Source organism: Flavipsychrobacter stenotrophus, from assembly GCF_002954265.1.
GTDB lineage: Bacteria > Bacteroidota > Bacteroidia > Chitinophagales > Chitinophagaceae > Flavipsychrobacter > Flavipsychrobacter stenotrophus.
Genome location: NZ_PPSL01000002.1, coordinates 746,704 through 977,389, shown reverse-complemented (window position 1 = coordinate 977,389; position 230,686 = coordinate 746,704). Strand labels below are relative to the sequence as shown.

General features: G+C 43.5%; 211 protein-coding genes, 1 other RNA gene and 1 riboswitch (2 of these 213 running past the window's edge). Of the genes, 126 read left to right on the top strand and 86 right to left on the bottom strand.

Annotation, left to right across the window (positions count from 1 at the left end; translation table 11 throughout):
• The 10 genes from CJD36_RS09485 to CJD36_RS09440 all read right to left on the bottom strand — a co-directional run.
• Nucleotides 1–606: the start of a DUF7619 domain-containing protein gene (locus tag CJD36_RS09485; protein WP_105038890.1), read on the bottom strand. 2,142 nt of this gene lie to the left of the window's left edge; only the first 606 of its 2,748 coding nucleotides appear in the window; its start codon is at nucleotides 604–606; its stop codon lies off the left edge, out of view.
• A gap of 1,112 nt (nucleotides 607–1,718) precedes the next feature.
• A complete protein-coding gene (locus CJD36_RS09480; RefSeq protein WP_105038889.1) occupies nucleotides 1,719–2,087 on the bottom strand; it encodes a sulfite exporter TauE/SafE family protein in 369 nt (122 codons plus the stop codon).
• Nucleotides 2,088–2,100: 13 nt separating this feature from the next.
• The gene (locus CJD36_RS09475) at nucleotides 2,101–2,817 is read right to left on the bottom strand and encodes a rhodanese-like domain-containing protein (RefSeq protein ID WP_105038888.1); all 717 of its coding nucleotides are present in this window, start codon (nucleotides 2,815–2,817) and stop codon (nucleotides 2,101–2,103) included.
• A gap of 2 nt (nucleotides 2,818–2,819) precedes the next feature.
• Nucleotides 2,820–3,269 (bottom strand): OsmC family protein, encoded by a 450-nt coding sequence (locus CJD36_RS09470; RefSeq protein ID WP_105038887.1) that lies wholly within the window; start codon nucleotides 3,267–3,269, stop codon nucleotides 2,820–2,822.
• 10 nt (nucleotides 3,270–3,279) lie between these two features.
• Nucleotides 3,280–3,537, bottom strand: a complete 258-nt coding sequence (locus tag CJD36_RS09465) for a hypothetical protein (protein ID WP_105038886.1) — start codon at nucleotides 3,535–3,537, stop codon at nucleotides 3,280–3,282.
• Nucleotides 3,534–3,851, bottom strand: a complete 318-nt coding sequence (locus CJD36_RS09460) for a rhodanese-like domain-containing protein (RefSeq protein ID WP_105038885.1) — start codon at nucleotides 3,849–3,851, stop codon at nucleotides 3,534–3,536. Before CJD36_RS09460 ends, CJD36_RS09465 begins: the two co-directional genes overlap by 4 nt.
• A gap of 5 nt (nucleotides 3,852–3,856) precedes the next feature.
• Complete coding sequence (locus CJD36_RS09455; RefSeq protein ID WP_105038884.1) at nucleotides 3,857–4,135, bottom strand: rhodanese-like domain-containing protein; 279 nt, start codon at nucleotides 4,133–4,135, stop codon at nucleotides 3,857–3,859.
• Entirely contained in the window at nucleotides 4,132–4,356 is a 225-nt protein-coding gene (locus CJD36_RS09450; RefSeq protein ID WP_105038883.1) for a hypothetical protein, read from the bottom strand. Before CJD36_RS09450 ends, CJD36_RS09455 begins: the two co-directional genes overlap by 4 nt.
• Nucleotides 4,357–4,427: 71 nt before the next feature.
• The gene (locus CJD36_RS09445; protein ID WP_105038882.1) at nucleotides 4,428–4,634 is read right to left on the bottom strand and encodes a YgaP family membrane protein; all 207 of its coding nucleotides are present in this window, start codon (nucleotides 4,632–4,634) and stop codon (nucleotides 4,428–4,430) included.
• A 71-nt stretch (nucleotides 4,635–4,705) separates the two neighbouring features.
• The gene (locus CJD36_RS09440; protein WP_105038881.1) at nucleotides 4,706–5,311 is read right to left on the bottom strand and encodes a Crp/Fnr family transcriptional regulator; all 606 of its coding nucleotides are present in this window, start codon (nucleotides 5,309–5,311) and stop codon (nucleotides 4,706–4,708) included.
• A 209-nt stretch (nucleotides 5,312–5,520) separates the two neighbouring features.
• Here CJD36_RS09440 and CJD36_RS09435 point away from each other — a divergent pair, with 209 nt between their 5' ends.
• The 4 genes from CJD36_RS09435 to CJD36_RS09420 all read left to right on the top strand — a co-directional run bounded on the left by CJD36_RS09435 (nucleotide 5,521) and on the right by CJD36_RS09420 (nucleotide 11,005).
• Nucleotides 5,521–6,531, top strand: coding sequence for an LLM class flavin-dependent oxidoreductase (locus tag CJD36_RS09435; RefSeq protein ID WP_105038880.1), 1,011 nt, complete (start codon nucleotides 5,521–5,523; stop codon nucleotides 6,529–6,531).
• Nucleotides 6,532–6,680: 149 nt separating this feature from the next.
• Nucleotides 6,681–7,079 (top strand): BlaI/MecI/CopY family transcriptional regulator, encoded by a 399-nt coding sequence (locus CJD36_RS09430; RefSeq protein ID WP_105038879.1) that lies wholly within the window; start codon nucleotides 6,681–6,683, stop codon nucleotides 7,077–7,079.
• Nucleotides 7,080–7,097: 18 nt separating this feature from the next.
• Nucleotides 7,098–8,432 carry a M56 family metallopeptidase gene (locus CJD36_RS09425; RefSeq protein WP_105038878.1) on the top strand — a complete coding sequence of 445 codons (1,335 nt, stop codon included), beginning with the start codon at nucleotides 7,098–7,100 and terminating at the stop codon, nucleotides 8,430–8,432.
• 125 nt (nucleotides 8,433–8,557) lie between these two features.
• A complete protein-coding gene (locus CJD36_RS09420) occupies nucleotides 8,558–11,005 on the top strand; it encodes a TonB dependent receptor (protein ID WP_105038877.1) in 2,448 nt (815 codons plus the stop codon).
• Nucleotides 11,006–11,064: 59 nt separating this feature from the next.
• Here CJD36_RS09420 and CJD36_RS09415 read toward each other — a convergent pair whose 3' ends face one another.
• Complete coding sequence (locus CJD36_RS09415; protein WP_105038876.1) at nucleotides 11,065–12,168, bottom strand: slipin family protein; 1,104 nt, start codon at nucleotides 12,166–12,168, stop codon at nucleotides 11,065–11,067.
• A 423-nt stretch (nucleotides 12,169–12,591) separates the two neighbouring features.
• Between CJD36_RS09415 and CJD36_RS23225 the strand changes: the two genes are divergently transcribed.
• The 4 genes from CJD36_RS23225 (at nucleotide 12,592) to CJD36_RS09400 (ending at nucleotide 15,317) form a co-directional block, all read left to right on the top strand.
• Nucleotides 12,592–12,750: a hypothetical protein gene (locus CJD36_RS23225; RefSeq protein ID WP_161499259.1), complete on the top strand. Its 159-nt coding sequence runs from the start codon at nucleotides 12,592–12,594 to the stop codon at nucleotides 12,748–12,750.
• 208 nt (nucleotides 12,751–12,958) lie between these two features.
• Nucleotides 12,959–14,008 (top strand): helix-turn-helix transcriptional regulator, encoded by a 1,050-nt coding sequence (locus CJD36_RS09410; RefSeq protein WP_105038875.1) that lies wholly within the window; start codon nucleotides 12,959–12,961, stop codon nucleotides 14,006–14,008.
• Nucleotides 14,009–14,035: 27 nt separating this feature from the next.
• Nucleotides 14,036–14,620 (top strand): pentapeptide repeat-containing protein, encoded by a 585-nt coding sequence (locus CJD36_RS09405; RefSeq protein WP_105038874.1) that lies wholly within the window; start codon nucleotides 14,036–14,038, stop codon nucleotides 14,618–14,620.
• Nucleotides 14,621–14,657: 37 nt separating this feature from the next.
• On the top strand, nucleotides 14,658–15,317 hold the full coding sequence (locus CJD36_RS09400; RefSeq protein ID WP_105039056.1) for a metal-dependent transcriptional regulator: 660 nt from the start codon (nucleotides 14,658–14,660) through the stop codon (nucleotides 15,315–15,317).
• 327 nt (nucleotides 15,318–15,644) lie between these two features.
• Here the strand turns inward: CJD36_RS09400 and CJD36_RS09395 are convergent, their stop codons facing one another.
• Complete coding sequence (locus tag CJD36_RS09395) at nucleotides 15,645–18,794, bottom strand: ATP-dependent helicase (RefSeq protein ID WP_105038873.1); 3,150 nt, start codon at nucleotides 18,792–18,794, stop codon at nucleotides 15,645–15,647.
• A gap of 1,022 nt (nucleotides 18,795–19,816) precedes the next feature.
• Here CJD36_RS09395 and CJD36_RS09390 point away from each other — a divergent pair.
• Nucleotides 19,817–22,822, top strand: a complete 3,006-nt coding sequence (locus tag CJD36_RS09390; protein ID WP_105038872.1) for a glycoside hydrolase family 3 N-terminal domain-containing protein — start codon at nucleotides 19,817–19,819, stop codon at nucleotides 22,820–22,822.
• Nucleotides 22,823–23,043: 221 nt separating this feature from the next.
• Here the strand turns inward: CJD36_RS09390 and CJD36_RS09385 are convergent, their stop codons facing one another.
• Both CJD36_RS09385 and CJD36_RS09380 read right to left on the bottom strand, forming a co-directional pair.
• Complete coding sequence (locus CJD36_RS09385; protein ID WP_105038871.1) at nucleotides 23,044–23,391, bottom strand: hypothetical protein; 348 nt, start codon at nucleotides 23,389–23,391, stop codon at nucleotides 23,044–23,046.
• An 80-nt stretch (nucleotides 23,392–23,471) separates the two neighbouring features.
• Nucleotides 23,472–25,025 (bottom strand): DUF5723 family protein, encoded by a 1,554-nt coding sequence (locus CJD36_RS09380; RefSeq protein ID WP_133162574.1) that lies wholly within the window; start codon nucleotides 25,023–25,025, stop codon nucleotides 23,472–23,474.
• 201 nt (nucleotides 25,026–25,226) lie between these two features.
• On the opposite strand from CJD36_RS09380, the gene CJD36_RS09375 reads away from it, so the two are divergent.
• Nucleotides 25,227–25,877 carry a YceI family protein gene (locus CJD36_RS09375; protein WP_105038869.1) on the top strand — a complete coding sequence of 217 codons (651 nt, stop codon included), beginning with the start codon at nucleotides 25,227–25,229 and terminating at the stop codon, nucleotides 25,875–25,877.
• A gap of 379 nt (nucleotides 25,878–26,256) precedes the next feature.
• On the opposite strand, the gene CJD36_RS09370 is transcribed toward CJD36_RS09375, so the two are convergent.
• Nucleotides 26,257–26,520 carry a hypothetical protein gene (locus CJD36_RS09370; RefSeq protein ID WP_105038868.1) on the bottom strand — a complete coding sequence of 88 codons (264 nt, stop codon included), beginning with the start codon at nucleotides 26,518–26,520 and terminating at the stop codon, nucleotides 26,257–26,259.
• A 111-nt stretch (nucleotides 26,521–26,631) separates the two neighbouring features.
• The gene (locus tag CJD36_RS09365; protein ID WP_105038867.1) at nucleotides 26,632–28,365 is read right to left on the bottom strand and encodes a M3 family oligoendopeptidase; all 1,734 of its coding nucleotides are present in this window, start codon (nucleotides 28,363–28,365) and stop codon (nucleotides 26,632–26,634) included.
• A gap of 698 nt (nucleotides 28,366–29,063) precedes the next feature.
• Here CJD36_RS09365 and radA point away from each other — a divergent pair.
• Complete coding sequence (gene radA, locus CJD36_RS09360; protein ID WP_105038866.1) at nucleotides 29,064–30,434, top strand: DNA repair protein RadA; 1,371 nt, start codon at nucleotides 29,064–29,066, stop codon at nucleotides 30,432–30,434.
• Nucleotides 30,435–30,556: 122 nt separating this feature from the next.
• The gene (gene msrB, locus CJD36_RS09355; protein WP_105038865.1) at nucleotides 30,557–31,084 is read left to right on the top strand and encodes a peptide-methionine (R)-S-oxide reductase MsrB; all 528 of its coding nucleotides are present in this window, start codon (nucleotides 30,557–30,559) and stop codon (nucleotides 31,082–31,084) included.
• 194 nt (nucleotides 31,085–31,278) lie between these two features.
• On the opposite strand, the gene CJD36_RS09350 is transcribed toward msrB, so the two are convergent.
• A complete protein-coding gene (locus CJD36_RS09350) occupies nucleotides 31,279–31,485 on the bottom strand; it encodes an addiction module protein (protein WP_105038864.1) in 207 nt (68 codons plus the stop codon).
• Between the two features lie 260 nt (nucleotides 31,486–31,745).
• Here CJD36_RS09350 and CJD36_RS09345 point away from each other — a divergent pair, with 260 nt between their 5' ends.
• The 4 genes from CJD36_RS09345 to CJD36_RS09330 all read left to right on the top strand — a co-directional run bounded on the left by CJD36_RS09345 (nucleotide 31,746) and on the right by CJD36_RS09330 (nucleotide 35,022).
• Nucleotides 31,746–33,164, top strand: coding sequence for a DEAD/DEAH box helicase (locus CJD36_RS09345; protein ID WP_105038863.1), 1,419 nt, complete (start codon nucleotides 31,746–31,748; stop codon nucleotides 33,162–33,164).
• Between the two features lie 133 nt (nucleotides 33,165–33,297).
• Nucleotides 33,298–34,086 carry a hypothetical protein gene (locus tag CJD36_RS09340; RefSeq protein WP_105038862.1) on the top strand — a complete coding sequence of 263 codons (789 nt, stop codon included), beginning with the start codon at nucleotides 33,298–33,300 and terminating at the stop codon, nucleotides 34,084–34,086.
• A gap of 431 nt (nucleotides 34,087–34,517) precedes the next feature.
• Entirely contained in the window at nucleotides 34,518–34,679 is a 162-nt protein-coding gene (locus CJD36_RS23960) for a TM2 domain-containing protein (RefSeq protein ID WP_205685580.1), read from the top strand.
• Nucleotides 34,654–35,022 carry a DUF2752 domain-containing protein gene (locus tag CJD36_RS09330; protein ID WP_105038861.1) on the top strand — a complete coding sequence of 123 codons (369 nt, stop codon included), beginning with the start codon at nucleotides 34,654–34,656 and terminating at the stop codon, nucleotides 35,020–35,022. The genes CJD36_RS23960 and CJD36_RS09330 overlap by 26 nt, the downstream gene beginning before the upstream one ends.
• Before the next feature lie 4 nt (nucleotides 35,023–35,026).
• On the opposite strand, the gene CJD36_RS09325 is transcribed toward CJD36_RS09330, so the two are convergent.
• Nucleotides 35,027–35,242, bottom strand: coding sequence for a hypothetical protein (locus CJD36_RS09325; protein WP_105038860.1), 216 nt, complete (start codon nucleotides 35,240–35,242; stop codon nucleotides 35,027–35,029).
• Between the two features lie 40 nt (nucleotides 35,243–35,282).
• Here CJD36_RS09325 and CJD36_RS09320 point away from each other — a divergent pair, with 40 nt between their 5' ends.
• Nucleotides 35,283–36,011 carry a hypothetical protein gene (locus CJD36_RS09320; RefSeq protein ID WP_105038859.1) on the top strand — a complete coding sequence of 243 codons (729 nt, stop codon included), beginning with the start codon at nucleotides 35,283–35,285 and terminating at the stop codon, nucleotides 36,009–36,011.
• A 261-nt stretch (nucleotides 36,012–36,272) separates the two neighbouring features.
• Here CJD36_RS09320 and CJD36_RS09315 read toward each other — a convergent pair whose 3' ends face one another.
• Together CJD36_RS09315 and uvrA are read right to left on the bottom strand one after the other, a co-directional pair.
• Nucleotides 36,273–36,545 carry a hypothetical protein gene (locus tag CJD36_RS09315; RefSeq protein ID WP_105038858.1) on the bottom strand — a complete coding sequence of 91 codons (273 nt, stop codon included), beginning with the start codon at nucleotides 36,543–36,545 and terminating at the stop codon, nucleotides 36,273–36,275.
• A 249-nt stretch (nucleotides 36,546–36,794) separates the two neighbouring features.
• Nucleotides 36,795–39,665 (bottom strand): excinuclease ABC subunit UvrA, encoded by a 2,871-nt coding sequence (uvrA, locus tag CJD36_RS09310; protein WP_105038857.1) that lies wholly within the window; start codon nucleotides 39,663–39,665, stop codon nucleotides 36,795–36,797.
• Between the two features lie 1,481 nt (nucleotides 39,666–41,146).
• Here uvrA and CJD36_RS09305 point away from each other — a divergent pair.
• The 3 genes from CJD36_RS09305 (at nucleotide 41,147) to CJD36_RS09295 (ending at nucleotide 45,265) form a co-directional block, all read left to right on the top strand.
• Nucleotides 41,147–41,659, top strand: coding sequence for a DinB family protein (locus CJD36_RS09305; protein WP_105038856.1), 513 nt, complete (start codon nucleotides 41,147–41,149; stop codon nucleotides 41,657–41,659).
• A gap of 143 nt (nucleotides 41,660–41,802) precedes the next feature.
• The gene (locus tag CJD36_RS09300; RefSeq protein ID WP_105038855.1) at nucleotides 41,803–44,469 is read left to right on the top strand and encodes an outer membrane beta-barrel family protein; all 2,667 of its coding nucleotides are present in this window, start codon (nucleotides 41,803–41,805) and stop codon (nucleotides 44,467–44,469) included.
• A gap of 34 nt (nucleotides 44,470–44,503) precedes the next feature.
• Entirely contained in the window at nucleotides 44,504–45,265 is a 762-nt protein-coding gene (locus tag CJD36_RS09295) for a DUF4197 domain-containing protein (protein ID WP_240609327.1), read from the top strand.
• A gap of 54 nt (nucleotides 45,266–45,319) precedes the next feature.
• Here CJD36_RS09295 and CJD36_RS09290 read toward each other — a convergent pair whose 3' ends face one another.
• On the bottom strand, nucleotides 45,320–45,904 hold the full coding sequence (locus tag CJD36_RS09290) for a hypothetical protein (RefSeq protein WP_133162573.1): 585 nt from the start codon (nucleotides 45,902–45,904) through the stop codon (nucleotides 45,320–45,322).
• A gap of 184 nt (nucleotides 45,905–46,088) precedes the next feature.
• Between CJD36_RS09290 and CJD36_RS09285 the strand changes: the two genes are divergently transcribed.
• From CJD36_RS09285 to CJD36_RS09270, 4 genes are read left to right on the top strand one after another with little or no spacing between them, the layout of a single operon-like run.
• Nucleotides 46,089–46,370 carry a hypothetical protein gene (locus tag CJD36_RS09285; RefSeq protein ID WP_105038853.1) on the top strand — a complete coding sequence of 94 codons (282 nt, stop codon included), beginning with the start codon at nucleotides 46,089–46,091 and terminating at the stop codon, nucleotides 46,368–46,370.
• Nucleotides 46,371–46,396: 26 nt separating this feature from the next.
• Nucleotides 46,397–46,855 carry an RNA polymerase sigma factor gene (locus CJD36_RS09280; protein WP_145959408.1) on the top strand — a complete coding sequence of 153 codons (459 nt, stop codon included), beginning with the start codon at nucleotides 46,397–46,399 and terminating at the stop codon, nucleotides 46,853–46,855.
• A 4-nt stretch (nucleotides 46,856–46,859) separates the two neighbouring features.
• Nucleotides 46,860–47,465 (top strand): hypothetical protein, encoded by a 606-nt coding sequence (locus CJD36_RS09275; protein ID WP_105038851.1) that lies wholly within the window; start codon nucleotides 46,860–46,862, stop codon nucleotides 47,463–47,465.
• A 55-nt stretch (nucleotides 47,466–47,520) separates the two neighbouring features.
• Nucleotides 47,521–47,937, top strand: coding sequence for a VOC family protein (locus CJD36_RS09270; protein ID WP_105038850.1), 417 nt, complete (start codon nucleotides 47,521–47,523; stop codon nucleotides 47,935–47,937).
• A gap of 61 nt (nucleotides 47,938–47,998) precedes the next feature.
• On the opposite strand, the gene CJD36_RS09265 is transcribed toward CJD36_RS09270, so the two are convergent.
• On the bottom strand, nucleotides 47,999–49,108 hold the full coding sequence (locus tag CJD36_RS09265) for a hypothetical protein (RefSeq protein ID WP_105038849.1): 1,110 nt from the start codon (nucleotides 49,106–49,108) through the stop codon (nucleotides 47,999–48,001).
• A 157-nt stretch (nucleotides 49,109–49,265) separates the two neighbouring features.
• Between CJD36_RS09265 and CJD36_RS09260 the strand changes: the two genes are divergently transcribed.
• Complete coding sequence (locus CJD36_RS09260; RefSeq protein ID WP_105039054.1) at nucleotides 49,266–49,694, top strand: DUF3276 family protein; 429 nt, start codon at nucleotides 49,266–49,268, stop codon at nucleotides 49,692–49,694.
• 313 nt (nucleotides 49,695–50,007) lie between these two features.
• On the opposite strand, the gene CJD36_RS09255 is transcribed toward CJD36_RS09260, so the two are convergent.
• Complete coding sequence (locus CJD36_RS09255) at nucleotides 50,008–51,378, bottom strand: trigger factor (protein WP_105038848.1); 1,371 nt, start codon at nucleotides 51,376–51,378, stop codon at nucleotides 50,008–50,010.
• A 302-nt stretch (nucleotides 51,379–51,680) separates the two neighbouring features.
• On the opposite strand from CJD36_RS09255, the gene CJD36_RS09250 reads away from it, so the two are divergent.
• From CJD36_RS09250 to CJD36_RS09235, 4 genes are all read left to right on the top strand, one after another.
• Entirely contained in the window at nucleotides 51,681–51,884 is a 204-nt protein-coding gene (locus tag CJD36_RS09250) for a hypothetical protein (protein ID WP_133162572.1), read from the top strand.
• Nucleotides 51,885–51,940: 56 nt separating this feature from the next.
• Complete coding sequence (locus tag CJD36_RS09245) at nucleotides 51,941–52,396, top strand: DUF1801 domain-containing protein (protein WP_105038846.1); 456 nt, start codon at nucleotides 51,941–51,943, stop codon at nucleotides 52,394–52,396.
• A 94-nt stretch (nucleotides 52,397–52,490) separates the two neighbouring features.
• On the top strand, nucleotides 52,491–53,171 hold the full coding sequence (locus tag CJD36_RS09240; protein WP_105038845.1) for a hypothetical protein: 681 nt from the start codon (nucleotides 52,491–52,493) through the stop codon (nucleotides 53,169–53,171).
• Between the two features lie 77 nt (nucleotides 53,172–53,248).
• Entirely contained in the window at nucleotides 53,249–54,307 is a 1,059-nt protein-coding gene (locus tag CJD36_RS09235) for a YifB family Mg chelatase-like AAA ATPase (protein WP_105038844.1), read from the top strand.
• On the opposite strand, the gene CJD36_RS09230 is transcribed toward CJD36_RS09235, so the two are convergent.
• Entirely contained in the window at nucleotides 54,285–55,793 is a 1,509-nt protein-coding gene (locus tag CJD36_RS09230) for a recombinase family protein (RefSeq protein ID WP_105038843.1), read from the bottom strand. The genes CJD36_RS09235 and CJD36_RS09230 overlap by 23 nt on opposite strands.
• Nucleotides 55,794–55,926: 133 nt before the next feature.
• Here CJD36_RS09230 and CJD36_RS09225 point away from each other — a divergent pair, with 133 nt between their 5' ends.
• From CJD36_RS09225 to CJD36_RS09215, 3 genes are all read left to right on the top strand, one after another.
• Nucleotides 55,927–56,868, top strand: coding sequence for a hypothetical protein (locus CJD36_RS09225; protein ID WP_105038842.1), 942 nt, complete (start codon nucleotides 55,927–55,929; stop codon nucleotides 56,866–56,868).
• A gap of 356 nt (nucleotides 56,869–57,224) precedes the next feature.
• Complete coding sequence (locus CJD36_RS09220) at nucleotides 57,225–58,832, top strand: recombinase family protein (protein WP_105038841.1); 1,608 nt, start codon at nucleotides 57,225–57,227, stop codon at nucleotides 58,830–58,832.
• Nucleotides 58,833–58,911: 79 nt separating this feature from the next.
• On the top strand, nucleotides 58,912–60,477 hold the full coding sequence (locus tag CJD36_RS09215; protein ID WP_105038840.1) for a UvrD-helicase domain-containing protein: 1,566 nt from the start codon (nucleotides 58,912–58,914) through the stop codon (nucleotides 60,475–60,477).
• A 26-nt stretch (nucleotides 60,478–60,503) separates the two neighbouring features.
• On the opposite strand, the gene CJD36_RS09210 is transcribed toward CJD36_RS09215, so the two are convergent.
• Complete coding sequence (locus CJD36_RS09210) at nucleotides 60,504–61,412, bottom strand: hypothetical protein (RefSeq protein WP_105038839.1); 909 nt, start codon at nucleotides 61,410–61,412, stop codon at nucleotides 60,504–60,506.
• Between the two features lie 13 nt (nucleotides 61,413–61,425).
• A complete protein-coding gene (locus CJD36_RS09205; RefSeq protein WP_105038838.1) occupies nucleotides 61,426–62,184 on the bottom strand; it encodes a hypothetical protein in 759 nt (252 codons plus the stop codon).
• A 225-nt stretch (nucleotides 62,185–62,409) separates the two neighbouring features.
• Between CJD36_RS09205 and CJD36_RS09200 the strand changes: the two genes are divergently transcribed.
• From CJD36_RS09200 to CJD36_RS22975, 5 genes are all read left to right on the top strand, one after another.
• Nucleotides 62,410–62,712, top strand: a complete 303-nt coding sequence (locus CJD36_RS09200; protein WP_105038837.1) for a helix-turn-helix domain-containing protein — start codon at nucleotides 62,410–62,412, stop codon at nucleotides 62,710–62,712.
• Nucleotides 62,713–62,845: 133 nt separating this feature from the next.
• The gene (locus tag CJD36_RS09195) at nucleotides 62,846–63,061 is read left to right on the top strand and encodes a hypothetical protein (protein ID WP_105038836.1); all 216 of its coding nucleotides are present in this window, start codon (nucleotides 62,846–62,848) and stop codon (nucleotides 63,059–63,061) included.
• Nucleotides 63,039–63,518 carry a hypothetical protein gene (locus tag CJD36_RS09190; RefSeq protein ID WP_105038835.1) on the top strand — a complete coding sequence of 160 codons (480 nt, stop codon included), beginning with the start codon at nucleotides 63,039–63,041 and terminating at the stop codon, nucleotides 63,516–63,518. The genes CJD36_RS09195 and CJD36_RS09190 overlap by 23 nt, the downstream gene beginning before the upstream one ends.
• 81 nt (nucleotides 63,519–63,599) lie before the next feature.
• Complete coding sequence (locus CJD36_RS09185; protein WP_105038834.1) at nucleotides 63,600–64,772, top strand: type IV secretory system conjugative DNA transfer family protein; 1,173 nt, start codon at nucleotides 63,600–63,602, stop codon at nucleotides 64,770–64,772.
• A gap of 66 nt (nucleotides 64,773–64,838) precedes the next feature.
• A complete protein-coding gene (locus tag CJD36_RS22975) occupies nucleotides 64,839–65,042 on the top strand; it encodes a hypothetical protein (RefSeq protein WP_133162571.1) in 204 nt (67 codons plus the stop codon).
• 40 nt (nucleotides 65,043–65,082) lie between these two features.
• On the opposite strand, the gene CJD36_RS09180 is transcribed toward CJD36_RS22975, so the two are convergent.
• On the bottom strand, nucleotides 65,083–68,058 hold the full coding sequence (locus tag CJD36_RS09180) for a type IV secretory system conjugative DNA transfer family protein (RefSeq protein ID WP_105038833.1): 2,976 nt from the start codon (nucleotides 68,056–68,058) through the stop codon (nucleotides 65,083–65,085).
• Nucleotides 68,058–68,588, bottom strand: coding sequence for a hypothetical protein (locus CJD36_RS09175; RefSeq protein ID WP_133162570.1), 531 nt, complete (start codon nucleotides 68,586–68,588; stop codon nucleotides 68,058–68,060). The genes CJD36_RS09180 and CJD36_RS09175 overlap by 1 nt, the downstream gene beginning before the upstream one ends.
• A gap of 168 nt (nucleotides 68,589–68,756) precedes the next feature.
• On the opposite strand from CJD36_RS09175, the gene CJD36_RS09170 reads away from it, so the two are divergent.
• A complete protein-coding gene (locus CJD36_RS09170) occupies nucleotides 68,757–68,936 on the top strand; it encodes a hypothetical protein (RefSeq protein WP_133162569.1) in 180 nt (59 codons plus the stop codon).
• A gap of 113 nt (nucleotides 68,937–69,049) precedes the next feature.
• Entirely contained in the window at nucleotides 69,050–69,964 is a 915-nt protein-coding gene (locus CJD36_RS09165; RefSeq protein ID WP_105038830.1) for an ArdC family protein, read from the top strand.
• A gap of 289 nt (nucleotides 69,965–70,253) precedes the next feature.
• Here the strand turns inward: CJD36_RS09165 and CJD36_RS09155 are convergent, their stop codons facing one another.
• Nucleotides 70,254–70,646 carry a helix-turn-helix domain-containing protein gene (locus CJD36_RS09155; protein WP_105038828.1) on the bottom strand — a complete coding sequence of 131 codons (393 nt, stop codon included), beginning with the start codon at nucleotides 70,644–70,646 and terminating at the stop codon, nucleotides 70,254–70,256.
• Nucleotides 70,647–70,761: 115 nt separating this feature from the next.
• Here CJD36_RS09155 and CJD36_RS09150 point away from each other — a divergent pair, with 115 nt between their 5' ends.
• The gene (locus tag CJD36_RS09150) at nucleotides 70,762–71,376 is read left to right on the top strand and encodes a hypothetical protein (RefSeq protein ID WP_105038827.1); all 615 of its coding nucleotides are present in this window, start codon (nucleotides 70,762–70,764) and stop codon (nucleotides 71,374–71,376) included.
• 10 nt (nucleotides 71,377–71,386) lie between these two features.
• Entirely contained in the window at nucleotides 71,387–71,785 is a 399-nt protein-coding gene (locus CJD36_RS09145; RefSeq protein ID WP_105038826.1) for a hypothetical protein, read from the top strand.
• 85 nt (nucleotides 71,786–71,870) lie between these two features.
• Here CJD36_RS09145 and CJD36_RS09140 read toward each other — a convergent pair whose 3' ends face one another.
• Entirely contained in the window at nucleotides 71,871–72,356 is a 486-nt protein-coding gene (locus CJD36_RS09140; RefSeq protein WP_105038825.1) for a DNA-directed RNA polymerase subunit alpha C-terminal domain-containing protein, read from the bottom strand.
• Nucleotides 72,357–73,246: 890 nt separating this feature from the next.
• Here CJD36_RS09140 and CJD36_RS09135 point away from each other — a divergent pair.
• Nucleotides 73,247–73,900 carry a hypothetical protein gene (locus tag CJD36_RS09135; RefSeq protein ID WP_133162568.1) on the top strand — a complete coding sequence of 218 codons (654 nt, stop codon included), beginning with the start codon at nucleotides 73,247–73,249 and terminating at the stop codon, nucleotides 73,898–73,900.
• Between the two features lie 28 nt (nucleotides 73,901–73,928).
• On the opposite strand, the gene CJD36_RS09130 is transcribed toward CJD36_RS09135, so the two are convergent.
• On the bottom strand, nucleotides 73,929–74,285 hold the full coding sequence (locus CJD36_RS09130; protein ID WP_133162567.1) for a helix-turn-helix domain-containing protein: 357 nt from the start codon (nucleotides 74,283–74,285) through the stop codon (nucleotides 73,929–73,931).
• A gap of 38 nt (nucleotides 74,286–74,323) precedes the next feature.
• Between CJD36_RS09130 and CJD36_RS09125 the strand changes: the two genes are divergently transcribed.
• The 3 genes from CJD36_RS09125 (at nucleotide 74,324) to CJD36_RS09115 (ending at nucleotide 75,495) form a co-directional block, all read left to right on the top strand.
• A complete protein-coding gene (locus tag CJD36_RS09125) occupies nucleotides 74,324–74,857 on the top strand; it encodes a magnesium chelatase subunit ChlI family protein (protein ID WP_105038822.1) in 534 nt (177 codons plus the stop codon).
• 90 nt (nucleotides 74,858–74,947) lie between these two features.
• Entirely contained in the window at nucleotides 74,948–75,199 is a 252-nt protein-coding gene (locus CJD36_RS09120; RefSeq protein WP_133162566.1) for a hypothetical protein, read from the top strand.
• Nucleotides 75,196–75,495, top strand: coding sequence for a type II toxin-antitoxin system RelE/ParE family toxin (locus CJD36_RS09115; protein WP_105038820.1), 300 nt, complete (start codon nucleotides 75,196–75,198; stop codon nucleotides 75,493–75,495). The genes CJD36_RS09120 and CJD36_RS09115 overlap by 4 nt, the downstream gene beginning before the upstream one ends.
• A gap of 44 nt (nucleotides 75,496–75,539) precedes the next feature.
• Here the strand turns inward: CJD36_RS09115 and CJD36_RS09110 are convergent, their stop codons facing one another.
• Entirely contained in the window at nucleotides 75,540–76,088 is a 549-nt protein-coding gene (locus CJD36_RS09110) for a GNAT family N-acetyltransferase (protein WP_105038819.1), read from the bottom strand.
• Nucleotides 76,089–76,723: 635 nt separating this feature from the next.
• Here CJD36_RS09110 and CJD36_RS09100 point away from each other — a divergent pair.
• Nucleotides 76,724–78,742, top strand: coding sequence for a hypothetical protein (locus CJD36_RS09100; protein WP_105038817.1), 2,019 nt, complete (start codon nucleotides 76,724–76,726; stop codon nucleotides 78,740–78,742).
• On the opposite strand, the gene CJD36_RS09095 is transcribed toward CJD36_RS09100, so the two are convergent.
• Complete coding sequence (locus tag CJD36_RS09095) at nucleotides 78,731–79,162, bottom strand: DUF4345 domain-containing protein (RefSeq protein WP_105038816.1); 432 nt, start codon at nucleotides 79,160–79,162, stop codon at nucleotides 78,731–78,733. The two genes, CJD36_RS09100 and CJD36_RS09095, sit on opposite strands and share 12 nt — an antisense overlap.
• A 356-nt stretch (nucleotides 79,163–79,518) precedes the next feature.
• Between CJD36_RS09095 and CJD36_RS09090 the strand changes: the two genes are divergently transcribed.
• The 4 genes from CJD36_RS09090 to CJD36_RS09075 all read left to right on the top strand — a co-directional run bounded on the left by CJD36_RS09090 (nucleotide 79,519) and on the right by CJD36_RS09075 (nucleotide 83,633).
• On the top strand, nucleotides 79,519–81,129 hold the full coding sequence (locus CJD36_RS09090) for a sensor histidine kinase (RefSeq protein WP_105038815.1): 1,611 nt from the start codon (nucleotides 79,519–79,521) through the stop codon (nucleotides 81,127–81,129).
• A 211-nt stretch (nucleotides 81,130–81,340) separates the two neighbouring features.
• On the top strand, nucleotides 81,341–82,456 hold the full coding sequence (locus CJD36_RS09085) for a BatD family protein (RefSeq protein ID WP_105038814.1): 1,116 nt from the start codon (nucleotides 81,341–81,343) through the stop codon (nucleotides 82,454–82,456).
• Between the two features lie 91 nt (nucleotides 82,457–82,547).
• A complete protein-coding gene (locus CJD36_RS09080; protein ID WP_105038813.1) occupies nucleotides 82,548–83,336 on the top strand; it encodes a TerC family protein in 789 nt (262 codons plus the stop codon).
• Nucleotides 83,337–83,348: 12 nt separating this feature from the next.
• Nucleotides 83,349–83,633 (top strand): hypothetical protein, encoded by a 285-nt coding sequence (locus CJD36_RS09075; protein WP_105038812.1) that lies wholly within the window; start codon nucleotides 83,349–83,351, stop codon nucleotides 83,631–83,633.
• 1 nt (nucleotide 83,634) lies between these two features.
• Here the strand turns inward: CJD36_RS09075 and CJD36_RS09070 are convergent, their stop codons facing one another.
• The 3 genes from CJD36_RS09070 to CJD36_RS09060 form a co-directional block, all read right to left on the bottom strand.
• Nucleotides 83,635–84,216: a DinB family protein gene (locus CJD36_RS09070; protein WP_105038811.1), complete on the bottom strand. Its 582-nt coding sequence runs from the start codon at nucleotides 84,214–84,216 to the stop codon at nucleotides 83,635–83,637.
• A gap of 92 nt (nucleotides 84,217–84,308) precedes the next feature.
• Complete coding sequence (locus CJD36_RS09065) at nucleotides 84,309–84,800, bottom strand: DUF2004 domain-containing protein (RefSeq protein ID WP_105038810.1); 492 nt, start codon at nucleotides 84,798–84,800, stop codon at nucleotides 84,309–84,311.
• Nucleotides 84,801–84,862: 62 nt separating this feature from the next.
• Nucleotides 84,863–85,444, bottom strand: coding sequence for a Crp/Fnr family transcriptional regulator (locus tag CJD36_RS09060; RefSeq protein WP_205685579.1), 582 nt, complete (start codon nucleotides 85,442–85,444; stop codon nucleotides 84,863–84,865).
• A 161-nt stretch (nucleotides 85,445–85,605) separates the two neighbouring features.
• Here CJD36_RS09060 and CJD36_RS09055 point away from each other — a divergent pair, with 161 nt between their 5' ends.
• Nucleotides 85,606–86,940 carry an NHL domain-containing protein gene (locus CJD36_RS09055; protein ID WP_161499258.1) on the top strand — a complete coding sequence of 445 codons (1,335 nt, stop codon included), beginning with the start codon at nucleotides 85,606–85,608 and terminating at the stop codon, nucleotides 86,938–86,940.
• Between the two features lie 111 nt (nucleotides 86,941–87,051).
• Here CJD36_RS09055 and CJD36_RS23955 read toward each other — a convergent pair whose 3' ends face one another.
• Genes CJD36_RS23955 through CJD36_RS09040 form a run of 3 tightly spaced genes read right to left on the bottom strand, consistent with a single transcriptional unit; the run spans nucleotide 87,052 to nucleotide 88,922 of the window.
• The gene (locus tag CJD36_RS23955) at nucleotides 87,052–87,171 is read right to left on the bottom strand and encodes a type II toxin-antitoxin system HicA family toxin (protein WP_205685578.1); all 120 of its coding nucleotides are present in this window, start codon (nucleotides 87,169–87,171) and stop codon (nucleotides 87,052–87,054) included.
• Nucleotides 87,168–87,377 (bottom strand): 2-oxoisovalerate dehydrogenase, encoded by a 210-nt coding sequence (locus tag CJD36_RS09045; protein ID WP_105038808.1) that lies wholly within the window; start codon nucleotides 87,375–87,377, stop codon nucleotides 87,168–87,170. Before CJD36_RS09045 ends, CJD36_RS23955 begins: the two co-directional genes overlap by 4 nt.
• A gap of 48 nt (nucleotides 87,378–87,425) precedes the next feature.
• Nucleotides 87,426–88,922: a GH3 auxin-responsive promoter family protein gene (locus CJD36_RS09040; RefSeq protein WP_105038807.1), complete on the bottom strand. Its 1,497-nt coding sequence runs from the start codon at nucleotides 88,920–88,922 to the stop codon at nucleotides 87,426–87,428.
• Between the two features lie 258 nt (nucleotides 88,923–89,180).
• Here CJD36_RS09040 and rplU point away from each other — a divergent pair, with 258 nt between their 5' ends.
• The 6 genes from rplU to CJD36_RS09010 all read left to right on the top strand — a co-directional run bounded on the left by rplU (nucleotide 89,181) and on the right by CJD36_RS09010 (nucleotide 93,632).
• Complete coding sequence (gene rplU / locus CJD36_RS09035) at nucleotides 89,181–89,477, top strand: 50S ribosomal protein L21 (RefSeq protein ID WP_105038806.1); 297 nt, start codon at nucleotides 89,181–89,183, stop codon at nucleotides 89,475–89,477.
• 39 nt (nucleotides 89,478–89,516) lie between these two features.
• Nucleotides 89,517–89,786: a 50S ribosomal protein L27 gene (gene rpmA / locus CJD36_RS09030; RefSeq protein ID WP_105038805.1), complete on the top strand. Its 270-nt coding sequence runs from the start codon at nucleotides 89,517–89,519 to the stop codon at nucleotides 89,784–89,786.
• Between the two features lie 57 nt (nucleotides 89,787–89,843).
• Nucleotides 89,844–90,191 (top strand): hypothetical protein, encoded by a 348-nt coding sequence (locus CJD36_RS09025; RefSeq protein WP_105038804.1) that lies wholly within the window; start codon nucleotides 89,844–89,846, stop codon nucleotides 90,189–90,191.
• Between the two features lie 123 nt (nucleotides 90,192–90,314).
• Nucleotides 90,315–90,908, top strand: coding sequence for a hypothetical protein (locus CJD36_RS09020; protein ID WP_133162565.1), 594 nt, complete (start codon nucleotides 90,315–90,317; stop codon nucleotides 90,906–90,908).
• Nucleotides 90,909–91,084: 176 nt separating this feature from the next.
• Entirely contained in the window at nucleotides 91,085–92,929 is a 1,845-nt protein-coding gene (yidC, locus tag CJD36_RS09015; RefSeq protein WP_105038802.1) for a membrane protein insertase YidC, read from the top strand.
• A 151-nt stretch (nucleotides 92,930–93,080) separates the two neighbouring features.
• Nucleotides 93,081–93,632, top strand: a complete 552-nt coding sequence (locus tag CJD36_RS09010) for a hypothetical protein (RefSeq protein WP_133162564.1) — start codon at nucleotides 93,081–93,083, stop codon at nucleotides 93,630–93,632.
• A gap of 1,057 nt (nucleotides 93,633–94,689) precedes the next feature.
• Here the strand turns inward: CJD36_RS09010 and CJD36_RS09005 are convergent.
• Nucleotides 94,690–96,921 carry a TonB-dependent receptor gene (locus CJD36_RS09005; protein ID WP_105038800.1) on the bottom strand — a complete coding sequence of 744 codons (2,232 nt, stop codon included), beginning with the start codon at nucleotides 96,919–96,921 and terminating at the stop codon, nucleotides 94,690–94,692.
• Nucleotides 96,922–97,023: 102 nt separating this feature from the next.
• Nucleotides 97,024–97,115: riboswitch (TPP riboswitch) on the bottom strand.
• A 245-nt stretch (nucleotides 97,116–97,360) separates the two neighbouring features.
• Here CJD36_RS09005 and CJD36_RS09000 point away from each other — a divergent pair.
• From CJD36_RS09000 to CJD36_RS08990, 3 genes are all read left to right on the top strand, one after another.
• The gene (locus CJD36_RS09000; protein WP_105038799.1) at nucleotides 97,361–99,280 is read left to right on the top strand and encodes a T9SS type A sorting domain-containing protein; all 1,920 of its coding nucleotides are present in this window, start codon (nucleotides 97,361–97,363) and stop codon (nucleotides 99,278–99,280) included.
• Between the two features lie 413 nt (nucleotides 99,281–99,693).
• The gene (locus CJD36_RS08995; RefSeq protein WP_105038798.1) at nucleotides 99,694–100,407 is read left to right on the top strand and encodes a T9SS type A sorting domain-containing protein; all 714 of its coding nucleotides are present in this window, start codon (nucleotides 99,694–99,696) and stop codon (nucleotides 100,405–100,407) included.
• A gap of 131 nt (nucleotides 100,408–100,538) precedes the next feature.
• On the top strand, nucleotides 100,539–101,258 hold the full coding sequence (locus CJD36_RS08990) for a T9SS type A sorting domain-containing protein (RefSeq protein ID WP_105038797.1): 720 nt from the start codon (nucleotides 100,539–100,541) through the stop codon (nucleotides 101,256–101,258).
• Nucleotides 101,259–102,291: 1,033 nt separating this feature from the next.
• Here CJD36_RS08990 and CJD36_RS08985 read toward each other — a convergent pair.
• Entirely contained in the window at nucleotides 102,292–102,648 is a 357-nt protein-coding gene (locus tag CJD36_RS08985; protein ID WP_105038796.1) for a winged helix-turn-helix transcriptional regulator, read from the bottom strand.
• 114 nt (nucleotides 102,649–102,762) lie between these two features.
• Here CJD36_RS08985 and CJD36_RS08980 point away from each other — a divergent pair, with 114 nt between their 5' ends.
• Nucleotides 102,763–103,365, top strand: coding sequence for an FMN-dependent NADH-azoreductase (locus CJD36_RS08980; RefSeq protein ID WP_105038795.1), 603 nt, complete (start codon nucleotides 102,763–102,765; stop codon nucleotides 103,363–103,365).
• Between the two features lie 1,281 nt (nucleotides 103,366–104,646).
• On the opposite strand, the gene CJD36_RS08970 is transcribed toward CJD36_RS08980, so the two are convergent.
• From CJD36_RS08970 to rpsO, 3 genes are all read right to left on the bottom strand, one after another.
• Nucleotides 104,647–105,906 (bottom strand): hypothetical protein, encoded by a 1,260-nt coding sequence (locus CJD36_RS08970; protein WP_105038793.1) that lies wholly within the window; start codon nucleotides 105,904–105,906, stop codon nucleotides 104,647–104,649.
• Between the two features lie 168 nt (nucleotides 105,907–106,074).
• Nucleotides 106,075–108,441 carry a polyribonucleotide nucleotidyltransferase gene (gene pnp, locus CJD36_RS08965; protein ID WP_105038792.1) on the bottom strand — a complete coding sequence of 789 codons (2,367 nt, stop codon included), beginning with the start codon at nucleotides 108,439–108,441 and terminating at the stop codon, nucleotides 106,075–106,077.
• Nucleotides 108,442–108,515: 74 nt separating this feature from the next.
• The gene (rpsO, locus tag CJD36_RS08960) at nucleotides 108,516–108,788 is read right to left on the bottom strand and encodes a 30S ribosomal protein S15 (protein ID WP_105039052.1); all 273 of its coding nucleotides are present in this window, start codon (nucleotides 108,786–108,788) and stop codon (nucleotides 108,516–108,518) included.
• A gap of 525 nt (nucleotides 108,789–109,313) precedes the next feature.
• Between rpsO and CJD36_RS08955 the strand changes: the two genes are divergently transcribed.
• Together CJD36_RS08955 and CJD36_RS08950 are read left to right on the top strand one after the other, a co-directional pair.
• The gene (locus tag CJD36_RS08955; RefSeq protein ID WP_105038791.1) at nucleotides 109,314–109,940 is read left to right on the top strand and encodes an HD domain-containing protein; all 627 of its coding nucleotides are present in this window, start codon (nucleotides 109,314–109,316) and stop codon (nucleotides 109,938–109,940) included.
• Between the two features lie 421 nt (nucleotides 109,941–110,361).
• Nucleotides 110,362–113,466: a T9SS type A sorting domain-containing protein gene (locus CJD36_RS08950; protein ID WP_105038790.1), complete on the top strand. Its 3,105-nt coding sequence runs from the start codon at nucleotides 110,362–110,364 to the stop codon at nucleotides 113,464–113,466.
• A gap of 111 nt (nucleotides 113,467–113,577) precedes the next feature.
• Here CJD36_RS08950 and CJD36_RS08945 read toward each other — a convergent pair whose 3' ends face one another.
• Together CJD36_RS08945 and CJD36_RS08940 are read right to left on the bottom strand one after the other, a co-directional pair.
• The gene (locus CJD36_RS08945) at nucleotides 113,578–114,216 is read right to left on the bottom strand and encodes a hypothetical protein (protein WP_105038789.1); all 639 of its coding nucleotides are present in this window, start codon (nucleotides 114,214–114,216) and stop codon (nucleotides 113,578–113,580) included.
• A gap of 66 nt (nucleotides 114,217–114,282) precedes the next feature.
• Entirely contained in the window at nucleotides 114,283–115,056 is a 774-nt protein-coding gene (locus CJD36_RS08940) for a hypothetical protein (RefSeq protein WP_105038788.1), read from the bottom strand.
• A 104-nt stretch (nucleotides 115,057–115,160) separates the two neighbouring features.
• Between CJD36_RS08940 and polA the strand changes: the two genes are divergently transcribed.
• A complete protein-coding gene (gene polA / locus CJD36_RS08935; RefSeq protein WP_105038787.1) occupies nucleotides 115,161–118,004 on the top strand; it encodes a DNA polymerase I in 2,844 nt (947 codons plus the stop codon).
• A 225-nt stretch (nucleotides 118,005–118,229) separates the two neighbouring features.
• Here the strand turns inward: polA and lepB are convergent, their stop codons facing one another.
• A complete protein-coding gene (gene lepB / locus CJD36_RS08930) occupies nucleotides 118,230–118,916 on the bottom strand; it encodes a signal peptidase I (protein ID WP_105038786.1) in 687 nt (228 codons plus the stop codon).
• A gap of 385 nt (nucleotides 118,917–119,301) precedes the next feature.
• On the opposite strand from lepB, the gene CJD36_RS08925 reads away from it, so the two are divergent.
• On the top strand, nucleotides 119,302–120,495 hold the full coding sequence (locus CJD36_RS08925; protein WP_133162563.1) for a BamA/TamA family outer membrane protein: 1,194 nt from the start codon (nucleotides 119,302–119,304) through the stop codon (nucleotides 120,493–120,495).
• A 319-nt stretch (nucleotides 120,496–120,814) separates the two neighbouring features.
• A complete protein-coding gene (clpP, locus tag CJD36_RS08920; RefSeq protein WP_205685577.1) occupies nucleotides 120,815–121,531 on the top strand; it encodes an ATP-dependent Clp endopeptidase proteolytic subunit ClpP in 717 nt (238 codons plus the stop codon).
• Between the two features lie 97 nt (nucleotides 121,532–121,628).
• Here the strand turns inward: clpP and CJD36_RS08915 are convergent, their stop codons facing one another.
• The 8 genes from CJD36_RS08915 to CJD36_RS08880 all read right to left on the bottom strand — a co-directional run bounded on the left by CJD36_RS08915 (nucleotide 121,629) and on the right by CJD36_RS08880 (nucleotide 129,431).
• Nucleotides 121,629–123,017 carry a di-heme oxidoreductase family protein gene (locus CJD36_RS08915; protein WP_105038784.1) on the bottom strand — a complete coding sequence of 463 codons (1,389 nt, stop codon included), beginning with the start codon at nucleotides 123,015–123,017 and terminating at the stop codon, nucleotides 121,629–121,631.
• Between the two features lie 21 nt (nucleotides 123,018–123,038).
• On the bottom strand, nucleotides 123,039–124,100 hold the full coding sequence (locus tag CJD36_RS08910; protein ID WP_105038783.1) for an imelysin family protein: 1,062 nt from the start codon (nucleotides 124,098–124,100) through the stop codon (nucleotides 123,039–123,041).
• Nucleotides 124,097–124,537, bottom strand: a complete 441-nt coding sequence (locus CJD36_RS08905) for a QcrA and Rieske domain-containing protein (protein ID WP_105038782.1) — start codon at nucleotides 124,535–124,537, stop codon at nucleotides 124,097–124,099. The genes CJD36_RS08910 and CJD36_RS08905 overlap by 4 nt, the downstream gene beginning before the upstream one ends.
• A gap of 1 nt (nucleotide 124,538) precedes the next feature.
• Complete coding sequence (locus CJD36_RS08900) at nucleotides 124,539–125,816, bottom strand: porin (RefSeq protein WP_105038781.1); 1,278 nt, start codon at nucleotides 125,814–125,816, stop codon at nucleotides 124,539–124,541.
• Nucleotides 125,817–126,015: 199 nt separating this feature from the next.
• Nucleotides 126,016–126,975: a hypothetical protein gene (locus CJD36_RS08895; protein ID WP_105038780.1), complete on the bottom strand. Its 960-nt coding sequence runs from the start codon at nucleotides 126,973–126,975 to the stop codon at nucleotides 126,016–126,018.
• 32 nt (nucleotides 126,976–127,007) lie between these two features.
• Nucleotides 127,008–127,787: an enoyl-CoA hydratase/isomerase family protein gene (locus CJD36_RS08890; protein ID WP_105038779.1), complete on the bottom strand. Its 780-nt coding sequence runs from the start codon at nucleotides 127,785–127,787 to the stop codon at nucleotides 127,008–127,010.
• Nucleotides 127,788–127,823: 36 nt separating this feature from the next.
• Nucleotides 127,824–128,240 (bottom strand): cobalamin B12-binding domain-containing protein, encoded by a 417-nt coding sequence (locus CJD36_RS08885; RefSeq protein WP_105038778.1) that lies wholly within the window; start codon nucleotides 128,238–128,240, stop codon nucleotides 127,824–127,826.
• A 126-nt stretch (nucleotides 128,241–128,366) separates the two neighbouring features.
• Nucleotides 128,367–129,431 (bottom strand): DUF4421 domain-containing protein, encoded by a 1,065-nt coding sequence (locus CJD36_RS08880; RefSeq protein WP_105038777.1) that lies wholly within the window; start codon nucleotides 129,429–129,431, stop codon nucleotides 128,367–128,369.
• 69 nt (nucleotides 129,432–129,500) lie between these two features.
• Here CJD36_RS08880 and CJD36_RS08875 point away from each other — a divergent pair, with 69 nt between their 5' ends.
• From CJD36_RS08875 to CJD36_RS08830, 9 genes are all read left to right on the top strand, one after another.
• A complete protein-coding gene (locus CJD36_RS08875) occupies nucleotides 129,501–130,274 on the top strand; it encodes a TIGR02757 family protein (protein WP_105038776.1) in 774 nt (257 codons plus the stop codon).
• A gap of 228 nt (nucleotides 130,275–130,502) precedes the next feature.
• Complete coding sequence (gene secDF / locus CJD36_RS08870; RefSeq protein ID WP_105038775.1) at nucleotides 130,503–133,592, top strand: protein translocase subunit SecDF; 3,090 nt, start codon at nucleotides 130,503–130,505, stop codon at nucleotides 133,590–133,592.
• 130 nt (nucleotides 133,593–133,722) lie between these two features.
• Nucleotides 133,723–134,090: a transfer-messenger RNA gene (ssrA, locus tag CJD36_RS08865) on the top strand.
• Nucleotides 134,091–134,399: 309 nt separating this feature from the next.
• A complete protein-coding gene (locus tag CJD36_RS08860) occupies nucleotides 134,400–134,870 on the top strand; it encodes a hypothetical protein (protein WP_105038774.1) in 471 nt (156 codons plus the stop codon).
• 436 nt (nucleotides 134,871–135,306) lie between these two features.
• A complete protein-coding gene (locus CJD36_RS08850; RefSeq protein WP_105038772.1) occupies nucleotides 135,307–135,861 on the top strand; it encodes an RNA polymerase sigma factor in 555 nt (184 codons plus the stop codon).
• Between the two features lie 238 nt (nucleotides 135,862–136,099).
• The gene (locus CJD36_RS08845; protein WP_105038771.1) at nucleotides 136,100–137,164 is read left to right on the top strand and encodes a hypothetical protein; all 1,065 of its coding nucleotides are present in this window, start codon (nucleotides 136,100–136,102) and stop codon (nucleotides 137,162–137,164) included.
• Between the two features lie 271 nt (nucleotides 137,165–137,435).
• Nucleotides 137,436–137,870: a hypothetical protein gene (locus CJD36_RS08840; protein ID WP_133162562.1), complete on the top strand. Its 435-nt coding sequence runs from the start codon at nucleotides 137,436–137,438 to the stop codon at nucleotides 137,868–137,870.
• 85 nt (nucleotides 137,871–137,955) lie between these two features.
• Nucleotides 137,956–138,585 carry a carbonic anhydrase gene (locus CJD36_RS08835; protein ID WP_105038769.1) on the top strand — a complete coding sequence of 210 codons (630 nt, stop codon included), beginning with the start codon at nucleotides 137,956–137,958 and terminating at the stop codon, nucleotides 138,583–138,585.
• Nucleotides 138,586–138,644: 59 nt separating this feature from the next.
• A complete protein-coding gene (locus CJD36_RS08830; RefSeq protein WP_105038768.1) occupies nucleotides 138,645–139,379 on the top strand; it encodes a shikimate dehydrogenase family protein in 735 nt (244 codons plus the stop codon).
• Nucleotides 139,380–139,448: 69 nt separating this feature from the next.
• Here CJD36_RS08830 and CJD36_RS08825 read toward each other — a convergent pair whose 3' ends face one another.
• Nucleotides 139,449–139,925: a hypothetical protein gene (locus CJD36_RS08825; protein ID WP_105038767.1), complete on the bottom strand. Its 477-nt coding sequence runs from the start codon at nucleotides 139,923–139,925 to the stop codon at nucleotides 139,449–139,451.
• A 643-nt stretch (nucleotides 139,926–140,568) separates the two neighbouring features.
• Here CJD36_RS08825 and rplM point away from each other — a divergent pair.
• The 8 genes from rplM to CJD36_RS08785 all read left to right on the top strand — a co-directional run bounded on the left by rplM (nucleotide 140,569) and on the right by CJD36_RS08785 (nucleotide 145,913).
• Complete coding sequence (gene rplM / locus CJD36_RS08820) at nucleotides 140,569–141,009, top strand: 50S ribosomal protein L13 (protein ID WP_105038766.1); 441 nt, start codon at nucleotides 140,569–140,571, stop codon at nucleotides 141,007–141,009.
• Nucleotides 141,010–141,073: 64 nt separating this feature from the next.
• Nucleotides 141,074–141,466, top strand: coding sequence for a 30S ribosomal protein S9 (rpsI, locus tag CJD36_RS08815; protein WP_105038765.1), 393 nt, complete (start codon nucleotides 141,074–141,076; stop codon nucleotides 141,464–141,466).
• A 48-nt stretch (nucleotides 141,467–141,514) separates the two neighbouring features.
• A complete protein-coding gene (gene rpsB, locus CJD36_RS08810; RefSeq protein WP_105038764.1) occupies nucleotides 141,515–142,516 on the top strand; it encodes a 30S ribosomal protein S2 in 1,002 nt (333 codons plus the stop codon).
• Nucleotides 142,517–142,724: 208 nt separating this feature from the next.
• Complete coding sequence (tsf, locus tag CJD36_RS08805; RefSeq protein WP_105038763.1) at nucleotides 142,725–143,567, top strand: translation elongation factor Ts; 843 nt, start codon at nucleotides 142,725–142,727, stop codon at nucleotides 143,565–143,567.
• Nucleotides 143,568–143,687: 120 nt separating this feature from the next.
• A complete protein-coding gene (locus CJD36_RS08800) occupies nucleotides 143,688–144,881 on the top strand; it encodes an XRE family transcriptional regulator (protein WP_105038762.1) in 1,194 nt (397 codons plus the stop codon).
• Nucleotides 144,878–145,357, top strand: coding sequence for a DUF4411 family protein (locus CJD36_RS08795; RefSeq protein WP_105038761.1), 480 nt, complete (start codon nucleotides 144,878–144,880; stop codon nucleotides 145,355–145,357). Before CJD36_RS08800 ends, CJD36_RS08795 begins: the two co-directional genes overlap by 4 nt.
• A 78-nt stretch (nucleotides 145,358–145,435) precedes the next feature.
• Nucleotides 145,436–145,669, top strand: a complete 234-nt coding sequence (locus CJD36_RS08790; protein ID WP_105038760.1) for a hypothetical protein — start codon at nucleotides 145,436–145,438, stop codon at nucleotides 145,667–145,669.
• Complete coding sequence (locus CJD36_RS08785) at nucleotides 145,659–145,913, top strand: type II toxin-antitoxin system RelE/ParE family toxin (RefSeq protein WP_105038759.1); 255 nt, start codon at nucleotides 145,659–145,661, stop codon at nucleotides 145,911–145,913. Before CJD36_RS08790 ends, CJD36_RS08785 begins: the two co-directional genes overlap by 11 nt.
• 49 nt (nucleotides 145,914–145,962) lie before the next feature.
• On the opposite strand, the gene CJD36_RS08780 is transcribed toward CJD36_RS08785, so the two are convergent.
• Nucleotides 145,963–147,054: a hypothetical protein gene (locus tag CJD36_RS08780; protein ID WP_133162561.1), complete on the bottom strand. Its 1,092-nt coding sequence runs from the start codon at nucleotides 147,052–147,054 to the stop codon at nucleotides 145,963–145,965.
• A 358-nt stretch (nucleotides 147,055–147,412) separates the two neighbouring features.
• Here CJD36_RS08780 and CJD36_RS08775 point away from each other — a divergent pair, with 358 nt between their 5' ends.
• Complete coding sequence (locus CJD36_RS08775; RefSeq protein ID WP_105038757.1) at nucleotides 147,413–147,937, top strand: T9SS type A sorting domain-containing protein; 525 nt, start codon at nucleotides 147,413–147,415, stop codon at nucleotides 147,935–147,937.
• A 71-nt stretch (nucleotides 147,938–148,008) separates the two neighbouring features.
• Here the strand turns inward: CJD36_RS08775 and CJD36_RS08770 are convergent, their stop codons facing one another.
• Nucleotides 148,009–150,294 carry an ATP-dependent helicase gene (locus tag CJD36_RS08770; RefSeq protein WP_105038756.1) on the bottom strand — a complete coding sequence of 762 codons (2,286 nt, stop codon included), beginning with the start codon at nucleotides 150,292–150,294 and terminating at the stop codon, nucleotides 148,009–148,011.
• Between the two features lie 139 nt (nucleotides 150,295–150,433).
• Between CJD36_RS08770 and CJD36_RS08765 the strand changes: the two genes are divergently transcribed.
• The 8 genes from CJD36_RS08765 to CJD36_RS08730 all read left to right on the top strand — a co-directional run bounded on the left by CJD36_RS08765 (nucleotide 150,434) and on the right by CJD36_RS08730 (nucleotide 159,501).
• Complete coding sequence (locus CJD36_RS08765; RefSeq protein ID WP_105038755.1) at nucleotides 150,434–151,471, top strand: COX15/CtaA family protein; 1,038 nt, start codon at nucleotides 150,434–150,436, stop codon at nucleotides 151,469–151,471.
• Between the two features lie 63 nt (nucleotides 151,472–151,534).
• Complete coding sequence (locus tag CJD36_RS08760) at nucleotides 151,535–152,083, top strand: hypothetical protein (protein ID WP_105038754.1); 549 nt, start codon at nucleotides 151,535–151,537, stop codon at nucleotides 152,081–152,083.
• A 163-nt stretch (nucleotides 152,084–152,246) separates the two neighbouring features.
• A complete protein-coding gene (locus tag CJD36_RS08755; RefSeq protein WP_105038753.1) occupies nucleotides 152,247–154,928 on the top strand; it encodes a DUF7619 domain-containing protein in 2,682 nt (893 codons plus the stop codon).
• A gap of 135 nt (nucleotides 154,929–155,063) precedes the next feature.
• Nucleotides 155,064–156,608 (top strand): T9SS type A sorting domain-containing protein, encoded by a 1,545-nt coding sequence (locus tag CJD36_RS08750; RefSeq protein ID WP_105038752.1) that lies wholly within the window; start codon nucleotides 155,064–155,066, stop codon nucleotides 156,606–156,608.
• A gap of 336 nt (nucleotides 156,609–156,944) precedes the next feature.
• Complete coding sequence (locus CJD36_RS08745) at nucleotides 156,945–157,553, top strand: hypothetical protein (RefSeq protein WP_105038751.1); 609 nt, start codon at nucleotides 156,945–156,947, stop codon at nucleotides 157,551–157,553.
• Between the two features lie 14 nt (nucleotides 157,554–157,567).
• A complete protein-coding gene (locus CJD36_RS08740) occupies nucleotides 157,568–158,002 on the top strand; it encodes a hypothetical protein (RefSeq protein ID WP_105038750.1) in 435 nt (144 codons plus the stop codon).
• 69 nt (nucleotides 158,003–158,071) lie between these two features.
• On the top strand, nucleotides 158,072–158,749 hold the full coding sequence (locus CJD36_RS08735; protein WP_105038749.1) for a hypothetical protein: 678 nt from the start codon (nucleotides 158,072–158,074) through the stop codon (nucleotides 158,747–158,749).
• Nucleotides 158,653–159,501 carry a hypothetical protein gene (locus tag CJD36_RS08730; protein WP_161499257.1) on the top strand — a complete coding sequence of 283 codons (849 nt, stop codon included), beginning with the start codon at nucleotides 158,653–158,655 and terminating at the stop codon, nucleotides 159,499–159,501. Before CJD36_RS08735 ends, CJD36_RS08730 begins: the two co-directional genes overlap by 97 nt.
• A 13-nt stretch (nucleotides 159,502–159,514) precedes the next feature.
• Here the strand turns inward: CJD36_RS08730 and CJD36_RS08725 are convergent, their stop codons facing one another.
• Nucleotides 159,515–161,143 (bottom strand): aryl-sulfate sulfotransferase, encoded by a 1,629-nt coding sequence (locus CJD36_RS08725; protein WP_105038747.1) that lies wholly within the window; start codon nucleotides 161,141–161,143, stop codon nucleotides 159,515–159,517.
• A gap of 102 nt (nucleotides 161,144–161,245) precedes the next feature.
• Nucleotides 161,246–162,058: a 4-(cytidine 5'-diphospho)-2-C-methyl-D-erythritol kinase gene (gene ispE / locus CJD36_RS08720; RefSeq protein ID WP_105038746.1), complete on the bottom strand. Its 813-nt coding sequence runs from the start codon at nucleotides 162,056–162,058 to the stop codon at nucleotides 161,246–161,248.
• Nucleotides 162,059–162,172: 114 nt separating this feature from the next.
• On the opposite strand from ispE, the gene CJD36_RS08715 reads away from it, so the two are divergent.
• Both CJD36_RS08715 and CJD36_RS08710 read left to right on the top strand, forming a co-directional pair.
• Nucleotides 162,173–162,856 (top strand): ABC transporter ATP-binding protein, encoded by a 684-nt coding sequence (locus CJD36_RS08715; protein WP_105038745.1) that lies wholly within the window; start codon nucleotides 162,173–162,175, stop codon nucleotides 162,854–162,856.
• 199 nt (nucleotides 162,857–163,055) lie between these two features.
• Nucleotides 163,056–163,613 carry a cob(I)yrinic acid a,c-diamide adenosyltransferase gene (locus CJD36_RS08710; RefSeq protein ID WP_105038744.1) on the top strand — a complete coding sequence of 186 codons (558 nt, stop codon included), beginning with the start codon at nucleotides 163,056–163,058 and terminating at the stop codon, nucleotides 163,611–163,613.
• Between the two features lie 76 nt (nucleotides 163,614–163,689).
• On the opposite strand, the gene CJD36_RS08705 is transcribed toward CJD36_RS08710, so the two are convergent.
• The 7 genes from CJD36_RS08705 to bioB form a co-directional block, all read right to left on the bottom strand.
• Nucleotides 163,690–164,202 (bottom strand): calcium-binding EGF-like domain-containing protein, encoded by a 513-nt coding sequence (locus CJD36_RS08705; protein ID WP_105038743.1) that lies wholly within the window; start codon nucleotides 164,200–164,202, stop codon nucleotides 163,690–163,692.
• Between the two features lie 331 nt (nucleotides 164,203–164,533).
• Nucleotides 164,534–165,418, bottom strand: coding sequence for a ferritin-like domain-containing protein (locus CJD36_RS08700; protein WP_105038742.1), 885 nt, complete (start codon nucleotides 165,416–165,418; stop codon nucleotides 164,534–164,536).
• Between the two features lie 68 nt (nucleotides 165,419–165,486).
• Complete coding sequence (locus tag CJD36_RS08695; RefSeq protein WP_105038741.1) at nucleotides 165,487–166,173, bottom strand: ferritin-like domain-containing protein; 687 nt, start codon at nucleotides 166,171–166,173, stop codon at nucleotides 165,487–165,489.
• A gap of 464 nt (nucleotides 166,174–166,637) precedes the next feature.
• Complete coding sequence (locus CJD36_RS08690; protein ID WP_105038740.1) at nucleotides 166,638–167,534, bottom strand: terminase gpP N-terminus-related DNA-binding protein; 897 nt, start codon at nucleotides 167,532–167,534, stop codon at nucleotides 166,638–166,640.
• 441 nt (nucleotides 167,535–167,975) lie between these two features.
• The gene (locus tag CJD36_RS08685; protein WP_105038739.1) at nucleotides 167,976–172,310 is read right to left on the bottom strand and encodes a PAS domain S-box protein; all 4,335 of its coding nucleotides are present in this window, start codon (nucleotides 172,308–172,310) and stop codon (nucleotides 167,976–167,978) included.
• A gap of 386 nt (nucleotides 172,311–172,696) precedes the next feature.
• Nucleotides 172,697–173,827, bottom strand: coding sequence for an aminotransferase class I/II-fold pyridoxal phosphate-dependent enzyme (locus tag CJD36_RS08680; RefSeq protein ID WP_105038738.1), 1,131 nt, complete (start codon nucleotides 173,825–173,827; stop codon nucleotides 172,697–172,699).
• A complete protein-coding gene (gene bioB, locus CJD36_RS08675; RefSeq protein WP_105038737.1) occupies nucleotides 173,814–174,821 on the bottom strand; it encodes a biotin synthase BioB in 1,008 nt (335 codons plus the stop codon). Before bioB ends, CJD36_RS08680 begins: the two co-directional genes overlap by 14 nt.
• A 319-nt stretch (nucleotides 174,822–175,140) precedes the next feature.
• Here bioB and CJD36_RS08670 point away from each other — a divergent pair, with 319 nt between their 5' ends.
• The 3 genes from CJD36_RS08670 (at nucleotide 175,141) to CJD36_RS08660 (ending at nucleotide 179,807) form a co-directional block, all read left to right on the top strand.
• Complete coding sequence (locus CJD36_RS08670) at nucleotides 175,141–177,105, top strand: tetratricopeptide repeat-containing sensor histidine kinase (RefSeq protein ID WP_105038736.1); 1,965 nt, start codon at nucleotides 175,141–175,143, stop codon at nucleotides 177,103–177,105.
• Between the two features lie 227 nt (nucleotides 177,106–177,332).
• Nucleotides 177,333–179,291 carry a tetratricopeptide repeat-containing sensor histidine kinase gene (locus CJD36_RS08665; protein ID WP_161499256.1) on the top strand — a complete coding sequence of 653 codons (1,959 nt, stop codon included), beginning with the start codon at nucleotides 177,333–177,335 and terminating at the stop codon, nucleotides 179,289–179,291.
• Between the two features lie 57 nt (nucleotides 179,292–179,348).
• Nucleotides 179,349–179,807, top strand: a complete 459-nt coding sequence (locus CJD36_RS08660) for a DUF1569 domain-containing protein (RefSeq protein WP_105038734.1) — start codon at nucleotides 179,349–179,351, stop codon at nucleotides 179,805–179,807.
• A gap of 77 nt (nucleotides 179,808–179,884) precedes the next feature.
• Here the strand turns inward: CJD36_RS08660 and CJD36_RS08655 are convergent, their stop codons facing one another.
• Nucleotides 179,885–181,198 carry an MFS transporter gene (locus CJD36_RS08655; protein ID WP_105038733.1) on the bottom strand — a complete coding sequence of 438 codons (1,314 nt, stop codon included), beginning with the start codon at nucleotides 181,196–181,198 and terminating at the stop codon, nucleotides 179,885–179,887.
• A gap of 143 nt (nucleotides 181,199–181,341) precedes the next feature.
• On the opposite strand from CJD36_RS08655, the gene CJD36_RS08650 reads away from it, so the two are divergent.
• Nucleotides 181,342–181,776, top strand: a complete 435-nt coding sequence (locus CJD36_RS08650; protein ID WP_105038732.1) for a cupin domain-containing protein — start codon at nucleotides 181,342–181,344, stop codon at nucleotides 181,774–181,776.
• A gap of 4 nt (nucleotides 181,777–181,780) precedes the next feature.
• Here CJD36_RS08650 and CJD36_RS08645 read toward each other — a convergent pair whose 3' ends face one another.
• From CJD36_RS08645 to CJD36_RS08620, 6 genes are all read right to left on the bottom strand, one after another.
• Nucleotides 181,781–182,215, bottom strand: a complete 435-nt coding sequence (locus CJD36_RS08645; RefSeq protein ID WP_105038731.1) for a hypothetical protein — start codon at nucleotides 182,213–182,215, stop codon at nucleotides 181,781–181,783.
• A 939-nt stretch (nucleotides 182,216–183,154) separates the two neighbouring features.
• A complete protein-coding gene (gene murA / locus CJD36_RS08640) occupies nucleotides 183,155–184,459 on the bottom strand; it encodes a UDP-N-acetylglucosamine 1-carboxyvinyltransferase (RefSeq protein ID WP_105038730.1) in 1,305 nt (434 codons plus the stop codon).
• Nucleotides 184,460–184,663: 204 nt separating this feature from the next.
• A complete protein-coding gene (locus CJD36_RS08635; RefSeq protein WP_105038729.1) occupies nucleotides 184,664–185,434 on the bottom strand; it encodes a DUF4290 domain-containing protein in 771 nt (256 codons plus the stop codon).
• A 693-nt stretch (nucleotides 185,435–186,127) separates the two neighbouring features.
• Nucleotides 186,128–187,168, bottom strand: coding sequence for a T9SS type A sorting domain-containing protein (locus CJD36_RS08630; RefSeq protein ID WP_105038728.1), 1,041 nt, complete (start codon nucleotides 187,166–187,168; stop codon nucleotides 186,128–186,130).
• Nucleotides 187,169–187,302: 134 nt separating this feature from the next.
• Nucleotides 187,303–188,247: an isopenicillin N synthase family dioxygenase gene (locus CJD36_RS08625; protein WP_205685576.1), complete on the bottom strand. Its 945-nt coding sequence runs from the start codon at nucleotides 188,245–188,247 to the stop codon at nucleotides 187,303–187,305.
• A 269-nt stretch (nucleotides 188,248–188,516) separates the two neighbouring features.
• On the bottom strand, nucleotides 188,517–188,945 hold the full coding sequence (locus CJD36_RS08620; RefSeq protein WP_105038726.1) for a hypothetical protein: 429 nt from the start codon (nucleotides 188,943–188,945) through the stop codon (nucleotides 188,517–188,519).
• 124 nt (nucleotides 188,946–189,069) lie between these two features.
• Between CJD36_RS08620 and CJD36_RS08615 the strand changes: the two genes are divergently transcribed.
• From CJD36_RS08615 to CJD36_RS08605, 3 genes are read left to right on the top strand one after another with little or no spacing between them, the layout of a single operon-like run.
• Nucleotides 189,070–189,489 (top strand): SRPBCC family protein, encoded by a 420-nt coding sequence (locus CJD36_RS08615; protein ID WP_105038725.1) that lies wholly within the window; start codon nucleotides 189,070–189,072, stop codon nucleotides 189,487–189,489.
• Nucleotides 189,486–189,914 (top strand): EVE domain-containing protein, encoded by a 429-nt coding sequence (locus CJD36_RS08610; protein WP_105038724.1) that lies wholly within the window; start codon nucleotides 189,486–189,488, stop codon nucleotides 189,912–189,914. Before CJD36_RS08615 ends, CJD36_RS08610 begins: the two co-directional genes overlap by 4 nt.
• On the top strand, nucleotides 189,911–190,375 hold the full coding sequence (locus CJD36_RS08605) for a MarR family winged helix-turn-helix transcriptional regulator (RefSeq protein WP_105038723.1): 465 nt from the start codon (nucleotides 189,911–189,913) through the stop codon (nucleotides 190,373–190,375). The genes CJD36_RS08610 and CJD36_RS08605 overlap by 4 nt, the downstream gene beginning before the upstream one ends.
• Before the next feature lie 42 nt (nucleotides 190,376–190,417).
• Here CJD36_RS08605 and CJD36_RS08600 read toward each other — a convergent pair whose 3' ends face one another.
• Nucleotides 190,418–190,912 carry a KTSC domain-containing protein gene (locus CJD36_RS08600; RefSeq protein WP_105038722.1) on the bottom strand — a complete coding sequence of 165 codons (495 nt, stop codon included), beginning with the start codon at nucleotides 190,910–190,912 and terminating at the stop codon, nucleotides 190,418–190,420.
• 375 nt (nucleotides 190,913–191,287) lie between these two features.
• Between CJD36_RS08600 and CJD36_RS08595 the strand changes: the two genes are divergently transcribed.
• Both CJD36_RS08595 and CJD36_RS08590 read left to right on the top strand, forming a co-directional pair.
• Nucleotides 191,288–192,364, top strand: coding sequence for an acyltransferase family protein (locus tag CJD36_RS08595; RefSeq protein WP_161499255.1), 1,077 nt, complete (start codon nucleotides 191,288–191,290; stop codon nucleotides 192,362–192,364).
• A gap of 75 nt (nucleotides 192,365–192,439) precedes the next feature.
• Entirely contained in the window at nucleotides 192,440–194,428 is a 1,989-nt protein-coding gene (locus CJD36_RS08590; RefSeq protein WP_133162559.1) for a glycosyltransferase family 39 protein, read from the top strand.
• Here CJD36_RS08590 and CJD36_RS08585 read toward each other — a convergent pair.
• Together CJD36_RS08585 and CJD36_RS08580 are read right to left on the bottom strand one after the other, a co-directional pair.
• Complete coding sequence (locus CJD36_RS08585) at nucleotides 194,425–198,105, bottom strand: chemotaxis protein CheB (protein WP_161499254.1); 3,681 nt, start codon at nucleotides 198,103–198,105, stop codon at nucleotides 194,425–194,427. The genes CJD36_RS08590 and CJD36_RS08585 overlap by 4 nt on opposite strands.
• Before the next feature lie 330 nt (nucleotides 198,106–198,435).
• Nucleotides 198,436–199,614 (bottom strand): aminotransferase class V-fold PLP-dependent enzyme, encoded by a 1,179-nt coding sequence (locus CJD36_RS08580; protein WP_105039050.1) that lies wholly within the window; start codon nucleotides 199,612–199,614, stop codon nucleotides 198,436–198,438.
• 183 nt (nucleotides 199,615–199,797) lie between these two features.
• Between CJD36_RS08580 and CJD36_RS08575 the strand changes: the two genes are divergently transcribed.
• From CJD36_RS08575 to CJD36_RS08565, 3 genes are all read left to right on the top strand, one after another.
• Nucleotides 199,798–200,379 carry a PhnA domain-containing protein gene (locus CJD36_RS08575; RefSeq protein ID WP_105038718.1) on the top strand — a complete coding sequence of 194 codons (582 nt, stop codon included), beginning with the start codon at nucleotides 199,798–199,800 and terminating at the stop codon, nucleotides 200,377–200,379.
• 189 nt (nucleotides 200,380–200,568) lie between these two features.
• A complete protein-coding gene (locus CJD36_RS08570; protein WP_105038717.1) occupies nucleotides 200,569–200,814 on the top strand; it encodes a hypothetical protein in 246 nt (81 codons plus the stop codon).
• Nucleotides 200,799–201,083 (top strand): type II toxin-antitoxin system RelE/ParE family toxin, encoded by a 285-nt coding sequence (locus CJD36_RS08565; RefSeq protein WP_105038716.1) that lies wholly within the window; start codon nucleotides 200,799–200,801, stop codon nucleotides 201,081–201,083. Before CJD36_RS08570 ends, CJD36_RS08565 begins: the two co-directional genes overlap by 16 nt.
• 26 nt (nucleotides 201,084–201,109) lie before the next feature.
• Here CJD36_RS08565 and CJD36_RS08560 read toward each other — a convergent pair whose 3' ends face one another.
• The gene (locus CJD36_RS08560) at nucleotides 201,110–201,904 is read right to left on the bottom strand and encodes an ATP-grasp domain-containing protein (protein WP_105038715.1); all 795 of its coding nucleotides are present in this window, start codon (nucleotides 201,902–201,904) and stop codon (nucleotides 201,110–201,112) included.
• Nucleotides 201,905–202,042: 138 nt separating this feature from the next.
• On the opposite strand from CJD36_RS08560, the gene CJD36_RS08555 reads away from it, so the two are divergent.
• From CJD36_RS08555 to CJD36_RS23945, 4 genes are all read left to right on the top strand, one after another.
• On the top strand, nucleotides 202,043–205,444 hold the full coding sequence (locus CJD36_RS08555) for a methylmalonyl-CoA mutase family protein (protein ID WP_205685575.1): 3,402 nt from the start codon (nucleotides 202,043–202,045) through the stop codon (nucleotides 205,442–205,444).
• Nucleotides 205,445–205,567: 123 nt separating this feature from the next.
• Nucleotides 205,568–205,813: a hypothetical protein gene (locus CJD36_RS08550; protein WP_105038713.1), complete on the top strand. Its 246-nt coding sequence runs from the start codon at nucleotides 205,568–205,570 to the stop codon at nucleotides 205,811–205,813.
• A complete protein-coding gene (locus CJD36_RS23950; RefSeq protein ID WP_117601794.1) occupies nucleotides 205,800–205,970 on the top strand; it encodes a type II toxin-antitoxin system RelE/ParE family toxin in 171 nt (56 codons plus the stop codon). Before CJD36_RS08550 ends, CJD36_RS23950 begins: the two co-directional genes overlap by 14 nt.
• 1 nt (nucleotide 205,971) lies before the next feature.
• A complete protein-coding gene (locus tag CJD36_RS23945) occupies nucleotides 205,972–206,121 on the top strand; it encodes a type II toxin-antitoxin system RelE/ParE family toxin (protein ID WP_117601793.1) in 150 nt (49 codons plus the stop codon).
• A gap of 63 nt (nucleotides 206,122–206,184) precedes the next feature.
• On the opposite strand, the gene CJD36_RS08545 is transcribed toward CJD36_RS23945, so the two are convergent.
• The 3 genes from CJD36_RS08545 to CJD36_RS08535 all read right to left on the bottom strand — a co-directional run bounded on the left by CJD36_RS08545 (nucleotide 206,185) and on the right by CJD36_RS08535 (nucleotide 207,774).
• The gene (locus tag CJD36_RS08545; protein WP_105038712.1) at nucleotides 206,185–206,700 is read right to left on the bottom strand and encodes a thioredoxin family protein; all 516 of its coding nucleotides are present in this window, start codon (nucleotides 206,698–206,700) and stop codon (nucleotides 206,185–206,187) included.
• Between the two features lie 79 nt (nucleotides 206,701–206,779).
• Nucleotides 206,780–207,238, bottom strand: coding sequence for an SRPBCC family protein (locus tag CJD36_RS08540; protein ID WP_105038711.1), 459 nt, complete (start codon nucleotides 207,236–207,238; stop codon nucleotides 206,780–206,782).
• Between the two features lie 17 nt (nucleotides 207,239–207,255).
• Complete coding sequence (locus tag CJD36_RS08535) at nucleotides 207,256–207,774, bottom strand: GNAT family N-acetyltransferase (protein WP_105038710.1); 519 nt, start codon at nucleotides 207,772–207,774, stop codon at nucleotides 207,256–207,258.
• Between the two features lie 81 nt (nucleotides 207,775–207,855).
• Here CJD36_RS08535 and CJD36_RS08530 point away from each other — a divergent pair, with 81 nt between their 5' ends.
• Nucleotides 207,856–208,467 (top strand): class I SAM-dependent methyltransferase, encoded by a 612-nt coding sequence (locus tag CJD36_RS08530; RefSeq protein WP_105038709.1) that lies wholly within the window; start codon nucleotides 207,856–207,858, stop codon nucleotides 208,465–208,467.
• 41 nt (nucleotides 208,468–208,508) lie between these two features.
• Nucleotides 208,509–209,087, top strand: a complete 579-nt coding sequence (locus CJD36_RS08525) for a hypothetical protein (protein WP_105038708.1) — start codon at nucleotides 208,509–208,511, stop codon at nucleotides 209,085–209,087.
• A 1-nt stretch (nucleotide 209,088) separates the two neighbouring features.
• Here CJD36_RS08525 and CJD36_RS08520 read toward each other — a convergent pair whose 3' ends face one another.
• Entirely contained in the window at nucleotides 209,089–210,069 is a 981-nt protein-coding gene (locus tag CJD36_RS08520; protein WP_105038707.1) for a GlxA family transcriptional regulator, read from the bottom strand.
• Between the two features lie 148 nt (nucleotides 210,070–210,217).
• Here CJD36_RS08520 and CJD36_RS08515 point away from each other — a divergent pair, with 148 nt between their 5' ends.
• Together CJD36_RS08515 and CJD36_RS08510 are read left to right on the top strand one after the other, a co-directional pair.
• Nucleotides 210,218–210,703, top strand: coding sequence for a DinB family protein (locus tag CJD36_RS08515; protein WP_105038706.1), 486 nt, complete (start codon nucleotides 210,218–210,220; stop codon nucleotides 210,701–210,703).
• Between the two features lie 32 nt (nucleotides 210,704–210,735).
• Nucleotides 210,736–211,224 carry an SRPBCC family protein gene (locus tag CJD36_RS08510; protein WP_105038705.1) on the top strand — a complete coding sequence of 163 codons (489 nt, stop codon included), beginning with the start codon at nucleotides 210,736–210,738 and terminating at the stop codon, nucleotides 211,222–211,224.
• A 21-nt stretch (nucleotides 211,225–211,245) separates the two neighbouring features.
• Here CJD36_RS08510 and CJD36_RS08505 read toward each other — a convergent pair whose 3' ends face one another.
• From CJD36_RS08505 to CJD36_RS08495, 3 genes are all read right to left on the bottom strand, one after another.
• Entirely contained in the window at nucleotides 211,246–212,196 is a 951-nt protein-coding gene (locus CJD36_RS08505; RefSeq protein ID WP_105038704.1) for an alpha/beta hydrolase, read from the bottom strand.
• Nucleotides 212,197–212,298: 102 nt separating this feature from the next.
• The gene (locus tag CJD36_RS08500) at nucleotides 212,299–217,419 is read right to left on the bottom strand and encodes an AAA domain-containing protein (RefSeq protein ID WP_105038703.1); all 5,121 of its coding nucleotides are present in this window, start codon (nucleotides 217,417–217,419) and stop codon (nucleotides 212,299–212,301) included.
• Between the two features lie 25 nt (nucleotides 217,420–217,444).
• Nucleotides 217,445–218,626 (bottom strand): M48 family metalloprotease, encoded by a 1,182-nt coding sequence (locus CJD36_RS08495; protein ID WP_105038702.1) that lies wholly within the window; start codon nucleotides 218,624–218,626, stop codon nucleotides 217,445–217,447.
• A gap of 99 nt (nucleotides 218,627–218,725) precedes the next feature.
• On the opposite strand from CJD36_RS08495, the gene CJD36_RS08490 reads away from it, so the two are divergent.
• From CJD36_RS08490 to CJD36_RS08480, 3 genes are all read left to right on the top strand, one after another.
• On the top strand, nucleotides 218,726–219,175 hold the full coding sequence (locus CJD36_RS08490) for a GNAT family N-acetyltransferase (protein WP_105038701.1): 450 nt from the start codon (nucleotides 218,726–218,728) through the stop codon (nucleotides 219,173–219,175).
• Between the two features lie 297 nt (nucleotides 219,176–219,472).
• The gene (locus CJD36_RS08485; protein WP_133162557.1) at nucleotides 219,473–220,027 is read left to right on the top strand and encodes a hypothetical protein; all 555 of its coding nucleotides are present in this window, start codon (nucleotides 219,473–219,475) and stop codon (nucleotides 220,025–220,027) included.
• Complete coding sequence (locus CJD36_RS08480; protein ID WP_205685574.1) at nucleotides 220,011–222,464, top strand: heavy metal translocating P-type ATPase; 2,454 nt, start codon at nucleotides 220,011–220,013, stop codon at nucleotides 222,462–222,464. The genes CJD36_RS08485 and CJD36_RS08480 overlap by 17 nt, the downstream gene beginning before the upstream one ends.
• Nucleotides 222,465–222,557: 93 nt before the next feature.
• Here CJD36_RS08480 and CJD36_RS08475 read toward each other — a convergent pair whose 3' ends face one another.
• Entirely contained in the window at nucleotides 222,558–222,941 is a 384-nt protein-coding gene (locus CJD36_RS08475) for a hypothetical protein (RefSeq protein ID WP_105038699.1), read from the bottom strand.
• Nucleotides 222,942–223,126: 185 nt separating this feature from the next.
• Between CJD36_RS08475 and CJD36_RS08470 the strand changes: the two genes are divergently transcribed.
• From CJD36_RS08470 to CJD36_RS08430, 9 genes are all read left to right on the top strand, one after another.
• Nucleotides 223,127–223,339: a DUF2158 domain-containing protein gene (locus CJD36_RS08470; protein WP_105038698.1), complete on the top strand. Its 213-nt coding sequence runs from the start codon at nucleotides 223,127–223,129 to the stop codon at nucleotides 223,337–223,339.
• 150 nt (nucleotides 223,340–223,489) lie between these two features.
• Nucleotides 223,490–223,648 carry a cbb3-type cytochrome oxidase assembly protein CcoS gene (gene ccoS / locus CJD36_RS08465; RefSeq protein ID WP_105038697.1) on the top strand — a complete coding sequence of 53 codons (159 nt, stop codon included), beginning with the start codon at nucleotides 223,490–223,492 and terminating at the stop codon, nucleotides 223,646–223,648.
• A 23-nt stretch (nucleotides 223,649–223,671) separates the two neighbouring features.
• Nucleotides 223,672–225,825, top strand: coding sequence for a cytochrome-c oxidase, cbb3-type subunit I (ccoN, locus tag CJD36_RS08460; RefSeq protein ID WP_105038696.1), 2,154 nt, complete (start codon nucleotides 223,672–223,674; stop codon nucleotides 225,823–225,825).
• Nucleotides 225,826–225,828: 3 nt separating this feature from the next.
• Complete coding sequence (locus tag CJD36_RS08455) at nucleotides 225,829–226,002, top strand: CcoQ/FixQ family Cbb3-type cytochrome c oxidase assembly chaperone (protein WP_105038695.1); 174 nt, start codon at nucleotides 225,829–225,831, stop codon at nucleotides 226,000–226,002.
• Nucleotides 226,003–226,022: 20 nt separating this feature from the next.
• Nucleotides 226,023–227,186 (top strand): cbb3-type cytochrome c oxidase N-terminal domain-containing protein, encoded by a 1,164-nt coding sequence (locus CJD36_RS08450; RefSeq protein ID WP_105038694.1) that lies wholly within the window; start codon nucleotides 226,023–226,025, stop codon nucleotides 227,184–227,186.
• A 10-nt stretch (nucleotides 227,187–227,196) separates the two neighbouring features.
• Entirely contained in the window at nucleotides 227,197–228,606 is a 1,410-nt protein-coding gene (gene ccoG, locus CJD36_RS08445) for a cytochrome c oxidase accessory protein CcoG (protein ID WP_105038693.1), read from the top strand.
• A 12-nt stretch (nucleotides 228,607–228,618) separates the two neighbouring features.
• The gene (locus CJD36_RS08440) at nucleotides 228,619–229,065 is read left to right on the top strand and encodes a FixH family protein (protein ID WP_105038692.1); all 447 of its coding nucleotides are present in this window, start codon (nucleotides 228,619–228,621) and stop codon (nucleotides 229,063–229,065) included.
• Nucleotides 229,062–229,769 (top strand): sulfite exporter TauE/SafE family protein, encoded by a 708-nt coding sequence (locus CJD36_RS08435; protein WP_105038691.1) that lies wholly within the window; start codon nucleotides 229,062–229,064, stop codon nucleotides 229,767–229,769. The genes CJD36_RS08440 and CJD36_RS08435 overlap by 4 nt, the downstream gene beginning before the upstream one ends.
• 67 nt (nucleotides 229,770–229,836) lie before the next feature.
• A protein-coding gene (locus CJD36_RS08430) for a sensor histidine kinase (RefSeq protein ID WP_105038690.1) crosses the window boundary here: on the top strand, nucleotides 229,837–230,686 show its start. Its footprint extends 866 nt past the window's final position; the window shows 850 of its 1,716 coding nt (coding positions 1–850); its start codon is at nucleotides 229,837–229,839; the stop codon falls past the right edge of the window.

Sequence of the window (230,686 nt, the reverse complement as noted above, 5' to 3'; positions counted from 1 at the left end):
ACCACCGCTTCCATTGCCGGCTACTGTAGTAATAAGTCCGCTAATGGCACTTACTTTATATAATTTATAATTGCCCCCGGAATAAATATTTCCTGAAGCGTCAACATATACGCACAGAGGATAAAGTTGGTGAGATGTAGCTGGCACACCATCAAGGGTAGATGTTCCGCCACCTGCAACTGTAGTAATGATGCCGGTAATTCCATCAACTTTACGAACTCTCAGATTCCCGGCATCAGCTATGAAAATATCTCCGGTGTTATCTACAAATACACCTTGCGGGTAGCTTAACTGCGCAGCTGACGCCGGACCACCATCACCAGAAAAGCCGGCGACGCCAGTACCTGCAATGGTGTGAATAAGTCCTGTACTAAAGTCAACCTTTCTCACCTTATTTTGAGCACTGTCTGCAATGTAAATATTACCTGCGTTATCTACGCTTACACCTGCGGTAACTGTAAAATCGGCTGAAGTAGCAGGAACCCCATCAAATGTAGACGTGCCACCACCTGCAGCAGTAAACACATTCCCGGCCTGGCAAAATGCAAGTTTAGAAGGAAATAGGATTGACAAAACCAGACCGAAATGAAGTATTACTTTTTTCATAAAAAAGGCTCAACGCAGTACAAATTAAACAATTTTAACAATAGTGTGCACATAAAAATTTGGAAAACGTTCATAGATCTGAATTTCCATACAAGCTTCCAGACTACTCCTTAACCTCCTTTTGCACCTTTGGTGCAACTATATGTTTTGAATGCAGCATTTTGAAGGCTTACTGGTATAACCTAAAAAAACGGGCATCATGTCTATCTTTCAATCATGTTGATCATGGTTCAGACAACCATCAAAAAAACATATCCACAGAAAAAAACACATCTCAAACCCTTACCCACAAAGCGTTTCAGCCGATTTTTTCGCAAATTTTGTGAATATCTTTATTTCATAAATTCATTTCCCTATATTAATTTACACCCGATTTATGATCCGTCTTCCTACGCTCAGGTTTACACAGAGTTCACCGAAGCGAAGGACGGCAAGATCTTTGACATATGAACCTTATCACAATATAGCCATATGATCTTGTAGGGGCTGAAAATTTTCAGCCCTGCGCACGACCAACTAAAATCGGGTATCAGGAAAATCTTTTGATCTTTCAAATCCTGGTTCAGACGAAAAAGTAGCATATAAAAGTGGCAGTATGTGGCAAGAAGTGGCAGAAAGTAGCAGTTTGTTAAAATCCGCTGAAAACCAAACCCACAAAGCACTTCAAACAAAACGTCAATAGCGAAACTGCCACTTTTACGAAAAACTGCCACTTTTTGAACGCTTAATTCTATTTAAGTTCCTGGAGACTCTGTCGCGAGAGTTAGCGTAGCACTCTCGTGACGAATTGATTTGACGGGTCTCTGACCCGACGCATCGACTATGCGCACTGTGGCATTAAACAAATTCAGGGATTATCTAACCAACATGTAAACCTATTTACGGACGAGGCAGACGATGCATGTAGGGGCTGAAAATCTTCAGCCCTGCAAAAGCGGAAGAAACCGGAAAAAAGTGGAAGAAAGTGGAAGTTTTTGGAAATTTGTTAAAACACACCGAAACCCTTATCTATCAATACATACAGCCCAAACACACAAAACAAAACTTCCGTAAACAAGAAAAAACTTCCACATTATTAATATCACCCTAACACCTGCTCTTATGAAACACAGTTACTTACTAAAAAACATCTTCACGGCAATAGCCACAAGTAATACTGCAAATATCTTTTTTACCAGCTCAGCAGGCAACGCTATAGCCAGCTTTGAGCCAAAGAAGCCACCAATGATAAAAGCAGCGGCAATGACCGCTGCAAATTTTATGTTCACATAACCTTCTTTGTAATAATTATAAACCGCAAGAATACCAATTGGCGGCAGCATAATGGCAATACTCGTGCCCTGCGCCATCTTTTGATCCATGGCCAGCATCATTACCATCATGGGTATCATCACCACACCGCCACCAAGGCCTATCATACCGCTGAGTATACCGGCAGTAAGTCCTATAAATATCAATATGAAGAAAGTATTCGCAGCCATGGCAGTAAATGTTTTACAGCTGGGTTTCGGTAAGCAATTGTGCCTCTTCTATGTAGCCTTCGTGTTTCCACACCAGCTGACCGTCTTTATATAGCTCCAGGTAGGGTATGCCTTCTATCTTCTTCTGGGTAAGCAGAATAGGATTCTCGTCAGCATCAATTTTCAGCAGGATCATTTTATCCTTTTTCTTCTCTGCCAATCCTTCCAGAATGGGATTCATCTTCTTACAAGGACCACACCACTTAGCATTATAATCTACCAACACATAACCCTTTGCCACTTGCTTTTTCAGATCTTCTTCACTCATGCCCTCGGTAGTTGGCGCACTGCCCACCTCTACAGGTTTGCCTGCAGTCTGCCACTTCATCATACCGCCATCCATGTTATACACTTGCTTAAAGCCCAGCTCCTTCAGCTTATCCGCGGCCCTGCTGCTTCTTCCGCCCGATTTGCAATACACAAACACTGGCCTTGTTTTCTTCAATGAGGCTATCTGCTCGTTAAAGTCTTTAGCCTCGATGTTTATGTTACGTGCATCCTTCAGGTGGCCGGCGTTAAACTCTTCGGTAGTTCTTACATCTACCAGTTGTTCGTCAGGCAGCTCAGCCATCTTCTTTTCATACTCCTCAACGGGTAGCGTAGTATTTACAAGCGGGCCTTTATAATCATCTTTGCAGGCAAACAGGGTTGTAAATGAGCAGAGTAAAATAACAGACAGAATGCGCTTCATAATTAATTTTTAGAACCAGAAATGTTGATCTCGGGGTTAAAGATGATCTTTGATCTTACAGAGTTGGAGATCAGGCAATTGGTTTCAGCTTTGCTTAATACCCGCTCAGCTTTTGCTCTTTCACTTTCGTCCGCAACTGTTACCACCGGGTGTAAAGTTACTTCACTCATCATATATTTCCCGTCGACAAGTTCTAATTTTCCTGATGCGTGCGAAGAAAAGTCCACGAAAGCCAGCTTTGAGTTCTCTGCTATTGATAGAAAAGTGGTCATCAGGCAGCTATTTACTGCAGCGGTAAACAGGTGTTCCGGCGACCATATCTTATCCACTCCACCCGGAAATTGAGGTGGTGTAGCCACCATTATCTCCGTTTCCAGCTCATCAGAATTCATAATGCCTACTCTGCCGGCGCTCCACTTTACATCTACATTATAACTATGCTCTATGCTCATGATCGTTGTTTTATTTTACTTCTTCGTACTCTATTTCTTTGGTTGGCTCCTCCCTGTTGAACTTCCTGCCCCGCGGTGGTGTATAACAGGCACCCGATCCGCAGCAACCCGTATTGGTAACCGCCTGATAGAGGAAAAACCCGCCAAACAGCCCTACGGCCCAGTCTTTGCTTTGTATGCCCATCCCTACCATCCAGATACCTATGGCCAACCGCACAATTCTTATCAGCGACCAGTTAGTGAGCAGCGACTCTTTTATGCTGCTCATTTGTCGTACCTTTTAAGATTGCTCCAGCTGCCGCCATTGTGCACTTCTTTAAAGCCTGCAGATAACAATGTGGCTCTTGCAGAACTGCTTCTCATACCCGATGCACAACAAGTGATGATGGGTGTATCCTTCTTTAGTTTACCCATCTGCCCCTGCAGGTTGTTCAGCGGAATGTTTACTGACCTGTTCAGGTGGCCACCGGCATATTCACCCGTGGTGCGCACGTCTATGATTATAGCACCGTTTGCCAGCAGTTCACCAAGATCCGCCTTTTGACCACCCATTCCGAATAACTTCTTTATTGTTTCTATCATGATTGTTAGTTGTTTGTATGATAATTGGCATCCAGCCAGGAGCCGCCATTGGTGCACCCTACGCCATTGTCTTTAAGAAAGCGGGTAGCCCTGGTACTTCTTGCTCCCGATGCGCAGCAGAGTATAATGTGCTTATCGCTCTTCAACTCTTCTACATGGTCCTGCAATTCACTTACAGGAATATTGATACTCCCTGCTACATGTCCGCCCATAAATTCTTCACGTGTGCGTACGTCTACTATTACGGAGTTACCCGATTTCAGTAGTTCAGATATTGTATTCATTGTTGTTGATTTTCTTGTTTAGACATGTGCTTGCCGGTTGTAAGCAGGCTAAAGGCTGTAGCACCCATCAGCATGCCGTAAAGGGTGCTGTTCAGTGGCTTAGAGGTAATTAAACATTGGCCGGAAGCACAACCCACAAAATACCAGTAACACCATCCGGCCAATGCCCCTATTATTGCTCCCGAAATTTCCAGCTTATATCTGCTTAATATCTTTTTCACTTGTTGCTATTTTACACTGCAAATATCCACTCACTCCACACCTTGTTCAGGAACATTTGTTGGATAAGCGATTATTTTTTTTTGCCGCGGGTGTTGATACCGAATGGCAGGTATAACGGACAGGTGCTGATAAAACTGGTGAGCAGGAATATACCGGCAAGAACCAACAATACTGCGGCAGCAGTGCCGGTGATAATGTGTGCAAAGTATAAGGCAATTACGACCATCGCTATTATTACCCTGATGATACGATCTGCGCTACCCATGTTCTTTATCATAACTATTTGTTTTTGTTACAACAAAGCTACAATGCCGCAAAACCCTGCTCGGGAACATTTGTTACATAAGCCTAAATCAGTTCTATAGTGTTCCTGCCCAGCTTCACCAACTCCTTTTGCTCCATAGTACGCAACAACCTGCTCACCGCCTCGCGATGGGTATGCAACTCATCTGCCACCTGCTGGTGCGTAATAGCCAATGTATTAGACCCGGTAGCACGTGCGCGCTCATTGAGGTAGTGCATCACCTGCTTGTCCATATTGTTGAAGGCAATAAGATCTATTACCTCTATCAGCTCCGCAAATCGTTGACTATAAGTGCTGTTCACAAACGTTTTCCATTGGTCATATTTCATCCAATGTTCTACCATGTCTACCGGTATAAGCAATACCTCAGTATCATCTTCGGCCACAGCACGCACGGCGCTCTCTTTATGTGCTTGGCAGCAATTAATGGCCATAGCGCAAGTTTGCCCTGGGTATAAGTGATAGAGAAATATCTCCTTGCCTTCATCATTCTCGCGGATGATGCGTAGCACCCCGCTTTGCACTATTGGTATGAACACGATCTTATCGCCCGGAGACATCAGTACCTCATCTTTGGCAATGCTCTTGGTACGGGTGACTCTGCTTATTTCTGCAAGTAAGGCCGGATCGGTAAAAATGGAATTATTCATTGATTATACGTGTCTGCAACAAATCTAATGATATACCGCTACTCTTCGCATTGATTGCAGCGAGCATGATAAAGATCATACATCAGGCTATGGTGATTTAACATTTCAAAGGCTATAATAAGGGCTATACAAAAGTATAGCTGCAGTTGCAGCATTGCCATAGAGGGTAACTTTGCATAACTCCATTATCAGTGGAGTAAAACCACAATATGAAACAGATAAAACTAGGTATACTTGATCAGTCGATAGTGAGGCATGGCACAACCGCGCGTGAGGCGGTAGAAGAAACGATTAGTACGGTTAAACTGGCGGAGCATTTGGGCTATAGCAGGTTCTGGATATCAGAGCATCATAACTCTACCTTCATTGCCGGCTCTGCTCCCGAGGTGCTGATGGTGAAACTGGCCGATGTAACCAGCCATATACGCATTGGGTCAGGCGGTATAATGCTGCCAAATCATAGTGCCATTAAAGTAGCGGAAAACTTCAGAATGCTGGAGACACTTTTCCCAGGCCGTATAGACCTGGGTATGGGCCGGGCGCCGGGTGGTGATCGTATCACCGCATCGCTGCTCAATCCTTCTAATGATTTTAGCGAGGAAAGCTATCTGCGCCAGCTGGATCATCTGCAGCGATTCTTTACAGATACGGCAGCTACGCAACATGGCCGCATACTGGCCGTACCGCAGGCCGATACTATACCCATGCAATGGATACTGTCATCGAGTGGCGGTAGTAGTGCAATAGCTGCACAGTATGGCATGGGGCTGGCGATTGCCAAATTCATTAACGGGCATGTTACGCCCGATGTAGCTGAGCTATACCGCAGGCAGTTCAAGCCATCGGCACAGTTCCCCGAACCCCAGGTTATGCTTTCCATATCTGTATTGTGTGCAGATACTGAAGAGAAAGCGGATGAGATGCGCAAGTTCATTGACTACATTCTGCTGCAATTTGAGATGGGCAACTACGACAACTTCGGAGATTTTGAAGCCATAAAAGACTACCGGTTTTCACCTATGGAATTGCAACGCATACGTGGCAATAGCGGTCGTATAATATCAGGTACCAAAGAACAGGTGAAGGCGCAGCTAACGCAACTGGCCGAGGACTTTGATGTAGACGAGATCATACTATCGTGCATGAGCAGCAATGCAGCCGATCGTAAACGTTCATTCGAGCTACTCGCGGAAGCATTTGAATTGCAATCGCAGATGTGACAACTTTTCAAAAGTTGTCACATCTTACAACAGTAAATGCAATTACAAGCCGGATATAAACTGTCCGGCTTTGTTGTGCACAACTGTTAAATAAAATAAAAATAAAACCTAGAGTACACAACGTACGAAATATATCCTACCTTTAATTTATGAAAGGCAAGCAAGAAGATATGAACGTACCCGAACCTACAAAAGCAGAGCTGGAAATACTGCAGGTGCTGTGGGAATATGGCCCGTCAACCGTTCGCCTGGTAAATGATAAGCTGAACGAACAAAGGGAAGTAAACTATACATCTACACTGAAGCAAATGCAGATAATGGCAGAGAAAGGCATACTGAAGCGCGATGAAAGCCAGATGAAGCATATATACATACCCGTAGAGGCGGAACAAAAAACAAAGGGTCACCTGCTAACGAAGTTTGTAGACACACTGTACAAAGGATCGGCATCCAGCCTGGTGATGCAGTTACTGGGTAACAAGCAGGCATCTAAAGAAGAGATAAAGGAAATAAGGGAAATGCTGAATAAACTGGACAAGAGTAAATAACCTTCAAAATTGCACACCATGGCAACCATTATTTTTACTTCGTTATTGCAATCACTTTGGCTAGGTCTGCTGTTAGCTGCTACAACCGCTATGGTGCTTCTTGTCACAAGAAACAGCAAACCGCAATTCAGGTATATTTTGCTAACTGCATGTTTATTTCTGTTTGCAGTAGTTATGGCCATAGTCATACTTGCAGGCGTAAGCCATCTACTCACTGCCGGTGCGCAATGTGTAGCCGAAAGTGGCACGCCGGTACCAGCGGCTAACCCTTTATCACATACCATGCTTTTTTCACTCACAGGCATTCCATTTGTAACTGCCCTTATTCAATATGCGTCATACATAGCGTGGATATGGTTAGCCATAGTTATTGCTAAGACATTGCAGATGACCGCCGGGCTTTACAGACTCACCTATATGCGGAGGAAAGAGGTGTTCGTGGCAGGTAAATGGTGGGAGGAAAAGGTTGTAGCGCTATCGGGTCAATTAGGTATAGACAGGAAGGTGAATATACTGCAATCGGGGCTGGCTAATGCGCCTATGGTCATTGGCTATCTGAAGCCTTTGATACTGTTGCCTGTAGGGCTTATCAATCATCTGCCAGCAGCTGAAGTAGAAGCGATCATCTGCCATGAACTGGCGCATATAAGGCGTAAGGACTACCTCGTTAACCTGTTTCAGACAGTAATGGAGGTACTCTTTTTCTTTAACCCTGCGGTATTATGGCTCAACCAGCTTATACGTAAAGAAAGAGAAAACTGCTGTGATGATATAGCCATGGCTGCCAACGTAAGCATTCAAGACTATTTAAGCGCGTTAGTAGCGTGCCGTGAATACCAGTTGGGCGTATATAATAGTTGCGCCCTGGCATTTGCGGGAAATAAGAATGACCTTACACAACGTGTAAAAAGACTGATAGGCCAAAACAAAAAGAACACTGCGGGAAGACTATTCCTGGCATTGCTGGCCATTGCAACACTAGCCCTCGCACTGGCTTTTTCCTTACCTGATGGCCTTGGGAAACACACTACCCGCATAAGGATCGAGACCCCTGAAATGAAGAAGGAAATTGAAACTATAGATATGCCGGTAGCCGCAGATAATAGCAAATGCAGTAATGAGGCAGAACCTATAGCACATGCTAACGACCAAACAGCATTGGAAGTAGCACCGGTAGCCTTGGCAGTTCCGGCAACTGAAAAAGAAGCATTTTCTGAAGCGGACGGCGATAAGATGAATGAGGAGTTAAGGACCGACAGAATTATATCTAGTACAGTGAATACGTCGTACGAATTAGATGAACATAAACTGGTAGTGAACAGCATAACACAGCCAATTGCAATACACAAATAATATTTCAACAAATACCTGAAATACAACGGTCGTGCCGTATGCTACCACGCCACATCTAAAGTTACCGGCAGCAACATTAACACCCGCACAAATAATTAAAGAACCCACCACCATAAACATATTGTATGCTTAAAAAATTACTGGTCATACTGACCATCTGCTGTTGCTTTGCCATTACTTACGCCAGTGCAGAGAACTATTCAATATCGGGTAAGGTGCAGGATAGTGCAGGGCATCCTGTTGATATGGCTATAGTTGTGCTGCATATGCTACCCGACTCTGCAGTTGTAAAAGGCACATACACCGACTCTGTGGGAAACTTTATTCTTGACCAGCTGAGTAATGGCCGCTATTACGTTTCAATATCAGCACAGGGATATAGGCCATGGCAGAATGAATTGATTACTCTAAGCAATGAATCGCCCAACAAAAAAGTACCGCTTATAAAACTCTCTCTTTTACCTACCGGATTAAAAGAAGTAGAAGTAACTGCCAGGAAATCGCTTGTAGTACAAAAGGCGGATAGAACCGTTGTTAATGTTGATGCGATGCTATCGGCCGCCAGCAGTAGCGCACTGGACGCGCTTGAGCGTTGCCCCGGCGTGCAGGTAAACCAGGATGGTGATATACGCCTGAGAGGCAAGCAAGGCGTTACTGTGTTCGTGAACGATAAGCCTACCTATCTGTCGGGCACAGAACTGGCTAACTACCTTAAAACACTACCGGCATCAGCCATCGACCAGATAGAGCTGATGACCAACCCTCCTGCTAACTATGATGCGGCCGGTAATGGAGGCATCATCAACATCAAAATAAAAAGAAAAGGAGTTAAGGGCTTTAATGGGGGTATCAATGCAAGCCTTAATCAGGGCCATCTCACGCGATATAACAATAACCTTAATCTTAACTACCGGAACAATAAAGTAAGCGCGTTTCTCAATGCCGGATTTAATACCGGAGAAAACTATACCGACCTTGACCTGAACAGAACATACCTGGATGGCGGCAACAACCCCATGTCTTACTTCAACCAGAAAAGCTATTTCTGGCGCCACAATGATGGCGGATCTATAAATGCAGGGGCCGACTATAGCCTGACTGATAAAACGATAATAGGCGTTACTATGAATGGAATGGCCGCAAAGTGGAAGAGTATAAATGATAACAACAGCTACCTGCTCGATCTTGGCCGCCAGCCCGACTCTACCATTATTTCACAGAATAATGACTACGGCAAGTCAAACAACCTGGGCATTAATCTGAACTACAAAACCCAGTTCAACAAAAGCGGACATGAGATCACCGCTGATGCAGATTATCTGGTCTATAATACTAACAGGGATCAGGCATTCTATAACACAGGGTATAGTGCAAATGGAGTAGAAAGATCTAAAGACTTGCTAACAGGACAACTGCCCAACAGGATAAACATCTATGCACTGAAAACAGACTATGCCTTGCCACTGGCCCATCAATGGAAATTCTCATCGGGTTTAAAAACGAGCTATACCGCTACAGACAATAAGGCGGAGTATAATAACACTATCAACAACATCACCAGTCCCGATTACAATAAGAGCAACCAGTTTATCTACAAAGAAAATATCAACGCGGCCTACATCAACATGAGCCATGAAGCGGGCAAACTATCTATGCAGGCAGGATTGCGGTTTGAAAATACTACTACAGATGGCCACCAGCTGGGCAATCCCCAGAAGCCCGACTCTGCATTTACCCGTAACTACAACAGCCTGTTTCCTACTGTCTATTTTTCGTACAAATTCGACACCTTATCCAACAACCAGCTGGGCATTAATTATGGCCGCCGAATCAACAGACCTTACTACGAAGACCTGAACCCTTTTATCAACCCTATGGATAAGTTTACTTACTATGTGGGCAACCCGTTTCTTAAGCCATCATTCAATCACAACATAGCACTATCGCACACTTACAAAAATAAGATAACCACGTCCCTGTCATACAGCACTACAGTAGATGATGTAAATGAAACAATTGAAATAGTAAACGGCATCTACTACAGCCGCTCGGGTAATATAGGCACCAAGACATTTATTACCTTATCTGTAGATGGCGACTTCGACCCGACTAAATGGCTTAACCTGCATGTGTACTCAGAGGTGAGTAACCTTCAGTCGAAAAGCAACTTCTACAATGGCACATTAAGCACCGGCGGCAACTATTGGTTTATAGCCGGTAGTATACGCGTAAAACCCGCCAAGGGCTGGGAGGGAGAGATTTACGGCAACTACCGCAGTAGCATAAACGATGCACAGTTTATTATGCAAAGAATTGGTGTGATCAATCTGGTTGTCAGGAAAAAAATATCAGACGCATTTTCTATTAGGGTAGGCATTAATGATATCCTCCGCTCACAAGTAAATTACGGAAAAATAGGCAATCTCACACAAGCCACCGCCAACTGGATCAACAGATCAGACTCGCGCAACGGCACTATAGCACTCAGTTACAAATTTGGTAAAGCATTCAACAACACCGCGCGCCACAATGAGACCGGGGCTGATGCGGAGAAAAATCGTGTAAAAGGATAAACCCTATCCTCAATAACAGGTGGCCGGCAGCACATGTGCCGGCCATTCTGTTTATCTGCTTATTTGTTTTTGGCAGGAATGAAGATCTGCTTCAGCTGCCCCACAATATCACCACTACCGCTTACAGAAATATTACTGATCTTATCGGCGATCTTCTCCACATACTCCATCTCCTTCAGCTTATACAGCATCTCGTTTTCTTCCATCAGCTTAGCGGTATTCAGCAAGCTCCTGGTGCTGCTGGTCTCCTCTCTTCTCATGATCACATTGGCCTGCGCCTTCTTCTCGGCGATCAATACCTGGTTCATGATATCCTTTACATCTCCGGGCAGGATAATGTCCCTGATACCGCATCCGTTTACCGTAACACCTAGCTGCAGCGCATTGGCAGCAACGGTTTCCATAACAACAGCCGAGATCGATTCTTTCTTGTCCAGCAATTCATCAAGGGTATAGATAGCAGTGTTCGATCTCAATGCCAGCTGCATCAACATGTACAATTGCTTCTCGTACTCCTTGCTTTTCGCCGCGGCAAAAATATCGTTCACTACATACTGAAAGGCGAAGTTGATCCTGATATTGGCTTTGTCTTTTGTCAGGATCTCCTGGCCGCTCATCTCCACCTGCTGCTGCCTGGTGTCTACCTTATATACAGTAAGCACAGCAGCATTCTTCCAGAAGTAGTAGATGCCCGAAGGCAACTCTTTGTTATAAACACCATCTACATACAGCAATCCCTTCTCATAAGACTCTACCGCATAATATCTTACATACCCGGTCAGTTCAAGCCTTGCTACCAGTGATCTGTCGATGTCCTCACCGATCTCAAAATTAAGGGTGCTGGTGGTGACTACATTATAGTTCAGCACACCCTTCCACCAGGCATATCTGCCGGGCTGCAATACCTGCTTGAACAATCCGTTCTCATACAGAAAGCCCAATTCATTGGTTTTAATATCGGCAATGTACAGCGCCTCTGCCAGTGCTTCATCAGCCAACAATACATTCAATGAATCTATTGCCACAAAAGGCTTTGACATATCATACAGCACTACTTCGTCAGCAGGCAAAAACCAATAGGTGCCTTCGTCGATCATTTTAATAAATCTTCCGTTTTTGAAGATCAATGCCTTATAATAGGCGGGTACTTTAGCAAACATCATAAAATATCTTTTTAGTGTGGTTATTTAATCATTTAAAAAACGGAGGAGCCGTTGCCGCCTTGCACCTGCGGTATTCGGATGGGGCTTGAGCCATATATGCTTCAAAGAGTTAAGACTGGTGTAACAAAGGATAAGCTGTTGTTGCTAGCCGCCCGTAAGCCTTTGAATTACTATATTGCGGTATCTGCCTTTTCGGGAATGCTGCAGGTTATCAGTCAATGTTGACCAATGCGCCCGGAATGCACGTACTCCTCCCCGGATGGCAAGTTTTAGAAGCTGCCGGCTTCGGTGGCTTGTCAGGGCCACGGGGTTCAGACCTTGATCTGATTGGAGACTAGTGGCGTGTAAGGCCATATTTGTTACTCTAACCAACTGAGCTACACTGCGGCAAAGCAGAGAGAGGAATCGAACCTCTGCACACAAATGATGACAACAGGTGTATATGCAGGCAGTATATATGCAACCAGCGGCGGCACATACTATGGGGCTATACAGAAACCCTCACCATGGCACAACCATATATCCTTATTATCCTTCCCGTCCCGGGAAGCTCTTAACGGAGTGGATGATACACTGCAGTAAATCTTTTATAGTGGCAGGAACAAGGTATGACAAGACGCTTCTGTTGATCTTGTTTTCCGCTCACCCTTGTTCCTGCGTGTAGTTGCTGATGTTGTAATTGCTGTTTCATTTTTTGCGTTGTCGTTATTGACAATACAAAAGTGAAACACTAGTGCGCAGCCTTCTTGCGCAGTAAAATTTATTTTCTATTTTTATAAAAATATTTTTCATGCCGCCTAACAGGAACGCCCTTATCCGCTATAAGACCATAGACAAATGCCTGAAAAACAGGCTAAGAAAATGGACATTGGAATCTATAATGGACAGCGTATCAGAAGCGCTCTATGAATACGAAGGCACAGGCAAGGATATAAGCAGGCGCACCATACAGGCGGATATACAAATGATGCGCAGCGATATGCTGGGCTACAACGCACCCATCATTGTGGTAGATCGTAAATACTATACCTATGAAGATCCTGAGTACAGCATCACCAACATACCTATAAGCGATCATGATCTTACCCAGATGAATGAAGCAGTAGATATCCTCAAACAGTTCAAAGGGTTCTCTCACTTCAGCAGCCTTAATGATGTGGTACAGAAGCTGGAAAATCACGTATATGTGGCAAAGAATAAGACCCGCTCTGTAATAGAGTTTGAAAAGAACGACAGGCTGAAAGGACTGGAATATCTGGAAACTATCTATACGGCTATCATTAATAGTAAAGCTATGTCGCTTACTTACCAGTCTTTTAAAGCCCGCGAAGCAAGCACTTTTGTTTTTCATGCGTGGTGGCTGAAGGAGTTTAAGAACAGGTGGTTTGCTGTGGGGGTTAAAGAAAAAGAAGGCGCTCTTCTTAACCTTGCTTTGGACAGAATATTGGAATTGAAAATAGTTGATAAACCATATTATATAGAAAATGACAAGGTACAGCACGATGAGTTTTATAAAAATGTCATTGGCGTTACTGTAAACGGGAAACACCGTCCCTCCAATATCAAGATATTCATCAATGCCAAAACGGCTCCCTATGTCGAGACCAAGCCATTCCATCATTCTCAGGAAGTAGTAGATAGAAGGGATGATGGCATAGTTATCAACCTGAAACTAATTCCCAACTTTGAGTTGGAAAAAGAGCTGCTAGGTCATGGGGAAGACATTATGGTGCTTTCGCCACCCGCACTTTGCAAACGCATAAATGGCCGCCTCCATGCGGCTGTAGCCAACTACCGCAAACGCGAAGGTGTTTCAGACCAAACAGACAACAATATTTAGCACCATTTTTAGGTACATTGCACTGCCATGCAAGACAATAACGAGGCAATAGTACATACAGGTAAAAGATTTGAAGAGGTTATCTATGAGGATAAGCATGTAGTTGCAAGAAACTTCACCCGTTGCACATTTTATAAGAGCAACCTTAAAGGCTGCGTATTTGAGGATTGTAGTTTTATAGATTGTATTTTCGAAAGCTGCGATCTCTCGCTCATCAAGCTGAAACATACATCTATCAATGGCGTTAAGATCATAGACAGCAAAGCAATAGGTATAGTATGGTACGATGCCGGCACTCCTTTTTCTGTGGGCTTTACCAATAGCCGCATTAGCTATTGCAGCTTCTTCGGCAAGACCATGAAGAAGGCGCACTTCATCAACTGCATGGCCAATGAGGTTGATTTTAGCGAGTGTGATCTCACCCAGTCCGACTTCCGGGGCACAGATCTGTCGGGCGCCACATTTGCCAACACCGACCTTACAAAGGCCAGTTTTGCAGGCGCACGTAATTACCTGATAGATACAAAGACCAATAAAATAAAGAAGGCCAAATTCAGCCTGCCCGAAGCATTGTCATTATTATACGGATTGGACATTATTATTGAAGAGTAATAAATAGACAATTATTTATCTTTACCACATGTCAGGCATGCAAACACTCTCCGAAGAAAACTATCTTAAGGCTATCTACAACATAGGGCACACCAGCACTACCGAAAAGATAAGCCTTACTGCCATGGCAGAAGCACTGGGCAATAACCCTGCTTCGGTTATAGATATGGTGAGGAAACTGGCAGACAAGAAGCTGATATCATACGACAAAACCAGGGGTGTAAAATTTACGGAGAAGGGCCGCAAGGCCGCCTTGCTCATTGTGCGCAAGCACAGACTATGGGAAGTATTCCTACAGGAAAAACTGGGCTATACCTGGGATGAGATACATGATATTGCTGAGCAGCTAGAACACATTCAACATCCTGAACTGGCTGACAGACTGGATAAATATCTGGGCTTCCCGCAATTCGATCCGCATGGCGACCCGATACCTAAATCTAATGGAGAAGTTCCCGTAACATCTACTACAACCCTGGAAGAAGTAGAACCAGGAAAAAAATGCACTGTAGTGGGCGTGAAAGATACCACTACGCCCTTTCTGCAATATCTGAAGCAACTGGAAGTGGGAATAGGCACCAAGATAACTACTGTAGAGAAAATAGCCTACGACGGATCTTTGGTGATAAAAATTGGCTCGGGAACAAACACCACTGTGTCCAAAAAGTTTACAGAAAACATTCTTGTTACAAAGTAAGCGATATCAGAAGAAGATAATTTTTATGGAAGCCATGATAACCATAAAAAGTACAAAAAACGACAATGCATAACTAAATATATCCGGGTTGCGTAACTGCCGTAAATGATGCATGATCTTCATACTACAAATATAAGTAGCATGCATCTACTAAGCTAAAAAAAGTGCTGATTGTTAACTGTTTACGAGTTTTTTCTACAAAATTTACCCAAGGCACATACCGGAAATATAGAAATTAAATGCCCCTGAATTAATAATAATTATACAGTAACAAGATGTTGAATATGAATCGTTTTTGACGCGTAATATTACCCAATAGTTAATACTTTACACATCATCTATCTCTATCAGTTCATCTTCCTTAGGCCTTACCAGTTTATATGTTCTGGCAAAATTGCACCAATGGCAGTCTTCTTTTCCACAGCCTTTGTCAAATTCATGATTCATTACACGGGCGTAAGTATCTTTTAATTGCTGTCTTACTATCTGCTCATCCTGCGGAAAAACAGGTACTGTTATCTGCTTATACTCGCCGGTCTTGGTGCTTTTCTGTATGTAGTCAAACTTGCCCAGTGCTACCTGCCACCTTCTGTCTTCATAGTTTTCGAGTAGTAGCTTATAGAATACCATCTGTCGCCAGTAATCACCTCCGTTGGGGTCTTTCTCATTCGGCGGTGCGGTGTTGGCGTTGCCAGATTTGTCCGGGTCGCCGGTCTTATAGTCTACCACGGTACATTTGTCACCGTCTATTTCTATCTTATCTATCTTGGCGGTTACAGGCACGCCATCTAATACGTAGCGGTTCACCTTATACTCTATCTCCACATTCTTATGCAGCGTGTTGATATAGTGATCGTAGTATTCCGACAAGAGCGTATTTCCCTGTTCCGTTCTCCTGTCAAACTGCACCGCGGTAAAGCTGGAAGCTTCAGTGTTCAGTGCATATTTAAACTGGTTGAGCAGTTCTTCCTTACTTGGGAATTCACCCTTTCTTACCTGCATGTCTTTATAGAATCTTTCCAATGCATTGTGCACCGCACTACCAAACGCCAGCGCATCATTTTTCTGGAACGGCACTTTCAGTATCAATTCATAATAAAATGCGAGTGGGCAACGCAGGTACTTCGATATAGAAGTGTAACTCATTGTCAGCTGCTGCAGTACACGTTCTATCCATTGCGCATTGGCCATCTTTATCACTACTTCCTCCACCGGTGCCATGGCCCACTTCAGGTGTTCCGCTATTTCACCTACAGGCACTGTTTGCCTTATGCGTTCTTCAGGCACACTTATCTCATCTACAAATACCGATGCTTCTATAGCTTTGCCTGCGTTGTCGTTGAGCGCGTAAGATATATACAGGTGTTTCTTTGCGCGGGTAAGGGCTACATAGAACAGCCTGCGGGCAACTTCGGTTTTATAAGTATTATCAGGATCTTCTTCGGTAGCTGTAATGGTATCGGGCATGTGATAGTTAGCACCACCGCCCTTCTTATTTTCCCAGAAGTTTTTGGTGCAGCCTACCAGGAATACATACTCAAACTCATTGCCCTTGGCACTATGAGCGGTATAGAATTTTACACCATTGTCATTCTGTATCACCCGCTGCACAGGCGCTTTGATGCCCTCATCATTCATGCGGTCTATCATCTGCCGCAGCTGTGCCGACTTCATCTTACTATCTCTAGACCATGCATCTTTAATAAACTGGAACAGCGCATAGAGCACCTGCATGTTCCAGATATGGTCTGCCTCCTTAAGCAGGTAGTTGACTATGCCGCTCTCGTATACGATCTTCTCTATCAGCAGAGGCAGGGGCAATGTCATCTGCTCACGTTCCCAGTTATCCAGGTTGTTGCTCAGCCTGCGTATGGCCTCTGTTGTCTGCAGGTCTATGGTTTCCAGCTGCAGGTGGTTAGAAATAAGCATGCGCCACTTTATGCCACCATTCTTGCGGTTAGCTTGTATATACAAGGCCAGCTGCGCAATGTCGGTAGGTGCTATCTCAAAATAGGGTGAGTGCATCAGTTCAAACAACACTTCCTCTCCGCTAAAGGTCTTTTTCTTTTCCTGTTGCAGGTAGTCCAGTATGTTCAGTATCTGCTCAGTCAGTGGCAACTCCAGCAGGTTCACTTCCCGCTTTACATTATAGGGTATGTTCTTGCGTTCCAGCAGGGCTATAATATTATCGGCCTGCTTGTGCTGGGCATACAATACTGCAACGTCCTGCAGCGCTATACCTTGCTGTTGCAGCCGTTCTATCTGCATCACCACATCCGCCTCTTCCTGTAGTATGTTGTTATACATCCTCACTTCAGGATGCACGATGTTGGGCTCATTCTTAAATCTGTCTGCCGCCGAAACAATATTCTTGTCCAACTGCAGGTCTGCAAGCTGATTGATGAGGCGTGCTTTATTGTTGCCAATAGTGGCCATTGCCCTGTCTATGATCTGCTGCGATGAACGGTAGTTCTCCGGCAACACCACTATCTTAATGGTGTCTTTGTACCTCAGGTAAAACTCTATGATGTTGCGTATCCTGGCCCCCTGAAACTCATAGATACTCTGGTCATCATCACCCACTACAAATATGTTCGGGTCTTCCCAGAAAGCGGTCAACTGGTTGATCAGCTCATTCTGAGCACCATTCGTATCCTGGAATTCATCCACAAGGGTAAACTGGAACCTTTCCTGGTAGCTCTGCAACATCCATGGATATTTCTTAAAGGCATCAAGCACCCACAGTATCATGTCGTTAAAGTCATACCTGCCGGCTTCCTTCATTCGGCTTTCATAAATGTCAAACAGGTGGGCAGCAGCACGGGTGGTCTCCATGCGCTTTATCTGCTCATCAATTTGTGATTGCTTCAGGTCGCCCTTCTTAAAATTGGCTCCATTCCTTTTGTAAATATATTCTTCTCTTGTTGGCAGACTCAGTAGGTACTCATCTATGGCTGCCGATATACCTTCTGCGGTAAGGTATTCCCGTTTCATAATATCAAACAGCTTACTCAGCTTGCCCGAATCATAATAGATATTACCACTCAGCTTCCTCAATGGGTGACCAGATGGCAGGTCTTCCAACATTTTATATAGCAGGTCGGTGCGCTCCAGGTCGGTCATCGGCTGCAGCGTCCGCATACTGAAGTATTCACTGTTGTTCTGAATGATATTATTGCAGAAAGCGTGGAATGTATAGATATTCACTTTATGAGCGGCCGCGCCAATTATCTGCACCAGCCTGCGGCGCATAGAATTAGTAGCTTCTTCGGTATAGGTAAGACACAATATCTCATGTGGCTGCACCTGCGCCTCACTGCGTATCAATGCCGCAATACGCATAGACAACACCTCGGTCTTTCCCGTTCCCGGACCCGCTATTACCATCACCGGGCCATAGATCTCATCTACTGCCTGCTTCTGGCGGCTATTCAACTTATTATATCTCTCTAAAAACAGGTCTTCATTAATGATCATTACCGCGCTATTATTCTGCGCTATGAAGGTAGGAATAACTCAGGAGCAATGTAAATAGCAGAATAATGGCGGCACAGCTAAAAATCGGGTCCTAAAATCTTAACATATCCACATTTTCAACACGCAAAATGCCCAAAAACATCCCCCATCAGCCCATACCGCCAAATCAAAAATTGTGGATATGTTCATTTGCACTTAACATCTCTCCTCCCGACCTTTGTGTGTTATTTTATACCTATTTTCACATGTCATCACACACTCCCCGGGAACGCCGGTCCGCACCGCCGTTGTTGGTCTTATGACCAACAACCATCCGGCCGGTCCTCTTTGAGACCAAACACCCAACCGCTCTCCGCTCTTTCGCTCCCCGCACTCAACTAGTCGGGCACAATCGGGCATACCCAAAAACCACAACCAAATGAAAACCAACGAACTACACCAATCCCATGCCCGATTAGAATTTCATCTCCATCGGGCATCCCACGAAAAACAAAACACGTAAGGGCTGAACATTTTCAGCCCGGCATAAACCCGGCACACGTAACGATTACATCGGGCATCCCTCAATCATGCTATCATGCGAATCATGGTTCAGACAACCTCCATCGGGCACGATCGGGCATAACCAAAAATCACAACCAAATGAAAACCAACCAACTACACCAATCCAATGCCCGATTAAAATTTCATTTTCATCGGGCATTCAAAAAAATAACAACGTAGGGGCTGAAGATCTTCAGCCCTGCATAAACCCGGCACACGTAACGATTACATCGGGCATCCTTCAATCATGCTATCATGCGAATCATGGTTCAGACAGCCCACATCGGGCACGATCGGGCATAACCAAAAATCACAACCAAATGAAAAACAATAAATTACGCCAAACCAATGCCCGATTAGAATTTCACCTCCGTTGGCACCTGCCGAAAATCCATTCAAAACTGAAAATCTGTGTAATCTGCGTAATCGTTTAAAAATCTGTGAACCATTTTCATCCGAATAGAATTATTTTTGTTTTTATGAATAGGTTAGGTCTCGCCATTATATGCTGCTTGCTGCTGGTAAGCAATATTGCATCAGCAAATCCTAAAAAGGAGAAAGACAACTACACAAGGGCGAAGAACCATTGGGTGGACAGTGTGTATAATGCACTGAACGAAGAAGAGAGGATAGGCCAATTATTTATGGTAGCGGCCTACTCCGGCGGCAAAAACCTGAATGAGGAAGCAATTACAAAATTGATAAAAGCCCATCAGATTGGTGGACTCATTTTCATGCAGGGCGGCCCTATACGCCAGGCTATGATGACCAACCGCTACCAGCACATGGCGCAGGTGCCGCTTCTCCTATCTATGGATGCGGAGTGGGGCCTAGGTATGAGGTTAGATAGCGTACGCAACTTTCCCCGACAGATGATGCTGGGCGCTACAAGAGATACCAGCCTGGTTTACAAAATGGGTGCTGCCATAGCTGCTCAGTGCAAGAGAATAGGTGTGCATATAGACTTCGCTCCTGACGTAGATGTAAACAATAACGCAGCCAATCCGGTTATCAATTCCCGTTCTTTTGGTGAGAACAAAAACTGGGTATCCTTGCTGGCCAAAGCATTTATGCGCGGCTTGCAGAAGTACGGTATCATTGCATGTGCCAAGCATTTTCCGGGTCATGGAGACACAAATACAGATTCCCACAAAGACCTCCCACTCATTCCTAAGTCACTTGCCCAGCTCGATACTTTAGAACTTTATCCTTTCCGCCAGTTGATAGCAGCAGGTGTAAAGAGTGTTATGGTAGGCCACCTGGAAGTGCCGTCCTTAGATACTGCTACTCACGTACCCACATCACTCTCTAAAAACACGGTCACAGGCCTGCTTAAAGATAAGATGGGTTTCAACGGATTGATATTCACTGATGCCCTGCGTATGGATGCTGTGGTAAAATACTTCCCTTCAGGCGAGGCCGACATGCGTGCCTTTGCTGCCGGTAACGATGTGTTGCTATTCTCCGGTGATGCACCCGCGGGTATTGCCCGCATAAAGCAGGCGCTCGATACAGGTGCCATACCAATGACGCAACTGGAAGCGAGCGTAAAGAAGATATTAGCTGCTAAATATGATGCCGGTCTTAACTCATTTAAGGATATAGATACTACCAACATTACCAACGATCTCAATGCCGCATTGGATGAAGTAAGAACACAGACTGCTCGTGAGGCTATTACGCTGGTAAAAGATGACAACCAGGTAATGAACAAGCTCAATGACAATATGAGCGTGGGTTATGTGGGTATCAATGCCACAACTACCACTCCTCTTTTCGAGGGAATAAAAGATAAATACACCGATGCAAAAGCCAATTGGTTGCCAAAGGGATCAACAACTGCCGACTATCAGAAAGTGCTCAATAGCATCAGCAGATATGACGCTACAATTGTGGCCATACACAACCTCAACTTTACACCTGCAGGCGCTTACGGACTGAGCGACGAGGCGCTTACTTTCATTCAGCAGGCAGCCTGCAAAGGCAATGTAATGGTGGTGTTGCTGGGTAACGCATATGCCATGCAATACTTCTGCGGTGCCCCATCGGTAATGGTCACTTATGAAGATGATAGCCTTACCGAACTGGTAATGGCCGACGTACTGACCAAGAAGATAAAAGCAAATGGACACCTGCCCGTTACTGCCTGTATCGATGGACGTAGCGTGTGCCCTGCACCGGTCATTAAGAAAGCTGAGCCTCTAAAGGAAGTACCTAAAGATCTAGTTAAGACACTCTACCCTGTTGATGCAGGTGTTGTTGATGCCACTGCGTTGGATAAACTGGATCTCTTTTTGCAACGCTGCATAATAGATGGCGCCTTCCCGGGCTGCAGGTTATTGGCAGCCCGTGATGGTAAGGTATTCTTCGATAAAGCGTTTGGCCACCTTATGTATGATAATCCGCAGATGGTAGATACCAATACGCTCTATGATATGGCGTCTTGCACCAAAATGCTGGCTACCAACATATCTATTATGAAGCTCTATGAGGATGGTAAGATAGACTTGGAAAAGACCCTGGGAGACTACCTGCCTATGACTCATGGCACAGACAAAGCAGGACTGAAAATTAAAGATGTGCTGCTGCACCAGGCCGGACTGAAAAGCTGGATTCCTTTCTACAAAGAGACACTCAATGAAAAGGGCAAGCCTAAGAAGGCATTGTACCGCAAAAAAATGTCGCCCGAATTCAATATACCCGTTGCTGAAAACCTTTGGTTGAGTAGCGATTATAAAGACAGTATCTGGAGCAAAATATTACGCAGCAGCCTCGACAATAAGGGTAAAAGCGTATATAGCGATCTCGACTTCCTCCTCCTTGCAAAGGTTGTAGAGCAGTTAACCGGTAAGACCATTGACAAATATGCTGATGAACAATTCTATAAGCCGTTGGGGTTGGCTTACACGCTTTACAATCCGCTATCTAAGTTCAACCTTACCCGCATAGCACCAACAGAAATGGATTTCAGCTTCCGTCAGGAATTGGTGCATGGCTATGTACACGATCCTTGCGCGGCCATGTTGGGCGGTGTTGCAGGCCACGCGGGTCTGTTCTCTACCGGTCACGATGCAGCGGTAATTATGCAGATGCTCCTCAACAAAGGCAGCTATGGCGGTAAGCACTATTTCAAACCCGAGACTGTTGCACTGTTCACTGCTTATAACAGCAGCCTTAACCATCGCGGACTGGGCTTCGACAAGCCAACACCTGAATTTGGAGAACCAGGCCCCACCGGCGACCGAGTAAGTGCACAGGCCTTTGGCCACCAGGGTTTTACCGGCACCTGCGTCTGGGCGGATCCTGCTACAGGTATAGTGTTCATATTCCTTAGCAATCGTGTTTACCCTACTGCCGACAATGCCAAGATCAACAAGCTCAATGTCCGCACCCTTGCACAAGACTACATCTATGAGTCTCTGGGCATCCCCGTAAACCATTCCCGCGAACAACTGTATAAAACCCAGACAGGAACTAAAAAATAATATAGAAACAGCCCTGAAAGGCAATGACATTGAGTTCAGGGGCATATTCCATGTCATCATGCCGAAGGTATCATATGTTTATAGCTCGTTCATACATTAACAGTGGCCGATGCCGAAGGTATCGTATGTCTCTATATCAGCCAACCCTTTTGGTACTCCCGAAACTAAAAATGCCCCTGCTTTCGCAAGGGCATTTCCTTCTATTGATAAATCAATAAATATTAATGCGCACCCGGACGTGGGTTTGGCTTAGGAGTTGTTGGTGCTGGTGGCGGCGGCGGTGGTGCCGGAGCTGTAGGCTTAGTTGTGTGTGTTGTAGTTTTTGTTGTAGTCTTTATCTTAGTTTCAGTTGCTGTCTTAGCCGCTTCCATAGAATCAGCCTGAGCCTTTGCCGCTGCTGCTATCTTAGCATCGTTTTCAGCCTTCATTGCAGCTTCTTTTTCTGCAACCTGTGCATTTACTGTTGAATCGATCTGTGCCTGAGATGGCTTGCTCTCTTCGGTCTTTTTCTCGCCGCAAGATGCGAACATGATCGCACTACCTGCTAAAAATAAAAATGTTTTCTTCATTTGTCTGTTTTTTTTATTGGTGCAAAATTATAGTTATTAATTGATTCTATACAATAATTATACCTTAAAGTTTATTCACTTTAGTTTTCCCTCTCCGATGGATCTTCCTTCTTGGTATCTTCATCTTTATCCGGGCAACCACGGCTCTTCCATGTACCCATATCTTCTGGGCACTTGTCTTTTTTATCAGACACATGGTCTCCGTCGCGGTCTTTTATGTGCTTTTTATGAAAAGGTACAAACCCACCTACATAAAAATTCATGCCATACTGGTGAGATACGAGGGCCAGCATGTCATCGCTACCCACAAAAAAGCCATAGGCTCTTATCCCAATACCCATCTTCATACTCTCAGATAATGCGCTGTAAGTAATAGGAACGGCAATGCTATACCTGCGGGTATCGTATCTTGGCGTAATGATTATCTGGTTGTAGTAAGAGTTGCCGTAGTTCTGCCTGTTCACTACATTATTGAAGTAGGTTGCATTTACATAAATGTTCTTCCACGCGTGGTAGTCCGCACTCAGTACTATTGTAGTGGGCATATACAACCGGTTAGATGCCTTACCTGTGTCTACATTAAATCCCTGCTTCTTGGCATAGGCACGGAAATCATCATAGTTCTTTACATTTTCTATCAGTCCCTGGCCGGTAAGGGTACCGTTACCTCTCACATTTACCGAGAAGTTGCCATTGCTGTTATAAAATATAGAACCTAGATCTGTTACCGATGCTGATACACGCAGTTTATACCTGTTGATGGTCTGGTCGCCTACATTCTTCTTGCCATCCATTTCAAAGCTGGTCGCCTCAGGGTTTTCGATATAATCATATACTATGCCTATATCGCCACCAACACCGTTACCGGTTTTGCTGTTTACCAGGTTGTCAAATATGCTGTTAGAGCCAATGCCAGTAGACAACGTACTGTTTGAACTTGCCAGGCTGCTGGAATACTGAATATCTGTATTGGTTGCAGTTATGGTATCTCCCGAATAGCGCAGATTCAGATTGTTACCTTTCAAGCCCAGGTAGCCAATACCACTTAAATAGCGGAGCGTTACGCCTGCCTTTAGCTCATGTTTGCCTTTTTCAAGCAGCACTACACCATAGGTAACCGCAGCTTCCGCCCACACATGGCCGGTCCAGTTAAAGTTTTGGGAATTAAGCGTCACACCATTAGCAGTATAGGTTGAATCTGCTATGGTCCTGTATACCGATTGATTGAAATTGTTGAACTGGTTCATACCCCGCACACGGGTAGAAAATCCTACACTGTGTTTATGGTTTATAGCTAGCATAAACCCGGGTCCACGCAGTTCGGCATAAGGTGCTACCAGGCTGAAATTCTGCTTGTTGGAATAGGTAAATACATCGTTGATATTAGTACTGTTACCGTTTATGAACTTATTCAACCCACTCACTGTATTCAACTTACCCAGGCTATTATCTACTCCGGCATTTATATTTACAAGATCAATTACAAGCCTGTCCCTGTTATCGGCAATATTTGCCGGATTGAGGTATAAACTACTCATTCCGCCCCAGTTACCCGTAGCAATTCCCATATATCGCTGTCCGAAAGACGACGACGATATGCAGGTTAAGGATAATACAAATAAAAATTTCTTCATGGTACAACAGTTTTATACCGCAATGGGCGGTATTGAACAAGGTGCTAAAGTAATAAACTTTGCTAATATTATATAGTATGGCACGTTTATTACAGGTATTATAACATGCACTTTTATAGCGCCCTATAGATGTATTTACAAATTCTATGATGCAGATTGCATGTATGTACATACATTTGTGCTAACAAAACAAACAAACAAATGAAAAAAGGAACATTATTGATCGCGGTTTTATCTGCATCTCTTCTGGCAAACGCCCAGACAAAGACTACAACTAAGACAACTACAAAAACTACTACCAAGACTACAGCGGTAGCAGCAGCGCCTACTAAGTGGGGTGTTGACGCAAGTCACTCAACTGTAAAGTTTGCGGTTAGCCACCTTGCAGTATCTGAAGTTGAAGGTACTTTCAAAGTATTCAGCGGTTCTATGCAGGCTAATTCAGCAGACTTCAATGGGGCAACTGTATCTTTCGATGTAGATGTGAACAGCATCAATACTGATAACGAAATGCGTGATAAGCACCTGAAGAGCGATGACTTCTTCAATGCAGAGAAATTCCCTAAAATGACTTTCACCAGCACATCTTTCAGAAAGACAAGCGGCAACAACTACGTATTGGAAGGTAACCTTACCGTTCGCGACGTAACTAAGAAAGTATCTTTCGCAGTTACTTACGGTGGTACTGTAAAGGATCCATACGGCAACATTAAGGCAGGTTTCAAGGCTACAGGCAAAATGAGCCGTAAAGCTTATGGCCTTAAGTGGAGCGCATTGACTGAAGCGGGTGGTGCAGTAGTAGGTGACGAAGTAACAATGAACCTGCGTCTTGAGTTTGCTCAGGCTAAATAATATTTAAGACGGTTTTATAGTGAGTAGTGTGTAAAGAGGCGGCCTGTACAGGTCGCCTCTTCTTGTTATATGCATCCGGCAGGTTAATAACTACCGGTTTTTAAATTTCAGGGTCTGCCCATAATATTTCAACATCCTGAATTTTTCTTCCCCGGAACATGAAATGCATTGTTGTTCTAAAAACTCCTTTATTGGCAGGTAGGATTTCAAATTAATAGTGCCTAACAGGTACATGTGCCCGCTATTGTCATAAAGGAGAATGCCGGGATATGATTGGTATCGCGTAGAATTAGTAGTATTACTATAGTGGTCTATTTCCGAAACTGAAATAGTTTTTGTTGGGAGTACAATGAAGCGAATGGCTATGGAACGCGATGAATTATCTATTATTACCCCTGTTGGTAATGATACTATCACCAGGTACAGTCCAGAGGGTCATTATTGGGAAAAGCGAACAAAAAAGGATAAGTACCGCCTTAAATAGCATCGTTTCATTGGCCAGGTCTATTTTTAGCACACGGAAAACAAAGTAGGAACAAAAGGAACTAATTATTAAAAAGGCAATCTGGGCAATATTTTTGCCCCCAAACTGTGCATTATTCTTCCCTATTGTGACGATATCACTTGGGGTGTTTCTTTCCATAGCAGGCAGATGAGTGTTTGGCTGAATTGCATAAATATAACAACTACTTCTAAAAAAAATGGCCATCGGGTTTGTTCCCGATGACCTCTTTTACTTTTAAGTTTTTACTTTTTACTTAGATACTCCCATGTCGTTCAGCACAGGTACTACAAAATCAGCCAGCTCCTTTACATATGCAGGAGACAGGTCGAATTTGATGCCTGCTGTTGAGTAGAGTTCTTTCAACGTCTTGGTATACCCTAAACTTAGGGCAGCCATATAATTGTCTAATGCCTGCTCTTTATTCTGCCTGTACTGGCGCCACATAGCTATTGCGCCCAGCTGGGCAATACCGTATTCTATATAATAGAACGGCACTTCAAACAGGTGCAATTGTTTCTGCCATGAGTGCGCACGGTAATCCTCAAATCCTGTCCAGTCAACAATGCCTGTGGAGAACTCATTGAGTATTTCCAGCCATGCTGCTTTGCGCTCATCATTGGTATGGCCTACGTGGGTATATATCCAATGCTGGAATTTATCTATCGTAGCGATCCATGGCAACACGCTTATTACACGCTCCATTTCTTCCAGTCTTGCTCTGTCCAGTTCTTTACTATCTGCAAAGAAGATATCCCAATGCTCCATGGTAAATAGTTCCATGCTCATGCTGGCCAATTCGGCTATCTCCATAGGGTATTCCTTAAAGGCAGATAGTGGTTGGTGGTGAGACAGGAATGAGTGTACGGCATGTCCGCCTTCGTGCATCATGGTGATCACATCGCCCATGGTACCGGCAGCATTCATAAATATAAATGGCACGCCTGTTTCGGCTAGCGGGCAATTATATCCACCCGGTGCTTTTCCTTTACGGCTTTCCAGGTCCATACGTTTCATCTCCTGCATGGTCTGCAGACATCCGCTGAAGTAAGGACGTAGCTTATTAAATACCTCTACCGCTTTGTCGCTCAACTCCTTACCACCATGAAATGGTTGCAATGGTTGCGTACCCACTGGTTCTGCGTCAGCATCCCATGGCTTCATTACATCAAGGCCTAGTCTGCTCTTACGGAAGTTAGTGAGCATAGCCTGCAATGGCAGAATATGTTCCTTAACCGCAGCATGAAATGCGAAACAGTCGTCAACTGTGTAATCGAACCTACCCAACTCGCGGAATTTATAATCCCTGTAATTATCAAAACCTGCATTCACAGCTATCTGCTGGCGAAGGCCAATTAGTGTATTGAACAGATCGTTCAATTTATCCTTGTCCTGTAGTCTGCGTTCTGCCATTTTGGTAAATGCCGCTTCGCGCAAAGTCCTGTCGGGGTTCTGCAAAAACTTCGCTGCCTGCTGCATGGTATATTCCTTACCATCCATTTCAATACTCATGGCGCCTGAGATCACACCAAACTGCTGTGCCTGTATGCTCATATCAGCCTGCAGCTGCACATTCTCTTCGCGGTATAGCTTTATAGAATTGTCTACGTTGCGCAGATAAGGGAAGTATTGCTGCGAATCCAGTTCTTTTTCAAAAGGGTTGGCCAGTAGTTTCTTGTTCAGCTCAAAACCATAAGGCTTCATCTTTGGCTCTATCTCCATGCAGAAGAAAGTAAATGCTTCTTCATATGCTTTGTTGGTAGTATCCAGCGTCATGTTTATCTGTCTCCAGCAGGCATCCTCGCTTATCACAGCTTCCAGTTCACTTATATCGCGCAGCCAATGTTCCAGGTCTGCCTTTGTTGGTAATTCTCTTGCTAAAAGTTCGTCGAACCACGGCTGTAAAGAAGCCCAGTCTGTGACCTTAAAATCGTCGGGTAAAAACGTTCTTGGTGTCTTTTCTATTGGTGCAAATTGTTTGGTCATATTTTATCTTTTCTGGAATGCAAATTACGAATAGCGGGGAGTAAATGGTGATGCTAAAAAGTTAAGATAGAAATACGAATGTGCTGGTGAATCAACATATGCAGCAGATCAAAATATTCGCCTAGTCGTAAGTAAGGGAAAAACACTCTGTGAAGGTACGCCGCCAATAAATGCAAATTAATTAAATTCGATTTACTGTCAGAGAGCGTTAAATACCTTAATTAACACTCATATAAATAGAAATTATTTCATTTGATTTACCCTAAAATGCAAACATAAACAATCACTAATGTTATTATAAAGTATTGATAATCAATTTTTTTATGGCATTAATTGTGAAACCATTACCATACATAGAGAAAATTAACAGTTAAAACGCGTTGCTTCATTTTGTTTGTCGGCTATCAATTATTACTTTTGCAGTAGTTGTGAATTTAATGGGTTAGTAAGTAAGAGCTGCTGGATTCCTCCGGTGGCTCTCATTTTTTTTAGTAACGTCTCTCCTCAACCAAAAAGAGTCTTTGCGAGGAACGAAGCAATCTCGCATCGGGCTGCAGACACTGCACTAAGACTATAGTAGAATATTATTTCTTGCGAGATTGATTCGTTCCTCGCAAAGATTGCCGTAGAAACACCGCCTTTTTAACCTCTTATCCTTTTAGCTTTTTAACTCCCTTCCCTCGTAACTTCGCTACCATATGGCCAAGACCAAAACAGCTTTCTTTTGTCAGCAATGCGGATACGAAACTCCCAAGTGGACGGGCAAGTGTCCATCGTGCAGTGGATGGAATACTTTTGTAGAAGAAGTAGTGCAGCGGGAAGACAAGGGCAAGGCAGCCACACCATGGGATGACGAGAAAAAAGAAAACAACAAAGCGCACAGGCTCGATGATATAGTACAGATCAATGTGCCGCGCATGATTGCACCCGATCCTGAACTTAACCGTGTATTAGGCGGCGGACTGGTACCAGGGTCTGTAACATTGGTTGCGGGCGAACCGGGGATTGGTAAGTCTACTCTATTCCTACAGGTAGGTATACTCTGGAACGACATTACTACATTATATGTATCGGGAGAAGAAAGTGCGCAACAGATAAAGTTGCGTGCCGAACGTATTGGGGCTAAGAACAATAATCTATTTCTACTCACAGCTACAGATACCGCTACCATATTTAATGAAGTAAAGAAGGTAAAGCCGGATATGCTGATCATAGACTCTATACAAACTTTGGAGTCGCCATATGTAGAGTCGGCAGCAGGTAGTGTATCGCAGGTACGTGAGTGCGCTGCTGAACTGCAACGCTTTGCCAAGACAAGCGGTATACCGGTATTTATTATAGGGCATATAACTAAGGAAGGATCTATAGCAGGCCCTAAAGTATTAGAGCACATAGTAGATACGGTGTTGCAATTTGAAGGAGACAGGCACTATGCCTACCGCATTCTGCGTACGCTTAAAAATCGCTTCGGGCCAACATCTGAACTGGGTATCTATGAAATGGTAGCACAAGGTATGCGCCCCGTCATCAATCCATCTGAGATATTATTGTCGCAGCACGAAGAGCCATTGAGTGGTATAGCCATAGCATCGACCATGGAAGGACTGCGCCCTATGATGATAGAGGTACAGGCACTGGTGACCCAGGCCGTGTATGGCAATCCGCAGCGCACCGTAAGCGGACTGGATCCCCGCAGATTACAACTACTTTTAGCAGTACTGGAAAAGCGCGGTGGTTTTCATTTTGGCCAGAAAGATGTGTTCGTAAACATAGCCGGCGGACTGAAAATAGAAGATCCTTCTATAGAGCTGGCACTGGTATGTGCATTGCTGAGTTCTTACGAGGATAAAGCACTGCCTAAGAATATATGCCTGGTAGGTGAGATAGGATTGAGCGGAGAGATACGCGCCATCAACCGTATAGACCAGCGCATAGCAGAGGCCGACAAGCTGGGCATGGATGTGATATTCATACCCAAGGCCAATATGAAAGGACTGGATCTGAAGAACTTTAAGATAGAGATAAAGACGGTAAACAAGGTAGAGGATGTGTATAAGATGTTGTTTTAGTGAACGACCATTGCTAAAATGTTAAAGCATTGAAAAACAATGAGCCATATAAATCCACAGAGATCGATGGCTCGTTTATTATATCCTCACCACTATTGGGTAACAAAATAAAGTGACTTTTTATGCGATCAGCAACCATATTGATCTTGTCTTTTTTCAGCGCTATGTTGATAAGCAGTTGCGCCAACTCTCAAACCAAATCGGCTCCTTCTGTCGACCATAAGAACAACAAGTATTATTCCCGTACAGATACCAACAAGCTGAACGTAAGTAATGCAGAATGGAAGAAGATACTACCGGGAGATGTGTATGAAATATCGCGCCTGAAAGGAACCGAATATGCATTCAGCGGTAAGTACTATAAGACCGACACCAAGGGCACCTACTATTGCGTAGCCTGTGGCAATACACTATTCCGTTCTACAGATAAGTTTGCCAGTACCTGCGGCTGGCCCAGCTTCTTCGAGAGCATACGCCCTAACGCCGTTACCTATACGCCCGATATTACCCATGGTATGGAGCGCACAGAAGTAACCTGCACCCGCTGCGGCGGTCACCTTGGCCACCTGTTCGATGATGGACCACCACCTACTTACAAGCGCTTCTGCATGAATTCGCTAGTACTGGAGTTTGAGCCGGATGGGAAGTAATTGATTAATCCCACACCTGCCGCTGTTGTGTCTTCTGACAAACAGCCATCGGGCCGCTTCTTATTAAGTATGTAATGATACTTAACCGCGACATTCGCACGGGACGTATTCGTTTTGTAGTCATCACCGCTGATGAAAAAAATGTAGTGGTTCGGCGCGGCTCACCATGACATTTTTTTTCAAGGAATTTCATCCTACAATTTATGAGCAATCTCATCCCAATCCAAGGTGTTACCTGAGTCTTTACTGTACTCTTCAAGCCTTGTGTCAATAAGTTTCTTCTGCCAATCTGGTATCTCATTTTGCAGAAGTGTGGCAAGTTTATCCCACCCATCTATTGACAGGAAAACCCCAATGGTATTGCCTTTCGCGTCGAATAAGTATTGCGGATTAACTACCATCAGCCAAAGTTACGAAAGCCATATGTAGAAAGGTTTAACTTTTTGAACACATAGACCTAGCGCATCTATCCCATTAATAACTTACCTTTGTTCTATTATTTTAATGCTGTGTTCCTTTCTGGGGTCGGTTCAATTATTTTATTTTCGCACTTCTCCCCGCATATGCAGATTGCGTTATACTCTTTTTGCAAGCTGACAGTTCTTACACAATTTGTAAGATTTATAACTAGTCTTGCTGCTCAGCGCACTTAAATTTATTTATGACATTTAATGAACTTAACCTCATTGAGCCCATTTTGAAGGCTCTTGAGAACGAGGGTTACACTAACCCTACGCCTATACAAGAACAGGCGATCCCAATTTTATTACAGGGCAAAGACCTTTTAGGTCTGGCTCAGACAGGTACCGGTAAAACCGCTGCCTTCGCAATTCCTATTTTGCAGACATTGCATGCACAACATGCAGAGCGCGCACCAAAGATCATCAAGACATTGATATTGACACCAACACGTGAGTTGGCTATACAGATAGGTGAGAGCTTTGCCAACTATGGCAGGGGTCTTAAGCTAAGGCATACCGTTATCTTCGGTGGCGTGCCACAGGGTGCGCAGGTGCAGGCTTTGAGAAATGGCATTGACATTCTTATTGCCACTCCCGGCCGCCTTATGGATCTTATATCACAAGGATATATCAGCCTTAAAGACATCAAGATATTTGTGCTGGATGAGGCTGACCGTATGCTGGACATGGGCTTTATACATGATGTAAAGAAAGTGGTAGCTAAGTTGCCTTCCCCAAGGCAAACCCTCTTCTTCTCTGCAACCATGCCGCCAGAAGCTCAGAAGCTGGCCAATACTATCCTTAACAATCCCGAAACTGTAGCGGTAACGCCTGTATCTACTACTGCTGAGACTGTGCAACAGTCGGTATACTTTGTAGATAAGAAAGATAAGCGCCAGTTGCTGGCACATGTACTGACCAACAAGGAGATAAAGCGCGTACTGGTATTTACCCGTACCAAGCATGGCGCAGATAAGGTGGTAAAAGACCTGGAAAAAGTAGGTGTGAAAGCGGAAGCTATCCACGGTAACAAATCACAAAATGCCCGCCAGCGTGCATTGAGCAACTTTAAGGACGGCAACATTCGCGCCTTGATAGCTACCGACATTGCTGCCCGCGGTATTGATGTTGACTTGTTGTCTCACGTTATCAACTACGAGATACCTGAAGTGCCTGAAACGTATGTACACCGTATAGGCCGTACCGGTCGTGCAGGTGCAAGCGGTATAGCTATGTCTTTCTGCGACAGCGAAGAGAAGAGCGACTGGAGAAACATTGAGAAGCTGATCAGCATGAAGATACCGGTTGAGGAAAAGCACCCTTACCCTATGTCTGCTGAAGGTATGGTACACATCAACCTGCCTAAGGGCAAGGATGTAGTGCGCCGCCCAAATGCTATACCAGGCGCGCAGCAGAAGCGCAAATGGGATAACAACAGGCAGAAGAGCAGCAGCCCCGGCAAGCCTAAAACAGACTTTAGCGCAATGCCTGCAACGGCATCGGGAAATAGCAGCTCACCTGCACCCCGCAAGCCTGAAGTAAGGCATGCTGCCAGTCAGCCTTCCAGCCACAAACCAAGAAACAATCATTTTGATGATGACTCATCATTGAAGTGGTAACTCATTGATACTTGTAAAACGTCCTCTTTCATAGTCTTGAAAGGGGATTTTTTTGTTTTCAGGCTTTTGGGTGTCAGACTAACCCAGAATGTGCATTTACTTTTGTTTGAATAAGGGCTACTTTTGCACCTCCATGTTCAAGTCTTTTCCCATACAATTATTGTGTGCAATAGTATTTATTGCCGGCTGTAATACTCCCAAAACGGAGCAGGTAAAGCCAGTGCGTAGTAAGCAGATCATGCTGCCCGTTACATCATTAAACGGCGTTTTGGATGGCTATAAGTATGAGCTGCGCAGAGAGAACTCACTACAACTGGAACACTTGATAGTGAGTACAGATACATTGCACATGCGCTACTGGAATGACCGAGGACAGACGGTAGACGTGTGGAGTAAAGACCTGAAGACCTACCAAGGGGTAGTAACCAGCTATGCTGATACTGTAGATTTAGGCTTCTTTTATAACCGACCGTTCAGAACATTTTACAGCAGAGTAATATTAGATACTGCCAGTGCCAGGTGGGCATATACTGCTATCAACAGCATCAGCAATATACCTTCTGATATGTACATTAAAGACTGGGTGCAGGGGTATGATGGTATCACGTTCAGTTTTGAAACATCTACACCAGTGCGCTACACCTTAAGAACATATTGGTCTCCTGATGCACAAAATGACAATGTGAAGGAGGCAAAGGAGATCTTGTATGCCGTGAATAATATAGATTCCGTACTTAACCTTTCGGCAAAGTTTGCAGTGCTGTATGACACGCTGTCTCCCGGTGATTATACTCTATGCCGCTCATCACAATGTGCCTTACGTAAGTTTTCAAAGAAAGAGATACAGGAGATGCATCTTTATGAAGATGAAGTGCGTGCCTCTACCCTGAGCAAACAACATTTCAAAGCCGCTTATAAATAACGGCAACAATAATGGTGCTTATTCTATACGCTCTGAAAGGAAACAGGCTACTACAAAACTGATGTACAGCACATTATGTTCTGAGTATATTTTGTCTTTGCTAGTATTATTGAAAAAAACGTCTTATTTTCCGACATTATTTAAACTATCTAAATCAAAAATTATGAAGATGAACAAATTGAAGCTTGCTGCCGCTATTGTAGGGTTCGGCATTCTGGGCGTTACCATGTCTCAGGCGGCGTTCCCTATCCATGAGAAGGCAAGACAAGAAACAACATCAGCAACTAATGCTAATGGCAACAATGAGCAACTGTCTCAGGCTGATGCTCAGTACAGCAGTGCCAGTGCCACATCGCAGAGTGCGCCTGCTGCTCCAAAATCACATGGTGGCAAAAGCCAATTGGTAGCATTGCTGCTGGTTATCTTCCTGGGTGGTTTTAGGTATTCACAGGTTCTACCTTGGTTACACATGGCAGGGTGTTGTTCAGCTGCTTACAGCAGGTGGTTGTGGTGTATGGGCTTTGATAGATCTTATCCGCATTATCACCGGCGATCTGGGTCCTAAAAATGGCAAGTACTCTGACACACTATAAGTATAATCCAACATTTTATAAGGCCAAGGCTATCGTCTTGGCCTTATTTCCGTTAGTCCTGCTACTGCTACCAGCAGACACCTTTGATAATGGGAAAGATTTTTGCCTCTTCACTATACTATCTGGTTACCATTGCTGGGGTTGCGGGCTAACGCGTGCCTGCATGCACATGATCCATCTCGATTTTGTAACTGCCGAAGCTTACAACATAAGGGTGTTTATTGTATTGCCCATGCTGTGTATTATGCTGCTGGTGGAGTTTGTTAGAACAATAATGAGGTACAGGAAGCTAATGAAGAAAGAAAAAGAAAACACTGCAAATAAAACCGAGGGCACTCTTTAGGCCTCTATTTATAAGCCTCTTGCATTGCATAACAGCTATCTGCAGGCCTTAAGCTATTTACCACCTCACAGTTTTTATTGGCCTCACCGGCTGATATTTTCCCCATATAGATATTGGTGTCATTCACACCATTAAGATAACAGGTACACATGTAGTTGGGTTTCCCGCATGAGGCAAACATGCTTATAATTACGCAAGCTGCAAGGATGATTTTCTTCATAGGGAATGATTATTTTTGAATATAAAGATAGGACCTATCTATGAAAGGGATATTTGCTTTTTTCTGCTTTTGGGCTCTGTCATTGAATGGTGATGGGCAGGTTGTGGAGAAAAAAATAATTGCCGATTCCGTCTTTATTTCCTTCGAATGGAAGCATTGTTTCGATAGCCAATTTGTCTTGAAAGACCTAGTTTTATCAACTGATAGTATTCACTATCGTCTGGCATTTGAAGGGCAGATCGTCGATGTGTGGCGAAATGAACAAGGAGTGTCCGGTTTAATCACGAACTATGCTTACAAGAGGAGCAATCGCAGAAATAAAGAGGTCAATCCTTCACGAGAATTTATCCTTTGTAAAATCCCGCTTGATTCGCTTTCTTCCCGGCAGTTGCTCCATTTAATGCATGCTGGCATTGACATACCTAATGACCGATCTATAAGGGGATGGGGTATCGATACAAAAGGCAATGACTATGATGTTGCAGATGGGATTAGTTATGTTTTTGAATATGCCACACCCACTCTATACACTGCGAAGTTATGGTCGGGAACAGCATGGGATACAAGTGTTCGAGAGTATAAAAATGCAATGGCTTTTACTGATTCAGTTTATACAAAATTGGGGTTGCAGGATATCTATAAACAATTTACAGATACGCTTGAACCTGATTTCTGGTATTCCACGAGAAACGTTATAGAGTTTTTTATTGTACCATTTAACCTGCGTAAATATAATCGCCACCATAGACATAGCAAGCGAGGCAAATAAGAGTTTACAATATTTCAAAGAGCTAGTGGGGTTATGACCCTGTTCGGTAACTCAAATAGAACCGGCCTCCCGACCTTTGGTTGGGATTGGTCTGAAGACGCAACAGCGGTGCACCCGAGCGGTTTCTTGTACGTCTCAAAACGAATACGTCCCTCTACTAGATTGCTTCGTTCCTCGCAATGACGGCTTGGAGTATCTCAAAGAGAATCGGCCCGATGGCTGTTGGTCGGGAGACACAGCAGCGGCAGATGTGGGTCGTTATTAGCGTCTTAGTTTTACTAATGCCGCTGCAACCAAAGCAATATTAGCAACACCTGTAGCGCACAGTGCAGCCATAAAACGATGATGATCTTCTTGTATTTTTTCTATGAATACCAAATACCCGTCCTCACCGTTACCTAAAGCGGGTAAAGGTGGGTAGATCGTAAAACCTCCATAGTCCTTATGCGACAAGTAATACCAATAGGCAATGATTGCCCCATTGATAATGATGGAGGACAGTATGAGTAGTGTTGTTTTTGTTGTTGATTTCATAGTTGTTAGTTTAAATGTTTAACTCATAGTGGGAGTGAATCTCAAAACGAATACGTCCCGATGCGCCGGTCGGGAGACCGGCAACCGCGCAAGCGTAGACAGAGTCTACGCTTAGCATACGAGAATCAGCCCGATGCCGAATGTCGCGGTTCGAGAGCCTCACCGTGACATTCGGGGTGCTTAGTGCCTCATGTTGGGTGGAGACGCAAAATCTTACGTCTCTACGTACGTTTTGGCGGTTTCTTTCTTTTATAGTTTCGCCAGTTTCAGCTCTTCTTTGAGGAAGAGGCCGGTGTGGCTTTCTTTTACTTTTATTATGTCTTCGGGGGTGCCTTGAGCAACTACTTTGCCACCTCCAGCACCGCCTTCGGGGCCCATGTCTATTACGTAATCTGCTACTTTTATTACATCCATATTGTGCTCTATGACGAGGACAGTATTGCCACGTTCTACCAATCTGTTGAGTACTGAGAGGAGGTGGTTGATGTCTTCGAAGTGCAGGCCCGTTGTGGGCTCGTCTAGTATGTAGATGGTCTGTCCGGTGTCCTTTTTAGAGAGTTCTGTTGCCAGCTTTACTCGCTGTGCTTCACCGCCACTAAGGGTTGTAGCACTCTGCCCTATGGTAACATAGCCCAGACCTACATCCTGTAGTGTCTTTACGCGCCTATGCAGGAAATGGACATTCACGAAGAACTCTACCGCATCATCAACGGTCATGTTCAGTACATCGCTTATCGACTTGCCTTTGTAGCGGATCTCCAGTGTTTCGCGGTTGTACCTGCGGCCATTACATTTTTCGCACGGCACATATACATCAGGTAAGAAATTCATTTCAATCACGCGCATACCGCCGCCCTTGCACTCTTCGCAGCGACCACCCTTTACATTGAAAGAGAAACGGCCTGCATTGTAGCCGCGTATCTTGGCCTCCGGTACCTGCGCAAACAGTTGCCGTACATCGTTAAAGAAGCCACAATAAGTAGCAGGGTTGCTACGTGGTGTGCGGCCTATGGGGCTTTGATCTATTTCTATTACCTTATCTATATGCTCCAATCCTTCTACCTTTTTGTAAGGCATTGGCACCTGCTTAAAGTTGGGATAGCAGTGCTTGGCGAGTATAGGGTAAAGGGTTTCATTGATAAGCGTACTCTTTCCGCTGCCGCTTACGCCGCTTACACAAATGAATGAACCAAGTGGTAATTTTACAGAAACATTCTTCAGGTTGTTTCCTGTAGCGCCGGTGAGCGCAAGGGTTTTACCATTGCCTTTCTTGCGCTCTTCGGGTACGTGTATTTTTAGGGTGTTGTTGAGGTAGCCTGCGGTGATGGTCTTCATTTTCAGCATCTCCGCAGGAGTGCCTGCACTTACTATCTTACCACCATGGAAACCCGCTGCAGGGCCTATATCTATCAGGTGATCGCTGGCCAGCATGATGTCTTTATCGTGCTCAACTACCAACACTGAGTTACCGCTGTCGCGAAGACTCTTGAGTGCATTGATGAGTCGCATGTTATCCCGCTGATGAAGGCCTATACTAGGCTCATCGAGAATGTAAGTGATACCTGTTAGTTGCGAACCAATTTGGGTAGCCAGCCTTATGCGTTGTGATTCACCACCGCTTAATGTACGTGTAGGCCGATCGAGCGTAAGGTAGTGCAGGCCCACTTCCAGGAGGAATGCCAGCCTGTCGCGGATCTCTTTCAGTATGTCTTTAGCAATAGTGTTCTGCTTCTTGCTTACGCGCTTTTCTATTCCTTCAAACCATTCAGATAATCCCTTCAATGAGAAGTTACACAGCTCAGAAATATTCTTCTCATCTATCTTAAAGTACAGGCTTTCTTTTCTCAGTCTTGCACCATTACATTCGGGGCAGGTATTGAGCTGCATAAAGGCTTCGGCCCAGCTACGCACACTCTCAGAACTTGTTTCGCTGAACCAGCGCAGCACCATGTTGACTATACCCTCGTAGTTATGTTCAGTGATCTCTTCTTTAGGTCCTTCTTCACCGCTGTTCACATAGGTTATCTGCCCTTCTTCATTGCCGTAGAGCAATATGTTGAGGTGCTTCTCAGACAAATTTTTAAGTGGAGTGGAGAGCGATATTTTATTCTTCTTCGCCAGTATATTCACCATACGGAACGACCATGCATCACGCTCTTCGCCGAGTGGGGCGATACCGCCATCGTTGATGCTTTTGTTCATATCGGGCAATACCTCTTCCATATTCACCTGGTACACGCTGCCTAGTCCTTTGCACTTAGGGCATGCGCCATACGGACTGTTGAAGGAGAAGGTATTTGGTGATGGCTCTTCATAGCTGATGCCGGTATCGGCACACATGAGTGAACGGCTATATTGTACTACTGTATTCTTATCATTCTCGCCAACGAACATGAGGTCCTTACCCATCTGCAGGCTCTTCTGCACACTCTCGCTCATGCGCGCACGTGCATCGGGGCCTACCAGCAGTCGGTCTATCACCAGTTCTATATCGTGGATCTTGTACCTGTCCAGCTGCATGCGCTCTTTAAGCTCTACTACCTCACCATCTACACGCACCTTCAGGTAACCTTGCTTTCTCAACTGCTCGAATAGCTCGCGGTAATGTCCTTTACGACCACGAACAACAGGAGCCAGGAGCATGATCTTTTTGCCCATGAAGTTGTCCTGTATGTGGGCAATGATCTCTTCCTCGCTGAACTTGGTCATTTTCTTACTGGTATTGTAAGAATAGGCATCGGCCACGCGGGCAAACAGCAGGCGCATGAAGTCGTAGACCTCCGTAACGGTGCCCACGGTACTGCGCGGGTTACGATTGGTGGTCTTCTGCTCTATGGATATTACCGGGCTAAGACCTGAGATCTTATCCACATCGGGGCGTTCCAGGTCGCCCATGAACTGACGGGCATAGGCAGCAAAGCTTTCCATATACCTGCGTTGTCCTTCGGCAAAAATGGTATCGAACGCCAGTGAAGATTTTCCGCTGCCGCTGATACCGGTGATCACCACCAATTTATTTTTGGGAATGCTTACATCTATATTTTTCAGGTTATGCACCCGCGCACCCATTACCTCTATAATATCGCCCGAGGCAATGCGCTTTTTTGTATCCGTACTCATGTGTATGCAATTTACGATAGTATAGGGTTTGTTGGGTATTTGGTGTTCTTATTGGTGTATTTAGAAATTGTGCCAATGGGATTGTCTGAACCAGGATTTATGAGATCAAAGGAAAGACAGGATGTCCGATGCGGATTTTTTTCTTTTTCTGCCCATGCCCGATGAAAATGAAATTCTGATCGGGCATTGAATTGGCATAGTTCGTTGTTTTTCATTTGGTTGTGATTTTTGGCTATGCCCGATCGTGCCCGATGTTGGTTGTCTGAATCAGGATGGTCAGGATTGAAGGAAAAGGAGGATACGGGTTGTTATTCCGATGTAACCCCGGTTTATGCAGGGCTGAAGATGTTCAGCCCCTACGTTGTTGTTTTTTTTGAATGCCCGATGGAAATGAAATGCTGATCGGGCATGGGATTGGTGTAGTTGGTTGGTTTTCATTTGGTTGTGATTTTGGGTTATGCCCGATGAGTGGTTGTCTGAACCAGGATTTATGAGATCAAAGGAAAGACAGGATGCCCGATGTGGATTTTTTCTTTTTCTGCCCATGCCCGATGGAAATGGAATTCTAATCGGGCATTGAATTGTTGTAGTTGATTGGTTTTCATGTGGTTGCGGTTTTTGGTCATGCCCGATCGTGCCCGATGTTGGTTGTATGAACCAGGACGGTCAGGATTGAAGGAAAAGGAGGATATGTGTTGTTATTCCGATTTAACCCAGGTTAATGCAGGGCTGAAGATGTTCAGCCCCTACGTTGTTGTTTTTTTTGAATGCCCGATGGAAATGAAATGCTGATCGGGCATGGGATTGGTGTAGTTGATTGGTTTTCATTTTGTTGTGATTTTGGGTTATGCCCGATTGTGCCCGATGAGTGGTTGTCTGAACCAGGATTTATAAGATTAAAGGAATAACAGGATGCCCGATGCAATCTCAAAGAGAACCGGCCCGATGGTCGTCGGTCTGAGACCGACAACGGGCGATCTTTGGGAGCGATACCCGATGGAAATGAAATTCTAATCGGGCATGGGATTGGTGTAGTTTGTTGGTTTTCATTTGGTTGTGATTTTGGGTTATGCCTGATCGTGCCCGATGATTGAGAGTGGGAGCGAGAGAGCGGGTATCCAAAAACAAATACGTCCCGATGCGAGACTGCTTCGTTCCTCGCAGTGACGTCTTAGTGAGGAAAAGAGCCGGCCAGACGGTTGTTGGTCGGAAGACCAACAACGGCGGAGCGAACAGGCGATCTCGGGAGGCTGTAACGACATGGGGAAAGTGCGATAGAATAACACACAAAGGTCGGGAAGGGAGATGTTAAGTGCAAATGAACATATCCACAATTTTAGGTTTGGTTGTAGGGCTTTGTGGTGGTGGGTTTCGTGGCTTTTTGTGGTTTGAAAATGTGGATATGTGTGTTAAATGAAGGACGTTCATCATGGTGTTGGTAATTGAAATGCTGTATTTTGCGTTATTGAAAATGGGGTATCATGAAACGACCAAACATAAATGAATACAATCCCTATTTCCAGGGCTATATAGACCTTGTGGGTGAGGGTGATTTTATGGAATTGCTGAGAAAAAATACGGCTGACACCGTTAGCTATTATTCCGCAATTCCCACAGACAAGCAAAATTACCGCTACGAGCCGGGTAAATGGACCATTAAGGAAGTGCTGATGCACCTGATAGATACCGAGCGTGTATTTATATACCGCGCATTGGTGGCCGGCAGGGGAGATAGTGAAACGCAACTGCACAAGATGGACCCGGACCTGTATGTGAGGGGTGCAGAAGTGAGCGGAAGGACCATGGAAAGTCTGGTGAATGAATTTAGAGCAGTACGCGGTGCCACTGATGTGTTTTATGAAAATTTAAGTAATGAGCATAGTGAGCGTATAGGAAATAATGCACCGTTTCCTATTACACCCAGAGCATTGGGTTTTATTACGATAGGGCACATCCACCATCACAAGAACATTATTGATCAGCGGTATTTGTAGGGATGGCAAACTCCTATTTTGCCAATATGCTAAATGAATATTTCGTTTATATGTTGTTTGGCCACTACAGTGTATTGTCTTAACAATACTTTATTAGGCGGAAAAATAATATTTACGCATATTTAATAGATTTTTGCAACCTCATGCCACATCTTAAACATATATTAACAACTTCGGCTATCGCGCTGTTGTTGTCATCAACACATATCGTATCGGCCCAAACGGGTTTGCTGAATGAAAAGCCGGCACTTCAAACACCGGCTCCCGCAACTACCGGAAAAATATCGGGAAAGTTAACAGACTCAAAAGGTGTCCCACTCTCCTATGTCACGGTTACTTTGCTGCGTACCGACTCCTCTGTTGTAAACGGTGACCTTTCTAAAGACGATGGTTCTTTTAGTATAGCACCAACGGGTCTGGGTAATTTCAGGTTGCGTATAGAATCAATTGGGTCTTCTACCAAGTTTTTTAATGTGACGATCACGGCAGACTCATTAGAAAAAAACCTGGGCAAGATAAAAATACTACAATCTGAAACGACGCTGAAGACAGCAACCGTAACTGGTGAAAAACCGGTAGTGGAGCTGAAAGTAGATAAGAAAGTATTTAATGTAGAGAAGAATATTACCAGCTCTGGTGGTAGCGCTACCGACGTGTTGCAGAATGTGCCTTCGGTATCGGTAGATGTAGATGGCTCTGTAAGCCTGAGAGGAAAACGCGGCGTAACGATACTGATAGATGGTAAACCTGCAACACTATTGGGTTCTGATGTAACATCTGCATTGCAGAGTATGCCGGCCTCTAGTATAGAGAGTGTAGAGGTGATCACCAATCCATCGGCTAAATATGATGCACAGGGTACTACAGGTATCATCAACATCATTACGAAAAAAGATGGTCGTCTGGGTATAAACGGCAATGTAACGCTGGGTGCCGGAACAAGAGACAAATACAATGGCAACTTCGGCCTTAACATACGCAAGGGTAAGTGGAGTGCGTTTATGAATGCTAACCTGCGTATCAATAATACATACAATAATGTGATCACTGACAGGCAAGACAGAGCTGCCGATACACTGGGCCGCCTTAAATCTTACCATACCTATGAGCATGTGCCCCGCAATTTCAGCGGCTCATTCAATAGTATAGGTGTTACTTACGACGTCAATAAGTATAATTCTTTTACTATCACCGAGAACATCAACAAGATGGGCTTTGGCTTTAGTGATAATTCTGACTACAATATTTATTCCTCTGCCAACCAGGCTGTTTTGCCTATCTATCACCAGAACAGGTTTAGTAAATCATCGGGCGGGCCACTGTCTTTATCTTCAGCAATAGATTATAAGCACAAGTTTAAGAAGAAGGATGAAGAGTTGAGTATAGACGCTACTTACGCAACCACAACCATACAGCGTGAGCAGATCTACACTACCTATGCCGACTCGCCGGGTGTAGCTGGCACACACCTGTATGACATAGAACAGAATGCGCCGGGCGGTGGTGGTAACAGCACGTTCAACGCATGGGCTGACTATATGGACCCGTTATTTACAAAAAATGGCAAACTGGGGCTTGGCTTCAAGAGCCAGTTCTATTGGTTTAATAGCAAGAATACGCCAACTACAGATACGCTGCACAATTCGATACCGCCTGTTACTGACTACTCCCTCTATGCTAAGTATGATTATGAGCAACAGATACATGCGGCCTATGTTAACTGGAGCGATCAGGTTGACAAGTTCAGCTATCAGCTGGGCTTGCGAGCAGAGACGGCGGAGTATAAAGGTACTTATCAATCTGCCGGAGATACCAGCCTGAAGAACAGCTTCACCAATTTATTTCCATCGGCATTTGTTTCTTACCAGTTGCCTGGCCAACAGACAGTGTACCTCAACTACAGCCGCAGAACCAACAGGCCTAACTTCTTTCAGTTGCTGCCTTACCTTGATCTGTCTAACCCAAGCACGGTAAACACCGGCAACCCCGACCTTATTCCTGAGTTTATTGACAACGTAGAGTTCAGCTACAATAGGTTGGATAAGAAGGGTAACAATATCATTTTCAGCGCATACTACCAGTATACAAAAAATCTTATTGAGCGCCTGAGCAACCCTATCAAAGAAGGGCAGTTTATGGGATTGCTGGAGTCTAAGCCACGCAACCTGGAAAGCGGGACAACATTTGGTCTGGAAGCAATAGGGAATCTGAAACTGACCAAAATATGGGATGCCACAGTAAATGTCAACTTCTTCCAGAATAAAATAATTATTGGTGAAGCCAATAAAGAGCTTATCGGCAATTTCACTAATAGAGATGGATTTGGTTGGTTTGCTAAAGCTAATACATCACTAAAGCTGCCGGCCGGCTTCTCTTTACAAGCCAATGGCAACTATGAGTCGGCCAAGGTAATAGCACAGGGAAAGACCAAAGACACTTATTGGATAGACCTGGCGTTGAAAAAGAATATGCTGAAAGGCAAAGCAACACTAGTACTGAATGTTTCAGACATTTTCAAAACGCACAGATTCATCAATGAGTTTGATCAGGCGCAGTATTACCAGACCATAAATCGTGTTAAAGAAACCCGAATAGGCAATATAACATTCACTTACCGCTTTGGTAAAACAGATGTTGGCAAGAATATTGCAGGTGATAAGAAAGAAATGAAACGCCCGAAGGAAGAAACCAAGAAAACAACACAGCCTAATACCGAAGACCGTGGCAAGAACATGAAAGACGGAGAAGGCGGAGATGATAATGGTGGCGGTGGCGGCACACCGCAAGGGGGTGGACAGAAGGGCAAATAAGTATATAACGTAACAAAAGACTTAACAGGATATAATGGCAAGGACAAGAAAGATAATGATGGGATTAGCAGTGTTTACCTGCCTATCTATAGGCGCGCAGGGACAGATGCTGAGGGACTATGTGAATGACGCTACCCGTGCTATTGGAGGCAACAGAAGGAAGGCAAGCAGTAAAACAACAACCATCACCAATACCGAAATAGTATCGGGATTAAAGCAGGCGTTGGAAATAGGTGCGCAAAATGCTACCGGCAGACTGTCTGTTACCAATGGTTTTTTCAGTAACGCACTGGTAAAAGTGATGATGCCACCTGAAGCGGCCAAGGTAGAAAATACACTACGCCAGGTAGGACTGGGCGCTTATGTAGATAAGGCTATACTGGCAATGAACCGCGCAGCTGAAGATGCAGCTATACAGGCAAAGCCGATATTTATCAATGCCATTACCGGAATGACCGTCCAGGATGCTATAGGCATACTTAAGGGCAATAACGATGCGGCTACTCAGTATCTTAAGGGCAAAACATCGGCACAGCTAACAGCTGCATTCAGGCCGGTCATCAGCGCTTCGCTGGATAAAGTAAACGCTACAAAGTATTGGGCTGAAGTGTTTGAGGTATATAATAACCTACCTACAACATTTAACAAGGTGAATCCCGATCTTACAGCCTATGTAACAGACCGTGCGCTGAATGGCGTATTTCTTTACATAGCCGAGGAAGAAGGCAAGATCAGGAACAATCCTGCAGCAAGGGTTACGGATATTTTGAAAAAGGTGTTTGGTTACGGTAAGTAACCACAACAAATGCTATTATAGAAATGCTCCCGGACTTATTAGGTCGGGATTTTTTTAGAGTCTCCTCACTGCTGCTTTTTCTTCTAGTCCGGCAATTAGATTTGTAAACGCAACATTGTCCGCGCCCAGCTCTTTAAGTCTATTGAGTATCCAGTCATAGTCTGCCATGGAGTCAGGGTCTTTCAGAGAGACCGGTAACATTTTCAGAGTAACATAAAGTGCATTATTGTCCTCCTCATTCAATTGCAGTGCTTCATTTTTGTCAAGCATGAGTGTTTCGATCAGTTTGAAAAGAACTTCTTTTGAAACTGATAATTGGTAACCGTTCTTAAACAGGTCTAACAGTTCAAAGAAGGCTACAAATGCTTCTTTCTCCTGACCAAAATGTGCCGACAAAATAATGTTCTTACATCCCCTGGACGAGCTGCTGCGCCCGTAATATGCAGCTGCAAAATCATGAAATCCGTTGAAGTTGGGATTTAACTCATCATTTACTTCTTTAGATCCAGGCGCAGCCTGGTATCCATATATATGATGCATCAGTGCGGTTATAGACTCCTCTCCCAGAATCATAGAGGGGCGGTCTCTTATTAGTTCAAGATAACTATAAAGGTTGTCTGTATTATAGACTGTGATCATGTGTGAGTTAGCTATGAGTACAGGTAAGATACGGCTTTTTTTAGCGAAAAAGAAAGCGAATAATTACATAAGTGATTTGTGCACTTTTATTACTTATTCGATCAGAGGAGTAAGGACTAAAAATATTTTCTATTCCTTGTAATTTTTCGAACAGGTGTGCAACTAATAATACAAAGCAATTTTTATGAGCACGGAAACGAACGTAAAAACGCCAAAAACTATACCCGGACCATTTAATAAAATGATCTATGCCGCCTTCACGCTGCTGGGGCTGTTCTTTTTTATTGTAAAGGGTTCGGTGTCGGAGGGACTTATGTATATTGGATTGGCATTGGTCTTTGATCCGTTCGATCAGACAGTGACGTGGAAACAAAGACCATTCTACCAAAAGGCGTGGTTGATAGCACACTTAGTGCTGGCACTCATACTCTTTGCATTGATGATAATTTTACCGGTTACTAAATAAGCGCTTCATTGGACGAGCAACGGTTTATGGCATATATAAGGGAGAACCAGGGCTTGCTCAACAAGCTCATAGGTCTCTATGCCAATGACCCGGAGGAAAAGAAAGACCTGTACCAGGAAGTACTTTACCAGAGCTGGCACGGCAGGCAATCGTATCGCAACGAGGCTAAGTTCTCAACCTGGTTATACAGGGTGTGCCTTAATACCATACTTACCCATAAACGGAAGCAAAAGATAGTAACCTATACGGATGATGTAGAGCCATTGGCTCCGGCAATTCAGCATCAGGCCCTTGCTACCGAAGACAGTAAGCGACTATACCAGGCCATAAGGCGGCTTGCGGAGTCAGACAGGGCTATTATATCGCTGCACCTGGATGGATATGATAATGGAGAGATAGGCACTATAGTGGGTATTTCTACAGGTAATGTGGCGGTGAAGATTCACCGTATAAAAGATCAGTTAACTAAACTATTAAAGCACTAACGTCATGGAGATAGAAGAACAATGGCGGAATTTTGAGCCTGAAGATGATATTCTGGAGGAGCTGTTTGGCAAGGTAAAGGTATCTGGGTTGCAAAGTCACGGTGTGCTGAGCAAGCTCAGGAAAAATATACTGTCCAGTACTATTTTATCTCTGGTTGCCACGGCATACCTGTTTTGGGCCACGTTCTATTTTGCTATATGGCAGGTGCAGGTAATGCTGGCGGTGGTAGATGTATTCTGCATATGGATACTGGTGATCTCCGTTAGGTTATACAAGGGAATAGATCCGCAGATAGATCCCTCATTGAGCCTGTTGGAGCAACTGAATAATACCCGGGCCGCTATGCAACACTATATGGATGTACAGCAGAAGGTGTCCATCTTTATTTATCCGCTTTCTATAGCTGCCGGTTTTTTGATTGGCGGTGTGGTAGGGGCAGGTAAACCCATAGAAGCTTTTATTGGAGAGAAGGTTGTTATCATATCACTCATCGTCGCAATTGTAGTGCTTACTCCGGTCAATTACTTCTTTGCCAGGTGGCTGTTCAAATTATTTTTCGGCAAGCAACTTCAGCAGTTGGATACGCTGATAAAAGAACTGGAAGAATAGGGGCGGTGTAAATTCAGAGATTTTAATATCTTGCCAATATTAAAACATATCAGACATGGGACTTAACATTTATCTCAACTTCAATGGCACAACAGAGGCTGCCATGAATTTTTACAAAGACGCCATAGAAGGCGCTACCATTGAAAACATGATTCGCTTTGGTGACCATGAAGGTATGCCAATGGCAGAAGGCCAGAAAGAAAAGATCATGCACGCTGCAATGAAGATACATGGCCAGACGGTAATGTTCTCTGACGGCGGCGAACAGCACAAAATAACCATGGGCGACAACTTCTCTATGTCTATGGACTACAACAATGAAACGGATATAGAGCGCGAGTTCAACAACATAAGTGCAGGAGGTACTGTTACTATGCCGCTGCAGGATACTTTCTGGGGCGCTAAGTTTGGTATGTGTGTAGATAAGTTTGGCCTGCCATGGATGTTCAACCACGATAAGCCAAAGGCATAAGATAATTTATAAAACAGGTGATAGCCGGGAACTACAGTTTCCGGCTATTTTGTTGTGCAGACTATTGCGCGTTTGTGGCTATCTGATCTCGCAGAAACTTATTCCAGCCACTTCTGTCTATGCCGTATTCCACTTTCAGCAGTGTGGTAAGCGATGTATATTTCATTGTTCGCCTAAGGCCGGCTACGCCATCTTTTTTATAGGCCATATGGCATAGCATACCCTGTATGGTACTCAGGGGGTTGGTATAGTTGTCGAGATAATAGAAGTCGTCGGGATTGTTAAGATCTATATTAGGGTGGACCTGCAGGTAAGTGTCGAGCCGCTTTAAGTGCCAGGAAAGATCATGCCCAAGGCTGCCACCATAAAACACGGCAAGGCCTTCTGTAAGTGGTGATTGCGGGAACAGTTTATTGAGGTAGATATGAACCACCTCATGAAAATAATTTTCGCCCATACCGCCGCAGTAGATGATGTTATCTATGCCATCACTTATGCCGCTGGGCTTATCGCGGTTGCCCATGGCTATGGTAAAATCAAAGCCGCGGTAATGTTCTATTTCTTCCCTTGTATCAGCGAAGTAATATTCTATAAGGATGGGTAACACGTTCCATTCCTTTTCCAGTTTGTCGGTCTTCTCAGTAAGTTCTTTTGCTTTTTGCTTGTCGAACTTGTGGTAGGCTGGATAGTGATAGGTGAAGTTATTCAGCTCTGTAGAGCGCCAGTCTTGCGCTGCAATGGCCATAGGATTGACGAAATAAAGGCGGCCGTCGGCTCCCCGCTGCACATAATGATTGGTAATAGCAGATACCATTACATTGCCGGTAGAATCTACTCTGCTGAACATGGTTTTAATATGCACCCGGCCATTCTCGGGCCTCGCAGATAAGATGGTAGGCTTGCCCAGCATATAGGTAGGTATTTCTGCGCTGACGGCATAGATAAGCCTGTCGGGAATGCGGTAGCGGCGACAGTCTGCAGCGGGCCAGTATTGGGTAAAATCGGGCAGAAATTTTTTAGCGGGAGTGAACTCGCTGAGGTAATTACTGAGGAAGCGAACAGCCACGTTGAGCTCGGTATCAGATGGGTCTATAGTATTGTTTACAGGTATTTGCGCTGTGCCCGTATACCCGGTGAAGACAATGAATATGATGACTATGACAGCGCGCATAATTGATGTGCAAGACGTATTTGGAACAATATTAGGACTATAAGCGAGTAGTACCCGAAGAAGGGGTGTGTTATTTTACACTTTAAAAGAAAAATTATTTGGATACTTCCCTTCTTTTGTTAAATTTGTGTCATATTATTCACTTAAAACCAGATTTGTGGCGTACGAAAACAAAAACTTTAGCGATAATCAGGGTGAAGGCCGTGGTGACAATCGCAATGAAAGTTTATACAGCAAACGCATAAAAGCGGGAAAGAGAAGGACTTATTTCTTCGACGTTCGCTCTACCCGCGGGAACGATTACTTCATCACCATTACTGAAAGCAAGAAGCGTTTTGATGATAATGGCTATGACAGGCACAAAATGTTCCTTTACAAGGAAGATTTCAACAAGTTTCTGGCTGCATTGTCTGATACCATCAATTACGTAAAGACCGACCTTATGCCGGATTTTGACTTTGATGCATTTAACCACGACCAGGAAAACGAAGAAGGATCTGATACAACCATCAATGCTTCTACCACTACAACAACTACCCCGCTTATTGTTAGCGAAGGTTCTAGTGTAGACGACTGGAAGATCTAATTTTACAACAACGACACTATATAGAAAAGCCTCCTGATGATTCGGGAGGCTTTTTTGTTAGGTCACATTCTGGGGTATGTTAGTAAAATGCGATTATAGTCTAAGCTCATGTCATTGCCCCGTAGGTGGCAAAAGCTTTGTAGCTCCAAAACATACAACCGGGTGCCCGAGCCATAGGTTCGCGGCCAATTGCAAACGGACAAATTGGATAGATGTAGCACAAAAAAGCCCGCACTTTGCGGTGCGGGCTATTACTTTATTAATGACTGCAAGTGCAGGAAGCACTTTTAGGTTTTAACTTCTGACTTTTAACTTAATGGTGGTGGTGCATAGAATGAGGATCTTGTAGCTTGAAGAATTCTTCTTCGCCTATTTCCTTCATTTCTGTGTTGAACTTACCTTCCAGTGCCAGGAATATCTTATCCGTAAGCAGGCGGCGGAAAGTTTCATCTGCCATCTTATCGTCCTGCATTACTTTATCCATATAGCCGTCCATCCATGGTGCTTCTTCATCTGCATCCATGCCATAGTAAGCCAATACACGAGTCTTGATGTCGTTTTTCACTTCATCGCGGGTAACGTTGATGTTGTTGTCTCTGATCACTTCGTCAGAGATCAGCTGCCAGCGCAGCTGGTGCTCAAAGCCGCTGAATTCGTTCTCCACTTCTGCCGCGCTCTTTGGCTTTTCGCCACCTTCGCGCATCCAGCGCTTCAGGAAGTTCTCAGGCAGGGTGATAGGCGTGCTGTGTACCAGCAATTCAAATATCTCGTTGTGGTAACGCTCACGTGCTATACGGTCAAATTCGCGCTGTAACTCTACGCGTACTTTTTCCTTGAAATCGGCAGCGTCAACTACTTCGGTGCTTGGGAAAACCGCCGCATACAGCTCAGGACCCATATCCTTAGCGATCAGCAGGCCAACCTTAGTAATAGTAAGCTTATAGTGATTGTTAGCAGCTTCTTCACCTGCTTTCAACGGATCTTTCAGGAACTTAGGCAATTCTTCTGTAGTGCATATCTCGGCAGGCACTATTACCATAGATGCACCTGCGCTCTTGCCCATCAGCATTTCCTTCAGCTTTGCCGGCATCATGCTCAGCTCTTCTGTATCTTCTATCTTATCACCGGTTACGTTACCAGCTGCATCGCAAGGCTCGTAAGTAGAGTAGATGATATCGAGGTCTTTGCTTACAGTTTCCTGCTCGTCTACCTTACCAAAACGGCGCTGTAGGCGGCCCATCTCATCTTCCAGCATCTTATCTGAAGCGATGATCTTATATGCGGTAAGCTTTGCTTTATTCTTAAGAGCCGGTATCTCGAACTCAGGCTTGATGCCTATTTCGAAAGTGAACTCAACATCGGTAGGGTTATTGATATCCAGTCTTACCGGGCTTTCGCTTGGCATGATCATAGGCTGAGCAAATATGGCCAGCTTTTCTTTCTGCATATAATCTTCAAGGTGCTTGCCTGCTGAACGTACAACCTCTTCGTTGAACATTGCCTGGCCAGCCATCTTGCGCACCATACCTGCCGGTACCATTCCCTTACGGAAACCCGGTACATTAGCGGTCTTAGCGTATTGCTTTAATGATTTTTCAAACGAAGGCAGGTAATCTTCCTTGGTCAGTTTTACAGATACTTTATCGTGCAGTGTACCGATATTCTCACGTGCTACAGTAGCCATTTATTTGATTGGTTTTTTGAGTTAAAAAAAATAGCCGCCATTAAAAAGGAGGCCATATTATTTTTTTATTACGGGGTGCAAAGATACAACTTTTGGGTATTTGCGGATGTATTTCAATTTTGATTTAAAACATGTAAAATAGTAAAATGAATCGCTCTTCCTGGGCACACTGATAGTAACTTTACCCTTTGGGTACACATATGCGTAGCGTCTCTTCTATAATATTTATTATTATGCTTTTGTGCATAGGCTGCGATAGCGGACACGTGCCGGACCCTGAAAGGCAAAAATTAATGGCGAAAATGGATAGCAAGAAAGCTGCGTTAACCAAAAGAAGAAATAAAATATATTCAGAACTGCAATCTGAAGAGAAAAAATTAGCTGCACCTTGTTCAACTGCAGACAGTATTATAATAAATAGCCGCATAGACGCATTGCGGGATTCAATATATGAATGCAGAAAGGCCGCAGAAGACATTGATGTATTTTGGATAAACAATAAATAGAACTTACCGTCTCTTACAATACCTGTTGTATTTTTGAATTTTATAAAGCATTTCGAATGACCACCCCGGCAACCACCCCCGAAGCATACATAAACTCCCTGCCCGATGACCGCAAGGCCGCCATGCAGCAGCTACGTGAGTCGATACTTAAGTATATAGATAAAGACTATGAAGAGAGGATAACCTATGGTATGATCGGTTATGTGGTGCCGCATAGTATATTTCCGGCGGGATATCATTGTGACCCTAAGTTGCCGCTGGGGTATATGAGCGTAGCCTCGCAGAAAAATTTTATAGCTGTCTATCACATGGGGGTGTATGGTAGTAAGGAGCTGCTCGATTGGTTTACCGCAGAATACCCCAAACACACCAAAGCGAAACTGGATATGGGTAAAAGTTGCATCCGCTTTAAAATGCCCGAACAGATACCCTACGAGTTGATAGGCCAACCGGCAGGCAAGCTTTCTGTTAAAAAATGGATTGAGTGTTATGAGCGCGCGCTGAAAAGATAGTTCTATTAATTCCTTCAGATGTGATGTGCTATTTTGCCTTTGCCCTATAACTCTAAGCTGTTTTTATAAATTAAATCATAGCTATATTTGTTGCATGGGTATAGAAATTGGTGTTTCGGATTTGGTCGATGCTTTGGACAAAGTCGGAAACAGGATAAATTTTGTTTTTTTCTTCGTTGTTGGTTTAGTTCTTAACACTGCAATTTGGTTGGTGTCGATTTTCTTACTGGCTCGAAGTTTCATTACAGCTAATCCACTTTGGATAGTGATAATTTTGTCGTTTGTGCTTGGCTTTGTTTGGTTATTGTCATTCCTTTTTGTTTTTGTACTAAATACAACTAGAGAAGAAAATAAAGTAAAGCAGTTGAATTTGGATTTCCTCGAAGGGTCAATGTATTCAGTTTTTTCTTTGACTGGGATACTGTTCCTATCACAATGTTGCAGCAACTACACCAAAATTAGCTTCATATCATTTACGTTAACTGCTTTACTATGTTTTGTTACAACTGCAATTATGAAGTTTTTTAGAGCGTATTTTTGGGTAAGGAAAACAACGAAAATTATAAAGGAGGTAACACCGGAGCTTGGTAATCTTAAAATCTTAGCAAGAAAAATGACGAGTTTAAATAATGACATTAATAGTCAATTGGACTTAAAGGCAGATGGCGGAGACGTTTCAATTCCTGAAATAGAAGTCAAAATGAAAGCGTTGGACTTATTACTAAGTGAATTTGAATCGCTTTCCAATTCAATAAGTATGAAGGCTCATTTATAATTATTCGACAAGTCTTTGTCTACCGTCCTTTTACATTAATCGCTACATTTACACCTCTTAATAGTAGTAGAAAAGCCATGTTAGTAAAAGTATTCGGAAGTGCTGTTTACGGAGTAGATGCTATCACCATCACTATAGAAGTAGATACCCCCGGTGGGTTGCCGGGTTATTTTATAGTGGGCCTGCCCGATAGTGCGGTAAAGGAGAGTGTAGACAGGATCTTATCTGCCATAAATAATAGCGGCCATGAACGCCCGCGTGCTAAGATGGTAGTGAACATGGCGCCCGCCGATATTAAGAAAGCAGGTGCGGCTTATGATCTGCCCATTGCTATAGGTTTCCTGGCTGCTACCGAACAATTACCAACTGAACAACTGCATGAATATGTGATGATGGGCGAACTGTCTCTGGATGGTTCTTTGCGGCCTATAAAAGGTGCGCTACCTATAGCTATACAAACAAGGGCTGAAAAATATAAAGGGCTTTTTGTACCAAAAGAAAATGCCCGTGAGGCCGCACTGGTCAATAATCTGGACGTTTACGGAGTTGAAAACATAAATGAGGTGGTTGACTTTTTCAGGGGGCAGTCTGACCTTAAGCCACTGAAAGTAAATACGCGTGAAGAATTCTTCGATTCACAGAATTTCTTTGACGTAGACTTTAATGATGTAAAGGGACAAGAGAATGTAAAGCGTGCACTGGAGATAGCTGCTGCGGGTGGGCACAATGCCATTCTTATAGGCCCTCCGGGAGCAGGTAAGACCATGCTGGCGAAAAGGTTACCGACCATATTACCGCCACTTACACTACAGGAAGCCCTGGAAACAACCAAGATACATTCAGTAGCAGGTAAGCTGCCGGGTAACACATCTTTGGTGGCGCAAAGGCCCTTCAGAAGCCCACATCATACGATCTCTGATGCCGCTTTGGTCGGCGGGGGAGGTATGCCGCAGCCGGGCGAAATATCATTGGCGCATAACGGTGTGTTGTTTCTCGATGAACTGCCTGAATTTAAGCGAACGGTACTTGAAGTAATGCGCCAGCCAATGGAAGAGCGCAAGGTGAACATAAGCCGTGCAAGGCTGAGTATAGAATTCCCTGCCAGTTTTATGCTCATTGCATCCATGAATCCATGAAGTTGTATTGGGTATTTTCGGGATTTTGGAAGTACGAAGGATGATAACGGAAGAAAATGGTCAGCTCGTCGCCAGCGATTACAATCTGTTTTGTAATGCGCTCGACAAAGGAGCGTTTAGCTCCTTTGTCGAGCAGCCCCCATCTTTCATACATTGTTTGTGCTTCGTTTTTCACCGCATCACCGTTTAAATGCTCAATTTTTAATACGTCAATTTCTGCTTCAATCTGCGGTATCGTATTTTCAATCTGTCGCAATTGTAGGTCAAGTGGATTGTAGTAATCGCCAAACCTATCTTTCGGAATTTGCCCTGCCATGTACAAATCCATCTTCATGTCCATGTCTGCTTGAATGCGCTTTTTGTCTTTCGCAAGTGAATTGACAATTTTCTCTTTTTCGGAAATTTCGTGTTTTGCTTTTGAAAGAAAATTGTCAAAATTGTTATCCGACAAAAGGAAAACTTTCAGTTCGTCATAATAGATATCTTCGATGTCGGCAGTTCCAATCTTAGTTTTTCGGCATTTGGTGCATTTGTACTTTTCACCGTCTGGATGGTAATACATCTTACCGCTGCACCCGCAGAGCAAGATTCCAGAGAACAGATGTACGGCTGGTTGTCCACCTCTCTTGCTCGCATTTACATTCTTTTCTTCTTGCTCCCGTAATATACTGTGGCAATTATCCCATACCTCTTCCGTTACGATGGCAGGGCAAGTGATATACACCCACTCGCTTTCAGGCTTTACAACCCATTTCTTTCCGTCTCCCAAGCTTTTGGTGTAGTTGGCAAGCCTGACACCTTTTGCCGTGCTGTCGTGCAATAGTCGGCCAATGGTGGTATCGCTGAATTCTGAGCCGTTGCGGGTGCGGTGTCCCATCTCGTTTAACTTCTTGGCTACGGTGCCTTTCTTCCTGTGTTGGATGAATAGGTCATACATGAGTTTGCGGATGGGTGCTTCGTGCTGGTCTATGACTAATTCCTTGCCTTTCCATTGGTAGCCAAAGGGAGCGGCTCCGCCTAATGGCTTTCCCATTTTTGCCCTAATCGGTACTGATGCGGCTACTCTATCTGCAATCTCTGCCCGTTCCCATTCTGCCATGGCGGCAATGATGGTAAAGAACAATCTGCCTGAGGGGCTGCTTGTGTCTATGTTCTCCGCTAAGGAAATCATATCTGCATTGGCTTTCCGAAACAATTCGGAGAACTCTAATAGTTCTTTGGTGTTACGGGCTAGCCGTGCCAATTTGGAGAATACAAGGGCGGAAATGCGCCCCGTTTGTATATCCCGTAGCATTTTCTTTGCTTCGGGTAATTCCATGACCGTTTTGCCTGATACGGCCTCTAAGCGGTACACTTCGATTACCTCCCATCCTTTAGCCTCTACGTAATATCTTGCCCTCTGCTCGTGGTGTTCGGGACTGTCGTCTTTTACTTGGAATTCGGTTGATACCCGAACCCAGATACCGATACGTTTTTTCTGCTCCATGCGTATTTAGTTTTCAATGTGAAATTAAAAAAATGATTCTGCTTATTGAAAGTGTATGTGGATTGTGTATGGCGAAAAAGGATGTTAGATTTACGATAAATGGTAACTTCGCCTTATTCCAACTAAAAGCATCATGTCTAACTATTCGTATTTGATAATTGATTTTGAAGAATTTAAAAATGCCCTACATTCTCTCACAGAGATGGGCAATACTCTGTTAGAAAGAGAGGTTAATAAAGAAGAAGAGTTTGCTGAGTACAAGAAAGAAAAGAAAGATTGGGAAGAGTCGATAGGTCAGCTACTCAAAACCTCTTTTGCTGTTGAGCACAATGATTTCGTAAGTGAATTTTATGGAATACAGCAAGAGTCCGGTTTTCATTTTGGCGGTAGAAGCCAAAAGCCACTTGATACGCAGGTAAAAGAACGAAAAGATACTGTAAGGCGTAAAATTCAATACCTAAAGGGAAATTTGAGAATAATTGAGCAATGCGAATATATCGTAGAAGGGGATAAATTTGATATTGCCAAGAAGGCAAGTTTTAAAGTTGCGGATAAACTTCAGCTACTACTTGAAAAGTTATATGCCTTAGACGATGGAAATTATTATCCTGTTGGGATGCTCCTTTCCGGAAACGGGGTTAAAATAAAACACGACAATGAGCCATTGGAATTATCAAAGATGCTGGAAAACAACGGCTATGTTGAACCAATGCAAATGGGTTTAGGCAGTGACGATATATATATTCGTATCACAACAAATGGTTCGATGTATCTCGAAGAACTAGATAGGCCATACAAAGAAAACTATAGCCAAATACCAAGTGATAAAGAAATAATGGATGAGCGTATTGAGACAATAATACAAGAACTCAATAAACAAGGTTTGGGGCAGGAGGTTCTATTTAACGAATTACAAGAGTTAAAGGAACTTTTCGGTATACTGAATAAAAAGAATTGGGGTCAAATACTAAAGGGGAAGTTGTTTGATTTAGCACTTGGGAAGCTCGTAGAAAAAGACACGATTAATTTTGTGTATGAACATCTAACGGGTCATGCATTACATCTGTTAAAGTAGGGATGTAGACTAAGGACTGATAAGACTTTGGCTCTGCAAGGTCTTTTTTTTGTGCCAGACCTGACCATATCCCGTAAATTCAAGGGGCTTACTTCTCTATTTTTTTGAAGCCATAATTAGGATATTAACAACAGTAATTCTTAATGGTATTATGAAAAAGCTACACAAGGGTTACGAAAACAACTGTGCGAAAGTCGAATCCAAAGAGGGGGAACGCTGGCCTTTGTGTAGCAACAGAGCCGTTGTGCGTTCTCCCTCTTTGGACTTTAAAAGTAATTCTCCATACGTAACGAAAGAAATGCAACTTGATTATTTGGCAAGTCTCATAGTTGACATTTACTTGGAGCAAAAGAGAAATGCAAACAGACAACAAAAAGAGGGCGGTAATCTATTGTAGAGTATCGACAAAAGAACAAGTGGATGAAGGTGGTAGCCTTGATTCACAAAGAAAGGTTTGTAATGAATATGCACTTAAGAATAGTTATGAAGTAGCTGAAATTTTTATTGAAAAAGGGGAAAGCGCTAAAAATGCAAATCGGACTGAATTAAATCGTTTGCTCGGGTATTGTACAAATCAGAAAAATAACATTAAGGTTGTTATTGCGTATAAAATTGACCGAGTTGCACGAAATATTGATGACTACCGAGAAATTAGATTACTCCTAAAAAGATACGGAGTAGAAATAAAATCAACAACAGAGTTTTTTGAAGACAATCCCGCTGGTCGGTTTATGGAGAATATTATTGCGAATGTTGCGCAATTTGATAACGATGTAAGAACTGAGCGTAGTGTTAATGGCAGTCGTGATGCAATGCGGGGTGGAAGGTATGTTTGGGTTGCCCCATATGGCTATTCAAATGCGAAAGTTGCTGGTAAATCTACAATTATTCAAAACGATAATGCCTTTGCTATCCGTATGGCTTTTGTTGAAGTTGCAAAGAATGAATTCTCAGTAGATTCTATTCGGCAACGACTATTCAAAGAAGGGCTAATAAATTCAAAAAATAAGGTACTTACTCGGTCGCATTTTTTCAAGCTACTCAATAACGAAATCTATGCCGGTTGGATTATTAAATTTGGGGAGAGACACAAAGGAGATTTTGAGCCTATTATCTCAGAAGACTTATTTGAGCAAGTACAACGTATTTTAAAGAGGCGGTCTCATAAAAGGTATATCTATCGCATTGAAAACCCAGAATTTCCATTAAGGCGGTTTATTACGCATCCAAGCGGGAAAAAGCTTACCGGGAGTTGGGCGAAGGGTCGAAATAAAAAATATGCGTATTATCGTTTTATAGGGATAGAAAAAGCTGATTTTAAGAAGGGAGAGCTAGAGCAAAAATATATTTCGCATTTAAATAGGTATAGCCTTGATAAAGACTATATGGACTATTTCAAGGAAGGGATTAAGAATGCGCTCGATATCGCAAATAAAAAGGCCTATAAAGAAGCAGATGCGCTAAATGCACAGATTATTGAATTGAACGAGCGACAGACCGCCTTGATTGAGAAAAATGCAAAGGGTGTAATTAGTGATGTGATTTTGCGCCGTCAACTTGAACAGATTGAGGACACACTAACAAAAACAAATGCTGAACTTTACAAATTGCCTGAAAAGCAAGGTGATATTGGGGAGGCATTGGACTACGCAAGACGGTATCTAACTAGCCCAGGGGATACGTGGGCTGCTGCAACACCTTTACAAAAGATACAGTTGCAATGGTTCGAATTCCCTGAAGGAATCGTTTTTCAAAATCATAATTTTCGAACCAAAGAAATGGCGAGTATTTTCAAGGTAAAAGATATTTTTTTGCCTTGCTTGTCCTCTACTGTGCCCACTAGAGGACGGAATTACGAACCAATTGATAATATGCCATGCGCTAAGCATATCACAATAGAGACGTGGCAAAAAATAGCAAAAGATATCTGCCGTCTAGGTGAAATTATGAAGGACAACAGATAAGCATTTTCGTAGGTGATAGAGGGAAGCTTACAGCTTGTAAGATTCTTTGGCTATCTTGGCTAAATATACTGTAACACTTATGAATACATCCTTTTCACCATCGAAATATCAAGCAGATATTTTTAACTGGATTTCCCATGAAAAAGGCAACGCCATTGTAAATGCTGTTGCAGGTGCAGGTAAGACAACTACGTTAGTCGAAGCAAGTAAAAGTATTAATTCAAACAAGCTTTTTTTCGCCGCTTTCAATAAGCATATTGTTCAGAACCTAAAGAAAAAACTACCTGATTCTGTTATTTGCAAAACAATTCATGCAATCGGATTTAACTGTTTACTTAGGAAATTCAATAACACAAAACCGAAAGTTAATGAAAATAAATACCGCGCATTGTGTAGAGAGGCGGCAAAAAAAGTTCATGAGCAGCTTAAAGTGCAATTTGACAATAAACTTGCCACCTGGAATAAAGGCGGTAACGTGGATGAAGATTTCCCCGATGAGCCGCCCAGTGCGGAAGAAGTACAAAGCCAACTCGAAAAACTAATAAATTTATCTCGCTGTACGCTTGCTGACATTGATTCTACAGAAGATATGAACGATTTAGTTTCACATTTTTCTATCGACTGTCCAGTACCGCTTGAAAATATTCTCTACATTGTAAAGTTTATCTTAGATACAGGCGAAGAGGTTGCCCGTGACTCTCAGGAAGTTGATTATACTGATATGCTATGGCTTACCTACAAATGGAAATTGAAAGTTGAAACGTATGATTGGATATTCGTTGATGAGGCACAGGATTTAAACGCAGTGCAATTGCACCTAATTCTAAAAATGTCTAATGACGGAACACGATTTTTATTTGTGGGAGACCCTCAACAAGCAATTTATGGATTTTCAGGTGCTGATAGTCGGTCATTTAGCAAAATAAAGGAAGATACGAATGCTCACGAATTTCCACTATCAATTTGTTATCGCTGTCCAAAAACAGTAGTGTCATTAGCGAAACTTATTGTGCCTACTATTGAAGAGAATCCCCAGGCTATTGACGGAGAGGTTATAGACATAACAGAGCTTGATATTATCGCAGTTTTACGTGAAAGAGATTTGGTCTTATGTAGAAGTACCGAGCCGTTGGTTAGATTATGCTTTAAATTATTGTCGAAGAAAATTCAAGCGGTTATCAAAGGCAAGGATATTGGTAAATCTCTAGTTTCGATTATTGAAGAGATGGAAAAATTGGACAATTTTAGCTTCAATACTTTTCTTGATTTCGCAAATCAGTACCAAGAAGAGAAAGTAAGAAAGCTGAAACAAAAGCCTGATACCGAAAAACAAATAGTCAATATAACAGACCAAGTTGCGAGCATTGCCACGTGTTATGTCTCTTTTAAATGCAATACTGTACAAGAGTTTAAAAAGGAACTGACTAATCTATTTAGCGATGAAGAAGCGGCTGTTACTTTGTGTACAATCCACCGTGCAAAAGGGCTGGAACAGGATAGGGTATTTATTCTTTACTACGAACAACTACCACTAAAATGGGAGGGTCAAAAAGATTGGCAACTCGAACAGGAAATTAATCTACAATACGTTGCGATTACTCGGGCAAAGCAACAACTATATTTGGTTTCGGAAGTAGCCGACTGAGAATTATATCTTTAGGAAAAATAACATTATTTGGAACTACGGATTTTAATAAAATCTTCATCGGATAGCGGCTTTAGTGGCGTGTTTTTACCTCGAATTGGTGGGGTTGCCATTGGCTCGCAAAATGGAGTTATTAATCTACAATAAGGCAAAACAAACTCTTTCACAAAAGGGTCTGACAAAGCGGAGGTTCGTACTAAAACTTCCCCAGGGCAATCAAATGCCCAAAACAAATCTTTTCGGTTGAGGTAATTGAATTGCTTATCTACTATTTCTAAAAGCAATTTTATTGCCTCATAAGAATTGCCCTCAAAATCATACCCTGCATTATAGTGAATGGAATCATTTCTATATTTTTTAAGTTTGGTAAAAGCATCTCCGATATCCTCAGAAATAACTTTCCATTCAATTAAGGCTTTAATCAAAGTAGGCCAATTGCTGCTTTTCTGAATGGACAAATCGTAATATTGAGAGGATTTAAAGTAATCTCGTGTTTTCAATACAAGTCTATTAAGTATTCTTTCTCCTAACGCACCAGCACTTGTTATAGAAGGATAAAAATTCCCACAACAATATGAGGAAACAATTGGCCGTAAAAGTTGATAGTACTCGTCAGGTGTTCCATAGAATGCGTGATTAAGTTTAATAAAACGTTGTAGTTTATCCTCGAAATCTAATCCGCCCCATTCTTCTTTTAGCTGATTGGCTATGCTGTCTCGCACATGTTGAGGCGAGTTGTCTTTTAAGTTATTAACTGTAAAATCAAACACTACACCTATAACCTTGTACATAACTGCAATTTCAGGGCACGTAAATTTTGCAGAAAACTGCTCAGTTCCCTTAATCTGCGCTTCCGTTAAAGTATCTATGTCTATGTTAATTTCATGTGTTTTATTGCAATCGCTGCAAACAATAGTTAGTAGTTGGATATTCATCTTTAAATCTCACTTAATCGGTTAAAATAGGATAGTCAATTTGGGATAAGGGTAAATTTCCTCCTTTACGGAATGCAAAAAATCTATTCATTATAACCCAGGCTCTTCTGGTAACTTCTGTAGTAATTTCTCCTTCAATCCGAACTCTATCGCCGTGACGTCCCGACTTAGAATTATCTGTAATCATAAAAACATACGCTTTGCTCGTGTTAAGAACGCTATGCATGTTGTCCCACTGCTGCTTTTCACTAAGGTTTGGCGCAAGCAACTTTCGTAGTCCTTCAACTGCACGGGCGCAATTGACAGTCGAATGATGTGGAAGCGCTATAGATACGATAAGGTCATCTAATGCCATAAAAACAGCCGGCTCCGTACAAACAATATTTACAATTTCTCCATACCAATTTGGAGAATGTGTATCAAATGCGGTAAATAGTTGCGGTAGAGATGTGTCAATCGAAACATAGGGTTTACGCACACCATTATCTTCAAGTACTTCATCTAATACAACAGTGAAACCAACGCCGTGTGCATAGGCCAATATGTTTACCGCAGCCCTCACTAAATCAATCGCACGAATATATACGAACACAAGATCCGCTTGTTCATATGCACTGAGAGAACAATCAGCAACAATAAGATTCTGCTCAATTTTTATATCAAAATTCATTGTTATGCTCTTCTCACTCCAGATAGAAGTGATTGTAGGTAATATGCATGAAATAGGCACAGCCACGGGTAAAACTTTTCCATAGAAACAAACATTTGGCATAGAGTTGCTTTTAGCTACCAAGGTAGTAAATCGTGGACTCAAACACACTATTGTGGAAAACCCAATTCCCCAACAAAGGCGATTTGATATACTAATTTCATAAAGAAGTACAACAGATATTCAGGATTTGCAGAAGTGGAGTAAAACACTTCTGCTTTTTCTTTTACCATAGATGGTAATTCCTCCCACCTTATTTCCTCCTCGTGCAATTGTTACGCTTCAAGCATGGATGACGGTACAAAGCACACACCGCCTAACCAGTCTCGCAATATCCGGTTGGCCGCCGGATTCAATCAAGAAGACGTAGCCTTTTTACTCAACATTAAAAACATTGGGCGCATTTCACAATGGGAAAATGGCATAGCGAATCCAAGTATTGAGAACCTGCTAAAACTAAGCATTGTGTATGGTGTACTGCCTGACCAACTGTACTATGAACTCCGTAAAAAACTTGTACGGGATATATCAGAACGTAAAAAGTTACTACAGGAAATAAAGGAGAAACGGCAAAGGGATAGAGGGGGTTAATGGATGTTCTGTGTTGAAAAATTTTATCAAAAACCCCTAACGTACGATAACGTTTATATTAAAAATATAAAAACGAACGTGAGTAATTGGCTGTTGATAACCAACTGAACTTTTACCACTTCTAATAAACTCTATGGAACAAGATAAAGAAACAAAACTTGCGTATGAGATTGCGGATATTCTCAATGACCGCAAATCAATCGACTGGCATATTGCATGTGCGAAGAAATATTCAGAATCATTTTTGAGGGAGAAGCTGCAATATGTACTCACCAAGCAAGGTATTAGGAACCGTGCCGGATATTACAACCGTCTCATTCAACTCCATGCAAAACATTCTCGGGATTAGTCTCGGTACACGGCTTTTAGGGATTGCGGTTGTGTATGATGGTGAACTTTCAAATTTCCGGGTGCATTCATTTGGTGGTAGCTGGACGGAACAAAAAAGAAGGGGTATATCTTTTTCATTGCAGAAAGTAATTAGAAAATATGCAGCTGCACACATCATAGTCAAAATTCCACCAAGCACACATTGTTCCCAAAGCATTTACAACCTGCTATTCGACCTTAGAGAGTATGCAATGCAACATGGTATTCCGCTTAAGGTCTGCACGATTGCAACTATGAAAACAGTCTATGCAGGTAAGAACAAGCAAGTAATAATACAAGCTATTGCAAGCAAGTACCCTAATCATGCAATACTATCAAAGTTGCTACATACACAACGCAAACGAGGTATGGTGTATCATGTGAAATTGTTTGAAGCTATAGCCTGTACAGAACTCGCACAACGGATATTGCAGTAATGCAGTATCCGTTGTTTGTTTACCATTATCCGTATTTCTCTCCTGGTATTTCTCCGACCTTTTAAACGATATGCTTAATATATGGAAGGATATAGCCCAAACTCAATTACTCCGATTGGTGTTACTAACTACAGAAACACCAATCAGAAATTTGGCATCAAGGACAAAGACCGCCTGCAACACATTTTCTGTATTGGTAAAACGGGTGTCGGCAAAAGCACACTCCTTACAAACATGGCACTCTCGGATATTATGAATGGCAAAGGATTAGCAGTCATTGACCCACATGGAGACGTGGTAGAAACCTTGAAGAATAATATACCCAAACATCGAACTAAAGACCTCATATATTTCAATCCTGCCGACAATGCACACCCCATTACATTTAACCCACTCCATGCCGTACATCCGCAATACCACCACTTAGTAGCTTCGGGATTAGTAAGTGTATTTAAAAAGATTTGGGTGGATAGCTGGGGGCCACGCATGGAATATATCTTACGGTTCTCGCTTCTGACCTTGCTTGAATATCCTAATGCAACCCTGTTAGATATTCAACCATTACTTACCAATACCTTGCATAGGGACAAGATATTGGCGTATGTGAAGAATGAAGCGACCATTGCCTTTTGGCAGCATGAGTTTTTGAAGTATTCGCCATCGTTCCGTAATGAGGTGATTGCACCGATATTGAACAAAACAGGATTGTTTCTTACGAGCATTCCGCTCCGAAACGTAGTCGGTCAAAAGACTACCAGTTTCCGTATGCAACAGGTGTTAGACGGGAGTAAGATATTGCTCTGCAATTTCAGCAAGGGGCTTATCGGGGAAGATGCCTGTACGCTGCTTGGGAGTATACTTGTGACCTCTATTCAGCTTGCGGCACTCTACAGAGCACGGCAGCCGCAATATGCTCGTATTCCGTTCTTTTTATATATTGATGAGTTTTCCAGCTTCTCCACTTTGAGCTTTTGCGACATGCTTTCAGAAGCCCGAAAATATGGGCTTGGGGTGTTTATGGCTACACAATTTCTAGACCAATTGCATGAGAAAATACGGGCGGCGATTTTGGGGAATTGTGGAACTTTAATTTCCTTCCGAGTAGGGTCTACTGACGCAGAACTATTGGCTAAGGAATTTTACCCAACATTTGATGCTATCGACCTTATAAGCCTTCCACGATATGCTATGTACCTCAAACTTATGATTGATGGACAAGCCTCATTGGCTTTTAGTGCTGTAAGTAATAAGTAAATTAGACCTCGTATATGTGCTTGACAATAAGTCTCGATGGTGACATAATCACATTAAAACATATTTATGAATAAACGCATTTTAACAAAAGTAATTTTTCTTTTTATGCCTGCAATCGCAATGTCTTTTCTATTGTTGCTTTTTCCTAGCGTTTTTCTAATTGTCGAAAGCTACGTTCAAGAAAATAAAATGCATGGATATTTGTTGATTGGTGCATGTGCTCTGTGGAGTGTGTATGTCTTAGTTTTTTTGGGTAAATCTAAAAAATGAATTTGACGATGAAAAAGGTCTGAATATACATTCAGACCTTTTATCTTTTTGCTTCATTTGTTCCATCATCATACCTCACTTTTACCCGATACCCCTTAACAACCTTCTCCCTCGGCTGTTCTTCTACAATCTGCCTGTCAAAATACGCCACTACCTCATGGGCTTCAAACACCAACACCTGCGCCCGCTGCTCAGCAGGCAGTTTGGCTTCAAGCTGCGCCGATATCTTCCTTAGGTGCGTAATATCATTGGAACACACAATCACTTCCATATATCCCGCAGCCAGGCATTTCTCGACATTGTGCGCTTCCCATACATCACTTGTTGTAACAGAAATCTCACACGCAATCTTCTTGCCGTTGCGTTCAAGGCTCACATCAACTCTCCCTGCGCCATCTGGCGTAAGTTCTTCCAATGCTGCCTTGTAGCCTCGTGCCTCCGCCATTTTCTTAATAAGAACCTGCAAGTAGCGGTGTTCGGTTTCCGCTTTCTTTGGTTTTGGTGGTGCTGATATTTCAACAGGTATAAAAGGGGTGGGCGGTTCTTCAACTGGTTGTGGTGCAGGCGGGATAACAATCGTTTGTTCTTCAATTACTTCTTCCTTCTTTGTGTGCCGGGGCTGTTCTTGTGGTATAGCAGGTATATATCGTAAACTCTCCTCAACAATATCTTTTGGAGTGCCGTAGGTTGTTCGGGACTGCGTAATGACTGCGTGAGATATGGTTTCTGCGTACTCAGCATCAACCTCTGGTAAAGAGATGGTAGTCAGATTGAAATCAAAATTAGGCTGTTCGATTCGCGCGATTGCTTCACCAACATGCAAGTTTTCTAAGTCTTCCGCTTCAAAGGATGTGAAGCCACTGGCAAAGCGTCTTGCGTCCACATCACCCAACCGAAAACAAATGCGTGTTCCTGCATTAACGACGACCGAACTTGCAAGCTCGGTGTCATACCGTTGCAGTTGCTGCATGTCTTGATGCGCCAATATCAGCCCTAACCCGTACTTTCTTGCACCGCTCAGAATGTATGACATAGAGGGCGTAATGAAGTTTTGGAACTCATCGCAATACAGAAAATATTCGCTTCTATCGGCCTTGCTCTTGGCTTGCCGTGCCATTGCTGCCTGATATATCTTCGACACAAAGAACGTCCCTAATAAAAAGCTGTTCTCCGCGCCAATCAAGCCTTGCGACAGTTTAATGAGTAAGATTTTTCGGGTATCAAGTATGCTCTCAAAATCAAGACTCTTTCTTTGTGCAACCATGTTGCGTATTAATTTTGGTCGCAAAAAGGTATCAAGCCTCGTTAATATTGAACCAATGGAACTGCTTTTAAGTAAGGGATATTCATGCAGCCAATAGTAGACAATATGCGGGTCAGTAATTGTTTTTAAGTATGCATCTCTAAAACTCTTTTCTACTAAAAACCTTCGCAGGTCAACAAGTGTTCCTCCGTCTTTGCTTTCTAAAAATGCAAGGATGGCGTTTGCAAACACGCTGTTCATTTGGTCACCCCAACTTGTGCTTAACCGCTTGAATGCAGCAACTAAATCACTTGAAAGAATATCTTTTTCAATTTCCGAATGGGCGGACAATATATTGAACCCAACGGGGTACTCGCCATCTGCGGGGTCAATCACTATGACATCTTTTATGCGGTCTTCGGGTACATACGTAAGGATTGTTTCAATTAAATCTCCATGTGGGTCTAGTACTGCAATACCGTTACCGTGCTCCATGTCTTGGGCAATCATGGACAGCAGGAGGGTTGATTTACCTGCGCCTGTTGCTCCAATGATATGGGTATGGCGCAATCGCATGTGTGACGGAACACTTACCAATTGCGCTGTGCCATGATGGGTATTCGTGCCTAACACAAACTCATGCCCCAATGCGCTTTGAGGTGCGGGTTTCGTTTTCTGTGAATCACGGACTAATTTCCGTGAAGATATTTCAGGTGTTGGAAAGTGTGCAAGGGTTGCAAGTTCTCCCGTGTTAAGCAACATGCCTGTGCGGTGCGTTCTTCGCATACGCATGTCCAGTATCATATCCTCTTGCGGATATCCGCTTTGGGAGAGCATGACCAAACTATTACTTGCAGAACGAGTGAGCCGGGTTAATGCCGAAGAAATATTTTCCATGATTTCAATCGCTCTGTTCGTGTATGATGCTTGCCCACCGACTTTTACACAAACCGTAAACAGGGGACTTGAAACTTTCTGTTGCGCAAGTTTTACCATCTCCGGCGCATCTTCAAAGAATGAGCCTCCATGACTGTCCGTAACGGAGCGCATGATGCTTTCAGCCCAAGGGTTTACTGTGCCTTTGAACAGTATTTGGATGATACCTTTTTCATTCCTCTGTAAATGTTCGAGGGTGGCAAACAAGCCAATGAATGGGTCGTGCGGCATATCGCTGGCGGTTGCCATTGGGCGCATGAATTCTTCGGATAGGGCAAAATCAACAATGCAGGTGTGCAGTCCTTCGGTTACAATCTGGTAAGCCTTTTCGGACTTTGAAACTATGGCGGCGGGCATATATGCCTGTATCTGCCCGTATACGTGCGCAGCATCGCTTTCTCGGCATACTACTGAGATTGATATAGCAGAAGCCGTACCGACAATTTCAAAGCTCACAGGGTACTTTGTGTACGAGAGCATGATGAGCAGTTGCCCCATGTCTTTGACCTGTAATTTCTCTCCTTTGGGTAATACCACATCATACGCCACCAACTCTTCTGCATCTACCAATGCAAATGCTCGGACCGGTGGGATTTCATCGGGTATTTCTCTTGTGTGTGCTTCTTTTTTCTTGAATGACAGCGCAGACAATGCCCAGCTTGCAAGCGTATGGCGCGTGGCATCATCTATGAAGCGCGGCGTGGCATTGCCAGCCCGAAAGAAGGGATAGAATTCGGGCTCTGGCTCAACCTGGAAGTCAAAGAGATTCCAGCCACGACCTCGCTCCTCCCATGTATAGAAACGGGCGGTTACTTCCTGTGACGTAGGAGATATCATTACTTACCTAATTGTATGTGCCGCTCCATTTCCGTCAGTCCGCGAATGCCTTTTGCGGTCGTTAATCCATCTACGACATTCATCAATGCGGTGTGGACTGCCGACTGGAACATGCCTTCCGTATCCGCTTGATAGAACGACTTGTCGTTCCTGTCCATGCCTAACAGTTTACTAATGACAGGTATATTATTACGCTGCTTCTGCACTTTAAGACATGACCATTGCGATATGAATGTACCTCTGCCGAATGCAGCAGCACAGATATATATCACATACTCGCCACGTTTGATTTTCAAGTATTCTTGCCTGCTTGATGCAATATGTGTTTGAAAAAATGACTCGCGGCCATACGATACATCGGGAACTTTAAACGCTCGTATTTCAGCTTCTACTTGTTGGTAGAATTCACTGGCGGCAAAATCCGCACCGTCAAAGAAATGTTGCCACGGTGCTTTCACCGTATAGCGGTTATTCATCCGCAGATATACCACAAGGGCTATACCGAGGACTACAACGATTAGATATACCATACCCATATTTTTTAAGGGGTGAGAAATATATTCGGGGGGTATATTAGCGCAGCGAAAAATACAAAATGTTTTTATTGAATAAAACAAATTGGCTAATATTTTTTTGATGTTCCTCTTTTGTGTCAAGTACATCATATGAGGAATGGAGTGCGTACTTTTGCATCCGCTATGACCGAACAAGAAATACGCCAAATACAAAATGAAGTTTTTACAAAGCTGGTCATCGACATGCTTAAACAGCAGCGCACGGATGGTGTGCCAGTTGCGGAATATTGTTTGGATATGTACGAGGTTACTAAACTGACTGCCGAAAAGGTCAAGCAAATAATCAGCGAACAGAGAAAATAGCCACGCTGTTTCCATTTACCATATATGGTAAATTCTTCCCCCTTATATATCACCCTTCCATTTTCTACACTGTTTCTGAAACGAAAATTCATTAACAACTTAAAAACGTAGAAATGGAAAATCAAACTGGCGACACGAAAAAAGACGTGTATGCGATAGTCAACCAAAGAATTATCGACCAACTTGAAATTGGTACTGTCCCTTGGTTAAAACCTTGGACGGATGCAGGTTTGCCAAAAAATTTAGTCTCCGGCAAATCATATCGGGGTATCAACATTATGCTTTTAGGCTCAATGGGGTATCCTGACAACAGCTTTCTGACCTTCAAGCAAATAAGTGATTTAAAGGCAAAGGTAAAAAAGGGTGAAAAGGGACACATGGTCGTTTTTTGGAGTATGGTTAAAAACAACCAAACTCAAAATACCGTTGAATCACCCGATGCGAATTCAAGCACTAAAAAAGCCATGCTTCGGTACTACATCGTTTTCAACGTGAGCCAGTGTGAGAATATTCCAGAGCGTTATCTACCCTCTAAAGAAAGGGAAACTAAGGAAATTCCTACCTGCGAATTTGTGGTTGAAAACATGCCGGAATGCCCTGTGATAAAGCATAAGGAACAAAAGGCGTACTATAGCCCCAGCCTTGATTTTGTGAACATGCCGAAGAAAAAAAGTCTCAATTCTGACAGTGCGTATTACTCAACCCTTTTCCATGAACTGGTGCATAGCACCGGCCACGAAAAAAGACTGAATAGGCAATCGCTGGTCAAAAACGAAAAATTTGGCAGTGAGACATATTCACTCGAAGAATTGGTTGCGGAAATCGGAACATGCTACCTGCAATCCCTCACAGGCATCACCAGTGAGTTTGAGCAAAGCAGCGCATATATTCAAGGCTGGCTGCAAAAGTTGAAGAACGACAAACGCTTCATTTTCATCGCCTCCAATCAGGCGCAAAAGGCAATTGATTTTATGCTCAACGTGAAATCAGTTGAAGAAGAAACTCAACCACAGGAACAACACCTTTAAATTTTCAGTTATGGAAATGGACTACGTACTTGTCCCGTGGCCAGACGCGCAACTGCTCATGGAATATGTCTGGTTTGAAAGGGAGTGTTATCCCATGCAAGGCATGGGAGACCAGGAGCAGTACGACAGTGCTTATTTTGTCCCAAAGCACCGGTTGGAAACATTGGAGCGTGAATTAGAGTTCATGGGACAATTATCCCATGTGATACAACGGAGTAAAAAGTAGCTTGTGAATAATCGCCATGAAAATAAGACTCAACGAATATATTGCGTTGGGTCTTTTTGTCTATCATTTTTTCTGCTGTAATTGCGACTGCAACGAATTTATGAGTTCTTGTTTATCCTGCAACATCCGTTCGTACAGTTCAACGATCTTTTCAATTGAGTTGAATTGGTAATTGATTTGCGAATTCACAACCGAGCTGTCGTAGTTATTCTGAATATGGTTGACTATCGCATCTTCATTAAAGTTTTTTATGGCATCAACACTTAATTCCAGTGCCTCAGCGATTAATTTCAATTTTGCCTCGTCTATCGTTGCGCTCTGCTCTATCTTGGAATACGTACCCTGACTCATGCCGATTTTGGCAGCAAGCGTATCTTGCTTGATACCCTTTAATGTCCGTATCTTCTCAATTTTCCTACCGATGTGCGGGGCGATGACTGCTGTTTTGGGTGGCATTGCTAATGTTTTGGGTGAAATAAAATATTCCAACAACGAAATAAATCATTCCATTTATTCCTTCCTTAATACAAATGTATGAGATTATTTTGCCGAACAAAAATACAGATATATTATGAGACACGCAACAACACTACTGACAGCCATAATACTGGCTGTATTTGTAATTACCAGCAATGCACAGAGCATTCCTGCACCCGATTTTCAATACAAAATCATGGGTGTCAAAGAAGATAACACACTGTTTTCATTGGATAAAACTATGATGGCGGTCAAGGACAACGCACACAGTTTGTTTGGTTCGGTTAATACTGTTCGGGCGTTATCCGGTAAAACCAAAGTCTATATGACTGCGGAAGGCGCACATGCAAAAGTAGTTCAAACAGGCAAGGCAACGGATAAGTACATTATCAGCATTCCTCCGAATGAAGATCCCGAAGACCTGATAGAGCTGTTTGCGTTTGATGAGATAAAGAAAAAAGAAAGAATATTTGACTATGCCCACATAACTCTCGGGGTTGCGGTGAACAACAAAAAAGCATCAGAAGACAACTCAATCCCAATAGTTCTAAAAAAGCAATCGGATGGTGTGTATGTTATTACCACAAAAGAACCATTAGCCGAAGGTGAATATTTTTTCAAAATTAATGGCGCAAAAGGCACTGGTAAAATGTCTGACGCGGCTAACGGCAACTCTATTACCGCTTTTTGTTTTTCAGTTGGCTCTTAATCCACATATCATGAATAGTAAACAATACACACTCATTTCTGCCGTCTCCGGCATAGCGGCATCGCTCGCTCTCTTGTTCATGCCGCTTCTGGGCGGCGGATGGGAAAGCGCAACCGGCATCAAATTGTTCGGGATTGATTCGCACTATGTTTCTATGTTGTGCAAACTCTCCCTTTTACTTGCAATTGGCTGCGGAATTGCTGTTGCAATTATACGCAATCCGAAAGTCGCCATTGTGCTCGGTATTATAGGAGTGGTCGCTGTCCTTGCGACCTATGCGGTGTTTAACAGCGCTCATAGTGGCGGCGACATGTTTTCAGGAGCATATGTTGCCATGCTTGCCTTCGTCTGTTCGACTGTTTGCAATTACCTGCGTAGTTCCATTGCCTCAAAAGACAGCAACCAGTAAAAGCACCTACAATATGGATTTAGAATATTTCTAGCGTACTTTGTGTTGAGCAATTTGTCACATCCATAAAATTACTCTGACCTCTTTATGGGGTTGGAGTAATTTTTTTGCGAAATGCTCCATTATTTTTCTTGGCTGTCTTCTCTGATTTTTCCATGAGACAGCCGCCAAACCACCACCCGTGTTTTGGGAGTTCGATTTCCATTTGCGAAATTGCCTTCATCCCCAGTCCTTTTATCCTCATTATTTCCTCTTGGGTGTTGTATGCAAGCTGATATATTGTATGGATGCCGTTAGTAGCTAATAATCTTACAGTTCTTTTATCAAGCCCACTCTGTTCAAGGGGTAAACTTGTTTCGGCTGCATGTTTGTATGCTTCCTCTTGCTTACGCGTTTCGGTAATGGCATCTTGTTTTGCCTTGTTTATCCACTCACACGACAAAATATTCGAACCTTCGTCTTTCAAGGACACAAGATAATTGATACCGAAATCAATCTGGTAGTCATCTCCATATCTGCTCAACAGCAATTTTAATGCACGGACTGACATTAACCCTTCATTTCCTGTCATTGGGAAAATTTTATAAATATCGTAAAGATATAAATTCTAAGTGTCCTGCTAATCTGCGGTGCTGTTGGAAAGGTAAAAGAGCCCTCAGCTGCGCGTTGGCAAAAATGACTGCAATTTTTCTTTGCGGTCATTGTGCGGTCTCGCCAGAAAGGAAATCAAGCGTAGCGGGATTTCCTGCGAGTGCCACCGGATGGCGCGAATGTTAACAGCATGTATATGCAACATTCGCACAGTGTAGGATTTTTGTGTGGCATGGATACATAGGCGTGGGCGTGTGGCAGCAAAAAATCCGAAGCGCAGACGGTGGCATAGCAGGCGAGCAAAAACGAGGGGTGCGTATAGACTTTAGGCTACTTGAAGGAATGAAAACTCTGCTTTTTTGCAGTGTTTGAAATGAGAGAGAGTTAAAGCCTAAAGGATATGGAAGCACCCATGAAAGTCTTTGTGTGAGAAGCAAAAAGCATGACAAACCGATATTGCGTACATGGATTCCCAGCGATAGCGGGTATTTATGTGCTCAATAAAAACAATTTCTTGCCCTGTTCCTTTAAAAGATACATTCCAGGGCAAGTGATTGTTTTAGGTTTGGCGGGATTTTTGCCGAACGGAAAGACTGAATTCCATTTTACCAGCGGGCGGCTGGCTGTAGAGCGGTAGCGGCGCAGCCATCATGGATTAGCTTGTGCATTCCTTTGAAAAGATTTAGTTAGTTGTCATCAGATTTTAATAAAACAAGATTATTTGTGAGAGTAAACGGTCAATAGATAATGTTAGTACCTTTGCATTATTATTTGTGCTCTACTTTCTTTTATGTATCGGAGAGAACACAGGATAAATAAGTTCATTGAAATGCTGACAGTAATGTAATGGTTACCTTAAAACAGGATTTTATGTCGAAAGAACTAATTAAAATTTTTGTTAGCGGCTTTTTTGCTACCCTTGGTGGGCTATATGGGCAAGAAATGGAATCATTGAAGCCAATTACAATTCCATTATGTGCTGCAACAGGAGGGATATTCGGCATTTTATTATATGACATATTTTTTGTTTTAATATATGCAAAAATCGGGCGAAAAAAATTAAAATCACTTTTTGAAAATCACAGCGTCGCTATTTTCTTTTCGATTTTTGTTTTATTTCTTACATATTCATTCTATCAAGATACATACTCTCGGTTATTGTATTCTCAATATCCAAAAGCTTATACTACACTTTTAAATTATGGGATTTTTGTTGGAGTATCATCACTATGTTATATTTTATTGCAGTTAATGATTGGTTATTACAAAAATTTTATAATTGATATTATTTTTCTTCCATTTCTAATATTTTTTTTTACTATTATCAATACATTCATTGCATTGTTTTTTACTGTAATTTTGGCGAAGTATTGTCACATAGGTATTTTTTATGATTTAGCAGGTCAAATCAGTTCGCACGTTATTTTCTTATTATTTGTATTCGTTTCATTTTTTACAAATTGGTTTATATTTTCTCATTTCAATGAAATGAAAAAAATATTATTTGTTTTTAAGAGCAGATAAATATATGTGATTATTTTTAAAAGAGCCTTCAGGATGAAGGCTCTTTTTGATTTAATATATTTTCTAATATTTTTCGTTTGCTCGGGACGGGCTGTTTCTCGTTTTTCTCCCAAACACAAATACTACTCTCATCCAATCCCGACAATTCGGCAAATGCTCTCTGTGATAACCCATGCTCTATCCTATACATTTTCAACCTCCCGGTTAAGGTACTCGTGTCAGCGGGAAATGGGTTATATTCCAAAAACTGGATTATTCTCGGACAAAAAGTAATATGTGGTTCTCTCCCTCGCAAGTTCCAGTTAATGATATTCTCAGGGTCAACACCAATACGCCTTGCCATTTCATTTTGACTTATCTTTAGCTCAAATTGTTTCTTTTTCAAATGTTCACCCAACGTTTGCGGGTTTTCAATATTGTTAGATGGTAGCTTGTGCACTAACTCCACTCCGAAAGTACCCAACGCAGGTATGTCCATGTGGGTACTTTAATCACCCCGAAAAAGAATGTACCTGCTCGCCCATAATGGTGCAGCGTTACCTGAATAAGATCAGCGGACCGCTATTAGATCGCATAGACCTGCATGTGGAAGTAACACCCGTTGCTTTCTCTGAACTATCATCACAAAAAACATCGGACCCGAGCAATGATGTGCGTACCCGCGTTATTAATGCCAGGGAGATACAAGCCAAGCGATTTGCCGAACATCCGGGAGTATATGCCAATGCACAAATGGGTAGCAAACTGCTGAAAGAGATATGCCAGATAAGCCCTGTAGGTGCTAATCTCCTCAAGACCGCTATGGACCGCCTGAACCTCAGTGCCCGCGCTTATGATCGCATACTTAAGGTAAGCCGCACCATTGCCGACCTTGCTGAGAGCGAAGAGATACGTCCGGAACACCTGGCAGAAGCTATACAGTACAGGAGCCTGGATAGAGAGGGTTGGGGAGGGTAAGAGAAGAGTGAGAGTGGGAGCGGAGAGCGGTGTTAGGCAAGCGGTGCCGATTTTGTAGTGTTTTCGTAAATTTGAATAAATAGAATGGCAATGACAACGGCGGCGATGCGAGCAAAACTAAACGATTACATTTCTGTAGCTGATGACGACAAGATAAAGGCTATGTATGTACTGTTTAAGAACGACATCAATTCTGAGTTGGAATGGTGGCAGGATAAGCATCTGGTCAAAGAATTTGACGTGGACTACAAAAACTGGAAAGAAGGAAAAGTGAAGGGGCATTCTTTAGATGAAGTAAAGGCATCAATAAAGAAACTGCAGGTTAAACGAGATGCCAGATGATTTATAATGTTGTTTTTTCAGATAGGTCACGAAAAGAACTCGAAGAGTCATGGGCATGGTATGAAGAAAGGCAGTATGGACTTGGCGATCGCTTTAGCGAGGCTGTCATTAATGTTATTGAGCAAATCGAAACAGATCCTGATAAAGGATTGTCACGGAATACAAGATTCAGAGAAGCAATTGTAAAAACCTTTCCTTTTCTCGTCATTTACAGAGTTGACAAACAGGATAAAGTAATTTTTATACACTCTATTTTCCATTCAAATAGAAATCCTAGAGGAAAGTATAAAGTTTAAGCACAGACAAGCACCTGCCGGTCAAAGTGTGTACATGTTCTATACTAAAATTTCCCCACCCACTTATACCCCGTAGTCGGTTGCCCTTCAGTTCTCCAGTTGGGTTCAGCATCATAGTTGAAGGTTTCTATGTGGTTGAAGCCAAGTTTTTCCAGCACTCGTCTTGATGCGGCATTGTCTATATCGGTCATGGCGTAGATGTCTTTAAAGTTGAGGGTTTGAATGCCATAGTCGAGCGCGGCTTTACCGGCCTCAGTTGCATAGCCCATACCCCAGAATCGTCGGGCAAGTCTATAGCCGAAATCGTAAAAATTGCTGTGCTTGTTTATGGGGCCGGTCATATATTTAAAGCCCGTCCAGCCTGCAAAATCGTTTGTCGCCTTCTCTATTACCGCCCACCTGCCAATACCGAAATCTTCGTACTGCTGTCTTACCATACCTATCACCTCCTTTATGCGCGCCACATTTTTAACCGGCTCATTGCCTACGTATCTATGCACCTCCGGATCCGAGTCCATCTCAAACATACCCTCGCAGTCCGTCGCCAGTAGCGGCCTGATGATGAGCCTTTCGGTTTCAATAAATACGTTCATTGGTGCTATTTTTTTAAAAGTATGATTTTGTCAATAAATGCAACACACTTTCATTATAGTTATAGCTACGCCGTATGTAAGATCTTTGAAATTATTTTTCACTTCAAATAACACCACCTAAGTCGTTGACTCATCGGTAACTAATAATAGATGTCCACATTCTTGTGAATATCTTTATTTTATTACCTCATTTTACCTCATTAATTTGCACTCAGATCGGGCCAAAATCTGATCGATCTTTGACATTATAAACCCTATGAATAAGCAAACAACCATCGTAGCGGCTGAACATCTTCAGCCCTGCAACCAAACGTGAATGTGTAAACAAGTTTCGAGACCACTCCGAACAAAATGTGGAAGGAAAAGTGGAAGAAACCGGAAGAAAAGTGGAAGAAAGTGGAAGTTTTCGGAAGTTTGTTAAAATGCCTTCAAACCATTATCCATAAAGCATTCCAGATAAAATACACACAATAAAACTTCCGTAAATAAAGAAAAACTTCCACTTTTTTTCAACAGCCCAATAAAACCAAGTAGTTGGTCTTAAAGTCCAGGTCATTCTCCTTATTCTAAAATTCTGACCATTCTGATTCAGACAAATAGCCGCAACGACAAAATCCATCATTATCTTTATCACTATGAAGATCGCTTCATTTATCATTCCCCTGCTGCTGTTCTGTATGACAGGCTGTGCGCAAAAAGACACGCATAACTTTCATATGCCGGGCAAGATACCCATATATGGTAAGCTATGGTATCAGCAGACCAATGCAACCGGCAACCTGGAAATGCTCTTCGACAATAACCAGTTTCAAAAGCCCAATACCGGCTATAATAAACTGGTCGAGCACTACGATGCATGGTATCCGCTGCAAGATGGGGAACAGATGACCATAGACAGTATAATGATGTACTGCTGGCGCTGCATAGATGCGGCACACCCGCTTACTATATATGCGGTAATGCCCGACTGGACCAGAGTGCCTATAGCAGTTTTTAAAGGAGAGCGTGCCGCCACATGGGAGGGCCCTGATCCTGCTAAACCAGGTGTATTCGCTTTGGCTAAGCCGGTTTCCGGTATGCGATACCTCATCATTAATTCATGGGGCGAGTTCCCGGGTGAGATAGAGTTTTATGGCAAATACACATCTCCCGATAAAGTGGGTGTTGGACTTATAGACAAGCCTATACCGCTTAATAATTATTTTGGCATCAATGCCTTTGAGTGGAATTTCCAGAATAAGACCGATCCCGACAAAGCAGATGCATCGATGCTTGACCCAATAAAGAATTTCACCGGTGTACGGCATTACCTGGACTGGGGAAAACTGGAGGCAACAGAGGGCAACTATACGTACAACCCCGTGCATGATGGTGGCTGGAATTATGATGACATGTACCAATGGTGCAACGATCAGCATATCGAAGTTTTGGCTTGCCTTAAGACCATACCTAAGTGGATGGAAGATACTTACCCCGAGGGGCAGCGAAACTATGAGAATGTACCCGCGCGCTATGGCAAAGATCTTTCAGCACCTGCATCATACATAGAGCAGGCAAAGGTGGCCTTTCAGTTTGCAGCCCGGTATGGTGGCAATAAGAAGGTAGATGTGAGTTTGCTGAAAGTGGATAGCAAGCCACGGTGGAATGGCGAAAAGGTCAACACGGTAAAGGCCGGTCTTGGATTGATACATTACATAGAGTGTGATAACGAGCGCGACAAGTGGTGGAAGGGCCGTGCAGCCTACCAGACAGGTCGCGAATATGCCGCTAACCTTTCTGCTTTTTATGATGGTCATAAAGGTGCATTAGGCGCAGGTGCCGGGGTGAAAAATGCCGACCCCAATATGAAGGTGGTTATGGGCGGGCTTGCCGATCCATCTACCGGATATATAAAGGGCATGATAGACTGGTGCAAACAATATCGGGGGTACAAAGCAGATGGTTCTGTCGACCTGCCCTGGGATGTGATCAACTACCACTTCTATTCCAACGATGCCAATGGCGCCAACAACGATCAGCATATTGGTGTAGCCCCCGAGCAAACGATCACAGCTAAAACCGCAGATGAGTTTGTTACTTTTGCGCAAGTAGTCTGTAACGGTATGCCGGTGTGGGTAACTGAGGCTGGCTACGATGTTAACCCGCAAAGCGTGCAAAGAGCTGTTGCCACTAAGGATAAGAGTATACAGCTTACTCAGGCCGACTGGACACTGCGCACGTCCTTACTGTATGCCCGTTGTAAAGTAGATCGGGTGTTCTATTATGAGCTTTACGATGATGATGCTAAGAGTACAATTAAGTACGGCACATCGGGTCTTATCAATGACAACAGAACCAACAGGCCCGCTGCCGATTTTATGGCACAGGTCCACCGGTTCTTTGGCGCATACACCTACAAAGAGACTATTAGCCAGGATCCCATTGTTGACAAGTACACACTCGTTGCCGAAACGATGTACATGCTTGTAGTACCCGACGGTAAAGGCAGAACAGCCAACTACCAATTAGACCTTGGTAAAACAGACACTGCATATATCTATCAACCCATGCCGGGTAAAGAAATGAAGCTGACAAAGGTAAAAACAGCCAGAGGTAAAGTGCAGATCAATGTAACGGAAACACCCGTATTTGTAACAAATTATCTATTGAGGTGAACTTATGCTATCAGCGAATCTGCTTTTCGGTTTATACATCACCAGTAACGCCACCGAAATAACAAAGAAGAAAGATTCCATTTTCAAGCATTGAGTACCAAATGCACCCAGGCTGCCCTCTGTATAGATGGTGATAATGCGAGACAGCGCATAAAAACCCCAGAGCATGCAGAGGAATACCAGTCCCTTCTGAACGTCTTTTACCAACATATAGACAACACTTACTGTTATCGTCAACCCCACGCCGCCGTATATGCCTCTTATGGAACTGAATGCATCGGCATTACTCAGTTTTACCTGCACCAGATCCATTACTGCCTGCGGGCTGCATAACGCCATAACGCTTACATACAACAGGCTGAAAGCTGATAAGCCCATGAATATCCTTGCCGCGATCGTAACTACTTTTTGTTTGTTCATTTTGTTCGTTTTTTATAATGCAAAAGTGATGTAGCTAGGATAAACTAAACTTGGTAAATACCATGATTTTTTGGGTTGTCATTATTACCATTAGCCCTTATAGTGCAATTATGTACTTACCTCACTTTTTTGTTTTGTTTTTAAGTTGGTCATAAAGCATCCATAATAAACACTTTATATAGTGATATTTATATCGATGTTATTTTTCTTATTTTTCAATCATTCTCATTGCCATTTATTAACTATCGAATGACCATTTTTTATACTGTAAATGTGGGTAAAGACATAACTTAGGTTACCTAAAACGCGGAATGGCAGGCTGATCACCATAAAGCCAGGAGCGACTAACCGGCTTAATGAAGAAGACAAGAATAGGATCGTGGTTGAGAAATGTCTCGATCTCGAAGAAGTTATATTTTACCGTTGGCATCATGGCCTTGCTTATAGCTATTGAGCTAATGACCATGTTGTTTGCAATTAACACGCTATCGTCGGTAAGGGCATTGGTAGCTGCGGAAGGCCTTTGGTCTAAAGCTCAAAAGGATGCGGTCTACAACCTGCAGAAGTATGGCACCAGCTTCGATGAAAATGATTTCATTGCGTATCAAAATTTCCTGAAGGTAAACCTGGGCGACCGCAAGGCGAGGATGGAGCTGATGAAGGTGAACCCTGATATGGATGTAGCCTGGCGGGGATTTCTGGAAGGCAGGCTGCACCCCGAAGATATTGATGGAGCGATTCAATTATTAAGAAGGTTTCACAACATTTCTTACATAGCAAAGGCTACCTCAGTGTGGACCAAAGGGGACGAGCAGATATCTGTGATACAATCACTGGCAGATGAGCTGCATGCAGAGATAATGTCGGCCCACCCATCTAAGGATAAGATAAGCAGTATTCTCAAACAGATAGATATTGTCAATGCCGGGCTTACAACTATAGAAGACGAATTTTCTTACACGCTTGGGGATGGATCGCGGTGGCTTACCGATCTGATCCTCAGGTTATTATTTGGGTTGGTATTGACAGTAGAAATCACAGGATTGTCGGTTACTATATTTGTGAGCAGAGGAATAACTACGGGTTTGAAAGAGATCATCAGGTCATCTAAGAAAATTGCAGAGGGCGACTTTTCTACCCGCGCCAAGGTATTTTCGGGTGATGAGATAGGCTTACTGGCCAACTCATTTAATGATATGACGGACAGTCTGCAGAGCAGCATGAGTGATATGAAGCAAATGGAAACTGAGCGGATAAAGATAATTGATGATGTAGTACAGCGAAAGAACAACCTGGAGCAGTTTTCCTATATAGTGTCGCACAACCTCAGGTCGCCAATAGCTAACATAAAGGGCATAGCCAATGTGCTGCAGGCGGAAGGCCATTTTAATAATGATGAAAAAGAATTGATAGCAGGCCTATCGGTGGCTATAGAAAAGCTGGATGATGTAATACGGGATCTTAACGAGGTACTGAAGTTAAAGAATGAAGGAGTAGCTAAGCGGGAGCTGATCAACTTTTCAGAGATCCTATCGGACATCAAGTTGAGCAATGCAAACCTGATAAAGGAGGGGAAAGTGACCATCACCTACAACTTTTCTGCGGTGAACGAAATATTTACCGTAAAGGGGTATCTCTACAGTGTCTTCTTTAACCTTATTTCCAACAGCATAAAATACCAGCAACCCAATATACCTCCGGTAATAGAGATACAGACAAGAAGGACCAACGATAAGCTGGAGATCATTTTCAGAGACAATGGAATGGGTATAGACATGGGGCGGAAAGGAGATCAGGTATTTGGATTGTATAAACGCTTTCACACGCATGTAGAGGGTAAGGGTGTAGGGCTGTTTATGGTGAAGACACAGGTAGAGGCGCTTGGTGGAACAATATCAGTATCGAGCCAGGTAAACAGGGGGACACAATTTGTGATACAATTTAAAACCAACGAATTGCTGAGCTAGCAATTAAAGGCCATAGTGCAAGTGGGGCAATTTTGACATTAATTTACTGACATGTCGATGTATTTAATGTTCAAAGACTTTCCGCTGTTGTGGCTTTATCTGGAAACCGCGAAGCCGAAAATTAATACCGGGCAGTTGGATTTGCTTGACGAGTTGGAGCGTATATTGGCAACCTGAGTTATATCTTTGCAGTATAAAATTTGTCTTGCTGATGCGTGCTTTGCGGCTTATACTCATTTGTATCCTTTTAACCAACCTTGCTGTTGCCCAGCAGCTGATCACCTTTACCGCAAGTGTCAAGTACACTAAAATGGGGCTTGATGACCAGATAGATGTGACCTATTACTGTGAGGGTGATAGCGTAAACAATTTCGAGCCAGCACATTTCTCCAATTTTGAAATTGTTGATGGCCCGAGAAGTGCACAATCAACGCAACGCACAACAAAAAACGGCAAGCAAATCGAAAAGAAGGCGTTGATGATGTTCTATGTGCTGAAGCCGTTAGATACTGGGAGCTTAATTATTGAGCCGGCCACTATTTCACTCAACAATGGCAGTAAGGTGTTGTCTAATTCGCTCACCATTAAAGTGCTGCCTGGTAGTGTAACTAATATACTCAACGGTGGAAACCATAAAACACTGTTGGAGAGCAAACGTGAACTCGAGATAGCGATGTTTTCTTCCGGTTTTCCATTTGTTGTTTGCGCCGGGCCGGTATATCTCTTTGATAGTTCTTCAGTTGGGCATGTGCTATCGGTTATCAATGATAGCTTGCGGCCATTATTAAGAAAAAAACCAGCCAGCAAAGAACAGGGTATCTACTGGGTACATGACCTGCCAAGACTATATGTGTTTGTAAAAGATACAACAGGAATAAGAGACGCCATTGCTGCAGTCTATCCTAAAAATGATGGCGGGATATATCTCACCTCGATTACTGCGCCTACTTTCATGATGTTTACACTTGAGGCCGACTTCAACAATCGGTATGCCTACTACGAGGGCTTTGGTAACATAAAAAAATTGCTCAGCCAGCACGGTGCCGATACGGTGAATGACCGGAGAATAGTAACCAGTTGGTCGTTCAACAATACGGACAGCAGGGATCAATTCAAAAAGCAAGTTCGTAAAAAATATACAATTGAAGAGGAGTCGGACTTTAGCCCGAAAGGCGTATCAAATGTGACCTTTAAAACAATAACCATTTCGGCACCGGTAGAATTAGAAATTAGCGCTCTGAGGAAGATGGCAACAACGCTAATGAACTATTCGGATGCTAACCAGGGTTCGTTTTTAAAATTGGAAGTTGCCAGGTACACGCGATAACTCTTTGACAGTTAACTGGGTTGAGTTGTTCGGAAGAGCAGTAAGGAAAATGGGGTGCTGTTAACACATAAAATTTATAACCTTTGCACCAATGGACATATTACATACGCTATTGGGAGATGATATAAAAGCGGGGCTTTTGATCATTCTGAACCTGATAGTTATAGAAAGCCTGTTATCTGTAGATAATGCCGCGGTGCTGGCCACCATGGTACTGGACCTGCCCAAAGATCAACGCCGTAAGGCGCTGAAATACGGAATTATTGGCGCTTACGTTTTCAGGGGTATCTGCCTGTTCGTGGCATCGTGGCTGGTAAAGGTTTGGTTCTTAAAGCCGCTTGGCGGATTGTATCTGTGCTATCTGGCTTTCGATTTTTTTAGGAAGAAGTTTAGACACCTACCTGAAGAACATGAAGAAGTAGTTGACAAAGAGAGAAGTAAACTATATCGCTATACTGTAGGTGCTTTAGGCCCTTTCTGGGCTACAGTAGCACTGGTAGAGGTAATGGACCTGGCGTTCTCTATTGATAATGTATTTGCAGCGGTAGCTTTTACCGATCATCTGTTCCTTATTTATACAGGTGTGTTCATCGGCATACTGGCAATGAGATTTGTGGCACAGGGCTTTGTAAAGCTCATGGAGCAATTTCAGTTTCTGGAAACCATCGCATTTGTGGTGATAGGTGTATTGGGTATAAAGTTACTGGCGTCGCTATTTACTCATTTTTACCCCTCTTCGTCTGCAAACAAAATACTCGATAGTGAACGAACCGATATGTTCGTGTCTATCTTTACAGTGGCCATATTCCTTTTGCCGGTACTCAGCTCTTTGCTGTTCAACTACCCGGTAAGACACAAGGCTCATAAACACGAAGAATAATCAATTAAAACCATGATAGAAGAAACGTATAAGTATAGCCTGAAGATTATGTTGGAGAGTGGCATATGGGTATGCCACTGCGAAGAGAAGACCAATGACGGGGAGATATACTATGAAGTGATAGTGATAGCACCCGAAGCGGTATCGCCCGGCAGGCGACCATCAAAACCACTACCTATGAAATTCAACCGGCTGGAAATGGCATTTGAATTCCAGATGTGGCCCGATGAATATGAAGAGGATATAGAGGTGCTGGAAGAGCGGCTATCGGAAGCTATAGTGGAGCGGCTGCAGTAGATCACAGTTCAGCGATCACTCCATTGGCCTTCAGCGTATTGCTTATCTGCACAAAGTGGCGCTGCTGGTGCGCCACCAGGAATCTGAACGTATCGCCTAATCTTATTTTGATGAGTTTACTGATGCTGATGGGCACTTTCAACCGGGTCATGTTCACGTTTCTTGCTTCCTTTAGCAATTCCAGTAGTTTTTGTTGCCCCGCTATGAACTCATTGATGGCTTCCACGTTATTATAAGTGGAATCAGGTGTATGATCTTTTGGGGCTTTCATCATATTGTGTACCGCACCATCATTGCCGGGCAACATTGTTTTTGTAAAGTAGTTGCCGATCACACCTGCTTTAAATGATGCAGAGTAAGGTGCGTTTATACCCGCTTTTATTGCTCGTTCTATATGCTGCAGGTAATAGTTGTTGTAGCTGTTTAAGTGATAGAGCACCTGCATCACGCTCCATTTACCTGCAGCCGGTGATTTACTTAACGCATCAGAGTTTATCGATTGCAACCACGTTGCATTCTTAATCGTTTGTGCAACTGTCTTTTCCAGATTGTCGAGTAGCTCTATGCTTTTAAATGTAGGCATGTTCCTTTTTTTTGACAAAAGTACCTGCGTTGATAAAGATGATTGTTGGTAAATACCAAGATTACTCGGTGATGGATTCCATAGCGGCAGCTTTAGCTTTCCATGGTTATATGATTGAGTGTTTTATTGTCATTCAATATTACAACCAAAACATACTGAGATATTCTAAAATCAAGATTAAAATCAACGATTGCGAAGGAGGTCTTACTGTCAGGATAAAATCCTATTCTGTTTATTTTCGTAACAGATAATAATTGCTCTTCCATCGTTAGAAGTTTGTCCGCTTTACTTAGCAAGGCCGTTAGTGTTTGGTCGTCAAGCTCCTCCAAATGAAAATTCAGAAACTCTCTTACTTCACTGCCATTAGTAAAATCATGCTTTATAGCACTCCATGAGTCCGCTATTACCGCTTCAATATTTTTGAGAAAGTCGTTTAAACAAGCAATTCTGGATTGTTCAATGCTTTTTTGTTTGAAGTTGATATCGAGGTCCACTGTCTGATCTTTTACCTTTACTTGTAGTGAATAACGGTCCTCTAACTCGTTGGTATCTATCAGGCCAAAATAAGGTAGTTCTGAATGCATGTATTTGAAGAGTTGATTTTTGGTTAAATAAGGTGCGTAAATTTTTTGTACTTAGCATGGTGCTACAATCGCACACTACTCAGCAACTTGCTGAAATTGGTAGGGTCTACGCCAATATAGGATGCCAGGTATTTATGTGGTATGAGGTTCAGTACTTGCGGGCTGCGTTGAAGCAGAGCTTTAAATTTCTCTTCAGCCGTAAAAGCGATCAGCTCTATTTCTCTTTGCAGAGTGGCCGAGAGTACCTGTGTTACGGCTATGCGCACCCACGTTTCTATGCTGCGGTGTTTTGCAATTAGTGCAGAAAAATCGTGGTAGCTGATGCGCAATAACCTGCTGTCTGTAATGGACTCCAATTGGTAAAGAGAAGGAGATTGTAATAAGAAGCTGTCTACTATACCCGAGAAGGAATGAGGGTAAGAAAACACAATGGTCACCTCTTTACTATGATGCGCATAGAATGCACGTTGCACACCATCAAGTACCAGGTAGAGATACTTTTCCTTTTCGCCCATCATGGTCAGCGGCTGCTTCCTCTTTACAGTTACCTCCGTCCATGGCTGCATAAGATCATGCCATGCATCTTCATCTATAGGATGAAAAGCAAATACCTGTTTGCGCAATATTTCGGCGTACTGATGCAAGGGTGGTGTTTGTTACAATTATACGCAAAAGTGTGTAGAATTAGTTACTGCACGATTAACTACTGGATACAATCCATGTTTGTTATTTTTTAATATGAAAAATGTTGTTTAATTTTCCTTTTCTAAACACACACTATTTAATCACCTTACCTATTCAGGCGATGAAAGCATTCTTGTCCTTTTTTCTATTATTGATTTCGGCCGGCCTGCGGGCGCAGCATATAAATACCATGGCCGGAGATGGCACCGTTGGCTTTGGCGGAGATAACAACCCTGCTACAGCGGCCTCTATGAACGGCCCTTATGGTGTTGCCGTAGATGCGCTTGGTAATGTATATTTTGCCGACAGGGCAAACCACCGGGTAAGAAAAATAAATACAGCAGGTATTATAACAACAATAGGCGGCACTGGCCTGCCCGGTTTTAGCGGCGATAATGCGCCCGCTACTGATGCGCAGATTAATGATCCTAACGGTGTAGCGGTAGATGCGGGAGGCAATGTGTATGTAACGGACCGTGCTAATAATCGCGTACGAAGGATCAGCATAACAGGTGTCATAACCACAGTTGCAGGCAATGGATCTACTGTATTTAACGGAGATGGTATACCGGCAACAGATGCGTCTGTTATCTCTCCACGCGGGGTAGCTGTCGATGCAATAGGGAATATTTATATAGCCGACCAGGGCTATAACCGGGTGCGAAAAGTAAATCATTTGGGCATCATCTCTACTATCGCAGGAACAGGTGTAGCAGGCTTTTTTGGCGACAATGGCCCCGCTACCAATGCCCGACTGGCAGGTCCGTATTCTATAGCTATAGATGGTATGGGCAATGTGTTTGTAGCCGATGTAGACAATGAGCGTATACGCAGGATAAGTCCTACGGGGATTATTAAAACAGTGGCAGGCACCGGCACAGCCAGTTACAATGGCGACAGCATAGCGGCCACTGCGGCACACTTGTTTGAGCCTATTGGCGTAGCCGTAAACAGCACCGGCGACCTCTTCATTGCCGATGCCTGGAACCAGCGAGTGCGTAAGGTTACGCCAGCGGGTGTTATAACCACTGTGGCCGGAACTGGAGTAGCAGGGTTTTCCGGAGACGGTGGCAGCGCTGTAGCAGCGCAGTTTAAAAACATTTATGGCATTGCCATCAACAGCAATGGTAATATCATAGTGTCCGATAACGGCAATAACCGCATAAGATATTTACACACCCCCGTGGGTGTAGAGAATGTAGAGCCGGGAAAAGGCATCAATGTATATCCTAACCCTTCTGCGGATGGTAGGTTTAAGATAGATCTCAGCTCACTAAAAAGTGAGCAGGTGACAATAGTTGTTACTGATATGATGGGGAGGGAGGTTTATAAAGAATCTAGCATTGACGGTCAGCTGATGTATATCAATGCAGGTCTTGTTACGGGCATTTATATGGTGTCAGTAAGGGATGCAGTTAATATCTACAAGAGGCGGTTGTTTGTATCAGGCAAATAATTGCCTTGTTAATTCTTCTCTTGAGATATTGAAGTGCTCAGCTACCATCGCTAGAATAGCTGATAGAGTGCCAATTTTTAGTGGGTCGTGATTAGGGATAGTAATATGATGCTACCCGTTAGAGTTCGTTGTTAGTCTTATGTGGCTGCCTGATTGACGGGTTATTTGATAGCCTAATAGCTTCAGTCGTTGAATCAAATCTCGTCCACTAAGATCTCGAGGTATTTTCATGCGGCAAATACTTCATCTTTAACAAAGTGAAGTCGTATCATCCTTGGCTGAGCAATTTCATCCTCGTAATGGCAATGAACAGCATCTTTTACTGCAGCTCTTAATTCTTCTATTGTCTCCGCTTCGGTTACAATTGCAACGCCCATCCCTTTGGCTATATAGCCTCCCTCGTCACTTTCTTCTACTAAAAAAATTACTTCTTCCATATCCCACTGTTTCTACAAATTTAATTAATCTAGTTTATTTAACAATCCTTACATCACCCATTCCTGCAGCGCATCTGCCAGCTTGCGATCATTGCCCAGGCGAGGTACTTTGTTCTGGCCACCCAGCTTGCCTATAGAGCGCATGTAGTCTATAAAGGCATTCTTCTTCATTGGGCGGATCTTCAGTGTTTGCAGTATGTTGCCATTGATAAGATCGTCGTAGTAGATGTTCTTCTGGCGCAGGTTGTCATTCACTGCCATAGCAAAGCTCTCCAGGTCGGCGGGTGCCTGTTCAAATTCTACAAACCACTCGTGATAAGGCTTGCCCTCAGCTACCTGTATCATAGGGGCAATGGTAAACTCCGTTATGTGCACGCTAAACTGGTTAGCGGCCTGCATAATAGCATGCTCTACTTCCTCGCCTATTACATGCTCTCCGAATGCAGATATAAAATGTTTTACACGGCCTGTAACCACCAGCCTGTAAGGGTCGGTACTTATGAAGCGGACGGTATCGCCAATGTTATATGCCCACAGGCCTGCATTGCTGGTCACTATCAGTGCATAGTTCTCGCCCACCTTTACTTCGCCCAGCGATAGGCGGGTCGGGTTCTCATTGCCGATCTCGTTAGCAGGAATAAACTCGAAGAACATACCAGCATCGGTGTTTAGCAGTAAGCCTTCCTTGCCCGGCACATCCTGAAATGCGAAGAACCCTTCTGATGCGGGGAAGGTCTCTATCATATCCACATGTCCGCCCAGGCTATCCAGCAGCCTGGCTTTGTATGGTTCAAAGTTTACACCTCCATGTACAATTACCTGTAGCTGCGGAAACAGCTCTTTGATCTTCTTTCCTTCATTGCGCTCACTCAGCCAGTCGAAGTACATCTGCATCCATGGTGGTATACCACTTATCAGCGTCATATTCTCCGTCATGGTTTCGTTCACTATCTTGTCCAGCTTGGTCTCCCAGTCTTCTATGCAATTGGTTTCGAAGGTGGGCATCTGGTTGCTGCGCAGGTAGCGGGGTACAAAGTGATTAACAATGCCACTAAGCCTGCCTGTTGGTATGCCGCCCACACGCTCCATTTCGGGCGAACCTGAAAGGAAGATCATCTTGCCATCGGCAAATGAAGTGTTGCCGGTCTCTGCCATGTAGCAGAGCAGCGCATTGCGTGCGCCGTTTATGTGAAAGTGAATAGACTCTTTACTGATAGGTATGTACTTGGCACCACTGGTGGTGCCGCTTGTTTTAGCAAAATAAATGGGCTTGCCTTTCCACAAAATATTCAGCCCGCCACTTTTTATCTGGTCTATGTAAGGTATGAAAGCTTCGTAGTCGCGGATGGGTACAGCGCTCTTAAAATCTACATAATTCTTTACCTGCTCAAAGTTATGTTCCTTGCCAAACACTGTGCCTGCAGCGGTTTTTAGCAGGTATTGCAGTATGCGCTCCTGGTCTGCTACTGCGGTAAGCATGCTCTTACGCACACGCGAATGAACGATAGAGGCATAAGGTCTTGCAAGAAAAGATTTAATTTTCATTCACCAGGTGTATTATGTGTCAAAGTTATTATTAATTTAGTGGTAAGAAAGCATGATTAAAATAAGGGCTGAAGTATACCCGATAAAGGGGTTCAGTGATAGTAGTGATAAAAGTTTTTTGACATAGGGTAAGAGTGCTGATGCAAAGTTATTTGGAGGCAATACGACAAAACATACAGAAAAAACAGGGAATTTAACAAATTTTATTGTTTGAAATAAAAATGTGTATTACCTTTGCAAAAATATTTTAGGTTTATCATGTTTGTAATAGTAACTATAGCGGGTCAGCAATTTAAGGTAAAGCAGAATGACGAATTGTTTGTACACCGCCTCGCGGGTAACGCAGGAGACAAGGTTGAGTTTTCTGATGTTCTGATGGCAAGTGCCGATGGAAATATAACTTTTTCAAAAACTGCAAAAGTAACAGCTGAGATCATTGATCACCTGCAGGGTGACAAGGTGATAGTGTTTAAGAAGAAGCGTCGTAAAGGATATATGAAGAAGAATGGCCATCGCCAGGCTTTGACTAAGATCAAAATAAATGAAATTGCTTAATCCCTCAATTTTAATTAACAAATAAAGTAAGTACAAGAAATGGCACATAAAAAAGGTGAAGGTAGTGTAAGGAACGGACGCGATTCACACAGTAAAAGATTAGGAGTTAAAATATTTGGCGGACAGCCAGCGATCTCTGGTAACATCATTATCCGCCAGAGGGGTACAGAATATCATCCTGGATTGAATGTAGGATTAGGTAAAGATTTTACTATATTCGCATTGACCGATGGTATCGTTGAGTTTCGCAAGACCCGCAACAAAACATCAGTATCAGTAAGAGAATTATCCGAAGTCGCTGAGGCCTAACCCCCAACGCGATTTTGCCATATAAAGGTTTTTGTTTAACCCTTAAATTCACAAGTTATGGCAACAGCAAAGAAGGCAGCACCTGCGAAAAAAGCAGCACCTGCAAAGAAAGCAGCAGCAGCACCGGCTAAGAAAGCGGCAGCTCCTGCTAAGAAAGCAGCTCCAAAAGCGGCACCGGCAAAGAAAGCAGCGCCTGCTAAAAAAGCGGCTCCTGCAAAGAAGGCAGCTCCTGCTAAAAAAGCAGCACCTGCGAAAAAAGCAGCACCTGCTAAGAAGGCAGCTCCTGCAAAGAAAGCGGCACCTGCTAAGAAAGCAGCGCCTGCAAAAAAAGCAGCAGCACCGGCTAAGCCAGTTGCAGCTAAAAAGAACGCTGGTCCTGTTAAAAAGGCAGCCGCTAAGAAATAATTTAGATTTTAGCGAATCTTTAAAAGAGACTGTCACAACCAGTCTCTTTTTTTATGCCCATACTTTTTTGATTAGCTAACTATGATGGTGAGCGTTATTCATATACCAAGCCGGTTATCAAATATGAGGTATTATTTACTGATGATCATTGGCGTTTTTGGTTTGGCTCATTTAGATGAGGCCGTAGCACAGACAATTAAAAAAGCACCTCGCAAAGAAGCAGCAATAACGAAGCCGGACCTTATTCCATCGCCGGGTTTTTGTAATGCTGTTAATGCCGTAATGAGGGATGCGCCTAATAAATACAAGAATATCTCCGGCAAGCAAATCTCAGCGGCATTTGATCAGGTATTATGGCAGAGTAAATTGAGGATACCGGGCGCTGATACGCCAATCATTGAATTTGGCGCGGGATTGTGGACAGACTTTTTGTGCAGGTTGTACATTTCAGCAGATAGAGCAGCAGCTTTCGACATTTATGGCAAATACAAGGATGCACTTACCTCTTGTCTTACCCAGAGGGGATATATGGGAGAAGAAAGCGATCAGCACCGCTTTTGGACAGTAGGTGGAAGATCATATAGGTTTAGAGCCATTACCGACGACTATGCATGGGATACATCGGTGCCTATTATTACTATACGCTATGACAGCACCGACTACCCGCCTAAAAAATATTATGTTGATCTGGCTATCTGGGGGCTGGAACGAAATTGATGCTTCAGCCGGGCAGGTTGTATCCACCGACCCCAAAGTGCCACTCACCTTTTAATATAATATGCAGCACATATGTACCTCATACCTTTGCGTGGGCAAACAAATCGGCTAATTTTTTAATCTATCCATTAGCTAATTAAAATGCCTACCTTTGCACACTTATTTTAAGTTTTTACATGGATCGTAATCAAATTACCGGCTTCGCGCTACTGGCTCTTTTACTTATAGGTTATATCAGCTATAACCAGTACGAGACAAAAAAGTATGAAGCAAAGAAGACCGCAGACTCAGTTGCGCAGGCACGCCTGCACCCCCTTAAGATGGATAGTGTTGCTGCGCCAACAGCCGCGGCTCCTGTTGTGAATGACTCTTTAGAAATAGCGCGCAGAAAATTAATGCCGCAGGCTTATAACGGTACTGCAGAAAAAGTAGTACTGGAAAACAAAAAGGTGTCTATCGAATTCAGCACTAAGGGCGCATTCCCGGTAGCTGCACAGCTGAAAGGATACCAGACCTACCACAAAAAACCTTTGTACCTGTTCAACGGTGATGGCAATACATTTAATGTAGTCTTACCTGCCAATATTGATAATGGCCGCGCTACAGAGTCATTGTATTTTATACCTACAACCCGCACCGAAGCCGATGGTAGTAAGACCATTGATTTTGCTGCGGACCTGGGTGGTGGTAAGAAGGTAGATCTTATCTACTCATTGCCTGCCGATGAATACATGATGAAGTGTAACGTGGTGCTGACAGGTATACCTACGCCGAGCGTAAAACTTAACTGGAACACCGTTGCACTGCACACCGAAAAGGATCTTACTAATGAGCGCATGAACACGCAGGTGTACTACCGCTTTAAAGACGAAGATCACGACTACTATACTGTAGCTACAGGTGAACAGAAATCACATCATAGCGAAGCTGCAACAGCATGGGTAGGTTTACGTAAGCAATACTTCAGCTCTGTATTGATTTCTGAAGATGGCTTTACCAAAATGGACGTTAAGTCTCCGGCTAAGGAAAAGGATACGATCGCCATTGCTTCAAACATTGCTGAGTTTATGTTGCCGCTGAAGCCTGGTGCTAACCAACAGCAGACTGCGGCATTGAGGTGGTACATAGGTCCTAACGACTACAATACACTGAAATCTTATAAAATGGGTATGCAGGAAATGGTGCCACTCGGTTCGGGTGTTACATCATTTGCCAAATACGTGAATGGATATGTGTTCATTCCTATTTTCTACTTCCTGTCGAGCTTTACCAGCAACTATGCCATCATCATTGTGTTGATGACAATCTTTATCAGGCTGGTACTTTCGTTCTTTACTTACAAGAGTTACCTGTCATCTGCTAAGATGCGCGTACTGAAGCCGGAGCTGGATGAGCTGCGTACCAAGATCGGTGATGATCAGCAGAAGATGAGTGTGGAGCAAATGAAGCTCTATCGCGAGGCAGGTGTGAACCCGCTCGGTGGTTGCCTGCCAATGTTGTTCCAGTTGCCGGTACTGTTGTCTATGTATTATATGTTCCCATCGTTCATCGAGTTCAGACAAAAGAGTTTCTTGTGGGCCGATGACCTGAGTACATACGATAGTATCTTCAACTTCGGTTTTACCATACCATTCTATGGAGACCACATCAGCTTGTTCTGTTTGCTGATGACTGCCTCAAGTTTGTTCCTTGCTGTGTACAACCGTAACATGACACCGCAGGATCCTAACAATCCTATGATGAAGTACATGCCGTATATCTTCCCTATCATACTGATGGGCGTGTTTAACAAGATGGCAGCAGCGTTGACATTCTACTACACGTTCTCTAATATCCTCAGTATCACTCAGCAGTTTGTGATACAGAAGTATTTCATCAACGAGAAGCAGATACATGAGCAGATAAAGGCCAACCGTGCCAAGCCTGCTACACAATCTAAGTGGCAGCAGAAGCTTACCGAAATGCAGCAGTTGCAGGCCGATAAAGCAAAGATCCAGCCACGTAGCAATAACAAGAACTAATTAGTTACAGATAATATTTTAGTAAACGCCTCTGACCATTTGGTTGGGGGCGTTTTTGCGTCAACAATAGATCTGAGTAGTCAGGAGTAAAAGAAATAATCGTTACTTTTAAAACACTATGAAAACAGTTGTAGCAATTTTTCTTGCATTGATGACTTACACGGTTCTGCTGCCATCCTGCAAACCTTCGTCTCCATCCGTCACACATGCCACACTATCCAACCTTACAGATTCCTTAGAACTCACCGTTGAGGAAATAGGATGGCAGCAGGACAGCGCATTTATATCGATGGACGATAAGTGGTACATGGCAGTAAAGGTCACTTTAAAGAATGTCTCGAAAGATACGATAGAGTTTATGAATTGGTGGGGAGACCCTTCTTTCAGATTTACTACTGATAATGATAATTTATGGATCAGACCGAAGCCGCTTACGAGGAAAAATAGCTACGAAGCGTTCCCGTTGGCGCCAAGCGAAGTCCATGCTTATAAATTGTACATTGCGAGGCAGGAATGGAACAGTATACATATAAAATGTAGAATAGGGTTTCAATGGGTTAAGCCAGGTCCGAGGATAACAAAGATTGACAGTGTGGTTCAGTGCGGGTCTGGTAGTACAATTACATTTCTTACAGAGCTTGATGATCCACACAACGCGGTGCCCTTTAAAATGTTTTGGAGTGCGCCAATTTGGTTGTTCTAAAGTGTAATATCAATTACACATGCTGGGCGTAGTTTTCTTAACTACGCCCCACACGGCTGGCGGTCTCCGACCGCCATGTTTTGCTGAGTTGTGCCTACCTGAACTCTCGTTAGAAGAATAACCAAAGAAAATGAGTATTTTCAACGTCTTCATTATATATGTCAATAGCCTTCAAAATCATAGTCGCCTTGCTATTGTGTTGTATAGCGTCCATATCCTATACTCAGGATAAGTATTCGCAACAAGAGCTGTCTAAAATAGATTCTATGTTGCAGCTTGCCGATATATGAGCATCAACAGATACTTTTCATTTAAGGATTTATTTAACCGGCGATGTCATTGACATTGCTACAAGTGATAACAAGTACTATAAAGGGAAACGAATTCAGTATTACTACTCATGCTCAGATGAAAGTAAACGAAGACATAAAAACTATCGTTTAGTCAAAAGCGATAGTACTTTGCATCAATTAGAAACAGCTCAAATCCTGTGGGTCTATGAAATATTGAACAGTATGCCTTCTGATGATTCTATATGGCTTTGGTATCACGATTCTTCGGGGCGGCGATATAGTATAGTTGATGGGGCCAAGTATTCAATTGCAACAATGCGCGGAGGCGTATATTCACTAAAAGCGTACACCAGTCCCTGCTCCCGCAATCCAAAATGTATAGAGGCTAAAACTGTTTGCAATTGCTTGGACTCTATCCGGAAAATGCCATCGTCAATAGTGCAACATAATGCACTATGTAAAACATTGAAACCTGGTAATTGTTACACGCAGGATGGCTTTTTGTTACTTTCTATACCAACGAAGATTAGCCCTATAAGGTGTCGTCTTCTGAAATGGAAGTATAGTCGATATAAACACCCGCACAAATAAGGATAACCGCCCTTGCGCTGTACATCTTCTTAACTAGGCCCCACACAGTGGGCGGCCTTTGACCGCCGTGTTTGCTGAACTGCACCTCCATGGGACGTGGACAGAGCGGGGCATACAAAAAAAGCCCTCCGGGAAACCGAAGGGCCATACTAAACACTGATAAAAAAAGAGGGTTAGAACTTAAAGGTCAATCCACCCAATACATTGAACCCTGCCTGAGGGTAATAATAGTTTTGTGTGGTTGATGTGCCGCCATATATATAGCTGAATGTGTAGCCATTGTTGACATACAGGTTGCCGAATATATTGTTGAGCGCCAATGATGCCGTTATCTCTTTGCAGAAGCGTGTCTTTACAGAATAGCGGATCAGTACATTGAAATAGTTGTAGTCATCAATCCGGCGGTATTCATTACTGCTGTTATCGAGATATTGCTTACCTACATATTTGCCTGTGATGTCTATGCCCAGGTTATGCTTGTTGTTGTGTATCGGGCTAAATGATGCGGTTATTGCGCCAACAACATTGGGTGAGAAAGCAATGTCTGTATTGCTATGCTGTACTGCGCTCTGCGCGGTGCTATCATAGTTGTCTACATACTCGGTAAACTTGCTGATCTTGTTTCTTGATAACGTAAGATTGCCATGAAGTCGCAGCCAGTTGGTTACATCATAGCCTGCCATCAGTTCTATACCGGCACGGTAGCTTTCCGCAACATTGGTTGGCGTGTAAGCACCTACATCATTGATCTGGCCGGTAAGTATCAGCTGATCCTTGTAGTTCATGTAGTACAGGTTGGCCGCCGCACTATATTTCTGCCCGCTTACTTCATAGCCTGCTTCGCCATCATACAAACGTTCCGGTTTCGGCAGGTGCTGCGCATCTGCTTCAAACGCGCTTCTGCCCGGCTCACGATTACCTATAGCTCCTGATGCATATGCACGCATACGCACACTGTACTCATTCTTTATGAGGTAGCTGATACCTGCTTTAGGATTATAGAAATCATAGTTCACCGAACGTCTCAGATCAGGGTTCTTGCGGAAGCCATTCATAAAGTAAGCAACGTTGCGGTATTGCATGTCGCCAAACAGGGTGAGTTTGCCAATGGTATGCTGCGCTTTAGCGTAGATATTCAGGTCATTCTTCTGCGCATCGGTCTGGTACCACTTGTAGTTGTCTGAGAAACCGCCATTAGCTGCCCATATTACGGTGCCATAAGCAAGGTTGTCAAACTGGCTCCAGCCGCCACCCAATGCCAGCTGCGTTTTGTTCTTTACATATTGCAGAGAGAATACGCCACCATAGTAGTAATTATCTAACCATAGGCGTCTGATAAGGTCAGTCTGCATGGTATCTCTCAGCATAGCAGGTCTGCCATAGTCAGCATAATATTCACCCGCTTTATACTCTTCATAATAGCCCTTGCCACGTGTAAGGAACAGGCCCGCATGTGCGGTAAGCGAAGAAGAGAATTGATGATCGGCAAATAGCTGGTAGTAGTTCTGCAGGTAATTATCTGTCTGGTTGTTGTAGAAAGAACCATCGCTGCGAGGGCCTAACTCATTATAGGTACGGTTGGTCTTCAGTGAATCCTGCGGTACACCATTCCATGCCTGTCCTGTTTTCTCAGTGCCGGGCATGAACAGGAAGTGGAAAGATGTTTTGGCATTGGGAGTCCAGCCTGCGGTAAACTGCATAGACTTAAGATCGGATGCCGAACGCTGGATATATCCATCGCTTGATATTTTAGACAAACGTACATCGAACTGGAAACCACCCTTCAGCATTCCTGTGCCTGCTACAAATGTATTCTTAAAGGTGTTGAACGATCCGAAACTGCTGCTGTACATGATACCTGCTGTATCCATCTGCTGCAGGTTGCTGATACTTATCGTTCCGCCGAAAGCGCCGGCACCATTGGTAGAGGTGCCCACACCACGCTGTATCTGTATAGAGCTGGTGGAAGATGCGATATCGGGGATGTCAACAAAATACGTTCCCTGCTCTTCAGGGTCATTAACGGGCATGCCATTAAAAGTAACGTTGATACGGGTAGGATCTGTACCTCTTATACGGATACCCGTATAACCAACACCCGCGCCTGCATCAGATGTTGTTACGGCTGATGGCGTGAACTGCAATAGCATAGGCAGGTCCTGGCCCAGGTTCTGCTTAGCAATGTCTGCCTTCTTAATATCGGTCTTGGCAAAAGGCGCATCCTGCGTAGCCCTTACTGCGCGCACCTCTATGGGTTGCAGTTCTTTCAATTTCCTGGTGGTATCAGGTGCTATGGTAGTGGTAGAATCGTCGTCATCGTCTTTGTCGGGCGAGACAGACTGTGCATTGGCTTTGGTGAGTGCCGCAAAAGACACTACAGAAAGCAAAAGTAATTTTTTGAGCATGGCTTTGACTTTTTTGTGAAAGTTGATGGGATGCCATGCAATAGATAAGATCAGAATGGAGTGATGCTATAATTAAGATGTGGCCACAAATTAACGTATACTCACTTTTTCAAGCGTTTTTCCTAACCGGCATTACCCGGTCCAGGTTCAACGGGTGTGATCTCAGCCTTATAAAGGCACCCCGAAACATTGTTTAATGTGCTACAAATGTACACTTATTCTTTATAAGGAGAAAAAACACCGCATTCATGCCCTAAAAGAGCTGATATGGCATAAAATAGTCTACTTAACTGATTGACTAATAAACTAAATTTTATTAAAAATCAAAAAAAGATTAAAAAAAATATGTGCATTTTAACAAAAAAGTAATTTGGAATATGAAAAACTCATAACTTCGGGATGCTAAAAATATTTACCAATAATTTTAAATAAAGCAAAAATGAAAAATCTTTTACTTACAGGGCTTGCAGTAGCCGCATTGTCGTTGCCGGCATCGGCACAGCAGCGCATGACTCTTCACGAAGAGTTTACAGGAGAAAATTGTCCTCCATGTGCATCTACTAACCCAACTTTCTGGGCATTGTGTGATCTTGCGGCAAACGCAAATAAGATCATCCACATTTCTTACATGAGTCCTATACCTTCTTCAGGTTGGTTCTACATGCAGACTCAGGCTATGTCTGATACACGTATCAGCTATTATTCTGTACCATTCGCGCCATATGGCCGCTACGATGGTCATGTGCCAAATGCTACAGCATCTAGCCCTGGCCACCCTGGTTATTTCACTCAGGCAGACATCGACGCGGAATATGCTGTTGCATCTCCGTTCAACATGACTGTTACTAACGCATGGAACGCTACTTACGATTCAATCGTAACAACAGTTAACGTTACTTGCGTTACTGCTTACACTGGTACTGCTGTATATCTTAGAACAGCTTTGATCCAGACTTGCAATTTTCCTTCACCTCCGGGAACCAATGGTGAGTCAGATTTCGAAAATGTAGTTCGTGCTATGTATCCATCAGCTTTGGGTACTTCAGTACCTGCAACATGGACAGTTGGTATGACTCAGACTTACACTATCACCGGTGCGGTTCCTTCTTTTGTTGAAAAAGATAAGGCTCCTTACATGGTGGTTTGGATCCAGAACGACGGTGACAAGGTTATCGCTCAGGCTGCTAAGGGAACTCCGCTTCCAGGTGTGCCTAACGATGCTGCAATTACTACTGTAAATGCTCCAGGTTTTGTATGTGTGGCTAATGGCCCTTACACTGCAGCTCATTCAGTAGTATTGAAGAACGCAGGTAGCAACCCGATCACTTCAGCTACTATCTACTATCAGGTTGATGGTGCAGGTGCTTTCTTGTCAACTCCATGGACTGGTACTTTGGCTCCGGGTGCTTCTACAACAGTTACTATGCCATCTACAACTCCTACAGTTACAGGTGCATTCTACCATTCATTTTATGACTCAGTTGCTAACGTAAACGGTGGTGCTGATCAGAATGGCGGTAACAACACAATGGGTGCTGCTTACTTCACAGAAAGCACTAACGCATTGGCTTTGCCTTACAACACAAGCTTCCAGTCTACTGACCTTGGTAAGTTCTGGTACACAGATAACAACAATAACCAGAAAACATGGAATGCTTACACTAACACTGCAGGTTTGGGTCACAACAGTACTATCGCAGAAAAGTTCGATTGTTACAACTTTGCAAGCGGTGAGTCTGAAGTGTTGACTTTGCCTGAAGTTGCTACTGCATCTACATCTACTATCGAGTTCTGGGTAGCTTATGCACAGTACGATGCAACTTCAAACGATCAGCTGGAAGTAGTTTACTCTACTAACTGCGGTTCTTCTTGGACTTCATTGTGGTCTGCTGCAGGTACAGCTTTGACTCCTGCTTTGACTACAACTTCAGGTTTCACTCCTACATCTGCTCAGTACGTTCACAAAGCTCAGGACATCAGTGCAGTACCAGCAGGTTCTGTAATTGGTTTCCGTGCAACAAGTAACTACGGTAACAATATCTGGATCGATGACGTTACGCTTCGTGCAGGTGGTGTTGGTGTAAACAATGTTACAGAACAGGCTTCTGAAGTATCAGTATTCCCTAATCCTGCTACATCTGAAACTAACCTTACTTTCAATCTGACTGCTGCAACTAACGTTTCAGTTGAAGTTTACGACGCTGTTGGTCGTGTAGTATTCAGCGTTCCTGCTCAGCAGATGAACACTGGTGCTCATTCTATCAACATACCAGTTGCTAACATGGCAAACGGTGTTTACAATGTTGTAATGACTACAGAAGCAGGTAAGACTACTCAGCGCTTTACTGTTGCTAAGTAATATCTGACCTTACATTTTTATAATTGGCCGCCCCGGGAGTTATTCCGGGGCGGCTTTTTTATGGTCGATTGTTAGTTGGAGGAATTGCTTTAATAGTCAAATACTTTTGGCAGGTACGTTATCTACTTAAACAAACGATGCGGAAAGTTGCCAGACAACGGACCATATCGTGTACAGGTCAATAACGTTATTTATAAGAAATGACCATTTGTCCGGGTATCCCGCCGGCCACTTTAAAACTAAAAACGGATAAAATGGCCCTGCAACGCCTCATCAGAAAGTTTATTGTGTCTTAACACGTTTTTAAGAAGCGCGGTACGAAATTTGCTATACAATTAGTATCCGCTAGAAGGAATAAATATTTTTGGTGGGTAGCACAATAAATATTAATTTGCAAAGATAAATTGCCAGGAATGAAAAAGATTTTTACTCTATTATGTACTGCGGTTGTTTTGGCGGGCTTCTCCCGTGCAAATGCTCAGTCATTCACCGTTGCAAGTGATACCGTTTATTATACTGTTTCCGGTACTACCGTTATCAATGTTAATGACAATGTTAGTCCGGCGTCAGGACCAGTTACGCTTAAGTGGAATGTAGTTTCTACCAACTTCCCTACAGACTGGATCTCAGCTGCAGGTATGTGTGATAACTTCCTTTGCTACAACCTGAATACGCTTACGCCATCAGGAATAGTTAAGACAAGCGATCCATACCCCGTTTCTGGTAACCACGATTTCCACCTTCAGTTCAATCAGGGTGCGGCAACTTCTAACGGTACTTATTATGTAAGAGCAAAGCTGGTTAATCCTGCTGCTCCGGATAGCGTTTATGCTACATTTATTGTGTCTAAAACTGCTGTAGGTGTTGAACAGGTAACAAGAACCAATGAAGAATTGTCATTGTATCCTAACCCTGCTACCAACGAAATTAATCTGGTTTATGGCGGTTCGGCTGATGTAAAGACAGTATCTATCTACAACATCATCGGTAAGTTAATGTCTGTATACAGGGTTAATGGTAACAGTGCAAACATGAGCCTTGAGAATATGCCGGGTGGTATCTATTTCGTTCGTCTTGCAGATGCACAAGGACAGATAGTTGCTACACGCAAGTTTACCAAGCAATAAGAGAATTAAGAACATTTTTATATAGCCTGTGATCAAGTATCACAGGCTTTTTTATTTTACCTATACACAGACATTAACAAAAGCGAAATGAAATAACAGGTAACTTCATAATTCAAAATGTTGCCTTGATTATGAAAAGATTAATTATTACGCTCTGTATCCTTACTTGTAGCATATTGTCATCAACTGCATATGCACAATCGTTCACTACCACCTACGATACTGTATTCTTTGACGGCAGTGGTGCAGGTAATGTATCTATCCACAACAATATCACACCCACAGCCGGTGAAGTAACCTTGAACTGGAATGTGGTCAGTACAAATTTCCCTTCAGATTGGGTAGCTAACTGTGGTATGTGCGATACTTCTAATTGCTACAATCTTAGTTTTCTTACTCCCTCCGGAATTCTAAGAACCTGCGGCTATTCTCCTACTTCTGCTAATCATGATTTTCACTTACTTTTCAATGGTGCTGCACCTGGTATGACCAGTATGGGCAATTATTATGTAAGGGTAAAAATTGTTGACCCCGTAGCCATGGATAGTGCTTATTCTACCTTTGTGGTATCGAGGTCTCCTGTAAATGTAAATACAGTAAGTAAGGCAGGCGAGGAGGTGGCTTTATACCCCAATCCTGCCACTACAGAGATCAACCTCGTTTATAATGGCGGTGCCGATATAAAGACAGTTGCCAACTACAACATTATTGGCAAGGTAATGGCAGTTTATAAGCTGAATGGCAACAGCGCCAACATGAGCCTGGATAATATACCGGGCGGCATTTACTTTGCCCGATTAATGGATGGACAGGGCCAATTGGTAGCTACACGTAAGTTTACAAGGCAATAATAGTAAGTCATGTATAAGGAATAGCCCCGCAATATTATTGTGGGGCTATTCTTTTAGTTTAACCATTGAAATAATTGTGACGGCCCCTGCGTAACCCGCACATATTGCTCTAAGCGTAACGCATCAGCAAAAATTACCAACTCACTGTGCGGAGCGGTCGGAGACCACCAGCCGTATGGGGCATAGTCGGGAATGCTATGCCCAGCGTGGCATAAGTAGCCGCCTTGGGATAAGGTATTAGCTGCGAAAATAAAAAGTGGCAGTTTTTCGTAAAAGTGGCAGTTTTGTGTAGGTGGTTTCGGCTGTATGCGTTGTTGGGTAGGGTTTTTGGCGGATTTTAACAAACTGCTACTATCTGCCACTTCCTGCCACTTATTGCCACATGCTGCTACTTTTTTGTGGATGTTTGTTGCCTAATTACGCTGTCATTGCGAGGAACGAAGCAATCTAACATCGGGATGCTTGCAGAATTGCTGTATGTCTCAAAACGAATACGCCATTACGTGAGATTGCTCCACCAACGAGTTGGGGACAGATTCGCGAAGGGCTCGCAATGACACAGTTTGGGTGGTTAGGTAATAATTAAAAGACCTTACATGTTATGTATGGTTGTCGATATGGGTTCATAATGTCAAAGAGCGGACAGGTTTTCACCTGAATCGGGTGCAAATTAATATGGGAAATTCATTTTTTCAAATAAAGATATTCACAAAAATTACGTCTGCGCCGCCTGAAAGGTGCTGTGGGCAAGGGTTTGAGCGGGTGCTTTTTGTGGATATGTTTTTTTGAGGTCTCAATTGCGGTGTTTGTCTGAACCGTGATGGCAGTGATTGTATGATGGGCTTTGATGCGTGGTTTGTGTGGGTGTTTGTCTGAACCATGATTCACTTGATTGAAGGATAGTCATGATGCCCGAGTTTTTGTAGGTAACATGAGTGCAATCTGAAGATTGCGCACCGCTACGACCCCGAAAAGAATCGGGGTAAACTCCGTTAGGAAAACTACGCCGAGCAGGGATCTCGCTCAGCAAGGGCTAGCGTTCCTTCCTTATTTTATCGCGATGCATGGTGCCCCATTCCATTAGTGAGGTTAGTACATTTCCTAAGGATTCGGCATAGTCGGTAAGGTGGTATTCTACCACTACAGGCATTTGCGTTTGTACGGTCCGTGTTACCAATCCGTTGAGTTCGAGTTCTCTTAATTCATTTGATAGGACACGTGGAGAGATGCCGTTGATGTTGCGCTGTATCTCATTAAAGCGTTTGTTGCCCTCCCTAAGTGTGGCAATAACCCTTAGCTTCCACTTTCCGCCAATTACGTACAGTGCATCATCAATAGAGTTGAGGGCGCTAACACACTTAGGGGCTCCCAGCATTACTTGTTCTGTCATTTCCCGGTTTTTAAAAAGCACTAACCTAAAGGATACTACTAACCGTTTGTATACTGCTTACTATTAGTAAGTAAATGTAGCTAGTTTTGCTTTATCAAAAAAAAGATACTAAAAATGAAAAAGATATTACATGTTATTTCCAGCCCGCGAGGCAATGCATCTAACAGTATTCAGCTAGGCAACACTATTGTAGACCAGCTACTGGCTGCCCACCCGGGCAGTACAGTGAAGGTTAGGAACCTTCCCGAACAAAATTTTCCGCACCTGGAAGAAGCGCACATAACATCGTTTTTTACACCCGCCGAGAGGAGGACACCAGAGCTGGTTGCCGCCGTCAAACATTCGGACGAAGCTATTGCTGACATAATGGATGCCGATATCATAGTGATAGGCGTACCCATCTACAACTATAGCATACACTCAACCCTTAAAGCCTGGCTGGATCATATAGTAAGGGCGGGCGTAACGTTTAAGTACGAAGCCACCGGCCCAAAGGGACTGGTACACGGCAAGAAGATGTATATAGCCATGGCATCGGGTGGCGTATTATCTGAAGGAAATATGAAGTCGCTTGATTTTGCAGAGCCTTACCTGCGCACCATATTCGGATTTATAGGCATCACTGATATTACGGTGTTCCGCATAGAGGGCCTTGCCCTACCTGAGCTAAAGGATAAGGCGGTGGAAAAGGGGCTGGCGAGTGTGATGGTGGCGTAAGGTTGGTGGATTTAGGTGATTATGAGCAGAGGGCATTTATGTGCCTCTGCTTTTTTTGTCTGAATCAGGATGGTCGGGATTGAAGGAAAAGGAGGATGGTTGGCCCTGCTCAGCGAAACACGGCGGTCAGAGACCGCAAGCCGCGTAGGGCGTAGTCAGGAAGACTACGCCCAGCGCGGGAGTAATAATTATTAAATGGTATTCTTTTTCACAATTAAATAAATATCTATACCTTTGCACTAGTGCATTATATTACCGAACATATCAGCACAATCGTGATTTTCTTATCAGCATTTTTGGCCGAAAAAGTGCTTGGAGATAATTTGCCTAGCTTTCACTATAAGAAAGTTATATTTTTTTGGATTTTGTTCAGTTTTTTTTTATAGATTTTAGTGCTTACATCTTTAATTCCATTCGCTGATAAATGTATTGTGTATGCTAGAGGGTATCTTTTCCGAGACGCAGACCTTAAGAGACATACTATTGAGATATTAATATTGCTATTGACTATAATTCTAATTGGACATGGCATTGTTATATTTAAGAAAAATAAAAAAACAATAAAATTGAGAATCTCTAATTGGGTCAATTCTTATTACTTGAATTTCTCCTGAAGTATGATTTAGAACTGATAAAAGAAGCTGCAAATTAGAATAGCAGCTTCTTTTTTTATGCTCGGATTTGATATACATGCAAACGCATTCCATAGCTACCTCATTAAAAGAGACCACGGTTTACGCCCTAGCCCTGTTCGGCGTAGTCAGGAAGACTACGCCGAACAGGGCTACTCCTAGCGTGGGAATTAATTAATTCCCCAACATTTTTCTATTGTATCGCTAAACTCATCTAGTCTATGTAATGAGTGTTTTTTTACATTAAGTGAGTGAAAACCAAAAGCACTTAGGGAATTAAACCAACTAGCTTCACCTCCGGTTATTTGCCATTTCTTTTTATCCCTATTTATCGAATGATGATAAAAATTTAATTCATCATCAAGTTGAATTTTAGAATCTGAAAAGAGTAAAATGCGCTTGAAAAAATAGTGCATGTTTATTACAGTAACACTTTTGACTCGCTTAATTTCACCTCTGTTAATAGGTATTAGTGGTTAAAACAATTCATCTAAAAAACTGTTGACTCCAGGTAAATCAAAGTAACTGTTTGCGTGAACAATGATTGGGTAAATGTTCATATTTTTTAATTTTAGCTTTTTGCGTTTCGCGTCATCATCAATATCATAAAATGTTGATTCATTTGAAACGAGCAAATTAATATTTCTGGCTAATTGCGAAATACCTTTTTTGGGGACTTATTTTTGTTTTTCGTTTCAACAAATTTTGAATAAAGCGCTTTTCTTATTTCTTCATAAGATTTTGATTGGATTACCGCATTAGATAGCATGTTGTCCTTAAATTCTATAATAAAAATGTTGTTCCCTCGCCTATAGTAACAATCAGGGGAAAATATCGACTTGGGATCGTCAAAAAAGGCTAAAAATTCATGCTTTCTTGAAAAGCAGGATTTCATTAAGTTTCGAAATAGGATGTTTTCTGTGAATTCAGTCCCAACCGTCGATCGGAAATCCATGAAATTTTCGATCTTTTTTATACCTGAATTGTTGTAAATTGAGAAAATCAATCCGGTAAAAAGGGCATTGTAAAAAAAATCCCAATAAGGGATTACATATTCATCATTAGAGAATTTGAAAACAGGTTTTTCTTTCAATCCTTTATAGCCGATTTGCTTGTTTTCGTTTTCACTTATCTCTTTTGGATCAAGCACTAATGATTCCCAAAACGGATGCACACCTTCTACTTTAACTATAAAATTATAAAATCTTGGGTGAGGCAATTCTTCACTTGGCAGATTTTTGAAAATCAAAAACTGCAAAAAATTTATATATTGTCTTCCCGATGTACAATTTAGTGCTTCAAAATGCTTTTGGGTAGCGCCGGCATACTTTTCATGTTTTTCAAGATAAGATACTAACGCAATGCCCTTATATAATTCGTACGCTATATCTGCTCGATTTACAAATTCTGACTGTTCAATTAAATGAGGCCACATCAATTTTAAGACCCCTTCTGGACTCCTTTTTGCTTCTGCTAAAATGCTATCAAAATCTAGGCTATCAGATTCTCCTATTTCTTCAGTTATTACCACATACGCCTTTAATATCTTTAATTCTATTTCTGGTAAATCTATCGGTAGTGGCAAATTACCTTCTCTATAATTAATAATTTCCCTATTGATGAATTCGACCGTGCATTGAAATGAAAAAAGAGCATAGTCGCCTGACATCAGTTTGTTTTCAACTTTTCCTAAAAGTGCTGCCTTATAGGCTTCTGGCAATTTTGATGTCATCAAACTGAATATTTCTAATTGTGTCCTATTGGTTTCTTTGAGTTGCAGCAAAATATTATTAACTAAAGATAGCATCACAATTATATACTGGGAAGATATCCCAATAAGTAAGTCTTTAACCTGAGGCCGACTCTCTTCAAACAAATCTCGATAATTAAACCTGTTAGCAAGTCTCATAACAATGATTTTACGTAAGTTAATACTAGTACTGCAAAAAATTTAATGACATAAAACATACTTGTATTTTCTTAGACGATTGAATATGAAGAAAATAACATTTATGCCACAAAAAAATCCCCCACTCACTGAGCGGGGGATTTTTAGTTAGTATCAGAACTCAAACAATTACAGTTTCATATCGTCGTCGTTGCCGTTGTCCTGTGGTGCAGGGGCTACTTCGGGGGTAGGCTGGTTATTGTTTTCGTTGTTGTTGTCATTGTTTTCGCGACGTGGACCACGGTCGCCGCCTTGTGGGCGATCTCCGCGTGGGCGGTCGTTGCGGTCGCCACGTGGGCCACCTTCACGGCGTGGGCCGCGGTCTCCACCACGATCTCCTCTGTCGCCACGGTCTTCGCGTGGTGCTGGTTCTACATAGCCTTCAGGCTTGTCCATCAATACCTTGCGGCTTAAGCGCAGCTTACCTGTCTTAGGGTCTGTACCTACCAGCTTGATCTTGATCTTATCGCCTTCTTTCAGTACACCATCGAGTGTGTCGAGGCGCTTCCAGCTTACTTCACTTATGTGCAATAAACCTTGCTTGCCCGGCATGAACTCTACGAATGCACCGAATGCTACTACGCTCTTCACTGTTCCTTCGTAGGTCTCGCCTATTTCAGGTATAGCTACTATGCTCTTGATCCAGTTCTTAGCCTTGTCAATACTTTCCTTGTTGGCAGAGAATATCTTGATGATACCTTCCTGTCCTACTTCTTCAATATTGATCTTAGCACCTGTTTCGCGCTGCATTTCCTGTATCACCTTTCCACCAGGGCCTATGATAGCACCAATGAATTCGCGATCGATAGTGAGCTGCTCGATACGTGGCGCCTGTGGTTTCAGTTCTTCTCTCTTCTCAGCAATGCTCTTGTACATAGCATCGAGGATGTGGAGACGGCCGCGATTAGCCTGCTCTAAAGCCTGCATCATCACTTCCATGCTCAGTCCATCGCACTTGATGTCCATCTGTATACCGCAGATACCATCGCGGGTACCTGTTACCTTGAAGTCCATATCGCCGAGGTGATCTTCATCGCCCAGGATATCTGTCAATACTGCAAATTTACCACCTTCAGCTACAAGGCCCATAGCCACACCACTTACGTGCTTAGGCAAAGGAACACCTGCATCCATCAGTGCCAGTGAACCGGCACAAACGGTAGCCATAGATGAAGAACCATTAGACTCGAGGATATCAGATACCACACGTACGGTGTATGGATAGTCTGCCGGCATCATTTGCTTCAAAGAGCGCATAGCCAGGTTACCATGACCAACCTCGCGACGGCTCTGGCCTCTCATCATCTTCACCTCGCCTGTAGAGAACGGAGGGAAGTTGTAATGTAGAATGAATTTAACGTAGTCAGACGTAGCAGCAGTTTCGCTCAACAGTTCATCATCGGTAGTACCGAGGGTAACTGTAGTGAGTGACTGTGTTTCGCCACGGGTAAACAATGAAGAACCGTGTGGTGAAGGCAATACGTCTGTTTCCATAGTCAACGGACGAACTTCATCCAGCTTACGGCCATCGAGGCGTACACGCTCTTCGATCATCATCTTGCGGATAACGTCTTTTTCCAGGTCGTGGAAGTAACGGCCTACCAATGCAGCGTCAGCAGCAGGGAGTGCAGTTTCTTCTGTGAATGTTGCTTCGTACTCTTTGCGGATAGCCTTGAACGCGTCTCCACGCTCGTGCTTGCCCATTGCAGCCTTAGCTACATTGTATACTTTTTCCTTACCGAATTCTGTGATCTTAGCTTCCAGTTCAGGGTTGGTATAAGGCTTGATGTATTCGCGTTTAGTAGTAAGACCCAGCTTAGCGCGCAGATCCAGCTGCAGTTTCACCTGCTGCTTGATAGCGTCGTGACCGATCTGTATCGCCTTCAGCAAGCTTGCTTCGTCGCACTCCTTAGCTTCACCTTCCACCATCATAATGTTGGTTTCGGTAGCAGCTACTATTATGTTCATGTCAGCCGAATCGAGCTGAGTGCGCGATGGGTTAACAACGAATTCGCCATTGATGCGGCCTACACGTACCTCAGAGATCACTTCCATGATCGGCACGTCAGACACTGCAAGCGCAGCAGATGCAGCCAGGCAGGCCATAGCATCGGGCATTACTTCTTTATCTGAAGATATAAGAGAAACCAGCACCTGAACTTCGCACAGATAATCATCGGGGAACAAAGGACGGAGGGCACGGTCTATAAGACGTGAGGTAAGTATTTCGTAATCATTTAAACGAGCTTCTCTTTTGAAGAAAGAACCGGGGATACGGCCTGCGGAAGCGAATTTTTCCTGGTAATCAACAGTCAGCGGGAAGAAAGATTGGCCTGGTTTAGGCTCTTTGGAAGCTACTACGGTAGCGAGTATCATACAGTCGCCCATACGCACTACCACAGCACCATCTGCCTGACGAGCCATTCTGCCCGTCTCAATTGAAATTTCCCGTCCGTCAGCTAAAGTATAGGACGCGGAAATAGGACTTGGGGTCATACATCGAAATTTAGGTTGTCATAAAAAAACAATTCCCAACCGGATAGTTGGGAACAGTAAATACGGTAAAGCGATTACTTGCGGATACCCAGCTTCTCGATCAATGAGCGATAAGAAGTAAGGTTGTTAGCGCTAAGATATTGTAACAAGCGTTTGCGGCGGCCTACCATCACGATCAATCCACGATTAGAAGAGAAATCTTTCTTATTTCCTTTCATATGGCCAGAGATATGGTTAATACGCTCTGTGAGCATGGCAATCTGCGCTTCGATAGAACCTGTATTAGTTTCCGCTCCACCAAAGGTTTTAAAGATGTTTGCTTTCTTTTCAGTAGTAAAATGAGACATTTGCATCAAAATTTTTAAATAAACGACACTTTTTGAATGTGCAAAGATATGAATTAATTTTAAAAAACGTCACTAAGAATTGGGAATAGTAAATATTAAATGATAATGGCTCAATTACTCAATGGCTTAATGGCTCAATTGGGGTTGAGGGAATGGCTTAATTGCTCAATGGCTAGTTGGCTCAATGGGTGACATTTAATACAAAACTAATACGTCCTGCTACTAGATTGCTTCGTTCCTCGCAAAGACCAACTCGGGGGAGTCTCAAAGAGAGCCGGCCTCCCGACAGGTGGTTGGGACAGGCATGATTTATAGGATTAAAAGATTAACATGAAGAATTGTAAATTTGAGGGGTTGTTATATTATTAATTTTCGGAAAATACCAGTTTAGATCGGGCGCGAACCTAACGGCTCGCGGTCATAGAGGGGGTTTCTTGTCCTACAAACCTTTTGCACCTACGGCGCAATGACATGATTTGCAGGTATGATTTGATGAGGAGTTAGTATAAGCAAAATATATTTAGTATGCCAACATTACAAATAACTGAGTTGCAGGGGGTGTTTACGGAGTTGGCGGGGAGGTATACACCAGATGAGGTTGCGGTGCAAAGGGCGCGGCGGATGATAGAAACGCATCATACCGAGCGGGGCAGGCACTACCATAATCTGGCGCACCTGGCAGATATAATAGACCAGTTATTGCCCTTTAAAGAAAATGAGGGGTGGGATGTGTTGCTGTTCACCACCTTTTACCATGATATAATGTATAATGTGCTGCGCCACGATAATGAGGAGCAGAGTGCGGAGCTGGCGGTAAAGGAAATGAAGTTGCTGGGAGTGCCGGAGGCTGTTGTTGAGAGTACCCGCGCATGTATACTGGCTACCAAAACTCATGAATCTACCGGGAGTGCATTGATAGACCTGTTCATAGATGCCGATATGAGCATTGTGGGCCGCGACTATGATACCTATATTATATATGCACAGCAGGTGCGCAAGGAGTATGGCATTTACCCCGACCTGCTGTATAACCCCGGCCGCAAAAAAGCCCTGGGGCATTTTCTGGAGATGGAGCGGATTTTTAAGACGCAGTATTTTTATGATAAGTATGAGGTAAAGGCGAGGGAGAATGTGGTTAAGGAAATGGCGTGATGACCTACGAGCGGGACGGGTGTATTCCGCTTACCGCAGGGTAACCCCTACGGGTAATAGTAGTAAGTTAATCGCAGAGATAGGAGTGCGCCCCCGCAGGGCTTCCAAATAGGGGTGGTTTGTACGTAGGGCTAAAACGCCCTACGCTATTGAGGACGCTCTTTCAGAGCTATACGTAGTTCTCAAATAATAAGATCATCTATTCACGCAATTTGATGTTTGGAGCATTTTGCGATGATCAAATTTTCTCTATGCTGCATCTTTTCGGAATAGCTGTCAGATTATCAGAGATACATATTTATCAATAAACAACAACCGGCAGTTAAAATTTCTGTCTTCCTTAACGGAGATATAATCTTGTGGTAATATATGCCCAAAAGGTATTGGTCACCTTTGCTCTTTGCAAGGAAATATCTGTTTTATGAAACTACTCTATACCATTTTTATTATCATAGTGCTGCTGATAACAGGCAGTGCTTACGGTCAAATTGCTACTTATACCGGATCAGGCGGAACGAGTACCGCTGTGGTAGCAGGTAGCCCAAATGTAACTGTCACAAGTCTTATGGATGTTGGCTTCGGGTCTAACTCTGCATGTGGCAGCGGAGGATTGAGTGGTAAAGTCGTACCAATTTCGGTAGCTTCCTATAGCGCCACCGGCCCTCATTACTATTTTAAGATAACGCCCAATGTTGGCTATCAGATAGATGTAACAGGTTTTAGTGCAGGTATAAGACGATCTAATACCGGACCTGTAAACGCAAGACTAGCATACAGTCTGGACAACGGTGCTACCTGGACGGACGACGGAGTAAATCATGCCAATACAAGTACCACGTGTGGCGTGAGTTCACCTGCTGCCTCATGGGGTGGAGGCGCTCTGCCAACAGGCATTTCAAGCGTTACTAATGGTATAATCGTTGCTATTTATCCTTTCAGTCCGAGCGGCGCTACAAGTACTTTCCAAACTAACTACATTAACATCCTGGGCAACGTAACCCTCGGATGCACGCCGCCAACTATTACCGTATCGCCATCATCACCATCTTTCTGTGCTGGTAGTGGCGGGGTAACACTTACCGCATCGGGTGCAGGGGCATCGGGAACTTATTCATGGACTACATCAACAGGGCTTTCTGCTACGACCGGCGCGGTAGTTACAGCCAATCCTACGTCTACAACTACCTACACCGTTACTGGTTATACATCACCCACCTGCAGCAGCAGTACTACTGTTACAACTACAGTTAATCCGCTACCTGTAGCAGGTGCAATAGCAGGCCCGGACAGTGTATGCGCGGGTGCTACTATTTCGTTAAGCAACACTACTGCCATACCAGCGGGTACGTGGTCAGTTATTAATACCGCAATAGCTACTGTAAGTGGCACAGGTGCGGTTGGCGGAGCATTGGCCGATACTACTACTATAAAATATTCGGTAACAACAGTGTGCGGCACCGCGATAGCGACAAAGCGTATAGTTGTAAATCCACTCCCTAATGCAGGGAGTGTAACCGGTCCAGATAGTGTTTGCTATGGTACAGCTGTGAGTCTTACCGCATCAGTTGGCGGTGGCACGTGGTCTAGTCTCAATTCATCAATAGCCAGTGTAAATACTACAGGGCAGGTTACAGGTGTTTCAACCGGATTAGCAACAACAAGCATCATCTACACATCCTATACTTATAGCTGCGGATCGGACATTGTGAGCCATGCTATAACAGTGAAACCGCAACCTAATGCGGGCCTAGTGAATGGTGCAGTGATCTGTAACACTACCACTACTTTATTGGCCTCATCGGCACCGGGTGGTACATGGAGCAGCAGCAATACGGGTGTGGCAAGTATAACATCAGGAGGACTTGTGTATGCCGTGGGTGTGGGTACAGCGGTAATTACTTATACAGTCATCAATAGCTGTGGTACAGCAACCGATACTGCATTGGTTACCGTTAATCCGCTACCGGGAATCATTACCGGAAGTGGTCCGGTATGTGTGGGGCTGACAACCGTATTTAGCGATACCTCTACCGGCGGCAGCTGGAGTACGAGTAATGCATCCGTAGCAACTATTGACGCATCGGGCGCCGCATACGGCACAGGCCCGGGAACGGCTACTATTACTTACGCCTATAATGCTACAGGCTGCTATGTTACAATGCCGCTAACGGTGAATTTGTCTTTACCACCATCGTTGAGTATTTCGGCCAGTACGCCTCTGGCGGTCTGTGCGGGAACGCCAGTCACCTATACCGCCTATCCTGTAAATGGCGGCACCAGTCCACTGTATGTGTGGAGCATTAATGGTGTAATACTAGCAGGCACACCTACCTATACTTATACGCCATCAGACGGCGATATCGTTCGTTGCTGGTTCATCAGCAGTCTGGGCTGTGCAGTGCCAGATACTGCCAGTGCTGTGCTTACCATGATCGTACACCATATTGCTACACCTGCATTATCTATTGCCACAGGTACAGGAGATACAGTATGCCTTGGCAACCTGACTACGTTTACTCCGTTACCTATAGATGGCGGCACGGCACCTACTTACCAGTGGTATGTAAACCTGGCCTTTGCCGGTGTGGGTAATACTTATAGCTATATTCCTGCACATGGCGATGTAGTTACCGCTATTATGGCCAGCAATGAGTATTGCCGCACTACAGACTATGCCACTGCAACAAGAACGCTTACTGTTAGTCCGTTGGTATTACCACTTGTGAGCACCAGTATAAACCCGGGGCTTACCTCTTGTGAGCTATACCCTGTTGCCTATACAGCCTCACAAATAAATGGGGGTACAATGCCCACTTACCAATGGTCGGTAAATGGTGTGCATACAACCACGGGCAATGTATTCAGCTATGTACCGTCTAACGGCGATGTGGTGCAGGTGGCCCTGACCAGTAATTTCCCATGTGTGTCAACACCTACAGTTACAGATGTTTCTACCATGACGGTGCTGCCTCTGTCGCAGCCCATAGGTGTGATCTCTGCAATGCCGGGCTATATCATTAACGAAGGTGCCTATGATACCTTCAGCGTAACAATATTGAGTGGAGGTGGCATGTCGCCAACGTACCAGTGGTTTAAGAATAATATACCTATGCCCGGAGCAACTAATTCGGTGTACATCACTAACAACCTATTTACGGGTGATTCGGTAAACTGCATCGTTACCAATACCGACCAGTGCAGCGGGGTATCTGTATTTAACTCAGTAAAAGTGACCGTAGCAGGAAATGTTGGTGTAAATACCATTGGTAGCAATGAAGACATTATGCTGTTGCCCAACCCTAACAACGGGACATTTACAATAACGGGAAGTGTAGCAACATCAGACGGATCGCTGACCGTGGAGATAACCGATATGACTGGGCAAAGCGTGTATCATGACCTTACTGAGCTATCTAATGGCGCCATTAATAAACAGGTGTCTACATACGGATTACCTGCGGGAATGTATCTGTTGCAATTGCGCAACAACACAGTTAACAGGACACTGCATTTTGTAATAGAATAGATTCCTTTTGAATAATAACCGGGGAGATGCTGCGAAAGTGGCATCTCTTTTTGTTTAGTAGTAGGTGATGGTGCGCGTTTCAAGTGTAGTGTAGCCTTCAGTTGTCGATGTTCATTTTATCCAGTTTTTATGATCGTCAAGAACAATATTAAAATATCTCGTAACAAAGTCTCCCTCATGACAGCGAAGGGTCTCCACATTTAAAGTGCCATCCTTGTCATAATCATATGAGTTTAAATACCCTCCAAAATTTTCTTCGCTAATTTTCTTCCCATCGCTATCGTAAGTTATGGCAGACGGCGGCAATTCACCTTTGCCAATGTTTGTTATCAATACTCTGTTGTTCGCTGTATCGTACTTATATTGCCAAAGGCCATTAGGTAAGCCTGTGCCTGTATAGATATACTTTTCTTTCAACCTGCCTTTTTCGTCGTATCTATAAATAATATTCTTCGATTCGGCCTTAATAGAGCTGACAGTTTTACCCTCTATTCTTTGCCCGTTTAATGCTAGAGTATACGTGGTAGTATCGTACCGAACTATCGAATCTCCATGATATCTGTAATAGGCAATTTCATTACCCCATTTATCAAAACAATATCGTTCGTTATGTTTTACATTATTGTTAGTGGAACTATGATTAATGCACCTAATATTGCCTTTTAAATGCTGTTCGTGCAGTGAATTACTAACTGTGTCAGATAGTAATGACGTAGTTGAAAGGAGTAAGTATAATGCGAATAGTTTCATCAGAGTGTAGTGTTATGGAGATGATTGGATCATTTCATTTTTTGTAGCAGAATCAATTCTATTTGTTTAGTAGTAGGTGATGGTGCGTTTGACGATTGCTGTGTCAATGTACCAACCACCATCAGTGATTCTGGTTGTTTTTATCCAGTTGCCTTTGGCATCATAAGATGTGCCTGAGTATCGGGCTTTTCTACAATGCCTGACTGTAGTTTGCATTGAATCACCAAAATGTTCTTCTACCGTTGAAAGAAGGTTGCCTTTTGACGAGTATTGAACAGCATATTTTGATCCATACTGCGCGTCAATACTATAGTCGTTTGACTGCACGAGGTTGCCATTTTCATCATATCTGCGTACCTCTATACCGTTAGGTTTTCCGTCTGAACTGTAACTATATTGTTCTGTATTATTGCCGCTTTCATCGTATCTAAATATTACCCTTTGCATCAATCCTCCATTAGGATGATACCTATTGGTTTCAGACAGGAATCCATCTTTGTCATAAGTAAATAGAGTTTTCCAACCCGGTTGCTCTCCCGGACTAACCAGCTGTAGTTGCTCTGTCCTTCGGCCTGACTCATTATACTTGTACGCATGTCTGACAGGTAAAAAAATCGTATCGTGGGATAGTGAAGAATCTACTACTACATTGCCCGCAACGTCATACCATGCTATGTCATTATGCCTTACATATTCTTTCCCGGCACTAACAATATACTCCTTGTTCACAACAGATTTTACATGTCCTTTCAGGTTGTATTCCTCTAACGAATTATAGCATTTTTTGCCTGAGGAGGTACTGAGAATAGCTATAGCAAAGAGTATCAAGGCAGTCTTCATATAATCTTGATTGGCAGTTGTTATAAATATAACAAATCCCCATCATATCTATTCTCTTCGTCACCCACTTTTGCTCTTCCCTCATATTGGCTTACCTTAGCAACATGCCTGAAAAGAAACTCTTTTTATTAGACGCTTATGCGCTGATCTTCCGTGCATATTATGCACTTATCCGCAGCCCGCGCATCACCAGCAAGGGAAAGAACACCAATGCGCAGTTTGGGTTTACCAATACTTTGCTTAACCTCATCAATAAAGAAAAGCCTACTCACCTGGCTGTGGTGTTCGACACATCGGCTCCTACAGAAAGGCATACCGACTTTGCCGAGTACAAAGCCAACAGGCAGGAAACACCTGAGGACCTGCGTGCTGCTATACCGGAGATCAAGCGTATCATCAAGGGCTTTAACCTGCCCTGCATGGAAATGGATGGCTATGAGGCCGATGATATTATAGGCACACTGGCTATTGAGGCTGCTGATCTGGGCTATACTGTTTATATGGTAACCCCTGATAAGGATTACGGCCAGATAGTGCGCGATGGTATCTATATGTACAAGCCACCATTCCAGGGTAATAAGGAAGAGATATATGGCGTAAAGGAGATCTGCGAGAAATGGGGCATACAGCGCGTAGAACAGGTAATAGATATGCTGGGCCTTATGGGCGATGCGGTAGATAATATACCGGGCATACCGGGAATTGGCGAGAAGACAGCAGCTAAGCTGTTGGCGGAATATGACAATATAGAAAACCTGCTGGCCAATGCAGACAAGCTAAAAGGCTCAATGGGTGAGAAGGTGCGTAATGGTAAAGAGCTGGCAATGATGTCGAGGAAGCTGGCGACTATTATCACTAATGTGCCGGGTGTGCCTTTTCATGAAGAGGACTTCAGGATAAAGGAAAAGAATGTAGAAGTACTGACGGAGATATTTAACGAACTGGAATTCCGTACGCTGGGCAGACAGGTATTTGGTGATGCAGGCGGAGCACCGGCTCCTGAGGCGCCTAAGTCGCTGGACCTGTTTGGCAATGTGATCAAAGAAAAACCTGCCGCACAACAACAGCAGACCGTAGCAGAGCAGATACAAACAGCCAACGAAGAAACAGAAAATTATGCAGGCAATTTTAAGACCATTGCCGATGTACAGCATACTTATACATTGGTATCGACCGATGAAGAGATAACCACACTTATTGCACAGTTAGAACAACAGCGGGAAGTAGCCTTCGATACAGAAACAACCGATATAGACGCTAACCTTGCCGACATAGTAGGTATGAGTTTTTGCTGGGATAAGGGTACCGCTTATTATTTGCCCCTGCCGGTAGAAAGAACTGAAGTATTGGCTATAATGGAACGCTTCAGGCCGCTGTTTGAAAAAGAGAACATAACATGGATCGGCCAGAACCTGAAGTACGATATGCTGATGCTGAAGTGGTATGGCTTTGAGCTGAAGGGCAACATGTACGACACCATGCTGGCGCACTATGTAATTGATCCCGATGGTAAGCGCAGTATGGATATGCTTAGTGCCAAATACCTCAGCTATCAGCCGGTGTCTATAGAGACATTGATTGGTAAGAAGGGCAAGGGGCAGTTGTCGATGCGCGATGCGCCACTGGAGCAGGTGAAGGAATATGCTGCTGAAGATGCCGATGTGACCCTGCAACTGAAAGAAATATTCGAACCGTTGCTCGATGAGAAGGAAGTACGCAATGTATTCAGCCAGGTAGAGAACCCATTGGTACCTGTGTTGCTGGATATGGAGTTTGAAGGTGTGAACCTCGACTTCCAGTTCCTCAATGATTATTCAAAAGACCTGGAGAAAGATATTAAGGCTGTAGAGGGCAGTATATATGCACATGCAGGTGTCAACTTCAACATAGGCTCACCAAAGCAGTTGGGTGAGATATTGTTTGAGATGATGAAAATAGATGCGGGCCAGAAGAAGACCAAGACCGGCCAGTATGCTACCGGTGAAGATGTTTTGCAGAAGCTGCGCCACAAGCACAATATAGTAGAAGAGATACTCACCTATCGTGAGCTCACCAAGCTGAAAAGCACCTACGTAGATTCATTGCCGGGGTTGATCAATCCACGTACAGGCAGACTACACACCAGTTACAACCAGGCTGTGGCCGTAACGGGCAGGTTGAGTAGTAACAATCCTAACCTGCAAAACATACCCATCCGCACAGAGCGCGGCAGGGAAATACGTAAGGCCTTTATTGCCCGCGATGCTAACCATATACTGGTATCTGCCGATTACTCGCAGATAGAACTACGCATAGTAGCGGCAATAAGCGGCGATGAAAATATGGCGCAGGCATTTCGCGACAATAAAGACATTCATACTGCCACTGCGGCCAAGGTATATGGCGTAGAAGAATCGGCAGTGACGGGTGATATGAGGCGTGCTGCCAAGGCGGTGAACTTCGGTATCATCTATGGCCAGTCCGCCTTCGGACTATCTGAAAATATAGGTGTGAGCCGCACCGAGGCCAAGACCATCATTGATAATTACTTCGCACAATACCCTGCCGTAAAGCTATACATGGACCGCTCTATTAACTTTGCCAAGGAGCACGGGTATGTAGAGACCGTAATGGGCCGTAAGAGGTGGTTAAAGGACATTTACTCAGCCAACTTCACCGTACGTGGCTATGCAGAGCGCAATGCCATTAACATGCCTATACAGGGCACTGCTGCCGATATGATAAAGCTCGCCATGATCACCATTCACAAAGAGCTTAAGAAGAGCGGACTCGGTGCTAAAATGATATTACAGGTGCATGATGAATTGGTATTTGATGTACCGGTGAATGAACTGGAAGACGTAAAGCCGATCATCAAGCGCTGTATGGAAGGCGCTATGGAACTACCATTCGGCGTACCACTGCATGTAGAAACAGGACACGGGCATAATTGGCTGCAGGCGCATTAAAAAGTGAAAAGTAAAAACTTAAAAGTAAAAAGTGGTTTGCGCTAAAAGGCTGTAGACCAGATTTAATCTCTATACAGTAATTTGTTTTATTGGTTACAAAAAAGGAATAGCCCCGCAAGACTTTTTGCGGGCTATTCCCATTTAGGGGTAGTCTTCCTAATCTGTGATGCAGATTACGCTGTCACCAAAATCAAAATCAAACCCAGACGTAGCTAAGCCTCCCCTCTAATTATGCCATACCACAGTAGCTCTGAAATCCTTACCATCAACAAACCCGCGGTAGCGGGAATCGAAAGCATTGTGGCGGTTATCACCCAATACAAAATAACAGTTGGCGGGGACTACGACAGGGCCAAACTGATCCAGGTTCCAGTTGTGCTGCCAGCGTAGCGCAACCATCTCATCAACAAAAGCTACAGGGTGCACCACCAGTTTACCAACAATACCATTCTCTTTCATAAAATCGATCGTAGCAAAAACATGTACACTGTCTTCACCCATATCCATTATGTTGTTTACTTCACTCGTGTTGGGTATTTTAGGTAGGTATGCCCTGGGTACCAGGTACTCATTGGTTAGTTTTATGCCAGTTTCCGCCAGGCCGTTAACTATAAGCACGCCATCCTTAATTTCCACCTTGTCGCCACCTTTAGCGCATAGCCTGTGCATCAATATATCTGCTCTGTTGTTAATAGAATCATAGGCCGCAAAGCAGATGAAGTCATTTACTTTGGGTGCTTTAAGGCCCGATGCAAAGACGCGCTCGCCCATTTTTAGGTTAGGTTCACTCGATCCGCTTACCATCTTAAAGTACAGCAATACCCCCGACAGGCGCAGTATCACAAATATACCCAGCACCAGCGTCACCACTATTGATGCCCCGATAACAGCCGGCTTTACAAATTGATTCATAGGTTATTGGTTTGAAGATGATTGTCTGGTAAATGTAACACAGGTTTGGGTATAAGAACATCTAAAGATCGCTTTTCAGAGCAATTACAGGTCAAAGTACGCCCGTTTTTATATCATTGACTTTACAATTGTAGACAGGCGTTGAAAGCCGATGTCACCTGGTTATTGCCATTGATAGCCCCGAAGGGGCGAAACACAATAGCCGGGGGTGAAGCCCTCGGTAAAAAAATATAATAAACACAGCCCCGAAGGGGGCGAAACAACTTAGGCGTCAAACCTAAGCGCACCCTTTTTTAATCTGCTGTTAACTTTTACATTTTAACCTTTGCAAACTATTATGGTCTGATAATTGCTGATTAAAGAGATACGGGTTAAAACCAATTCATTGAAGATAACAAGGCTAACCATTTTATTTATACTCATCTGTTGTAACTACACTGCCTTTTCACAGGCAGAACATCATGATGGCTATACCCGCCAGGACGATCTTTTGGATATCATTTCCCGTTACATCCACAGGCATCACCCTGTAGATACCACAGCCAAACCACCCAAAAAGGTGATCATTTCAGCCGTGCCAGCAGCAGGTTATACGCTGCAAACAGGTTTTGCGGGGCTACTCAATGGTAATGCGGCATTTCATACCAATGACAGTGCCAACACCTCTACCATCAATCTGAGTTTCACCTATACTGTCCGCAACCAGATAATAGCCCCCATTGTCACCAACATCTGGACCAAAGACAATAAGTACAATATCTCGGGAGATTGGCGCTACATCAAGTTCCCATCGTTTACCTATGGCATAGGCGGGTATACCAATATCAATGATGGCTACCTGATAGATTATTCCGCAATAAGGATACACGAGACCATCATGCGCAAGGTGAAGAATAATATATACCTGGGCCTGGGCTATGGTATAGACTACTTCTGGGGTATAAAAGAATTGACCGCACCCGCAGGCGTGGCCACCGATTTTCAGAAATACGGACTGAACAGCACCGAGATCGCATCAGGTATCACCTTCAATTTCCTGTACGACAGTCGCAAAAACTCCATCAACCCCGATGGCGGCGCTTTTGCCAATATCATCTACCGGCCCAACCTGGCAGTGCTGGGCAATGAAAAGACCTGGCGTTCGCTGGTCATAGAAGGCAGAAAGTACATCCGCTTCCCCGCCAACTCCGATAATATCCTCGCCCTATGGACTTATGAATGGTTCACAGTTACCGGTAAGCCTCCATACCTTATGCTGCCCAACACAGGTAATGACCCTTACAGTAACACCGGAAGGGGCTACATACAGGGCCGCTATCGCGGAAATAATATGGCCTATATAGAGGGCGAATACAGGTTCACAGTTACTCGAAATGGCTTGATAGGCGGCGTGGTATTTGCCAATGCACAGTCATTCACCGAACTGGGCTCTAATAAATTCGAGACCATAGCACCCGGCTGGGGCGGCGGACTAAGAGTAAAACTCAATAAAAACTCCCGCACCAACATAGCCATTGACTACGGCTTCGGCCTCGGCGGCTCACAAGGCCTCTTCGTGAACCTGGGTGAGGTGTTTTAAAATGCAGGGTGATATGGGGGCGGTTTATTGTACATACATGTGAGGGCTTCCCATAACTCATTACGCTGGTTCTCTTTGAGTCCAAATTAGCGGGTCATTGCGAGCCCTTCGCGAATCAATCTCACGCAAGGACGTATTCGTTTTGTACGCTTACAGAACACTAGCATTGAGTAATAAAATGGAAATACAAACGCCATATTACTATTCTCTATTGCCAAATTGACTATTTGCAGGAATCGTCAGGTTATTTTCTGCCGTAATGGCGCTATATTTATCATGGATTAAAAATTGCAACAACTACACAAAACAAAGTATTCTTATGAATCAGAACGAATTTCGTAAGTATGCCATCAAACATCATGGCATCAGCAGCTTAGCAGTAGATAGCTATACATCTGCGATCAACACAAAATTGCCTACCAATCTTACTCCATACATCATCGAAGAGCGTCCCATGAACGTAGCATCTATGGACGTATTCTCCCGTTTGATGATGGATCGTATCATCTTCCTGGGCGAAGGTATCAATGACTATGTAGCTAATATAGTTACTGCACAGTTGTTGTTCCTGGAAAGTACAGACCGTACCCGCGATATACAGATGTATCTGAACAGTCCGGGTGGTAGCGTATACGCAGGCCTCGGTATCTATGATACCATGCAGATCATCAATCCCGATGTATCTACTATTTGTACTGGTATCGCGGCCTCTATGGGTGCGGTATTGATGTGTGCAGGCAGCAAGGGCAAGCGTACTGCGCTTAAACACAGCCGCGTAATGATTCACCAGCCAATGGGTGGTGCAGAAGGACAGGCAAGCGACATAGAGATCACAGCACGCGAAATAGGCAAGCTGAAGAAAGAACTCTATGAGATCATCTCTTTCCACAGTGGCCAGCCTTTCGAAAAGGTAGAGCAGGATAGCGATCGCGATTACTGGATGACCGCACAGGAGGCCAAAGAATACGGAATGGTAGACGAAGTACTGGAGCGCAATCCACGTAAAGCAGAAGCAAACGGCGCACCAAAGGCATAAGGTAAGAAGTATCTGAAATAAAGAAAGGCAACCGATATGGTTGCCTTTCTTCTTGTGTTTTCAACTACTACATAGCATGGCTATGAAGATGATATTATTAGAGGGACTGTAAAAAGGCCAGTAATGCTTTTCTATCTGTTTTAGACAATTGCGTAAACTTATCACGGCTCTGCTGCGATTCTCCGCCATGCCAGAGTATAGCTTCGGTAATGGTGCGCGCACGGCCATCGTGCAGGTAGTAAGGCGTTCCGTTGTTCTTTTCAAACATACCTAAACCCCATAATGGTGGTGTGCGCCAGTCGGTACCGGATGCCTGGTAGTCGGGGCGGTTATCAGCAAGACCCACGCCCATATCATGTATCAGCATATCGGTATACGGGTGTATACGCTGGCTGCTGAGCGCAGGCAGGTTTACGTTGATGCCGGTGTACATAGTAGGTATATGACACCCGCTACAATTCAGTTGCTTGAAGATGATTTCCCCGCGCTTTACCGTTTCGTTGTTGGTATTCCTGCGGGCAGGCACAGACAACGTACGGATGTAGAACGTTACAGCATTCAGCACGGAGTCTGCCAGGTCTATTTTTTCTCCATCTGGCACGAAGCTGAACTGAGACTGCCCATGTACACTCTTCAATGGTTGCACATAGCTGGTCAACCCCATGTCCTGCTGAAACGCAGTGGCTACCTGCACCAACAGATCTGAGGTATTGGCTTTCTTGCCAAATCTGCCTAATTCTTTTTGCTTGGTGTATGGGTTGTACACATAGTTGGTACGTCCTTTTATACCGTCGCCATTGGCATCGGTAGGGTCAGCAAAAGACTTGATGGTTGACTCAGGAATATTCTCTAATAACCCCAGTCCAAATACCGGCGGACCAAGACGTGGTGAGGTCATATAGTTGGCAGGCAGGGGTATGTAAGGGTTAGTAAGTGCGTAGGTGGGGTGGCGCAGAAAAGCCTCATCACCATCAGGAAATGAATAAGCTTGTTCTGTATAAGTGAGATCTACATGTACTTCCGGTTGTACACCATACAGGCCCACATTCTGCAGCTGTCCGCCAAAACCGGGTGCCGATACAGGCCCGCCATGTTCATCTTCACCAGGTATACTTATGCGCATAAGCAATGACGAGCCAACGCCGCCAAAGGTTGGCAAGCCGAAGCCATCATTATGGTGACAATTGGCGCAGGAAGAGTTGTTGTATATAGGGCCCAATCCGCCAAAACGTGGTGCCGGAGCGGCTACAAATGGTTGTTCAAAAAACTTGTCGCCCAGTTCATGTATACGCACATCATGCTCACTAAGCGCAGGTATTACACCGGTAGCCGCACTCGATCCTTCATCAAGAAAAGTAGCCATTCCACCCGAAAGGCGCGGGTCAAATTTGCTGTCATCATCGAGCACAGAAGCATTCGGCTTGCGGCACATAGTAGCACCTATCACCAGCAATGCACAACCCGCTATCACAAATAATTTCTTCATTTCAATATCGTTGTTTTATCACTAGTCAGTTACATAAGTCTGCACATAGGTCTTTGCATCGCCATCAAGGGTAGCCTGTAGTGTATTCATAGCATTCATTGCGTTCTGTAACTGTGTACGCTGTGTATGTATAGCTGTTTCAAAAGGCACCGTAACATTGCCCAGCGCAGTTATGGCTGCTGAGAATTGTTCTTTGATCTTATTATCAAGAGACAGGTTTCTTGCCGCGATGAATTTGCTCATGCTGGCACCAGATGCACCATTGTAGTTACACAGGTAAACATTCTGTGCACCACGCATGTTGTTGGTGAAGTCTGTGATTGAGTTGTGAGAAAATGGAGATTCTGTTTTGGTAGAGTCTACTTCTGTGAAGGGGTCAAAAATTTTGCCACCGCCTACTTCACCACAAATATCGCTCATGCCTGCAAGTATGGCCAGCATGGCTTCTTTACGTGATGTGTAGCGGGTAGATCCTTCACCGGCAGTAAGCATCAGCGACTGGAAGTTACCGCCTGAAGTTGCCCAGCTGTTATTTAATGCAGTTATATTATTCACCACATCTTGCGCCAGGCCTACCATATACTCTTTATGTTTAGCGGTAAGTGTGGCTGCTGTAGCACTGCCACCCTGACCCCACAGAATAAACTCCAGTGGGTGAAAACCGCGTAGTGCCTGATTGAGGTTCTGTATAGTCGTTGGCGTGAATGATGTGCTGTTGGCAGTGAAAGAGTCCAGCTGCAGGTGATCTACAGGCCATGTATCCATATTAGGATCATAGTTCTCATCAGATACCGGCCCCATCAAAAAGCCTTCACACTGTTCCCATGCGCTACGTACATCGCGCCATGCGGTGCGGGCCGCATCAAGGTTAGCTTCCGTTGGTGATGTGTTGAGGGTGGCAATGGCAGTATTTAATACAGTTGCTTTAGCCTGTAGCGTAGCATACTGTGGTAATGCGGTCTTGTTTACGAAGTCGGTAATCACTTCTTTGCTGGTAACGGTGCTTGTACTGTTGTTTTCAGATTTTTTGCAGGCAAATAAGCTTACAGATGCTGCCGCAATAATTAAGAATGAACGTTTCATATATTGGTATTCAGTTTTATGGTGAGATTGTTATTAGAGATATGCGTTGGTAATTCTATCATATTTTTTTCAGCGGGGCCTTTCATTACTACACCGGCCTTGCTGAATTGGCTGCCGTGCAGGGTACAGTAATAAGAGTTTCCCGTTTTTGTAAGTGGCTGGCTGGCGTGGGTACATTTCAGCACCAGTACCTTAAAGGTGCCATCAGGATTCTTTTGCACGGCAAGGTCATAGTTGTAGTTGTTCACACGCACCAGCTTATAGTCTGTCTGCGCAAACTCAGCCAGTGGAATAATGACGTTGTTATCTGTTGCACCTGTTTTTATAACTCCCAGCGGTGTTTTACAAGCCGCCAGAATAGAACTCATAATAAAGCCAGATCCGAGTGCCACGCAAGCTCCTGTACACGTTTTCTTTATAAACTCTTTTCTGTCCATATTAGAATGAATAGCCCAAACAAAGGTTTAGGAAGGTATTGTTGGTTTTGTAGGCAATTGCGTTAGGGTTGGGGTTGAGTACCAAAGCAGGGTTCTGATCACCGGTATTCAGCAGGCGCACATCGGCCTTTACAACCACATGCGGTATAGGGAAGAAGCCCAGACCGGCAATAAGGTGCGATTGCTTTAGCGTACCATCAGTAATAGCATACCGCGGCAAAGATGCGTTCAGATCTATGGTCTCATAACGGGCAAAAACGTTCAGTTGTTTGCTCTGCCATTTAGTGCTTTTTGCAGTCTGCAGCAGGTTGTAGCCCAGCTCTGCATAAGCACCGTACATGCTCGATGCCAGGTTGTGGTCATAAGCACGGTTAATGCTTGCAGCTTCAGGCAATGATACCATAGTGCCCAGTGCCTTGAAAGTGATACCCTTATTATTGTACTGTACATCGGCCTCGCCAAGGTACATTGGCGCACCAAAGAAGCCCGATTGTAGCTCAAGGCTATCAGCTGCTCCAGGCCGTAGTGTGGTTGTACCACCTACATAACCCGACAGCTGGAACTTCCAGTTGCCTGCGAAATACTGCACTGCTGCTGTAAATGCAAGGCTGTTAGCACCTGCCTGCTGCCCTTCCGCCATTGCACCTTTAAAGCCGGTTCCATGTTCAAAGTTGGCATTGTTCAGCCCATTAAGTATTTGTGCGCAATAGGTAAACGGCAACGCTGTTGACTGGCCATAGAAGCCAACACCAATCTCCCTCCATGTAGAAGGAATAACTAATTGCTCTACCAATGGTCGTTCCACACCATTAAAGTTGATAGGCAGGTGATTCTCGTTTACTATACCTATTCTTGGCAGTATAAGACCTGCGGTAATATATTGACGCGGGTTAAGGCTGAATTTAAGGTATGCCTGCTCCATAGATACTTCTCCGGCCACACCGCCGCCTTCTACTTTTGCATCTTCTACTTCCAGCTCAGAGAAGAACGCTATCTTACCTGTAAACTGGTGACCGACAAATAGTACTGCCCTTTTCAATGACGCTTCAGCGGTCTTTGCATTAAAATCTCTCTGGTAATGAACCTCTCCATAACCTGAAATGACAGTACGCGAGTGGCCTGCGCCATATGAGTTAAGGGAATCCTCACCCGTACTGGCTATCAGCTGTTGGGCAGGAGTTTGCTGTGGAGAGATCTTCTTAGAGAGGTCAGTAGATTGTGCGGAGGCATGGCCAAAAGCCAGTACTGAAAGAGTAGAAAAAAGTAAAAATTTGCGCATATGGTTTGGAAATGGGTGCAAAGTAACACCCGAATCAACCCTCTACACTTCACAAATCGGGAAAAACGGTTTGTGAAAATGGGAAAAAGACATTTGTATGATAATAGGTGCGAAGTTGATATTTCACTTTGTTACAAGTTATCCCAATAAAAAAGCAGCAACCCCGGTTGCTGCTTTTTTATTGGGATAACTTGGATGATTAGAATCTAGTCCACCACTTTCCTTCGCGCGCCAATAACTTGTAGTAAAGGGTTACGCTGATAGAAGAGTAGGCATCTTTATTGCCTGCATTACCTCTAAGGTTACCGGCTACGTTGGGTTGGCCCAGGTTCTTGTAGTATTCCTTGTCTTGTATAAGGGTGGCAGTAGCGGCCTCGCCAGCAGAAAGGTGTTTCTTGTATTCTGCCGGATCGATGTATTTGCCACTTACACCGTCAAGATAGTCGGTGAATGTTTTACGGTACATAAATTCAAAACCGAGGTTAAGGTGTTTACCAATATCCCAACGATAAGTAATGCTCATAGGTACGCAAAACTGCCACAGAGAATAAGATGGTGGGAAGCCCGGGCCAAAGCCATCACCTTCTATATGGAGGTCATATATATTGATGAACTTATTACCTAATGCTACAGTATTTTGTGGTGTAAAATGGAAATAACCAATACCTAAGCCTAATACTAACTGCCCTCTTTTGTTAGCCCTGTTTTTCTCAGGGTTAAAGCGCATTGGTGTAAACTCTACCATGAAATTGCCCTCAAAAATAGTAGCTCTTGCCCTTTGTTGGCGTGCATAACGCTGGTAGTAGTCTGAACCCTGTGTCAACGCAAACTGTGCTTTGTCATAGTTCCACTCATCTGTAGCATATAATACGCCATAGTTAACGCCAAACTTCAGACCCAGGCACGGGTGAATGGTATAACGACCAAACATACCGCCCATAGCAGCTACTTTATCAAAATATTTACTGTTGGTATAATGATCCAGAAATACCTTGGTACCTACATCGCCCCAGAGGTCTGTAAGGCCAATATTGGTGCCAATAGACCAGCCATCGGGCTCAATGAATATTCTTGACGCGTCTTGCGCGTAGGAAGAAGTAGCCGAGGAGCACGCAGCTATGATCAGTATGAAGAGATTACGGATAGACCTTGCCCGCATGTATGTTAATTTTTGAAGGTTGAAGATATAAATTATTTTCCTTTAAACACTGGTTTTCTTTTTTCAAGAAATGCCGCTGTGCCTTCTTTCTTGTCTTCAGAATCAAAGCAGTCACCAAAAGCTTCGATCTCATTATCAAAACCTGCCGGGTCGCACTTAGCAGCCTGGTTCACCAATGCTATGATGTGACCGATCGCTAAAGGGGCCTTTGTCTGTATTTTAGTAAGTATTTCTTTTGTTTTGGTCAGCAGTTCGGCCAATGGAACAACGTGATTGACAAGGCCCAGCGTCTTTGCTTCTTCAGCGCCTATCATATCGGCGGTCATCATCAGCTCCATAGATTTTCCCTTGCCTACCAGCTGGGTAAGGCGCTGTGTACCACCGTAGCCCGGAATAAGGCCCAGGTTAACTTCGGGCTGACCGAACTTAGCATTCTCACTGGCTACGCGGAAATGGCAGGCCATTGCTAGCTCACAACCACCGCCCAATGAAAAGCCATTTACAGCAGCTACAACCGGTTTAGGGCAATTCTCAATTTTGTTGAACACCAGTTCTGCGCCTCTGCGTGCCAATGCCATGCCGCCATCTTTAGCCAACGAGGTGAATTCAGAAATGTCGGCACCTGCCACAAATGCTTTTTCACCTGCACCGGTAATTATTGCAGACTTGATCTCGGTATTAGTATATACTTCTTCCATTGCCTGACCTATCTCTGCAACTACGTCCTTGTTCAGGGCGTTCATTTTGTCGGGGCGGTTTACGGTAATGGTAAATATGCCATTTTCAAGAGTGGTAAGAATTGTACTGTACATATTGGTAATTTGTAGTGTGTGTTATTGTTGACTGAATTATCTTCTGTTTTCTTCTACCCATTTGTAGATGTAATCACTTACATCGCCGGTATTTGCGCCGGGCGCAAATAGCTTACCCACACCCATTTCGTTGAGCACGGCCATATCTTCGGCAGGTATAATGCCGCCGCCGGTAACTAAAATATCGGTAAGGCCTTTTTCCTTCATCAGGCTCATGATACGCGGGAAAACTGTCATGTGTGCACCACTGAGTATACTGATGCCGATAGCGTCAACATCTTCCTGCAATGCCGCATTGACCACCATTTCAGGTGTTTGCCTCAAACCTGTATATATAACCTCCATACCCGCATCGCGGAGGGAAGTAGCTATCACCTTGGCGCCCCTGTCATGTCCGTCAAGACCCACTTTAGCTACCAATACCCTAACCGGGCGTTTTTGTTTGTCGTTCATAATAAGCGGTAAAAACCATGTAAAAGTAGTGATTTCTGTGGCTTATCATAGCACTGGTAACATCAATGTGGTTAAAGCGTGTAGCTCTTTGCGGATGTGAGCTGTTATACTTTGATCTGTTTTGGGCTAATCGACCTTTATTACCCCTGATTTGGGTAGCAATGACCGGCGGTGTTTGAACCTTTTGGCCACTATTACTCTGAAATTGCCCCTGTTCACTTCCTGCCAGGTATCGGGGAAGGCGCTGTTGGCGGTGGTCAGTAGTCTTATATAGTTTACCCCGGCAAAGTACTCGCCATAATTATAGCCTGCGGCACATTTCAGGTTCAGGTCATATTCAGGGCCAAAGGCGCCTGTCCTCCCTTCGCCGGGCGCCGAAGTGTATGAATAGCCCAACCCTGCACCGGCACTGGCCATGGCGGTAACAAAAAACCGTTTATGAATAACAAAGGTGTAGCCATAGCCCGCGCTGATGCCCAGCCCTATATGTGAGGCAATGTTGAAACGGGAGCCGTTGAAGAAAGCTGAATCATTAATGTCATGCGGAACGAGTGAAGAGTCGGCACGCACATGTGAGTGGTAGATACCGCCACCGGCAATGAAAGAACCAGCGCTTTTTTTCTGCACCTCATTTTGGTAAAGCGGGGCATTGTAGGAAAAGTGATCGTAATTGAACACGTACTGCACCATCAGACTGATGTCGCGGGTGCGGATGTCGGGGCGCTTTATAATGTCTGACGGTAGATAATTAGCCCTGATATCAGGATTGAACAGATAGTAACCTTTATAGAACTGTCCGAAAAAATCGATGATGAACTTGCGGGCATAAATGTGGGTCTGCAGGTCTAGTTGGCGGGTTTTGCCATACTTGTCCTGGTCTTTATCGGTAAAGGGTACATGAAAGCCCAGGTTAAGGCTGATAAACTTATAATTGATACCCACCCCCGCATTATTATGCTCATTGGGCTTGTAGATAAGCTTAGATCCACCGTCGGAAAAACGAAAGTTGGTGAACTTGGTAGATTCAAAGGCTCTTACAATAAGGTACTTTTTGTAGTAGTCCTCTATATAAGACTTGCTTTTTTTAGCATGGCGGATGCGTATTCGCTTCTTGCCATCGGCATGGGCGCCAATGAACAAAAGCAGGAGTGTGAGCAGAATGGCCTTATTTATTAGAGGTAAGCGGTGCATTATTGTTGTTTGCTGAATAAATGTACTTACAAAAACTCTGCCTCAATCTAATTGGGTATTTTTGTGGGCATGGCTGATATTATAGAACTGAAGGGTTTCCTGGATGAAAAGGTAAAACTATACAACAGGCCTTCGTTTATAGAAAAAGATCCTGTCTGTATTCCAAGAGCCTACACAAAACTGCAGGATATTGAGATATCAGGCCTATTCGCGGCCGTGCTTGCATGGGGCAATCGCACCTCTATTATTAATAGCAGCAATAAAATAATGGGTTGGATGGATCATTCGCCCCATGATTTTATAGTGAACCACGAGGAAACTGACCTGAAGCGGTTCCTGCACTTTGCCCACCGCACCTATAATACCACCGATCTGCTCTATTTTATTCACTTCCTCAGTTATCACTACAGCATACACTCATCGCTTGAAGATGCGTTCGTGCCCGACACTATATATAAAGGTGTGAACGTAAAGGAGGCATTGATCCATTTTCACAATTATTTCTTTTCAATCGAGCATCCAGAGCGGACAAAGAAGCATATTGCCACGCCCGCCCGAAACTCTGCCTGTAAGCGCCTGAACATGTACCTGCGGTGGATGGTGCGCAAAGATAAATGTGGGGTGGACTTCGGGCTATGGAATAAAATAAAGCCTGCGCAACTCATTTGCCCGCTCGATGTGCACGTTGCCAGGGTGGCCTACCGGCTGGACCTGCTGCCAACAGATAAGGCCGACTGGAAGAATGCCGAATACCTTACACAACTACTAAAACAGCTGGATGCCAACGATCCCGCAGTGTATGATTATGCATTGTTTGGGCTGGGAATGGCGGAGCGGTTTTAAATAAATGGGTAAAAACCGGCTACCTGTCGGAAATTTTACTGTTACGACCTCTATAATCGATAATTTAATTTGCAGAATGGCCTTAAAAAGCGGGAAATATCAATAAATGTGCGGTATTTTCACGAAAATTATATATATTATTGGTGGGAGGTACGTTTTTTTACATTAAATCCTATCTTTGCCAACCTATTTTAAACATATTACGTAATATTAATTTAATTAAAACCTATGCAATTAAAAGGTTTGGTAAAGTTTTTTACTGTCGCACTTATCCTTTTTGCGCTGTATCAGCTATCGATAACGTTCGTGGTAAGGAACGAGGAAAAGAAAATGCATGCGAAAGCTGAGCGGGAGATCAAAGCACAATACCCAGGTGTTTCAGAAGACTCTACAAGAAGATTAGTTGATGCTCGCTATCAGGCTATTTCTGACAGCATGCAGGACGTTGAGATCTTTAACGTAGGTATCAAGAAGTACACGCTTGCATCTGCTAAAGATGAGGAGTTGAAGTTGGGTCTTGACCTGCAGGGTGGTATGAACGTGACATTGGAAGTGAGCCTCGATGAGATGGTTCGCTCTATGTCTAATAACCCTAAGGATCCGGCATTGAACAAGGCGATAGCAACAGCTACTCAGCAGAAAGGTAACAGTGAAGCTAACTTCATTACTCTTTTCAGCGAAGCTTACCTGGCACAAAATCAGGGAGCAAGCCTTTCTACATTGTTCCTGAAGCCATCTGAAAAAGCGATCACCCGTACTTCTACCAACCAGGAAGTTATCAAGGTTTTGAACGAAGAATCTAAAGATGCGATCAAGCGTACTTACAATGTATTGCAGACACGTATTGATAAGTTCGGTGTATCCAGCCCTAATGTGAACCTTGATGAAAAGAAAGGTATCATTACTGTAGAATTGGCAGGTGTAACTAACCCTGAGCGTGTTCGTACTTATCTTCAGGCAACTGCGAAATTGCAGTTCTTCGAAACTTATACCAATGAAGAGATCATAGGCTCATTGTCTATGGCCAATGATGCATTGGCAAGACACCTTGCAGGTACCGATGAGGATACTGCTGCTAAGGTTGGTGATACAACTGCAACTGCAAGCACAAAATCTACTGATACAACAGGTGGCCTTGGCGCGCTGATGGGCAAGAAAGATGGTAAGACAGATGCTGCTATGGGCGGTAAAGATTCAACTTCTCTGAAACAAGCTGAAGCAATTGCAAAGAATCCTTTGTTTGCGCTGATGAATCCATATGTAGATCCTCAGAACGGTCAGGCAGTTGCCGGTTCGGTTGTAGGTCTGGTTGCTAAGAAAGATACTGCCAAGCTAAACAAGTACCTGGCAATGGAGTCTGTAAAAAGCAAATTGCCTGCTAACGTAAAGTTGGTATATGGTGCTGATGAAAAGAAGAACCCTGTATTGATGGTGTACGCGGTAAAAGTACCTCCGGGCGGCATTGCTAAGCTGGAAGGTGATAACGTTACTAATGCACGTAAAGACTTCAACCAGTTGTCTGGTAAGCAAGCGGTTTATATGGAGATGACCCTTACTGGTTCTCACATATGGAAAGAAATGACCGGCCGCAACGTAGGTAAGTTCATAGCTGTAGTACTGGATGACAAGGTTTATTCTTGCCCTCGTGTACAAGGCGAAATACCTTCAGGTGGTACTGAGATCTCTGGCAACTTCACTAACGAACAAGCCGGTGACCTTGCTAACATCCTGAAGTCCGGTAAATTACCGGCTCCTGCGCACATCGTTGCAGAGCAGGTTGTAGGTCCTACTTTGGGTGCTGAGAACATTGACAAGGGTATCAACTCATTGGCTTTGTCTTTCATCGTAATCTTCGCTTTGATGCTGATCTACTACAATACCGGTGGTATCGTAGCTGATATCTCTCTTATCCTTAACCTGTTGTTCACTATCGGTATCTTGTCAATGTCTTCATTGCATGCTACTTTGACAATGGCGGGTATTGCGGGTCTGGTACTGACCATTGGTATGGCCGTGGATACGAACGTTATCATATTTGAGCGTATCAAGGAAGAACTGTTATCAGGTAAGAGTTATAAGGATGCGGTAGAAGAAGGTTATAAGAGGTCTTATGCTCCGGTATTTGATGGTCACATCACTACTTTGATCACTGCGGTTATCTTGTTCATATTTGGCTTGGGTCCGGTAAGAGGTTTCGCAACTACACAGATCATTGGTATCCTGTTGTCTTTGTTCTGCGGTATCCTGGTATCTCGCCTGATCACTGACATCTACACTAAGCGTGAGCGTCACTTCAACTATTTCACAGGTTTGTCTAAGTCTATCTTTAAGAAGGCACACTTTAAGTTTGTAGAAGCAAGAAAGTATACTTACGTTATTTCTTCTATCATGTTCCTGGTAGGTATCAGCACATACTGGCATGGTTTCAACAAGGGTGTTGAATTCAGCGGAGGTCGTAGCTACAAGGTGAAGTTTGAAAAGGCATATTCTACTGAAGATGTAAAGAAGAAACTGAAACCTTACTTCCTCGATTACCCTGCTGTTAAGACCATTGGTACAGACAAGCAACTGGATATCACTACCGGCTACATGATCACAGATGCTGGTCAGAATGTAGACAAGCAGGTAGAAGAGAAGTTGTTTGAAGGTTTGACCAAGGAGAACCTGATACCATCTAACACTACTATGGATGAGTTCAAGAGGAAGTATCTGCAGCAGTCAACAACTGTATTGCCTACTATCTCTGATGATCTGAAGCGTGGTGCTTGGAAGGCAACAGCAATATCTCTGTTCGCTATCTTCATCTACATCTTGCTTCGTTTCCGCAAGTGGCAGTATTCACTGGGTACGGTGCTTTCATTGTTGCACGATATCGCGGTTACATTGGCTATCTTCTCTTACTTCAAGGGTATCGTACCTTTCGCACTGGAAATTGACCAGCACTTTATTGCTGCGATATTGACAGTATGTGGTTTCTCAATGAATGACACGGTTATCGTATTTGACCGTATCCGTGAGTACTTCCGCAAATCGCCTAATGAAGATAAGGTAACAGTTATCAACCGTGCGATCAATGATACATTGAGCCGTACTATCATGACGTCACTGACAGTATTCATTACCCTGGTTATCCTGTTCTTTGTAGGTGGTGAGGCAACTAAGGGCTTTGCATTCGCAATGATGATAGGTGTGATCACAGGTACTTACTCTTCTATCTTCGTGGCTGCTCCGGTACTTGTAGATATGGACAAGAGCGGATCACTGAAAGTAGAAAGTGATGCTGAAGCTCGTATTGAAGAGCTGAAGAAACTGGCTTAATTTACTAAAGTATATCAGTAGCAGAACCCGCAGCAGAAATGCTGCGGGTTCTTTGTTTTTAAGAATTATTAAACAAGGAGAAGAGCCGACAAATGCGTAACTTTGTGCTGTTCTTTGCAACAACCGTACCGGGGCCGACCGGTTTTGACAGCATAGGGCAGGGTCTGTAAGCATGTCGTGCGTTGTGTAATTAGCACGTAAATCTGAATACTCAAACCATATAAGGCGAATATTCTTACGCCATGGCTGCCTAATCAGAGATTAGACACCCTTTATAGCCGCCGGGAAGGTTGCCTGTGACCGTCCCCGCCGCCGAATCAACAAAATACGGGATAGGTTGTGCAACGCTGTGATGTACGAATGAAAATCAAAACAGATAGGGAAGGGGTAGGTATGTTCCTGTCCGGCTTCGTCCCGAGACCCAATCAGGAAATACACATGTAGAAAGCTTATCGGGCATATGTTTGGACGCGGGTTCGACTCCCGCCGGCTCCACAAAAATTAAAGGGTTTCAGCGGAAGTTGAAACCCTTTCTCTTTTCCAAATTCCCGTTCGGGTCCTCGTACTTAGGATGATCAACGAAACGAACACTAGTCTTACTATACTATCACTCAACATTTATGATGTGAGCCCAGCCCTTTGAGATGGTAATTCGTCCATATACGGTCGTCGCGGTATTATATTGATGAAACCTTTTCTCTGTGTGCGCCCTCACCTAAAAAGTATTTTTCATTTCTTTTTCTGAAGCGGGTGATTTTTTACCCTTAGTTGGTATTAATGAGTATTAACTAACTAAAAAAGTAAAAAATGAAACAAGTGAAATTCCTTTTTGCCACATTGTTATTAGTGATCAGTGCCCGCAGCTATTCGCAGATGCCAGTGCATACACCGAAGCCCAAATTAATTGCTGTTGTAAATAGTGCTACCTGGTGTGGCGTCTGTAAGGCTAACGCTGCACGTTTTACAGCAGTTCTTATGCCATACTCCAATAAGGGTGTGAATATCTACCTCAATGACCTATCGAATGAGCAAACAAAAGAAGCGTCGAAACAGCAACTTCAAAAAGACAATGTCTACGAGGCTGTTATTACTACGCCAAGAAAAGGAATGGGCAAAGCACTTAAGGCTTGCCGCATGATACAGGATAAAAAGCATTCTGCAGATGTGTCGGGTATTGTAACATTTATCGATCCGGTCACGCACAAGCAGTTGAAACAAGTTAGCATTGCTGCAACAGATGCGGAAATGACGAACACCATTAATAAATTATTAAACTAAAAGGAATGAGCAAGCAAACAAAAATTCTTCTTTGCCTGGCATCGGTAGTGCTTACTGCCATGTGTATCTATCATTTCTTCGGTTAACAGCCATTAAAATTTGTTAATGAAAGAGTCAATAAACATTTGGGGAATAAAGGAATATGAGGGCGACGGTGTTACTTGTCCTATAGTGCCCGCTAATATCCCTTTCTATAAAAAAAAAGTCTTAACCTTTTTCAGGTTTGGTGTATGCCCTATGTGTGTGTGCATGAGCTTGACCTATAAGGCGGGCCAAATGCTCGGCTTTAAGAAGTAAAAACTACGGCCTGATGAACTATATGGGAGGTGCCGGCAAAAAGCATCTTCCATATAATTATCGTAGCTTAAGGGTATACAGGTAGTTTTGGTACTGCACGTTGGGGAAACAGTTTTAATGATCGTATTTTGTAATAATTATGAGTGGTAAATATCAATCAGACGTCGAAATTCTTAATGCGCTCAAGTGCAACGACAGTCAGGCATACGCCATATTATATAGATATCATTACCCGTCGGTTGCTAATTTTATAATAAAAAATAATGGTTGTGAGGATGATGCAAAAGACATTTTTCAGGAAACACTATTGGTAATTCTAGAGAAGGTTCCCAAAGAAGATTTTCAACTGACTTCAACCTTGAAGACGTATATTTTTGCAATTAGCAGTAATCTTTGGCTAAAACGTTTGCGAGATACCAATAAAACGGTAAGAACCGATGTGGATGTATATGAAAAGTATCTGGCGGATTATGAGGAAGTAGAAAATGAGATACATGTACAAAATGCTAACCGGGCTTTGAACGTTTTTCAGAGGATAACAAACAAGTGCGTCACGTTGTTACGGGCCATTTTTTATAACGGACAAGATATTGATTCGATCACAAAAGAGTTTGGGTATACCAATAAACACAATGCGCAAAATCAAAAATTTAAATGCTTAGAGCAGGCGAGAAGAGGCTCTTACAATCTTTGAGCATAACATTTCGTAAAGATGTTTACCTGTGCACATTTTGGCAAGTGGCATTGTCAACACAACCACCAATGTTTGTACTCGAAGGTTGCTTATACTACTGCATATGTTTCCTTAAAAAATCCAACAACCGGTTCGATAACTCGTAGGGGGAGGCACGAAACTTAAAGGCTTACCAACTAAAATAGTTGGTAAGCCTTTGTTTTTCCTGCCGATATTTGCCGGCGCTAAACAAAAATACTTGGAAGATAATAACCCCACCACAATTACTTACTTCTCAGATAGTTTGGTAAAAGACATTGAGGTGCCGCTCCGCTTTACTTTTCCTTTTAACTACGAACCGCATCCGCTCACCAAAATAGCAGCTACAGCGCTTCAGGGCTATCTGGAAACGCAAACAGATCTGGAACATAACTTTGGGCTTACGCAGGATCGGGAGGGGCAGGCAATAGGAAAGATGTTTGGTGTTTTAGTAGTTAAGGATAAAGATGGGGCGTTGGGCTACTTATCTGCATTTTCAGGAAAATTGGGCGGATCTAATCATCATCCGGAATTTGTTCCGCCTGTTTTTGATATGTTGGTGGAAAATAGCTTCTTTTTGAAACAAATAGAGGTCATTAATGCCATTAACAGGCAAATAAAGGAAATAGAGGCGGGTGATAATTATCAGGTTTTAAAACACGATTTAGAACGATCTCAGGCATTATCTACTCTTGAAATAGTTGATTTTAAGCAACAGTTAAAGATCAATAAAGGGAACCGAAAAAAGCGCAGGGAAGAACAAGGGATAGTACTAAGTGATGATGATCGCAGCGCCTTTGAGGCAAATCTGATCAAACAAAGTTTGTATGACAAGCACCGGTTGAACGTATTATTAAATAAATGGGAGTTGGTTTTAGGAGAAAAAATAACGGGCATTGAGCACTTTGAAGTGCAACTGACAACGTTAAAAAGTGGGCGCAAACGTAAATCTGCGGCTTTACAAACGCAGCTATTTGAGCACTATGAATTTTTGAACAAATATGGCGATAAGAAAAATCTGCAGTCTATTTTTAATGATACCACAGAGGGGAAGCCACCCGCTGCTGCCGGAGAGTGCGCTACCCCCAAGTTACTACAACATGCTTTTTTGAATGGGTACGAACCAATTGCAATGGCTGAATTTTGGTGGGGTATTTCTCCCGGATCTGAGGTCAGAAAGCACAAACAATTTTACCCAGCATGTACCGAAAAGTGTAAACCCATTCTTAAACACATGTTGGAGGGGATGACTTTAGACGAAGATCCGTTGGTGAAAAACCAGTAAGATTACAGTGATGTACTGTTGTGATAGGTGACCTCTTCTGCTGTCGTGAAAAACACTTCCAGCTCATGAATTATTTAAACTCAGCTCATTTCCAGGGTGTTTTGAGCCACAACAGCAACTGTCTGGTCCCCATTTCAACATTTTTTCCTTCAACCTTAACAAACTATTACCAACAGTAAAGAATATTAATTATCTTGCCTGCTATTAGCGTTAAATAATAGTTTGCTTTTATTACTTTTACTGCGATAGAAAAAATCTAATGATGAAAAATATGTTGAAAAACATTCTTCTTGTGTGCCTGCTCGCTATGCCGGCCGGCCTTTTCGCTCAAACGATCAACAGGGCTGAATTGTTGGATAAGACCTGGTATTTTGTGGGCATGAAGTGCCAGGACAAAGTAACCAGCACTAATGACGGTCACTTCATCAGCTACTTCTCTACGCTGAAGATGGTAGCCAGCAATGGTAACAACCTTAACTACGGTACTTACGAAAGAAACTACAGAGATGTACGCGATAATCCGCATGAAGCAGGCACTTACTCTATTACTACCGATGAGGTAGGTAATGTAGTATTGACACTCAGGAAATCTAAGACTGGTGTTACATCAAAGTACACAGTACCAATGGTAGAAACTAACCACCTTACTTTGATAAGGATAGACGAAGGTGACAAGTGCAATACCAGCTACGCAATAGCGCCATAGTCTTACAATCTTTAACTTAAAATATTGAACGCCCTGCTATATTGCGGGGCGTTTTTGTATATTGCTATTTCAAAATTTTACTGCCATGAACAGGATAGAACAGATATTTAAGAACAATGAAGAGTGGATACAGGAAAAGCTCTCTATTGACAAGGATTATTTTGAAAATCTTGCCAAGGGGCAGAGTCCTGAGTTTCTGTATATCGGTTGTTCAGACAGCCGTGTTACTGCCGAGGAGCTGATGGGGCTGCAACCCGGAGAAGCATTCATTCACCGCAACATTGCCAATCTTGTCAATAATGTAGACTTGAATGTAATGACGGTGCTGAACTATGCCGTGCGCGTTTTGAAGGTGAAACACATAATAGTATGCGGCCATTATAACTGTGGTGGCGTAAAGGCAGCTATGGAGCCGAAAGACCTGGGCATACTGAACCCATGGCTGAGAAACATACGCGATGTATACCGCTTTCATAAGGATGAATTGAATGCGATAACCGATGAAAAGCGCCGCTACGAAAGGCTTGTAGAGCTTAACGTACAAGAGCAGTGCGTGAACCTCATTAAGACCGCAGCAGTACAGGAGGCTTATTACCAGAGAGGGATAACAGTACACGGTTGGGTGTTCGATATTCATACCGGTAAGCTCATTAACCTGGATATTGACTTCCCAAAGATACTGGCCGAGATAACAGAGATATATAAGCTGTTTTAAGAGTCGTCAGTAAAAAGTTCAGAAACACTCAGTATAACAAGATATTTTAACACAGATCAATGCAAGACCATTACGGTATTATAGGTTATCCGTTGAACCATTCATTTTCTCCTGCTTTCTTCAATAAGAAGTTTGAAGCGGAGGGAATAAACGCCCTCTACACTGCGCTACCTATCCCCGATATTGCCTTATTCCCCCAGTTGCTGATAGACAACCCACGATTAAAGGGACTGAACGTGACCATACCTTACAAACAGTCGGTAATACCTTATCTGGATGAGCTGAATGATGAAGCGGAAAAGGTAGGCGCAGTAAATTGTATAGCGGTGCGAGATGGTAAGACAAAGGGCTATAATACCGATGTCATCGGCTTTGAAAGAAGCCTGGGTCCACTGTTGCAGCCGCAACATGCTTATGCGCTTATACTGGGTACTGGAGGTGCATCTAAGGCGGTGGCTTATGTGCTCAAACAAAAGGGTATAGCCTATAAGCTGGTATCCCGCACTGCAAAAGCAGGCATGCTTACCTATGCCGATGTTACCCCTGCTATGTTGAGCAAATACAAATTCATTATTAATACTACTCCTTTGGGAATGTTCGTGGATCTTGCTGCTTGCCCGGCCCTGCCATATGAGGCCTTGGGTAGTGAGCACCTGGTTTATGACCTTGTTTACAACCCTGCAGAAACAAGATTTTTAGCGTTGGCCAAAGCACAGGGCGCAGTTATAAAAAACGGACTGGATATGCTGCACTTGCAGGCAAGGGCAGGTTGGGAGATATGGAACAGGCCCTGATAATGAACCTTAAATAATAATGGCCCCGGCAAAACCGGGGCCATTATGTTTCTATCCTTTATTAAGATCTTACTTCTTCAATGTAATTGTAGTGATGGTAGTCCCATCATCACCAATATCTTTCTTTATAATGGTTGCCTTGGTTTTAGACAGGCTGGTTACGTGCAGGGTGTCGCTAATGCCATCTTGCTTATACACTACACTGTGACCCGAAAAGCTGTAGGGTACTGACAATGATGCGCCGGTAAGGTAGCTATTCAGTGTGCCCTTGGCAAAATCATAGAAATCATCGTCAGCTCCCGGCTCGGTAGATTTTGATGCTTCGCCATCTGCGGGCTTGCTGTCAATGTCTATATGGTCTACCTTCCATTTACCTTCTATGTCTTTCATATTTATTGGTCCAGCCGGTGCTTCGGCTACAGCTGCAGCCTGGGCGGCGGTGGGCGCTACAGCAGGCGTTTTGCCCTTGCCCTTGGTCTGGGCTGTAGCATTATTGCTCAGTAAGAAAGTGGCCAACAGTGCCGCCGGTATCAAAAAGTATTTCATCTGGTATATATTTTTAATTAAGCGATAGTGATATTACACTGTAAATCTCAGCAAATTACCTGATAAGACAAAACGGAGCAAGGATTTCATGGCATATGAACTACATGTTTCCTAAAATATCATACTTCTCGTAATTTCCCCCATACTCGCACTTGAAAAATCTGCATGCCGTTAGCTCCTATACAATTAATATAGAACAGATCAGTTGCCACGACCTTTAGGTCGTGGATCGTGAAGTAATTCAAGACTGGCTTTAGCCAAAGTTCCCAGCTTATATATTGTTTCGGCTAAAGCCTGTTATTTCTTTTCATTTTATCCACGACCTGAAGGTCGTGGCAACTGATATTTAATTAAACTCAAACGTTGTGAAGAAATTAGGGTAAACAGCCGGTTCGGTTTTTTTGTAACAAACAGGCAGGCAGGCACCCCTTTTTATCGTAATATCGCAAAACGTCTAAACTTTTTTGCTAAAAATATCATTGATAATCAATACGTTGTGGCGGTGTTGTAAAAATACTTAATAAAATGTTTGGTGTAATGGTTGTGTAAATTTACCTTTGCCGTCCCGAAAACACAGGTTATTCCGTGCCTGTGGTGGAAGGAAGAACAAATTCAGCATTAAGTAAAATACATAATAAGAACAATGAGACACTTAAGTTTTAAAACACAGTCCGCAAACGAGAAGATCGTAAAACGTGATTGGCATGTTGTTGATGCTACGAACCAGACTCTTGGACGTATGACATCAAAGATAGCTTCAACACTTCGTGGAAAGAACAAGACATATTACACTCCTCACTTTGATTGTGGAGATTATGTGATCGTGATCAACTCAGCGAAGGTAAAGCTTACCGGTAACAAACTGGAAGATAAGGAATACCAAACGTATTCTATGTACCCGGGTGGCCAGAAGATCGAAACTGCAAAGGAAATGATCAGCCGTCGTCCTAACCTGATGATAGAGCGTGCTGTAAAAGGTATGTTGCCTAAAAATCGTCTGGGCCGTGCGATGTACAAGAAATTGTTCGTTTACGATGGTGCAGATCATCCGCATAAGGCGCAGAACCCACAGGAAATGAAATAATTTCCTGAAGGAACGATAGAAACAAATTTTTAAATTCAGAAGAAAATATAAAACCATTCCTAAAATGGAAAAACAGAAAAATGCCGTTGGCCGTCGTAAGGAAGCTGTTGCTCGTGTTTACCTGAGCAAGGGTACCGGTACTATCACGGTAAATAACAAAGATTACAAGAATTACTTCCCGATCATGTATCTGCAGAATCAGGTAGAACTTCCTTTGAAGACTATCGAAGGTGCAATGGAAGCATTTGATATATTGGTAAATGTACAAGGCGGTGGTCCTAAAGGCCAGGCTGAAGCAATAAAGATGGGTATCTCACGCGTATTGTGTGAAGTTAATCCTGAGTATCGTCCGTTGCTGAAGAAACTAAGCTTGTTAACTCGTGATAGCCGCTCAGTTGAACGTAAGAAATTTGGTAAGGCGAAAGCACGTCGTAGCTTCCAGTTCTCTAAACGTTAACAGCACAGTTGTAGCCTTTATTTTTTTAACAATCAAGAAATTACTCAAATGGAAGATAATAAAACATTGCACCAACAGTTGCTCGAAGCGGGCGTTCACTTCGGTCACCTGAAGAAAAAATGGAATCCTAAGATGTTGCCTTACATCTTTGCTGAAAAGAATGGCATTCACATCATAGATCTTAATAAAACAATTGAAGGACTGGAAGAAGCTGCTGCTGCTATGAAGTCTATCGCTAAGAGCGGTAAGAAGATCATGTTCGTTGCAACTAAGAAACAGTCTAAAGAAATAGTAGCTGAGGCTGCAGCGAAGGTAAATATGCCTTTCGTTACTGAGCGTTGGTTAGGTGGTATGTTGACTAACTTCCAGACCATTCGTAAGAGTGTAAAGAAGATGTTGAGCATCGAAAAAATGCTTACTGATGGTACAATGGACAGCGTTACTAAGAAAGAGCGCCTTACACTTACCCGCAGCAAGGAAAAGATGGAAAAAGTATTGGGTGGTATCAGCCAGATGGGCCGTACTCCTGCTGCTTTGTTCATCGTAGACATCAGCCATGAGCACATCGCATTAGCAGAAGCTAAGCGCCTGGGCATCACTACATTGGCTATGGTAGATACTAACAGCGATCCTACTAAGGTTGATTTTGCTATCCCATCTAACGATGATGCTACAAAGTCTATCTCTATCATTACTAACTATCTTACTGCTGCCATCATGGAAGGCCTGCAGGAAAGAGCGTCTAATAAGGATGGCGACGAAGAAACTGCAGAAGAACTGGCAGAAAGAACTCGTGGCATGGAGATCACTGAAGAAGATAACGAAGGCGGTCGTGGCCGTGGTCGTGGTCGTGGCCGTACAGCACCAGGTGCTGGCGCGGGTGGCCCGGGCGCAGGTGGTCCTGGTCGTGGTGGTGCTGGTAACAGGCCTGGTGGTGCCGGTGGTGGCAACCGTGGTCCTGGTGGTGGCACTGGCCGTCCGGGCGGTGGCCCTGGTGGCAACCGTGGTCCGGGTGGTGGCGGAAGCCGTCCCGCTCCAACAAAGCGTTAATCAAATATGTCATGGTGAGCTTGTCGAACCATTGACCATATAAAATAGCTTGTTGTCGCAGTTGTCATGGTGAGCTTGTCGAACCATTGCCGAAGGACGATAAGACCTATTAAAACTATAACAGATTATTAAAGCCCCGCATTTGGGGCTTTAATAATAAAATGCGATTTTCGCGTTTCCATTTTAAAATCTATAAAAGAACAATATAATGAGTACAGTTACAATCTCTGCAGCTGAAGTAAACAAGCTGCGTCAACAAACAGGTGCAGGTATGATGGATTGCCGCAAGGCGCTTGCGGAAAGCAATGGCGATTTTGAAGCTGCTATTGACTACCTGCGTAAGAAAGGCCAGAAAGTTGCTGCTAACCGTAGCGACCGCGATGCTAAAGAAGGTGTGGTAATAGCTAAGGCTAATGCTGATAACACTTACGGCATACTGATCAACCTGAGCTCTGAAACTGATTTCGTTGCAAAGAATGCTGACTTCATACAGTTTGCAAATGATGTAGCTGACATCGCTCTGAACTCTAAGGTTACTTCTATCGAAGACCTGAAAGCTCAGCCAATGGAAAATGCTAACGTAGGCGAAAAGCTGAACGAAGTAGTAGCTAAGATTGGTGAGAAAATAGATGTAGTTCGTTTTGAGCAGGTTACTGCTGCTGCTGTTGTTCCTTACATTCACAGCAACTACCGTATAGGTGTGTTGGTGGGTATGAACCAGGCTGCTACAGAAGGTATCGTTACTGCTGGTAAAGATGTATCTATGCAGATCGCTGCAATGAACCCACTGGGTGTTGATTCTGATAGCATATCTCCTGAAACATTGGCTCGTGAAAAAGCTATTGCTATGGACCAGGTAGCTGCAGAAGGCAAGACAGGCGACATGGCTGAGAAAATAGCTATGGGCAAGCTGAACAAATTCTTCAAGGAAAACACTTTGTTGCCACAGGCTTTCGTTAAGGATCCAAGCAAGAATGTAGGTGACTACCTAAAGTCAGTATCTGCAGGTCTTACAGTTTCTACGTTTGTACGTGTAGCTGTAGGCGCATAATTCGCTCCTTTAGTATAATATTGAAAAAGTTCAACTCTGCGAGGAGTTGGACTTTTTTTGTGTTGCGATCCACCCTTGTTATTTCTGTTTGGGTTTTAATGATATATCTTTGTAGAGTCTATGGCTGAACCTACCCTTATAAAGATTGAACCGTCCATTTTGGTATGGGCAAGGACAAGTCTTGGCTTGACGGTAGATGAAGTTGCAAAAAAAATGGGCAAGCGCGTTGAGCAGATTCTTGCTTGGGAAAAAGGAGAAGAAATTCCGACTTATGTACAGCTTGAGAAATTAGCCTATGAGGTTTATAAAAGACCACTGGCGATTTTCTTTATGCAGCAAGCTCCAAACGACGAGTCTCTAAAAAGAGACTTTCGGACTCTTAGTACACAAGACATCGAATCAATTCCAGCAGATGTAAGATACGTCGTTCGAAAAGTTAAGAGTCATCAAATGTCTTTGGAAGAACTTTTTAGTAGTGATAATCCCTACGATATACAGGGGTTGACTAAGAAGTTCAAATTCGATATTGGAGAAAGGGACAAGAACAAGGTTAAGCAAATTAGAGAACTACTAAAACTTGATGACGGGATAAGAGCCACCAATTCACAAGATGAATTTTTTACTTTTTGTAGAAATGCATTGGCAAAATCGGGTGTATTTGTGTTTCAATATCCCTTTGGAGAAATTTCTATACGTGGATTCTGCTTACATCATGAAGAATTCCCTGCAATTGTTGCCAACAGTAAAGATACTTCTGCAGCAAAATTGTTTACTATATTCCATGAATTATGTCACCTTCTCTGTGATGGAGGCGATGTGTTTTTCGAATCAAAAAACAAACAAGCCGTTGCTCAAAGTCAGAAAATCGAACAATTTTGCAATTGGTTTGCGGCTGAGTTGCTTTTGCCTGACACACTTGTTGCTGACAATAATGTACTAATTAAGGTAATACATAACACACGGGAAATTCCTGAAGTTGAGCTTAATAATTTTGCAAAAGGATTTAAAGTTAGTTCTGAAGTCTTACTAAGGAAATTAGTAAGCTTAGGTTATGTAGATCCGGAGTATTACAGCTACATGCGAGATATTTGGACTGATCGATGGAAGAAGCACCAAAATGATAAAAAAGAATCTGCTAAAAAAGGTGGGCCAACCCATTTTACAACGAGAGTTAGCCAGATGGGAAAGCCGTATGTACAAACAGTTCTTGATAGCTATTTTGGAGGTAAAATAGGTGTGTATGAAGCAGCTGACTACTTAAATACTAAAATAAAGAACATTTCGGGTTTCAGCGATTTAATTTATAGGCAATGAGTGTACTAAATCCTAACGCGCTCTTTGTATTTGATGCAGGGCCCTTAATAAATTTGAAATATTATCCAAGAGATATTTTTCCAACGTTATGGGAGAAACTTCAATCTATGGCAGATAATGGTTCAATAATTTCCTGTGCGGAAGTATATAGGGAAGTGAGTGAATCGGGAGATGAGGCAAGTCAATGGGCCGAGACAAATAAGCATATTTTTGGAAGACCATCTCTTGAAGAACAGTCAATGATTCAACAAATATTAACTAAGCATCCTGAACTTGTACGAAAGAAAAACAGGCTTACCGGGCGCCCTGTTGCCGATCCATTTGTGCTTTCTTGTGCCAAAGTGCACAGAATTACACTTGTACATGAAGAGTTGTTTAAAGCACACTCCCATGGAATCGCTAATGTTTGCCAGGAATTGGCGATAAAAAATATAAATCTACATGGGTTTTTCAAAGAAACTGGATGGAAATTTTGATTGGGACTTATGAGCCGATACAATTAGAATATTTTATATGAAAGCCTAGATATTTAGCAGTAACCAACTGAAACCTCTATGACCTACGCCGAAACAAAAGAAAAACTACATTACCTGATAGAAACGATCAGCGAAGAAAAGGTAATGGCTATATATACTCTGTTAGACGGAGATAAATACACCTACGACGATGAAACGATTGCCAGATTAGAGCAGATAAGTGCGGATGCATTTTCGGGGAAAACAAAAACATACACCCTCGACGAATCTTTAGAAGACATAAGAAACTATAGAAAACGTAATGGCGCATAAGCTAATCATCTCGAAGCATGCGCAGGAAGACTTCAGAGAAGCAATTTATTACTACGACAATATTGATCCGGAATTGGGTAATAAATTTTATGAAGAAATCATAGCGATTTATGTCAAATTGACTGAACACCCACAATACTATTCTTTTGTAAACAGCGAACGCGATAGCAACGTCAGGGATATAAATGTACCTACATTTCCTTACGTGTTGGTTTTGAAACTAGCGGAGAGAACGTGGTTGTAGCTGCTATAAGGCATACTTTATTTAATAAATAGCACTTTAACTTTCTCCCCTACCCATTCTCCTCAATAGCCTCATCGGCATATTTGATCACCTGCTTTACTGCTATGTCCAGGTCGGTAGTGGCCTTGTTTACCTGCGGCCATATCTCTATGTAAAACTCTTCCTGGGTCATGTATTCAGATATTGTCATTGCGCCCAGTATACGGCAAAGGGGTTCGCGTATGCTATGGGCGTTAAACTGTATCAATGCCATTAGTTGCTTATTGGCATTGATGAGTTTGGCATTGGTCTCTGCCAGTTCGCCGGTACGGGCCAGTATTATCTGCTCCTGCTCTGCTACCAGTTTTTCAATCACCACCTTCTGTGCCAGTATCTCATCATTGCTGTTCTTCAGCTCTACATTGCGTAGCTGATAGATCTCGTTATCGCGTTCTTTTACCTCAAGCTGGCGGAGTATCTCTGCCTGCTCTGTCATCTTCTGCGCGGTAAATAGTTCCTGTTCTTTTAGAATAAGTGCGGTAACTGTGCGCTGGTAAGATATAGACAACACAATACCCCATAGCGATACCAGTATAAATGACAGCACCACATTAGAGATATTAAGAAATACGGCCGGTCCCTGATCTAAAATATAGGTAGGCGCACTATTGCGGATGTAGAAATCTATGTAGAGATAAAACAGAAAGCTCAGTAGGCATAAGAGTGTTTTGGTGTACCAAGCTTCATTATATTTCAAGAAGGGCATCAACGCTATCAGTGGTATAAAATTCTGAAAGCCACTACTCCAGCCCAATAGGATAACTGCAGTTAGCTGATGCAGATTTATTTCCAGCAGACATAAGAACATAGCCACAAGGTGAAAGCCCCTGCGGTTGAGCGCAATAGCTACTATGTAGGTAGCAATACTGGGGAATTGTAAGTTCACCATAGGGCTGATATCCAACACTCGGAATACAATGATCCAACTACAGTGCAGCAACATGATCAGTGTATAAGCAAGATTGCTGATGTTATAAAACCAGTAATTATCCTGGTGCACGTGCCTGGGTATGGCCGTGAAGTAGTTGTGTAACTGCACTATTCTGCCCTTTAAAATTGCAAAGCCAGTGTTGCTTTCAGCGTTCGTTTGTATCTTGATCAATGATACTTTGTTTATTTGTTTTCATGAGGCCATATGGCAGGAGCAGCCGCAGAGGGCGAGCAATAGGATAGAAGGCCATGTAATATAATGAACTATAGCCGATTGCGGCAAAAAATGGGGTTAATGTATAGAGGCTTAAGTATTCTACCCTAAAACATCGAAGGAAGGCCATATTGCCTGCCTTTAATGTTATTGTTCATTTAGTGGGGTAAGTAGGTAAGTTTTCAGGCATGATTTTGTTGTCTCCTCCTGCTAATTCTCATCATTTAACCTTTTAAAAAATTGTCATGAAAAATTATTTCTACTCGCACTGGCATCTGTTGCCACAATCAATTCATTTGCAGCCACCTATACCATCATGGTTGGCGACTTTTCATTTACGCCTGCTACAGGGCTAACGGTACACCCGGGAGACATCATTGAGTGGAAGTGGGCAGGTGGTACCCATACTACTACAAGTACCTCCATCCCATCGGGCGCAACAGCGTGGGACAGTCCTATTACTTCTTCCAGCACAACATTTGATTATACAGTACCAGCCGCGTTGGGCACTTACAGCTACAAGTGCACCCCACACGCTTCTATGGGTATGACCGGCAGCTTTACGGTTGTTGATGCTACGGGTGTGGGTAACGTTACATCACCTGTTGCTTTCAATATATTCCCTAATCCTGTATCTTCCATGTTGCACCTGCAGTTTGCCGAAACAGCCGATGCTCAGGTAACTGTTTTTGATCTTACAGGAAGAGCGGTGATGAATACCAACATAAGATCTGCTAAAGACACAGATTTGAATATGCAGCAAATGGCCCCGGGTTCTTATATAGTTTGCGCAGAACAAAACGGTAAAGTTTATCGCAAAGAACTGACGGTTATCCACTAATATTTTCTGAAGGGTAAACGAAAACAGCCCCATACATATGTATGGGGCTGTTACATTAATATCACTTCATTTTACTTTACGATCTTCAGTTTGGCATAGTTAAGCATGATTTTCTTAACACCATGGCCTTCCCCAAAGTCTATACCTGCTATGCGGTTATTAGCACCACCTTCTAGTGTAAGTATAGTACCAAAACCAAACTTCTGGTGCTCTACCTTCATGCCTATGCTCATGTCTCCTGCATCATCTGCAGTAAAGTCGGCCGATGGCGTGTGTACCTTTTGTGATGCTGTAGATGTGGCCAGCTTATCAGCCAATTTCTTTAGCGATGGTACCTTGTCAAAGTTCTGGTTCAACATACCAGATACACCCTTTGCAGGTCCGTTCTGTGGCCTGTTGCTGGCGCCAGTAAATGTTCTGTCGAGGTAGGCGAGTGGTATCTCCTGCACAAAGCGGCTCTCATCATTATTCACCAATGTACCAAAGCGGTAACGACTATTGGCATAAGTAACCCACAGCCTTTCCTTAGCACGGGTAATAGCCACATAGAACAGTCTGCGCTCTTCTTCCAGTCCTGCACGGTCATACAAGCTCATAGAGCTTGGGAACAGCGTCTCTTCAAGTCCTACCACAAACACACAAGGGAACTCAAGTCCTTTTGCAGAGTGTATGGTCATGAGCTTCACCACATCAATATCTTCTTCCTTACCCTTGTTATTCTCTACATCCGTTTGCAGAGATATCTGCTGCAGGTAGCTACCAAGGCTCTTATCAAGGATCTCTCCTTCTTCATCAGGCGTCTCGGTAAATTCTTTTATAGAGTTCAAAAGCTCTTGTACGTTCTCATAACGTGCCAGTCCTTCTACTGTCTTATCATTATATAGTTCTGCAACCAGCCCCGAATACTTACCTATAGCAAATGCCACATCATAGGCGTTCTTGCTTTCCAGCATCGACTGGAAGCCCTTTATCATCTGCACAAAGCCATCTACCTTAGGGTTGCCGCTACCGTTCTCTATGATCTCCCATACTGTTCTCTGGTGCTCATTGGCAGCAGAGATGTACTTAAGCACTGTGGTATTACCAATACCTCTTGCCGGCACGTTGATAATGCGCTTCAGATTCTCTTCATCACGGGTATTTACTACCAGCCTTAGATATGCCAGGTAGTCTTTTACTTCCTTACGTTGATAGAACGATACGCCACCATACAGCTTGTAGGGTATGTTCATTCTCCGCAGGCTTTCTTCAAATGCACGGCTCTGGGCATTCGTACGATAGAGGATAGCAAAATCTTTATTTGCATAATGGTTGCGCATCTGCATTTCCTTAATGGCGTCGGCTACAAATTTGCCTTCATCATTGTCGGTCATGGTGCGGGCCAGCATTATCTTTTCGCCCTCCTTATTACTGGTCCAGAGTTCCTTAGGTATCTGGTGCTGGTTATTGCCTATTACGTTGTTGGCTACATTAATAATGTTCTGTGAGCTACGATAGTTCTGCTCCAGCTTTACCACTTTCACATCATCATAGTCATCCTGAAACTGTAGGATGTTCTGCACCGTAGCACCACGGAAGGAGTAGATACTCTGTGCATCATCACCTACCACGCATATATTCTCGCGTACAGCGCCCAATAGCTTTATGATGGAGTACTGTGCCGCATTGGTATCCTGGTACTCATCTATCAGCACATAATGAAAGCGCTGTTGGTACTTAGCCAGTACATCTGAAAAAGTAGTCAACAGGGTATGCATCTTGAAGAGCAGGTCATCAAAATCCATAGCGCCGTTTTTAAAGCACTGGTTGGTATAGGCGTCATAGATATCAGCCATACGGTGCCTTTGGCTCTTCGCATCCTCCATTTGTATGGCACTGTCTACCCTATACGCGGCAGGGCCAATCAATCCATTCTTAGCCGCACTGATACGGTTAAGTATATATGCAGGCTTATAATGCTTGTCGTCAAGGTTCATCTGCTTTACAATATCCTTAATAACGCCCTTGGCATCATCGGTATCGTAAATGGTGAAGTTACTTGGGTAGCCCAGCTTCGGTGCTTCTACTCTTAGGATACGGGCAAATATAGAGTGGAAGGTGCCGATATACAGATTACGTGCTTCAGAATTGCCTAAGGCCTTTTCCACACGTTCCTTCATTTCGGCAGCTGCCTTATTGGTAAATGTTAGTGCAAGGATATTGAAAGCATCAACGCCATTCTTCATAAGGTGGGCTATGCGGGTGGTCAACACCTTTGTTTTTCCGCTGCCGGCACCGGCTATGATCATAATAGGACCATCTCTATGTTCTACAGCTACGCGTTGTGGTTCATTCAGTCCCTCCAGGTAATTATACATGGTGCAAAAATACGAAAATACTAGCCTTTAAATTTCAGCAAAGCAATAGGTTTTCAGACGATCATCTTTATTATCATTCAATATTTTACATGCTTGAAACCACAATTTTGGCTATAACTTTGCCCGAAATCTCACTGTTTTGGAACAGAAAAAGAAAAATGCCGTAGCCTGGTGGCTCGTAGCAGGTGTTATCATGATCATTATCCAGACCCTCCTCGGTGGCGTTACTCGTCTTACCGGCTCAGGTCTTTCCATCACCGAGTGGAAACCCATCATGGGTGCTCTGCCTCCAATGAATGAGCAGGAATGGAACAAGGCGTTTGATGGTTACAAACAAATTGGTCAGTACAAATTCCTCAACAGCGATTTTACCCTGCACGATTTCAAGCTCATATTTTTCTGGGAATGGTTTCACCGCCTTTGGGCACGCCTGCTGGGTGTGGTCTTCCTTATAGGCTTCGCTTACTTCCTGGTGAAGCAATATTTCAGCAAAGAGATGATCAAACCATTTATCATCCTCTTCCTGCTTGGTGCTATGCAGGGCCTCATAGGCTGGATAATGGTAGCCAGCGGCTTGAATGATGAGAACCTATACGTCAACCATATCAAACTATCCGCCCACTTCGTATCTGCAATGGTACTGGCTTGTTATACTTTATGGTTTGCCCTGCAACTGTTGATACCGGACGAAAAACGTGTGGTCAACAAGAACCTGCAAAATTTCACAATAGCAGTTATCCTCATTCTGTTTGTACAGCTCACCTATGGCGCATTTATGGCCGGCCTCAAAGCCGCTATGGCCGCGGCAACATGGCCCACCATCAATGGCATGTGGCTACCCGACACACTTACTCACAATAGCTGGATCAACGACAAAATAAACGTCCACTTTATTCACCGCGGGCTGGCGTATATACTACTCACGGTCATTATTATGTGGTTTGCAAGAACCAGACCTACATCCCGCTTCAACCACCTGCTCCGCCGCACCCGTCTGTGGCCAATGGCATTGGTAACCTTACAGGTTGTGTTGGGTATCATCACTGTCATCAGCGCACCGCACATAGTAATGGGCAAATTCGGTTTGTTCGAATCTCTTGCTGAACTGCACCAGCTTGTAGCCATGTTTCTGTTGATGGCTCTTGTTGTGAATTTATATGTGGTGAAAAGAAGGTAGAATATTTCAGTAATTTAACATCTGGCAAAGTTTTTGCTGCAAAGAGGCTATAAACTATCTGTTATGAAAAATACCTTTTTGGTGGTGTTGGTATGTGTCATTGTCTTCTGTATTACTTCTTGTCACAAGTCTTATACAACCTTTTCTCCGATAGATCCGTATTTACTTGCCCATTACAATTTTCAACCGGGTACGTACTGGATATACCGCGACTCCGTAACCGGTAAGGAAGACAGCATAATAGTCTATAGAAACGAGCGGGATACGTTTTTTGAAAAGGGCAATTCACAGTATGGTGAATACATACGGATGTCAACCCGTATATTTCGAGACTCTTTAATAGATACAGGTTTGTTCCATATAGATGCAAACACCATTCGGTTTGACGACGGAACTGAACGTGGCTATATGTTCGGATACGTCAATACTACTATTACAGCAGACACTACCGTTTTGGGGATGGTTTATAAAAACATAAAAAAGTATCGTTATAGTGAGTTCCACTCGTTTTGCAGTGCTGAAGACATTGGCATACTGCAATACAACACCTGCGATAGCGCCCTAACCAATAAATATTTAAAGCAACTTATCCGCTACAGAATTATCAAATAAGTTGGCTCTTTAAGTTACATTAACAAGTTACTTCCTCGTCTCGATGTGCCTGGTGGCAAACTTCATGTAGTGAAGGTAACCTCATCATAATAGATTGAATATGAATAATAACCATATGCAATAATTTATTTTATTGTATATTTATTATTCAAAACCTACTCTTATGAAAAAGCTACTCTTATTAGCAGCGCTTCTATTCTCGCTCCCTGCGGCACATGGTCAGAATTTTTTTAAAACATATTTCGACACGCTGTATCGCGAATGCCCGGTTTATGAATATACTCAAAACCACGGAGCCCTTATCGCGATCTCATCTGCTCATAATTACTCCACGTATCCCTATGTGCTTTATAACAAGCTTGTCAGAATAAATAATGAGGGGGATACTTTGTGGACCAAAACCGAATTTATCCATGACACAATAATTTATCCTTATGTTATTCCACCTGCAGCGCCTACCTATGATACGGTGTATTATAGTGGTATCATCAAGTCTATAGCACGCCTTAATAACGGCAATTATATTCTGGCAACAAAGGATATCAATACTATACGAGGATACCAATTGAGGCAAATTGATAGTATGGGAAACACTGTGTCAACTAAGGCCTATATGGATGTTTATTTGCAAACCCTGTTGCAAGCCGACATCAGGGTGTTCGGCATACCCCATACCGACTCTTTTTACCTTATATATAGCGGAGACTCCACAGACTATACGATTACACCATACATCACAAGAAAGAAAACAATTGTCTATAAAATGGATGGCAATTATAATATAGCATGGTCTAAGATATACAGAACAATAGATTGTTCTCCGTGTGCTTATACATCAGTGCCAATTGATTTACTCACAATGAGTCTTACGGCAGAAAATGGGCTCGTATTCATAAGGCAGGATGATTCATTTCTTACTGTAATGACTGATGGAACCATTATTGGCAAACGCTACTTACACAAATTAACGCCAGACGGAATTACAGAGTGGGACAAGAAACTACAGGACGTAATGGCAACTTCTGTGCGGACTGAAGTCGGCAATATGCATATCTTCTGCACTCACGACTCCTCTATCGTGTTACCTGTTTACACCATTGACAGCGCAAGCAGCTCAGGTTCCGGCTATCTTGTGAAATTCGATCATTCGGGCAATGTTATGGATAGCAGTATTGTCACATGTAGCATTAATTTTTTACCTGATGCATTTCTTCCGCGGTTTGGTAGAGAACTCAGTACCGGGAATTACATATTTTCAGCCCCTCTGTTCCCGGGCTTCTCGCTTTTCGACAATCATCTCAACTATTTGTATTCTGTGCCCTATCCCTTTGCTGAAAATGCGTGGTGGGTCAATGGGGGCAGTTGGCCCTATTTCTATGGTTACCAATGGATGCCGCAGCCTAATGCACAGGGTGGTGCATTTGTTATAGCTCCGCAGGGCGATACCTCTATTCCTGGCACCGTACATATTGCGGCCATCAATTTCGATAGCAACTTCAACTGCTATCCCGTTTTTATAGCAGGAGATATAAACAAGGACAACGACTATAACTGCACCTACAATTCAGGAGACCAGAGAAGGCGCGGTTCAATACAATTGCACGAGGCAGTTACCGGAGTCGACTACTACGGTTATTGCAATGATACAGCTCATTACTTTGCTAATGTACCCTATGGCACTTACGCTGTTACCCACCCTACATATGGATACGTAGCTAATGAGTGTGGCGGTTATACATTGCCTGCAACTGTACCCTCAGTATTAACGGGCAATGATTTTTACGACACCTTGATACCCGGCACAAGGGATCTGCGCATATCTATGTTTGCCAATGCAGTTCATCCGGCAGTACCAACAAACCTGATGATAGACATGCACAATAATGGTGCTGCAACAGTTGATACTACTCTAATTGTAACCTTAGATACGCGGGCGGCATATATTGGTTCTATACCTGCTCCGGCTTCTGTGTCAGGTGCTATACTTACGTATAATCTCCACCTTACGCCCGATTCTTTTGCATTGATCAATATTACCTTCCTACCAGATACACTACTCTTCTCCACCGATACGCTGATATTTACAGCCGACTGTCCCTTCACAAATAATGTTATTCCTGGTTCTGACTCTGTGGCGTTACGCACACCTATCTTCTCAAGTTATGACCCTAACATAAAGCTGGTAAACCACCTCCTGTATTTCAACCGGGAGGATGAACTTGTCTATACAATTTGTTTCCAGAATACGGGTAATGACACTGCTAGAAGTATAGCAGTATTAGATACACTCGACTCTCACATCGACCCCGGTACATTTCGACTGCTCAACAGCAATCACAATATGCCTTCATTGACCTGGCTTGCCGGCAACAGGATTCTCTTCTCATTCAAAGACATTTACCTTCCCGACAGCAATATAAACGAACCTGCCAGCCACGGCTGCTTCAGCTATTCTGTAAAGGTAAAACCAACTGCCGCCAACGGTGATATCATTCACAACACCGCCTATATTTATTTTGATTACAATCCCGCTGTTATTACCAATACCACTACCAATATTATCAGCACCCCTTGGCCAGCAGGCGTGTCCCGCACGCACACAGACAACACAATACGACTTTACCCTAACCCTACCATGGGCAAGGCTACACTAGTCCTCGCCGATGCAGGTAGCTACTCGCTGCAGATATCAGATGTTACCGGTCGCATTGTGTCGGTTAGTGAGTATAACAGCAAGGTTATCCCTATAGATCTTTCAGGACACACACCAGGCATCTATATACTTCGTATCACTAATCTCTACACACATGAAGTGTCCGTAAGAAAACTGATGTTGAATTATTAACTGGCAAACAATATTGGTCTTGTGATTACACATGAGCATTGTTAAATTATCTATGTTAAAGCCCGCACCCGCGGGCTTTAACAATATTTATACTTGCCCAACGTTAGTTTTACTCCTATAAAAATCCATCCTCCCATGACAAGAACATTACTCGGCATTGCGATGCTATCCCTGTGTATCACTGCACAGGCGCAGGCCCAATCAACACAGAAGCGCATAGCGCCCAACAGTAAAGTAGCCATTCAGAAGATCAGAGCGCAACATGTTCATGATGCACTGCTCAACCAGTTGGTAGGCAATGGTCAGCGACTTGCCGCATCAAAAACCACATCTACTGTTACCGACGAGCGATTGATAGCCCAAAGCAGCTACCGCTTTTTTGACACATCTACCACCACTCCCAGCCCTGCGGTATGGATATCCACCGACAGCTCGACCTATTACTACTCTGGGCAGCATGGCTCTTATTACAACTACAATGGTATGACGTACGTCAACTACTACCAGTTGTACAACAGCATCTTCCTTGGTCAGGGGCATATCATAGGTCTGCGCGATAAAGACAATAAGCCGGAAATACTCAGTGATTCCAGTAGGTTTTATTCTCTGATATCTTCAGACACCTTAGAGTATTATGAAACAGCCCATTCTACATACGATGCTGCGGATAACTTCACCAAATATGTTGAAGACTATCCGCCATTTTCATATAGCTCTACCTTTATCAATACATTTGGCGCCAATGGTATCACCTCTTCATTGTCTATAGATAACGCTTCAACCACTATGGATACAATGGAGTATAGAACACTCGACTATACAGGCACTCATATCAGCGCCGACAGCACAGAGAGTAAGGCTTCCGGTACATGGGAACATCAGGGAAGTTTCACCTATACTTACGATGCTTCAGGCAAAGCCACAAGAATATCACAATGGGTATACGATAACACAATAGCAATACCATGGTACGAAAATGCGAGATATGATCTTGAATATTACCCCGGCGATCAGTTTAAAAAGATGACGGTAAGCTACGCTCCCGTTTCTTCGCCACTCACCATTAATGAGGTAGACTCTTTCTCATGGACCACTGGTGTGCCTTATTATACCGGCATCAGCTCCACCTATTACAGTTCTGCAGGCACTCCTGTCAGTGCATACACTCAGGTAAAACATGTATCGGCCACCAACCAGCTGCCCGATTCTGTTTATGCACTCCAGTACGACCTCACCACTCCCGATACTTTCTTCAGAGCGTTAAACGTGTATACATACGACACTTATAACAAGCCTACCGACGACATTGCCTACACCCCTCATGTGGGCGGTACTGCTTATGATAGCGTTACATCGCACCAGCACTACTACTACCAGACCTACACCCGCGATGCAACTGGTGTAAACACAGTAGCGGAGCATACAACTAACATCAGCATTTACCCTAATCCAGCTAACAACCAGTTGTATATTGCTCAGATCAATGCCACTGCAGGTAACGATATTGCAGCGGTAAAGATCTTCAACATCACCGGTCAGTTGGTCATCAACAAAGCTTGCTCCACCACAGGTGGCAAGGCTCAGGTCGCTATCAGCGACTTACCACAAGGCACTTATATGGTAGTACTACAAAACGCTACCGGTACAATGCTCCACACAGAAAAAATAGTGAAACTGTAATTGCATTATCATTACTAATAGATTGACAGGGGCAAGACAAACGTCTTGTCCCTGTTTTATTGTGTCGATAGATTCCTGTGCTACCAATTAAAATACAAAAGTTGGCTCTTTACATGTCATTACCCGTTGGGGCAATGTCGTTGATCAAATGATTTTTAGCCAGCCCTGAAAGGGCGAAATATAACAGCCGAGGGTAAAGCCCTCGGTTAAATAGGGTACGAAACTCAAAGCCCTGAAGGGGCGAAACAAGTTAGCCGCCATTAAAAACCCCACCGGCATAATCTTCAAAAATTTCTATATTTTTACTGCCTATACATTATCCCGAATACGTTCATTATGAAGGGCTTAAAACCATATATCCTTATCTTGCTGCCGGTCATTTTTACCGGCATAGTATTTTCGTCTTCCTGTATCAAACGAAAGAACAATGTAATTGGCGTCACCCCCGCATTGTTAGAACGCTTTAGCTATAAACCAGGCTCCTACTGGATAATGCGCGATTCTATTTCAGGAAGAATTGATAGCTTTTTTATCACCTCGTCCACTAACACCAACATCGGTCTGCGGTCGGGCCTTGAAGTCCAGAATGTAATAGCACAAATGCAACAGATAAGCGCCGATAAGGGTGATACCTCTCTGTGGGAATTACGCTTTGTAAGAAATCAACTCTCCGTTAAAGTGATGAGTAACACTTACCCAGGCGTTTATTATCCATGCGGTTACCTGCTCTACCCGTTAACTATCAATTATCCTACCTTTCAGTTGAATGCCTACTACTATGCCGACGTCAATGAAAGCATCATTACAGACGACTCCACTCTGAAATACAACAATAGCCTTTTCCTTAATGAGGCTAACGGCCTTATTAAAATGCGCCTGAATCACCCTTCCGATTCTCAGAAGCATTTTGTATGGGAGCTGCTCAGGAAGAATATCGTTTTGTAAAATCAATTCCTATCATGAGGTACTACTACAAACAAGACGGACAAATACTGGGTCCTCTGGAAGTTGAAGAACTACTGGAGGAAGTAAGTGATGAAACGCTTGTACGTGCTGAATATGGTATGCCTGAATACTTGCCTCTATATCAAACTACAATATTAGAAGACTATAAGAAATTATTGCCTGAGACTGAAGTGAAAAAGCCTAAAGGGAAAAATGTGCTGGGCATAACCGGCTTTGCAGGAGCTGTGGTCTTTATTTTTCATTTGCTGCATGTTTCGTCTGTATTCGATCATACTAACCCTTTCTTTGTGGGTGCGCCCGCAACCTCAGTTACAATTATCGACAGTGCCATACCTCAGCCATATAGGGACTCTCTGAAAAAAATAATTGAAGCAGATACATTAACAAGAGCTGAGGCTATAAAGTTGATCAATGAAAGTGGGCGGTAAACTGTCAGGTTAATATTTAACCTTCTTTTGCAGTAATGATCATTATTTTACTTCTCTAAATCAGAACGTATGAAGGAGCGTCTCTTTACATTATTACTCTTAATAGCTACATATACACTACATGCGCAGTCGCTTATCAGCTTTAAAGAAAGTAAGCAACTGAGTATACTTGCGTTTTTAAAAACAGCATCAGGTAGCGGAGATATGTCCCGCACACTTGCCGAATATATAGCCAAAAATGTTCCCGCAGAAGACAAGGTGAAGTTTGCCGCGGTGATAGAGGACTACAGAAACCTTGGGCTCGACTACAGCTATACCATACCGGGTTACCCCGATAGCAGGCCCCGTCCACGCACTACAATGGATCTCATAAATATAGCCGCAGTTCAGGCGAAGGATGAACGCGAGTTCATGCAGCGCATAGTGGGATTGTTGCCAAATGAAACATGGTTGCAGCTGCGCAAGGTGATGAATGATGTTGCGCCATACTACGATAAGATACTCGGCAAACCATACACCAAAGCAATGAGTGGTCAGCTGGCGGCACTACAGCAATACAACACGCGACTAGATAACATTTTCAACAAGCTAAGCCACTTTTATGGTAGCACCTGGAGTAAAGATGTCCCTTTTACTGTAGCATATACCCCGTGCCTGGAAAGAGAGGCAACACTACTGCAACCCCTCATAGTAATAGTCTTGTTCTTGCTGTGCTTACCGAAGAAAAGGATTATGATATGCGGGTAAGCGTAGCTGTTCATGAGATATGCCATGTACTGTATGGCGAGCAGCCGATTACATTGCAATCATCAATGGACAGATGGTTTGCCACTAGTAAAGATCCTAATGCACTGTTCGCATATAACTACATAGACGAGGCACTGGCTACCGCATGTGGCAACGGTTGGGCTTACGAGCAATTGAGCGGTAAAGAAGATAAAACTGGCTGGTATGACAATGAGTATATAAATACTTTTGGTCACGCCATATACCCAATGGTCAAAGAATATATTGCAGCTAACAACCAGTTGGACAGTGCATTTGTACATAGGGCTATAGCATTATTCAGTGACCGATTTCCGGTAGCGTACAAAAACTACCAGAACCTGATGAACAAGGTCAACATTTATACTGACGCCGCAACACAACAGGATTTTGGAAACATCAATGGTGTCATTCATAAGTATTATCGCATCACAAGTTCTTATGGTTCTTACCCTATATCAGAATCTATCCAGCAACTCGATCAGGCAACAGGTACACAGTTCTTTATAGTTTATAGAGATCATGCGGCCAACTATAAGTTGCTCTGTGAGCGATTTCGGCAACTCAGATCTTACAAGTCGGACGCAGAAGGAGTGATCAGTTTCTTTGATGATCAAAAACGCCCGGTGATAATTCTCAACGCAAAAGATAGTAGCAGGATAGATAGGGCACTTGCAGTTATGCAGAGCGCAGGAGAGGTGAATAGTAGTAAAGAGTTTACGCCGCTTGAATAAGCAGGGTGGGGTATTATTTGCTGACTATTATTTTATCAACAGTTCTTCTGTTATTACAGTTCATAGATAGATAGTACAAGCCTGATGGCAAATATTGAAGATCTAATTCGTGCGTCTTTGTTGCTCCCGATTGCAATATCATAACCTGCCCGATTGCATTGTATAATATGACATCACTTATCTCGCCGGTAATGGATTTGATGAATAAATGGTCGGTGGCAGGGTTTGGACTTATCTCAATCTTCGCACGTTCAATGTGCTGAACATCTGTAAGATCGCAGGTATAGGCCGTTGGATTTATCTCTATTGGTGCTCCTGCTATTAGCGTTTGTCCCGAAAACCCGCTGTAGTTGGACGGATAGAATGAGCACCTGAAAACGGCATTTTGTGCTGGTGCGGTACCCTGCGTCATTGGCCCAGTGTTCTTAACCGGGTTTATGTAGTCCCACACTTTATTGCGCGCAGTGTCGATCTCAAAAAAATCTCCTGCGGGACCATCGCATATCAACACATTCCCGTTTGCCAATTGTTGCGCTCCCGATATGTTTGTTGCGAAGAGATCTGTTGGTATTGAGGCAGTGTATGTCCAGTAAGAGGCAGCTGGTAAATAGGGCAATGTGCTGATATACGCGCCACTTGTGTTTACCGGTGGGTCTATTATCTCTACAGATGAATAGTTGGTAGCAGCGGGTAGTCCGTGACCATTGTTGAATATCATTATTTTGCCGGCATCCGGCAAGCCGCTTTCTATCCAATGCGCGTTGTATTGCCCCCATAATTTTTCGTCGGCAGCTGTACCGTTGTCATAAGCGGCAGGGTTTCCCCATCGGTAAAGGAGATCGCCACCCTTACCCGATGTGCCACCGGCATGTGAGGCTGCCTGCGTGGTTGTGGTACTATGGTCAATGATCCAGATCTCTCCGAAATTGTGATTGCTGATCATTACCTGGTCGAGCGCAGGATTATAGTCAATGGCATTAAAATGCAGCCAGTCGGTTTGCGTTGTAGCTGCATAGTTCAGATCGATCAATTGAGGGTTGTTGGCAACAGTTCCATAGTAAGGCTTTGTATTATCATAGTCCTGTACCAGGTGATCCCACACATGCCATTCCCATACTATTGTCGCGGTGTTTGTACCCGATGGGTGCAGCTCTATTATCTTTTCGCTCCACAGCGTAACGCCTGTTAGTGTTGGGTTGCGGCCTGCTCCAATAGCATCGGCCGATGATTTCAGTTCCCATACAATAGCCAGTATATTGCCATTGGGTAGTTGTTTTATATCGTGGTGCTGGCATTGTGTTGTGTCTGAAATTGTGTAGTTCCACTGAACCGTTCCGTCCCATGCCAGTTTCTCAATAATACCGCCGGTACCACCTGCAGTAAAGATTGAATTGCCCGTGTTGCCTGGTCTTAACAGTGTACCATCGGCTAAGATATACACAGACTGCGAGGGCTTGTAACTACTATTCCAACTGTGAACCAGTCGGCCACATTTATTGATAAGGTAGGTGGTAGTGTAGGTAATGGGCGCAAAGAGTACGTAGCCATCATCATTGCTGCCGTTGCTATGTTGAATAAGCCCTATGGTCTGCGCATTGAGGAGCGATGGGAGGAACAATAACGTAAGTAGAAATTTCTTCAAAGCAATGTGTTTTTACTTTGATAGTAAATGACTGTCAGAGTTTAATGTCATAGAAAAATAGGAGATGTGAACTACCCAAAGTCTCGGTAGTCTTTGCCAATACTATTCCATAAATACATCCTTAAACACAACATCAGCAGTAATAACAGCGCGTGTATTCTTTGGGAAGATACCGTACAATGCCGAGCCGCTACCACTCATAGACGCATAGAGAGCGCCCTGTTCGTAGAGTTGATTTTTTATGGTTGCCAGCACAGGGTGGTGGTTAAACACCGGTGTTTCAAAATCATTACTGATCGTTCCTTTCCATCGGCTCACCGGCAATGTGCCCAGGTGCTGCAGGTCAAATGGTGCAGACTTTGGTACCATCATACCAAATGCATCTCTGGTAGACACATGCACTTTCGGGCAGATCAGTTGTATACTATAGGCCGAAAGGTCTAGTGCAATGTTGGTCATTTGTTCGCCGCGCCCCGTTGCCAGTTGCGGGGTATTGTAGATAAAGAAAGGGCAGTCGCTACCCAGTTCAAGCGCCATAGCGGCAAGCATTGCTTTATCTATATGCAGGTTGCAGAAGTCATTGATAAGCTTCAGCATAAAAGCGCCATCTGCAGACCCTCCACCCAATCCTGCGCCCATAGGAATAGCCTTGTGCAGGTATATGTTCAGTGCCGGTATCTTTCCCGGAAAGCGTTCTGACAATATCTTATAGGCCTTCCATACCAGGTTCTCCTGCAGGTTGCTACCTACTTTTAATCCGCTCAGGTGTAGCTGTGTTTCAGTAGCAGGTACTATCTCCAGCGAGTCGTGAAAAGTCACGGGGTAGAAGATAGTTTCAATATCGTGGTACCCATCATCGCGGCGGCGCGTGACGTATAGTCCGATGTTGATCTTAGAATTTGGAAAACACAGCATAAAGCAGGTGAAATTATATGTATTTTTGGAACGGGTAAATAATTTCTGCAGTCTAAATGTACAAAGTAAGGACAAAGAAAAACACCTGTTGCCCATAAAGATCGATACAAAATAATGAAAGAAGTAATCAGGCTAAAAGATATACAGAAAAGTTACTTCCTTGGCAAGCAGGCTTTGCCCGTGCTTAAGGGTATTGATCTGCTCATTAACGACAATGAATATGTAGCACTGATGGGGCCATCGGGCTCGGGTAAGTCTACGTTAATGAATATACTGGGTTGTCTGGATTCACCTACAAAGGGTACTTACATACTCAATGGCAAAGATGTAAGCCATATGCAGGACGATCAGCTGGCCGATGTGCGCAATGTGGAAATAGGCTTTGTGTTCCAGCAATTCAATTTGTTGCCACGCCTAACAGCATGGGAAAATGTAGCACTGCCCCTTATCTATGCCGGTCTGAAAAAGGCAGATAGGGAAGAGCGGGCAAGAGCTATGCTCATTAAGGTAGGTCTTGGTGATCGGGCGCATCATAAGCCCAATGAGTTGAGTGGCGGGCAGAGCCAGCGTGTAGCCATAGCCCGTGCGCTTATCAATAACCCCTCGCTATTGCTGGCCGATGAACCTACAGGTAACCTCGACTCCAAAACATCTGATGAGATCATGGAGCTATTCGGCAATATACAGGCGCAAGGGAATACGGTAGTACTGGTGACTCATGAAGAGGACATTGCCAACTACACCAAGCGCGTTATCCGTATTAAAGACGGTCTGGTAGAAACAGACGTGACTAAATAAAAAGTAATAATGCTAAAATAAAAGGAGCTGCTGTAATTCTGCTTTTTTGCGAATTAGGGCAAATAGACAAGTTGTTGCAACTGAACATACGTGCGTAGAGACGCAAGATTTTGCGTCTCTACATAACACTACCCATCGGGACGTATTCTTTCCCGGGCATAGAATAAACAGCATAACTAACCATACAAACCAGCAACTAATGTTCAAGATATATACTAAGACAGGCGACAAGGGTGGTACCAGCCTGATAGGCGGGGTGAGAGTGCCTAAGAGCCACATACGTATTGAAAGCTATGGCACAGTAGATGAGCTTAACTCCTACATAGGCATGGTGAGCGATATGGTGAATAATGAAGCCATAATTGAAGAGCTGAGGGAGATACAAGACAGGTTATTCACGGTGGGCTCAGCACTGGCCACCAACCCCGATAAGGAAGTGAAAATGAAGTTGCCCGATCTGCATGATACGGACATAACCTGGCTGGAAGAAAGGATAGACAAGATGAACGAAGTGCTGCCTGAAATGAGGTCGTTTATACTACCGGGTGGTAATCTGGCATCGAGCACATGTCATGTCGCCCGCTGTGTATGCCGCAGGGCAGAACGTATATGTGTGGCTATGCAGGAAGAAGGTGAATTTATGCCGCAGCAGATACTGTCTTACCTGAATCGTTTATCTGATTACCTGTTTGTACTTAGTCGCTATATCAGCCATATCAATAACGCGGCGGAGATGCCGTGGAGAGCAAGGATGTAATGGCAGGGCTTGGATACCAATATATCATTTCAAAGGCCGCACATGTGCGGCCTTTGAAATGATATATTATTTAAAATTACTGGCGTGTATAAGTGCCGTTGCAAGAATAGGTAGCACCTAATTCTCTTGCAGTATAACTGTTTGTAAATCCATTAGGACCTGTTACAGTAATGGTACCTGTAAGTGTATCAGGGGTAGTAGATGCATTTACGATCTGGTTAGTGTAAGTAACTGTACGTGCATCGGTGCTTAAAGTACCGGTGATAGTATTGTTAGTACCAAAACCACCCGGGTTGTTGATCAACACCTTTGTTGTGTCTGAAGAAGACGCACTGGCAATGATGTTAACGTTATACGTACCTGAAGGAGAGCAGACATCAGTTCCTGTCCAGTTGCCGTAAATAGCTTTTGTTTGGCAAGATGCGCCTGTATACCCTGTAGGGCAAGTACAAGTACCACCGCTGCAGGTGCCACCGTTAAGACATGTAACATTTTTACACTCATCCTTTGTGCAAGATGTGTAAACGACCGTACCAACCGATCCAACTGTGATAAGCGCACTTAGCGCGAAAAGACGAAATGACTTCATGGACATATTATTTTAAGTGTTAAATACAATTATCAGGCCAAAGATACTTTTTAATACCTAATTCTACAAGCTTGCCCCGTCTGCAAAACAACCGCAACGCTGTTATGTAAATACTTGAAAAACAATAGAAGCCACCACAGTAAAGGCTTTTAGCCCACCACTTACTTTAAGGTTTTTTATTTGTTAAAGATTCCCAAAATACATTTTAAGCAATTGAACGCACTTCATATAGGTAAAATACGCACATAAAAACTGGGGAATTTTGCAGGGTATACCCCAAAAAAGGTTGCCCAAGGCAACCTTTTTATTAACTTATACTTAAAAAGTGTGATTACAATTTGAAAGAAGCGATCAGCGATCTTACCGTTGCTTCGTCCATTGGCTCATCAAAAGCTTCTGATGCCGCCGCCGGGGTAATGTAGCCGGTAAAACCGGTCAATGTAGTAATATCCACTCCCTTCTGTACCGTATTGTCTTCACCCATATAGTTTGGCTGCAGTGGCACTGATGGTGGGAAATTAGTAGTTATCCATGGTTTGTTGCCATATTGGAATGATGGCGTATTGTAAAAACGGCGAACCAAACGTACAAAAGACGCGTGGCGACCTTCTACGCTGGCTATCTGCATGGCAGAGGTAAGTACACCATTGGTATTGGCCAGCAAGTTAGGCAGCTGACCCTGGTAAGCCCTGATGCCGGTATCTTCCAGTGCCGCTGCCAGATCGAGGAACGAACCGTAGTTGCTGAAAGTAGTAAATGCACCATGAGCTGTAAAATCGTAAGAAGCGGGGCTGTAAGGGTTACCTGTTATAGGGTCGCCGGTATAGCCATTAGGAGTAAAAGGCACTGCACCCAACGTATCTATAGTAGTACGCAGGAAGTTGATGTGCATTTTTTCTTCACTTTCTATTATCGCGAAGCCTGGCCTGTCGTTGGCAGGTATAAGCGATCCGGTAGTATTAGAACCGGTATTGTAGCCGGTGTGGTAGAAATTGTATTCCAGGTATTCCAGCTCCAGTGCAAACTGCAGGGTGCTGATAACGGTACCCGTGGTTTTACCATATGCCTTTTTGAACATAGATCCCAGGGCAATAGGTAAGGCTGCCAGTGCTACTTTAGAGCCAAAGCTCTTCAGTATATTGCGGCGTCCGCTTACTTTTTCATATACTTCCGGATCTGCTTTCTCTATTTCCTGTAGAATATGGTTGAAGTTCATGATCGTTTTTGCAATTACTTGTTGAAAATGAGCCGTGAGGCTTTTTCTTTATTGTTCCGCCACCTGGCTTAGCCCGGTAGTGTAGTGTAATCCAGCTTGGTTTCTATCCATGGAGACAATGCCGCCATCACCGCTTGCGGAGACATAGCCCTGTCTAAACCCATGTTGTTGACTACACCACTGTCTGATGGTGTATTTGCTGTAAGAATATCGCGAGAGTAAGCCGCGTGACGCGCTTTTACAGTAGCCATCTTAGCAACAAGCAGCACATAGCCGGTATCTGTGAAGTGCTGTGCCACACCATTATAGGCAGCTACCGCAAGATCTTCAAGGAAAACAGAATTGGTGAGCGTGCTGGTACGATCGGCGAAAGTAGTAGGCGATAAATTAGTTACCACCCTGTTGATAGCAGTATCTCCCAGTATTTTCTTCAGTAATTCTCTGTGGGCATACTCATGGTCGCGCATATCAGCCAGCAGCTGCAATTCGCTCTCGGTAAGGCCATAATAAGGGGTATTGTTGGCCTGGGTATAAAATGCGGTAAGCACCAACTCTATAAGATATAGGTAGTTGATGAGTGCAGTATCTCCCCTGCCTATAAACTGTGTATCGGGAGGAGTCTTGCGGCAGGAAGATACGATCAAACCCGCGCCGGCTATACCGCCCGCAAATTGCAGAAAACGACGGCGCGATACGTCATGCATCACACCTGTTTCTGCTATTTGCTTGTTATCAGAACCCAAATCTAGTTTCATACTTGTACTGTTTGTATCAACACACACAAAGTGAGCTGATCCTATTTATTAGATCTTAGCCTTAAAAATAAAAAAAACTATGTTCAAAGCAACAGTATTGCCCCGAATAAAATTATTTAAAGTACAATAATACAAAATTTATGTTCATTTAGGTGGATTTTTTAAGCGCGAGGAACCAGAGCGGCGAGCGGCACATGCCTTTAACGGGGCTAAACGTTTGCCTGGGTCTTTCAATTCACACCGGTGGCTTTGAATGTGCTGTGCCCCGCCGCTTTGGAGACGCAATTATGCGGCTCTACGTTCTCAATCTCCGGCAAAAAACGATGACCGTCCTACACTGGTCGAAGCGTCCGCTTCGTCCTTTCCCGTTGAAGCGTCTCGCTTCTGTGTTTGTTTGCAAGCGAGACGCTTGCATTTGCCGGGACGAAGCGGACGCTTCGACCAGTTGAGTAAAAGTTTCGCTCTTAACTGTTATGCCCTGTTTGGTTTAAATTTTCATCGGGCATAGGATTTGGATTATTTGTTGGTTTTGAGTGACTTATGTAATGAAGGAATGCCCGATTACGCCCGATCATATGATAGCGGAGATGGAAAGTGAGATGGTCGGGAGGTACAGCAAGAGGTGGACGAGTGAAGAATGATGGGGTACTTTTAAAGAGTGGGTGTGAAGAAAGAGAGCGGGGCTGTGGCGCTGTATTGGTTGGCAGATGTGGTGTTGATTGTGGCAGTATAGTATTGTCGGTTTGGGTTTCGTGGTTTGGTGTAAGGGGGATGATGATGGCTGTATTGGTTTCCACTTTGTTTGCTTCATGATCTGCCAGAGGCGCTTCTGCCTGCTGTAGTTCGGCCATTTCTTTCTCTTCTTCTTGTTGTATGGCTTCGAGGTTGTCCTTGACATCACAAACGTTTTTGTATGCCGTGGGGTGGAACGGGCTTACCAGGCCTCTTATGTATTTGTCGGTGAGGGTGACTACTGCCTTACCTAGCTCGCTGTCATGGTCGTTGATAAAGGAGGTCAGTTCGGTAAAGGCTTCGATATAGGTGCCGATGTTGAGCTTTTGAATATGTTTTGTTGATGCGAATAATTTACGCAGCATTTCCACTTCCTGGTAAGTGGGACAACGATCTTCGCGGGCTTTAATTTTGTTGTTGACCGCCTCGATGTGATCATACACATCCTGCAACAGGGAAGCAGGTGTTTGCCTTGCTGCGGTCTTCATTTGCTCCCAGCGGCCATGTTTGATCCACAGGTAAAGGGTTTTGGTGTTGATGTCGATAAGGTCGGCAATCTCGGCACGGGTTCTGTCTGAATGGAGAAAGAGATTGCGTGCGGCTTGTTTTTTTTCGTTGTTGTTTTCCATAGCATAAAATTTTATGGCAGTAAAGGTGGGCAACCGGAAACAAACGGACGGAATGAAAAGTCATGGTGGTGCACTTTCCGTACCATGATGGTACGCTTTTCGTACCACCATAAAACTTTTTTGTGTGGATAACTGATATCAGATCTTTGAAAACGTGGGTGGTGTGTATTAGTTTTTCGCAGTTATGAAAAAATGTTTGCGTCTATGAGAAAATTTTAGGTATGAGGGGTGGGCTGCACCTTGATTCTCTTGATTGAAGATAGACTTGATGCCCGGTTTTATGCAGTTGCTTGACAGCAATCTGAAGATTGCGCAACCGCTGCGACGTAGTCAGGAAGACTACGCCGAACTGGGAGAAGGGGAATAAAACAAAAGCGGCAAACACAAAATGTGTTTGCCGCTTACCGAATATTACATCAGGTATATAGTGCCGGCGATGAGTTATTTCTTCTGTTCCAAGAGACCGAGGACAATGTTCACTTCTGCATTTGCTGCTGTAATAAGCTTATTTATCTCTACATCGTTGAACACTTCAAGGCACTCAATTGAAGACGAGATGTTTGATAGGGTTTTAAGACCGCATGACGCCGCTGCACCATAGAGTTTATGCCCTATCGCTTTTAAGCCATTCAGGTCTTTTTGATCATAACATTCACTCATTATTTTTACCGAGGATACAAATTCTTTTGTGATCAGCTGTTTAATTTGTTCCCTGGTCTGGTCGTCGCCGGAAACTGAGTCTATAAAGGATTCCAGTTCTATTTCTTCCTGTTCAGGCGAACCTTCTTCCTTTTTATTCAAGTTGTTTTTGCCCAACCATTTATTAAAAATTGCCGCTATTACCGCTTCCTTTATGGGTTTTGCGGCAAAGTCGTCCATGCCTGCGGCTATACATTTCTCCCGCTCGCCTTTTACATTGCCGGCGGTGAGTGCAACTATTGGCACATGGCCTGCGGTTTCTATTTGCCTGATAGCCATGGTTGCTTCATAGCCATTCATCTCGGGCATCTGTACATCCATAAGTATAAGATCGGGCATTTGCTTTTTGCATTTGCTGAGGGCATCAACGCCATGTACGGCTTCCAGAATAACTGCATTAGGGGCAATAGCACCTATAATTGTGGTGGTGAGCAGCATGTTGATGGGGTTGTCTTCAACAACCATTATTGTTACTGCGGCCATTTCCTGGTCGGGCATGGGGCTTTCGTGAACGGGCAGGTCATTGGTCTTTACATGAATGTGGGATAAGACATGGAAAACGTCCTGCATTTTTACCGGCTTTACTAACCTGTGTGTGATACCTAGCTCATCGCAGGCTTTAATTATGCGCTCGTCGCTAGAGGAGCTGTAAAGCAGTATTACAGGCTGCTGTGCCTGGTCATAATTAAAGTTCTCTTTTATTTTTCTTATGGTCTCTATGCCATCCATATACGGCATGTGGTAGTCCATAAGTATTGCGTCAAATCTTACGCCGTTATCCAGTATTTGCAATGCCTCGAGGCCATTTTTGGCCTCTGTGGACTTTATGTTGCGCAACTGCAGCATCTGACTGAGTATGATTCTGTTATTCTCATTGTCATCTACTACCAGTACTGATTTGATCTTGTCTATATTCTCCCATTCAATAGGTTCGCCCTGCTCGGAAGGTAGTGTGATCTCGAAGTAGAAACAACTGCCAATGCCTGGTGTACTTTTGAGCTGTAAATGGCTACCCATAAGCCCTAACAATTTATTGGAGATGGTAAGTCCTAACCCAGTGCCGCCATACTTCTTGGTTGTAGAGCTATCTTCTTGTGAGAAAGCGTCGAATATTTTTTTCTGTTTATCTTCTTTTATGCCTATTCCTGTATCTCTTACAGAAAACCTGAGTGTGCTTTCCTGATCGGTTGACGCAATCGCTTCTACTTTCAATTCAACTTCACCTTTTTCCGTGAATTTTGAGGCATTGCCCAGAAGATTGACCAATATCTGTTTCAGTCTTACCGAATCTGCAACTATGAACCTGGGAAGGTCTGTAGCTATATTGAGCAACATTTCTAAGCCTTTTTTCTGTATCTGGTAGGTAATGATGTCGGTGGCTTGTCCGCACATTTCGTACAGGTCGAACCGTTCATTATCCAGTTCCAGCTTGCCGGCTTCAATCTTAGAGAAGTCGAGGATGTCGTTAATAATACTCAATAAGGCATTTCCGGACTGATTGACAATATTGAGATACTGCTGCTGTGTTTCATTGAGGTTAGTACGCAACACAAGATCTGTAAATCCTATCACCCCGTTGAGCGGGGTGCGAATTTCGTGGCTCATATTGGCCAGAAATTCAGACTTGGCAATGCTTGCCTGTTCTGCCATCATTTTGGCTGTTTTAAGCTCATCGCGCTGCCTGATGATGGAAGTGATGTTCTGGGTAAACATCATGATCCCGCCTATAGAACCGTCAAACTGGTACCACGGGCGCATTTCCCACGAGATATAAGAATCTTCGGTATCACCATCCAACCTGTATCTTTCTTCTTCATTACGTTCAACTGCACCATTAAGCACGCGCTTGTGCCGGTCTTTTCTATCCTGCCCGATATTCTCAAAAAGATCGTAGTAAGATGTACCAATAACAGTTTTTCCGGCGAAACGGTAGTCGTCTATCCATTTATTACTTGCGGCAATATACCGCATATCCCGATCGAGCATAGCGACTGCGGCGGGGGCGTGCTCAACAAATGCCGATAGCCTGGACTGCTGCTCGCTGAGCTGCCGCTCAATTATTATTTTCTCTGTAATGTCTGTGGCTATGCCGAGATAGCCATAGACCTGATCATCGAGGTCTTTAATTGTGGTTACTACGAGTGATACGGTTCTTTTCTGTCCATCTTTTGTGATATAAGTCCATTCCCGTTGTTCTGCGCCTTCCAGTTCCGGTATGTGTACAAACACGCGAAATCCTTCTATTTGAAGATCGTATTTGCTTGCAAGCTCTGCCGCTCTGGTTGATACTTCGGCAGGATCGTGAAACAAACCCGGGTGATGCTGGCCAATGACCTCGTCGGCAGTATAGCCGAGTAGTTTTTCTGCTCCGGAATTAAACACTGTGATTATGCCCTCTACGTTAGTGGCAATAACACTTACTTCTGAGGCGGCGCGCAACACATCTTTAAACAATTTCTGAGACCGGAACATCTCCAGCTCGGCGGTCTTACTGAGGTTTATGTCCTGGAATGTACCGAAAATCCTCTTACAAACTCCGTTTTCGAACTCGACATCTCCCAGTGACCTAACCCACTTTCCCTTTCCATTAATATCAACAATCTGTAGTTCCACGTCCCAGCTCTTACCCTCTTCCATGGCAACTTTTATTACTTCGGCTATTTTGTTCCGGCTGTAACCTTCCTTGTAAAAGTTTATGCCCTCTGCAACATTTGGCGTATAGTCTGCTCCTACACCATGAATTTCCCTGGTAATGGAGGTCCAGGTGACAGTGTTGGTTATAAGATCTACCTCCCAGCCGCCAACTCTGGCTACAGTGTTGATCTGCTCGAGCGCCACTTTTGTTTTCTTTAGTTCTTCTTCCAGATGGTGCTTTGCTGTTATGTCTATGGCATTACCAATAATGTATTTCATGCCATCAGACCGCGTTTCCATCACATTGCTGTACATCCATATTCTCTGCCCGCCATCTTTTGCGCGTACGAGCATTTGTCCATCCGACCTTCCGTTGGCCACTACCTCTGCGAGATATGCCTGCACATAATCGTGCCTGGACTTAGGTATAATATCAAACAGACTCATGGATAGTATGTCGTCCTTACTATATCCCAGTGAGGCAGCTCCGGCCGAATTGACCGTTAAAAACCTACCTTCAATATTGTGTGTGCACATGAAACCCTGGGAGTTTTCAAAGAAAGCCCGCAGTTGCTCTTCGCTGTTTTTTATCCTATCTTCTTTTACCCTTTCATTTGTGATATCGCGGCCTATTGCAAAGAGATTTTCAGTATTGACTTCGGGTGTCGCGGTCCACTGAAATACCTTATAACCTTCACTTTTTGTCTTCACCCTATGAGTAAAATTGACCATGGCCTGGCCTGACGTGAGTAGCTTTACAGCGTTCAAAGTCGCATCTACATCGTCGGGGTGAACAAGATCAAAGAAAGAACTATTGAGAAAAGTATTGTCGTCCCAGCCAAGTGAAGTGTGAAATGCCTGGTTGATCTTTTTGAACACTCCATCGGGGCCGGCTACACCAATGAGGTCGGTAGCGATATCAAAGAGGTTTTCAAAATGCTTCAATTCTGCCTTTTGTCTACGCTCTGCAATAAGTGTTGTTACTTCTTTTGCGAGTAGAGAGAGCGCTCTTTTTTGTCGTTCGGTAAGAACCCTGGGTTTGCGGTCAATAACACAAAGAGTACCTAATGCATATCCATCAGGATCGATCAATGGCTTTCCTGCATAAAAACGTATGTTAGGGTCGCCAGTTACCAGCCCGTTGGTTCTGAATCTATCATCGTGAGTGGCGTCTTCTACTTCAAAGATGCCGGTATCCATGATAGCATACTGGCAAAATGCAAGTTCCCTTGTTGTTTCGTTAACATCAAGACCTACCTTGGACTTAAACCACTGTCTATCTTTGTCTATCAATGAAATAAGTGAGATGGGCACATCACAGATAATAGATGCCAATTCGGTCAGCTGATCAAACTCTTCCTCACTAATAGAATCAAGTATCTGGTAATTCTGTAGTGCTTTTAGGCGCTCCTGTTCATTGGCTGGTACCGGAAATTCTGTCATCTAACGAAAATTAAGCCGTAAAGTTAGGTATAAGCATACTGACAATATCAACTTGCTGTTAACTAACATTTGTAAATTATGTGATGTTTTGCTGTTGCAGAGCCGGGGGCGGAGACCATAAGTGTTCTAAAAGTTGTTAATGTGCCTGGATAAGGGTAACCCCTGACGGGGCAATGCCCATTTTTTGTTGCGTTTTACTACAAACCGGTAGTCCCTACGGGACATATCACGAGTTGTTTTACTCTTTTCGAACACTTGTGGTCGGAGATCTGTTAAATCATATTGTCATGAGCGCTCCGAAATAATCGAGACTAACTTTTGCGATGGTGTTGTGTTATATTTTGGTTCTGTCGCGATAGCTGGCAGGCAAGCAAGTGTTGCCTGCGTTATTGACCACCCAACACCCCCATCAACATATCTATTTGCTCATGGGTATTGAATGTGTGCAGGCACATGCGGAGGCGTTCGGCGCCTTTGGGGACTGTGGGGCTGCGGATGGCTTTGACTTGTAGTCCGGCGGACTGGAGTTGTGCGGACAGGTGATTGGCGGTGTCGTTACTACCGGTAATGTATGCCTGCACGGGGCTTGTGCTCTCTACAAAGCCTGTGATGCCACGCTCTGTGATGCTGTGCCTGAAGTAGGCAATGAGATCGTGCAGCGGCTGTGCGGAATATGCGGTTGAGGTAAGGTATTGGTAAGCACAGGCAATGGCGCGTATAGAATGTACGGGCAGTGCTGTGGTATAGATAAAGGAGCGGGAATAGTTGATAAGGTATTGCCTGAGTGTGGCAGACCCTACTACTGCAGCGCCGTGACAACCCAGTGCCTTGCCATAGGTATGTACGCGTGCGAATACCTGGTCTTGCAGCCCCAGTGCGCTAACAAGGCCTGCACCCTGGTGGCCATATACGCCGGTGGTATGGGCCTCATCGACTATCAGCTGGGCATTGTATGCGGTGCATAGGGCGGCTATCAGTTCCAGAGGTGCCATGTCGCCATCCATAGAGAACACCGATTCTGTGATCACGATCAACGGACCTTTGCCTGAGTGACTTTGTAGCTTATTGGAGAGATCGGCAATATTGTTGTGTTGGAACTTAAAGGTGTTTTGAGTTTGGCTGAGACGCACGCCATCTATGATGCTGGCATGGCAGAGTTCATCGTAGATGATGGTGGTGTGGCGGTGGCCTATTGATGCTATAAGGCCCATGTTGGCATCGTAGCCCGAGTTGTAGACCAATGCCGCTTCGGCGCCGTGGTGGCGGGCAATGGTAAGTTCCAGTGCTTCTACCTCCGCATTATTACCAGAAAGCAGGCGGGAACCGGTAGAACCGGTACCGCCTGCTTCGGGGTATGTGTCTTTGATTATGTTGTTGAGTAAGCCTGTTGTGGCCAGCCCAAGGTAATCGTTAGAGAAAAAGTCTGCCTTGCCGTCCGCAATGGAAAGGCTGCGCAGGTTACCTGCTGCTTCGCGCTCCTTCAGCTTAGCCGCCAGTAGTTGTTCAAGCGGGTTCATTCTGCAATTCTGTCCTCAGACTGCGTGGAGTAGGATCTGCAAATGCTGCCTTTGGTGTAAGGCCCAGCAAGGTGAACATTTCCATGTCGCTGTTGAACTCAGGATTAGGAGTGGTCAATAGCTTATCGCCGGCGAATATAGAATTGGCACCAGCCATAAAGCACATGGCCTGCTCAGATACAGAAAGCTCGAGGCGGCCTGCAGACAAGCGTACAGATGCTTTAGGCATAACTATACGTGCAGTTGCTATCATGCGTACCAGCTGATCGAAAGGTACCTTGTTGTTCTCAGCCAACGGTGTACCTGCAACAGGTACCAGTGTGTTGATAGGCACTGATTCGGGATGCGCAGGCAGGTTGGCCAAAGTGAGCAACATACCTATACGGTCTTCGTCTTTTTCACCAAGGCCTATGATACCACCACTGCAAACGGAGATACCTGCTTTTCTTACGTTAGATAAGGTATTCAACCTGTCATCGTAAGTGCGGGTAGTGATCACCTCGCTATAATGTTCTTCTGAAGTATCTACATTGTGGTTGTAAGCATACAGACCTGCTTCGGCAAGTCTCTCGGCCTGGCTATCGGTGATCATGCCCAGTGTGCAGCACACTTCCATGTCCAGCGTATTCACTGCTTTCACCATTTCAATAACGCGGTCGAAATCACGGTTATCTCTTACCTCTCTCCATGCGGCACCCATGCAGAAACGGGAAGCACCACCGGCCTTAGCGGCTTCGGCAGCTTTCACCACTTCAGATGTTTTCATTAATGCCTGTACCTCAACACCTGTGTTATATCGTGCTGCCTGCGGGCAGTAAGCACAATCTTCTGAACAGCCACCTGTTTTAATTGAAAGAAGGCTGCTGATCTGTACTTCTCCAAACACGTGGTTCTGGCTATGTACATTGGCCGCTTCCAAAACCAATGGAAGTAAAGGCTTATTGTAGATGCTTTGTATTTCGTCTTTTGTCCAATTATGGCGGATAGCACTCATATGTTGTTAATGCTTTGAAAGGGCGAAACTATTTGTTTTTCAGCACTATTTAAAATTTTTAAGGCCGGGAGGGCATGTTATCCATCAGAGATAATCAAAATGGAGAGCTGTACAAACCACCTACTCTTGTTTAGCAAAGGGGGACGAACTTAGTGGTTATTGTTTATCAACGTTCCTTATATTTGCTTACTTTGAGAGTTATGATACATTAGCAATATTTATTAGTATTACATTGTCAATTAATAGCAATACATTGCAAATTGCTGATCAGTCTTCTCATAACCAATTTGCAATCATGTTTGCAGACCGATAGAAATCTATGAAAACTAGCAAAGTATTGAAGATACTTCTGTTTTGGGTATTCATCATTTCCTGCCCCGCTTTAGGTCAGGATGTTAATGAATTGCGGAGTACCATTCAGCAAAATAAATCTGATAGCCAAACTATAACTGCATATGGTAAACTCATAAAATACTACAAGTCTGTAAATATAGATTCGGCCTACTATTACGGTGAAAAGGGACTACAGGTAATGGTGGCCAAAAGATCACTCATCGGCGAAGCAAAGATAATAGAACAGCTGGCTAAAATAGACCAGAGCCAGGGGAGAATGGAGCTGGCCAAACAGCGCCTGTCTTACGGACTGAAACTGTACAGCGAACTGAAAGATGCTGAAGGCATAGCCGCGATGAACAATAGCTACGGAGCGGTAGAAGCCACACTGGGCAACTACGAGACAGCAATGCCGCACTTGCTTATAGCACTGAGGATATATGACAGCCTAAAGACCAACCTTGAAGGCACACTGGTTGCCAACATGAACCTTGGCTGCCTGTACCTGCAATATGGCGACACGGTAAACTCAAAAAAGTATCTTGCGCGAGCTGAAGCAGTAAGCAAAAAACAACCGGTATCTGATCTTACTATTTCGCTCTACAACTATATAGGTATACAGTATGCCATGACGGGCAACATGCCTAAGGCACTGGAATATTTTAAAGAAAATGTAAGGATCAGTGATAAACCTGAGTTTACCACATCGCACGTGGAGAGTCTGAATTACCTGGGCAGCTTTTATAATGATATGGGCGATACCAAAACTGCTATGGAATACCTGCAGCAGGGATTAGCCATAGCTACAGAAAAGAAGTTGGTAGAGGGACAGGCAGATATACTACTGCAAATGGCTACCATGCTTGCCAAAACGGACCGTGTACAGGCTATGAAATTTATTGAACAGGCCCTGGCGTTAAGTGAGCATATGCGCAGCAAGACGCTGAAAAGAGACATATACAAAACAATGTCTTCGATCTATGAGCAGGCGGGGGATTATAAGGAGTCGATAGCGGCTTTGAGAAAATATCAGGCTATACAAGACAGCATAGCGCACGTAAACATGGTAAAGGAAATAGCCAGTATGGGAGCTGTTTACGACCTTGAAAAATCGAATATACGCATAGAAGAAATTTCGCGCCAGCGCAATGTGACCATGACCATATCGGCAGGACTTATTGCAGCGTTAATAACACTTGTCTATTTCTACCTAAAGACCCGTAAACTCAATGTGCAGCTGGTGAAGCACGAAGCAGAACTGATAGAGTTGAGCAACACGAAGAACAAACTCTTTTCGATAATAGGCCACGACCTGCGCTGGCCGGTAGCCCGCATACCGACCATACTGGAAATAGTAGATGATGACAGTATGCCCGAGGAAGAGCGTAAGTACCTGATTGACAGTCTGAGAGAACATACCAAGGCTACAGTGGAGACACTTGATAAGTTGCTATATTGGGGTCAGTCGCTGATGAAGGGATTAAGCACTGTACCTGAACGATTCTATGCCAAACAATATATAGTGCAGGCAATAGAGTTGCGGAAGATAGCAGCATCGGACAAGGAGATAGTAGTAACAGACCGCATACCTGAAGATCTGGATATATTTACAGATCCTAACCATTTCGACTTCATCATCAGGAACCTGTTTGGCAATGCTATAAAATTTACCGGTGTAAAGGGGATCATTGATTTTTCGGCCGATGAACATTCAAAACCCGGGTATGTAATATTCGCTATAAGAGATAGCGGCGTGGGTATAAGTGCTGAAAGACTGAAGAAGATCTTTGAGCCATTCAATAGCAACATAGGTACGGCCAATGAAAAGGGTACCGGCATAGGATTGATGCTGTGTAAAGAGTTTGCCGTGAAGAATGGCGGTGACATATGGGCCACCAGTGAGCCGGGTAAAGGCAGCACTTTTTATGTTTCTGTAAAACAACATGGTTAGATAACACTGAACTAAAGCTTTAAGCACGGGCATCCTGAACAGGGTGCCCGTTTTTTGTGCTCCACCTACCTACCAGTGGCACTGTTTTTAATTCCCATCCTTTTATATAATCGGAACACAATGAATGAATTATTTAAATATGCCTCGATTCACTTATTCATTATGAAACTATATAAAAAGTTTAGCCGTATAAATAGTGTGTGGCATCACCTCTGAAAACTATGATCATGAAACTGAGAAATATCCCGCTCTATTTTCAAATTCTGTTATTACTATTAAGCTTACCTGCCCTCTGCTTTGGCGATGATAAAGTGCATGAAGGTAAAATCGCCGTATATAAACAAGCGATAGAAAAGGCTAAGAACACAGCCAATGATTCATCGGTATATTATGCAGAACAAGGCTTGTTGTATAGTCTCAGCAATCATTATATAGAAGGCCAGGCAGAGATGCTGATGGCACTTGCACTAATAGACCGGGAACAGGGCAGGTATGAACAGGCAAAACAAAGGGCACTGTTCATCATTGGACTTTACAGAGAGTTGCACGACCTGAGAAATATAGCCCTTGTGCAAAATTTTATAGGCACACTTGAGGCAGCGCGTAAAAACGACCTTGCCGCTATAGAGTATTACGCAACCGCGCTGGAGCTCTATGACACTATAGTAACTGATCATGCCGGCAGAATGCTGACCTATATGAACCTGGGCAAACTATACCTGCAAAACAGCGATGTAGCTACAGCCCAAATGTATCTTATGGGGGCAGAAGACCTTGCGAAAAAGGTACCTGTATCGGATACCACCATTGCACTGAACAACTGCCTAGCAGAACTATACCTGGCAAAGAACAAAGATGAAGAGGCACTGAAATACCTGCAGCGGAATATCATATTGAGTGATGTGCCGGAGTTGATCAACGCACATGCACAAAGCCTGTATAGCCTGGGTGTTTACTATAATGAACGGGGAGATGCCAGTAAAGCAATTGACTGCTGGAATAGGGCCATGAGCATAGCCAGGCGGCAAAACCTGTATGCCATGCAAATAAATATATTGCTTAATGCAGCAGAGATAGCATTACCGCAGTATGCCAATGAGTACCTTGATGAGGCCATGGGCATATGCAATAAAATGCACAACCCGGCAACGCGGGCAAGGCTCTTTGGCGAACTAGCCATTATGTATGAACGGCAGGGCAAGTATATGAATGCTGTCTATGCCTCTAAGATGCAGACCAAAATAATAGACAGCATTGACAGGATAAACAGGGAGAAAGAATTTAAAGAAAATAATACGACCCGTCTGCTGTTAAAATCTAATAGCCGTGTGCGACAGCTGGAAAGTCTGAGCCATAGGAATGCGGTACAAAGTACTATCATAACTATAGTATCTATAGCGCTTATCATAGCACTGACCACTATGATAGTAATGTATAGCCGTACAAAAAAGCTGAATAAAAAGCTGGTAAAACATGAGGGTGAGCTGAGTGAACTCAATAGCACCAAAAACAAACTATTCTCGATAATAGGCCATGATCTGAGAGCACCGCTGGCCAGGATATATATGGTGCTGGATCTTTATGACCAGAACATATTTGATGAGAATGAAAAGAAGGAGATATTCCAACAGCTAAAAACAGATACCAAGGCTACCTCTGAAACGCTGGACAAGCTGCTGTTTTGGGGGCAGTCGCTAATGAAAGGCACCAGCCTGCAACAACTACCGTTCGAGGCAAGGCCATTTGTACAGCAGAATGTTGATTTCAAACATTCTGCAACAGTGGATAAAAGTATCGCTGTACGAAACAATATACCGGAAGGTCTCACTGTATATGCCGACTACACTCATTTTGACTTTATAGTCCGCAACCTGCTGGCCAATGCCATAAAGTTTACGTACGAGAATGGTACTATAGAGATCAATGCTGATGAAACAATGCTGAAGGATATGGTGGTATTCTCTGTTAAGGACAATGGAACGGGTATACCGCTTGAGCAGTTGAAGCGGATATTTGAACCGTTTCATAGCACAGAAGGAACAGCTAATGAAAAGGGAACCGGAATGGGACTGATGCTATGTAAGGAGTTTGCTATTAAGAATGGTGGTGATCTTTGGGTAGAAAGCACTGTAGGCAAAGGGACCACCTTCTTTTTTTCAATGCCTAAAGCCGCCGGCGACAAGTGAAATACCCTGGGTGTCAAACGTTTTGGATAATGTTTATATCTTTCCGCAAAAAAGAGCATGGCATTACCTAATATATTTACCCGCAGCGTAACAGACGGCATTATAGACCGCATCAATAAACTACAGCCCGATACCCAGCCTAAGTGGGGCAAGATGAGCGTATCGCAGATGCTGGCACATTGCTGTGTGACGTATGAAATGGTTTATGACAATAAGCACCCTAAGCCTGGAGCATTTACCCGCTTCCTGTTAAAAGCATTTGTGAAGAACCTTGTGGTTAATGAGGCTCCGTATAAGCAAAACTCAAGGACTGCACCGGCATTCCTGATCACAGATCCGAGAGTGTTTGAAACTGAGCAAAAGAGGCTGACAGACTACCTGAACAAGACCGAACAAATGGGCATTGCTCACTTCGACAATAAGGAATCCAACTCTTTCGGTCCGCTTACCAAGTTAGAATGGAACAATATGTTTTATAAGCATCTTGACCATCACCTGAGCCAGTTTGGTGTATAGTAGCTGGGCACAAAGATCATGTAAGAAGGGCTAAGCACGGAGTGCTTAGCCCTTCTTGTTCATTGTTGGAAGAGGGTTTACCCCTCCACGTCTTCGTCTATTTTAGAGATGGTTTTAGTTTCTTTCATGAAGAGGTAGACAAGCAATGACAGTAATACACATAGGGTAACGTACCAGTAGTAGTACTGCTCGTGCCCGGCATTTTTGAACCATAGTGCTATGTATTCGGCTGTACCACCGAAAATGGCTACAGTAAGCGCAAATGGCAGACCTACGCCTAAAGCACGTATCTCAGCGGGGAAAAGTTCGGCCTTTACAATGGCGCTGATACTGGTGTAGCCGCTGACAATAAGCAATGCCGCCATCAGCAAAAAGAATGCGCCCCATAATGAAGTGGTGTGACTGAGTGTAGTGAGCAGCGGGACAGTAAATAAAGTGCCTGTTATTCCAAACCATAGCAGTATTGGTCTGCGACCTATGCGATCTGATAATGCGCCAAAGGCGGGTTGCAGCAAAGCAAATATGAGCAGGGAAAAGAAGGATATCAATGTTGATTCTCCCTTGGAGAGGTGAACTGTGTTGACCAGAAATTTCTGCATGTAGGTGGTGTAGGTATAGAACGCCAGTGTGCCACCTAATGTTAGCCCTATAACGATCATCAGTGCCTTGGGGTGCCTCAGTAACTCCTTCATTGTTCCCTTCTTCTCGTCGGGCGTATTTTTTTGTCCTTCAAATGCATTGGTTTCTTTAAGGCTACTACGCAGGTATAAAGCCACAATAGATAACACAGCACCGATGGCAAAAGGTATACGCCAGCCCCACTGGTGCAGTTGCGCATCGGTAAGGAGTACATTCTGTAAAATAAGCTGTATGCCCAGGGCAATAAGCTGCCCGCCTATCAAGGTAACATACTGGAAGCTGGAGTAGAAGCCCCGCCTGTTTTTAGTGGCCATTTCGCTGAGGTAGGTGGCAGATACACCATATTCGCCACCCACGCTAAGTCCTTGTAGTAAACGCGCCAGCAAGAGGGCAATGGGCGCAAAAATGCCAATAGAACTATAGGTGGGTGTAAGGGCTATAAGTAAAGAGCCCAGGGACATTAGTAGTACACTGAGCGTCATGCTTTGCTTGCGGCCTACCTTATCGGCAATGCGGCCAAACATCCAACCGCCTACGGGGCGCATAAGGAAGCCAAGTGCGAACACACCGGCGGTATTCAATAATTGAGCTGTCTGGTCGCCGGCAGGGAAAAATGACCCTGAAAAATACAGTGCGAATGCGGAATAAGCATACCAGTCGTACCACTCCACCAGGTTGCCGATAGAACCGCCGAATATAGCATTAAGCCGGCGGCGGGATATTTTTTCGTGTTGGACTTGGGGTGTTTGCATGTGCAGTAATGATATTGCTGTAAGATAATAAGTCTTTACTTACTGCGCGGTAATGTATGCATCGTACAAGTTGATGTTCACAACATTTTGCCGGACTATGGAAAGATTGTCCTATACATTTGAGGTATAAAAAATGAAAACTCATGGCAACAAAAGAATCTATTTACTTCAACGGTATGGAGGTGCGTTTTAAGCTTGACGAACACGACACTAACAAACAAATGACCATGTTTGAGTGTATAATTGATGCGGGGGCGAAGATGCCCGTGCCCCACTATCACGAATCTTTTGATGAAGCTATTTATGGTATAGAAGGTGTGGTTACATATACTATTGACGGCAAGGAAACAGAGGTAGGCCCGGGTGATAGCGCCTTTGTAGGGCGTGGCATAGTACATGGCTTTGAGAACAGAACCAATGAGCGAATTAAGTTTCTGGCGGTGATCACGCCGGGTATATTTGGCCCGGCATATTTTACGGAAATAGCAGCAGTATTCAATGCCGGAGGTGCCCCGGATATGGGTAAGATAAAAGATATACTGATGAGACATGGGCTAGTGCCGGTAATGTCTAAATAAAGGGTTATTCCAGATAGTAGCTCCTGGCATTCTTCAACACGTAGATGATGTTGAGTATAAAGGCAACGGGGATCAGCAGTTTTATCCAGCTAATGATATCCTTGTCGAGAAAATATTTAATGATAGCGTTCTGGTCGCTAAGATGTTCAAAGCCTTCGAAGTATTCTTTGTGGTGAATAAGAAATGAAAGTCCAATGCCATAAAACAAGATCACAAACATGATATTGAATGCATGAAAGGGGGTGCGGTTATGGCCATCTTTGAGAAAGAACTGGATGATGGATATGAGTGAAGTGATGAACAGAATGCCATTGAAGATGGATAGGGCCATTATCTGTGTGGACAGGTTTTCGCGGGCCGGGCCGCTATCTGCCAATGCAATTGCCGGAAGCATAACAAGTAATAGTGCCGAAACTATTGATTTGAAACGATATGCCATATGCCATCATTTTTGCCAATTAAAGATACTCATTCTTAAATAGAAATTCAATCATATGTGATTGGGATGTGTTAAATTATGTAGGGTGGGCGTAAAGTAGGATAGATGTTCGGGTCAGAGACCATAAGTGTTCGAAAAGTTGCTATTGTGCTTAGATAAGGCATTGACTTAAGCATTCTTCCATATTGAATGCGCTCCTTCAGAGCTTTGTGTTATGGTGGCTTCTGACGTAGGGCTAAAACGCCCTACGCTATTGAGGACGCTCTTTCAGAGCTAGTGCATTTGCTTCAGTCAATGGCATTGCCCTGACGGGGCAACGCCCACTTTTTGTTACGTTTTACTACAAACCGGTAGTCCCTACGGGCAATGTCATTAAGTTAAGAGAAATTCGCTTAATTAGACGTCCGTTACCTTCGGCATCGTTTCAAAAATTACTGTAAGATCCGCTATAGACATCTGATACCTTCGGCATCATTACGTGCTATTATCACCTTAACTTAATGACATTGCCCAAAGGGACATATCACGAGCTGTTTTACTCTTTTCGAACACTTATTGTCAGAGACCCGTCAAATCATATTGTCACGAGAGCGCTACGCTAACTCTCGCGACAGATTGTTAATGGAGGTGTTGGTTGTCTTGAAGAGAGCCGGGGCTGTTGTTTACAGTGTTAGGGCTACAAAACGAATACGTCCCACTACTAGATTGCTTCGTTCCTCGCAATGACCCGCCCGGGATGTTTCAAAGAGAGCCGGTCGGATGGGTGTTGGTCAGAAGATCAACAACGGCGGGAATAAATGTGCAGGTGGGTGGTTAGTACAAAACGAATACGCCCTTACGTTAGATTGCTTCGCGAAGGGCTCGCAATGACACGCCTCTTTTGCTTTCTGTAATTGGATAATGATTGCCTGCAATCAGAATAGCGTCTTAAATAACTGTTTATATTCGTTTTATGTCGGCGCCGAGGGCATTGAGGCGTTCGTCTATACGCTCGTAACCGCGGTCTATCTGGTGGATGTTTTGTATGGTGCTTTTACCGGTGGCGGAGAGCGCCGCTATGAGCAATGCTACCCCAGCACGAATATCAGGGGACACCATGTTGATGCCTCTGAGTGACTGTTGTTTGTCTAGCCCGATAACTACTGCGCGATGCGGATCGCACAATACGATCTGCGCACCCATTTCTATAAGCTTATCTACAAAGAACAGGCGGCTTTCGAACATCTTCTGATGGATAAGTACAGTGCCTTTGGCCTGGGTAGCTACCACCAGCATAATACTGATAAGATCGGGAGTGAAGCCCGGCCATGGATGGTCGTAAACAGTGAGAATAGAGCCATCTATAAACTTGGTGATCCGGTAATGATCTTGGGCCGGCACGTAAATGTCATCGCCATTTATCGAAAGGTCAATGCCCAGTCTTTTGAACACATCGGGGATGATGCCCAGTGATTCAAGGTTTACGTTTTTGATTGTTAGTTCGCTCTGAGTCATGGCAGCAAGGCCAATGAATGAACCAACTTCGATCATATCGGCAAGTAAAGTGTGGGTGCAACCACCCAGAGTTTTTACCCCTTCTACTATGAGCAGGTTAGAACTGATGCCGGTGATCTTAGCACCCATGCTGTTGAGCATAAGGCATAGCTGCTGCACATATGGTTCGCAGGCGGCATTGTAGATGGTAGTCATGCCCTCGGCCAATACTGCGGCCATCAGCAAGTTAGCAGTGCCGGTCACTGATGGTTCTTCCATTAATATTCTCGCGCCATGCAGGTTGGTGCCATTGAGCGAGAACATCTGATTTTCCTGATCGTAGTCGAAGGCCACGCCCATCTTTTCAAAACCGAGTATATGTGTATCCAGTCTGCGTCGGCCTATCTTATCGCCGCCTGGCTGAGGTATGTATGCCTTTTTGAAACGAGCCAGCATAGGGCCGGCCAGCATTACTGTGCCGCGCAGTTTGCCCGATTTCTTCTTGAATGCATGTGTGTTGAAATAGTCGGGGTCAATACCATCGGCTTGTAGCACTACTGTATTGGGTACGGGGCGAGATACTTTCACACCCATGTCTTCCAGCAGTTCAATAAGGGTGTTTACGTCAATGATATCGGGCACATTCTTTAATGTAACCGGTGCATCTGTGAGTAACACTGCGCACAACACCTGCAGGGCTTCATTTTTAGCTCCCTGTGGAGTAATAGATCCGCTCAGTTTGTTGCCACCCCTTATTTCAAAAGCATTCATGATGAAAAGTAAAAAAGTAAAAAGTAAAACTTTGATTTTCAACCCAATATTATCGGCCTGTATAACTTTATCCGCTTATATAGATGTCCGATACCTTCGGCATCGTTTCCCAATTTCCAGTTGCTATTGCTACAGAGATATGATACCTACGGCATCATAACATAAAGGAACCTTAACATAAAGGGCGGATTCTCATAGATGCCCTTACCCGTTATTCTTATTCTTGTTATTCTTGAACTTATTGTTGTTGTTCTTGAATTTGTTATTGTATCCTCCGCCAGCGCCTGCACCTTGCTGTGCGCCACCGCTACCATCTCTGTCGCGGAAATTGTTCTGGCGAGGCTGGCCGCTTTGCGGCTGATTACCCTGCGTGCCTTTAAAGTTGCGGTTGTTGTTATTGCGATTGTTGTTTTGCTTGAATGCAGGCCTAGGCGTATCGTACTGAACACGGTAGCCGCCAGTTTCATATTGCAGCAATCCACCGCTTAGTTCTTTCAGTTCGCTCTTGATCATATCATCGTGCACGGGTTCTTTATGCCAGTTGCCATATGCAAGCTTCATGTAGTAACCAATGGTCTGCGTCAACCCCTGGCGCTTATCGGGATCCTGCTCTACAAGCGCTCTTTCCAATAGCTGAGTGATGTTCTTGCCCAGGTGCCTGTTCTCAATGCTCTTTTTAGGATACGCCAATACTTCAGGCTTCTTAAAAACCACTTCGGGTGTTGGTGGCGGGTATGGAGAATCCACTTCCAGGTTAAAACCTGTCATCTGGTAGAGGTGGTCCCACAGCTTGTGCTTGTAATCTTCTATAGTTTTGAGGTGTGGGTTCAATGTGCCCATCAGCTCTATGATCACTTCAGCGTTTCGTAGTCTCTTAGCCTTATCTTCAATAGTAGTAAGGTATTCTATCATTTTCTGCACATTGCGGCCATATTCGGGCATCTGCAATTGCGTGCGTGAGGTATTGTATTCCATCGTTAAAATTGTTGTATCCGGTGGCAAGAAAATACGCCTGCCGGAATGTGTAATGCACCAGGTATTGACTCAGTTCTGCACTATAATAGTACCAAAGCATAGATGTCAATAGCAAATATAAGGGAAAAAGGGTCATTTTGTAACAAAAAATGGGGGCAATGGGAATTGCCTGTTTTAAGGTTTATTGAGCCTCACCCCTGCCCTCTCCAAAGCAGAGGGGGATATAGAAGATATGTGTTCGGTAATTTTAAAGAAAAGGGTAGCCCCTACGGGGCAATTTCATTGAGAGGAGAATCGGGTGCTACAAACTGGTAACCCCTACGGGGTAATGTCGTAAGTTAAGAGAAGTTTGCTTAATTATACATCCGATACCTTCGGCATCGTGCCCGATTTATGACTGACTTTACTATAGATATCTGATACCTTCGGCATCATGACATGGTGTTAGTGCCTTAAATTAATGACATTTCCCTACGGGGCATTACATTATAATAGATAAACATGTGGGTAACGGTAGTTTTAAAATAAGAGGGAAGCGTGTTGTTACGTACTCAAAACGAATATGTCCCGATGTGCCGGTCGGGAGACCGGCGACCGCTGGAGCGTAGACAGAGTCTACGCTCCAGCAGAGTCATTTTGTAACAAAAAAAGGCAGCCTTTGGGAGGCTGCCGTTAAGTACAAATCAATTTTAATTACTGCAGTGTTACTTTTTTAGTTACTGTTTCGCTGCCCGCCTGCATGCGTATAAGATATAAGCCGCGTGGAAGCGTTGATGTGTTGTAGTGTATATCTATGTTAGCTTGAGCGGTTTCATCTGTAATTACAGCCACTTCGCGGCCCAGGAGGTCGATCATCGTTATACGAACATGATCGCCGGTTGCAGGTGTAAGTTGGATATTCAGTTCATTGCTGGCAGGGTTGGGGTACAGTGTCAGCGAATTGGAAAGTTCACTCAAAGACGTAATGCCTAAAGTAAAGTTTCTTTTGCTCCAGCTCACTATCTTAGTATGTAATGAGCCGGCAACCTGATCTGATGTAAGAATAGTCATTAAAGGGCTGTGCGTACCATTTTTATACCATGTGTAAGTGTTGAGTATGAAGCTGGCAACAGTGTCTATGCCGAATACAGATGCGCTATCTACATAGAGCTGGTAGCTATGTGTTCTCATGGTGTTCGTCTGAGTAGAGCCATCAGGCAGCTTTAATGTGCCATAGCCATCATAGCCTACTATTGCAATACCATTTTCATGCGCTGTAATAGGCAATGACCCAACTGTATAGATAATAGTGCCTGCATATGTATCTGTGAAACTATCGAGGTAGCCCATAGGGTAATGCAACTGATCGAGCGGATCGGAGAAAGTAGCATACTGAGAAGAAGAGAAATAGTAACCGTTCTGGCTGTATTTAGTGCTGTTAGCTATGGCATAATTAACGGTAGGTCCGGTAAGCGATTTTATAGCTATAGTAGTACCGGGGAACATGGCGCAATTGGGAGTGGAAGCACAGGTTACAGCTATGCCGGTATCCCAGCTGGTGGCAACGAGGCCGCTGAAATCCCAGGTGACGCCAGCGCCACCATTGCCGGGTACTACACCTGTAGTATCGCAGGTAACGGAGAAATAACTTTCTCCCAATATTGGATTAAGGCCTGCTGCCTTCAGCGTGTCTTGCGCTAAAGAAATTACACTGTTTCCGACCACCGCCAGCAATAAAAATATTATCTTTTTCATATATTGAAAAGGGTTACAACGCTTTTTTGCGCGAAGTTATAAAAGTATGGTGACATAATAAATGAATGGTTTATATGACAAAACCCCTTGACATGGACGTGTGTCAAGGGGTTTTTGTTAGTATGAGCGGGAAATTATTTTTTCAGACCGATCTCGCGAAGCCTTTCGTCGAGGTAGTCACCTGCACTATAATCTTCATACATTTTAGGGTGTTGAGCATCTATGCAACTTGACAGGCAAGCCAGGCTCATCTTACTTTTAGGGTGCAGGAAGAACGGTATAGAGAAGCGAGGCGTTGCCCACTTTTCGCGCGGAGGGTTAACTACACGGTGTGTAGTAGACCTTAGCTTGTTGTTGGTAAGGCGCTGTAGCATATCGCCTACATTTACCACTATTTGCTCTGGCAGAGAGGTAACAGGCAGCCATTCCTGCTGTTTGGTCAATATCTCCAGTCCATCGGCCGAAGCACCTACGAGGAGTGTAATTAGGTTGATATCCTCGTGCTGTTCTGCTCTAATAGCAGACTTTGGTTCGTGTACGATAGGCGGGTAGTAAATGGCCCTGAGTATCGAATTGCCATTATGTACATATTCGTCGAAATAGTTCTCGTCGAGATTGAGGTATAATGCAATTGCCTGTAGCAATGCCTTGCCAGACTCTTCGAAAGAACGGTAAGCTTTTAATAGTGTTGGTGTAAAAGCAGGTACCTCAGTAACAGTGATATTAGCTGGATATTCGCTCTTTATAGGATCGCTGTCTTCAACTTCCTGTCCGAACTGGAAGAATTCCTTCAGATCGGGAGCATCAAATCCTTTGGCATGTTCCTTACCAAAAGAGGTAAAACCGCGCTGACCAGCAAGGCCCGGTATCTCGTAATTATCTTTGGTGGCGCTATTAAGACCAAAGAACTGCTGCACATATTCATATAGGTCGGCAATCAGCGCATCGGGTATGGTGTGGTTTTTAACCGCTACGAAACCGGTGTCTTCGAATGCTTTACCCAGTTGTTCTACAAACTTTTGTTTGCGGGCGGGATCTCCGCTATTAAATTCCGCAAGGTCTACTACAGGGATGTTCATGATATATATAAATTGAATTTAAGTTACAAGGTAAAGATTTTTTTATTCAGGGGGTATTATCTAAGGGTAAAATATTTTGGGTGAGGAGTTATTCAAACGTGTACGATTTTGAGTTGGTATTAGTCTTCTGGTCAATGTCGTTAAGTGAATGGTGGTTTGCTTAATTATACATCCGATACCTTCGGCATCGTTCCCAAATTTGTATTCGTTTTGCTATAGACATCTGATACCTTCGGCATCATGACATTTACTCAATGAAAATATAAACCCTATTCAAACGTGTAAGATTTGAGGTACTTCATGCCTATATTCAGCTTCTGTCCAGTAACCTCGAAATAGTCGTAAAACGTAGTGTCTTTTGGCGCATAGAAACCTATGATAAAGGTTTCGGAGTTAGTGCCCTTCCTGATGGCAGGTTTGAATTTTTCGGCACCTTTGGGCATTGTAAACTTCCCTTCGGCGGTGTTTACACCATGAGTAGCGGTAACATCATAGATGCCTTTAGCAACATCGCTATCCGCCCTTATAACCACATAAAAAGTAAAATCATTCAACGCATCGGTAGTTACAGGCATCTCTGCACTGTCTATGACCGCGCCGGGAGCAGGGAAAACGTAAGTGTCTTTTTGAGCAGAATCGCCACAAGCCGCAATGAACAGTAGGGGAATGGCAGAACATATAAGCAACAGCTTTTTCATATGGGTGCAAAAATAGGTAGATTATGATAGGCTCTTCCCATAAAATGTGCCAGCAAAAAAAATATTTTTTATTTTGTAAGTACACTTACTATATTTGTGATTACAATAAATAAAAGACAAGATCATGTGGACAAAATCTCACTCAATAACAACAAATGAAGTAACTAAAGAGCAGATGTGGCGCCTGTTTGCCGATGTAAATAACTGGCATACGTGGGATGAAGGCATAGAATACGCGCAGATGGAAGGTGCATTTACTGCGGGCAATCACTTTATTCTAAAACCCCAAGGAGGGCCAAAAGTGAAAATAGAACTGGCGGAAACCATACCTAACCAAAAGTTTGTTGACCTTACCCGTTTTCCGCTGGCTAAGATGTATGGTGAGCACACATTTGAGGAAACATCCGCGGGGCTAAAGATAACTACGACCATGAAAGTGGAAGGGCTGCTGAGTTTTTTGTGGGTGAAGTTAGTAGCTTCGGGGATAGCTAGTGGATTGGCAACAGAGATGCCCGCGCAGGTAAAAACAGCGGCGAAACTATGAGCCAGAGGAAATATTGGCTGACTGTAGTTAGTAATGAACATACGCAGTGGGGTGTAGCGGGTAGTTATATGCAAGCCTGCCATGGGAAGGAGGCGCCGCTGAAACGGATGAAGCAAGGAGATGGCGTCGTTTTCTATTCATCGAAAGAAAGGATGGGGGACGACACCAAACTACAGGCATTTACTGCGATCGGTGAGGTGGCAGATGATGTGGTCTATCAATTTGCAATGAGCGAACACTTTGTGCCCTATCGCAGAAATATAAATTTCCTGCCGTGTAACGCTGTTTCTATTCTTCCTTTAATAAATCAACTTACTTTTATTCCTGATAAACGATCGTGGGGTTATCCTTTTCGCTTCGGTTTCCTGGAGATAGGCGAGGAAGATTTTAAGCTCATTAGCACGCAAATGTTAGTTAAGGAATGAAGCACGAAGACAATACTTTTAGTGTAGATAAAGCCGAGGATAGTTCGGGCTTCCTGCTATGGCAGGTCACCAACCTGTGGCAGAGGGAGATACGCAAGGCGCTGGAAGTACACGACATAACTCACAGCCAGTTTGTGTTGATGGCCAGTATACACTGGCTGACATTGCAACACAAGGAAGTAACGCAGATATTATTATCGTCGCACACCAAGATCGACCCTATGACCACCTCTACGGTGTTGCGTACGCTGCAGCGCAAGGGATTGGTGACAAGGCAGGAACATGCTACTGATACCCGGGCTAAGACGGTTGTACTTACAGATGCCGGCAAAAAGCTGATAAAGAAAGCTGTGGTAACTGTGGAGCAATTTGATCATTCGTTTTTTACTACATTGGGCGCAGCGACCAATGACTTTAATAAGCAACTGATGACGCTACTAAGTGGCCCAAAAACAAAATAGCCCCGCATTGTGTGCGGGGCTACCAAATTTTTATACTGATGATTACATTGCAAAAGCCGGACGCTCTGCGGCTACAGGTTCTGCTGCGGCTTCGGTAGAAGTAAGGCGGCTGGTGCTCCTGTAAACAAAGGAGGTGTAGATATGCCTGCGCGCAAAACGTGCAGGAGATTCAGCATTGACCAGCTTTACGTAAATAGCTTTCGGAACATCGAAATATTCATACTCTGTACCATCTACGAAAGATATTTTCAACACCTGGGACTTATATTCAAAATCTACAATTGTAGATCCTGCTGTAGTCACCATGTAGTCGGCAAGTGTCTGCTGGCGGGTTTCGGGGGCTATGCTCACCAGGAAGTGATATGCTTCAATGATGTACTTGCTCTTTTCTTCTGCTTCCAGCTTCTTTTCAGCGTCATCATTAAAACGATCGGGGTGCCATGTTTTTACCAGGCTCCTGTATACGGATTTCAATTCAGCGAGATCCGCCTTTTCAGTAACATTCAAAAACTTTCTGTAATCAACTATTTTCTTCATAAAACTCTGGTAATTAGCACACTAGCCTGTTCACACATAAAAAATAAACGGAATAAAACCGCCTTTAACGGGCGCAAAGGTATGAAAGGCGAAGAAAATATCAAAAAAAGTTTTATCCTTTGAGGTTTAGGTAACATTTATTTAACCATAGTTACCTTTTTCACTTATCAAGCTAAAACCAACTGCCAAAGGCAATCTAATCCATATCTGTTGTATCGGAATGAAACTGGAATGTCGGGCCATTTGGACGTTTCGTTTTCTGGCGGTATTTTCGCCTGCTCTAGGCGAGCACCACAATCACTGATACTCACTTCACCAAATTACAATTTGCAATACCGAGGGCAGTTACGCCTTAATAATTATAAGGAGATCGCAATGTCTACAAAAAATATGAGCATAAAGGAGTTTTTGGTAAAAGACAATAACAACCTTGATTTCATAAGGATCATATGTGCTTCTCTTGTTATAGTTGGACATTCATACCGGTTAAACCCCAACCCCGGCCAGCGAGATATAATAGAATTGCTGACTGGCTTCACTTATTCAGGTGCAATAGCGGTTAAAATATTCTTTTTCATTAGTGGCTTACTGGTTACAGATAGCTTACTGAAAAGACAATCTATTCCAGTTTTTGTTATCTCTCGTTTTTTCAGAATGATGCCGGGCTTATTATTTCTTTTGCTGATCACTACTTTTATAGTAGGGCCGATTGCAACAGAATATCCTCTTGGTGACTATTTCAGGAATACCGGCACATATAAATACATCATTTCAAATTTTGCCTTCATTACCAACTATACTTTGCCAGGGGTGTTTCGTCATAATAATCTTGGACAAACTGTTAATGGTTCCTTGTGGTCGCTACGATTGGAAGTAAGGTGTTATGCGTTTTTGCTATTAGCGTTTTTCTTCATAAAGAGTAGGAAACCCATTTTTAACATTATGATCCTACTTATATTTATAGATGCTGTATTTCACCTGAAGATAATTGGTAGGGGGGAGAATACTGAGCACAGCTTACTTCCGTTGTCTTTTGCGCTGGGGTCGTTTTTGGCCGTAAACAAAGAAAAAATAGTGCTGAATAACATAGTAGGCGTTGTACTATTGTTATTAACGTTGATTTTTTGGCGAACAAGTTTCAATGAAATTATATTTATAACCACTACCTGTTACCTTGTGCTGTTGTTGTGCAAGAATAAATATGTAAAGAAGATTAAAATCAAGCATGACATTTCTTACGGTATTTATTTATGGGGTTTTTTAATACAACAGATCATATACGACATTGCAAGATCTCAGAATATTTATTTATATATGCTTGAGTCTATACTCTTATCGGCATTAATGGGATACATCTCTTATGTGGTGGTAGAAAAGCGATTTATGGAAATAGGGAAAAAACTAAGTAGGCGATTCGATACAAGAAAGAAGGACATTTCGCCTGCCGCATAAAAGCAACCCCATACTACTATGACATTCAACTGAAAATGATATTAATTTTATTATTTTCATGTCCAAATAGCCCTTGTGCATACCAAAGATCTATTCGAACCAGCCTTTTACATTTCGCTCGCAGCAATGCTGTGTGTTATGCTGTATAGCGGAGCCAATGTGGGATTCTGTAGCGATGAGATGGACATGAACCAGTATGGGAAGGCGAATATCAGCTTCTATAAATCTGGGGGGAAAGATACCAGTTTCCTGAACCTGATGCAGGAAAATGATTCGCTGAGGGTGATGAAAACGCTACCGTTCTATGGCAGCAATTTTGAGTACATAGCCCATGCCGCAAACATACTTACCGGCACGCTTGATGGTAAGCAGGAATATAATGTGCGCCATGTGGTGAACCAGGTAATGGCAATTATTGCTATACTTTTTTGCGGACTGATAGCTGCCCGGCTGAAAGGATATAGGGCGGCACTGCTCGCAGCCTGGTTCTTGTTTCTAACGCCAACATTCATTGGCTGGGCATTATTTGACACTAAAGATCTGCCATTCTGCATGGGGTATATAGCATCTGTTTATTTTCTTATACTGTTCATGGAGCAATTGCCACGCCCCACAGTAAAGACGACCATTTACCTTATGCTGGCGTTATTCTTTACACTTGGTATTCGTGTAGGTGGTTTGTTGCTGTATGGGTATCTGTTATTGTTTGTACCGCTGGTATTGTGGAGTAAGAGACGGAAGGGAGAAGTTTTTATAAAGAAAGAAGACTTGTTGCCACTTGCTAGTAAGCTAGCACTAGTGATAGGCGGCAGCCTTGTACTCACCATTTTATCATGGCCCTATGTGCTCATTGACCCCATGCATAATTTCGTTGCAGCAATAGAATCGGCGAAGAAATTTCCGGCTGATATAGCGATGAACTTTAAGGGTGATGTCATTCATTCCATCTTGTTGCCCGGAGACTACCTGCCTACTTACTTTTTTATCACCATCCCCGTAATCTTGCTTGCGCTTATGCCTGCTTCTTTTGTATTGGTGGTGCTAAAATTTAAACAGATAAAATGGCAACGGGTACTGTTGGTGATGGTTGCAGCAATAGTTCCGCTTATTTACTCGCAGGTATCTTCTATGACGTTGTACAATGGCTGGCGGCACCTTATGTTCTTTTATCCTTGTACCATGGTCATTGCCGGGGTTGGAACTGATATGATAATTGATATGCTGAAGAAGCCGGTGTTGCAAATGGCATTTGGCGTATTGTTACTCGCCGGATTTATACACCCTATAAGATGGTGCATAGCTAATGGACCATATCAATATGTTTACTATAACGAGCTGGAAGGATTTAAAGACGCTTATTACAATTATGAGAATGATGTGTGGAGCATATCGGTAAAGCCCGCTATTGACTGGCTGATGATCAATGAACATGTAGCAGACAAAAAAGACTCTGTGCTGATAGCCACTAATGTGGGTACATATGCCAATTATTATCTAAGAACGCAATACCCTGGTGCACGGGTGCGTGCAGTAGCTGTAAGCACAAAAAACTACAGTAACTACAAGTGGGATTACCTGCTGCTGAATACGATCTTTTTACAAACGAATTACCTGCAGGACCACTATCCGCCGGACGGCACTATACATACAATAGATGCGGATGGCAGGCCACTGACGGCAATAGTAAAAGATACTACGCACCTGCAGTATTATATATCTGATGCGGTGGAGAATCAGGATAATTATTTCAAAGCCGACTCTTTTGCGCGCGTGTACATGGCGTCTACGAGAAAGCCCAATCCTAATTTACTAGGCCTGCTGGCAATGATCAATGCAAGATTATACAACTACGACAAGGCAGTTGATTATGGGATGAAAGCTATACAAAACAACCACAATGATTTTAGCGGGCGGGCTGCAATGGCATTTGTATGTTTCAAGCAAAAGAAAATAGAAGCCGCTGTGGAGCACATAAATATATGCCTGGCGCAAGACCCAAATAATGACTTCTTGTTACAACTTGCAGATTCTATAAAATTTGCCATGCAGCCATCAAACAATTAATTATTTGCAGGGATATAGATGTCGAAAGTGGCACCCACCCCTAACTCTCCTTTGGCAGTAATAATACCATGATGGTTGTCGACTATTTTCTTTACAATGGCAAGACCAATGCCAGTACCCTGGTATTTTTCCTGGGTGTGCAGTTTTTGGAATACCTCAAATATGCGGTCTTTAAATTCGGGCTCAAAACCAATACCGTTGTCGGTGATACTGATGTGGCAATAGTTGACTTTAGGTAACAGTTTTTTGTTGTTCAGTTTTGCGCCAAGTGAAGTGCTGCTGGCAATAGTAATATGTGGGTTTCTGCCTGCCTGTGAAAATTTAAGGGCGTTACCAATAAGGTTGAATAACAACTGCCTGAACTGGAAATGAATGACGTTGATCTCGCAACTAGATATCACTTCTACTACAGCGTGTTCCTCTTTTATCCTTTCTTTTAGTTCGGCCTTCACCTCTTCTATGATCGCACTCAAATCTAATGTCTCAAAGGTGCGCTCGGTGCTATTGGTGCGGGAATAGGCCAGCAGATCTTCTATAAGTTGTCTCATTCTTCCTGCAGCTGACAAGATCCTTTTAAATTGATCTTGGCCAGTTTCGGATAAACGTTCATTTTCTTTTTCCAGTATACGGCTCGAGAAGGTCTGGATCTTTCGTAAAGGCTCTTGGAGATCGTGACTGGAGATGTAGTTAAATGCCATCAGGTCTTCATTGGCAATAGCAAGTTCGTTGGCTCTTTTCTCTTTTTCATTGTTCTGAAAAAGCAGTTCTTCGTTGGCGACGATGAGCTCTGCTGCCAGTTTTGCTTTTTGAGTATTTTGTAATACCAGTTCCTTATTGGCGATCACCAATTCTGCAGAACGCTTTTCCTTTTCTTCACTTTGAAAAGCCAATTCTTTGTTAGCAATAATCAGTTCTGCCGATCGCTTTTCTTTTTCATTGTTTTGATAGACCAACTCTTTATTGGCCAATGCCAGCTCCATTGTTCTTTCAGCAACTGCCTTTTCAAGTTTCACCTTTTCAGCCTTTCGCTCAATGAGATTTTTATTGAATAGCTCTTTCTCTTTCTGAAGTAGCTCCAGCGATTTTACCCTGATCTCGGTAACATCCTGAAAGGCCAGTAAAATAAGCTGAACACCATGTTTCTTCTGCACAATACGATTGGCATTGAGCAGCATGATCTTTTCCCCGATGACAGGGAAAGTATGCACTACTTCAAAATTGCTGAAGTGTTTATTTTTTGTAATTATTTCCTCAAGTAAAATCCTAAGCCTGGGTATGTTCCACTCCTTATTTCCCACGTCGTACAGAAGGGTTCCTACCATTTCCTTCTCCTTAACTTTAAAATTTTTATAGAATGCTTTGTTTGCTGACTTTACCCTCAGATCTTTATCGAGAATAGCCATTGGCTCGTGTATGGTAGCTATTATGGCTTCACTATAATCATATGATTCATGAAGCAGATCATTACGTGTCTGTAGCTCTTCATTGGCACTTATCAGTTCTTCATTGCTCGATTCTATTTCTTCCTTCGATGTTTCCAGCTCTTCATTTACACTTTGCAGCTCTTCGTTGCTCGATACTACTTCTTCGTTGGCGCTTTGCAGTTCTTCATTAAAAGCTTCCTGCTCCTGTGTAAATGTGTGCATATCTGCACGTGTTGCTGCAAGCTCTTCTTCCAGTTTTTTTATTCTCCTGTCTTTTGCTATCGAGGTATTCTTACCGCTGCCGGGAGCGCCGGACATTTCTGCAAGCTCGGGTTCTGAGAATATGATGAGGAGAATAGGTTCATCCCATTCTACCGGAAGTGAGATGACCTCAATATTTACTATCCTGAACAGCCCATCTATCTTCATCTCTATACCTGCCTTATGAACAGGCTTTTTTTCTTTGATAGCTTTTGAGATGGCTGACCTGAGTTCAAAGGCTATCTCGGGCGGTGCCATCTTCAAAATGTTGAGGCTGGCTTTGCCTGATGCATGTTTCAGATACCTGTCGGTAGTGCCCCTGAACTGAAGAATGTCCATGGCATGATTCACGATAACACTTGCAGGCATATAACCTGCAAGCAATACAGCATCGATGGCGCTGTCAAAACTATTAGAATGATTAGGCGGGTTTTTCAATAATTTGTTGGTATTATTTAACACGTAGGGAGTTGGGGTTTGTGCCCGTGGCAAAAGTTCCGGAATCTTGCGGGGGGCGAAGTTCTTCTTCCTGGTATATATCTTTAGTTTGCTATTTACCGCACGAAACAGATGCGATGATGCGCCGGTAGTTTCAGACTTACCCAGTATGAGATATCCCCCGTCGATCAGTGCGTAATGGAATGTGGCTATTGCCTTTTTCTGCGCTGCCGCGTCAAGATAAATAAGCAGGTTACAACAGCTGATAAGGTCTACCCTGGAAAAGGGAGGGTCACGTAATATGTTGTGCTGTGTAAACACGCACATTTCACGCACTGCTTTCGCTATGCGATAATTATTGTCGGCTTTGGTATAGAATTTCTGTAATAGATTACCTGGTAACGACTCCAGCTGCGACAGGGCGTATTCTCCTATCCGGGCTTTACCTATGGCCATTTTACTGAGGTCGGATGCGAATATCTGTACATTTACATGCAGGTCGAGTTCTGTTTTCAACTCCAGTATGGTCATGGCGATGGAGTATGCTTCCTCACCGGTAGAGCATGCCGGTATCCATATGCGCAATGTTTCTTCTGCCGTTTTACTTTTTAGCAGTTTGGGCAGTAAGGTAGCTTTGAGGTATTTATGCGCATCGGTATCTCTGAAGAAGCAGGTAACATTTATAAGCAGATCCTGGTAAAGTAAATTGATCTCCTCACTTTTGGTGATCATTAATTTTGCATAATCTTTAAGTGTCCTGATCTTGTACAAAAACATTCTACGCAAAATGCGCCGCTTAATTGTTGGCATTTTGTAGTGACTGAAATCTACTCCGGTATCCGTATGTACCAGATTGAGTATGATCTTCAGGTCAGGGTCATTGTTTTCAATTTCATTTTCACGCCCTACCTTTAGTACTTCCCGCTTTACATAGTTGTGCTTACTAAGCTGTACCAGCTTAGCGGCAATTTCTTTTGGAGACATTATAAAGTCTACCGCGCCCGCAGCTATAGCCGAATTGGGCATGCTGGGGAATTTTGCCGACGAGTCTTGAGCAAACGTAATGCCTCCACCAGCTTTGATAGCGGCAAGACCCTTTGTGCCATCACTGGCATTGCCGCTCAACACAATGCCTATTGCACCTTCTTTGTGCTTGTCTGCCAGGGATGTGAAAAAGGCATCTATAGGCAGACTTACTATTTTATCTTTTCTGCGGGGTATCAATTTTATGTGCCCATCTATAACTATCATCTCCTTGCCGGGAGGAATTACATAGAGGTTGTTGCGTTCCATCAGCATTTTGTTCTTTACCTCCTGTACCCTCATAAGCGTAAGCTTAGAAAGAAGAGAGGTAAGAATGCTCTTGTGATCAGGACTCAGGTGTTGTACGTAGATAAAAGCCATATCCGTATCTGGTGGTAGGTTTTGAAGCAATTGAGTTACCGCCTCCAGCCCACCGGCAGACGCACCAATGGCTACCAGCGGAAAAAGATCCTCTCCCGACGTTTTTTCTTTTACTTCTTTTGCTATGCCTTTTACTGCTACCTTTTTCATTTCATATACGTGGTTGTTAGTGACGGACATAACGGCCGAACTATTATGAATGGCAAGTTGTTTATGTTCAATGGGTTATGCGACCGAAAAAAATCATGCCCCTAAAACGAGGCGAAAAGCAGAAGTGAGGTGTAGTGAGCTGATTATAGTGGGAAAACATCCGGCTTAACACAACTGGTAATTAAAGATACGAAATCAATATGGATAAATAGGTTATTTAACTAATGATACTAGTCATTAGAGTAAAAACAAAGGGAGTGCAAGATCATATCGTGCACTCCCTTTATCTAATCTGTTGATCGTCAATGATACAAGTAAAACCTGCCCGTCTTATGAGGCAACCTCTAGAAGGTCTGTATTTGCCATTATCTCCTGCAATGCCATGTATAACTTATCCAGATCAGCCTGTGAGTTGAATGTCTGAATAGAGTAACGCAAGAAGGTATGTTGCTCCTGTCGCATAACCGGTATCTCTATTTTGTAGTGCTCAAACAGGTGGCGTTGTAGTTTTTCAGGCTGAGTAGTTTTTATGGGTATACTGCACATCTGCCCAAGGAACTCATCGGTAACAGGGCATAGTGGTGTTGAGCCTACAAGGGTGCAGAACCGCTCATAGTTGTTTTGTGCCAGTTGGCGGCAATTGGCAGCTACTTGTTCCCAGTTATTTTCCTGCATGAACGCTAATGCTTTTGCTGTTGTCAGAAAAGCGGAAAAATCTCTTGTGCCCTGCATCTGGTGGTAGTCTATAAAGCGGGAGTGAGATGGTGCAGCACTTTCATAGCCCCAGCTTACAGCTAACGGATCGAACAGATCCTGGTATTGTTTCTTTACATAAAGGAAGGTATTGCCCTTTGGCGTCATCATCCATTTGTGGCAAGCCCCGGTGTAGATATCTGCCTCTATCTGAGTAAGATCGAGTGGGATATGGCCCGGCACATGTGCCCCGTCTACTATTGTGAGCAATCCTTTTGCTTTAGCCATTTCGCATATTTCCTTCACAGGCAGTATAAGCCCGGTAGTGCTTGTGATCTGTGAAATGAATATTGCCTTTGTCTTGTTGCTATATCCTTTCCAGAATTGCTCTATGATGGCTTCTTTGCTGGTTACAGGCAATACAATGGGCTGCCTTACATACTTTGCTTTGCCCTTATTGCAGTAATAGTTCCAGGTGCGATCTAATGCGCCGTATTCTATGTTGGTAGAAAGTACCTCATCGCCTTCGTCGAGCTTCAGGCTTTTAGCTATTATGTTGATGGCATAGGTGGGATTGGTCACATACACCAGGTCATCGGCATCGCAATTGACGTAGGCGGCCAGTGCTTCGCGCGATGCTTTGAGGTATTTAACACCATCAAATGCTATAAATTGAGCTGGTTCGGACTCCAGCAGTAACTGCCATTTCTGATAATCGGCAAATATGGTTTTAGGGCAAGCGCCGAAAGACCCGAAATTGAGATAGGTGATCTCAGGATTAAGGAGAAACTGTGATTTAAGTTCGTTGTTTGTCATGGCTATTTTTATGTTGATATGATTTGGTTGTTTGCTTCCTCTGCTATTCAAATATAAATACAACGCTATTATTGGCAAGTGTTTTTCAAAATCTTAACTAATAATCATTAGCCTGTGTCCTGTCGAAAGTCATTATGATTGCCCGATAATTAAATTATCTTCGCGGCTCATTAGAAAGAGCTTATGAAACTGGAAGACCTGCTTAAAAGAAGCGAGAATAAATGTGAACTCTGCGGATCGGAGAACAACCTGAAGATGTATGAAGTACCTCCACAGGAATACCAAACCGAAGACAACTGTATAGTACTCTGCGACAAATGCATGGCCCAGGTAGAGAAGAAAGAAGATCTGGATGAAAAGCATTGGGATTGTCTGACCACAACTATGTGGAGTGAAGTGCCGGGTGTGCAAGTAGTGACATGGCGCATGCTGAACCGCCTGAGGAATGAAACCTGGGCAATGGAGAGCATTGATATGATGTATATGGATGATGAGCGACTGGCATGGGCAAAAGCTACCGGCGATCATGAGAATGACAGTACAGTAGATCTGCACAAAGATTGTAACGGAGCTGTACTGCAGACGGGCGATACCGTGGTGCTCATCAAATCACTGGATGTAAAAGGTTCTACTTTGAATGCAAAGATGGGTACGGTAGTAAAGAACATTCGCCTGGTACAAGATAATACTGCACAGATAGAAGGTAAAATAGAAGGCCAGACCATTGTGATACTTACAATGTATGTAAGGAAGCAAGGAGCGTAATGGTTGGATAATAATATTGAAACAGCGGCATTTTCAGGGGAAAGTGCCGCTGTTTTTGTTTTAATCAGTAAGTTTTCTTGATCATTTATTAAAGTGGTTTTCGGGTGTTTGATAGCAATTCCTTGCTGATCTCTTGACGGAATCTGATGATTAAAATAGATTTCGTAAATTTATAGAAAGATTGAGGGTATGAGCATAAGTGAAAGGCGCAACCATATTATTGAACAAATCAATGCAATTCAAGATGAAGAGACATTGTCGATTCTTGAAGAGGCGGTTGTATTCTACTCAACTACAAATAATATAGACATAACTGACGGCTTGACAGAAAAAGAATTCGGAGAGTTGAAGGCAATAGTAGAAGAGCCATCTGACAAAGACATCATTTCAGAACAAGAATTCCAAAAAATGTTCTCGAAATGGCACACCAAGTAGTTATTAAAAAACAATTTGCTAACGACTTGCATAAAGTGCTTACCTACCTTGAAACAGAATGGAGTAAACCTGTTGCAGAGCAGTTTTTTGTCAAAATAAACAATTCGTTGAGAGCACTGTCAAGCCATCCATTTACAGGCGCACCATCGGTGAAAATCAAAAACGCAAGGAGTATATTTGTAACTGAACACAACAGGCTATTTTATAAGGTTGAAGGTAATAGAATTTACGTATTACGGCTGCTCGACACAAGACAAAAGAGATATTAACCTACGACGCAAAAAGCTGACCGTTCTTATTTATTGAAGTGGTTCTCTAGACCCTTCAACAACAACTCCATATCTGCCTCGTAAAACCCCGAGCAGTTCATACAGTTGATCTCTACGATCTTTATTTCGTCACTATTTTGAAGATTACACACATCCAATACAAAGGCCTCTGCCGGCTGGTAAATGCCAACAAGGCGTTGTACCTGCTCTTTTAGCACGTGGTCATGGTCTTTGTTCGTACCTATTACTTGCCTACCCTTTTTATATTCGCTCATGGTTGCCACCTTACCACCAATTATCCAGCAACGGGTTTCAGATACAATCTCTTTCAGCGGACTGATCAACACCCTTATCTTCTCGGGGCTATCCTTAATATACCTCAGCTTATCATTGACTACTTGCTGCTGTACGTAACTCTCCCAGCTATGGCGCATAAATACCTGCCCTGTAAATGCTTTTGTATCTCCGCAGGGGCGGGCGAAGAACATATCCCATTTTTTGTCTTCAGGCAGTGGGTCGGTAAAGTTGAGTATTAATGCATCGTGATTGAGCATATGGGTACTGTATTTAGGAGCATATACTTCAAAATCGTGATTGGCGTTGTACATGGAACCCGGATGGAAGCCATATTTGTTGGCAATATGAGCGATAGTGAATGTGCCAAACACCCAGACATCTTTTCTATCTGTTGAAAAAGTAATGTCTACGTCAAAAGGCTCATACTGAAATAATTCATATTGCAACCCCATTTTGTCCATTTGCTCCACCAATTTTTTATGATGAGTGTCTCTGATAGGATTTTCGTGAATGAGGTAGAACATAATGGTGCTTTGTATAAAGGTAAGAGATAGAGGCAATTTCACGTTAAAATTGAGGTTTAGCGACACTTTTCAACCCCTATCACTTTCGCCCACTAATTCTTACCTTTGCACAACATTTTCATATAATTTATTATAAGTATGTCTTATACTTTGAAGAATAAAGTACGTTTGGTTACAGCGGCTTCCCTGTTTGACGGGCACGACGCTTCAATTAATATCATGCGCCGCGTTATGCAGGCCAGTGGTGCTGAGGTTATTCACCTGGGCCACGACCGCAGCGTGCAAGAGGTTGTTGACTGTGCTATACAGGAAGATGCCAATGCAATAGCCATTACCTCTTACCAGGGCGGCCACGTAGAGTACTTCAAATACATGTATGACCTTTTGAAAGAAAAAGGATGCAGCCATATAAAGATATTTGGTGGCGGCGGTGGAGTAATACTGCCTGACGAGATAAAGGAAATGGAAGACTACGGCATCTGCCGTATCTATAGCCCCGATGATGGCCGTAAAATGGGCCTGCAGGGTATGATAGATGACCTGCTTGAGAAGAGCGATTACCCTACAGGTAATCAGCTGAACGGAGAAGTGGGCCACGTATCTCAGAAAGACGTAAAATCTATAGCTACACTTATATCTGCCGCTGAGAACTATCATGATGCAGCTGAAACACAGGTTGCACTGAAGAAAATAGCGGAGCAGGCTGCGGTATCAAAGAGTCCTGTACTGGGCATTACCGGTACAGGTGGTTCTGGTAAGAGTTCACTGGTAGATGAGATCGTACGTCGCTTCCTGGTAGATTTTAAAGACAAGAACATAGGGATCATTTCTGTCGATCCGTCGAAGCGTAAGACAGGTGGTGCATTGCTGGGTGATCGTATCCGTATGAATGCCATTCGCAACCCGCGTGTGTATATGCGCTCTATGGCTACCCGTCAGAGCAACCTTGCGGTATCTAAGCACATCCTCGATGCGGTAAATATTCTGAAGGCTGCGAACTACGATCTGATCATTCTCGAAACATCGGGTATTGGCCAGAGCGATACACAGATAACCGATTATTGCGACCTGAGCCTGTATGTAATGACACCTGAATATGGTGCCGCTACTCAGTTGGAGAAGATAGACATGCTCGACTTTGCCGATGTAGTTGTCATCAACAAGTTTGACAAACGTGGAGCACTGGACTCCCTTCGTGATGTGAAGAAGCAATACCAGCGCAACCATAAGTTGTTTGATACAGACCCTGAGAAAATGCCTGTTTACGGCACCATAGCATCACAGTTTAACGACCCGGGTACAAATACTATGTACAAGGCGCTGATGGATGTGGTTGCCACAAAGACCGGTGCACCACTTGTATCTCAATACAAGATAAGCGACGAGATGAGCGAGAAGATCTACATCATTCCGCCTAGCCGCACCCGCTACCTGAGTGAAATATCTGAGAACAATCGCAAGTACGACAAATGGGCTAAAGACCAGAGTACGGTAGCTCAGAAATTATATGGTATTCATAAGACAATAGAAGTAATACAGGCAAGCGATACAGAAGATAAAGACAGGCTGATAAAGACATTGCAGGAAGTATATGCAAAGACAGAACTTGATCTTGATCCGAAGAACAAGATACTGCTGGCCGGGTGGGAAGACAAGAAAAAACAATACACCGACGAGTACTACATATTCAAGGTAAGAGGTAAGGAGCTGAAGATATTGACGCATACCGAATCATTGTCTCACCTGCAGATACCTAAGGTAGCGGTGCCGAGATTTGAAGCATGGGGTGAGATACTACAGTGGGCATTGTCAGAAAACTTCCCGGGTGAATTTCCATATGCTGCAGGTATCTATCCGTTCAAGCGCGAAGGAGAAGACCCTACCCGTATGTTTGCCGGTGAAGGTGGCCCTGAGCGCACCAACAAGCGCTTCCACTATGTAAGTAAGGGATTGCCTGCAAAGCGCCTCAGTACTGCATTTGATAGCGTTACCCTTTATGGTATGGATCCAGACTATCGTCCGGATATCTATGGTAAAGTAGGTAACTCAGGAGTGAGCGTAGCGAGCCTTGATGATGCAAAGAAACTATACAGCGGCTTCAACCTGGCCGACCCTAAGACATCTGTGTCTATGACCATCAATGGCCCTGCACCAACTATCACTGCCTTCTTTATGAATGCAGCTATAGACCAGCAGTGCGAGATCTACATAAAGGCAAACGGCCTTGAGGCAGAAGTAGATAAAAAGATAGATGCCATCTATGCCGATAAGGGTGTAGCGCGACCTTACTATCATTCAGGTGTAGCCACATCTACCGCCAACACGGGTCTGCCGGAAGGTAATGATGGTCTTGGCCTGATGTTGCTGGGTGTAACCGGCGACATGGTATTGCCAGCTGATGTGTATGCTAAGATAAAAGACGAAACATTGAAGTCTGTACGTGGTACTGTGCAGGCAGATATCCTTAAGGAAGACCAGGCACAGAACACCTGCATTTTCTCTACAGAATTCTCTCTGCGTGTAATGGGCGATGTGCAGCAGTACTTTATAGAGCAGGGAGTGCGTAATTTCTACTCTGTATCTATCAGTGGTTACCATATTGCAGAAGCAGGTGCCAACCCGCTATCTCAGCTGGCATTCACGCTATCAAACGGATTTACGTTTGTGGAGTATTATCTGAGCCGTGGCATGAACATAGATGATTTTGCACCTAACTTGTCATTCTTCTTCAGCAATGGTATCGACCCTGAATACAGTGTGATAGGGCGTGTGGCCCGCCGCATATGGGCTAAGGCTATGAAGTTGAAGTATGGTGGCAATGAGCGTTCACAGATGCTGAAGTATCACATCCAGACCAGCGGCCGTTCGCTTCATGCACAGGAGATCGACTTTAATGATATCCGTACAACCCTACAGGCGCTGTACGCTATATACGACAACTGTAACTCACTCCATACTAATGCTTATGATGAGGCTATAACCACACCTACAGAAGAGAGCGTGCGCAGGGCAATGGCTATACAGCTCATTATCAATAAGGAGCTTGGTCTGGCAAAGAATGAGAACCCGCTACAAGGTTCATTCATCATAGATGAACTGACCGACCTTGTTGAAGAAGCAGTAATGCTGGAGTTCGACAAGATCACCGAGCGTGGTGGCGTATTGGGCGCTATGGAAACAATGTACCAGCGCGGCAAGATACAGGAAGAAAGCCTTTACTACGAGACACTGAAACATACAGGCGAATTCCCGATCATAGGCGTGAATACATTCCTGAGTTCAAAGGGATCACCAACGGTATTGCCAAGAGAAGTTATCCGCTCTACAGAAGAAGAGAAGGAGTTCCAGATCAAGTCTGTCGAGAACCTGCAGCAGCGCAGTGGCGATAAGGGCGTAGAGTTGCTGCATAGTCTGCAACAGGCAGCTATCCACAACCAGAATATCTTTGCAGAACTAATGGAGACAGTTAAATACTGCTCTCTAGGCCAGATCTCAAAAGCACTGTTTGAAGTAGGTGGACAGTATAGAAGAAATATGTAGTTGACAAACAAAAATTTAGAAATAGAAATGGCTCACTTTATCGGTGGGCCATTTCACATTAAGACATATCCTTAACCTTTCCATCAAGTACTTTTTTAGTAAATTTGTTTTAAATATTATTGTATGACACTGGCTGCAATAGACAAACAATTATATTCCTGTATTGAGCAATTGAGTATTGCTCAAAAGAAATCATTGTTGGGTTTTATTAAGACCGTCCTTCCTGGCGGTAAGGAGGAAATACCATATACTATTGAAGAATACAACCAGGAATTACATGAAGCAGAGGCGGAGATAGCTCGTGGTGAATTCTCCACTAATGACGAAGTATTTGCAATGACCCACAAAATGTTGCATGGCGACAAGTAAGATCTTGTGGGCAACTCGTGCTCGCAAACAGTACGTAAAAATTCTTGACTATATTCGTTCTGATTCTTTGCAAAATGCAATAGCATTTGACAATGACTTAAAAGAGAAACTAAACAGGATAAGTCGATTCCCTGAAATGTGTCCTATCGATCAATGAAATGTGTCCTATCGATCAATATAAAATCAGCAATGATGGTAACTACAGAAGTTTGTTCCTTTTCCACTACAGAATATCTTACGTTATCCGCAAAGATGAAATAGAAATTCTGAGGATTCGGCACACAAGCATGAAGCCAAAAAGTTATTGAAAAACAAACAACCCCATACATGCGTATGGGGTTGTTTTATTAATATCATTATGCTGAATCTCTTTAAGCTTTTTTCTTCTTTGCAAGTAAAGCGTTGGCGTCTGCCAGGAATTTCACTTGTTCTTTACCCTGCACAGCTCCCTGCGGGTACCCTACTGAACCCAGTGCGTCTATCTCGAACTTGTCTGCTGCTTTCTTGAGGTAGAACATCCAGATGGTAGGATAACCTTGTACCTGGAAAGTTTGTTGCAGGCTGGCATTCTGGTTGGTCAATTCAGGGCTTAGTTTTTTGCTTCTAGGGAAATCGAGCTCCACCAATACTACATTGTTCTTAGCCCACGCCAAAAATTCAGGTTTAGAGAAAACATCGTTCTGCAATTTCCTGCACCAGCCGCACCAGTCGCTACCGGTGAAGAATGCGAAAATAGGTTTGTGCGTAGCCATAGATACTTCACTAGCCTTGGTCATGTCGCTGTACCACGTCAGTCCGTTTTCTGTTTTAGGGCCTTCTATTTGTGCAAAACCGCTGAAGCTCAGCAAAAGTGATACACATACAAGTACATATTTTAAAGATTTCATCTGTTCTTATTTTTATAAATGAAGCTATGAAGGTAGGCAGAATTTAGAAAATACGCGTATTGACATGCAAAAACTGATGTTAATATTGCGCGCCCTCAACAAATTTCTTCAGTAATACAATAGCCACGTTCCAGTAAAACGCCAGATGCTTATTGATGGCGTAGGTGGGGAAATTGGATAGTGTAAGATCGACAACCGTGTGGTTATTTTGCTCAGTTAGCCGGAAATCAAGGGTAGTGTAATGCTCGGGCTTGTCGGGCAAACGAGATAATGAGCTGAGATGAGTATATGCAAGGTGACTGTATGGGATATTGTGTAGTACGGTGCCATAAGTTTTAAAGCCGGTTTTGTACCACGGCCCCTGTATCAATATTGGCGAACCAACCTTCCATTCAGTAATCACTTCTATTTCTGTCTCAGACATCCATTGCTTCATTAATTCGGGCACCGTAAGCGCAGCCCATACTTTTGATGCCAGGACATGTATAGTTACCGATCTGTAGATTGTCTGTTCGTAATCGGGGTGGTTTTCAGGCATGGAGATCAGTTAGCCAATCAAAAATAGGTAAGATACATAACATGGTTTGGGTTAGCGTGAGTAGGTGAAATACTGAAGTTGGCACTGCCCACTATGTTAAAGCCTGCCTTGTGATAGAAGGCAACAGCACGTGTATTCTCTGTCCAGGTGTAGAGCCATATACCCGCCTGGTCGTGTTGTTGGGATAGCGCTATGTTGTGGTTAAGTAATGCGGCACCCAGCTTTAAATCATAGAAATCTTTGAGCAGGTAAATGCGGTCGAGACAAGTGATGCTTGTAGCCGCAATATTTTCATTCCCGGTATTCAGTTTGATCTTGGAATAGCCTGCGATCTGATCTTTATAAAAAATGAGGTGGTAGATATTCCCGCTGTCAGCTAACTCCTGTTGCAATGCCTCAGCGGTGTACTTCCTTGAAGTGTAGGATTCGATATCTTTAGCTGATGCGCTATGCCCGTGCGACTCCAGGAATGATCGTTTGCCTATTGTTGCTATAGTGGCTGCATCGGTGATGGTTGCTGTTCTTATGGTGGTCATATGCTGCACTAAAGTAAGACTTTCTAAATGAAGCAATTGGCGATCTGCACTGAATTTACTTATGCCTTATCTTAGCATAACATGACCAACAACCTCCTCAGCACCTTCGGCAATATAGATATCTACCTCTTCGATCAGTTATTGAAGGGTAGTTTTGATGCCTGTAAAACCATACTGGATATTGGTTGTGGCGGAGGGAGGAATATTCATTACTTCCTGAAGAATGGATTTGTTGTGCATGGTGTTGACCTGAACCCCGAGGCTATAGTATCTGTTAAAGAGTTGGCACAGCAACTGGCACCTCAGATCCCATCCGGCAATTTTATTGTTGCCAGGGCCGATGAGCTGCCGTATGGTGATGATACTTTCGACCTGGTCATCTCCAGCGCGGTATTGCATTTTGCAAACAATACAGATCATTTTGAACAGATGCTCTATGAGGCATGGCGGGTGTTACGCCCCGGTGGCTTCTTCTTTGCACGGCTGGCATCAGATATTGGTATTGAAGGGCTGGTAGGCAGCATAGGTAATGGCCGCTATCTGCTCCCCGATGGGTCGGAAAGATATCTTGTCACCTATGATGATCTGGTATACTATACACGAGAACTTAATGGCGAACTCTTTGAGCCCATCAAGACAACCAATGTGAGCAATCTGCGTGCTATGACCACGTGGTGCATGGCGAAGAGATGAAGGTAAATAGTTCATATATTTGTAAGGTGTAAATTAAGTATATGAATCGTCAACATTTCTTTAGCACCGGGAAATTCAATCAGTTTGTCTGCATCATTGTCGGTATCGTTTTGATGCTCGGTACAGGCGGTTGCAGAAGATGGGGCCTATGTAAGGATGAGCAACAACCGTTACCTAAACAAGCCTATAGAGGTAATAAGTTGCGGCTTGATGGATTTTACTATGGAGCGCCCACAACTGACTACAAAGGCATTGTCCGTTATAATATTTTGATTCCCTATGCAGATGGTGTAGTTCTATTTCCGGGCAATACTGAAAGGAACGAAATGCAGGCTTATATAGCCGCTCTGGCCGACGGTAAAGCGCTGAGATCAGTAAAGTCGAGCTGGGGTACATTTAAGATACAAGATACGTCCATAACAGTTGGTCGCTGGAATGTGAATACATGCAGCTACCCGTCTTCGCTAAGTACCGGTAGGGTCGTTAATGACACCACGTTTGTGCTGACAAGTACAGAAATCCGATCGGGTGGTATGAATACAACCAAAGTGATAAGTGATAGCTATAGTTTCATGCACTATACTGCCAAGCCAGACAGTACTAACAGCTATTTGCAATAGTTTACACCACAGCGTCTTTATTATACCGTCCCTTATACTCCAGAGGCGACATACCCGTTATCTTCCTGAATACTTCCCGAAAAGCTTTTACATCAATATAGCCTACTTCGTACATTACTTCATTAATAGTTTTACGGCTGTTCTCCAATTGCTTTTTTGCCGCTTCCATTTTCACCCGTTGCGCATACTCGAGAGGAGTATTCCCCGTTGCTTTTATAAATCTTCTGTCAAAACTTCTTCGTCCCACCGCAAACTTGGATGAAAGGTAATCCATTGATATTTTTTCATCCACATGGCTCTCTATATAGGCCTGCACGTTTTGCACCATGTCATCATCATGTTGCTTCTGTCCTTTAAAAATGATGAAAGAAGACTGGCTGGTTCTATCCATCTCTATCTGAAAAACCTTAGCGCAAAATATGGCGGTCTGCCGGTCGTAATACTTCTCCACAAGGTAAATCATCAGGTTAAGGAAAGAGTAGGCGCCACCATTGGTATAGATGCCATTTTCATCTGTTATCAACTTGTCGGGTTGCAGTTTCACCTTATCAAACATCAGCCTGAAATTTTCCGCTACCGACCAGTGGGTAGAACAGCTCCGTCCATCAAGCAATCCTGTAGATGCCAATAAGAAGGCACCGGTGCATATACTGGCCACTTCTGCGCCGTCTTTATAACGTTTCTCTATCCAGTCTATAACAGCGTCGTTGCCCTTTATAGCCTGCTCATAATTGTGGTTGAGCGACGGTATGATAATGAGGTCGGTCTTCGTGATGGTGGAGATATGGGTGTGTGGCCGCACTGCAAACAGGCCATCATGAAACTCCACTTCTTTAGCAATACCAGCCAGCTCTATCTTAAACAATTCAGTGCGCCCGGTTTGTTTCCAATACTCATTGGCCTTGGTAAATATCTTATATGCGCCTGCTATGCTGCTTATATTATTCTGCCCTTCGGGAACTAATATGGTCAGGTGTTTCACAGTTGTGTTTTTTGTAAAGGTAGAAATAAGTGATGTCCGAAACGCCCCGTTATAATGTCGATTTAGCACCCGTTTAATGCAGTATCAGGACAATACTTTTGGTAAATAATTTCAAAATGAATTGTTCAAATAATAAACGAACTAAAAAATGAATGACAAACAGGTAATGGTAAAAATGGTGTTTGACAGATGGTATGCGCTACTGAAAAATTGCGATACACTGCTTAATTCACTGACCGACGAGCAACTACTAAGAGAGATAGCACCCGGCAAGAATAGGGGCATATACTTACTGGGCCACCTTATAGCTGTGCATGATGACATGCTGCCCATATTGGGTTTGGGAGATAAACAACATGCCGAACTGTTTGAAATGTTCCTTAAATCACCCGATAGTAAATCAACGGAGGGTATTCCTTCAGTAGGTGAGCTGAGATCGCATTGGAGTAAGCAGAACGTGATGCTGAAGGAGAAATTTGATGGACTAACTGCTGACGATTGGTTCGGCAAACATAACTCAGTGTCGGCTGAAGATTTCATTAAAGAGCCGCACCGAAACAAACTGAACATAATACTTACCCGCACCACTCACCTGGCTTACCACCATGGCCAGTTGATGTTGATCAAACAATAATATCGAATACAGAATCCTTAATATTTAAAACCATGACAGCACAAGATTTCACTACAACCATAATGGTTGATCAGTCGCCCGAAGCGGTATTCAAGGCCATCAACGATCCACGTGCGTGGTGGTCGGAAGGGATAACGGGCGGTACTGACAAGTTCAATGATATATTTGATTACGGTTATGAAGATGTACACACCTGCAAGATGAAACTGACTGAAGTTGTTCCCAACAAAAAGGTCAACTGGCATGTATTGGAAAACTATTTTAAGTTCACCAAAGACAAGAGCGAATGGATAGGCACTAACATCACTTTTGAGATCACTGAACAAGATGACAAGACCGTGGTCGTTTTCACGCATCATGGTCTGGTGCCGGAATACGAGTGTTTTGATATTTGCAGAAATGCATGGACACAATACATACAAAGCAGCTTATACAAACTCATTACAACGGGTAAGGGTGAGCCAAATGCCAAGGGGAAACCAGCTACGGAGGATGAAATGAAACTATCGGCAACGACATAGTTGGTGGATTACAGCTATAGCCTATTCTACTTTTAAGAAATGTTGGATCTTATTGATGTATAATGAACCCGGAAATTCTTTAGATAATACGGTGAAACCCTCCATGTGTCCGCCTTTAAAATTGACAATGCTGATCGCAGGTTTTATCTTCTTCAGCTGCTTTACCGCCGCATCGGTAGTTACAAGATCTACAGAGCCGGAGAATAGAAGCATAGGTGCTTTTATTGCTTTCAAGGTTGCTGCATAATTGGCGGCATCTGCCGGCAGCAATATCTCATTATTCTTTTTGGCGTAGAACGATTTTATAGCATTGGGGTCTGTCACAAAACCATCACCAATTATAAAGTCGGGTTGAATGGTGCGTGTGGCCAGCGTGGTAGCAATGGTGCCCATAGAGAATGCCCAAACACCTGTTTTATTACTGGGGTATTTGTTTTTAGCAAACTGTATTACTGCTGCCAGGTCGGTTGCAAATTCGTTATAATACAGCATCTTCGGGTCTATTGTAAAGGCATCGCTTTCGCCAAAACCGCGGTAGTCGAACATGACGACAGTAAAGCCCATCTGAGAAAGGATGGTGGCATGCATTAACCACCACGACATATTGCCGGCATCGGCATAAGCAAGTATCAATGAAGTGTGGTTGTCGGCGTCCTTAGCAGGTAAAAACGTCCACGACCGCAGGTGCACATTATCTGATGTGGTGATGGTGTTTTTCTCAAAAGGTAGTTTTAGCGTATCGGGTATAGCCTCATACTTTGCAGATGGCTTCAATGCATAAGATGGCGCGGATAGCGCGATCAGGGAAATAACGAGTAGTAGTTTATATATAATGGCGGTTTTTACAAATGTATTCTGAATGAAATATACGTCATATACTTTGAGGTTAATAATTGTTAAGTGGCAATGAATGGAATAGGTATGGTAAGGGCAACGCGTGCATTTGGTTTGTGTTCCTGCTTTTCGTTGCATTTAGTAAGTCTTGCCCACAAACAAATATGGAAGACCGCTTGGTCTTCCATATTTTTTCTCTTTCGTTGTCAGGCAATCAACCGCCCGACGGATACATAGTGGTTAGTCAAGAAATTTCACTAAAGAATTGATAACCCTGTCTCTATCTTCCAACCAGTCCTTTGCGTAAACATTCATGATCTCCCAGCCAAACGATTGCAAAATAGCCGGGCGCTGATAATACTGTTCTACAAGGTCGCTGTTCATGTAGTGTTGCTCGTCATCAACAAGTATACCCAAGCTGTAATTTGTATCTGCTGCATTTTTCTTCACACCAAGGGTACATTTAAAATTGCTCTGGCCAATCTTTTCGTTGACTACATAACCCTTTGCTTCAAGTGCCTGCTTGATTTGCTGTGTAGTTGCCGAAGATACATCGGTTGCTGTTTTTGTTTGTTGCAGCCCTGCCATTAAGCTATCTAATATTGTGCGGGCAATAGTCATATTGCCGGTACTCACCATTTCTGCATAGTGAAGGAATCGTTTAAAATAATTGGCGCCGTCATTATGGTCATTGGTTATGTCGTTGTGCCGGATACTACTAACGATGGCCATGTGTTTTTTTGCCCTGCTGAAAATAACATTCAGCCTTTTTTCTCCACCTTTTCGGTTAATAGGGCCAAAGTTCATCAGCATCTTTTTATTGCTGTCATGACCATAGCATACGCTCATAATGATAATGTCGCGTTCATCTCCCTGCACATTTTCCAGGTTTTTTACAAACAAACCTGTAAACTGACCATCATCTTTTCTGTTGTAGGCCTTTTCTAAGGCCTCTTCAAATGCCTTGTCGGCAAGCGCCATGCTGGCAATTGCTTCTTCAATAATTCCCTGTTGCTCCTGGCTGAATGCTACCACACCTATTGTTTCCTGTACGTCACCCAGCAGCAATGCTTTTATCATGTTGGCAATGTATCCGGCTTCGCCTACATTGCTTCTGGCCTCGTATATGCTATTGGTAAGGTAATGAAAGCTTATACTTTCATTGAGCAGTGCTTTTGCATTGGTTATCCCCTCTTCGGTATTGTTAATCTCTAATAAAGGTTTGCTGAATTGATGGATAGTTTTATCAGGGATGGTCAATAGTCCTGCCTCATAAAAGGCATGATTAGAATAACTTATCAATGTTTCATACCGGCTGCGGTAATGCCATCTGAGCATGGTGCTGCTTAGCTTTCTGGATCCTTGCACCAGCAGGCTGTCGGCGTCAGCACTCAATATCTCATCTTCACTCTCTCCGTCAATAATCTCCAGGTCTTCCGGGTCTTCGGCTTTAGCATTAAAAAAGTTGCTTGGGGGCATTTGTTTTTCATCGCCTACAATAATGGTTTGCGGCGCCCTGAATAAGGCCGGTATCCCCTCTTCTAAAGTTATCTGGCTGGCTTCGTCAAATATGACCACATCAAAGAAAGTAGTGTCGAGGGGTAAGCTATCGCTAACACTTAGCGGGCTCATCAGCCACACGGGCTTAATGTCTTTAAGCACTTTACCGCTCTCATTAGATGCAAGCTCGCGGATACTCTTATACCGCATGGTCTTACTCATTTCATGTTCCAGTATCCTGCGCCCTTCTGTGTACTCTTTCTTACGCTTCTTTTGGTCGGGTGTTAATCCGGATAGTGCGGTATTGCTCAATTCGTAGTTTTGCAGAAAGCATTGTCGCCTCTTTGCTCTTATAAAATTGCTATTCACTTTCAGCAGCTCTTTATAGTTATGCTCAATACCGGATGCGGTGTCCTGGAGTATCTTATGGTTTATTGCTGCGAAAGATGCATTTCCCTCAAAAATAAGGTCAAGAGTTTTACTTGCCATTGCAGCTTCTGCCTGCAGCGGTGTGAGCGGTAGTTTCCTTATAAACTGCTGCACGTTTTCTGGTAGATCAGCAAATTTACGCATGCTGGGAAGCAGGTCTTTAAGCGCACCTGCATTTCTAGTAATGTCTGTGAGCTCCTCTTTGATCTGGTTTACTGACTTATTGTTAAAATCAAACATGCAGTCTTTTAGCGCCAGTTCAAGCTGATGTAATATATTATTGAGCTTACTCAGCTGCAGCACCAGTTCATTAGATTGCGTGTGTTGCAACAGGTAGTCAATTTCCTTATCTCCCTGTTTGTTGCGCAGTAATTCTACTCCCGAATAAACAACATCTATATTTTCAACATTATATTTTCGTCCTGTCTCTGCTTTAGTCTGATTAGCATTGTCCAAGGCTTTGTATTCATCTTGAAGCTGGCGTAATACAATGCTAAATGCAGGTTTTAGCTGGTGTGCAGAGAAGTCGTATGACGCGCCCATTTGCTTTTTCAGCCTGCGCCAGTTGCCATTTAAAAAACGGAAGAACGATTGTTCATATTTTTGCGCTACTTCAAGTGCGAGCTGTACGTCTTGTTTGTCAAATTTATTTGTCCACCGTTTATTTGTTTCCAGCGCTTGCCGGTAGGCATCCTGTAGTTGTTTGTAGTGTCGGTATACTTCGTCAAACTCTTTAGCTTCGGGGTTCGATCTCTGCACTAGTTTCAGATTGTTGCTTTGTGCCAGAGATTCCAGTATTGCCGAATCTCCGACCAGGCTTTTGATCTTCTGTAACTGATCCGCAAATTGTGGAGGAATGTTATAGTGAGATATCAGTGTTACTATGTGTTCGATTGATCCTAAAGAGTGTTTAGCCAAGCTGTCCATTAATGTAAACGGATTTTCTGCTTTGAGTACAGCATTACCCAGGTTCTTAAATGGGTGGTTAGCCAATTTCGGATCTTTGCCAATTTCTTTAAGTGCCTTTCCTAACTCAGAGATTGTCGTCCCAAATTGCAGCCAGTTATTGTAGACAGGAGTGGCCTCTTGTTCCATTATTTCAAACAGAGGAATGTCCTTTTTTAGTTCCACAAGTTTATCAATTAGTAGTCGTGTACTCACCCCAGTTTGCGCACTCACTGCTGCTTGCTGCCCGTGATACAACTTCAGCACTTCTATCTTGGCCACCAATTGTTCGGTAACCAGTTTTCTTTGCGCTGAGATCGCTGAGAGATCTAACTTGTTTTTTAAATAGTCGTCATAAATGGTACGAAGGTCTCTTATAAATTCTTTTTTATCTCCCTGGCTGTCATGTATGTAACAACACAACTCAGATAACTGGTTTTGTTGTAGTCGGTGGTATACAACATCCAGTGCTGCTCTCTTTTCACAAACAAAGAGCACCGTTTTTCCGTTAGTTAAAAAATCAGCGATCAGGTTGGTTATGGTCTGGCTTTTACCTGTGCCGGGAGGACCCTGTATAATATAACTCTTGCCGGTTCGGCTCTGCATCACTGCTTTAGCTTGCGTAGGATCCGCTGTTATTACATGGTGCCATTCCGCAGGGTCATTGGCAACATCTTCGTTTTGTGGTGGTCTTGGTTCATTACTAAAAAGCTGAGTAAATACATTATGTTCTGTCTGCTCTTCCTGTATCTTGTTGTAGTCACTAACCAGGCTCATTTTTTTGTAATTAAAATTGCCCAGAACAATATTGCACACATCAAAATCCCAGCTGTAAGGATTGTTTTCGCCATCTGTAAGGTGAAAGGTGCTCTTCGCTTGTTCATTTACAGCCGCAAAATTTCCGAAGGGTACAGTTGGCGTGTGCTCGCTCAATAGTATTTCTAACGCTGTCTGTTTGAGTTGAATTTTTTGTTTGAAGAGCTCTAGCCCAAATGGTTTATAATTTTCATCGCTATAGTTATAGTCAATATGATGAAAAGCCGTGCTGCCTTTTAGTTTTAGCTTTTTGCGGTAAGTGTTGATAGTTTGTCGTGCTATTGTGTGCACAACTTTTATTCGCGGTTTGTCTATGTAGTTGAGTTTGATGCCTTGTTTCGATGTTGCGATCTGATCTTGCACCAGGGCAAAAAAATCCGTCATACTTACGTCGTCAAAGTCAATACTTTCGGGCAAGTTTAGGCCGTAGAGATCTTTTAGATAATTGGAAAGAACAGGATTAACAATAGCGGTATTATCCGTTATTTTTAAGGTGAACCGCTCTTCCTTAATAGACTTTTTTCGGTCCAGTTCTACCGGAAGTAGCAGTAGCGGGCTTAGCACCCGCTCTTGTGGACTTTCTTTCAGGTTATGCCAGTGCAAAAATGCAACAGCCAATTTCAATTGGCTAAAGCCATACTCTTTTTTGTCATTCTCTGATGTATGGCGAATACTGTTGAGTTGAGAGGTTAAGTATAAGTGGTCCTCAAACCGCAGGTATTTATTTAATGATATATCCTTTTGCTGAATGATCTGGGTAGACAACTCACTATTCCATATAAAAAGAGATGTCGGATTTATGCTCTGGTAGTGCAACACCATAGGCACACTGCTCACAGTAAGGTTTACAAATTTGCTATTGGGTTTATAATATAGCAGTCGATTGCGGCGGGTGGTGTCAAAAAGCCTGTTGCGTAGTTTGGATAAAATAAAGCCGCGCCTGTCTGATGGTTTCTTGACCTGAAGAGCCGCTAGTTTGGCTAGGTCTGTCTGGCGTTGAGGGTCATAATCTCGGTAATATTTTAGCCGTTCTACAATTTCCTGCAGATCGCGGGGACGGTTGCGGCGATCTAATTCTGTCATTTCTGTTACCAGTGCGCTTATAGTAGGATGTATTCGACCATTTATACCCGCTGGCTGATCCCTGTACGCCACAAATTGTTCAAGGTCTTCAAGGGCATAAAGATCAAGGCCCATTACTACACTACCTAGTACCAGGCCCAGGCAAAAGATGTCGGTTTGGGCATCATGATGTCCTGCCTTGATCTCGTAGCATTGGTAACCCGGAAGATAAGCAGGCTGAGTGATCGGATCATTAGGGTTACGCTGTATCTGTAAACTGGTCACTGATGATTCACCCTGAGTCAGGTCTTCATCAAGGCGCAATCTACCGGAAATAGAAAAACCACCGATCTGTCCGGTATTCAGCAGATCTTGAAGTGCCGGCACGTTGGTAACGGGTGCGTGTGTATAGTTTTCGTCAATGTCGAGGCGGCCATTTGTAAGGAAAACGGTATCTGAGTTGCCAAAAGAGCCTACCTGGTTGTTTTCATGAAAACTCAACACTTCCTCAAATAGTGGTAGCACAAATTGAACAACGTCGTCGGTAGACCAAAGCTCTTCCGTAAATGCAGATTGAACGTATTGTTGAAATGTGGTTGTGGGTGTCATTAGTAATACTTTAGCAGTATGTGGTTTACTTGGATTGCTTTTGATATTCGGCAATGCTTTGCTTCTTTAAAAGGGCAATTTTCTTATCAGTGATCTTTTTTTCTTTCTTTACCGCAGTAGCGAAAGCCTTATCCAGTTTCAATTCATCGGCCAGGAAAAAGCTGTAGCCAAGGGGAACATCCTCAAGGTCTTTGTCTACGGTGGAAAAATCGTAGAGCACATACGCCAGGTAGTCCTGTAGTGTAGTGTGTAACTCTTCTACTTGTTTTAACAGATCATTATCGGGCTGTCCTGAGTTCAATTCCATTTCAGGGAAATACTGCTTGCACAGAGCCGCAACCGGTGGCGTGTGCATCCATTGAGGCTTTACTAAAAGGGCGATTATAGCGTGCGTTATTGATGATATCTGCTGTTGTTTGAATAGATCGATCTCGTCGATAGAGCAGTTCCCTTCTATCATTTGCCGTATATCAGATTCGGCATCCGGCTTTTTGTTATGCCAGAGCCATAGCGCCCTTGCCCTGATGAAATTTTCGGGGTGCGACACACCTGTCGTTTTAGTATTGGCTTCAGTTGTAAATACCTCCTCGGCCTGCTTTATGTAACTTTCAGCATTTACCGATTGCAGACCGGTTGCCATCTTCACTAACGATGATATTATTGGTGCGTAGTTACCGGTAACATAGTATGCGCCTCTGTCGCAAAATATTTCAGTATATAATTTGAATAACCGCGCAGTTTCATAGTGTGCAGCTGTACTCCCCTGGTTGCTGGCAATTGCGCCGATAATGCGATCTGTTATTTCCACATTGCCATCAATTTGGTTGTACAGATATACATGGCTAAGCTCGTGAGCTATTACCGCAAGTATCTCCTCGTCAGATAGTTGTTGCAGTATTTTACCGCTGAATACCATGTGTACTTCATTCTCCAGACAAACCACACCGGCATTTAATTCATCTGTATACTCGGCCTGGTACATTGTAACGGCCATTTTTAATCCCAGTTTTTCTTTAGTTAATTGCACCTTTTGATACAACTCCACTTCAGTTTCCTCACTGAATTTGTAAGTGTTTTTTAAGAGGTTTGTTTTAAAAGACTGCAGTTGTTCCTTTTTGTAATTTTGATTGGAAAAATACTGCCAGATATCTGATTGTTGTCGGAAGTAATTAGTGGTGATTTCGTGGTAAGGTAAAATGGAGAGCATGTAGCTTTGTATTTTAGTGTATCGGAATTATTATAGTGATTTTCCTTTTTAGCGGTTAGCGTTGAAAATATTAAAATTAAATGATAAAAATAAGCCTCCATGATAAATTTAAAGAGGACCGACTCTTCCAACAACGACTTTCGCATACTTGTTGCCGCGCTTGATAAGGACCTGGCTATAAGAGATGGTGCCGACCATTCCTTCTTTGCCCAATTCAATAAGATAGACCTGATAAAGCATGTGGTTGTAGCCTACGCCGATAACCTGCCGGTAGGTTGCGGGGCAATAAAGGAATATACGGCAGATACTATGGAGGTAAAGCGTATGTTTGTACCTGTTAAAAAAAGAGGTCGGGGTATTGCGTCTTTGATACTTCGGGAATTGGAAGCCTGGGCAAAGGAAATGAACTACAGAAAGTGCATACTGGAAACCGGCGAAAAGCAACCAGAAGCCATAAAACTATATAAAAAGAATGCATACACCGTCATTCCCAACTACGGTCAATATGCGGATATAGAGAGCAGTGTGTGCTTCGAAAAATCAATTTAATAGTTTCTTATTAGTTTTTGGTAACACATATTACTGACCAAGATCATTTCTCTCTCTGCTTACCATTACCCTGTTACGGGGAAGGCACATCTACATTTGCCTAAGAAGACCAATCGCCCTGCCTTTGCCATGTAACATAATACCGATATAGATTTTCTGTAGATTTTGTATGTGGCAACAATGGGGTGCACGAGTTGTTAATGGTAACTTTTACTGAAAGTATGTCAAGTCAATAGCTGATGTAAATCATTTTTCACCAGCATATAGCACTATACCTTCGATAAAAATATGATAAGCATGGCCGTAAAGATATATGAGGAGTATAAAAACATAGCATTGAAGCCCTTTGCGGAAAAACTGCAATCAGAGTATTACAACGCTATTGAAATATCGTGTGCTGCTTCAAAATTGCAATGTGAAAAGATAAAGAGCATCGAAATTTCTGAATCTCCCCTACAATATGCTGTTTTATGTCTGAACGTGATCGCTGAAATTGAAAAACACGTGAGCAATAGGAAGCAAATTTATATGCCTTACGTGCATACGCTTACTGAGAAAGTGAGGGACAGCCATGATTGTACCAATTGTTCCGGTTCATGTAAGATCAATCACAACATGCACATCCTTGATCTGAATGCTACCAATGAGGAAATGACCAAGGTGCTATCGAGGTTACAACTGTCAACATTGCCTTTATACTCAGAAACAATGTACCCTGACGCTTACAGGGTGCTCCGCTCCAACATGACGATGCTGGAAACAAACCTTACCGAACTTTTTTTCCTGGAGAATAACTACCTCATACCCAAGATCGCTGAAGCTCAAAAGAACATAAATGCAGGTAATAGATGAAATTAATATAGTCAGAGAAAATGTACGCAGCAAGGCAATGCCGGTGTGCTATCATTGTGGTTTAAACTGCCTCACTAATAGCATAGCTGTAGACAACAAGTACTTTTGCTGCGACGGATGTAAGCTGGTTTATGAGATCATTGATAACAATGGCCTTTGCGATTACTACAAACTGCAATCACATCCCGGTGTTGCTCAGATAAAGCCGGTAAGGAATGATAAGTATTCCTTTTTAGATAACGAAGCAATTAGCAACAAGCTATTCCAGTTTACTAACGGCGACCTCACTATTGTAACACTTTATATACCTTCTATTCATTGTAGCTCTTGTATGTGGCTGCTGGAGCACCTTAACAGGGTAGATAGCGGTATTATTGAAAGCCGCATCAGCTTTACAGCTAAAGAAGTAAGTATCCATTTCTATAGGAAAAAGATCAGCTTCCGCAAGGTCGTAGAGTTGCTGACGACTATAGGGTATGAACCTTACATAAGTTTTGATGATACCAATGTAAAAGAGGCAAAATCATTCAACCGCCAACGCCTTATAAAATTGGGTGTGGCAGGTTTCTGCTTTGGCAATATTATGATGATGAGTTTTCCCGAGTACTTGTCGGGTAAAGCGGGTTTAGATGCCCAGTACTCATATCTGTTCAGGTATTTGAATCTCTTGTTGTCGCTTCCGGTATTCCTATATGCAGCCACCGAATTCTATTCCACCGCATGGAGTGGTCTTAAACAGAAGATACTTAATATTGATGCGCCTATAGTACTCGCTATCATCATCACTTTCTCACGTAGTGTTTATGAGATAGTTACCAATACAGGAGCGGGTTATCTTGACAGCATGAGTGGGATTGTGTTCTTTATGCTGGCTGGTAGAATAGTGCAGGAAAGAACGTACAAGTCCTTGTCGTTTACAAGGGACTACAAATCTTATTTCCCTATTGCTGTTAATGTAAGTACACCTGCGGGTATTGTGAGTACCCAGTTGCAAGACCTGAAAGAGAAAGACATTGTAATGCTGCATCATGATGAGATCATACCTGCAGATTCAATAGTGCTGAATGACAATGCGCTGATCGATTACAGCTTTGTATCCGGTGAGGCAAGCGCAGTAAGGGTAAAAGCGGGCGAAACAGTGTATGCCGGGGGGCGGCAAACGGGCGAAGAGCTGATCATACAGGTTGTGAAACCAATAGCGGCCAGTTATCTAACCTCGCTCTGGAACCATTATGCATTTAAGAAGGATAAGGCAGACAGCAACGATAAAATAAGTGTCATCCATATTCTGAGCAAGTACTTTACAGTTATATTGTTCAGCCTGGCCATTATTACTGCGGCTTATTGGTACTATCACGATCCGTCTAAGATCATTAATGCGGTATCGGCTATGCTTATAGTGGCTTGCCCATGTGCGCTGTTACTGTCTTCTACATTTACCAACAGTAACATTCTCAGAATATTTGGGCTTAACGGTCTTTATCTGCGCGATGCCACAGTAATAGAGCAAATTGCCGACACCAACGATATTGTTTTTGATAAAACGGGTACAATTACCAATAGCAGCAACAGCCAGGTAATTGTTTCCGGTCATCAGCTCAGTGAACAGCAGAAAGACATTGTATATAGTGTGGTAAGGCAAAGTAATCATCCTAATAGTAAAGCAATAGCAGAATGGTTAGGCGATAGAAACACTGTTCCTTTGAGTAACTGGTCGGAAACACCCGGGAAAGGACTGGCGGCAAAATACGGCAGTTATAATGTAATTGTGGGCTCTGGTGATTTTACAGGAGTCGACACAAATGTTGCAACAGATAATGCAACAGTCTACATAAAGATAGACGGACAGTTAACGTCAGTTCATCTGAACCCTGTCTTTAGAAATGCAGTACCTGCACTTATCTGGAAGTTGAGAGAAAGGTATTCGCTCTCTTTGTTGTCGGGAGATAACGATAAGCAAAAGGCAAAAATGGAGGAGTTGTTTGGCAAGAAATGCAGTCTTCTGTTTAAGCAAAAGCCTATTGATAAGCTTAACTATATACAATCATTACAAAACAAGAGTAGGAAGGTAATGATGATAGGTGACGGACTGAATGATGCGGGTGCGCTACAGCAGAGCAATGTAGGTATTACCCTGGCAGATGATATCAACAACTTTACTCCAGCCTGCGATGCAATATTTGATGCAGGTAAAATGAATTTGTTCGCTTCATTGTTAGATCTCGCCCGATTGTCGGGTACGTTTGTGAAGATCAGCTTTGTTGTATCTATTCTTTATAACATCGCCGGCCTGTACTTTGCTATGCAGGGGCTGATGAAGCCAATGCTGGCGGCTATTCTTATGCCTTGCAGTACCATTAGTATTGTTATCATATCAAGCGGATTGAGTAACCTCATAGCCTGGCGCAAGGGTTTGACAGTTGCATCATTGAAGTAGAACTTTACTTGTTTTTATTGATAAAATTACAATGGCCCCGTCTCTCCGGGGCCATTAGAATTATTGGTTTATTTTGATCCTGATCAAAATTTATTACATCCACTTTTCGGCAAACTTGCGGAAAGAATGAATAAGTTCGATCATTACTTTTTCTTCATCTTCAGCACGGTTTCCAAGTGCTGTATGGTCGGTTAACAACTGTCCATCTATATATCCGGCAGAAGAGCTTTGGGCTGCCCTGCTTATTGCGCCAATATTCAAATGAATGTCATGTGCGATCGCGTCGATGTTGTCTGATTGAATTCTGAACTGATTTTCGAAGTGCTCTACGTCTTTGGCAATCTCATTTGTTGTGTTTTTTCCGGCTATCTCGGTCAGTATTCCTTTCTGGATGGTTATTTCTGTTTTGTAGAAATTGAGATTCCTTAACCACTGGTTGTGCATGTTACTTACATGGCTGATGTTTATTTTAGTCATTTGATTATTATTTGTACAAATGTAGACCTATGTTGCCCTGCTATACATGACACCCGTCATGCCGGGTAATGATCTGTATATCTGGCCTGCCATTGCATTGTCTCAATGATAAGGAACACTTTGGCTGCTGACCATGATCAATTTTGTCCTTTACTCTGCCGATTACTTTTACAAAAAAGAGTTTTATGGAACTTCAGCTTAATCCGGGCGATAAGGTTCGGCTTATATCGGGTGGTCCGGTAATGACGGTGCGGGGCAAGCACTACGATGTGCTGGTAAATGAATACAGCCCCAATATGATAGACTGCATATGGTTTGCTAAAAACAATGAAGGCAGGGAGCAGGCGCACTATTGCCCTTTCCAGATGGAGGAATTGATAATGGCAAAACATGGATGATCACTTGTTTTATAGTACTTACATCCACTTGTCTTACTCACTTAGTCAATAGGTTTCGCACTACATGATTATAATCATCTTTCCATTTGAGCATGGTCATAAAACACCCCTCCATTACCAGATAGTTTTGTAGCTGTTAAAACAGTAAATATGAGCGCATTAATTGTTCTGGTCCTTATTAGTTTGTTAGTAGCCGGAACCTTTCTGGGAGCCTTCATCTGGAGTATTTATGATGATCAGTACAGCGACAAAGAAGGCGCAGCTATGAGAATGCTATTTGACGAAGAATTCGAGACAAAAAATAAATAAATAATAACACAAAAACCAGGAGTATGGAGTTAGATGCAAATGTGTCTTTACAAAACGATAAGTTTTTCTATGACAACAAAACTGTAAAATGGTTTGCCTATGCCACCATTATTTGGGGAGTGGTTGGTATGCTCGCGGGTATACTTGCGGCATTCCAGTTAGTATTTCCTGTGCTTAACATGAATATGGCTGCAACAACCTTTGGTAGGGTAAGGCCGGTCCACACCAACGCTATCATCTTTGCGTTTGTGGGTAATGGTATTTTCATGGGTGTTTATTATTCTTTGCAACGCCTCTGTAAAGCCAGGATGTTTAGCGATAAGCTGAGCAAATTTCACTTCTGGGGTTGGCAGTCTATTATAGTGCTGGCGGCCATAACGCTTCTTGCCGGTTATACATCCGGTAAAGAGTATGCCGAACTGGAATGGCCGATAGATATTCTTATAGCACTTGTATGGGTAGCATTCGGTTGGAACATGTTTGGTACTATATTAAAAAGGCGCGAACGCCACCTGTATGTTGCTATCTGGTTCTATATAGCCACGTTCGTTACAGTTGCTATGCTCCACATAGTTAACTCAATAGAGCTTCCATTTTCAATGATGAAGTCTTACTCCTGGTATGCCGGTGTACAGGACGCCCTGGTACAATGGTGGTATGGCCACAATGCGGTTGCGTTCTTCCTCACTACTCCATATCTGGGTTTGATGTATTACTTCCTGCCTAAGGCAGCAAACAGGCCGGTTTATTCTTATAGGTTGTCTATTATTCACTTCTGGGCACTTATATTCCTGTATATCTGGGCAGGTCCTCACCACTTGTTATATACAGCATTGCCCGATTGGGCACAGTCATTAGGTACCGTTTTCTCCATCATGCTTTTGGCGCCATCATGGGGTGGTATGCTCAACGGTTTGTTTACCCTCCGTGGTGCATGGGATAAAGTAAGAGAAGATCCTGTTCTTAAATTTATGGTAGTTGCTGTTACCGCATATGGTATGGCTACTTTCGAAGGACCAATGCTGAGTCTGAAGAGCGTTAACGCTATCAGTCACTTTACAGACTGGACCATTGCACACGTTCACGTAGGTGCGCTGGGTTGGAACGGCTTCCTCACATTTGGTATCCTTTACTACCTGATCCCGAAAATATTCCGTACTAAGTTATATTCCGTAAAGCTGGCCAACAGGCACTTCTGGATAGGTACACTCGGTATAGTATTCTATGTGGTTCCTATGTATTGGGCTGGCTTTATGCAGAGCCTGGCATGGAAGGAGTTTACTCCGGAGGGCACACTTAAATATCAATTTCTGGATACTGTTAAGCAAATGCAGCCTTTCTATGCAATGCGTGGTGTAGGTGGTGTGTTATTCCTTTTTGGTGCGCTTATCATGTGTTACAACTTGTATAAGACCGTGAAGGCCGGTAATGTACTAAACGAAGAACCCGCCGAAGCAGCACCACTTAGTAAGGTATATGTTGCTCACAGCACACAGCACTGGCACAGATGGATAGAACGTCGTCCTATACAGTTGCTTGTAATCAGTCTTATAGTAGTGGCTATAGGTGGTATGATAGAGATGATACCGACCTTTATGGTAAAATCAAACATACCAACAATTGCTAGTGTAAAACCATATACTCCGCTTGAACTGCAAGGTAGAGACATATATGTACGTGAAGGTTGTTACTTATGTCATAGCCAAATGATACGCCCTTTCAGAAGTGAGGTTGTTCGTTACGGTGAATATTCAAAAGCAGGTGAGTTTGTTTATGATCATCCTTTCCAGTGGGGTAGTAAACGTACCGGTCCCGATCTGGCTAGAATAGGTGGTAAATATCCTGATAGCTGGCACTTCAACCACATGTACGAACCGGGCAGTATTTCTCCGGGCACTATCATGCCTAACTATCCTTGGCTGTTCAAAAATAATCTGGATACGGCTATAACTGGAGCAAAGATCCGCGCAATGATAACGCTGGGTGTTCCTTATGCGGCTGGTTATGACAGAATTGCCAACGATGAGCTCATGAAGCAGGCCAACGGTATAGCAGCCAACCTGGCTAAGGATAAAATAACCATCAAGAGCGACAAGGAGATCATTGCATTGATCGCATACCTCCAGAGAGTTGGTACTGATATCAAGCGCGAACAAAAAGTCACCCCTAATAATTAAACAATGAAATTCATACACTATCTGGAGCATATTACTGGCGTGGGCATATACCCGCTTACCTCGCTCACTATATTCTTCGTGTTTTTCGCAGCCATGGCAACATGGTCTGCGAGAGCCGATAAGAAATACATAGAAGAGTTGAAGAACATACCATTTCCCGAAAAGAACAATCAATAATTTTCAAAGACAACAGGCATATGCATTTACATAAAAAAGCGGTCGTTTTTTCTGCAATAGGCGCAATGTTACTTCCTCAGTTGAGTTTAGCAGCAACTACCGCGTCAGACGATAAAGGAATAGGGTACAACATGACGTTATTGTGTCTTGTTGGGTTAGTATTGATCCTGTTGTTTGTAATAGGAATGCTGTCCAACACCCTGCGCCAGCTCACATTTGTAGTTAGGGAGAAGAATAAGAAGGAAAAGCAGGGTTCATCTATTGCTGCTAAGACAATGTTGCTGTTGCTTTTCATCTTCACTTCAGCTACTAGCTTTGCTGCTATCGAACCCGCCGCAGAAGCCGCTGTAGCGCCCAAGGTGACCAGTATCAGTGGTATTCCTGTAAACGATTTCTACGCTCTGGTTGGTTTGATCACTTTGGAGTTAGTTATAGTGTTCGCATTGACCATCATCATTAATATCCTGCTTAGGGTTATCAGGGATGTTCCGGAGCTGCAGGCGAAAGCCCGCGCTATTGCTAAGAAGAGTTGGTTCTGGGACAAGTTCAACAGTGCTGCATCTATCGAGAAGGAAAAGGATATTTTGCTCGATCATAACTACGACGGCATTATGGAGTTGGATAATGCATTGCCTCCATGGTGGATCTATGGTTTCTATATCACTATCCTGGTGGGTATCGTATACATCTATCGTTTCCATGTATCTCACGACGGGCAAAGCCAATTGGAAGAATATACTACTGAAATGGTTCAGGGTGAGGCAGACAAGGCTGCATACCTTGCTAAATCAGCCAACAACGTTGATGAAGCTACAGTAACATTGCTCAGTGATCCTGCGGCTATTGCAGCGGGTAGGGAAACATTCGTAAAGAATTGTGCGCCTTGTCACCTGGCAGACGGTGGCGGTACGGTAGGGCCTAACCTTACAGATGAATACTGGCTACATGGCGGCGGGCTAAAAGACATCTTCAAGTCTGTTAAGTACGGCTGGCAGGATAAGGGTATGAAGAGCTGGAAAGATGACCTGTCTCCTAAACAGATGCAGGAAGTTGCAAGCTTTATTAAGACACTTAAAGGAACGCATCCGCTTACGCCAAAGGCGCCGCAGGGTGAGTTATACATAGAAACAACACCAAAAGAGACTAAGGATAGTGCGGCAGTTCAGCCGGTAGCGGGTAAATAAGAATAGTACCATGAGTGAGCAAATAGATATTAAGTCGTCTTTTCGTGATAAGGTGGCAACGATCGATAAGAAGGGGAAAAGAGTGTGGATATTTGCACAACAACCCAAAGGTAGGTTTTATACGCTGCGTACAGCATTTACAGCTTTTTACCTGCTTTTGTTTTTCGGATTGCCGTTTCTCAAGTATAAAGGACATCCGTTATTTCTAATAAACATCCTGGAGAGGAAATTCATCCTCTTCGGGCAAATATTCTGGCCGCAGGATTTCTTCATCTTCGCCTTGGGTATGATCGTGTTCATTGTTTTTATAGCATTGTTCACAGTTGTCTTTGGTAGGGTGTTCTGTGGTTGGGCCTGTCCGCAGACCATCTTTATGGAGATGGTCTTCCGGCGTATTGAATATCTTATAGAAGGCACTGCTGCTGAGCAGAAGATATTGGAAAGATCTCCGTGGGATACGAATAAGATCCTTAGGAAAGGGAGCAAATGGTTGGCTTTCTGGATGGTTAGTTTTCTCATAGCCAATACATTCCTTTCTTACATCATTGGCGTTTCTGAGATGTATAAGATGATCTCTGAGTCATTTGCGCTGCATGTAGGCACATTTGTTTCTCTGGTCACTTTTACAACAGTCTTCTTCTTTGTTTACCTGTGGATGCGCGAACAGATATGCACTGTTATCTGTCCGTATGGCCGTATGCAGGGTGTACTGCTCGATCGTAATTCTATGATCGTTGCTTACGATTATAAGAGAGGCGAAACAAGAGCTAAATTCCGCAAGAGTGAAGAGCGTACGGCCGGCGATTGCATAGATTGCGAGCAATGCGTAAAGGTTTGCCCTACCGGCATAGATATACGTAATGGCACTCAATTGGAATGTGTCAACTGCACCGCATGTATTGATGCCTGCGACAGGATGATGGAGGCAGTGAACCTGCCGAAGGGCCTGATAAGAATGGCCTCTGAAAATAACATTGCCAAAAACAGGCCATGGGTATTTACGGTGAAGATGAAGGCTTATAGCTTCGTTATGTGCCTGTTGCTGGGTGTGTTGGTATGGTTGTTAGCCAGCCGCACCGATGTTGGTATTACGTTGTTGCGGACTCCTGGTCAGTTGTATCAGGAGCAGCCTCATAATGAATTGAGCAATCTGTATAACTACAAAATGCTCAATAAAACGTTCGAGGAAAAGGAGATAACATTGGTTCCCGAGAACTTTAAGGGGTATATAAAGCTGGTTGGTGAAACAAGGCTTAAAATTCCTAAAGATGGTATTGTCGCCGGCAGCATGTTTGTCTATCTCGACAAGAGCTCCGTTAGGCAGAGAACTACTAAGTTAAAGATAGGTGTCTATGAGCATGGTAAGAAGATAAGCACCATTACAACATCATTCTTGGGGCCATTTAATGACGGTAATTAAAACAACACTTTTATGAAAATTGGATGGGGATGGAAAATAGGCGGACTGTACGGTGTATTTGTAGTCCTGATAGTAGGACTGGTGGTTGCAAGCAGCCGTCAGAAGATAGATCTTGTATCTAAAGATTATTACAAAGACGAGATCGCATACCAGGGTGTGCTGGATGCCAGTAAAAACCAGGCGAACCTGGCAGGTGAACTATCTGTTCATGCCAATGCAAGTGAAGTGATAATAGACTTCCCGGCAGAGTTCAGTAAGGCCGATCTTAAGGGTGATGTCAATTTTTATTCTGCGGCTAACCAGGATTGGGATAAGAATTTTACCATTACTACCAGCAACAATAAGTTGGTGATACCAAGAACCGGATTGATGCCAACAAAGTACACCGTTAAGGTGCGTTATAGCGCCAATGGTCAGAATTTTTATTACGAAGCCGAACTAAATCTGCATACATCATGAGTGGCGGTTTAGCAGTAGCGTTATTAATGGGTTTTACCGGTAGCCTGCATTGCGCGGGTATGTGCGGTCCTATAATGATGTTCCTGCCTTTTCACCAATTTAAAGGTGCACGTAAAGTTGCAGCAATTGGCCTCTATCACCTGGCGCGTATATCGGTCTATGCGCTAATGGCATTCATCATTTATTCTTTTCGCGATAGTTTTAATCCCCGCATACAGCAGTACATTTCAATGGGTTTGGGTAGTTTACTCCTGGCAGCGGGCATTGCTACCTTCATTCCTCTCGGACTTAAGCTACAAATAAAACTGCCGTGGACCGAATTTACCAAGCGTATGCTCAGTCGATTTATCGGGCAGCCCGATATGCCGTCTATAGCTATGTCAGGACTCCTCAATGGTATGTTGCCTTGCGGGCTTGTGTACATGATGCTTTCTGCTGTTATGGTGCTGCACTCTCCTTTAGAGGCGGTTTCATTTGCTTACTTTTTCGGTATGGGCACCATGCCTATGCTGGTAAGTATTATTCTGTTCAGGAGCAAGCTAAATTTTGGCAAGGCAAATGCTTTTAAGGCACTCACACCAATATTTGTATTTGGCTTCGGTTGTCTCTTCCTGCTTAGAGGCTTAAATCTCGATATTCCTTATCTCAGTCCCAAGGTACAGGTTACAAACGGTGAGATTCACTCCTGCTGTCATAAAAAATGATCTCAAGCAGCACGAATCCTGACGACGGTCATTTTTCAACACATAAATCCCTGCGACATTTATCCATATGGCCGCTAAGCATACAGACAAGAAGATTACTTCTTCTTTAGAGGATTTTACCTTACATTTAAGCATGCCGTTTACTACGTTAGACAATGATACTTTCCATGCGCTTTTCAATTATGCCAGTATTGGTATTTTGATAACTAATGCCTCCGGAGATATCCAGATGGCTAATAAGCATATAGAGCAACAATTTGGGTATGAAGAGGGTGGGCTGATCGGCAAAAAAGTAGAAGTACTTATTCCCAAACGCTACGAAACAAAGCATGTAAAGCATAGAGAAAATTTTAGTGGCAATCCTCACAGTCGCCCTATGGGCCTGGGCATGGAACTATCCGGACTAAGAAAAAACGGTACTGAATTTCCTGTAGAAGTTAGCCTGGGACATTATAAGATCGGTGAGGATAGCTATTCCCTCGCATTCATTAATGATATTACCCAGCGTAAGGAGACCGAGCAGGCCATCATACAGCTAAATACCCACCTCGAAGAAAAGGTTAAAGAAGGCTCGCAGTCGCTGGCCATTACCGTAGAGCAGTTGGGCAACCAGATAAAGGAAACAGAAAGAAAGGATGCGGAGCTGGAGCGGGTCAATACCTTTTTAAACAACATTTGGAACCATGCCGGTGCCATTATATTCGTCTCAGACAAAGAAGGGGTGCTGCAGTTCTTCAATCCGGCTGCCGAAAAGTGGCTGGGCTATTCTGCTTCAGAAGCTATTGGTAAGCTAAATGTTGCGGACTTCCATCTTAAAGAAGAGCTGGCGCAGAAAGCGGAGGAATTTACTGCTATCTCTGGCAAAGCTGTTGCGCCGGGTTTCGATGTGTTTATAACGGCAATGACCATTGGCCGGG

What these genes read in the sequence shown, in the direction of transcription:
- CJD36_RS09480 (WP_105038889.1), bottom strand. Translation starts at nt 2,087, where the DNA reads ATGGCTGCGAATACTTTCTTCATATTGATATTTATAGGACTTACTGCC.
- CJD36_RS09475 (WP_105038888.1), bottom strand. Translation starts at nt 2,817, where the DNA reads ATGAAGCGCATTCTGTCTGTTATTTTACTCTGCTCATTTACAACCCTG.
- CJD36_RS09470 (WP_105038887.1), bottom strand. Translation starts at nt 3,269, where the DNA reads ATGAGCATAGAGCATAGTTATAATGTAGATGTAAAGTGGAGCGCCGGC.
- CJD36_RS09465 (WP_105038886.1), bottom strand. Translation starts at nt 3,537, where the DNA reads ATGAGCAGCATAAAAGAGTCGCTGCTCACTAACTGGTCGCTGATAAGA.
- CJD36_RS09460 (WP_105038885.1), bottom strand. Translation starts at nt 3,851, where the DNA reads ATGATAGAAACAATAAAGAAGTTATTCGGAATGGGTGGTCAAAAGGCG.
- CJD36_RS09455 (WP_105038884.1), bottom strand. Translation starts at nt 4,135, where the DNA reads ATGAATACAATATCTGAACTACTGAAATCGGGTAACTCCGTAATAGTA.
- CJD36_RS09445 (WP_105038882.1), bottom strand. Translation starts at nt 4,634, where the DNA reads ATGATAAAGAACATGGGTAGCGCAGATCGTATCATCAGGGTAATAATA.
- CJD36_RS09440 (WP_105038881.1), bottom strand. Translation starts at nt 5,311, where the DNA reads ATGAATAATTCCATTTTTACCGATCCGGCCTTACTTGCAGAAATAAGC.
- CJD36_RS09435 (WP_105038880.1), top strand. Translation starts at nt 5,521, where the DNA reads ATGAAACAGATAAAACTAGGTATACTTGATCAGTCGATAGTGAGGCAT.
- CJD36_RS09430 (WP_105038879.1), top strand. Translation starts at nt 6,681, where the DNA reads ATGAAAGGCAAGCAAGAAGATATGAACGTACCCGAACCTACAAAAGCA.
- CJD36_RS09425 (WP_105038878.1), top strand. Translation starts at nt 7,098, where the DNA reads ATGGCAACCATTATTTTTACTTCGTTATTGCAATCACTTTGGCTAGGT.
- CJD36_RS09420 (WP_105038877.1), top strand. Translation starts at nt 8,558, where the DNA reads ATGCTTAAAAAATTACTGGTCATACTGACCATCTGCTGTTGCTTTGCC.
- CJD36_RS09415 (WP_105038876.1), bottom strand. Translation starts at nt 12,168, where the DNA reads ATGATGTTTGCTAAAGTACCCGCCTATTATAAGGCATTGATCTTCAAA.
- CJD36_RS23225 (WP_161499259.1), top strand. Translation starts at nt 12,592, where the DNA reads ATGATGACAACAGGTGTATATGCAGGCAGTATATATGCAACCAGCGGC.
- CJD36_RS09410 (WP_105038875.1), top strand. Translation starts at nt 12,959, where the DNA reads ATGCCGCCTAACAGGAACGCCCTTATCCGCTATAAGACCATAGACAAA.
- CJD36_RS09405 (WP_105038874.1), top strand. Translation starts at nt 14,036, where the DNA reads ATGCAAGACAATAACGAGGCAATAGTACATACAGGTAAAAGATTTGAA.
- CJD36_RS09400 (WP_105039056.1), top strand. Translation starts at nt 14,658, where the DNA reads ATGCAAACACTCTCCGAAGAAAACTATCTTAAGGCTATCTACAACATA.
- CJD36_RS09395 (WP_105038873.1), bottom strand. Translation starts at nt 18,794, where the DNA reads ATGATCATTAATGAAGACCTGTTTTTAGAGAGATATAATAAGTTGAAT.
- CJD36_RS09390 (WP_105038872.1), top strand. Translation starts at nt 19,817, where the DNA reads ATGAATAGGTTAGGTCTCGCCATTATATGCTGCTTGCTGCTGGTAAGC.
- CJD36_RS09385 (WP_105038871.1), bottom strand. Translation starts at nt 23,391, where the DNA reads ATGAAGAAAACATTTTTATTTTTAGCAGGTAGTGCGATCATGTTCGCA.
- CJD36_RS09380 (WP_133162574.1), bottom strand. Translation starts at nt 25,025, where the DNA reads ATGAAGAAATTTTTATTTGTATTATCCTTAACCTGCATATCGTCGTCG.
- CJD36_RS09375 (WP_105038869.1), top strand. Translation starts at nt 25,227, where the DNA reads ATGAAAAAAGGAACATTATTGATCGCGGTTTTATCTGCATCTCTTCTG.
- CJD36_RS09370 (WP_105038868.1), bottom strand. Translation starts at nt 26,520, where the DNA reads ATGGAAAGAAACACCCCAAGTGATATCGTCACAATAGGGAAGAATAAT.
- CJD36_RS09365 (WP_105038867.1), bottom strand. Translation starts at nt 28,365, where the DNA reads ATGACCAAACAATTTGCACCAATAGAAAAGACACCAAGAACGTTTTTA.
- radA (WP_105038866.1), top strand. Translation starts at nt 29,064, where the DNA reads ATGGCCAAGACCAAAACAGCTTTCTTTTGTCAGCAATGCGGATACGAA.
- msrB (WP_105038865.1), top strand. Translation starts at nt 30,557, where the DNA reads ATGCGATCAGCAACCATATTGATCTTGTCTTTTTTCAGCGCTATGTTG.
- CJD36_RS09350 (WP_105038864.1), bottom strand. Translation starts at nt 31,485, where the DNA reads ATGGTAGTTAATCCGCAATACTTATTCGACGCGAAAGGCAATACCATT.
- CJD36_RS09345 (WP_105038863.1), top strand. Translation starts at nt 31,746, where the DNA reads ATGACATTTAATGAACTTAACCTCATTGAGCCCATTTTGAAGGCTCTT.
- CJD36_RS09340 (WP_105038862.1), top strand. Translation starts at nt 33,298, where the DNA reads ATGTTCAAGTCTTTTCCCATACAATTATTGTGTGCAATAGTATTTATT.
- CJD36_RS09330 (WP_105038861.1), top strand. Translation starts at nt 34,654, where the DNA reads ATGGCAAGTACTCTGACACACTATAAGTATAATCCAACATTTTATAAG.
- CJD36_RS09325 (WP_105038860.1), bottom strand. Translation starts at nt 35,242, where the DNA reads ATGAAGAAAATCATCCTTGCAGCTTGCGTAATTATAAGCATGTTTGCC.
- CJD36_RS09320 (WP_105038859.1), top strand. Translation starts at nt 35,283, where the DNA reads ATGAAAGGGATATTTGCTTTTTTCTGCTTTTGGGCTCTGTCATTGAAT.
- CJD36_RS09315 (WP_105038858.1), bottom strand. Translation starts at nt 36,545, where the DNA reads ATGAAATCAACAACAAAAACAACACTACTCATACTGTCCTCCATCATT.
- uvrA (WP_105038857.1), bottom strand. Translation starts at nt 39,665, where the DNA reads ATGAGTACGGATACAAAAAAGCGCATTGCCTCGGGCGATATTATAGAG.
- CJD36_RS09305 (WP_105038856.1), top strand. Translation starts at nt 41,147, where the DNA reads ATGAAACGACCAAACATAAATGAATACAATCCCTATTTCCAGGGCTAT.
- CJD36_RS09300 (WP_105038855.1), top strand. Translation starts at nt 41,803, where the DNA reads ATGCCACATCTTAAACATATATTAACAACTTCGGCTATCGCGCTGTTG.
- CJD36_RS09295 (WP_240609327.1), top strand. Translation starts at nt 44,504, where the DNA reads ATGGCAAGGACAAGAAAGATAATGATGGGATTAGCAGTGTTTACCTGC.
- CJD36_RS09290 (WP_133162573.1), bottom strand. Translation starts at nt 45,904, where the DNA reads ATGATCACAGTCTATAATACAGACAACCTTTATAGTTATCTTGAACTA.
- CJD36_RS09285 (WP_105038853.1), top strand. Translation starts at nt 46,089, where the DNA reads ATGAGCACGGAAACGAACGTAAAAACGCCAAAAACTATACCCGGACCA.
- CJD36_RS09280 (WP_145959408.1), top strand. Translation starts at nt 46,397, where the DNA reads ATGGCATATATAAGGGAGAACCAGGGCTTGCTCAACAAGCTCATAGGT.
- CJD36_RS09275 (WP_105038851.1), top strand. Translation starts at nt 46,860, where the DNA reads ATGGAGATAGAAGAACAATGGCGGAATTTTGAGCCTGAAGATGATATT.
- CJD36_RS09270 (WP_105038850.1), top strand. Translation starts at nt 47,521, where the DNA reads ATGGGACTTAACATTTATCTCAACTTCAATGGCACAACAGAGGCTGCC.
- CJD36_RS09265 (WP_105038849.1), bottom strand. Translation starts at nt 49,108, where the DNA reads ATGCGCGCTGTCATAGTCATCATATTCATTGTCTTCACCGGGTATACG.
- CJD36_RS09255 (WP_105038848.1), bottom strand. Translation starts at nt 51,378, where the DNA reads ATGGCTACTGTAGCACGTGAGAATATCGGTACACTGCACGATAAAGTA.
- CJD36_RS09250 (WP_133162572.1), top strand. Translation starts at nt 51,681, where the DNA reads ATGGATAGCAAGAAAGCTGCGTTAACCAAAAGAAGAAATAAAATATAT.
- CJD36_RS09245 (WP_105038846.1), top strand. Translation starts at nt 51,941, where the DNA reads ATGACCACCCCGGCAACCACCCCCGAAGCATACATAAACTCCCTGCCC.
- CJD36_RS09240 (WP_105038845.1), top strand. Translation starts at nt 52,491, where the DNA reads ATGGGTATAGAAATTGGTGTTTCGGATTTGGTCGATGCTTTGGACAAA.
- CJD36_RS09235 (WP_105038844.1), top strand. Translation starts at nt 53,249, where the DNA reads ATGTTAGTAAAAGTATTCGGAAGTGCTGTTTACGGAGTAGATGCTATC.
- CJD36_RS09230 (WP_105038843.1), bottom strand. Translation starts at nt 55,793, where the DNA reads ATGGAGCAGAAAAAACGTATCGGTATCTGGGTTCGGGTATCAACCGAA.
- CJD36_RS09225 (WP_105038842.1), top strand. Translation starts at nt 55,927, where the DNA reads ATGTCTAACTATTCGTATTTGATAATTGATTTTGAAGAATTTAAAAAT.
- CJD36_RS09220 (WP_105038841.1), top strand. Translation starts at nt 57,225, where the DNA reads ATGCAAACAGACAACAAAAAGAGGGCGGTAATCTATTGTAGAGTATCG.
- CJD36_RS09215 (WP_105038840.1), top strand. Translation starts at nt 58,912, where the DNA reads ATGAATACATCCTTTTCACCATCGAAATATCAAGCAGATATTTTTAAC.
- CJD36_RS09210 (WP_105038839.1), bottom strand. Translation starts at nt 61,412, where the DNA reads ATGAATATCCAACTACTAACTATTGTTTGCAGCGATTGCAATAAAACA.
- CJD36_RS09205 (WP_105038838.1), bottom strand. Translation starts at nt 62,184, where the DNA reads ATGCCAAATGTTTGTTTCTATGGAAAAGTTTTACCCGTGGCTGTGCCT.
- CJD36_RS09200 (WP_105038837.1), top strand. Translation starts at nt 62,410, where the DNA reads ATGGATGACGGTACAAAGCACACACCGCCTAACCAGTCTCGCAATATC.
- CJD36_RS09195 (WP_105038836.1), top strand. Translation starts at nt 62,846, where the DNA reads ATGGAACAAGATAAAGAAACAAAACTTGCGTATGAGATTGCGGATATT.
- CJD36_RS09190 (WP_105038835.1), top strand. Translation starts at nt 63,039, where the DNA reads ATGCAAAACATTCTCGGGATTAGTCTCGGTACACGGCTTTTAGGGATT.
- CJD36_RS09185 (WP_105038834.1), top strand. Translation starts at nt 63,600, where the DNA reads ATGGAAGGATATAGCCCAAACTCAATTACTCCGATTGGTGTTACTAAC.
- CJD36_RS22975 (WP_133162571.1), top strand. Translation starts at nt 64,839, where the DNA reads ATGAATAAACGCATTTTAACAAAAGTAATTTTTCTTTTTATGCCTGCA.
- CJD36_RS09180 (WP_105038833.1), bottom strand. Translation starts at nt 68,058, where the DNA reads ATGATATCTCCTACGTCACAGGAAGTAACCGCCCGTTTCTATACATGG.
- CJD36_RS09175 (WP_133162570.1), bottom strand. Translation starts at nt 68,588, where the DNA reads ATGGTATATCTAATCGTTGTAGTCCTCGGTATAGCCCTTGTGGTATAT.
- CJD36_RS09170 (WP_133162569.1), top strand. Translation starts at nt 68,757, where the DNA reads ATGACCGAACAAGAAATACGCCAAATACAAAATGAAGTTTTTACAAAG.
- CJD36_RS09165 (WP_105038830.1), top strand. Translation starts at nt 69,050, where the DNA reads ATGGAAAATCAAACTGGCGACACGAAAAAAGACGTGTATGCGATAGTC.
- CJD36_RS09155 (WP_105038828.1), bottom strand. Translation starts at nt 70,646, where the DNA reads ATGCCACCCAAAACAGCAGTCATCGCCCCGCACATCGGTAGGAAAATT.
- CJD36_RS09150 (WP_105038827.1), top strand. Translation starts at nt 70,762, where the DNA reads ATGAGACACGCAACAACACTACTGACAGCCATAATACTGGCTGTATTT.
- CJD36_RS09145 (WP_105038826.1), top strand. Translation starts at nt 71,387, where the DNA reads ATGAATAGTAAACAATACACACTCATTTCTGCCGTCTCCGGCATAGCG.
- CJD36_RS09140 (WP_105038825.1), bottom strand. Translation starts at nt 72,356, where the DNA reads ATGACAGGAAATGAAGGGTTAATGTCAGTCCGTGCATTAAAATTGCTG.
- CJD36_RS09135 (WP_133162568.1), top strand. Translation starts at nt 73,247, where the DNA reads ATGTCGAAAGAACTAATTAAAATTTTTGTTAGCGGCTTTTTTGCTACC.
- CJD36_RS09125 (WP_105038822.1), top strand. Translation starts at nt 74,324, where the DNA reads ATGGTAGCTTGTGCACTAACTCCACTCCGAAAGTACCCAACGCAGGTA.
- CJD36_RS09120 (WP_133162566.1), top strand. Translation starts at nt 74,948, where the DNA reads ATGACAACGGCGGCGATGCGAGCAAAACTAAACGATTACATTTCTGTA.
- CJD36_RS09115 (WP_105038820.1), top strand. Translation starts at nt 75,196, where the DNA reads ATGATTTATAATGTTGTTTTTTCAGATAGGTCACGAAAAGAACTCGAA.
- CJD36_RS09110 (WP_105038819.1), bottom strand. Translation starts at nt 76,088, where the DNA reads ATGAACGTATTTATTGAAACCGAAAGGCTCATCATCAGGCCGCTACTG.
- CJD36_RS09100 (WP_105038817.1), top strand. Translation starts at nt 76,724, where the DNA reads ATGAAGATCGCTTCATTTATCATTCCCCTGCTGCTGTTCTGTATGACA.
- CJD36_RS09095 (WP_105038816.1), bottom strand. Translation starts at nt 79,162, where the DNA reads ATGAACAAACAAAAAGTAGTTACGATCGCGGCAAGGATATTCATGGGC.
- CJD36_RS09090 (WP_105038815.1), top strand. Translation starts at nt 79,519, where the DNA reads ATGAAGAAGACAAGAATAGGATCGTGGTTGAGAAATGTCTCGATCTCG.
- CJD36_RS09085 (WP_105038814.1), top strand. Translation starts at nt 81,341, where the DNA reads ATGCGTGCTTTGCGGCTTATACTCATTTGTATCCTTTTAACCAACCTT.
- CJD36_RS09080 (WP_105038813.1), top strand. Translation starts at nt 82,548, where the DNA reads ATGGACATATTACATACGCTATTGGGAGATGATATAAAAGCGGGGCTT.
- CJD36_RS09075 (WP_105038812.1), top strand. Translation starts at nt 83,349, where the DNA reads ATGATAGAAGAAACGTATAAGTATAGCCTGAAGATTATGTTGGAGAGT.
- CJD36_RS09070 (WP_105038811.1), bottom strand. Translation starts at nt 84,216, where the DNA reads ATGCCTACATTTAAAAGCATAGAGCTACTCGACAATCTGGAAAAGACA.
- CJD36_RS09065 (WP_105038810.1), bottom strand. Translation starts at nt 84,800, where the DNA reads ATGCATTCAGAACTACCTTATTTTGGCCTGATAGATACCAACGAGTTA.
- CJD36_RS09055 (WP_161499258.1), top strand. Translation starts at nt 85,606, where the DNA reads ATGAAAGCATTCTTGTCCTTTTTTCTATTATTGATTTCGGCCGGCCTG.
- CJD36_RS23955 (WP_205685578.1), bottom strand. Translation starts at nt 87,171, where the DNA reads ATGAAAATACCTCGAGATCTTAGTGGACGAGATTTGATTCAACGACTG.
- CJD36_RS09045 (WP_105038808.1), bottom strand. Translation starts at nt 87,377, where the DNA reads ATGGAAGAAGTAATTTTTTTAGTAGAAGAAAGTGACGAGGGAGGCTAT.
- CJD36_RS09040 (WP_105038807.1), bottom strand. Translation starts at nt 88,922, where the DNA reads ATGAAAATTAAATCTTTTCTTGCAAGACCTTATGCCTCTATCGTTCAT.
- rplU (WP_105038806.1), top strand. Translation starts at nt 89,181, where the DNA reads ATGTTTGTAATAGTAACTATAGCGGGTCAGCAATTTAAGGTAAAGCAG.
- rpmA (WP_105038805.1), top strand. Translation starts at nt 89,517, where the DNA reads ATGGCACATAAAAAAGGTGAAGGTAGTGTAAGGAACGGACGCGATTCA.
- CJD36_RS09025 (WP_105038804.1), top strand. Translation starts at nt 89,844, where the DNA reads ATGGCAACAGCAAAGAAGGCAGCACCTGCGAAAAAAGCAGCACCTGCA.
- CJD36_RS09020 (WP_133162565.1), top strand. Translation starts at nt 90,315, where the DNA reads ATGAGGTATTATTTACTGATGATCATTGGCGTTTTTGGTTTGGCTCAT.
- yidC (WP_105038802.1), top strand. Translation starts at nt 91,085, where the DNA reads ATGGATCGTAATCAAATTACCGGCTTCGCGCTACTGGCTCTTTTACTT.
- CJD36_RS09010 (WP_133162564.1), top strand. Translation starts at nt 93,081, where the DNA reads ATGACTTACACGGTTCTGCTGCCATCCTGCAAACCTTCGTCTCCATCC.
- CJD36_RS09005 (WP_105038800.1), bottom strand. Translation starts at nt 96,921, where the DNA reads ATGCTCAAAAAATTACTTTTGCTTTCTGTAGTGTCTTTTGCGGCACTC.
- CJD36_RS09000 (WP_105038799.1), top strand. Translation starts at nt 97,361, where the DNA reads ATGAAAAATCTTTTACTTACAGGGCTTGCAGTAGCCGCATTGTCGTTG.
- CJD36_RS08995 (WP_105038798.1), top strand. Translation starts at nt 99,694, where the DNA reads ATGAAAAAGATTTTTACTCTATTATGTACTGCGGTTGTTTTGGCGGGC.
- CJD36_RS08990 (WP_105038797.1), top strand. Translation starts at nt 100,539, where the DNA reads ATGAAAAGATTAATTATTACGCTCTGTATCCTTACTTGTAGCATATTG.
- CJD36_RS08985 (WP_105038796.1), bottom strand. Translation starts at nt 102,648, where the DNA reads ATGACAGAACAAGTAATGCTGGGAGCCCCTAAGTGTGTTAGCGCCCTC.
- CJD36_RS08980 (WP_105038795.1), top strand. Translation starts at nt 102,763, where the DNA reads ATGAAAAAGATATTACATGTTATTTCCAGCCCGCGAGGCAATGCATCT.
- CJD36_RS08970 (WP_105038793.1), bottom strand. Translation starts at nt 105,906, where the DNA reads ATGAGACTTGCTAACAGGTTTAATTATCGAGATTTGTTTGAAGAGAGT.
- pnp (WP_105038792.1), bottom strand. Translation starts at nt 108,441, where the DNA reads ATGACCCCAAGTCCTATTTCCGCGTCCTATACTTTAGCTGACGGACGG.
- rpsO (WP_105039052.1), bottom strand. Translation starts at nt 108,788, where the DNA reads ATGTCTCATTTTACTACTGAAAAGAAAGCAAACATCTTTAAAACCTTT.
- CJD36_RS08955 (WP_105038791.1), top strand. Translation starts at nt 109,314, where the DNA reads ATGCCAACATTACAAATAACTGAGTTGCAGGGGGTGTTTACGGAGTTG.
- CJD36_RS08950 (WP_105038790.1), top strand. Translation starts at nt 110,362, where the DNA reads ATGAAACTACTCTATACCATTTTTATTATCATAGTGCTGCTGATAACA.
- CJD36_RS08945 (WP_105038789.1), bottom strand. Translation starts at nt 114,216, where the DNA reads ATGAAACTATTCGCATTATACTTACTCCTTTCAACTACGTCATTACTA.
- CJD36_RS08940 (WP_105038788.1), bottom strand. Translation starts at nt 115,056, where the DNA reads ATGAAGACTGCCTTGATACTCTTTGCTATAGCTATTCTCAGTACCTCC.
- polA (WP_105038787.1), top strand. Translation starts at nt 115,161, where the DNA reads ATGCCTGAAAAGAAACTCTTTTTATTAGACGCTTATGCGCTGATCTTC.
- lepB (WP_105038786.1), bottom strand. Translation starts at nt 118,916, where the DNA reads ATGAATCAATTTGTAAAGCCGGCTGTTATCGGGGCATCAATAGTGGTG.
- clpP (WP_205685577.1), top strand. Translation starts at nt 120,815, where the DNA reads ATGAATCAGAACGAATTTCGTAAGTATGCCATCAAACATCATGGCATC.
- CJD36_RS08915 (WP_105038784.1), bottom strand. Translation starts at nt 123,017, where the DNA reads ATGAAGAAATTATTTGTGATAGCGGGTTGTGCATTGCTGGTGATAGGT.
- CJD36_RS08910 (WP_105038783.1), bottom strand. Translation starts at nt 124,100, where the DNA reads ATGAAACGTTCATTCTTAATTATTGCGGCAGCATCTGTAAGCTTATTT.
- CJD36_RS08905 (WP_105038782.1), bottom strand. Translation starts at nt 124,537, where the DNA reads ATGGACAGAAAAGAGTTTATAAAGAAAACGTGTACAGGAGCTTGCGTG.
- CJD36_RS08900 (WP_105038781.1), bottom strand. Translation starts at nt 125,816, where the DNA reads ATGCGCAAATTTTTACTTTTTTCTACTCTTTCAGTACTGGCTTTTGGC.
- CJD36_RS08895 (WP_105038780.1), bottom strand. Translation starts at nt 126,975, where the DNA reads ATGCGGGCAAGGTCTATCCGTAATCTCTTCATACTGATCATAGCTGCG.
- CJD36_RS08890 (WP_105038779.1), bottom strand. Translation starts at nt 127,787, where the DNA reads ATGTACAGTACAATTCTTACCACTCTTGAAAATGGCATATTTACCATT.
- CJD36_RS08885 (WP_105038778.1), bottom strand. Translation starts at nt 128,240, where the DNA reads ATGAACGACAAACAAAAACGCCCGGTTAGGGTATTGGTAGCTAAAGTG.
- CJD36_RS08880 (WP_105038777.1), bottom strand. Translation starts at nt 129,431, where the DNA reads ATGCACCGCTTACCTCTAATAAATAAGGCCATTCTGCTCACACTCCTG.
- CJD36_RS08875 (WP_105038776.1), top strand. Translation starts at nt 129,501, where the DNA reads ATGGCTGATATTATAGAACTGAAGGGTTTCCTGGATGAAAAGGTAAAA.
- secDF (WP_105038775.1), top strand. Translation starts at nt 130,503, where the DNA reads ATGCAATTAAAAGGTTTGGTAAAGTTTTTTACTGTCGCACTTATCCTT.
- CJD36_RS08860 (WP_105038774.1), top strand. Translation starts at nt 134,400, where the DNA reads ATGAAACAAGTGAAATTCCTTTTTGCCACATTGTTATTAGTGATCAGT.
- CJD36_RS08850 (WP_105038772.1), top strand. Translation starts at nt 135,307, where the DNA reads ATGAGTGGTAAATATCAATCAGACGTCGAAATTCTTAATGCGCTCAAG.
- CJD36_RS08840 (WP_133162562.1), top strand. Translation starts at nt 137,436, where the DNA reads ATGTTGAAAAACATTCTTCTTGTGTGCCTGCTCGCTATGCCGGCCGGC.
- CJD36_RS08835 (WP_105038769.1), top strand. Translation starts at nt 137,956, where the DNA reads ATGAACAGGATAGAACAGATATTTAAGAACAATGAAGAGTGGATACAG.
- CJD36_RS08830 (WP_105038768.1), top strand. Translation starts at nt 138,645, where the DNA reads ATGCAAGACCATTACGGTATTATAGGTTATCCGTTGAACCATTCATTT.
- CJD36_RS08825 (WP_105038767.1), bottom strand. Translation starts at nt 139,925, where the DNA reads ATGAAATACTTTTTGATACCGGCGGCACTGTTGGCCACTTTCTTACTG.
- rplM (WP_105038766.1), top strand. Translation starts at nt 140,569, where the DNA reads ATGAGACACTTAAGTTTTAAAACACAGTCCGCAAACGAGAAGATCGTA.
- rpsI (WP_105038765.1), top strand. Translation starts at nt 141,074, where the DNA reads ATGGAAAAACAGAAAAATGCCGTTGGCCGTCGTAAGGAAGCTGTTGCT.
- rpsB (WP_105038764.1), top strand. Translation starts at nt 141,515, where the DNA reads ATGGAAGATAATAAAACATTGCACCAACAGTTGCTCGAAGCGGGCGTT.
- tsf (WP_105038763.1), top strand. Translation starts at nt 142,725, where the DNA reads ATGAGTACAGTTACAATCTCTGCAGCTGAAGTAAACAAGCTGCGTCAA.
- CJD36_RS08800 (WP_105038762.1), top strand. Translation starts at nt 143,688, where the DNA reads ATGGCTGAACCTACCCTTATAAAGATTGAACCGTCCATTTTGGTATGG.
- CJD36_RS08795 (WP_105038761.1), top strand. Translation starts at nt 144,878, where the DNA reads ATGAGTGTACTAAATCCTAACGCGCTCTTTGTATTTGATGCAGGGCCC.
- CJD36_RS08790 (WP_105038760.1), top strand. Translation starts at nt 145,436, where the DNA reads ATGACCTACGCCGAAACAAAAGAAAAACTACATTACCTGATAGAAACG.
- CJD36_RS08785 (WP_105038759.1), top strand. Translation starts at nt 145,659, where the DNA reads ATGGCGCATAAGCTAATCATCTCGAAGCATGCGCAGGAAGACTTCAGA.
- CJD36_RS08775 (WP_105038757.1), top strand. Translation starts at nt 147,413, where the DNA reads ATGGTTGGCGACTTTTCATTTACGCCTGCTACAGGGCTAACGGTACAC.
- CJD36_RS08770 (WP_105038756.1), bottom strand. Translation starts at nt 150,294, where the DNA reads ATGTATAATTACCTGGAGGGACTGAATGAACCACAACGCGTAGCTGTA.
- CJD36_RS08760 (WP_105038754.1), top strand. Translation starts at nt 151,535, where the DNA reads ATGAAAAATACCTTTTTGGTGGTGTTGGTATGTGTCATTGTCTTCTGT.
- CJD36_RS08755 (WP_105038753.1), top strand. Translation starts at nt 152,247, where the DNA reads ATGAAAAAGCTACTCTTATTAGCAGCGCTTCTATTCTCGCTCCCTGCG.
- CJD36_RS08750 (WP_105038752.1), top strand. Translation starts at nt 155,064, where the DNA reads ATGACAAGAACATTACTCGGCATTGCGATGCTATCCCTGTGTATCACT.
- CJD36_RS08745 (WP_105038751.1), top strand. Translation starts at nt 156,945, where the DNA reads ATGAAGGGCTTAAAACCATATATCCTTATCTTGCTGCCGGTCATTTTT.
- CJD36_RS08740 (WP_105038750.1), top strand. Translation starts at nt 157,568, where the DNA reads ATGAGGTACTACTACAAACAAGACGGACAAATACTGGGTCCTCTGGAA.
- CJD36_RS08735 (WP_105038749.1), top strand. Translation starts at nt 158,072, where the DNA reads ATGAAGGAGCGTCTCTTTACATTATTACTCTTAATAGCTACATATACA.
- ispE (WP_105038746.1), bottom strand. Translation starts at nt 162,058, where the DNA reads ATGCTGTGTTTTCCAAATTCTAAGATCAACATCGGACTATACGTCACG.
- CJD36_RS08715 (WP_105038745.1), top strand. Translation starts at nt 162,173, where the DNA reads ATGAAAGAAGTAATCAGGCTAAAAGATATACAGAAAAGTTACTTCCTT.
- CJD36_RS08710 (WP_105038744.1), top strand. Translation starts at nt 163,056, where the DNA reads ATGTTCAAGATATATACTAAGACAGGCGACAAGGGTGGTACCAGCCTG.
- CJD36_RS08705 (WP_105038743.1), bottom strand. Translation starts at nt 164,202, where the DNA reads ATGAAGTCATTTCGTCTTTTCGCGCTAAGTGCGCTTATCACAGTTGGA.
- CJD36_RS08700 (WP_105038742.1), bottom strand. Translation starts at nt 165,418, where the DNA reads ATGAACTTCAACCATATTCTACAGGAAATAGAGAAAGCAGATCCGGAA.
- CJD36_RS08695 (WP_105038741.1), bottom strand. Translation starts at nt 166,173, where the DNA reads ATGAAACTAGATTTGGGTTCTGATAACAAGCAAATAGCAGAAACAGGT.
- CJD36_RS08690 (WP_105038740.1), bottom strand. Translation starts at nt 167,534, where the DNA reads ATGGAAAACAACAACGAAAAAAAACAAGCCGCACGCAATCTCTTTCTC.
- CJD36_RS08685 (WP_105038739.1), bottom strand. Translation starts at nt 172,310, where the DNA reads ATGACAGAATTTCCGGTACCAGCCAATGAACAGGAGCGCCTAAAAGCA.
- CJD36_RS08680 (WP_105038738.1), bottom strand. Translation starts at nt 173,827, where the DNA reads ATGAACCCGCTTGAACAACTACTGGCGGCTAAGCTGAAGGAGCGCGAA.
- bioB (WP_105038737.1), bottom strand. Translation starts at nt 174,821, where the DNA reads ATGAGTGCTATCCGCCATAATTGGACAAAAGACGAAATACAAAGCATC.
- CJD36_RS08670 (WP_105038736.1), top strand. Translation starts at nt 175,141, where the DNA reads ATGAAAACTAGCAAAGTATTGAAGATACTTCTGTTTTGGGTATTCATC.
- CJD36_RS08665 (WP_161499256.1), top strand. Translation starts at nt 177,333, where the DNA reads ATGAAACTGAGAAATATCCCGCTCTATTTTCAAATTCTGTTATTACTA.
- CJD36_RS08660 (WP_105038734.1), top strand. Translation starts at nt 179,349, where the DNA reads ATGGCATTACCTAATATATTTACCCGCAGCGTAACAGACGGCATTATA.
- CJD36_RS08655 (WP_105038733.1), bottom strand. Translation starts at nt 181,198, where the DNA reads ATGCAAACACCCCAAGTCCAACACGAAAAAATATCCCGCCGCCGGCTT.
- CJD36_RS08650 (WP_105038732.1), top strand. Translation starts at nt 181,342, where the DNA reads ATGGCAACAAAAGAATCTATTTACTTCAACGGTATGGAGGTGCGTTTT.
- CJD36_RS08645 (WP_105038731.1), bottom strand. Translation starts at nt 182,215, where the DNA reads ATGGCATATCGTTTCAAATCAATAGTTTCGGCACTATTACTTGTTATG.
- murA (WP_105038730.1), bottom strand. Translation starts at nt 184,459, where the DNA reads ATGAATGCTTTTGAAATAAGGGGTGGCAACAAACTGAGCGGATCTATT.
- CJD36_RS08635 (WP_105038729.1), bottom strand. Translation starts at nt 185,434, where the DNA reads ATGGAATACAATACCTCACGCACGCAATTGCAGATGCCCGAATATGGC.
- CJD36_RS08630 (WP_105038728.1), bottom strand. Translation starts at nt 187,168, where the DNA reads ATGAAAAAGATAATATTTTTATTGCTGGCGGTGGTCGGAAACAGTGTA.
- CJD36_RS08625 (WP_205685576.1), bottom strand. Translation starts at nt 188,247, where the DNA reads ATGAACATCCCTGTAGTAGACCTTGCGGAATTTAATAGCGGAGATCCC.
- CJD36_RS08620 (WP_105038726.1), bottom strand. Translation starts at nt 188,945, where the DNA reads ATGAAAAAGCTGTTGCTTATATGTTCTGCCATTCCCCTACTGTTCATT.
- CJD36_RS08615 (WP_105038725.1), top strand. Translation starts at nt 189,070, where the DNA reads ATGTGGACAAAATCTCACTCAATAACAACAAATGAAGTAACTAAAGAG.
- CJD36_RS08610 (WP_105038724.1), top strand. Translation starts at nt 189,486, where the DNA reads ATGAGCCAGAGGAAATATTGGCTGACTGTAGTTAGTAATGAACATACG.
- CJD36_RS08605 (WP_105038723.1), top strand. Translation starts at nt 189,911, where the DNA reads ATGAAGCACGAAGACAATACTTTTAGTGTAGATAAAGCCGAGGATAGT.
- CJD36_RS08600 (WP_105038722.1), bottom strand. Translation starts at nt 190,912, where the DNA reads ATGAAGAAAATAGTTGATTACAGAAAGTTTTTGAATGTTACTGAAAAG.
- CJD36_RS08595 (WP_161499255.1), top strand. Translation starts at nt 191,288, where the DNA reads ATGTCTACAAAAAATATGAGCATAAAGGAGTTTTTGGTAAAAGACAAT.
- CJD36_RS08585 (WP_161499254.1), bottom strand. Translation starts at nt 198,105, where the DNA reads ATGAAAAAGGTAGCAGTAAAAGGCATAGCAAAAGAAGTAAAAGAAAAA.
- CJD36_RS08580 (WP_105039050.1), bottom strand. Translation starts at nt 199,614, where the DNA reads ATGACAAACAACGAACTTAAATCACAGTTTCTCCTTAATCCTGAGATC.
- CJD36_RS08575 (WP_105038718.1), top strand. Translation starts at nt 199,798, where the DNA reads ATGAAACTGGAAGACCTGCTTAAAAGAAGCGAGAATAAATGTGAACTC.
- CJD36_RS08570 (WP_105038717.1), top strand. Translation starts at nt 200,569, where the DNA reads ATGAGCATAAGTGAAAGGCGCAACCATATTATTGAACAAATCAATGCA.
- CJD36_RS08565 (WP_105038716.1), top strand. Translation starts at nt 200,799, where the DNA reads ATGGCACACCAAGTAGTTATTAAAAAACAATTTGCTAACGACTTGCAT.
- CJD36_RS08560 (WP_105038715.1), bottom strand. Translation starts at nt 201,904, where the DNA reads ATGTTCTACCTCATTCACGAAAATCCTATCAGAGACACTCATCATAAA.
- CJD36_RS08555 (WP_205685575.1), top strand. Translation starts at nt 202,043, where the DNA reads ATGTCTTATACTTTGAAGAATAAAGTACGTTTGGTTACAGCGGCTTCC.
- CJD36_RS08550 (WP_105038713.1), top strand. Translation starts at nt 205,568, where the DNA reads ATGACACTGGCTGCAATAGACAAACAATTATATTCCTGTATTGAGCAA.
- CJD36_RS23950 (WP_117601794.1), top strand. Translation starts at nt 205,800, where the DNA reads ATGGCGACAAGTAAGATCTTGTGGGCAACTCGTGCTCGCAAACAGTAC.
- CJD36_RS23945 (WP_117601793.1), top strand. Translation starts at nt 205,972, where the DNA reads ATGTGTCCTATCGATCAATATAAAATCAGCAATGATGGTAACTACAGA.
- CJD36_RS08545 (WP_105038712.1), bottom strand. Translation starts at nt 206,700, where the DNA reads ATGAAATCTTTAAAATATGTACTTGTATGTGTATCACTTTTGCTGAGC.
- CJD36_RS08540 (WP_105038711.1), bottom strand. Translation starts at nt 207,238, where the DNA reads ATGCCTGAAAACCACCCCGATTACGAACAGACAATCTACAGATCGGTA.
- CJD36_RS08535 (WP_105038710.1), bottom strand. Translation starts at nt 207,774, where the DNA reads ATGACCACCATAAGAACAGCAACCATCACCGATGCAGCCACTATAGCA.
- CJD36_RS08530 (WP_105038709.1), top strand. Translation starts at nt 207,856, where the DNA reads ATGACCAACAACCTCCTCAGCACCTTCGGCAATATAGATATCTACCTC.
- CJD36_RS08525 (WP_105038708.1), top strand. Translation starts at nt 208,509, where the DNA reads ATGAATCGTCAACATTTCTTTAGCACCGGGAAATTCAATCAGTTTGTC.
- CJD36_RS08515 (WP_105038706.1), top strand. Translation starts at nt 210,218, where the DNA reads ATGAATGACAAACAGGTAATGGTAAAAATGGTGTTTGACAGATGGTAT.
- CJD36_RS08510 (WP_105038705.1), top strand. Translation starts at nt 210,736, where the DNA reads ATGACAGCACAAGATTTCACTACAACCATAATGGTTGATCAGTCGCCC.
- CJD36_RS08505 (WP_105038704.1), bottom strand. Translation starts at nt 212,196, where the DNA reads ATGCAACGAAAAGCAGGAACACAAACCAAATGCACGCGTTGCCCTTAC.
- CJD36_RS08500 (WP_105038703.1), bottom strand. Translation starts at nt 217,419, where the DNA reads ATGACACCCACAACCACATTTCAACAATACGTTCAATCTGCATTTACG.
- CJD36_RS08495 (WP_105038702.1), bottom strand. Translation starts at nt 218,626, where the DNA reads ATGCTCTCCATTTTACCTTACCACGAAATCACCACTAATTACTTCCGA.
- CJD36_RS08490 (WP_105038701.1), top strand. Translation starts at nt 218,726, where the DNA reads ATGATAAATTTAAAGAGGACCGACTCTTCCAACAACGACTTTCGCATA.
- CJD36_RS08485 (WP_133162557.1), top strand. Translation starts at nt 219,473, where the DNA reads ATGGCCGTAAAGATATATGAGGAGTATAAAAACATAGCATTGAAGCCC.
- CJD36_RS08480 (WP_205685574.1), top strand. Translation starts at nt 220,011, where the DNA reads ATGCAGGTAATAGATGAAATTAATATAGTCAGAGAAAATGTACGCAGC.
- CJD36_RS08475 (WP_105038699.1), bottom strand. Translation starts at nt 222,941, where the DNA reads ATGACTAAAATAAACATCAGCCATGTAAGTAACATGCACAACCAGTGG.
- CJD36_RS08470 (WP_105038698.1), top strand. Translation starts at nt 223,127, where the DNA reads ATGGAACTTCAGCTTAATCCGGGCGATAAGGTTCGGCTTATATCGGGT.
- ccoS (WP_105038697.1), top strand. Translation starts at nt 223,490, where the DNA reads ATGAGCGCATTAATTGTTCTGGTCCTTATTAGTTTGTTAGTAGCCGGA.
- ccoN (WP_105038696.1), top strand. Translation starts at nt 223,672, where the DNA reads ATGGAGTTAGATGCAAATGTGTCTTTACAAAACGATAAGTTTTTCTAT.
- CJD36_RS08455 (WP_105038695.1), top strand. Translation starts at nt 225,829, where the DNA reads ATGAAATTCATACACTATCTGGAGCATATTACTGGCGTGGGCATATAC.
- CJD36_RS08450 (WP_105038694.1), top strand. Translation starts at nt 226,023, where the DNA reads ATGCATTTACATAAAAAAGCGGTCGTTTTTTCTGCAATAGGCGCAATG.
- ccoG (WP_105038693.1), top strand. Translation starts at nt 227,197, where the DNA reads ATGAGTGAGCAAATAGATATTAAGTCGTCTTTTCGTGATAAGGTGGCA.
- CJD36_RS08440 (WP_105038692.1), top strand. Translation starts at nt 228,619, where the DNA reads ATGAAAATTGGATGGGGATGGAAAATAGGCGGACTGTACGGTGTATTT.
- CJD36_RS08435 (WP_105038691.1), top strand. Translation starts at nt 229,062, where the DNA reads ATGAGTGGCGGTTTAGCAGTAGCGTTATTAATGGGTTTTACCGGTAGC.